This window comes from Acidovorax sp. (assembly GCF_046314175.1).
Lineage (GTDB): Bacteria > Pseudomonadota > Gammaproteobacteria > Burkholderiales > Burkholderiaceae_C > Acidovorax.
Genome location: NZ_JBKBXG010000001.1, coordinates 1 through 168,958, shown reverse-complemented (window position 1 = coordinate 168,958; position 168,958 = coordinate 1). Strand labels below are relative to the sequence as shown.

General features: G+C 64.6%; 143 protein-coding genes, 3 pseudogenes and 1 riboswitch. Of the genes and pseudogenes, 66 read left to right on the top strand and 80 right to left on the bottom strand.

Features of this window, described 5'->3' with window-relative positions; genetic code table 11:
* Nucleotides 1-202 precede the first annotated feature (202 nt).
* The 4 genes from ACK4OE_RS00730 to ACK4OE_RS00715 form a co-directional block, all read right to left on the bottom strand.
* The gene (locus tag ACK4OE_RS00730; protein ID WP_409882360.1) at nt 203-907 is read right to left on the bottom strand and encodes an ABC-type transport auxiliary lipoprotein family protein; all 705 of its coding nucleotides are present in this window, start codon (nt 905-907) and stop codon (nt 203-205) included.
* Nucleotides 908-984: 77 nt separating this feature from the next.
* A complete protein-coding gene (locus ACK4OE_RS00725; RefSeq protein WP_409882359.1) occupies nt 985-1,950 on the bottom strand; it encodes an MlaD family protein in 966 nt (321 codons plus the stop codon).
* A complete protein-coding gene (locus ACK4OE_RS00720; RefSeq protein WP_409882358.1) occupies nt 1,950-2,831 on the bottom strand; it encodes an ABC transporter ATP-binding protein in 882 nt (293 codons plus the stop codon). The genes ACK4OE_RS00725 and ACK4OE_RS00720 overlap by 1 nt, the downstream gene beginning before the upstream one ends.
* A gap of 145 nt (nt 2,832-2,976) precedes the next feature.
* Nucleotides 2,977-4,101, bottom strand: a complete 1,125-nt coding sequence (locus tag ACK4OE_RS00715; RefSeq protein WP_409882357.1) for an MlaE family ABC transporter permease — start codon at nt 4,099-4,101, stop codon at nt 2,977-2,979.
* Nucleotides 4,102-4,375: 274 nt separating this feature from the next.
* Between ACK4OE_RS00715 and ACK4OE_RS00710 the strand changes: the two genes are divergently transcribed.
* On the top strand, nt 4,376-6,052 hold the full coding sequence (locus ACK4OE_RS00710; RefSeq protein ID WP_409882364.1) for a GMC family oxidoreductase: 1,677 nt from the start codon (nt 4,376-4,378) through the stop codon (nt 6,050-6,052).
* Between the two features lie 27 nt (nt 6,053-6,079).
* Here the strand turns inward: ACK4OE_RS00710 and ACK4OE_RS00705 are convergent, their stop codons facing one another.
* Together ACK4OE_RS00705 and ACK4OE_RS00700 are read right to left on the bottom strand one after the other, a co-directional pair.
* Nucleotides 6,080-6,406 carry a hypothetical protein gene (locus ACK4OE_RS00705; RefSeq protein ID WP_409882356.1) on the bottom strand — a complete coding sequence of 109 codons (327 nt, stop codon included), beginning with the start codon at nt 6,404-6,406 and terminating at the stop codon, nt 6,080-6,082.
* A 25-nt stretch (nt 6,407-6,431) separates the two neighbouring features.
* Entirely contained in the window at nt 6,432-7,796 is a 1,365-nt protein-coding gene (locus tag ACK4OE_RS00700) for an ammonium transporter (RefSeq protein WP_409882355.1), read from the bottom strand.
* A gap of 377 nt (nt 7,797-8,173) precedes the next feature.
* Here ACK4OE_RS00700 and ACK4OE_RS00695 point away from each other — a divergent pair, with 377 nt between their 5' ends.
* The 6 genes from ACK4OE_RS00695 (at nt 8,174) to ACK4OE_RS00670 (ending at nt 14,419) form a co-directional block, all read left to right on the top strand.
* On the top strand, nt 8,174-8,932 hold the full coding sequence (locus ACK4OE_RS00695) for a sulfite exporter TauE/SafE family protein (protein ID WP_409882353.1): 759 nt from the start codon (nt 8,174-8,176) through the stop codon (nt 8,930-8,932).
* 368 nt (nt 8,933-9,300) lie between these two features.
* Entirely contained in the window at nt 9,301-10,062 is a 762-nt protein-coding gene (locus ACK4OE_RS00690) for an ABC transporter substrate-binding protein (RefSeq protein ID WP_409882351.1), read from the top strand.
* A 92-nt stretch (nt 10,063-10,154) separates the two neighbouring features.
* Complete coding sequence (locus ACK4OE_RS00685; RefSeq protein ID WP_409882350.1) at nt 10,155-10,937, top strand: amino acid ABC transporter permease; 783 nt, start codon at nt 10,155-10,157, stop codon at nt 10,935-10,937.
* The gene (locus tag ACK4OE_RS00680) at nt 10,934-11,680 is read left to right on the top strand and encodes an amino acid ABC transporter ATP-binding protein (RefSeq protein WP_409882348.1); all 747 of its coding nucleotides are present in this window, start codon (nt 10,934-10,936) and stop codon (nt 11,678-11,680) included. The genes ACK4OE_RS00685 and ACK4OE_RS00680 overlap by 4 nt, the downstream gene beginning before the upstream one ends.
* Nucleotides 11,681-11,744: 64 nt before the next feature.
* Nucleotides 11,745-13,040, top strand: a complete 1,296-nt coding sequence (locus ACK4OE_RS00675; RefSeq protein ID WP_409882347.1) for a DcaP family trimeric outer membrane transporter — start codon at nt 11,745-11,747, stop codon at nt 13,038-13,040.
* 485 nt (nt 13,041-13,525) lie between these two features.
* Entirely contained in the window at nt 13,526-14,419 is an 894-nt protein-coding gene (locus tag ACK4OE_RS00670; protein WP_409882346.1) for a DMT family transporter, read from the top strand.
* Between the two features lie 102 nt (nt 14,420-14,521).
* Here the strand turns inward: ACK4OE_RS00670 and mrdA are convergent, their stop codons facing one another.
* The 4 genes from mrdA to ACK4OE_RS00650 form a co-directional block, all read right to left on the bottom strand.
* Entirely contained in the window at nt 14,522-16,465 is a 1,944-nt protein-coding gene (mrdA, locus tag ACK4OE_RS00665; protein ID WP_409882345.1) for a penicillin-binding protein 2, read from the bottom strand.
* Between the two features lie 156 nt (nt 16,466-16,621).
* The gene (mreD, locus tag ACK4OE_RS00660; protein ID WP_409882344.1) at nt 16,622-17,140 is read right to left on the bottom strand and encodes a rod shape-determining protein MreD; all 519 of its coding nucleotides are present in this window, start codon (nt 17,138-17,140) and stop codon (nt 16,622-16,624) included.
* A gap of 64 nt (nt 17,141-17,204) precedes the next feature.
* Nucleotides 17,205-18,125, bottom strand: coding sequence for a rod shape-determining protein MreC (mreC, locus tag ACK4OE_RS00655; RefSeq protein ID WP_409882343.1), 921 nt, complete (start codon nt 18,123-18,125; stop codon nt 17,205-17,207).
* Between the two features lie 132 nt (nt 18,126-18,257).
* Nucleotides 18,258-19,301 (bottom strand): rod shape-determining protein, encoded by a 1,044-nt coding sequence (locus ACK4OE_RS00650; protein ID WP_005798130.1) that lies wholly within the window; start codon nt 19,299-19,301, stop codon nt 18,258-18,260.
* A 217-nt stretch (nt 19,302-19,518) separates the two neighbouring features.
* Here ACK4OE_RS00650 and gatC point away from each other — a divergent pair, with 217 nt between their 5' ends.
* The 3 genes from gatC to gatB all read left to right on the top strand — a co-directional run bounded on the left by gatC (nt 19,519) and on the right by gatB (nt 22,882).
* The gene (gatC, locus tag ACK4OE_RS00645; protein ID WP_409882342.1) at nt 19,519-19,818 is read left to right on the top strand and encodes an Asp-tRNA(Asn)/Glu-tRNA(Gln) amidotransferase subunit GatC; all 300 of its coding nucleotides are present in this window, start codon (nt 19,519-19,521) and stop codon (nt 19,816-19,818) included.
* Between the two features lie 7 nt (nt 19,819-19,825).
* A complete protein-coding gene (gene gatA / locus ACK4OE_RS00640; RefSeq protein WP_409882341.1) occupies nt 19,826-21,322 on the top strand; it encodes an Asp-tRNA(Asn)/Glu-tRNA(Gln) amidotransferase subunit GatA in 1,497 nt (498 codons plus the stop codon).
* Between the two features lie 111 nt (nt 21,323-21,433).
* Entirely contained in the window at nt 21,434-22,882 is a 1,449-nt protein-coding gene (gene gatB, locus ACK4OE_RS00635) for an Asp-tRNA(Asn)/Glu-tRNA(Gln) amidotransferase subunit GatB (protein ID WP_409882340.1), read from the top strand.
* 100 nt (nt 22,883-22,982) lie between these two features.
* On the opposite strand, the gene ACK4OE_RS00630 is transcribed toward gatB, so the two are convergent.
* Both ACK4OE_RS00630 and pyrE read right to left on the bottom strand, forming a co-directional pair.
* A complete protein-coding gene (locus tag ACK4OE_RS00630) occupies nt 22,983-23,693 on the bottom strand; it encodes a DUF4124 domain-containing protein (RefSeq protein WP_409882339.1) in 711 nt (236 codons plus the stop codon).
* 5 nt (nt 23,694-23,698) lie between these two features.
* Complete coding sequence (pyrE, locus tag ACK4OE_RS00625; RefSeq protein ID WP_409882338.1) at nt 23,699-24,397, bottom strand: orotate phosphoribosyltransferase; 699 nt, start codon at nt 24,395-24,397, stop codon at nt 23,699-23,701.
* 10 nt (nt 24,398-24,407) lie between these two features.
* On the opposite strand from pyrE, the gene ACK4OE_RS00620 reads away from it, so the two are divergent.
* Together ACK4OE_RS00620 and ACK4OE_RS00615 are read left to right on the top strand one after the other, a co-directional pair.
* Nucleotides 24,408-25,211, top strand: a complete 804-nt coding sequence (locus ACK4OE_RS00620; protein WP_409882337.1) for an exodeoxyribonuclease III — start codon at nt 24,408-24,410, stop codon at nt 25,209-25,211.
* Nucleotides 25,212-25,229: 18 nt separating this feature from the next.
* The gene (locus ACK4OE_RS00615; protein ID WP_409882336.1) at nt 25,230-27,158 is read left to right on the top strand and encodes a GspE/PulE family protein; all 1,929 of its coding nucleotides are present in this window, start codon (nt 25,230-25,232) and stop codon (nt 27,156-27,158) included.
* A gap of 228 nt (nt 27,159-27,386) precedes the next feature.
* Here ACK4OE_RS00615 and ACK4OE_RS00610 read toward each other — a convergent pair whose 3' ends face one another.
* From ACK4OE_RS00610 to ACK4OE_RS00595, 4 genes are read right to left on the bottom strand one after another with little or no spacing between them, the layout of a single operon-like run.
* Nucleotides 27,387-27,785 carry a response regulator gene (locus ACK4OE_RS00610; RefSeq protein ID WP_409882335.1) on the bottom strand — a complete coding sequence of 133 codons (399 nt, stop codon included), beginning with the start codon at nt 27,783-27,785 and terminating at the stop codon, nt 27,387-27,389.
* Nucleotides 27,782-28,279: a GAF domain-containing protein gene (locus ACK4OE_RS00605; protein ID WP_409882334.1), complete on the bottom strand. Its 498-nt coding sequence runs from the start codon at nt 28,277-28,279 to the stop codon at nt 27,782-27,784. The genes ACK4OE_RS00610 and ACK4OE_RS00605 overlap by 4 nt, the downstream gene beginning before the upstream one ends.
* Nucleotides 28,280-28,333: 54 nt before the next feature.
* A complete protein-coding gene (locus ACK4OE_RS00600) occupies nt 28,334-29,887 on the bottom strand; it encodes a chemotaxis protein CheW (protein WP_409882333.1) in 1,554 nt (517 codons plus the stop codon).
* Nucleotides 29,888-29,895: 8 nt separating this feature from the next.
* Entirely contained in the window at nt 29,896-31,626 is a 1,731-nt protein-coding gene (locus ACK4OE_RS00595; protein ID WP_409882332.1) for a PAS domain-containing methyl-accepting chemotaxis protein, read from the bottom strand.
* A 172-nt stretch (nt 31,627-31,798) separates the two neighbouring features.
* Between ACK4OE_RS00595 and ACK4OE_RS00590 the strand changes: the two genes are divergently transcribed.
* Together ACK4OE_RS00590 and ACK4OE_RS00585 are read left to right on the top strand one after the other, a co-directional pair.
* Nucleotides 31,799-32,437: an MBL fold metallo-hydrolase gene (locus tag ACK4OE_RS00590; RefSeq protein ID WP_409882331.1), complete on the top strand. Its 639-nt coding sequence runs from the start codon at nt 31,799-31,801 to the stop codon at nt 32,435-32,437.
* Nucleotides 32,438-32,725: 288 nt separating this feature from the next.
* Entirely contained in the window at nt 32,726-33,790 is a 1,065-nt protein-coding gene (locus ACK4OE_RS00585; protein WP_409882330.1) for a GGDEF domain-containing protein, read from the top strand.
* 142 nt (nt 33,791-33,932) lie between these two features.
* Here the strand turns inward: ACK4OE_RS00585 and ACK4OE_RS00580 are convergent, their stop codons facing one another.
* Complete coding sequence (locus ACK4OE_RS00580) at nt 33,933-34,784, bottom strand: M48 family metallopeptidase (protein WP_409882329.1); 852 nt, start codon at nt 34,782-34,784, stop codon at nt 33,933-33,935.
* Nucleotides 34,785-34,914: 130 nt separating this feature from the next.
* Between ACK4OE_RS00580 and ACK4OE_RS00575 the strand changes: the two genes are divergently transcribed.
* From ACK4OE_RS00575 to ACK4OE_RS00565, 3 genes are all read left to right on the top strand, one after another.
* The gene (locus ACK4OE_RS00575) at nt 34,915-36,297 is read left to right on the top strand and encodes an AmpG family muropeptide MFS transporter (protein WP_409882328.1); all 1,383 of its coding nucleotides are present in this window, start codon (nt 34,915-34,917) and stop codon (nt 36,295-36,297) included.
* A 162-nt stretch (nt 36,298-36,459) separates the two neighbouring features.
* On the top strand, nt 36,460-37,179 hold the full coding sequence (locus ACK4OE_RS00570; RefSeq protein ID WP_409882327.1) for a response regulator: 720 nt from the start codon (nt 36,460-36,462) through the stop codon (nt 37,177-37,179).
* 148 nt (nt 37,180-37,327) lie between these two features.
* Nucleotides 37,328-38,608 carry an ATP-binding protein gene (locus ACK4OE_RS00565; protein WP_409882326.1) on the top strand — a complete coding sequence of 427 codons (1,281 nt, stop codon included), beginning with the start codon at nt 37,328-37,330 and terminating at the stop codon, nt 38,606-38,608.
* 9 nt (nt 38,609-38,617) lie between these two features.
* On the opposite strand, the gene ACK4OE_RS00560 is transcribed toward ACK4OE_RS00565, so the two are convergent.
* Complete coding sequence (locus tag ACK4OE_RS00560; RefSeq protein WP_409882325.1) at nt 38,618-39,889, bottom strand: YbfB/YjiJ family MFS transporter; 1,272 nt, start codon at nt 39,887-39,889, stop codon at nt 38,618-38,620.
* 72 nt (nt 39,890-39,961) lie between these two features.
* On the opposite strand from ACK4OE_RS00560, the gene ACK4OE_RS00555 reads away from it, so the two are divergent.
* Both ACK4OE_RS00555 and ACK4OE_RS00550 read left to right on the top strand, forming a co-directional pair.
* Nucleotides 39,962-40,852 carry a LysR family transcriptional regulator gene (locus ACK4OE_RS00555; protein ID WP_409882324.1) on the top strand — a complete coding sequence of 297 codons (891 nt, stop codon included), beginning with the start codon at nt 39,962-39,964 and terminating at the stop codon, nt 40,850-40,852.
* A gap of 14 nt (nt 40,853-40,866) precedes the next feature.
* On the top strand, nt 40,867-41,997 hold the full coding sequence (locus ACK4OE_RS00550; protein WP_409882322.1) for an NAD(P)H-dependent flavin oxidoreductase: 1,131 nt from the start codon (nt 40,867-40,869) through the stop codon (nt 41,995-41,997).
* Nucleotides 41,998-42,244: 247 nt separating this feature from the next.
* Here ACK4OE_RS00550 and ACK4OE_RS00545 read toward each other — a convergent pair whose 3' ends face one another.
* From ACK4OE_RS00545 to radA, 7 genes are all read right to left on the bottom strand, one after another.
* Nucleotides 42,245-43,219: a glycosyltransferase gene (locus tag ACK4OE_RS00545; protein ID WP_409882321.1), complete on the bottom strand. Its 975-nt coding sequence runs from the start codon at nt 43,217-43,219 to the stop codon at nt 42,245-42,247.
* Between the two features lie 174 nt (nt 43,220-43,393).
* Nucleotides 43,394-44,659, bottom strand: coding sequence for an O-antigen ligase family protein (locus ACK4OE_RS00540; protein WP_409882320.1), 1,266 nt, complete (start codon nt 44,657-44,659; stop codon nt 43,394-43,396).
* Nucleotides 44,659-45,474, bottom strand: a complete 816-nt coding sequence (locus ACK4OE_RS00535; RefSeq protein WP_409882319.1) for a glycosyltransferase family 2 protein — start codon at nt 45,472-45,474, stop codon at nt 44,659-44,661. Before ACK4OE_RS00535 ends, ACK4OE_RS00540 begins: the two co-directional genes overlap by 1 nt.
* A gap of 3 nt (nt 45,475-45,477) precedes the next feature.
* Nucleotides 45,478-45,684, bottom strand: a complete 207-nt coding sequence (locus ACK4OE_RS00530; RefSeq protein ID WP_055399857.1) for a zinc-finger domain-containing protein — start codon at nt 45,682-45,684, stop codon at nt 45,478-45,480.
* Nucleotides 45,685-45,688: 4 nt separating this feature from the next.
* Entirely contained in the window at nt 45,689-46,639 is a 951-nt protein-coding gene (locus ACK4OE_RS00525) for a branched-chain amino acid transaminase (RefSeq protein WP_409882318.1), read from the bottom strand.
* Nucleotides 46,640-46,679: 40 nt separating this feature from the next.
* The gene (locus ACK4OE_RS00520) at nt 46,680-47,093 is read right to left on the bottom strand and encodes a glycerate kinase (protein ID WP_409882317.1); all 414 of its coding nucleotides are present in this window, start codon (nt 47,091-47,093) and stop codon (nt 46,680-46,682) included.
* A 58-nt stretch (nt 47,094-47,151) separates the two neighbouring features.
* Entirely contained in the window at nt 47,152-48,531 is a 1,380-nt protein-coding gene (radA, locus tag ACK4OE_RS00515) for a DNA repair protein RadA (RefSeq protein WP_409882315.1), read from the bottom strand.
* A gap of 132 nt (nt 48,532-48,663) precedes the next feature.
* On the opposite strand from radA, the gene hpaI reads away from it, so the two are divergent.
* From hpaI to ACK4OE_RS00500, 3 genes are all read left to right on the top strand, one after another.
* Complete coding sequence (gene hpaI, locus ACK4OE_RS00510) at nt 48,664-49,491, top strand: 4-hydroxy-2-oxoheptanedioate aldolase (protein WP_409882314.1); 828 nt, start codon at nt 48,664-48,666, stop codon at nt 49,489-49,491.
* Between the two features lie 33 nt (nt 49,492-49,524).
* Nucleotides 49,525-50,502: a 2-dehydropantoate 2-reductase gene (locus tag ACK4OE_RS00505; protein ID WP_409882312.1), complete on the top strand. Its 978-nt coding sequence runs from the start codon at nt 49,525-49,527 to the stop codon at nt 50,500-50,502.
* 76 nt (nt 50,503-50,578) lie between these two features.
* Nucleotides 50,579-51,193 (top strand): glutathione S-transferase family protein, encoded by a 615-nt coding sequence (locus tag ACK4OE_RS00500; RefSeq protein ID WP_409882310.1) that lies wholly within the window; start codon nt 50,579-50,581, stop codon nt 51,191-51,193.
* 70 nt (nt 51,194-51,263) lie between these two features.
* Here the strand turns inward: ACK4OE_RS00500 and ACK4OE_RS00495 are convergent, their stop codons facing one another.
* Complete coding sequence (locus ACK4OE_RS00495) at nt 51,264-52,844, bottom strand: ABC transporter substrate-binding protein (RefSeq protein ID WP_409882308.1); 1,581 nt, start codon at nt 52,842-52,844, stop codon at nt 51,264-51,266.
* A gap of 87 nt (nt 52,845-52,931) precedes the next feature.
* A complete protein-coding gene (locus ACK4OE_RS00490) occupies nt 52,932-53,540 on the bottom strand; it encodes a LysE/ArgO family amino acid transporter (RefSeq protein WP_409882306.1) in 609 nt (202 codons plus the stop codon).
* A gap of 76 nt (nt 53,541-53,616) precedes the next feature.
* On the opposite strand from ACK4OE_RS00490, the gene ACK4OE_RS00485 reads away from it, so the two are divergent.
* The 3 genes from ACK4OE_RS00485 to ACK4OE_RS00475 all read left to right on the top strand — a co-directional run bounded on the left by ACK4OE_RS00485 (nt 53,617) and on the right by ACK4OE_RS00475 (nt 57,162).
* Nucleotides 53,617-54,507, top strand: a complete 891-nt coding sequence (locus ACK4OE_RS00485) for a LysR family transcriptional regulator ArgP (RefSeq protein ID WP_409882305.1) — start codon at nt 53,617-53,619, stop codon at nt 54,505-54,507.
* Between the two features lie 53 nt (nt 54,508-54,560).
* Nucleotides 54,561-54,950, top strand: coding sequence for a DUF2946 family protein (locus ACK4OE_RS00480; RefSeq protein WP_409882304.1), 390 nt, complete (start codon nt 54,561-54,563; stop codon nt 54,948-54,950).
* Between the two features lie 139 nt (nt 54,951-55,089).
* Nucleotides 55,090-57,162: a TonB-dependent receptor gene (locus ACK4OE_RS00475; protein WP_409882303.1), complete on the top strand. Its 2,073-nt coding sequence runs from the start codon at nt 55,090-55,092 to the stop codon at nt 57,160-57,162.
* A gap of 16 nt (nt 57,163-57,178) precedes the next feature.
* Here ACK4OE_RS00475 and ACK4OE_RS00470 read toward each other — a convergent pair whose 3' ends face one another.
* A complete protein-coding gene (locus ACK4OE_RS00470) occupies nt 57,179-58,081 on the bottom strand; it encodes a LysR substrate-binding domain-containing protein (RefSeq protein ID WP_409882302.1) in 903 nt (300 codons plus the stop codon).
* A 115-nt stretch (nt 58,082-58,196) separates the two neighbouring features.
* Here ACK4OE_RS00470 and ACK4OE_RS00465 point away from each other — a divergent pair, with 115 nt between their 5' ends.
* Nucleotides 58,197-59,180 carry a Bug family tripartite tricarboxylate transporter substrate binding protein gene (locus ACK4OE_RS00465; RefSeq protein WP_409882300.1) on the top strand — a complete coding sequence of 328 codons (984 nt, stop codon included), beginning with the start codon at nt 58,197-58,199 and terminating at the stop codon, nt 59,178-59,180.
* A 23-nt stretch (nt 59,181-59,203) separates the two neighbouring features.
* Nucleotides 59,204-60,364, top strand: coding sequence for a trans-sulfuration enzyme family protein (locus ACK4OE_RS00460; protein WP_409882299.1), 1,161 nt, complete (start codon nt 59,204-59,206; stop codon nt 60,362-60,364).
* 961 nt (nt 60,365-61,325) lie between these two features.
* On the opposite strand, the gene ACK4OE_RS00455 is transcribed toward ACK4OE_RS00460, so the two are convergent.
* Entirely contained in the window at nt 61,326-62,138 is an 813-nt protein-coding gene (locus ACK4OE_RS00455) for a siderophore-interacting protein (protein WP_409882298.1), read from the bottom strand.
* A 72-nt stretch (nt 62,139-62,210) separates the two neighbouring features.
* Here ACK4OE_RS00455 and ACK4OE_RS00450 point away from each other — a divergent pair, with 72 nt between their 5' ends.
* Nucleotides 62,211-62,708 (top strand): MarR family winged helix-turn-helix transcriptional regulator, encoded by a 498-nt coding sequence (locus tag ACK4OE_RS00450; RefSeq protein WP_409882297.1) that lies wholly within the window; start codon nt 62,211-62,213, stop codon nt 62,706-62,708.
* Here ACK4OE_RS00450 and ACK4OE_RS00445 read toward each other — a convergent pair.
* Nucleotides 62,690-63,886, bottom strand: coding sequence for an acyltransferase family protein (locus ACK4OE_RS00445; protein ID WP_409882296.1), 1,197 nt, complete (start codon nt 63,884-63,886; stop codon nt 62,690-62,692). The two genes, ACK4OE_RS00450 and ACK4OE_RS00445, sit on opposite strands and share 19 nt — an antisense overlap.
* A 174-nt stretch (nt 63,887-64,060) precedes the next feature.
* Between ACK4OE_RS00445 and ACK4OE_RS00440 the strand changes: the two genes are divergently transcribed.
* The gene (locus ACK4OE_RS00440) at nt 64,061-65,029 is read left to right on the top strand and encodes a LytTR family DNA-binding domain-containing protein (protein ID WP_409882294.1); all 969 of its coding nucleotides are present in this window, start codon (nt 64,061-64,063) and stop codon (nt 65,027-65,029) included.
* A 98-nt stretch (nt 65,030-65,127) separates the two neighbouring features.
* Here ACK4OE_RS00440 and ACK4OE_RS00435 read toward each other — a convergent pair whose 3' ends face one another.
* Nucleotides 65,128-66,024: a hypothetical protein gene (locus ACK4OE_RS00435; protein WP_409882293.1), complete on the bottom strand. Its 897-nt coding sequence runs from the start codon at nt 66,022-66,024 to the stop codon at nt 65,128-65,130.
* Between the two features lie 171 nt (nt 66,025-66,195).
* Nucleotides 66,196-67,311: an alanine racemase gene (gene alr / locus ACK4OE_RS00430; RefSeq protein ID WP_409882292.1), complete on the bottom strand. Its 1,116-nt coding sequence runs from the start codon at nt 67,309-67,311 to the stop codon at nt 66,196-66,198.
* Nucleotides 67,312-67,470: 159 nt separating this feature from the next.
* On the opposite strand from alr, the gene lplT reads away from it, so the two are divergent.
* The 8 genes from lplT to ACK4OE_RS00390 all read left to right on the top strand — a co-directional run bounded on the left by lplT (nt 67,471) and on the right by ACK4OE_RS00390 (nt 73,682).
* Complete coding sequence (gene lplT, locus ACK4OE_RS00425) at nt 67,471-68,775, top strand: lysophospholipid transporter LplT (RefSeq protein WP_409882291.1); 1,305 nt, start codon at nt 67,471-67,473, stop codon at nt 68,773-68,775.
* A gap of 274 nt (nt 68,776-69,049) precedes the next feature.
* On the top strand, nt 69,050-69,946 hold the full coding sequence (locus tag ACK4OE_RS00420) for a DMT family transporter (RefSeq protein ID WP_409882290.1): 897 nt from the start codon (nt 69,050-69,052) through the stop codon (nt 69,944-69,946).
* A 76-nt stretch (nt 69,947-70,022) separates the two neighbouring features.
* The gene (locus tag ACK4OE_RS00415) at nt 70,023-70,508 is read left to right on the top strand and encodes a glutathione peroxidase (RefSeq protein WP_409882288.1); all 486 of its coding nucleotides are present in this window, start codon (nt 70,023-70,025) and stop codon (nt 70,506-70,508) included.
* 247 nt (nt 70,509-70,755) lie between these two features.
* Nucleotides 70,756-71,307, top strand: coding sequence for a hypothetical protein (locus ACK4OE_RS00410; RefSeq protein ID WP_409882286.1), 552 nt, complete (start codon nt 70,756-70,758; stop codon nt 71,305-71,307).
* A complete protein-coding gene (locus ACK4OE_RS00405; protein ID WP_409882285.1) occupies nt 71,298-71,786 on the top strand; it encodes a hypothetical protein in 489 nt (162 codons plus the stop codon). Before ACK4OE_RS00410 ends, ACK4OE_RS00405 begins: the two co-directional genes overlap by 10 nt.
* A gap of 130 nt (nt 71,787-71,916) precedes the next feature.
* Complete coding sequence (locus ACK4OE_RS00400) at nt 71,917-72,390, top strand: OmpA family protein (protein ID WP_409882283.1); 474 nt, start codon at nt 71,917-71,919, stop codon at nt 72,388-72,390.
* Nucleotides 72,391-72,519: 129 nt separating this feature from the next.
* Nucleotides 72,520-72,927: a DUF2628 domain-containing protein gene (locus tag ACK4OE_RS00395; RefSeq protein ID WP_409882282.1), complete on the top strand. Its 408-nt coding sequence runs from the start codon at nt 72,520-72,522 to the stop codon at nt 72,925-72,927.
* Nucleotides 72,928-72,935: 8 nt separating this feature from the next.
* Complete coding sequence (locus tag ACK4OE_RS00390) at nt 72,936-73,682, top strand: hypothetical protein (RefSeq protein WP_409882281.1); 747 nt, start codon at nt 72,936-72,938, stop codon at nt 73,680-73,682.
* A 460-nt stretch (nt 73,683-74,142) separates the two neighbouring features.
* Here ACK4OE_RS00390 and ACK4OE_RS00385 read toward each other — a convergent pair whose 3' ends face one another.
* The 14 genes from ACK4OE_RS00385 to ACK4OE_RS00320 all read right to left on the bottom strand — a co-directional run bounded on the left by ACK4OE_RS00385 (nt 74,143) and on the right by ACK4OE_RS00320 (nt 92,267).
* A complete protein-coding gene (locus tag ACK4OE_RS00385) occupies nt 74,143-74,439 on the bottom strand; it encodes a hypothetical protein (protein ID WP_409882280.1) in 297 nt (98 codons plus the stop codon).
* Nucleotide 74,440: 1 nt separating this feature from the next.
* Nucleotides 74,441-79,159: an RHS repeat-associated core domain-containing protein gene (locus tag ACK4OE_RS00380; protein ID WP_409882279.1), complete on the bottom strand. Its 4,719-nt coding sequence runs from the start codon at nt 79,157-79,159 to the stop codon at nt 74,441-74,443.
* Between the two features lie 110 nt (nt 79,160-79,269).
* The gene (locus ACK4OE_RS00375) at nt 79,270-79,698 is read right to left on the bottom strand and encodes a DcrB-related protein (protein WP_409882278.1); all 429 of its coding nucleotides are present in this window, start codon (nt 79,696-79,698) and stop codon (nt 79,270-79,272) included.
* Between the two features lie 63 nt (nt 79,699-79,761).
* Nucleotides 79,762-82,308, bottom strand: a complete 2,547-nt coding sequence (gene tssI, locus ACK4OE_RS00370) for a type VI secretion system tip protein TssI/VgrG (protein ID WP_409882277.1) — start codon at nt 82,306-82,308, stop codon at nt 79,762-79,764.
* A 319-nt stretch (nt 82,309-82,627) separates the two neighbouring features.
* Entirely contained in the window at nt 82,628-83,377 is a 750-nt protein-coding gene (locus tag ACK4OE_RS00365; RefSeq protein ID WP_409882276.1) for a hypothetical protein, read from the bottom strand.
* A 25-nt stretch (nt 83,378-83,402) separates the two neighbouring features.
* Nucleotides 83,403-84,140 (bottom strand): helix-turn-helix transcriptional regulator, encoded by a 738-nt coding sequence (locus ACK4OE_RS00360; protein ID WP_409882274.1) that lies wholly within the window; start codon nt 84,138-84,140, stop codon nt 83,403-83,405.
* Between the two features lie 130 nt (nt 84,141-84,270).
* Nucleotides 84,271-84,777 (bottom strand): GyrI-like domain-containing protein, encoded by a 507-nt coding sequence (locus ACK4OE_RS00355; RefSeq protein ID WP_409882363.1) that lies wholly within the window; start codon nt 84,775-84,777, stop codon nt 84,271-84,273.
* A 173-nt stretch (nt 84,778-84,950) separates the two neighbouring features.
* The gene (locus ACK4OE_RS00350) at nt 84,951-85,982 is read right to left on the bottom strand and encodes a ProQ/FINO family protein (protein WP_409882272.1); all 1,032 of its coding nucleotides are present in this window, start codon (nt 85,980-85,982) and stop codon (nt 84,951-84,953) included.
* A 129-nt stretch (nt 85,983-86,111) separates the two neighbouring features.
* Complete coding sequence (glcF, locus tag ACK4OE_RS00345) at nt 86,112-87,365, bottom strand: glycolate oxidase subunit GlcF (protein ID WP_409882270.1); 1,254 nt, start codon at nt 87,363-87,365, stop codon at nt 86,112-86,114.
* Between the two features lie 46 nt (nt 87,366-87,411).
* Nucleotides 87,412-88,221 carry a YoaK family protein gene (locus tag ACK4OE_RS00340; RefSeq protein ID WP_409882268.1) on the bottom strand — a complete coding sequence of 270 codons (810 nt, stop codon included), beginning with the start codon at nt 88,219-88,221 and terminating at the stop codon, nt 87,412-87,414.
* Between the two features lie 38 nt (nt 88,222-88,259).
* Entirely contained in the window at nt 88,260-89,402 is a 1,143-nt protein-coding gene (gene glcE, locus ACK4OE_RS00335; RefSeq protein WP_409882267.1) for a glycolate oxidase subunit GlcE, read from the bottom strand.
* A 290-nt stretch (nt 89,403-89,692) separates the two neighbouring features.
* Nucleotides 89,693-91,117 carry an ammonium transporter gene (gene amt / locus ACK4OE_RS00330; protein ID WP_409882266.1) on the bottom strand — a complete coding sequence of 475 codons (1,425 nt, stop codon included), beginning with the start codon at nt 91,115-91,117 and terminating at the stop codon, nt 89,693-89,695.
* Between the two features lie 36 nt (nt 91,118-91,153).
* Nucleotides 91,154-91,492, bottom strand: a complete 339-nt coding sequence (gene glnK, locus ACK4OE_RS00325; protein ID WP_409882265.1) for a P-II family nitrogen regulator — start codon at nt 91,490-91,492, stop codon at nt 91,154-91,156.
* Nucleotides 91,493-91,535: 43 nt separating this feature from the next.
* Nucleotides 91,536-92,267, bottom strand: a complete 732-nt coding sequence (locus tag ACK4OE_RS00320) for a TorF family putative porin (protein ID WP_409882263.1) — start codon at nt 92,265-92,267, stop codon at nt 91,536-91,538.
* A 225-nt stretch (nt 92,268-92,492) separates the two neighbouring features.
* On the opposite strand from ACK4OE_RS00320, the gene ACK4OE_RS00315 reads away from it, so the two are divergent.
* The gene (locus ACK4OE_RS00315; RefSeq protein WP_409882262.1) at nt 92,493-94,037 is read left to right on the top strand and encodes a YifB family Mg chelatase-like AAA ATPase; all 1,545 of its coding nucleotides are present in this window, start codon (nt 92,493-92,495) and stop codon (nt 94,035-94,037) included.
* Nucleotides 94,038-94,199: 162 nt separating this feature from the next.
* Complete coding sequence (locus ACK4OE_RS00310) at nt 94,200-94,703, top strand: MarR family winged helix-turn-helix transcriptional regulator (RefSeq protein ID WP_409882261.1); 504 nt, start codon at nt 94,200-94,202, stop codon at nt 94,701-94,703.
* A 357-nt stretch (nt 94,704-95,060) separates the two neighbouring features.
* Here the strand turns inward: ACK4OE_RS00310 and ACK4OE_RS00305 are convergent, their stop codons facing one another.
* The 3 genes from ACK4OE_RS00305 to ACK4OE_RS00295 form a co-directional block, all read right to left on the bottom strand.
* Nucleotides 95,061-96,635 carry an acyl CoA:acetate/3-ketoacid CoA transferase gene (locus tag ACK4OE_RS00305; RefSeq protein WP_409882260.1) on the bottom strand — a complete coding sequence of 525 codons (1,575 nt, stop codon included), beginning with the start codon at nt 96,633-96,635 and terminating at the stop codon, nt 95,061-95,063.
* 81 nt (nt 96,636-96,716) lie between these two features.
* Nucleotides 96,717-97,967 carry a thiolase family protein gene (locus ACK4OE_RS00300; RefSeq protein WP_409882259.1) on the bottom strand — a complete coding sequence of 417 codons (1,251 nt, stop codon included), beginning with the start codon at nt 97,965-97,967 and terminating at the stop codon, nt 96,717-96,719.
* A 3-nt stretch (nt 97,968-97,970) separates the two neighbouring features.
* Nucleotides 97,971-99,185, bottom strand: coding sequence for a thiolase family protein (locus tag ACK4OE_RS00295; RefSeq protein ID WP_409882258.1), 1,215 nt, complete (start codon nt 99,183-99,185; stop codon nt 97,971-97,973).
* Between the two features lie 159 nt (nt 99,186-99,344).
* Between ACK4OE_RS00295 and ACK4OE_RS00290 the strand changes: the two genes are divergently transcribed.
* The 7 genes from ACK4OE_RS00290 (at nt 99,345) to ACK4OE_RS00260 (ending at nt 109,625) form a co-directional block, all read left to right on the top strand.
* The gene (locus ACK4OE_RS00290; RefSeq protein ID WP_409882257.1) at nt 99,345-100,130 is read left to right on the top strand and encodes a crotonase/enoyl-CoA hydratase family protein; all 786 of its coding nucleotides are present in this window, start codon (nt 99,345-99,347) and stop codon (nt 100,128-100,130) included.
* A 43-nt stretch (nt 100,131-100,173) separates the two neighbouring features.
* The gene (locus ACK4OE_RS00285) at nt 100,174-102,042 is read left to right on the top strand and encodes a feruloyl-CoA synthase (protein WP_409882362.1); all 1,869 of its coding nucleotides are present in this window, start codon (nt 100,174-100,176) and stop codon (nt 102,040-102,042) included.
* 44 nt (nt 102,043-102,086) lie between these two features.
* Entirely contained in the window at nt 102,087-102,872 is a 786-nt protein-coding gene (locus ACK4OE_RS00280) for an SDR family NAD(P)-dependent oxidoreductase (RefSeq protein WP_409882256.1), read from the top strand.
* Between the two features lie 53 nt (nt 102,873-102,925).
* Nucleotides 102,926-103,918: a Bug family tripartite tricarboxylate transporter substrate binding protein gene (locus ACK4OE_RS00275; RefSeq protein WP_409882255.1), complete on the top strand. Its 993-nt coding sequence runs from the start codon at nt 102,926-102,928 to the stop codon at nt 103,916-103,918.
* 300 nt (nt 103,919-104,218) lie between these two features.
* The gene (locus ACK4OE_RS00270) at nt 104,219-105,949 is read left to right on the top strand and encodes an acyl-CoA dehydrogenase family protein (RefSeq protein WP_409882254.1); all 1,731 of its coding nucleotides are present in this window, start codon (nt 104,219-104,221) and stop codon (nt 105,947-105,949) included.
* A 131-nt stretch (nt 105,950-106,080) separates the two neighbouring features.
* Nucleotides 106,081-107,802, top strand: a complete 1,722-nt coding sequence (locus ACK4OE_RS00265) for a tannase/feruloyl esterase family alpha/beta hydrolase (RefSeq protein ID WP_409882253.1) — start codon at nt 106,081-106,083, stop codon at nt 107,800-107,802.
* 77 nt (nt 107,803-107,879) lie between these two features.
* Complete coding sequence (locus tag ACK4OE_RS00260) at nt 107,880-109,625, top strand: tannase/feruloyl esterase family alpha/beta hydrolase (RefSeq protein WP_409882252.1); 1,746 nt, start codon at nt 107,880-107,882, stop codon at nt 109,623-109,625.
* Nucleotides 109,626-109,871: 246 nt separating this feature from the next.
* Here the strand turns inward: ACK4OE_RS00260 and ACK4OE_RS00255 are convergent, their stop codons facing one another.
* The 3 genes from ACK4OE_RS00255 to ACK4OE_RS00245 are packed head-to-tail and all read right to left on the bottom strand — an operon-like array spanning nt 109,872 to nt 113,322.
* Entirely contained in the window at nt 109,872-111,683 is a 1,812-nt protein-coding gene (locus tag ACK4OE_RS00255; protein WP_409882251.1) for a hypothetical protein, read from the bottom strand.
* The gene (locus ACK4OE_RS00250) at nt 111,680-112,159 is read right to left on the bottom strand and encodes a hypothetical protein (protein WP_409882250.1); all 480 of its coding nucleotides are present in this window, start codon (nt 112,157-112,159) and stop codon (nt 111,680-111,682) included. Before ACK4OE_RS00250 ends, ACK4OE_RS00255 begins: the two co-directional genes overlap by 4 nt.
* Nucleotides 112,156-113,322, bottom strand: a complete 1,167-nt coding sequence (locus ACK4OE_RS00245; RefSeq protein WP_409882248.1) for a dsDNA nuclease domain-containing protein — start codon at nt 113,320-113,322, stop codon at nt 112,156-112,158. Before ACK4OE_RS00245 ends, ACK4OE_RS00250 begins: the two co-directional genes overlap by 4 nt.
* Nucleotides 113,323-113,731: 409 nt before the next feature.
* On the opposite strand from ACK4OE_RS00245, the gene ACK4OE_RS00240 reads away from it, so the two are divergent.
* Nucleotides 113,732-114,160, top strand: coding sequence for a VOC family protein (locus tag ACK4OE_RS00240; protein ID WP_409882246.1), 429 nt, complete (start codon nt 113,732-113,734; stop codon nt 114,158-114,160).
* A gap of 112 nt (nt 114,161-114,272) precedes the next feature.
* On the top strand, nt 114,273-114,521 hold the full coding sequence (locus ACK4OE_RS00235; protein WP_409882245.1) for a TIGR02450 family Trp-rich protein: 249 nt from the start codon (nt 114,273-114,275) through the stop codon (nt 114,519-114,521).
* 32 nt (nt 114,522-114,553) lie between these two features.
* Here the strand turns inward: ACK4OE_RS00235 and ACK4OE_RS00230 are convergent, their stop codons facing one another.
* From ACK4OE_RS00230 to ACK4OE_RS00175, 12 genes are all read right to left on the bottom strand, one after another.
* A complete protein-coding gene (locus tag ACK4OE_RS00230) occupies nt 114,554-114,847 on the bottom strand; it encodes a TIGR03643 family protein (protein ID WP_409882244.1) in 294 nt (97 codons plus the stop codon).
* A 771-nt stretch (nt 114,848-115,618) separates the two neighbouring features.
* A complete protein-coding gene (locus ACK4OE_RS00225; protein WP_409882243.1) occupies nt 115,619-119,377 on the bottom strand; it encodes a molybdopterin cofactor-binding domain-containing protein in 3,759 nt (1,252 codons plus the stop codon).
* The gene (locus tag ACK4OE_RS00220; RefSeq protein WP_409882241.1) at nt 119,374-119,880 is read right to left on the bottom strand and encodes a (2Fe-2S)-binding protein; all 507 of its coding nucleotides are present in this window, start codon (nt 119,878-119,880) and stop codon (nt 119,374-119,376) included. The genes ACK4OE_RS00225 and ACK4OE_RS00220 overlap by 4 nt, the downstream gene beginning before the upstream one ends.
* A 17-nt stretch (nt 119,881-119,897) precedes the next feature.
* Nucleotides 119,898-121,073, bottom strand: a complete 1,176-nt coding sequence (locus ACK4OE_RS00215) for an ABC transporter substrate-binding protein (protein ID WP_409882240.1) — start codon at nt 121,071-121,073, stop codon at nt 119,898-119,900.
* A gap of 130 nt (nt 121,074-121,203) precedes the next feature.
* Nucleotides 121,204-121,947, bottom strand: coding sequence for an ABC transporter ATP-binding protein (locus ACK4OE_RS00210; RefSeq protein ID WP_409882361.1), 744 nt, complete (start codon nt 121,945-121,947; stop codon nt 121,204-121,206).
* A 2-nt stretch (nt 121,948-121,949) separates the two neighbouring features.
* Nucleotides 121,950-122,732 (bottom strand): ABC transporter ATP-binding protein, encoded by a 783-nt coding sequence (locus tag ACK4OE_RS00205; RefSeq protein ID WP_409882239.1) that lies wholly within the window; start codon nt 122,730-122,732, stop codon nt 121,950-121,952.
* Nucleotides 122,729-124,636: an ABC transporter permease gene (locus tag ACK4OE_RS00200; protein WP_409882238.1), complete on the bottom strand. Its 1,908-nt coding sequence runs from the start codon at nt 124,634-124,636 to the stop codon at nt 122,729-122,731. Before ACK4OE_RS00200 ends, ACK4OE_RS00205 begins: the two co-directional genes overlap by 4 nt.
* A 166-nt stretch (nt 124,637-124,802) precedes the next feature.
* On the bottom strand, nt 124,803-126,014 hold the full coding sequence (locus ACK4OE_RS00195) for an ABC transporter substrate-binding protein (protein WP_409882236.1): 1,212 nt from the start codon (nt 126,012-126,014) through the stop codon (nt 124,803-124,805).
* Nucleotides 126,015-126,094: 80 nt separating this feature from the next.
* A complete protein-coding gene (locus ACK4OE_RS00190; RefSeq protein WP_409882235.1) occupies nt 126,095-126,679 on the bottom strand; it encodes an amino acid synthesis family protein in 585 nt (194 codons plus the stop codon).
* Nucleotides 126,680-126,734: 55 nt separating this feature from the next.
* Complete coding sequence (locus tag ACK4OE_RS00185) at nt 126,735-127,376, bottom strand: amino acid synthesis family protein (protein ID WP_409882234.1); 642 nt, start codon at nt 127,374-127,376, stop codon at nt 126,735-126,737.
* A 21-nt stretch (nt 127,377-127,397) separates the two neighbouring features.
* Nucleotides 127,398-128,318 carry a UPF0280 family protein gene (locus ACK4OE_RS00180; protein WP_409882233.1) on the bottom strand — a complete coding sequence of 307 codons (921 nt, stop codon included), beginning with the start codon at nt 128,316-128,318 and terminating at the stop codon, nt 127,398-127,400.
* A 13-nt stretch (nt 128,319-128,331) separates the two neighbouring features.
* Nucleotides 128,332-129,972: a 6-hydroxynicotinate reductase gene (locus tag ACK4OE_RS00175; protein ID WP_409882232.1), complete on the bottom strand. Its 1,641-nt coding sequence runs from the start codon at nt 129,970-129,972 to the stop codon at nt 128,332-128,334.
* A 175-nt stretch (nt 129,973-130,147) separates the two neighbouring features.
* On the opposite strand from ACK4OE_RS00175, the gene fdxA reads away from it, so the two are divergent.
* The 4 genes from fdxA (at nt 130,148) to ACK4OE_RS00155 (ending at nt 133,384) form a co-directional block, all read left to right on the top strand.
* On the top strand, nt 130,148-130,477 hold the full coding sequence (gene fdxA / locus ACK4OE_RS00170; protein ID WP_409882231.1) for a ferredoxin FdxA: 330 nt from the start codon (nt 130,148-130,150) through the stop codon (nt 130,475-130,477).
* Between the two features lie 66 nt (nt 130,478-130,543).
* The gene (locus ACK4OE_RS00165; protein WP_409882230.1) at nt 130,544-131,320 is read left to right on the top strand and encodes a ferredoxin--NADP reductase; all 777 of its coding nucleotides are present in this window, start codon (nt 130,544-130,546) and stop codon (nt 131,318-131,320) included.
* Between the two features lie 44 nt (nt 131,321-131,364).
* Nucleotides 131,365-132,048: a TetR/AcrR family transcriptional regulator gene (locus tag ACK4OE_RS00160; protein WP_409882228.1), complete on the top strand. Its 684-nt coding sequence runs from the start codon at nt 131,365-131,367 to the stop codon at nt 132,046-132,048.
* Between the two features lie 148 nt (nt 132,049-132,196).
* A complete protein-coding gene (locus tag ACK4OE_RS00155) occupies nt 132,197-133,384 on the top strand; it encodes an amidohydrolase family protein (RefSeq protein WP_409882226.1) in 1,188 nt (395 codons plus the stop codon).
* Between the two features lie 23 nt (nt 133,385-133,407).
* Here the strand turns inward: ACK4OE_RS00155 and ACK4OE_RS00150 are convergent, their stop codons facing one another.
* Nucleotides 133,408-134,364: a YihY/virulence factor BrkB family protein gene (locus ACK4OE_RS00150; protein ID WP_409882225.1), complete on the bottom strand. Its 957-nt coding sequence runs from the start codon at nt 134,362-134,364 to the stop codon at nt 133,408-133,410.
* Between the two features lie 133 nt (nt 134,365-134,497).
* On the opposite strand from ACK4OE_RS00150, the gene ACK4OE_RS00145 reads away from it, so the two are divergent.
* The 5 genes and pseudogenes from ACK4OE_RS00145 to ACK4OE_RS00125 all read left to right on the top strand — a co-directional run bounded on the left by ACK4OE_RS00145 (nt 134,498) and on the right by ACK4OE_RS00125 (nt 138,626).
* Entirely contained in the window at nt 134,498-135,304 is an 807-nt protein-coding gene (locus ACK4OE_RS00145; protein WP_409882223.1) for an IclR family transcriptional regulator, read from the top strand.
* A gap of 112 nt (nt 135,305-135,416) precedes the next feature.
* Complete coding sequence (locus ACK4OE_RS00140) at nt 135,417-136,190, top strand: SDR family oxidoreductase (RefSeq protein ID WP_409882222.1); 774 nt, start codon at nt 135,417-135,419, stop codon at nt 136,188-136,190.
* Nucleotides 136,191-136,340: 150 nt separating this feature from the next.
* On the top strand, nt 136,341-138,023 hold the full coding sequence (locus tag ACK4OE_RS00135) for a long-chain fatty acid--CoA ligase (protein ID WP_409882220.1): 1,683 nt from the start codon (nt 136,341-136,343) through the stop codon (nt 138,021-138,023).
* A 100-nt stretch (nt 138,024-138,123) separates the two neighbouring features.
* Nucleotides 138,124-138,267: pseudogene (locus ACK4OE_RS00130) on the top strand (AMP-binding protein); the annotation flags it as partial.
* A gap of 5 nt (nt 138,268-138,272) precedes the next feature.
* Nucleotides 138,273-138,626 (top strand): tripartite tricarboxylate transporter substrate-binding protein, encoded by a 354-nt coding sequence (locus ACK4OE_RS00125; protein WP_409882219.1) that lies wholly within the window; start codon nt 138,273-138,275, stop codon nt 138,624-138,626.
* Between the two features lie 224 nt (nt 138,627-138,850).
* Here the strand turns inward: ACK4OE_RS00125 and ACK4OE_RS00120 are convergent, their stop codons facing one another.
* Nucleotides 138,851-138,988 carry a hypothetical protein gene (locus ACK4OE_RS00120; protein ID WP_409882218.1) on the bottom strand — a complete coding sequence of 46 codons (138 nt, stop codon included), beginning with the start codon at nt 138,986-138,988 and terminating at the stop codon, nt 138,851-138,853.
* Nucleotides 138,989-139,239: 251 nt separating this feature from the next.
* Between ACK4OE_RS00120 and ACK4OE_RS00115 the strand changes: the two genes are divergently transcribed.
* Nucleotides 139,240-140,391 (top strand): serine hydrolase domain-containing protein, encoded by a 1,152-nt coding sequence (locus ACK4OE_RS00115; protein WP_409882217.1) that lies wholly within the window; start codon nt 139,240-139,242, stop codon nt 140,389-140,391.
* Between the two features lie 299 nt (nt 140,392-140,690).
* Nucleotides 140,691-141,230: a shikimate kinase gene (locus ACK4OE_RS00110; RefSeq protein ID WP_409882215.1), complete on the top strand. Its 540-nt coding sequence runs from the start codon at nt 140,691-140,693 to the stop codon at nt 141,228-141,230.
* A gap of 738 nt (nt 141,231-141,968) precedes the next feature.
* Here ACK4OE_RS00110 and ACK4OE_RS00105 read toward each other — a convergent pair.
* From ACK4OE_RS00105 to ACK4OE_RS00095, 3 genes are all read right to left on the bottom strand, one after another.
* A complete protein-coding gene (locus tag ACK4OE_RS00105) occupies nt 141,969-142,799 on the bottom strand; it encodes a hypothetical protein (protein ID WP_409882214.1) in 831 nt (276 codons plus the stop codon).
* A 674-nt stretch (nt 142,800-143,473) separates the two neighbouring features.
* Nucleotides 143,474-144,340 carry a YihY/virulence factor BrkB family protein gene (locus tag ACK4OE_RS00100; RefSeq protein WP_409882212.1) on the bottom strand — a complete coding sequence of 289 codons (867 nt, stop codon included), beginning with the start codon at nt 144,338-144,340 and terminating at the stop codon, nt 143,474-143,476.
* Nucleotides 144,337-144,873, bottom strand: coding sequence for a pyridoxamine 5'-phosphate oxidase family protein (locus ACK4OE_RS00095; protein ID WP_409882211.1), 537 nt, complete (start codon nt 144,871-144,873; stop codon nt 144,337-144,339). The genes ACK4OE_RS00100 and ACK4OE_RS00095 overlap by 4 nt, the downstream gene beginning before the upstream one ends.
* A gap of 604 nt (nt 144,874-145,477) precedes the next feature.
* Here ACK4OE_RS00095 and ACK4OE_RS00090 point away from each other — a divergent pair.
* The gene (locus ACK4OE_RS00090) at nt 145,478-145,957 is read left to right on the top strand and encodes a VOC family protein (RefSeq protein ID WP_409882210.1); all 480 of its coding nucleotides are present in this window, start codon (nt 145,478-145,480) and stop codon (nt 145,955-145,957) included.
* A 109-nt stretch (nt 145,958-146,066) separates the two neighbouring features.
* On the opposite strand, the gene ACK4OE_RS00085 is transcribed toward ACK4OE_RS00090, so the two are convergent.
* Both ACK4OE_RS00085 and ACK4OE_RS00080 read right to left on the bottom strand, forming a co-directional pair.
* Nucleotides 146,067-146,468 carry a hypothetical protein gene (locus tag ACK4OE_RS00085; RefSeq protein WP_409882209.1) on the bottom strand — a complete coding sequence of 134 codons (402 nt, stop codon included), beginning with the start codon at nt 146,466-146,468 and terminating at the stop codon, nt 146,067-146,069.
* A 122-nt stretch (nt 146,469-146,590) separates the two neighbouring features.
* A complete protein-coding gene (locus ACK4OE_RS00080) occupies nt 146,591-147,544 on the bottom strand; it encodes a LysR substrate-binding domain-containing protein (RefSeq protein ID WP_409882208.1) in 954 nt (317 codons plus the stop codon).
* A gap of 151 nt (nt 147,545-147,695) precedes the next feature.
* Between ACK4OE_RS00080 and ACK4OE_RS00075 the strand changes: the two genes are divergently transcribed.
* Complete coding sequence (locus tag ACK4OE_RS00075; RefSeq protein ID WP_409882207.1) at nt 147,696-148,106, top strand: RidA family protein; 411 nt, start codon at nt 147,696-147,698, stop codon at nt 148,104-148,106.
* Between the two features lie 90 nt (nt 148,107-148,196).
* Here ACK4OE_RS00075 and ACK4OE_RS00070 read toward each other — a convergent pair whose 3' ends face one another.
* The 3 genes from ACK4OE_RS00070 to ACK4OE_RS00060 form a co-directional block, all read right to left on the bottom strand.
* Complete coding sequence (locus tag ACK4OE_RS00070; protein WP_409882206.1) at nt 148,197-151,709, bottom strand: beta strand repeat-containing protein; 3,513 nt, start codon at nt 151,707-151,709, stop codon at nt 148,197-148,199.
* A 382-nt stretch (nt 151,710-152,091) separates the two neighbouring features.
* A complete protein-coding gene (metH, locus tag ACK4OE_RS00065; RefSeq protein ID WP_409882205.1) occupies nt 152,092-154,806 on the bottom strand; it encodes a methionine synthase in 2,715 nt (904 codons plus the stop codon).
* A 58-nt stretch (nt 154,807-154,864) separates the two neighbouring features.
* Nucleotides 154,865-154,973: riboswitch (S-adenosyl-L-homocysteine riboswitch) on the bottom strand.
* A gap of 40 nt (nt 154,974-155,013) precedes the next feature.
* Nucleotides 155,014-155,484 carry a PACE efflux transporter gene (locus tag ACK4OE_RS00060; RefSeq protein WP_409882204.1) on the bottom strand — a complete coding sequence of 157 codons (471 nt, stop codon included), beginning with the start codon at nt 155,482-155,484 and terminating at the stop codon, nt 155,014-155,016.
* Nucleotides 155,485-155,556: 72 nt separating this feature from the next.
* Here ACK4OE_RS00060 and ACK4OE_RS00055 point away from each other — a divergent pair, with 72 nt between their 5' ends.
* From ACK4OE_RS00055 to ACK4OE_RS00045, 3 genes are all read left to right on the top strand, one after another.
* Nucleotides 155,557-156,492, top strand: a complete 936-nt coding sequence (locus tag ACK4OE_RS00055; protein WP_409882203.1) for a LysR family transcriptional regulator — start codon at nt 155,557-155,559, stop codon at nt 156,490-156,492.
* Nucleotides 156,493-156,710: 218 nt separating this feature from the next.
* Nucleotides 156,711-158,891, top strand: coding sequence for a TonB-dependent siderophore receptor (locus tag ACK4OE_RS00050; protein ID WP_409882202.1), 2,181 nt, complete (start codon nt 156,711-156,713; stop codon nt 158,889-158,891).
* 213 nt (nt 158,892-159,104) lie between these two features.
* Nucleotides 159,105-159,998 carry a PPK2 family polyphosphate kinase gene (locus tag ACK4OE_RS00045; protein ID WP_409882201.1) on the top strand — a complete coding sequence of 298 codons (894 nt, stop codon included), beginning with the start codon at nt 159,105-159,107 and terminating at the stop codon, nt 159,996-159,998.
* A gap of 55 nt (nt 159,999-160,053) precedes the next feature.
* Here ACK4OE_RS00045 and ACK4OE_RS00040 read toward each other — a convergent pair whose 3' ends face one another.
* The 3 genes and pseudogenes from ACK4OE_RS00040 to ACK4OE_RS00030 all read right to left on the bottom strand — a co-directional run.
* Complete coding sequence (locus tag ACK4OE_RS00040; RefSeq protein WP_409882200.1) at nt 160,054-161,271, bottom strand: zinc ribbon domain-containing protein; 1,218 nt, start codon at nt 161,269-161,271, stop codon at nt 160,054-160,056.
* A gap of 67 nt (nt 161,272-161,338) precedes the next feature.
* The gene (locus ACK4OE_RS00035; protein ID WP_409882366.1) at nt 161,339-162,337 is read right to left on the bottom strand and encodes a hypothetical protein; all 999 of its coding nucleotides are present in this window, start codon (nt 162,335-162,337) and stop codon (nt 161,339-161,341) included.
* Nucleotides 162,338-162,460: 123 nt separating this feature from the next.
* Nucleotides 162,461-162,667, bottom strand: a pseudogene (locus ACK4OE_RS00030) (double zinc ribbon domain-containing protein); the annotation flags it as partial.
* A 363-nt stretch (nt 162,668-163,030) separates the two neighbouring features.
* On the opposite strand from ACK4OE_RS00030, the gene ACK4OE_RS00025 reads away from it, so the two are divergent.
* Both ACK4OE_RS00025 and ACK4OE_RS00020 read left to right on the top strand, forming a co-directional pair.
* Nucleotides 163,031-164,335: a Glu/Leu/Phe/Val family dehydrogenase gene (locus tag ACK4OE_RS00025; RefSeq protein WP_409882199.1), complete on the top strand. Its 1,305-nt coding sequence runs from the start codon at nt 163,031-163,033 to the stop codon at nt 164,333-164,335.
* A gap of 254 nt (nt 164,336-164,589) precedes the next feature.
* Complete coding sequence (locus ACK4OE_RS00020) at nt 164,590-166,137, top strand: methyl-accepting chemotaxis protein (protein ID WP_409882198.1); 1,548 nt, start codon at nt 164,590-164,592, stop codon at nt 166,135-166,137.
* Between the two features lie 276 nt (nt 166,138-166,413).
* On the opposite strand, the gene ACK4OE_RS00015 is transcribed toward ACK4OE_RS00020, so the two are convergent.
* The 3 genes and pseudogenes from ACK4OE_RS00015 to ACK4OE_RS00005 form a co-directional block, all read right to left on the bottom strand.
* Nucleotides 166,414-166,689: a hypothetical protein gene (locus ACK4OE_RS00015; RefSeq protein WP_409882197.1), complete on the bottom strand. Its 276-nt coding sequence runs from the start codon at nt 166,687-166,689 to the stop codon at nt 166,414-166,416.
* A gap of 303 nt (nt 166,690-166,992) precedes the next feature.
* Nucleotides 166,993-168,108, bottom strand: a complete 1,116-nt coding sequence (locus ACK4OE_RS00010; protein WP_409882196.1) for a hypothetical protein — start codon at nt 168,106-168,108, stop codon at nt 166,993-166,995.
* A 254-nt stretch (nt 168,109-168,362) separates the two neighbouring features.
* Nucleotides 168,363-168,958: pseudogene (locus tag ACK4OE_RS00005) on the bottom strand (argininosuccinate lyase); the annotation flags it as partial.

Sequence of the window (168,958 nt, the reverse complement as noted above, 5' to 3'; positions counted from 1 at the left end):
CGGTTTTCGCAACCGCATGGTCGTGCTGATGGACTGGGCCTGGGCGTACTGGAGCTTTGCGCGCCACGCCCGCGTGGTGACAGGGATCGCGTCGCTGCCCGTCAAGGCGGGCAGTTCGGCGGGCGAGGTGGCGGCCGCCGCTGACGACAACACCAACAGCACCAAGTAAACAGGCCCCTGCCCGGGGCAGATGCCTGCGCACTCAGGGCCGGGGCGCGGCCACCTGCTCCACCCATTCGGACACTTCTTTGGCGGCCTGGGTGGATGCCTCGGCCAGCGCAGCCACGCCGCCTGCGGCATCAGCGCTGCGCGCGGGCGTGCGCACGATGAACACGCGCTGGCCGCGCAGCGCCTCGCCCGCTGGGGTCAGGTCCACCACCGTGGCGCGCAGGCGCAGCAGGCCCACGCTCTCGGCGGCGCTGGTGAAGGTGTGGCTGAACTCTTCGACCTCCACGCGCAGCACCGGGGGCAGGTTGCCGCCCTGGGTGGCGTCGCGGACCTGCGCTGCGCCGTCGTCGGCCTTGAGCACCGCGCGGCGCTGGCCCAGGTGCTCGCGCAGGCGCTGTTGCAGCAGTTGGGCGGGCGGCTGGCTCCAGCGGGCCAGCGCATAGGGGCGCAACTGCTGGGCGTCGGCATAGGCCAGGCGGTACAGCACGGCGTTGCTGCCGTCGGGCAGGCCGGGAGCATCCACCTCGGCCAGCGCAAGGGCGGGCAGCGGGGCGCGGCGGTCGCTGGGGGCCGTTTGCATGGGGCCGGGGCCAAAGTCGTACATCACCGGCCGCGAGGGCGGTTCGGGCAGGGCCGAGCAGCCAGCGAGTCCAAAGGCGCCCAATGCAAAAATCAAGCCAAAAATGCCTCCAGCGCTTGACTGGTAAGCGCTAGCAGCTATGTTTTTAATAGTGTTCATTGTCAAATCCTCAAAGGGGTCTGCACCGCTTGTTTCGCAAACCGGGCGCACGCAACTTCACCCAGCGGGGCCACGCGTCAGGGCGCGGCAAAGCCGGTTTCACCCGGGCCGGGCGGGATGCGGCCCGAGCCGTAGATAAAGAGCTGCGGGTTGTCGGTGATGCCACCCACCGCGCGGCTGAGTCGGCGCGCGGCCTGCGAGGTGTCGTCGGCCGCACGGTTCACACGCGGCAGCGTGGTGGTGCCGAACTGGTCTGCCGCGCGCGCCAGGGCCTGGGTGCCCAGCGTGATCTGGTCGATGGCGCCGCCTTCGGCCGTGATGCGCTGCGTGGTCTTGTTGAAGTCGGATGCGAGGGTGGTCACGCTATTGCCCGCTTGCTGCAAGGCCTGCAGGGTTTTGCGCGCCTCGCCCGCCAGCGGCGGCAACGAGGCCAGGGCCGGGTCGAGCCGCTGGGTGACGGTGGCATCAAGTTTTTGCGTGAGTGTGTTGACGCCTGCAGCAGCGCTGCTGATGTTGCCCAGCGTCTGGGTGAACAGCTGCTGGTTGGTGTCGCCCAGCAGCTGGTTGATGCGGCGCGTGGCTTCTTCGACCTGGGCGAGGATGGCGGGCGCCTGCTCGGCCAGCTTGCCAAACGGGGAGGGCTTGAGCGGCAGGCGCGGCAGGCCGCTGGGGCCGGGGGGCAGCTCGGGGTAAGGCGTGTCGGCGTCGTCCAGCTGTACATGGGCCAGGCCCGTGACGCCCTGGTAACCCAGCACAGCAAAGGTGGTGGGGGTGATGGGTGCCTGCTCGTTCACGGCGATGCGGATGAGCACGTTGCCGTTGACCTGCGGGTCAAACCCGATGCGGGTGACCTTGCCCACAGCCACGCCTTTGTAGCGCACGGTGGCCTGGGGCTGCAGGCCGCTCACGCCGTCCTTGGTGGACAGCTCGTACTGCTCGTAGTTGGCGTTGTCGCGGGTCAGCCAGATGGCCAGGCCCGCCAGCATGGCGGCCACCACCAGCACAAAAAGGCCTGCGGCCAGGGCGTGTGATTTGTTTTCCATCAGGGGTGTTCCTTGTTGGGCGTGGGGGCGGCGGCGGGCTGTGCCGCAGCGCCCTGCTCCACTGATTGCATCGGGGCCATGGCACGTTGGCCGCGCTCGCCCATGAAGAAGTGCTCGATGAACGGGTGCTTGAAGTGCGCCACCTCGTGCGGCGGGCCGGTGACGATGACTTTTTTATCGGCCAGCACGGCCACGCGGGTAGAGAGGGCGAACAATGTGTCGAGGTCGTGCGTGACCATGACCACCGTGAGCCCCAACGATGCGCGCAGCTCGCGCAGCAGCGCACAGAACTCGTCGGCGCTGTTGGGGTCAAGCCCGGCGGTGGGTTCGTCGAGCAGCAGCAGCGGTGGGTCCATGATGAGCGCCCGCGCCAGCGCCACGCGTTTGACCATGCCACCCGACAGATCGGCCGGCATGCGGCTGGCGTGCTCGGGCTTGAGTCCTACCATCTGCAGCTTGACCAGCGCCGCATCGCGCACCAGATCGGCGGGCAGGGTGCCCTGCTCGCGCAGCGCAAAGGCCACGTTGTCGAGCACGTTGAAAGCCGAGAACAGCGCCCCGTGCTGGAACAACATGCCCACGCGGCTGGCCGCGCCCTCGCGTCCCATCTCCGACGCTGGGCGGCCCAGCACCGTGACGCTGCCGCGCGCAGGCCGCGCCAAGCCCAGTATCTGCCGCAGCAGCACTGTCTTGCCCGTGCCCGAGCCCCCCACCAGCGACAGCATCTCGCCGCGCTGCACGCTGAAGTTCAGGTCCTGGTGCACGGTAAAGGTTTCTGCGCCCTTGCCAAACTGGGTCCACAGGCCCTCAACGTCCACGATGGGCGGCTCGCCGGGCGCCACGGCGATGTGCTCGGGCTTGGCGACGCGTTCGGCTGTCATGGCTGCGCCTCCCCATCCATCAATACGCCCACATCGCACAAAACCGGCGCGCCCCCATGCGAGTGCCACCGTGGAACTGGCTCTGCCAGGCCACGGGTGGCGTCCCCCCTCAGGGGGGAAGGCGCGAAGCGACTCAGGGGGGAACTCATATTCCGATGTTCTTGAAGGCTACCGCGAACAGGGCGTCCACGATGATGACCATGGTGATCGACGTGACCACCGATGCCGTAGTGCCCTCGCCCAGGCTTTGCGTGTTGGGCTTCACGCGCAGGCCCCAGTGGCAGCCGATGAGCGCAATCAGCGCGCCAAACACCACCGACTTGGCCATGGCCAGGCCCAGGTTGCCCACCTTCACGGCGGCGGGAAGCGCCTGCACAAAGTAGGCGGGAGAAATGTCCATGGCCACGTCGGCCGCCAGCATGCCGCCCGCCAGTGCCGCCAGCGTGGTCCACACGCTGATGAGCGGCATGGCCACCGCCAGCGCAATGGTGCGCGGCATCACCAGCCGAAAGCCGTGCGGAATGCCCATCACGCGCATGGCGTCGAGTTCCTCGGTCACGCGCATCACGCCGATCTGCGCTGTGATGGACGAGCCCGATCGCCCCGCCACCAATATGGCCGCCAGCATGGGGCCGAGCTCGCGGATCAGCGAGATGCCCAGGATGTTGACGATGAACGATTCGGCCCCGAACTGGCGCAGCTGCAGGCTCATCAGGTACGCCAACACCACGCCGATCAGAAAACCCACTAGCGCCGTGATGGGCAGCGCGGTGGCGCCCATGCGGTACAGGTGGCCCGACACATCGCGCCACGGCGCCCGGGTGGGGGCGCGCAGCAGGCGGCCAATGTCCAGCACCAGTTGGCCCACCATTTCGAGCATGTGGCGGGCGTGGTCCACGCCGTGCAACACCAGCACGCCCAGCTGGTCCACCTGCTCGGCCAGCCGCCACGGAGTGGGGGCGGGAGGGGCGGTGGTGAACTGCGCCACACGTTCGAGCATGTCGCGCTGGCTGTCGGTGCAGGCCAGCTGCGCGGGCCACTGGTGCTGCCAGTGGTTCCACAGCAACTGGGCGCCCACGTGGTCCAGCCACTGCAGCCCGCACAGGTCCCAGCCCAAGGCGGGTGCGGCCAGGTTGGCTTTCAGTTGGCCCGACACCGTGCGCCACTGCGCCTCGGTGCCCAGCTCGGCCGCGCCCCAACGCCCACGCAGTTGCGCACACGGCCCTTGGGGCGTATCGGTGCGAACGATGCGGGGTGCGTGATCGGTCATGGGCTGGGCGACATGAGCGGCCGCCAGAAAGGAAAGGGAGCGTGCATGGTAGCGGAGCGGGGCCCCAACGCCCCGTCAGACAACGGCCCGCCAAGCACAGACCGAGCCTTGCAGCATGTAATTATTATCAAATTGGCCTCTAGCGCAATACCAACAAGCGCCAACAGCTACAAAATATGTAGCAATCACTGCAAACCCTATCGACAGCGCGCAGGCGATCCGCACAATGGCCCACCAACACACCATTGCCCCGACCAGCCGCAGCCTACAGCCCATGAGCGACACCACGTTTGACACCATCATCATTGGCGGCGGCACCGCTGGCGCCCTGCTGAGCAACCGCCTGAGCGCCGACGGCCGCCACCGCGTGCTGCTGATCGAAGCGGGCCGCAAGGACGACTACCACTGGATCCACATCCCCGTGGGCTACCTGTACTGCATTGGCAACCCGCGCACCGACTGGCTCTACAACACCGAACCCGACGCCGGTCTGAACGGCCGCACGCTGCGTTACCCGCGCGGCAAGACGCTGGGCGGGTGCAGCAGCATCAACGGCATGATCTACATGCGCGGCCAGGCCCGCGACTACGACCAGTGGGCCGAGCTGACGGGTGACAGCAGCTGGCGCTGGGACAGCGCACTGCAGTACTTTCGCCGCCACGAAGACCACTGGCGCCTGGACCAGCCCGGCAACGCGGATGAAAATTTCAAACACCTGCACAGCAACCAATCCACCGGCAGCACCGGCGAGTGGCGCGTGGAGAAACAGCGCCTGCGCTGGGACGTGCTGGACGCCTTTGCCCAGGCCGCGCAGCAGGCGGGCATACCCGCCACGGACGACTTCAACCGGGGCACCAACGAGGGTGTGGGCTACTTCGAGGTCAACCAGAAAAGCGGCTGGCGCTGGAACACCGCCAAGGCATTCCTGCGGCCCACCTGCTACGGCCGCCCCAACTTTGAGATGTGGACCAGCGCGCAGGCCGCCAAGCTCATCGTCGAGACGCAGCCCGACGGCAGCAAGCGCTGCACCGGCGTGCAGGTGTGGAACGGCAAGGAGATGGTCACAGCCCACGCCACGGGCGAGGTCATCCTGAGCGCGGGCGCCATCAACTCACCCCAGCTGCTGCAGCTGTCGGGCATCGGCCCAGCCGCGCTGCTGCGCCAGCACGGCATCGACGTGGTACACGACCTGCCCGGCGTGGGCGCCAACCTGCAAGACCACCTGCAGATCCGCGCGGTGTTCAAGGTCAACGGCGTGCCCACCCTCAACACCATGGCCAGTTCGCTATGGGGCAAAGCCAAGATCGGGCTGGAATACGCCGCCAAACGCAGCGGGCCCATGAGCATGGCGCCGTCACAGCTGGGCGCCTTCACCCGCAGCAGCGCCGACCAGCCTTGGCCCAACATCGAATACCACGTGCAGCCCCTGTCGCTGGATGCTTTTGGCGAGCCGCTGCACAGCTTTCCGGCCTTCACGGCCAGCGTGTGCAACCTCAACCCCACCAGCCGGGGCACGGTCAACATCAAGAGTGCGGACTTCAAGGCCGCCCCTGCCATTGCGCCCAACTACCTCTCCACCCCCGAAGACCGCCAGGTGGCCGCCGACAGCCTGCGCGTCACGCGCCGCATCGTGGCCCAGCCCGCGCTCGCCAAGTACCAGCCGCAGGAATGGAAGCCGGGCGTGCAGTTTGAAAGCGACGAAGACCTGGCCCGCCTGGCCGGGGACATTGCCACCACGATCTTCCACCCCGTGGGCACGACAAAGATGGGGCGGGATGATGACCCGATGGCGGTGCTCGATTCGCAACTGCGCGTGCGGGGCATCGCAGGCCTGCGCGTGGTGGATGCGGGGGCCATGCCCACCATCACCAGCGGCAACACCAATTCGCCTACGCTGATGATTGCGGAAAAAGCGGCGGAGTGGATCATCCAGGCACGCAAGGCGCCCTGACTGGACATTGGCCCCTTCGCTGTGACATCAACGGATGCCGCCCACATAACGCGGGACCTCGGGCGGCGGGGGCGGTGGTGCAACCCGGTGGCGCACTGCCTGTGCCGCTACATCCAAGAATGGACGGCGCGCGGGCGCAGAGGGTGCCGCGTGCAGCACATGGTCCAGCCGGTCGGCCCACTCCGCCAGTTCGGGCACGTTGTCTTCTACCGCGTGCTGGCGTGCAAAGCGCACGATCTCCTGCGCGTATTCGGCATTGACGGCCATCCATTCGGTGTCCGTCACCCGCCCAGTCTTGCGGCGCAGCAAGACGTGCAGGTGGGCAGCAATGGCAAGGGTGTCCGAATGTGGCATGGCGTGGTCGTCCTTTTACGTCCTTTTAGCTGCCCAGGCGCTCTCGGTGCTGGGCGATGTCGAGGCCGGCCTGCTCGCTCTGCTCATCCACGCGCAGGCCAACGACAAAGTTGGTGATCCACAGCAGCACTGCCGTCACCACCAGGCTGTAGGCCATCACGGCGCCTACGCCTATGGCCTGCGTGACCAGGCTGCCCTGCACGCCCCCCACGCTTTTGCTGGCCAGCACGCCGGTGAGCAGCGATCCCACGATCCCGCCGATGCCGTGCACCCCGAACACGTCGAGCGAGTCGTCGGCCTTGAGCAGGCGCTTGAGCCCAGTGGCCCCCCAGTAACACGCAAGCCCCGCCACCAGGCCAATCACCACGGCCGAGCGCAGCGTGACAAAACCCGCGGCAGGCGTGATGGCGACCAGCCCCGCCACCAGGCCCGAACACAATCCCAGCAACGATGGCCGCCCGCGCACCACCCATTCGCCCAGCATCCACGCCAGGGCGCCTGCAGCGGCAGCCAGGTGAGTCACCGCCATGGCCAGGCCCGCGCGCCCGTCGGCGGCCACGGCAGACCCGGCGTTGAAGCCAAACCATCCCACCCACAACATGCCAGCGCCCACCATGGTCAGACCCAGGTTGTAGGGCTCAAACGGCTCACGGCCATAGCCCGTGCGGCGCCCCAGATACCAGGCACACACCAGGCCTGCGACGCCCGCGTTGACGTGCACTACCGAGCCGCCCGCAAAGTCGAGCGCGCCCATCTGCGCCAGCCAGCCACCGGGCTCCCACACCCAGTGGGCCACCGGTGCGTACACCACCAAGGTCCACAGGCTGATGAAGATGAGCATGGCGGAAAAGCGCATGCGCTCCACAAAAGCGCCTACCAGCAGCGCCGCGGTGATGATGGCAAACGTGAGCTGGAACATGGCGTACACCGATTCAGGGATGCGCGGCGCCACGTGGCTCACGGCCACCTTGCCCGCAGCCAGTTGCAGGTCAAAACCCGCAAAGCCCATGCGATCGAAGCCGCCGAGCCACAGACTGCCCGGGGTGAACGCCAGTGAATAACCGGCCGCAAACCACAACACGCTAACCAGCGCCGCAATGGCCACCACGCTGGCCATCGTGTTGAGTACGTTCTTCTTGCGCACCATGCCTGCATAGAACAGCGCAATGCCAGGGAGCGTCATCAGCAGCACCAGCGCGGTGGAGGTCATCATCCACGCCGTGTCGGCAGCGCTCAACGAATCTGCAGACACCAGACCGGGGCGGGCTAAGGGCGCTGCAGCGGTTGCAACTGCAGCCGCCGCTTCTGGTGAAGTCTGCGCCCGCGCGCGGCCCCACAACCCCAGACACAACGACACGACCGCAATGAACCGGTGGTTGACTGCCCGCATGGACGCTCCCTTTTCGCAAATTGTTACAGGTGGCATTGCACGACCCATGCCAGCCTGCAGCACGCAAAAGACAGCGAGAAGCCCGCTCAACGCCCCAGAACGGGGGCGGGAAACCCCCAATGCACCAGCGGGGTGCAGCCGTTACAGTTGCGGCACTCGAAAGCGCGCTTCGGTGTGCCAAGCGAGGGGCCCGAGGAGACATCCTTTCTACCAACAATCAAATTTCAAGCACCCAACGAGGTGCAGACTTTTTCCAGGCGCTGGTGATCCCAGCGCCTTTTTCTTGCCTGCTCGCTTTTCGCTCTGAGCGCTGCACAGGCGGCCAGAGCCACTTCTACGTCGCAAATTGATAGCAGCCCGAGTGCGACAATCCTGCGATGGAATGGTTTTTTATCACCCTGGCTTCGCTGTTGGCCGGGTTTGTGGATGCGATTGTGGGCGGGGGTGGTCTGGTGATGGTGCCCGCGCTGTTCGCAGCGTTTCCGGGCGCCGCGCCCGCTACGCTGCTGGGCACCAACAAGGCGGCGTCGGTGTGGGGCACGGCCATGGCAACGTGGCAATACAGCCGCCGCGTGCAGATCCGCTGGCGTGCCATGCTGCCCGCCGCAGGGGCCGGTTTTGCCGGGTCGTTTGCAGGCGCCTGGGCGGTCACGGTGATGTCTGCCGACTTCTTGCGCAAGCTGCTGCCTCTGGTATTGCTCGGGGTGCTGGTCTACACACTGGCCAAAAAGGAGCTGGGTCGCCACCACACCCCGCGCTATGCAGGCCGCACCGAGGTCGTGGCCGCGTGCCTCATCGGCGTGCTGATTGGGTTCTATGACGGCTTCTTCGGCCCTGGCACCGGCAGCTTCTTTGTCTTCTTGTTCGTGCGGCTGCTGGGCTATGACTTTCTCAACGCCTCGGCCTCGGCCAAGCTGCTCAACTGCGCCACCAACATCGCCGCCATTGCGCTGTTTGCGGCCAAAGGCCACGTGTGGTGGCACTTTGCGGTGACGCTGGCAGTGGCCAATGTGGTGGGCAGCCTGCTGGGCACGCACATGGCGCTCAAGCACGGCACCGGGTTTGTGCGCGGTATTTTTATCGTGGTGGTGAGCACGCTGATCCTCAAAACGGGCTACGACGCGTTTCTCAGGTAACCCCTGAGGCGGCGAAGGCGCCTTCCCCCTGGAAGGGGACGCACCCCCTGGACCGGCAAAGCCGGATCCACGGGTGCGCTGGCGTTGCGCGCGCCAGTCACACAGACCGCGCCCGGTAGCCGGGGCCCAATCCTGCGTTCAGTTCGGAGTCACCGCTCTAAACCTGTTGTGAATTGGCACACAACCGGCCTTTGCACGTTGTTCGCACTGTCAAGAAAAAAATCCCCCTCTTTATAATCGTGTCCGTTTGATGACGGCAGGCCTCGTGTTTTGCGATGCCTGCGTCCTGTGACTTCCCCGCGCCTCCGGCCTGCTTACCCGCATGCCGGATTTTTTGTACCTGAAATACCCCTGACAGGACCCATTCCATGAAATTGTTCAAGGCTGTAGCCACCGCCGTCGCGCTCTGCGCCGCTTTCGCCGCCCAGGCCCGGACGCTGGACGAGGTCAAAAAAGACGGCAAGATCCTCATCGCGACCGAGGGCCAGTTCGCACCTTTCAACTTTTTCAATGGCACCACGCTGACGGGCTTCGAAGTAGAAGTCGCTGAACTCGTGGCCAAGAAGATGGGCCTGACCATCCAGTGGAAGACCCTGGGTTTTGACGCGCTGCTGACCGGCCTGCGCCAGGACCGCTGGGACCTGGTGATCGCCTCCCACGGCATCACCGAAGAGCGCGCCAAGGCCGTCACGTTCACCGAACCGCACTACTGCTCGGGCGGGATGATCATCGCCATGGACCCCGCCATCAAGAGCGCCAAGGACCTGGCGGGCAAGGTGGTGGCCGTGCAGACCGGTACCAGCTACCTCGAAAACGTGCAGAAGGTCTCCGCCATCAAGGAAATGAAGAACTTCCCCACTGACGTGGACGCCCGCAGCGCCCTGAACTCGCGCCGCGTGGACGCCTGGGTGACCGACCGCTTTGTAGCCAAGGCGGTGGCCGACAAGAACCCCGGCGCAGGTTTCAAGCTGGGCGAGATGCTGTTCATCGAGCGCATCGCCGCCGCCGTGGCCAAAGGCAACAGCTCGCTGGCCGGTGGCTGGAACAAGGCCCTGGGCGAGGTGATGGCCGACGGCAGCTACGCCGCCGTGTCCAAGAAGTACTTCAACGAAGACGTCCGCTGCAACTAAGCAGAAGGTGTGAACGCCTCGGCGTGTCCGCCTGGGCATGCCGGGGGCGCTTCGCCGCGCTCGCCCCTCCCCCATCCTGACCGGGATTTTTCATGCTCACTGCCCTTTGGCCCGAGCGCTGGACTCGCCAGCAGCGCAGCAACGCCACGCTCATCTCAGCCGTGTTGCTGATGGTGCTGGCGCTGGCGCTGCTCGGCAAAATGCTGTCATTTTTGCCCGACCCCATCGGTCCCAACGCCCAGGCGTTCTCTGACGGTGCGCGCACCACGCTGTGGCTCACGCTCATCAGCGGCAGTGTGGGACTGGTGCTGGGCACGGCCGCCGCGCTGGCGCGCACTTCGCGCTGGGCGGCGGTGCGCTGGGTCGCCAGCTTCTATATCTGGGTCATCCGCGGCACGCCGCTTTTGGTGCAGATCCTATTTGTGTACTTTGCGCTGCCGGTGCTGGTGCCAGGCCTGAACCTGCCCGACTTTGCCGCTGCCGTGCTGGCCCTGGGCCTGAACGTCGGCGCCTACAACGCCGAGGCCATCCGCGCCGGTCTGCTGGCCGTGCCGCGCGGCCAAACCGAGGCTGCTAAGGCCCTGGGACTGGGCCGGGTGCATGTGTTTCTGGACGTGGTGTTTCCGCAGGCATTCAAGATCTCGTTGCCTCCGCTGGTGAGCAACTTTGTGGCGCTGCTCAAGGATTCTTCGCTGGCCTATGCGATTGGTGTGGTGGAGCTGACCAACGTGGGCAACCGCATCCAGTCGGCCACCTTCCAGCCTATTGCCACGCTGTCCACCGTGGCCATCACGTACCTGCTGTTGACCACGCTGGTCACGCAGATCTCGAATGCAATCGAGTACCGGTTTGACGTGGAAGGCCGCAACCAATGAGCGCCCAACCCACGCCCTTCATCGTGGTCGATCGCGTGTGCAAGTCGTTCGGCGCCCACCAGGTGCTGCGTGATGTGTCCACGGTGTTCAACACCGGCGAGGTGACGGTCATCATCGGCGCCTCGGGCTCTGGCAAGAGCACGCTGCTGCGCGCCATCAACCGCCTCGAACCGCATGACTCGGGCCGCATCACCATTGGCGGTGAAGAAGTCACCGACGACATGGCCACCCTGCAAAAGCAGCGCAGCGAAGTCGGCATGGTGTTCCAGCAGTTCAACCTGTTCGGCCACATGAGCGTGCTGGACAACGTGACGCTGGCGCCGCGCCGCATTCGCCGCACACCACGCGCCCAGGCCAACGAGCAGGCGCTGACCCTGCTGCGCCGCGTGGGCATGCAAGACCACGCGCACAAGTACCCCTGGCAGCTGTCGGGCGGCCAGCAGCAGCGCGTGGCCATTGCCCGCGCACTGGCCATGCAGCCCAAGGTGATGCTGTTCGACGAGCCCACATCAGCGCTGGACCCCGAGATGGTGCAGGAGGTTCTGGACGTGATGCGCGAATTGGCACGCGGCGGCATGACCATGATCGTGGTGACCCACGAAATGGGCTTTGCCCGCGAGGTGGCAGACCGCGTCATGTTCTTTGACCAGGGGTGCATCGCCCACGACGCTCCCCCCGCTGATTTCTTCAACAACCCCGCCAACGACCGCATCCGCGCCTTCATTGGCCGCATGAGTGCCTGAGTGCACAGGTGCCTGCGATCCAGGTGCCGTGCCAAAACAACCCAAGCCCCCACCCGGAGTGACCATGAAACTGAACCACACGTTCCTCGCCCTGCTGGCCGCCGGCCTGTGCAGCCTGCCCCCAGCCGCGTTTGCACAGTCCGCCAAGGACTTCGAAGACATGCGCAACGAGCTCAAGGCATTGCGTGCCGAACTCAACCAGCTCAAGACCCAGCAGGCACAGGTCCCCGCCGCCCCGGCCGCAGCGGCGTCAGCCTGGAACGACCGCATTGACGCGGTGGAACTCAAGCAAAAGGACGCCGTGGTGCTGGGCGACATCCCGGGCAGCTTCCGCCTGCCGGGCAGCGAGACCTCGATCCGCGTCTACGGCTTTGCAGAGGCGAACATGGTCAAGGACTTCAAGGGCACGGCCCCTGGGGACACCTTCACCAACGTGATGGAGCAACCGCTGGGCGACAGCCGCAACGGCAAGACCAGCCTGACCGCGCAAACTTCGCGGTTTGGCTTTGAGACCTCGACCCCTACGGGCATTGGCACGTTCAACACCAAGATCGAAGCCGACTTCTACGCCTATTGCGGCAGCGAGTGCAACCGCAACCGCCTGCGCCTGCGCCACGCCTATGGCGAATACGCAGGCTGGCTGATTGGCCAGACCTGGTCCACCTTCATGGACTTGGACAACCTGCCAGAAACCGTGGACTTCAACGGCCCGCCCGGCGCCACGTTCCGCCGCCCCACACAGGTACGCTACACCTACAACAACCCCAACATTGCCAAGTTCCAGTTCGCCATTGAAGAACCCTCGGACGGCGCGAAAAGCCCCAACCTGGTGGCACGCATGGACAAGGGCTACGACTGGGGCAACATCAACGCCCGCGTGATGTCGCACGAGCAACGCATTGACGGCGCCTCCAAGCGCGGCCTGGGCCTCGGACTGGGTGCGGGCTACAAGCTGACCGGCACCGCCACGCTGATGGCACAGTACACCCGCATGGACGGCGACGGCGATGGCGCTTACCTGGTGGGCGCCAACTACCCGGTGCTGGACGGCAACACGGTGCGCCTGGACCGCTCGCACGGTTTCGTGGTGGGCCTGACCAACGCTTTCAGCGAACAGCTGCGCGCCACCGTGTCGCTGGGCACCGTGCGCTCGCGCCAGAAGCTGGGCGATGCCTACGTGAACGCCTATGGCGGCGAAGGCAACTACAAGCTGTACCAATGGCACGCCGGCATGTACTACCTGCCGATCAAAAACGTGGAACTGGGCAGCGAGTTGATCGGCGGCCGCCGCACCACGTTTGACGGCCAGAAGGGCGACATGCTGCGCCTGAACCTGCAGGCCCGATATATTTTTAACTGACCCCCTGAGGCGCCTCGCGCCTTCACCCCTCTCTCTACGCGCTGCGCGCTAAGAGCCTGTTCAAAGTCTTTTTGGAGTCGCACAAGTACCTTGCCGGGATGGGATGCAAGGCGCGGTGTGCAGTTGATAGCTTGGCTATCAACAAGCGCCGCAACACCGCAGACCGACCGGCAAGGCACTTGCCCGAAGGGTTGGAGTGAAATCGGGCGATTGGAAGCCTCGGCTGCTTGCATGGGCACGAGCCCATGCGGCGCATCCGAAGCTTCCACTCATCCCGATTGCACTCCAATGCGATCTCCAAAAAGACTTTGAACAGGCTCTAAGGGAGGGGGACGCAGCCAGCGGCCTGGCAGAGCCAGTTCCGCGGCTACCTAGCCTGGGCCGAGCCTGCGCGACGGCAGCAGGTCATGCGCACGGTGCTGCGAGTAAATTTTCTGCAAGCGGCTGGCCGGGGAACCGGCCAGCCCTTTCTTGTTTTGGAGCCTATGAAACCCGAACGTCTGGGGCTTGCGGCCCTGCTGGTGGTGACCGTGGTGTGGGGCACCACGTTTCCCGCCATGAAATTGCTGTCCGCACAGCTCGATGCGCTCCAGATCATCTGGCTGCGTTTTGTGATTGCGCTGGTGGTGCTGGCGCCGCTGTGGTGGGGCATGCTGCGCGCCGAGCGCCGCTGGGGCTGCGCGCTCGGGCTGCTGCTGTTCATTGCGTTCTGGCTGCAGATCGAGGGCCTCGCGCGCACCAGCAGCAACCGCAATGCGTTTGTGACCGGACTCAATGTGCTGGTCGTGCCGCTGATCGCCATGGCCTTCATGGGCCGGCGCTATGGTTGGCGGCTGTGGGCTGCGTGCGTGATCGCCTGCGCGGGCATGGCGCTGATGTTCCACGAGAACGAGCCCTGGAACCTGGGCGATACGCTGACGCTGGCCAGTACGGTGTTCTACGCGCTGTACATCCTGGCGCTGGAAGAATGCGCACGCCGCACTGCGGCCCGGCCACTGCGCGCAACCCGCATGGCCGCCGCGCAGGCCACGGTGATGGCGCTCGCGTCCACCGCGTTGCTGCTGGCGCACGGCGGCGGCATGGACTGGCTGCAGTCCCTGGCTACGCTGCCCGTGGATGCGTGGGTGGCGCTGGTCTACCTGGGCCTGCTGGCCAGCGTGGTGGTGGTCACCTTGCAGGCCTGGGGCCAGCAGCGGGTGGACGCCATGCGCAGTGCCATCGTGTTCGGGCTGGAACCCGTTTTTGCGGCGCTGACCGCCTGGGCGCTGCTGGGCGAGCGCCTGGGCTGGGCGGGCGTCAGCGGCGCGGCGCTGATCGTGGCGGCGCTGGTGTTCAGCCAGATCCAGCCCTCTACGCGGGGGCCCGCAGCCCAGACGTAGCAGGGCACGCCAGCCCTAAAAATATGGTCAAAACAGGCTCTAGCGCTTATCCAGCAAGCGCTAGCAGCTATTATTTTTGAATAAACCTGCTGGGTACCCGCGTTACGGGGCAATCAACGGCACGTCTGCCACCTTGCGGGGTTTGCCGATGGGGGCGGCGGCCTGGCCCTTTTGCACCGCCAGCATGTCTTCTTCGCTGGGGTATTCGCCCAGCAGCCAGTAGTCGAACACGCGCCGCGCAATGGGCGCGGCATGCGCGGCGCCAAAACCGGCGTTCTCCACCACCAGCGCCAGGGCAATCTGGGGATTTTCGGCCGGGGCATAGGCCATGTACAGCGCGTGGTCGCGCTGGTGCTCCTGCAGCTTGGAGGCGTTGTACTTGTCTTTCTGGCCAATGGTCACCGCCTGGGCCGTGCCTGTTTTGCCTGCCGACAAATAGCGGGCCCCGGCGAACACGCGGGTGGAGGTGCCCTCTTGCGTCACGCTCACCAGCGCGCGGCGCACCACGGCCACGTTCTCGGGTTTGTAGTGCAGGTCGACCGGCGCGTCGGGAGTGATTTCGCGGCGCTCACGGGAGACGGCGTCCACTGTGGCGATGGCCAGGTGGGGCCGGTGGCGCACGCCCGAGTTGGCCACCGTGGCCGTGGCGTGCGCCAGCTGCAGCATGGTGAAGGTGTTGTAGCCCTGGCCAATGCCCAGCGAGATCGTCTCGCCTGCGTACCATTTTTTCTGCTCGGGGCGGCGGTAGGCATTGCGCTTCCATTCCTGGCTGGGCAACACGCCGCGCAGTTCGCCGTTCAGGTCGATGCCGGTGATCTGGCCAAAACCCAGCGGCTTCATGAAGTCGTGCATCAGGTCCACGCCCATGTCGTTGGCCAGGGCGTAGTAGTACACGTTGCTGGATTTGACGATGCTCAGGTGCATGTCCACCGCACCCAGTCCGTGGTCGCCATGGCTGCGGAAGGTGTGGCCGCCAAAGGTCCAGGAGCCGTTGTCCTGCGTGATGGCAGACGCCGTGCGCTTGCCGGTTTCGAGCGCCGCCAGGGCCATGAACGGTTTGTAGGTGGAACCCGGTGGATAGGTGCCGCGCAGGGCGCGGTTGAGCAGAGGCTTATCGAGCGACTCATTCAGCGCAGCCCAGTTCTCTACGTCAATGCCTTCCACAAACAGGTTGGGATCAAATGTGGGCTTGCTGACCAGCGCGAGCACTTCGCCCGAACGCGGATCGATGGCCACCAGGGCTCCGCGCCGGTCGCCAAACAGGTCCTCGATCATCTTTTGCAGCTTGATGTCGATGGACAGCATCACGCTGTCGCCCGGCGTGGCCGCGTGGCTGGACAGCTTGCGAACCGCCCGGCCGCCGGCCGAGGTTTCCATCTGCTCCACGCCGGTGGAGCCGTGCAGGGCGGACTCGAAACTTTGCTCGATGCCCAGCTTTCCGATGTACTCAGTCCCCCGGTAATTGGCTTCGTCCTCGGAGTCCTGAATGCGCGCTTTTTCGTTCTGATTGATGCGCCCGATGTAGCCAATGGCATGGCTGCCCACGTCGCCCAGAGGGTAGTTGCGAAACAGCCGTGCCTTGATGTCCACGCCGGGAAAGCGGTAGCGCTGGGCGGTGAAGCGCGCCACCTCCTCGTCCGTCAGGCGGGTGCGGATGGGCAGGGACTCAAAATTGCGCGACTCTTCCATCAAACGCTTGAAGCGGCGGCGGTCGCGGGTCTGGATGTCCACCACCTTCGACAATTCGTCGATGGTGCCGTCCAGCGAACCCGTGCGCGAGGGCGTGATTTCCAGCGTGTAGGCGGAGTAATTGGTGGCCAGTACCACGCCGTTGCGGTCCATGATCAAACCGCGGTTGGGCACAATGGGCACCACCGCCGTGCGGTTGCTCTCGGCCTGCGCGGCCAGGTCTTCGTGGCGCACCACCTGCAAGAACACCAGCCGGGCGACGACGAGGCAGAACGCAAAAAACACCACCGCACCAATCACCAGCGCGCGCATACGAAAACGCGTGGCGTCGGCTTCGCTGCTGCGCAGTTCGGTCATGCGAAAACTCCATGGCGCCATACCAGTAGAGAGCCCGGCGAAACCGGCGCAGCCCAGGCCAGTGCCACCGTGGAACGGGCGCTGCCAGGCCACGGATGGCGCCCCACTCCCGCAGGAGAGGGGGAAGATGCGAAGCGGCTCAGGGGGTGCTTCATCTCACAGGGGCCGGTTCTGGTCGCGGTCAGGCGGCCGACGCTGCGGTGCCAGTAACACCCAGCTGGCCAGGGGCCACAGCAGCGCCTCCAGCAGCGGAGCGGCAAAGCTCCACATGCCCGGGAATATGCCGCCGGACGACATGCGCAGCAACAGCTCGATCGCATGCGCCAGCGCAAACAGGGGCAATACTTGCAGGGCCTGTGAAGGCACGCTGAACCACAGCAGCCGACGGTGGATGGCAATGGCCGCAAACGACAGCACGGTGTACGACAGCGCATGCTGCCCCAGCAGGGCCGACTGGCTCACGTCCATGCACAGCCCCAGCACAAAGGCCACGCCCATGCCAATGCGCAGCGGCTGGTGCACGCCCCAGAACACCAGCAGCACCATGAGCAGGTCGGGCGTCCACACCAAGCGCCCCAGTGGCAACATGTTGATGGCCAGGCCGGCAGCCAGGCTGACGGCGATGAACAACGGATTCACCGGCATCAGCAGCGGTTCACCCCGCGGCATGATCATCGCGCGACTCCCTTCGGGGTGTTAGCCAGCGTTGCCAGCGGAAGCGGTTGCAGAAAGAAAGATGTCATTTGCGTGTGCCCCGCTTGACTGGCACCGCATGCGCGGGCTCGGGGCGCGCCAGCGCGTTGTCGGCCAGTGGCTTGAGAACGACGACATGGCGAGCGCCCTGCACCTGAGCCAGCGGCACGCAATAGATGCGGGCAAAGGCGGAGTCGGCCCGGCGCTCTACCCGAAACACGCGTGCCACGGGCAGACCCGACGGATACAAACCGTCCACTCCGCTTGTGGTCAACAGGTCGTCTTCGCGCACATCGGCGTTGGCGGGCATGAAGCGCAACTCCATGCCACCGCCGTGCCCGGCCACCGGGTCACCGTAGGCCACGCCGCGCACACCGGTGCGAACGTTGAGTACCGGAATCGCCTGTTCGCGGTCGACCAGCAAGGTCACCTCGCTCACCAGCGGGAACACGCGCGTGACCTGACCCAGAACGCCCACCTCATCCATCACCGGCGAGCCGGGCTCGACCCCGCCCATCTGCCCACGGTCAATGACCACGCGGCGTGTGTAGGTGTCTGCAGTGTCGTAGATCACCTCGGCCGCCTGCGCGGGGGTTTCCAGGCGGTCCCGCAAGGCAAGAAGTTGCCGAAGGCGCCCGTTCTCCAGCGCCAGCTGTTCGGCCTGGTTGGCACGCTGCCCCATCAGGGTCATTTTCTGTTGTGCGGCGTCGAGCTCTTGCTGCGTTGCCTGCAACGACTGGAAATAACTCGCTGCATGGTGGGCGAACTCCACCGGCTTGAGCATGAGCCACTGCACCGGGTACAGCGCTGTAGCCACTGCCTTGCGGAAGGGCCCGCTCATGTCAAAGCGCGCATCGGCCACCATCAGGAACAGCGCCAATGCACTGAAGACGGCCAAACGCGAAAGGGCCGAAGGGCCCTGCTTGAAGAAAGGGGGAGCGCTGCGCTCCAGAGTACCCAGGGGCATGGTACGCAGCGGTCAGTGTCTGCCGCGTGGAGGAGACTCCACGGGCATGTGCTCAGAAAGAAGCATTGGAGCAGGGGCAATCATGCAGTTCAGAGCGCAAAAAAAGTGCCTGCAGCATACAGGCCCGCAGGCTCACTCGCTCGTGAAAATGCTACCCAGTCGGTCCATGCGCTCCAGCGCAATACCGCAGCCGCGCACCACGCAGGTCAGCGGGTCTTCGGCCACTAGCACGGGCAGACCGGTTTCTTCGGCCAGCAGGCGGTCCAGGTCACGCAGCAGCGCGCCACCGCCGGTCAGCATCATGCCGCGGTCGGCGATGTCAGCGCCCAGTTCGGGCGGGGTCTGTTCCAGCGCGTTTTTGACGGCCGAGACGATCTGGTTGAGCGGGTCGGTCAGGGCTTCCAGCACTTCGTTGGACGAAATGGTGAAGCTGCGCGGCACGCCTTCGGAGAGGTTGCGGCCCTTGACTTCCATCTCGCGCACTTCGGAGCCCGGAAAGGCCGAGCCGATGTTCTTCTTGATGGCTTCTGCGGTGGGCTCACCAATCAGCATGCCGTAGTTGCGGCGGATGTAGCTGATGATGGCTTCGTCGAACTTGTCGCCACCGACGCGCACACTGCCCTTGTAGACCATGCCGCCCAGAGAGATCACGCCCACCTCGGTGGTGCCGCCGCCGATGTCCACGACCATGGAGCCCGACGCCTCCGACACCGGCAGGCCAGCGCCGATACCGGCCGCCATGGGTTCTTCAATGAGGTACACCGCCGTGGCGCCCGCCGCTTCGGCCGCGTCCTTGATGGCGCGGCGCTCGACCTGGGTGGAGCCGCAAGGCACGCAGATGATGATGCGCGGGCTGGGGGTGAACAGCGTGCGCGGATGCACCATCTTGATGAACTGCTTGATCATCTGCTCGGTGATCACGAAGTCGGCGATCACGCCGTCCTTCATGGGCCGGATGGCTTCGATATTGCCGGGCACCTTGCCCAGCATGGCCTTGGCTTCGCGACCTACGGCCTGAATGACTTTCTTGCCATGAGGCCCGCCTTCGTGGCGGATGGCGACGACCGAAGGCTCGTCAAGCACAATGCCTTTGTCGCGGGCGAAGATGAGGGTGTTGGCTGTGCCAAGGTCAATGGCCAGGTCGGTGGAAAAATACCGACGGAAAGCTCCGAACATTCAAAAATCCTCTCGGGCACGGCATGCACGTCGGCCTGCCATCGCCGGGTGTGTCAGGGAGTGGGTGGGGGGTCAAAAATCGCTTTTTTCGCACAAAAACCAACCGTTAAGAGGGTATTGCGGCAAAGCCGGGATAATACCCCATCCCCTGTGAATAACTCCCTGCGGCGCGGCCCGGATCACAGCTTTACGTCTGGTTTCTTTCTATTTTCTTTCTATGGCACTGACCCCCCAGGACATCGGCCGCATCGCCAATTTGGCACGGCTTGAGCTGACATTCTCCGAAAGTGAGCGCATGCTCACGCAGCTCAATGGCTTCTTTGACATCGTGGAACAGATGCGGGCTGTGGATACCTCGGGCGTCACCCCCCTGTCCCACCCCGTCGCGGCCATCCAGGACGTGGCCCTGCGCCTGCGCGAAGACGTGGCCAGCGAGCCCAACCAGCGCGAGGCCAACCAGAAGAGTGCCCCCGCTGTCGAGCGCGGCCTGTTCCTCGTCCCCAAAGTGATCGAATAAGTCCCGCATGAGCACCACCACCCCCAAAGCCCTGCACGACCTGGGCGTTGCCGAACTGGCCGCTGGCCTGCGCGCCAAGCAATTTTCTGCTGTTGAAGCCGCCCAGCACTTTCTTGCCCGCGCCAACACGCACCAGAACCTGGGCGCCTACGTGGCCCTGAATGAAGGCGCCACCCTGGCGCAAGCGAAGGCCGCTGACGCGCGCCTGGCCGCGGGCACGGCGGGCGCACTGGAAGGCGTGCCGATTGCACACAAGGACATCTTCGTCACGCGCGACTTCCCCAGCACTGCGGGCTCGAAGATGTTGGCGGGCTACCAATCGCCGTTTGACGCTACCGTGGTCACCAAGCTCGCCGACGCGGGCGCAGTGACGCTGGGCAAGCTCAACTGCGATGAGTTCGCCATGGGCTCCGCCAACGAAAACTCCGCCGTGGCGCCCGTGGGCTTTGACGCCCCCGCCCCGGTGCGCAACCCCTGGGACACCACCCGCATCCCCGGCGGCTCGTCGGGCGGCAGCGCGGTGGCCGTGGCCGCACGCCTGGCCCCGGCTGTCACCGGCACCGACACCGGCGGCTCCATCCGCCAGCCAGCGTCGTTTTGCGGCATCACTGGCATCAAGCCCACCTACGGCCGCGCCAGCCGCTACGGAATGATCGCGTTTGCCTCCAGCCTCGACCAGGCGGGCCCCATGGCCCGCAGTGCCGAGGATTGCGCCCTGCTGCTGTCGGCGATGTGTGGCCCGGACCCGGACCGCGATTCCACGTCGCTGGATGTGCCGGCCGAGAACTTCAGCGCCAAGCTGAACGACAGCATTGACGGCCTGCGCATCGGCATCCCTGCAGAGTTCTTTGGCGAGGGCCTTGCGCCCGATGTGCGTGCCGCCGTAGATGGCGCCCTGAAGGAATACGAAAAGCTCGGTGCCAAGCTCGTGCCCATCAGCCTGCCGCGCACCGAGCTGTCCATCCCGGTCTACTACATCATTGCCCCGGCCGAGGCATCGTCCAACCTGAGCCGTTTTGACGGCGTGAAGTTCGGCCACCGCGCCAAGGACTACACCGACCTGGTAGACATGTACAAAAAGACCCGCGCCGAAGGTTTTGGCGACGAGGTCAAGCGCCGCATCATGATCGGCGCCTATGTGCTGAGCCATGGCTACTACGACGCCTACTACCTGCAGGCGCAGAAGATTCGCCGCATGATTGCGGACGACTTCCAGAACGCATTCAAAGACTGCGACGTGATTGCGGGCCCCGTGGCCCCCACCGTGGCCTGGAAGCTGGGCGAGCACGGCAACGACCCGCTGGCCGACTACCTGGCCGACATCTTCACCTTGCCCGGCTCGCTGGCGGGCCTGCCCGGCATGAGCGTGCCCGCAGGTTTTGGCGAAGGTGACATGCCAGTCGGCCTGCAACTGATTGGCAACTACTTTGAAGAAGCCCGCCTTCTGAATGCAGCCCACCGCCTGCAGCAAGCCACTGACTTCCATCTGCGCAGTCCGCTCTGAAATTCATAGCTGATAGCGCTCATTGTTAAAAGACTTCAGCATCAGAAGATGTTGAAGTCTTTATAAATAAAGCGCTACCAGCTCCTCTTTTGATAGCCAAGGACAGAACCCATGTCTGTGAAACTGATTCAGGGTTACGAAGTCGTCATCGGCTTTGAGACACACACCCAGCTCGCCACCCAGAGCAAAATTTTCAGCCGCGCCAGCACGGCCTTCGGCGCGGAGCCCAACACGCAGGCCTGCGCCGTGGACCTGGCTTTGCCCGGCACCCTGCCCGTGATGAACCGCGAGGCCGTCGCCTGCGCCATTCGGCTGGGGCTGGCTCTGGGCTCGCACATCGCACCCGTGAGCATTTTTGCGCGCAAAAATTACTTCTACCCTGACCTGCCCAAGGGCTACCAGATCAGCCAGTTCGAGATCCCGGTGGTGCAGGGCGGCGAGGTGGAGTTCTTTCTGGGCGACCAGAAGAAGACCGTGAAACTGGTGCGCGCCCACTTGGAAGAGGACGCGGGCAAATCGCTGCACGAGGATTTCATCGGCCAGTCTGGCATCGACCTGAATCGCGCCGGAACCCCATTGCTGGAGATCGTGACCGAGCCCGACATGCGTTCGTCCGAAGAGGCGGTGGCGTACGCCAAAGAACTACACAAGATCGTGACCTGGATCGGCATCTGCGACGGCAACATGCAGGAAGGCAGCTTCCGCTGCGACGCCAACGTGTCGGTGCGCAAGCCCGGCGCCGAACTGGGTACGCGCCGCGAGATCAAGAACCTGAACAGCTTCAAGTTCATGCAGCAGGCCATTGACTACGAGATCCGCTGGCAGATCGAGCAGATTGAAGACGGCCACGCGATCCAGCAGGCCACGGTGCTGTTCGACCCGGACACGGGCGAAACACGCGCGATGCGGACCAAGGAAGACGCAGCGGACTACCGCTATTTCCCCGATCCAGACCTGCCGCCGCTGCACATTTCGGACAGCTGGGTTCAGCAAGAACGTGCGCTGATGGCCGAACTGCCCCGCACCATGGCCGCACGTTTTGTGGCGAACTATGGCCTGCCCGATTACGACGCCACAACGCTGACCCAAAGCAAGGCGATGGCAGCCTACTTCGAAGCGGTGGCCAAGGCCTGCGGTCAGGCCAAGCTGGCCAGCAACTGGATCATGGGCGAGGTGTCACGCCGCTTGAACATGGGGGAAATCGGCATTGAGCAAACCCCGGTCACGTCGGCACAACTGGCCACGCTGATTGGCCGAATCGCTGATGGAACGATCTCCAACAATGCCGCCAAGCAGGTGTTTGATGCCCTGTGGGCGGGCGAGTCGGCGGACGTGGATGCGGTCATCGAATCCAAGGGCCTCAAACAGATGAACGACTCCGGCGCGCTGGAGCAGATCATTGACGAGGTGATTGCCGCCAACGCCGACAACGTGGCACAGTTCCGCGCAGGCAAGGACAAGGCGTTTAATGCACTGGTCGGCCAGATCATGAAGGCCAGCAAGGGCAAGGCAAACCCGCAGCAGGTGAATGATGTGTTGCGCGCCAAGCTGGCGGCCTGACCGCAACCGTGGCGGGCTGCTGGCTAAGCCGCAAAACTCAAAGACGAAGGGGCCTCGCGGCCCCTTTTTTTGTGTTTGTGTGTAGCGCGTACGGCGAAATCTAGCGCGAAGCTGCCGCCGGGGCTGCTGGTGTTTCGCTGGCGGGCGTTCCCGATGCCACGGCGGGCACCTTTTGTGCATCCCACAGCTTGCGCAGCTGGGCCAGCTCGGTGTCAAACCGCGCATGCACGCGGCGCTTTTCCTGGTCTTGCCCGGCGATGAAGCGCTGCTGCTCGGCCATGCTGTCGTCGTTTTCAGCAATCATGCGGCGCAGAGTCATGGGCGCCTTGTTGGGGTCCTTTTTGTAGAACTCCATCTCCACATTGAACTTCTTGCGTTCCGCCTTCAGTTCAGCAATGCGCTTTTCTGCGGTGGACGTGACATCGTCCACCAGCTGGATGGCGGCTGCGCGTTCCACGTCGTGGGTGGCTTTGTCGGGGTATCGCGCGACCAGCACCCGCTCGCGGCGGCGCTCTTCGACCACCCGGGAACGTTCTTCGGCCTCCTTGCGGCGCTGGGCTTCCTGGGCGGCGCGCTCCAGCTCGGTGAGCGAAGGGCCGATCTGGCGGCGTGTGATGCCGGACGGGCTCAGCTCACGCTGCTCCCGGTCCAGGCATTCCGGGATGGGGCGGTCGGCCGTCAGCCGACGGCCGTGCTTGTCGATGCAGGTGTAGATGCCTCCTACAGCGCCCTGCGGGGCTTGCGCCAACGCTCCTTCGGCACCCAGGGTGGCCAACAAAACCCCGCCCATGATCCACGCCGATGTGCTCAAGTCCTCTACCCTTCGTTGACTCCGTACCGCTGGCGATAGGCCAGCACTTTTTCATGGTGGGAACGCATCCCATCCCCCCCGTTTTGAGAGAGATACAGCAATAAGTCTGCCAGCCGTGCAATGGCGCACACCTGCATGCCCAGTTGCCCGCGCACGTACTGCACGGCGCTGTGGTCTACGTCCTGGCCATTCTCTGTGGCTTTCTCCTGGCGGTCCAGCGCAATTGCAACCGCGTGGGGGGTGGCGCCCGCCGCACGGATGATCGCAATGGACTCGCGCGCAGCAGTGCCTGCGGACATCACGTCGTCGATGATGAGTACACGTCCTTTTAGAGGCGCGCCCACCAGCGTTCCACCCTCCCCGTGGTCCTTGGCCTCCTTGCGGTTGTAGGCAAAGGGCACGTTGCGGCCCAGGCGCGCCAGCTCTACCGCAACGGTGGCGGCCAGGGGGATGCCCTTGTAAGCAGGGCCAAAGACCATGTCGAATTCGATGCCGCTGGCCAGCAGGGCTTTTGCATAGAATTCCGCGAGCCGTCCCATCTTGCTGCCGTCGTCGAACAGGCCGGCGTTGAAGAAATACGGGCTCAGGCGCCCGGCCTTGGTCTTGAATTCACCAAACCGCAGCACGCCGGACTCGACGGCAAAACGTACAAAATCCTGCGCCAGCTGGCCCTGTTCAGAGGTTTGCGCGCCAACATCCACCATGGGGAATTCCTTGTTCAAGTTAACCAGCCTCAATCTCAATGGCATCCGGTCGGCCACCAGCAAAGGCGTGGAAAGCTGGATGGCAGCCACGCGGCCGGATTGTATTTGCGTGCAGGAAGTGAAGGCCCAGGCGGCCGACATCGCCAACCGGTTCGAGCGGATGGCGGGCCTGCAAGGCCACTTCCACTTTGCGCAGAAAAAGGGCTACTCCGGCGTGGGCATTTACACCCGACACGAGCCCTCCGATGTAGTCGTGGGCTATGGCTCGGCCGAGTTTGATACAGAGGGCCGCTATGTGGAGCTGCGCTTTGACACGCCCGAGCGCAAGCTGTCGATCATCAGCGCGTACTTTCCGAGCGGTTCATCGGGCGAAGAACGCCAGCAGGCCAAGTTCCGGTTCCTGGCCGAGATGCACCCCCACCTCATGAAAGTCAAGAGCGAGCGCGACTTCATTCTGTGCGGCGACATCAACATTGCGCACCATCAAATCGACCTCAAAAACTGGCGCAGCAACCAGAAAAACAGTGGCTTTTTGCCCGAAGAGCGGGCCTGGATGACAAAGTTGTTGCACACAACTGATGAAGGCGGCGGCATTATAGACGTTTACCGTCAGTTACAACCTACCGCCACCGACACCGCCTACACGTGGTGGAGCAATCGCGGTCAGGCGTATGCCAACAACGTGGGTTGGCGGCTGGACTACCACCTGGCCACCCCTGCGCTCGCGGCGCTGGCACGCACCGAATCCATCTACAAGGGCGAGAAGTTCTCCGACCACGCACCCATCACGGTGGAGTACGACCTGACCCTGTGACAACACCGCACTGAACCGATGACCGACGCCGCCGCTTACGCCTCGCCCCCCCCCACCCACAGTTTTCGGCCCTCCAACGCAGACGCGTTGTGGAAGCAGCTCTCCAGCCCCCACCCCACCGTGGGCAAAGCGCGGCACCTGGGCGAGGCACTGGTGCATGCCGGTCTGCTATCGCCCCCCGCTCTGAACGAAGGCCTGAAGACCCAACAGGTTGAGCGGGGCAACGGCCAGCATCGCCTCATCGGCCAGATCCTGGTGGACCGGGGTGAACTCACCCAGGAGCAACTACGCCAGGTCATTGCCGCCTGGCTGGGCGACTACACGGTGCACCCGGGCGACATCACGCCCGACACGGCGGCGCTGGCGCTGATTCCCCGTTCGGTGGCCGAGCGCGAGTCGGTACTGCCGCTGATGGCGCGCGATGACGCACTGGTGCTGCTGATGGCCGACCCGCTGGACCGTGTGCTGCTGGACGAGCTGCGCTTTCTCACGCAAAGGCGGTTGATCCCCCTGCAGGCGGCGCCGGGCACGCTGATGCCCGCCATTGACCAGGCCTACCGCACGCACCCTGCGGACGCGCAAAGCCACAAGACCTCGCCCCCCTCGGCACCCGCCGCGCGTGCCACGTCGCAAGAGCTGGCCACCAACCTGACCAGCGCCGCACCCGACACCGCCGCGGAGCAGGCCGACGTGATCAGCGAGTCGGACAACACGCTCGTGCGGCTCATCAACTCGGTGATTGACGAGGCCATCAACCACCGCGCCTCTGACATCCACATCGAAACCGAGCCCGCTCCGCAAAACGTACGCATCCGCTTGCGCATTGACGGCGACCTCACCCCGTACCTGGAGCTGCCTGCGCGCTACCGGTTTGCGATGGTGGCGCGCATCAAGATCATGGCGGCGATGGACATTTCCGAGCACCGCAAACCCCAGGACGGCAAGATCGACTTTGCCCGCTTTGGCGGCCCGCCGGTGGAGCTACGGGTGGTCACCGTGCCCACCTCGCGCGGCCTAGAAGACGTGGTGCTGCGCCTGCTGGCGGGCGCCAAGCCTTTGCCGCTGGAGAACATTGGCCTGAGCGAACCCAACCTGATTGCCATGCGTGCCGTGGTGCGAAAAAGCTATGGGCTGGTGCTGGTGTGTGGCCCCACCGGCTGCGGCAAGACCACCACCTTGCACTCGGTGGTGCGCGACATCAACACCGCAGGCCGCAAGATATGGACGGCCGAAGACCCCATCGAAATCACCCAGAGCGGCCTGCGCCAGGTGCAGGTCAACCCGCGCATCGGCTGGACCTTTGCCGCCGCCATGCGCACCTTTTTGCGGGCCGATCCGGACGTGATCATGATCGGTGAAATGCGCGACGAGGAAACCGCGCGCATCGCCATCGAGGCATCGCTGACCGGCCACCTGGTGCTGTCCACCCTGCACACCAACTCGGCCCCCGAAAGCATTGCGCGGCTGCTGGAGATTGGCCTGGACCCGTTCAACTTTTCGGATTCGCTGCTGGCCATCCTGGCGCAGCGCCTGGTGCGCCGCCTGTGCACGGCGTGCCGCGAACCGCACGTGGCCGACCGGGACATGCTGACCAGCCTCGCATCGCAGTACCTGGACAGTGGCACCAACAACACCGCCGAGGCCCGCGCCGCGCAGATCGAGCGCTGGCGCCAGCAGCATGGTGACAGCCAGGGCCAGCTGCGCCTGTGGCGCCCGGTGGGCTGCCCGCAATGCGAGGGCCACGGCTACCGAGGCCGCCTGGGCATTCACGAACTGATGCTGACCGACGACGCCATCCGCCAGCACATTCGCCACCGCGCTCCGGCATCGGACATCCGCCACTCGGCGCTGGCCGCAGGCATGCTCACCCTGAGGCAGGACGGTATCGACAAGGTGCTGCAGGGGCTGACCGACATGTCGGAAGTGGTGGCGGCAACCAATCTGTGATGCCAGCGCCTTCGCACTGACCGAAAGGCGTCGGAAAAATATGGCAAAAATAGGCTCTAGCGCTTATCCAGAAATCGCTAGCAGCTATCAAAATGTGAGTTGCATACGTTGCCACGACCTTGGTCTCGCCCTGCTACGACCATTGCGCTTGCCCATGCCGGTGGGCTGAGTCGTTCAGCAACCTAACCCAACAACTCTACGAACGCCGCGCAGCTGGCGGCGGGTCGATCAAGACAAGGCCGTGCTCTTTTCGGGCTCGCCCACGATGGCGTCGAGCAAGTCGCTGATGCGCACAGGCTTTCGCAGCACACGGACAACGCCCAACGACTCCAGACCACGCTCATCCAGGGCTTCGGTGGCGGCTGCCAACACGTAGACCCGCGCATCCTGCGCCGTGGCGAACTTGCCTTGCCGCAGATCTTTGAGCAGCTCCATCGCCACCAGTCCCTCTTGAAGATCCAGCACAAGCCCGTCAAACGAATCGCCCGCCAGCAGGGCTCGGGCACGGCCGACGCTGCTGGACTCATGAAAATCAACAATACCGAGGTCACGCGCAACCATGACCATGGTGCGCCGCAATACAAACTGCGGCTCGATCAACAAAAGACGGGGCAGCTGCACAGTCATTCTTCGGCCTCTTTACCGGCCAGCGTCTCATTCGTCAGGCGCCGCAGCGCATCCAAAATGGACAGCTCTACCGGGCCCAGTGTGCGGGCCACCGTGTCGATCACACACAGCGTGCCAATATGGTGCCCGCTGGGAGCACTGAGCGGGGCGCCCGCATAAAACCGGATGTGAGGGTCGCCCGTCACCAAGGGATTGTCAAAAAACCGGGGGTCACTGCTGGCATCTTCGACGATGAACACTTCACTCTTCATGATCGCGTGCCCGCAAAAAGACACGTCTCGAGGGGTTTGGGTCGCCTCCAAGCCCACGCGGGACTTGAACCACTGGCGTTGCCCATCCACCAAGGTCAGCAGGGCAATGGGCATACCCAGCTGCTCGGCCGCAAAGCGGGCAAGCCTGTCGTAGCGCTCTTCGGGAGGCGTGTCCAACAGCAAAAGGTCACGCAGGGCATTCAGGCGATCCGCCTCATCGACTGGCATGGGTGCGGGTGTCATGGGGACTCCAGAAGTAATTCGGGTAGCAAAACGAGGCCAATCGACGCTTTGGGTTCATCCCAGCAGATGCGCCATCTCGGACAGATCGACCAGCACAAGGTTGGCGTGGTCCACAGCGCCTTTCGCGTTGATGAGCCCCAGCTCCCCCATGGCGCCCATGCGTATGCCGGTTCGCCGCGCGCTGTGGGCCGGGAGCCAGTCCGTCAGGCTGCGGATGGCAATGCCGATGGGCGCCATCATGCCCTCAGGCGCCTGCACCACCACCGCCAGCAGGGGGTCAGCATGCGCCACGGACTTTGCAATGGCAGGCAGGTTGACCAGGCGCAGGGTTTGCCCGCGCCACGGCAACAACCCCGGTCGACCGGATCGCAGGTCCTCGCGACACGCGGCAGACAGCTCTACAACCCCCAAAACCCCTTGCACAGGCGATGCGTAACGCTGATCCGCATCGAACACCAAGTAGGGCGATGGCTCGGTGGCATCCGCCAGCGCTGCGCTGCCTGGGGCTCCTGGCGACGCTGACGCCCACCGACTGACCGACGCCTCGGGCGTCACTTCAAACAACTTGGCGACATCCAGCACCTGCAGCCTGCTGCCGTCTGGCAACAGGGTCACACCGGCAGACACAGAGTTGCCGGGAAGGAGGGCCATCGCCTGCTGCGAGAGGTCGACAAACTGCTGACACTCCGACACCGTCAGGCCAAGCAGTAGCGGCCCATGGCTTAGCAGCACCATACAGGGCGCCGCCTGGCGATCACTGGCCTGCCGCCCTTCGCTGATGTCAACCAATGGCAGCTTGCGCCCTTGCCACTGGCCAATCGCCCAGCTGCGGTCGCGCGGCCCGAGTGCCAGTTCTGCGGCAGGCACAGGCACCACACGCTCCACCGCGTTCACGGTCACCGCCCACTGCTCCACGCCAATCCGCAACACGGCGTACCGTTGCGGGGTGCAGCCCTGCGTTCGAGACGCCTCTTGCGGCGCACCCCATGCAGCAGGGGCAGGCGGGGCAGGCGGGGCAGGCGGGGCAGGCGGGGCAGGCGGGGCAGGCAAATCTACTTGTGCTTGTTCGCACCAGGCTTGGCTCAGTCGCATAAGGCGCGCCACTTCCAGGATGCACAACACCGGCGCAGAGTCGGAAGCAGGCACCACCGATTCAAACAGCTCGTTGTCGTCCGGCTGGTGCAGGATCTTCCTGATATCGCCCGCTGCCAAGGCCTTCACCCCAAGCACGGCGTCTACCCGCATGCCCACCAGTCCACTGGCATGCTGCATCACCAGCAGTCGCGGCAACGTGTCAACGCCGTCTCCCTGTGGCGTATCCAGAGGCACCCAGCGTTCCAGTGCAACGACAGGCACGGCCGCACCCGCAAACTCTGCCAACCCCAGCAGTCCTCCGCTGTGGCGAGGCAGCGCCGTCAGGCCTTGCGGCGGCAGGGGCAAGGCTTGCCGCACTTGGTCCACCGGGATGGCGATGTCACAGCGCCCAACCCGTACATGGACGTACACATTTGCGTGTGCGTGCGCACGTGCGTTCATGTTCATGTTCGTGTGCGCCTGGTTGCCCGCGCTGTGGGGTGCGGCGGGCGGGGGCTGAGTGAAGCCTTCCATCACCCGGCTCAACCCACTTTGCGCGCGCTGCCGCTGCCCTGCAGGTCTTCCAGCAGCCGCGCCACATCCTGTGTGGAGTGCTCCTGCTCTTCCGTGGCCGTGCGGATTTCGCTGATGGAGCGTGTGGTGTTTTCTACCGCTCCCAGAATGCGCGCAAACGCCGCCTCCACCTCTTCCGACAAGCGGCCGCCTTCAGAGACTCGACTTACCGTCTGATTGATCAGTTTGGCAATCTCGCGTGCTGCCAGCGACGACTTTTCTGCCAGCTTGCGCACCTCATCTGCCACCACCGAGAAGCCCACACCTTGCTCGCCCGCACGCGCCGCCTCGATGGCCGCATTGAACGCCAGCAGGTGCGTCTGGCTGGAGATCTCGCTGATGGTGTCCACGATTTCGTGGATGTCGGAGGACGACCTCTCGATGGCGATGATCGCGTCACGCGAGCGGCGCACCAACTGGCTGCCCTCGCCCGCCTCGCGCTGTGTCTGCTCGGCCAGTTCGGTGGAGCGGCCTGCGCTGCGCGCCAGCCGCTTGATCGAATCGCTCATGGCGTGCAGCACGGTGGTGATGTCCTGAACCTTTCGTGCGACCGCACGTTCGCGCTGCACCTGCGCAGTGATGTCAATCGCGTACTTGACCACCTTGTACGGCTTGCCGTCCACATCGAGGATGGGGTTGTAGGTGGCCTGAATCCACACCTCGGCACCGTGCTTGCCGTTGCGGCGGTAGCGTGCGCTCTGGAACTTGCCCTCGCACAGGTCGGCCCAGAAGTCGCGGTACTCTTGGCTTTGCACCAGCCCCGGCTCGCAGAACATGCTGTGGTGCTTGCCCCGAAGTTCTGCCTGGGTGTAGCCCATAGTGCGCAGAAAATTCGGATTGGCCACCAGCACGTTGCCTTCCATGTCGAACTCTATGACCGCTTGCGACAGGTTGATCGCATCGATCTTGCCCTTGGTCTCGGCGGCCGTGATCATTTCGTTGGTTATGTCTACGGCGAACTTCACCACCTTGTACGGTTTGCCGGTCACGTCCAAGATGGGGTTGTACGAGGCCTGCAGCCAAATCGCCCTGCCGTCCCTGGACAAGCGGCGAAAACGCCCTGAGAAGAACTCACCGCGCCCCAGCCTTGACCACAGGTCTGCATACTCGGCCGAAGCCGCAAACTCGGGCTGGCAGAACTTGCGATGGTGCTGGCCCACCACCTCGTCCAGCGCATAGCCAAACGTGTTCAAAAAGTTCGCATTGGCAGCCAAAATATGTCCCGCCAAGTCGAACTCGATGACCGCCTGCACGCGGTGGATCGCAGCGATCTTGCCCTCAAAATCTGCCTGCTGAACCCGCTGCCCGGTGATGTCCGTGGCCAGCTTGACCACCCCCACCGTACGGCCGTCGGCGTCCCGCACAGGGTTGTAAGAGGCCTGCAGCCAGACCGGCTGGCCAGCCTTATTGACCCGCAAAAACACGTCCTCGCGCACTTGCCCGGCGCGCAACCCGTCCCACAACGCCCGATACGCCTCACTGGCCGTTACTTCGGGCGGACAAAACATGCGGTGATGCTGACCCAAGACCTCGCTGGCGCTGTAGCCCATGAGGTCCAGAAACAAGCTGTTGGCGCGCAGTACCCGGCCTTCAAGGTCGAATTCGATCACGGCTTGCACATGCTCCAGCGCAGCCAGCAGCGCCCCGGTGCGCGCAGCGTCCTGGGGGGCGGACGGGAGGGTTCCGATGGGAGTGTTCATGGTGAAGTGTCGGTGTGAAGGCAAGCGCTGGCTGCCAGTCGAACTGGTCAAGCGTTCAGGAAAAGACGCCCCGGAGGTCGGCGCGCATTTCATGTTTTCGACTGCATTTGCAGCCAGATGAAACGGGGCAGCGAGTATGGCTTAATTTTGCATTTCTGGCACGACTAACTCCATGCTCCAGTACCTCACCGTCCCCGTTACAGCCTTCCAGCAGAACTGCTCACTCGTCTGGTGCGACGCCACCCACAAAGCCGCCGTGATCGACCCGGGCGGCGACCTGGATGTGCTGCTCGCTGAAATCAAACGTCTTAATCTCACGCTCGAACAGATCTGGCTCACCCACGCCCACATCGACCATGCGGGCGGCACGGGCGAGCTGGCAGAGCGGCTGTCGCTGCCCATCGTGGGCCCGCACCCGGGTGACCAGTTCTGGATTGACGGACTGCCGCAGCAAAGCGCGATGTTTGGGTTTCCGCCCGCGCAGCATTTCACGCCCACGCGCTGGCTGCACGATGGCGACACGGTGCAGATCGGCAACGAGACGCTGAACGTGCGCCACTGCCCCGGCCATACGCCTGGCCATGTGGTGTTCCACGCGCCGCAGATCGACCGGGCGTTTGTGGGCGATGTACTGTTTGCCGGCAGCATGGGCCGCACGGATTTCCCGCAGGGCAATCACCAGCAGCTCATCGACAGCATCACCCAGCGCCTGTGGCCCATGGGTAACCAGACCGTTTTCATCCCCGGGCACGGGCCTGAGAGCACGTTCGGGCGCGAGCGCCAGAGCAATCCCTATGTGGGCGGGACCTGAGACGTTGCCCGCAACGCCGGTAACGCCCGAAGGGCACGGCGTTGCGTTGGAATTATTTTGATAGCTGCCAGCGCTTTATACACAAGCGCTGGCAGCCAATTTGACCAAATTTTCCCGCTGACGACGGCTGGCCGAACGCCATCAAGCCGCCAGCAACCGGGCGGACAGGGACCGCAAAAGCGGCCAGTTCGGCGGACCGCTGATGGAAAGCATGCTTACGATGTATCTTTTTGTAAGCAGTCTGTGCGCGCACTGCACAGGCTTTCTTTACCCGCCCGCTTTTGCGTCATGAATCCCACCTTCAAGCCACGCCCACCCCTAGCACCGCAGCGTGGCTCCAGCCTGGCGGGCAAGGCCTACTGGGCCATGGTGCAGCGGGTGGCATTGACGGCTGCAGTCATCGATGTCGGCTACATCGTGCTGTTTCTGTGTCTGGGCTCGCTGCCGCTGGCGGCCGTCAACGTGGTCAGCATCGGCGTGTATCTGAGCGCGTACCGGCTCATCCAAAAGCGCCACAACGTGGCCGGGCTGGTGCTGATCTGGCTGGAGGTAGTGGGGCATTCGGCATTGGGATCGCTGCTCATCGGCTGGGACAGCGGGTTTCACTACTACCTGCTGATGTTCATTCCTGCCATCGTGATTGCCAATACGCGCGGGTATGCCGCGCCCATGGTGCTGGCGCTGCTGGCGTACTACCTGGGCCTGCATGCACTGAGCAGCCACCTGGGCCCGCTCGACCCCCTGCCCGCCCGCAGCGTCAACATCGTGAACTGGGTGCACATCTGTCTGGTGTTCGCCATGTCGGCCGCGCTGTCGGCCTTTTACCGCCGCACGATCCTGATCGCAGAGGCCCGCTTGCGCAAGCAGGCCACGCTCGATGCGCTGACCGGCCTGGCCAACCGCAGCCACTTCGAGGCCCTTGCCACCAACGCGCTGGCGCGCAGCCAGCGCGACGGCGCGCCAGTCACCCTGCTGCTGTGTGATGTAGACCTGTTCAAACGGATCAACGACCAATACGGCCACGCCGTGGGTGACGAGGTACTGGTGGCCATGGCCAAAGTGCTGGCCACCAACCTGCGCGAAGGCGATGTGCTGGCGCGCTGGGGCGGTGAGGAGTTTCTGGCACTGATGCCCGCCAGCCCACTGGACGATGCACGCGCCACCGCCGAACGCATCCGCACCGCCATCGAGCAAACGCCGCTGGACGTGGGCCAGGCGCCCATCGCGCTGACCATGTCGTTCGGCGTGGCCCAGGTGCACAACACCGACGACCTGCAGGCCGCCATTGCGCGTGCCGACAAGGCGCTGTATCAAAGCAAGAACGCGGGCCGCAACCGGGTGAGCGTGGCATAGCGCCACGGCAGCCTGGCTGCAAAAATTTGAATGAAATTAGGCTCTAGCGCTTATCCAACAGGCGCTAACAGCTATTAAAAAAGGAGCTTTCAGAGTCCTGAAAACCTTGCGGTGGCGCGCATCCGCCACCCGCCGTCCACGACTAACCGTTGCGCCGCGCAGCCTCGTAGAGGCCCTGCACCTTGGGTACATTGGTCTGCAGTTCTTTGATGCGCGCGGGGCCCGAGGGGTGGGTGGACAAGAACGCCAGCCCGCCCTGCTTGCTGCCGCTGGCGTTGCCCATCTTCTGCCACAGGCTCACCGAGGCCGACGGCTGGTAGCCCGCGCGGGCCGCCAGCTCCAGCCCCACCAGATCGGCATCGCTTTCGTCCGACCGGCTGAACTGCAGCGTGAGCAACTGCCCGCCCAGCCCGGCCGCTGCCTGCCCCAGATCGCCAAGGCCCAGCAGTTGCGAGCCCAGGCGCAGTGCCAGGTTGGTGCCCTGCGTTTTGGCGATGCGCTCTCTCGCATGTTCGCGCAGGGCGTGGGCCATTTCGTGGCCCATGATCATCGCGGCCTCGTCGTCCGTCAGCTTGAGCTGATCGAGGATGCCGGTATAGAACGCGATCTTGCCGCCGGGCATGCAGAACGCATTGATCTGCGAACTGCCGATGAGGTTGACCTCCCAGCGCCACTGCTTGGCGCGGTCGTTCCACGGCGCGGCAAACGGAATCAGCCGCTTGGCGATGGCGTGCAGGCGCTGCAGCTGCGGATGGTTGTCGGGCGCCAGCGCGCGTTTGGCCTTGGCCTGCTGCAGCATCTGCTGGTACTGCTGGGCGGCAGAGTTTTCCAGCGTTTCGGCCGGTACCAGCTTGCGCAGGCTGGACGCCGAGCCCACATCGACCTGCGCCAGCACCGGCGCGGCGGCACTGGCGCCCGCCGCCAGCAGGAATGCGCGGCGCGCGGACCAGGGGGACGATGGCGCAACAGAAGGAGCGGGGCAGAAAAGACACATACGAGGCGATCCCAGAAGGAATAATGAGCAGCGCTGGCACACAACACACCAGCGCTTGCCGCGCAGGTGGAGGCCGACAGGCTGGCTACAAGGGTGTGTCGGCGATGATAGACAAAACCCCCGCTCGCCCATGTCAGAAACCTCCACTTCTTCCGCTCCCAGCCCCACCCCTGAAAAGTCGCCCCGCACGCCCTGGCTGCAAACCCTGCGCGTGTACCTGGAGCCCGCCAGCCTGCGCATGCTGACGCTCGGGTTCTCTGCCGGGCTGCCGCTGCTGCTGGTGCTGGGCACGCTGAGCTTTCGGCTGCGCGAGGCGGGCATTGACCGCAGCACCATTGGCTACCTGAGCTGGGTGGGCCTGGCCTACGCCTTCAAGTGGGTGTGGGCGCCGCTGGTAGACCGGCTGCCGATCCCGCTGCTCACGCACGCGCTGGGGCGCCGCCGCAGCTGGCTGCTGCTGTCGCAGGCGCTCATCGTGGGCGGGCTCATCGGCATGGCGCTGGCCGACCCGCGCCAGACGCTGGGGCCCATCGTGTGGTGCGCGCTGGCGGTGGCCTTTGGCTCGGCCACACAAGACATTGCGCTCGATGCGTTCCGCATCGAATCGGCCGACGCCAACCACCAGGCGGCGCTGGCAGCGTCGTACCAGACGGGTTACCGCCTGGCGATGATCTGGGCCGGTGCGGGGGTGTTGTGGATAGCGGCGCGGTCGGAGGTGGCGCCCGCTGTAGGCCAGGCCATTGCCCAGGGCGCTGCGGCGTACCAGAACAGCGCCTGGCAGATGGCCTATATGGTGATGGCCGCATCGATGGCGGTGGGCGTGGTCACCGTGCTTTTCTCGCGCGAGCCCGCGCCCGTGGAGTTGCCCCCCGCCAGGAACGCGGCCGAGTGGATCAAAAGCGCGATGGTGGACCCGTTTGCCGACTTTCTGCGCCGCTACGGCGTGCAGGCAGTGCTCATCCTGGCGCTGATCGCTGTCTACCGCATCAGCGACGTGGTGATGGGCATCATGGCCAACCCGTTCTACGTGGACATGGGCTTCACCAAAGACGAGGTGGCCGCCGTGACCAAGGTGTACGGCGTGATCATGACGCTGGCGGGCGCGTTTGTTGGCGGCGTGCTGTCGATGCGCTTTGGCGTGATGCGCATCCTGATGCTGGGCGCCATACTGAGCGCGGGCAGCAACCTGCTGTTCGCCTGGCTGGCGGGCCATGGGCATGACGTCACCGCGTTAATTGCCGTGGTGTCGGCCGACAACCTGGCCAGCGGCATTGCGTCGGCCGCGTTCATCGCCTACCTGTCAAGCCTGACCAACGTGAGCTATTCAGCCACGCAGTACGCGCTGTTCAGCTCGATGATGCTGCTGCTGCCCAAGTTTGTGGCGGGCTTCTCGGGCGACTATGTGGATGCGTTCGGGTATGCACATTTCTTCACCGCGACGGCGATGCTGGGGGTGCCCGTGCTGCTGCTGGTGTGGCTGGCCTCAAGGGTCAAAAACACCTCTGGCGCTTGATGCATAAGCGCTAGTAGCTATCACTTTGGAAGCATTGCAATCCGCCGGGCGTTGGATGGCGCTTGGCCGGTTTACCGCAACTTTACGGAGGCTTCAACACGGGGAGACGCCCACGCGGGACCATGGGGCTTCCATCCAGGCACCCCGCACTACACTGACCCCATGAGCTCGCAACTGTTGATGATCGAAGACGATGCCCGCCTGGCCGAGATGGTGGGCGAGTACCTGGGCCAGTCGGGCCTGCAAGTCACCCACCGTGCCGATGGCAAGAGTGGCTTGGCGCAACTGCAAGGGCCCGAGTCCGGGCCGTTGCCCGACCTGATCATCCTGGACCTGATGCTGCCGGACATGGACGGCCTCGAAGTGTGCCGCCGCATCCGGTCGCTGCAAGGCAACGCAGCCCAGGTGCCGGTGCTGATGCTCACCGCCAAGGGCGACCCGATGGACCGCATCATCGGCCTGGAGCTGGGCGCCGACGACTACCTGCCCAAGCCTTTTGAGCCCCGCGAACTGCTGGCCCGCATCCGCGCCATCCTGCGCCGCCGCACCGACGGGGGCAGCACAGCCAGCACCCAGGCGCTGCGCTTTGGCACGCTGGAGATCGACCGCGACGCACGCACCGTGACCGTGGCGGGCGAGCTGGCCGACCTGACGTCCTACCAGTTCGATTTGCTGGTGGCGCTGGCCGAACGCGCAGGCCGCGTGTTGACCCGCGACCAGATCATGGAAGCCGTGCGCGGGCGCGAACTAGAGGCGTTTGACCGCTCCATCGACGTGCACATGGGCCGCATCCGCGCCGCCATTGAGGCCGACGCGAAGAACCCGCGCCGCATCCTCACCGTGCGCGGTGTGGGTTATGTCTTTGCCAAACAGCAAGATTGAATGGATGCCCCCCTAAGTCGCCTTCGGCGCCTTCCCCCCAGGGGTACGACGCCCTCGCTGCGGGGCGGCCCTTGCTTGGCGTCCCTGGCCTGGGCCGCGCCAGTATCAAAGCACGTGGGTGCTGCATATCGATGCGGGGAACTGCTGAATGTCTTTGAGTAATCCGTTTTCCCGCCGTCTCTATCTGCGCATCTGGCTGGCCGTTGTCGGCGGCATGGCCGTGCTCACGCTCACCGTGGGCTGGGCCTGGCGCATGGCCGAGGAGCAAAAGGCGCAGAACACGCAGCCGTTTGTGCCGCCGTCGCGAGAAATGGTGCTGCGCGACCCCGACGGCAACCTCGTGTTGCGCGGCCTGTCGACCCGTCTGCCGGGCGAACCCGGCGAAGGCATGCAGTTTCAGATCCAGTCGGACACCGGCAAGGTCTTCATCATGCAGATGGCACCGCGACCGCCGCGCCCCGACAGCGAACGAGGCGAGCGCGGCGGCCGAAACCAGAGCGATGCTGCGTTCTGGACGCGCCCACCCTTCGGTTTCCTGTGGCTGCTCGGGATCTTGAGCCTGGCCGTCGCAGTGGGCGTGTATCCCATCATCCGCCGACTCACGTTGCGCCTGGAGGCCCTGCAACGCAGCGTGCAGAAGTTTGGCGAAGGCGACCTATCGGTGCGTGTGCCCGCTCAGGGGCAAGATGAGGTGGCCGACCTGGCGCGCCAATTCAACGCGGCCGCCGAGCGTGTCGAAACACTCGTCAAATCGCACAAGTCACTGCTTGCCAACGCCTCGCACGAACTGCGTTCCCCGCTCACCCGCATCCGCATGGGGCTGGAGCTGATGGGCGGGCAGCAGCCCTCCCCCGCGTTCCGCGAGGAGATTCTGCGCAACATCGCCGAGCTGGACCAGTTGGTGGACGAGATCCTCCTGGCCAGCCGCCTCGATGCACGCGAGGCCGACGTAGGCACCGTGGAGCTGGTGGACCTGATTGGTCTGGCCGCCGAAGAATGTGCGCGCGTAGACGCCGATCTGGATGTGAGTTCCAGCCCTGATTCTGTGGAGGTGCGCGGCGTCTCCAAGCTGCTGCGCCGGGCCATCCGCAACCTGCTGGAGAACGCGCGGCGCTACAGCACCGGCGAGATCACCGTGGTGGTGCACCGCCGCCACGGGCGTGCCGAGGTGCACGTGTGCGACCACGGCCCGGGCGTGCCGGTCACCCACCGCGAACGCATCTTCGAGCCGTTTTACCGTCTGCCTGGCGCCAGCGAGCGCGCAGGCGGCGTGGGCTTGGGGCTGGCGCTGGTGCGGTCGATTGCCGGGCGCCACAACGGCACCGTGCACTGCCAGGACCGGGCCGATGGCGCCAGCGGTGCGTGTTTTGTGCTGGCCTTGCCGCTAGCGCCTGCTGCGACTGCAGCCGCAGCACACCCGATTCATTAACCGGTCGATTCAGCTCCGGGGCTGAGTCTGCAACGGCCAGCGCCAGGCCATCCCGGCATAGAGCGCAGCCCCCAGCACCAGCGCAGCAGCCGCCACTGCCAAGCCGTAGACAAACCCCTCGCCCTGGGTTGCGGTGCGGTGCAGCATCCACGCCACCATGGGCGGGCCTGCAATCTGGCCGATGCCGTAGGCGGCGGTGAGCAAACCCGGAAAGCTGTCACCCGCCGACGGCCACACACGCCGCGCCTCCTGGAGCGCAAAAAATGTGATGGCCGTGAACGGCAAGCCCAGCAACAGGCTGCCCAGTGCAAAGCCCGCAGGCCCCGGCCAGACCAGGCTGAGCGCAATGGCTGCGGCCTGCACGGCGTAGGCCGCCATGAGCAGCCAGCGCCGGTCCCACGCCGCAGGAGTGCGGGTGGACAACGCAGCGCCGAGCGCCACACCTGCGCCAAACAACGGCCAGAACAGGTCGGGCCAGGGCGACCCGGCGGGCAAGGCGGCACGCGCAATGACCGGCAAAAAGGTGGCTGTAACGATGTAGCCCAGCCCCGCCAGGCCATACGCCAGCGTCAGCCCTGTTCGCGCCCAAGGGCCATGGCCTGGCAGCGCCCCGCCCGATGCATGCGCTGCACCGGCAGCCGATGGAGCCAGTGCCACGCCATGCAGCACGGGCCAGATGGCGGCGCACAGCCCCAGGCTGAGCACGCCAAACACCGCCCAGCCTGCGGCGGCAGGCCACTGCAGCGCCACCATGGCACTGGCCGACAGGCCGGTCAGCACAATCCCCAGCCCCGGGCCGCAAAAGATCAGCCCGCCGAGCGCCGGCTTGCCCAACGCCACCAGTCGCACCATGCACCACACCGACACGTTCAGGAACACCAGCGCGCTTGCCACACCCGCTGCAAAACGCAGCGCGGGCCAGGTGGCGGGCAGCGGCAGCGCCATGCCCAGCGTGAGCAGCACCGTCGCCACCAGCCCCCAGCGCGCCAGCCGCGCCGCATGCCACACCTGCCGCGCGCGGGGTGCCACCCAGGGCAGCGCCATGCAGGCCAGCGCGCCAATGAGGTAGCCCAAATAATTGGCCGTGGCCAGCCAGCTGCCACCGGCCAGCGTGACCACGCCATCGTGCAACATCATCGGCAGCAGCGGGGTGAAAGCAAACCGCCCAATGCCCATGGCCGCCGCCAGCGCTGCCATGCCTGCCAGTGCCACCGCAAGCGGCTGGTCTGAAAGTGCAGGGGGCTGCGCGCTGGAGGTACCAGGGGAAGTCAGCGGTTCCATGGCGGCAATTTCCGGTCTATTATTCTCATTTGAGATTTATTTCAGGTAAATCATCTCACAAAGAGAACAAACATGGATTTGGCCGCCCTCGAGATCTTCCGCGCCGTCGCCGCTGAAGGCAGCGTGACCCGCGCCGCCGAGCGGTTAGGCCGCGTGCAGTCGAACGTGACCACGCGGGTGCAACAGCTGGAAGAGCAACTGGGCGCCACGCTGTTCCTGCGCGAGGGCAAGCGCATGGTGCTCACCACCGCGGGCGAGTCGCTGCGCGGTTATGCCGACCGGCTGCTGGCGCTGGCCGAGGAGGCCCGCCAGTCGGTACACCCCGGCCAGCCCGGTGGCCGCCTGCGCCTGGGCGCCATGGAAAGCACCGCCGCCGCGCGACTGCCGCAGCCGCTGGCGCAGTTGCACGCACAGTGGCCAGGGCTGGTGCTGGAGCTGTCTACCGCGCCCTCGCGCCAGCTGGTCGAACAGGTGATGTCGCACACCATCGACTGCGCCCTGGTCGCCTGGCCACCGCCGGGCGTGGACGCGGATGCGCCGGTGGAGCACACCGCCGTGTTCACGGAAACCCTGCTGCTGGCCCTGCCTGCCGACCACCCGCCCGTGCAGACACCGCAGGACCTGCAACTGGACACGCTGGCCGCATTTGGCAACGGCTGTTCCTATCGCCGCATGGGCGAGTCCTATATGCAGCTACACAGCGGCGCGCCACCCAAGGTGCTGGAGCTGGCGTCGTACCACGCCATCCTGGCCTGCGTGGCCGCCGGGCGCTGCGCGGGGGTGGTGCCGCAGGCGGTCATCGACCTGATGCGCGAGGCCCCGGCCTTGCGCCTGGTGCCGCTGGCGGACTGCGACACCGTGCTGGTGCGCCGCCGTGGCTACCAGTCGCCCGCGCTGGACGCGCTGCATGCGGCGCTGCGGGCCAGCACCCCCTCCTCATTGCCTGAGCCACTTTCACGATAAGGAGTCCGTCGTCCATGCCCTCATCTCTCACCACCCGCCTGGGCCTTGCATTGCCCATCATCCAGGGGCCCATGACCGGGTCTGACACGCCTGCGCTGGCGGCGGCCGTGTCAGAGGCCGGAGGCCTGGGCATGCTGGGCTGCGGCATGCGCTCACCCGCCGCAATGGCAGCGGCGGCTGCCGACGTGCGCGAGCGCACCCACAAGCCCTTTGGCATGAACCTGTTTGTGCAGGCCACGCCCACACCCGACGAGGCAGAGGTAACCCGCGCCATGCAGCGCCTGGCACCGCTTTATGCCGAGTTTGGCCTGGTGCCCGAGCGGCCCGCACAGTGGTGCGAAGACTTTGCAGCCCAGTTCGAAGCCTTGCTGGCCGCACGCCCGGCGGTGGCCAGCTTCACCTTTGGCATCCTGACAGCGGCGCAGGTGGCGCGGCTGCACGCCGTGGGCGGTTACGTGATCGGCACGGCGACCACGGTGGCCGAGGCGCAGGCGTGGGCGGCCGTAGGCGCCGATGCGGTCTGCGCGTCGGGCATGGAAGCAGGGGGGCACCGGGGCACGTTCCTGACGCCCACGCAACCCGCAGCGGCCACCGGAGCTGCGCCGTCGCTGGCCGACTTCGAGGCCAGCATGGTGGGCACGCTCACGCTGGTGACGCAGTGTGTGGACGCACTGTCCATCCCCGTCATTGCCGCGGGCGGCATCATGGACGGGCGCGGCCTTGCCGGAGCTCTGACGCTGGGCGCCCAGGGCGTGCAGATGGGGACCGCCTTTCTGACCTGCCCCGAATCGGGCATCGGTGCTGCCTACCGCAAAGCACTCACACAGGCCCAAGCGACGGACACGCGCACCACGCGCATCTTCTCGGGACGACCCGCGCGCGGCATCGTCAACACCATGATGGAGCAGCTGCGCGCCGACGAAGCCGCCGTGCCGCCCTACCCCGTGCAGAACGCATTGACCGGCGCCCTGCGCCGCGCATCCGCCCAGGCGGGCCGGGCAGACCATTTGTCTCTGTGGGCCGGTCAGGGGGTGGCGGCCGTGCGCCCCATGCCAGCAGCAGCACTGGTGGCCACGCTTGAAGCGGAATGGCGGACAGCGGTGGCCGGTATGGCATCGCCGTCAAGATCGCAATCGAACTATTAATTTGATAGCTGCTTGCTTTTACTGAATAAGCACCAGAGGCCGATTTGGCCAAAAATTTCGCCCCTACAAACCCACCTGCCGCGACGGCCGCGTGAACGCTCCGGCTTCGACAAGCCCGAACGGCATCTGGGTGAACACGGCTTCAACAACTGGCGCGACCCTAAACCAGCGCCGCCGTGGAACCGGCTTTGCCGGGCCACGGGTGGCGTCCCCCTGAGGGGGAAGGCGCAAAGCGCCACAGGGGGCATCAATTCTTCCAGGGCAGTTCGCGCGCAGGCCCCTGGATGACGGGCGGCTGGGCGTTGATCTTCTCGCCCGCCAGCACGCGCTCGTACATGCGCAGGTAGTTGCGCGCCATGCGCTCGGCGCCGAAGTGCTCCACCACGTGCTGGTGGCAGGCGCGGGCATCAAAGCGGTTATTGCGCACCGCCTCGGCCAGCACGGCGGCCTCGGCCGACAGCACGCCGCAGTGCACCGGCACCAGCTCGGGCAACGCGCCGTAGGGCGTTGAAAACACCGGGCAGCCAAAGTACAGGCTTTCGATAACCGCCAATCCAAAGGGCTCGTGCCAGCGCACCGGAAAGATCAGCCCGCGCGAGGCGTTGAGCAGCTCCGTCTTCTGCGTGCCGCCCACCATGCCGTGGAAATGGATCTTGCGCGACAGCGTCCAGCGAAAGCCGCGCTTGAAGTTGATGCGGTCGCCGCCCAGCACGTCCAGCTCTACCCCGGCCAGCTTGGCCACCTTGATGGCGCCGCGCACGTTCTTCACCCCCCAGGCCGCCTTGCCCAGAAAGTGGTAACGGGGCCGTGGGCGGTCAAAGTCCACCGGGCCGTAGCCGTTCCAGTCGAGCCCGTTGTAGACGAACTCAGTGGACCCATACCGCGCCGCATGGTCGCGCGACAGAAACACCGTGTTCAGCGGCAGCGGCTTGGGCTTGCGCGCGTTGCCGTGCTCCGTGACCAGATACGGACGGTTCAGCTCGGTGCGAGGGTTGAACTGGAAATGGGCGATGTCCACGTCTGCGGGGATCTGCGCCTCCCACGGTGCGTCAGGGCGGATGGGCAGCACATGACCGAAGTCGCAGCTGGAACCGTCGGGCACCAGGTAGCTCACGCGGTGTCCCAACTGGACCAGCGTCTTGCCCAGGTCCCAGATCACACGCTCGGTGCCGCCGTAGCCGTAGACAGGGATGGGGGAGTTGTTGATGAGCAGGATGTGCATCGAAAATCTTTCGTCTCAGTTCTCCATGGCACTAAGCGCCAGCCGCAGCCCGCGAGACTGGCGCGGCCCAAGCCAGTGCCACCGTGGAACTGGCTTTGCCAGGCCACCGGTGGCGTCCCCCTCCCGCGCAGCGAGAGAGGGGTGAAGACGCGAAGCGGCTCAGGGGGTGTTTCATCAGATTGGGCGGGGGCAGCCCATGCGCGCGCGTCGCTCATGCAGCGCCGCCAGCACCAGAGGGCACATGAAGAGGTAGAACATATTGCCGCTGTTGTGGGCCAGAAAGACCTGCGTAAGGCCAAAGCCGATGTACGACAGGGGCATCATCACACCGACCAGACACAGCGACAGCGACTCTTTGTCCATCTTTCCGGATGCGTCACGTATGCGCCGTGCCGTGGGCCAGAACATGGCCAGCGGGATACCGTAGAACGCCATCAGCAGCAGCACCCCCGACAGCCCCCGCTTGGCAAACATGTCCAGTATTTCGTTGTGCGCATGGCCAAATTCGAGCACCACGGGGTGCGCCAGTCCGGCCGCCACGCGCCGCGCCTTCTCTTCGGTGTAGCCTGCCCGGCCCCAACCGGTCCAAGGCCGGTCCCAGCCCATCTCCCACGCCAGCCGCCAATGCGCCAGCCGCTGGCCGACCGAACTGCGGCCATCGCCGTGGTCCTTGTAGATCAGTACTTCCTGGCGCGCCTCGACCACCCGCTGCTCTACTGCGGGCACCTGCGACAGGGCTGCCGCCGCCAGCGCCAGCCCACACAGGCCCCAGTACATGCGGCGTTGCCCGGTGGTGCGCACCAGCAGCCAAGCGCACACCGGCAGCAGCAGCACCAGCGCCAGCCACCCACCGCGCGACTGGGACAGCACCGACCCGGCGGCACCCAGAACAATGGCACTGGCCAACAGCAGGCGCTGCCACAGGCACCAGCGCTTGTACTGCACCACCAGCAGCAGGCCGCTCATCACGGCCAGCAGCATGCTCAGGTTGCCGTACTGGATGGCGTTGGTGAAACCATTGGCGCGTGGCAGCCCCATCACAAAGGTCTGGTACAGCGCCACCAGCCCGCTGCCGACGGAGCCCACCGCTATCCCCATCCACAACCAGGCAGCACGGGGCTCAAAGGTCATCAAAAAGAAGATGCAGGGCAAGGCCAGCAGGTATTTGACTGGGCGGTCCATGCTGCCCCAGCCCCAGGCGGTGCCCACGTCCAGCATCCACAGCGCAGCCATGCAGGAAAACGCGGCCGTCAGCCACCACGCGGCGCGCGGCGCCGGACGGTGCAACCACAGCGGCGCGCTGGCCAGCGTGGCCAGCAACAGCAGCACAGCGCCATACGAATAGCCCGAAGGCAGCCACAGCGCCAGCCCAGGCACCAGGAACGCACCGATGCTGGCGCAGCGAGAAAACCGGCGCTGGGACTCCTGCTCCGATGTCATCAACGAATCACCCGCCCCGTCAGGCTGTCGCGGTCGTAATGCAGGGCCGCATACCGAAAGAAGCCCTCCAGCGCCACAAACAGGCAGTACAGGAACCCCGCGCCACCGCACAGGAAGCCCAGGCGAAACACATACAGCCGCACAAACATCGACCCGCCCGACGCCAGTCCGCGCAAAACCCCGCCGCGTTTGCCCGCCTCGGCCCGCTTTGCTGCGCCCAGCATCACATACTGCGTAAGCTTCTCCAGGCTGCCGCGCACCGTGGTGCGGGAGTAATGCAGCAAACGCGCCTTGATGAGGTGGCGCGGCACGGCGCCGCCGCCAGGCAGCGCATGCAGTTCGGCCTGTTCGTGGACCACGCCCGTGTATTCCTTGACCATTGCTCGCACAAACAAGCGCTCGATCTGCGACTGCGAGCGGAAATACCTGAGTTCGTGCCCATAGGCCACCATGCGCCAGCGAATGGTCCACACCGCCTGCTCGCCGGAGCGGACGATGGCCTGCAGCTCTTGCGCAAATGCCGGCGTCATCACTTCGTCGGCGTCCAGAAAGAACACGTAGTCGCCGCGTGAATGGGCGAGGAGCCGATTGCGCTGCACGGCAAACCCCTGCCAGTCGGGATAACTGTGCACCTCAGCACCCAGCCCCTTGGCAAGGGCCACGGTGTCGTCGGTGCTGCCGCTGTCCACCACCAGCACCTGGTCGGCAAACGCGGCGCTCTTCAGGCAGGCTTCAATGCGGTGTGCTTCGTTGTGGGTCAGCACCGCGACGGTCAACGTGGGCGGCGCCGCTGCGCCGCCGGTTGCGACTGGCATCAATCAGTGGCCAGCGTGCACGTGCTCGCCGGCCTTGAGGCGATAGACGGTTCCGCAGTACGGGCACTTGGCCTCGCCGGTGCGGGCCACATCCAGATACACCTTGGGGTGGCTGTTCCAGATCTTCATGTCGGCCTTGGGGCTGGGGCAGAAAACCCCGCCCTGGGCGTTGAGGTCCTTGGCCAGGAGTTCGATGGCGGCTTGGGACATGGTGTCAGACTTTCGCGAGCCAGTGGGCGTAGTTGGGGTTGCGGCCGTTGACGATGTCAAAGAAGGCGCTCTGGATCTTTTCGGTGATCGGGCCGCGCGAGCCCACATAGCCCTCTTTGCCCAGCTCGATGCGGTCCAGCTCGCGGATGGGCGTCACTTCGGCGGCCGTGCCGGTGAAGAACGCTTCATCGGCGATATAGACCTCGTCGCGCGTGATGCGCTTTTGCACAATCTCGAGGCCCAGGTCCTTGGCGATATGGAACACGGTGTTGCGGGTGATGCCGTTCAGGGCGCCAGCCGACAGGTCGGGCGTGTAGATCACGCCGTTCTTGACGACAAAGATGTTTTCGCCTGCACCTTCGGACACAAAACCCGAGCTGTCGAGCAGCAGGGCTTCGTCGTAGCCGTCGTCCAGCGCTTCCATGTTGGCCAGGATGGAGTTGGTGTAGTTGCTCACCGCCTTGGCCTGCGTCATGGTGATGTTGACGTGGTGGCGGGTGTAGCTGCTGGTCTTGACGCGGATGCCGCGCCGCATGCCTTCTTCGCCCAGGTAGGCGCCCCAGGCCCAGGCCGCCACCATCAGGTGGATCTGGTTGCCCTTAGGGGAAACGCCCAACTTTTGCGAGCCGATCCAGGTCAATGGGCGCAGATAGCCCGACTCGAGCTTGTTTTCGCGCACAACCGCCTTTTGAGCTTCGTTCACTTCTTCTTTGGTGAACGGGATCTTCATGCGCAGGATCTTGGCGCTGTTGAACAGGCGTTCGGTGTGCTCTTCCAGCCGGAAGATGGCGGTGCCATCGGCTGTCTTGTACGCGCGCACGCCTTCAAAGGCGCCGCAGCCGTAGTGCAGGGTGTGGCTCAGCACATGGATCTTGGCGTCGCGCCAGTCAACCATCTGGCCGTCCATCCAGATCTTGCCGTCACGATCGGCCATCGAGGGAACTACGGGGCTCATGGGGGTCCTTTGTTTTGCTGTGGGTCGCAGAGGCGGGATTTTAAAGCGCGACCGGCGAGTTGGGCTCTTCGGGCCGGAACAGCGTCCATTTCACCAGCTTGCCATGGCGGAACTCGCAGGTCACATGCGACTGTGTCCCGTCCGTCCAGCGGTAAACCTCGGGATCGGCGTCCTGCGCCGACCGAAGCTCGCCCAGCGACTGCGTCATGGCCACCACGTGCATCAGGTTCACACCTTCCTGCAGCCTGGCATTGAGCATGACGGCGCTGCCGACATAGCCCATCGGCCGGTTGGCCGCCTTTTTCATGACGTTCATGAGCCGGGTGAAGTGCAGCAACGCCCACATGACCAGACCGCCACCAACGGCCGCCACGCCAGGCCAGCCATAGGACACGTACCCCACCACCAGGACACCCACCACCCCCACGGGGACAAAAACATTGCGTAAATTCATGGCCGTGATTGTCTTATGACCGGGCGAAGGGGCGGCTGTGGGGATTGCTTACAGCCAATCAGCCCATCTCCCGCACCACGTTCATCGCCTCTTCCACCCGCTCTACCGCATGGATGGTGAGGCCTTCGATGGGCTTCTTGGGTGCATTGGCTTTGGGCACCACCGCCACGCTGAAGCCCAGCTTGGCGGCCTCCTTCAGCCGCTCTTGACCGCGCGGCGCGGGCCGCACTTCACCGGCCAGCCCCACCTCACCAAAGGCGATGAAACCTCGTGGCAGCGGCTTGCCCCGCAGGCTGGACGTGATGGCCAGCATCACCGCCAGGTCGGCTGCGGGTTCGCTGATGCGCACGCCGCCCACGGCGTTCACGAACACGTCCTGGTCCATACACGCCACCCCCGCGTGGCGGTGCAGAACGGCCAGCAGCATGGCCAGGCGGTCTTTGTCCAGGCCCACCGACAGGCGCCGGGGGCTGGGGCCGCCGCTGTCCACCAGCGCCTGAATCTCCACCAGCAGCGGGCGTGTGCCCTCCAGGGTCACCATCACGCAGCTGCCGGGCACGGGCTCGGAATGCTGGCTCAGAAAGATGGCGCTGGGGTTGCTCACGCCCTTGAGGCCTTTTTCGGTCATTGCAAACACGCCAATTTCATTGACCGCGCCGAACCGGTTCTTGATGGCGCGCACCAGCCGGAACTGACTGTGCGTGTCGCCTTCGAAGTACAGCACCGTGTCCACCATGTGCTCCAGCACGCGCGGGCCGGCCAAGGCGCCCTCCTTGGTCACATGGCCGACCAGCACAATGGCCGTGCCAGACGACTTGGCGCAGCGCGTGAGGTGTGCCGCACACTCGCGCACCTGCGCCACCGAACCGGGCGCGGACGTGAGCTGGTCGGAATACACGGTCTGGATGGAGTCGATCACGGCCACAGCGGGTTGCATGGATTCGATGGTGGCCAGGATCTTGTCGAGCTGGATCTCGGCCAGCACGTTGACCTGGCTGTGGTCCAGCCCCAACCGGCGCGAGCGCAGCGCCACCTGGGCGCCGCTTTCTTCCCCCGTCACATACAAAGTGGGCAAGCCTGCGCGCTGCAAGGCATCCAGCGCCTGCAGCAGCAGGGTGGACTTGCCAATGCCCGGGTCCCCGCCAATCAGCACCACACCGCCCTCGACAATGCCGCCGCCCAGAACCCGGTCCAGCTCATCGATGCCGCTGGGGGTACGTTCCACATCACTGGCCTCGATGGCCGACAGCGGCATCACCGCCTGGGCTTGGTTCAGGCCTGCAAACTGCGCCCCGCTGTAGCGATTCTTGCCCGGCGCGGCCTCTGCCACCGCTTCGATCAGGGTGTTCCAGGCGCCGCACGCCGGGCACTTGCCCAGCCAGCGGGGGCTGTTGCCACCACATTCGGTGCAGGTGAAAACGGTTTTGTCTTTGGCCATGGGAAGAAGGGGTGCAGCAAGCGGGAAAACGGGCGGGGCTGGAGACTATAGCGGGCAGTCATCCCGCCCCGTCGCCCCAGCCCGTACGATGGCGGGTGCTGCGCTGTCGCCCACCTTTCCCCCATCCACCGCATGAACACACCCATCAACCCCTTCAAGCAGGCCATGGCCCAGCGCCAGGCCCAGATCGGCCTGTGGCTCGGGCTGGCCGACGCCTACACCGCAGAAATTTTGGCCGGCACGGGCTACGACTGGCTGCTGGTCGATGGCGAACACGCGCCCAACGATGTGCGGTCCATCCTGCACCAGCTGCAGGCCATTGCCAGCGCATCCCATGCCCTGCCGCCGGGCATGCGCGCGCCCCACCCCATAGCGCGCGTACCGGTGGGGGACACGGCCCTCATCAAGCAATACCTCGACATCGGCGCGCAGACACTGCTGGTGCCCATGGTTGACACGCCCGAGCAAGCGCTGCAGCTGGTGCGCGCCACGCGCTATGCGCCCGAGGGCGTGCGCGGCATGGGCAGTGCTTTGGCACGGTCATCGCGCTGGCAGGCCTACCCCCAGTATGTGCACGAAGCCAACGAGCAGGTCTGCCTGCTGGTGCAGGCCGAAACGGTGGAAGCCATGGGCAACCTGGATGCCATTGCCGCCACGCCGGGTGTGGACGGCGTTTTCATCGGCCCCGCAGACCTGTCGGCATCCATGGGCCACCCCGGCAACCCCGGGCACCCGGACGTGCAGGCCGCCATCCACGACGGCATTGCGCGCATCCTGTGCGCGGGCAAGGCGCCGGGCATTCTGGCCACGACCGAGCCCCAGGCGCGGCAATGGCTGGCCGCCGGGGCCTTGTTTGTGGCCGTGGGGGTGGACACCGTGCTGCTGGCCAGCGCGGCGGCCAACCTACTCGCTCGCTTCAAGTCGGCCGACAATGCCCCAGCGCGCCCGAACGGCTACTGACCCCTTCTTTTTTGATCTGAAAGCACCTTGACGATGAAAGCATGTATCTACGGCGCGGGCGCCATTGGCGGCTGGTTGGGCGTGGCACTGGCGCAGGCCGGGTGTCAGCTCAGCATGGTGGCACGCGGCGCCACGTTGGCGGCGCTACAGGCCGATGGCCTGCGCCTGCGGCGCCCCGACGGCACCCTCGCGCAGGCGTCCGTAACGGTCCACGCCGACCCGGCTGCGCTGGGGGTGCAAGACCTGGTGGTGATCGCCGTCAAGGCGCCCGGCCTGCCTGACGTGGCCCGCGCCATGGCGCCGCTGATCGGGCCAGACACCATAGTGCTCACCGCCATGAACGGTGTGCCCTGGTGGTTTCTGGATGGCTTTGGTGGCGCGGCGCAAGGCCACGCGCTGGAGTCCGTGGACGCTGGCGGCGTGATTGCCAAGGCCATCCCCACAAGCCACGTGGTGGGCAGCGTGGTGCACACCAGCTGCTCGCTGGAAGCGCCGGGCTTCGTCAAGCAGCACTTTGGCAATCGCCTCATCGTGGGTGAGCCCAATGGAAGCCGCAGCGCACGCCTGCAAACCCTGGCCGACACACTGCAGCGCGGCGGCATCGATGTCGAGGTGTCCACGACCATTCAGAAAGACATTTGGTTCAAGCTGTGGGGCAATCTGACCGTAAACCCCATCAGCGCATTGACTGGCGCCACCACCGACCGCATCCTGGACGACGATCTGGTGCGCGGCTTCGTCAGCGCGGTGATGCTGGAGGCCAAGGCCATCGGCGACAAGCTGGGCGTGCCGATTGACCAGCAGCCCGAAGACCGCCACGCCGTCACGCGCAAGTTGGGCGCGTTCAAGACCTCGATGCTGCAGGACGTGGAAGCGAACAAGCCCATGGAGATCGACGCCCTTGTGGGCGCCGTGCGCGAGCTGGGCCAGATCACCAGCACGCCCACGCCCCACACCGACGCGTTGCTGGGCCTGGTGCGGCTGATGGCGCGCACGCGCAACCTGTATTAATAAATTTCAAGCAAAATTGGCCGCTAGCGCTTATCCAACAAGCGCCTATAGCTATCATATTAGTAGCAAACTATCTATGACCACTCTCACGCTTTACTACACCCCCGGCACCTGCGCGCAGGCCGTTCGCATTGCCTTGGAAGAAGCCGGTGCCGCACACGAACTGGTGCGCGTGGACTTTGCCGCGGGCCAGCAGCGCACGCCCGAGTACCTCGCCATCAACCCCAAGGGCCGCGTGCCTGCCCTGGTCACGCCCCACGGCACCCTGACCGAAACGTCCGCGCTGCTGGCCTACGTGGCGCAGAGCTTTCCCGAGGCACACCTGGCCCCCACCGATGCGCATGGCTTTGCACGCATGCAGGAGTTCCACAGCTACCTGGCTTCCACCGTGCACATCGCCCACGCCCACCGCCCCCGCGCCAGCCGCTGGGCCGACGAGCCCGAGGCCATTGCCGCCATCCAGCGCAAGGTGCCGCAGAACATGACCGAGTGCTTCGACCTCATTGAAGGCCACTACCTTGGCGAGGGTCCGTGGGTGTTGGGCGAGCAGTACACCGTGGCGGATGGGTATCTGTTCACCATTGGCACCTGGCTCAAAAGCGATGGCGTGGACATTGCCTCGTTCCCGAAGGTGTTTGCGCATACGCAGCGTATGCTGCAGCGCCCGGCGGTTCAGCGCGCGTTGGCCTGATACGCCCGTAGCGGGCACTAAAAAAGCCCCGGCGCTCTGGAAGCACCGGGGCTTTTTGCCGGCCCCTGGATCAGTTCACCTTCAGGTAGCGCCAATCGATGCGGTTGTCCGCGCGGTGGATGATCTCCACCTTCTTCGTCCCCGCCCACGGAATCACCTGGTTGTAGAGCGGGATGTGCGACACCAGTTCGTGCTCCTTGATCAGCGCCTGCTCGATCAGGCCGTTGCGCGTGGTGGCATCGGTTTCCTTCTTCACCCGCTCGATCAGCGCATCGAGTTGCGGGTCCGAAAAGCGGCCCAGGTTGAAGTTGCCATCCCCACCCGCGCCGGGCGAGCGCACCAGCGACTGCAGGCTGTAGAACGCGTCAAACGTGGGCACGCCCCAGCCCAGCAGGTAGATGCTGGCCTCGTTGCGCTGGATCATCGGGAAGTAGGTGGCAAACGGCAGCGAGCGCAGCTTGGCTTTGACACCCACCTTGGCCCACTGCGAGGTGATGGCCTGGCACAGCTGCTCGTCGTTGATGTAGCGGCCTGCACTGCACGCAAAGTCCACTTCAAACCCGTTGGGGTAGCCCGCGTCGGCCAGCAGCTTTTGTGCGGCCTTGGCGTCGTAGGGGTAGCGCACGTCGGCCTTCTTGGTCCAGCCATTGACCTGGTTGGCGATCAGCGTGCCGGTGGGCTGGGCCAGGCCGCGCAGCACCACGCGCTGGATGGACTGGATGTCGATGGCCTGGTACAGCGCCTTGCGCACGCGCTGGTCCTTGAGCGGGTTCTTGCCCTTCACGTCCGAGCCGGGCAGCTCGTCGCGGAACTGGTCCAGCCCTAGGAAGATGGTGCGGTACTCCGGCCCTTCCAGCACCTGCAGGGTGGGCGTCTGCTTGATGCGCGCCAGGTCTTGCAGGCTGGGGTCGATCACAAAATCAATCTCGCCCGACAGCAACGCCGCCGTGCGCGTGGCGTCGGCCTTGATGGGGGTGTAGACGATCTCGGTCAGGTTGGTGGGGTACTTGCCCTTGCCCCACCAGTTCGGGTTGGGCTCCAGCACCACACGTTGGTCGGGCGACCACTGCTTGAGCTGAAAGGGGCCGGTGCCCAGCGCGTTGCGGTGGGCGTACGTTTCGTCCTTGGTCTTGATGTCCTTGGGCTCGACCGACTTGTTCTTTTCGGCCCAGGCTTTGTTCATGATGCGCAGCTCGGTGAGCTGGTTCACCAGCACCGGGTTGGGCAGGTCAGAAATGATGTCGATGGTGTAGGCATCGATCTTTTCCACCCGGTCGATGCCCTGGGTGTACACGGCAAAGTTGGAGCTTTTGGCCTTGGCCCGCTCCAGCGAAAACATGGCGTCGTCGGCCGTGAACTCGCTGCCGTCGCTGAACTTCACACCCTTGCGCAAGGTCAGGCGCAGCTGCGTGGGCTTGACGAGCTTCCACTCGGTGGCGAGCGACGGCTCGGGCTTGAAGGTCTTGCTGTTGTATTCAATGAGCGTGTCGTACACCGCGCCGTGCATGGTGTTGTTCACGCCCACGTTCTGGGCATGGATGTCCCATGACGAGATGTCTACCGAGCGGGACCAGCGGAAGGTGGCGGACTGTGCGGCCAGGGGCAGCGCGGCGGTAACGGCAGCTGCCAGCAAGAGATGTTTGAAGCGCATGGAGGAACGGAGCGGCCCGAACGGGCCAAGTTTTGAATGGCCCGACTATGGCCCATGCTGCGCCGCAACGGAACGAACAATTTGTTGTTAGCTTAGAGCCATGGCGATGGCCAGCACCAGCATGGTGGTGGCCGTCACCCCATCCAGCACGCGCCAGGCACCCGGCGTGGCAAACAGCGGTGCCAGCCACCGTGCGCCCAGCCCCAGCCCCGCAAACCACAGTGCACTGGCCAATGCGCCGCCCGCCGCAAACGTGGCGCGGCCCATGGTGGGATAGGGCGTGGCCATGGTGCCCAGCAGTACCACGGTGTCCAGGTACACATGCGGGTTGAGCCAGGTGAGCGCCATCACGGTGGCCAGCGTGGTGCGCAGGCTGACGCCGGGGCCGCTGGTGGCCACCAGCAACTGGCCGGGACGCATCGCACGCCCCGCCGTCTGCGCCGCATATGCCAGCAAGAACAGCGCACCCGCCCAGCGCATGGCCTGGGCCCATTCGGGCCGCGCCAGCAGCACCCCGCCCATGCCCCAAACGCCCACCTGCAGCAGTACCGCGTCCGACAACGCACACACCAGCACCACCGGCAGAACATGCTCGCGCCGCAGGCCCTGGCGCAAAACGAACGCGTTCTGCGCGCCGATGGCCATGATCAGAATGGCTGTGGAAGTGAATCCGTGGACAAAGGCGGTGGAACTCATAGCGGCCATTGTGCGCACTGAGATCGGTTAGCACTAGCTATACTTTTTAATGATCCGTCAGAATGGCTAACCACCTATGCAACTCGACTCCGCTCAGCTCAATGCCTTTGCCGCCGTCATCGACGAGGGCAGCTTCGAGCGCGCCGCCGGCGTGCTGCACATCACCCGCTCGGCCGTGTCACAGCGCGTCAAGCTGCTGGAAGAGCGCGTGGGCCAGGTGCTGGTGCGCCGCGCCACGCCGTGCACACCCACCGAAGCGGGCCAGGCGCTGTACCGGCACGCGCGCGAGGTGGCGCTGAGCGAGGCCGACGCGCTGGCGACCATGGGCGGCGGACAGCACACGTCCACGCGGCTGGCGATTGGCGTCAATGCCGACTCGCTGGCCACCTGGTTCCCCGCAGCCATGGCACAAGCGGCAGAGGGCCAGACCATCACTTTCGACATCCATGTGGAAGATCAGGACCACTCGGCCAACCTGCTGCGCGAAGGCCGCGTGATGGCCGCCGTGACGGCCGACCCGCAGCCGGTGCAGGGCTGCCAGGTGCTGCCGCTGGGCACGCTGCGCTACCGCGCGCTGGCCAGCCCCGCCTTCATGCAGCGCCACTTTGCCCAGGGCGTGAACGCCGCTGCGCTGGCGCAAGCACCCATGCTGGTGTTCAACCGCAAGGATGCGCTGCAGGAACGTTTTGTACGCCGCATCACCCGCCGCACCCTCACACCGCCCGTGCACTGGCTGCCCGAGGCCCATGCCTTCGTCAAAGCCACTGAAGCGGGGTTGGGCTGGGGCATGACGCCCGACCCCATGGTGGTGGCCCACCTGCAGGCCGGGACTTTGGTCGAGCTGCTGCCCGGCAAGCCCGTGGACGTGCCTCTGTACTGGCAATACTGGCGCCTGAACGTGCAGGCCTTGGCCCACATGACGGCGGCGGTGCAGGCCAGTGCCCACAGCGCCTTGCTGCGCCGCTGAAGCAGGCCTCGCCTCGGCGCACCAGGCACTCCGCGCCGGTATCATCGGCGCCCATGCGTCGCGCCTGGATTCACCGTTTCATGGGGCTGCTGTGGCTGGCCTTGTGCAGCACGGCGGTGCTTCCGTGGGCGCATGAACTGGCCCACCTTACAGAACCCAGCCCCGCGTTGGCGCCCGTGCACTATGCCGGGCACAACGATGCCGATGGAGCGGCTGCAATCACCCTGGCCGCCCCGGGCGAGCACGATGACGACCACAGGGCAGACGCCTGTGTGGTGTGCCTGCATCTTTTCGGTCAGCACGGGGCACCCGTCGCCACGGTCGGCGTTGCACTGGCGGCGGCCCGCCAGCTTGCACCGCCCGGCGCGGCCACACGCGCTGACCACGCACCGCCCAGTTGGCTCACGCCCGCACCCCGCGCTCCGCCCCACTTGAACGTCTGACCCTGACTGCGCCCGCTGCGTACCACGCGGCAGCGGCGCCTTCGCCTGTGCCTGTGCCGCTCCCGAGCGGCGCGCAGCCTGCGGGCGTTTCTGGTTTTTCGGTTCATTGAATTGGGCCCGTGGCCCCGGGAGTTTTTCTGTGTTGTTCCCCTCCAAAATGCTGCCCCTCGCACTGGCAGCCACCCTCGCCTGCCTGCACACCGCCGCCCACGCTGCGGGTGATTCCGTCATTGTTCTGGGCGAAGTGCCCGTCTACTCCGGTACCGGGGGTGCCCTGCCGCCCACCAGCTTGCTGACCTCCGTGGACATCCTCGGTGCCGACAAGATCGAAGACAAAAACGTGATGCAAAGCTGGGAACTGCTGGGCCAGTTGCCCGGCATCCAGCTCACCGAAACCCGCATGGGGGCAGAGTCTGGCAAGGCCACCTTCCGCGCCTTCAACGGCGAGGGCTACATCAACGGCATCAAGGTGCTGATCGACGGCATCCCCAGCAACGTCAACAGCGGCAACCAGCGCTTCATTGACATGGTCTTCCCACTAGATCTGGACTACATTGAAGTGGTGCGCGGCACCAACGACCCACGCTATGGCCTGCACAACATTGGCGGCAGCATCAACTTTGGCACCCGCCAGGGCGGCAACTACAGCGATGGCCGCGTCACCGTGGGCAGCCACGCTACGCGCGAAGTGCAACTGGCCCTGGGACGTGAATCCGATGGCTTTGCGCAGAATTACTTCATCGCCCACCAAGGCTCTGACGGCCACCGCGCGCATGCCGACTCTGAAAAGTACGCACTGGGTGGCAAGTGGTTCCTGACTTCGGCCGACGGCAAGATCAAGGCTGGGGCCGTGGCCCGCCTGTATTCACACAAGGCTGAGGAACCCGGCTTCCTGACCGCCAGCGAGATGGCCCAGAACCGCAAGCAAACCGGAGCCCACAACGCCAACGACGGCGACGACCGCCAGATGCAGCACCTGAGCCTGCACCTGGACTGGCAGGCCACCCCAGCGCTGTTCGTGAGCAACAAGCTCTACTTCAACCACTACGACGATGACCGCCGTGTCACCTTCACCGGCAATGCCTCGCCTAGCTTGAACAACCTGCCCCGCCAGCGCCGCGTGTGGGACGAAGACCAGACGGGCCTGATGAGCACCGCCACCTGGCGCGCGAATGACGCCTGGACGGTGGACGGCGGCATCCAGATCGAACGCCAGAAGAACCTGTACCAGCGCTACCGCTATGCCTATGCGGTGCCCACCCAGTTCAGCAACCCCACACACACCTCCAACGATGACCGCTACACGCTGAACAACGTGGGGGTGTACGCACAGGCCATCTTCAAGGCGACCGACCAGCTCAAGATCATTCCGGGCCTGCGCCTGGACAAGTTCTCTGGCCACACCGCCCTGAGCCCCAGCGGCGCCACCGGCGCACTGCAGGACTACGGCTGGATCAAGCAGCCCAAGCTGAGCATGGTCTACAGCGTGAACGACGCCACCAGCGTGTATGCCAACTGGGGCCGCACCTTCCAGATCCTGACCGGATCGCGCGCACCGGCCTACATCACCTCGGCCACGCAGGCCACGTTTGCGCCGTCGATCAACACCGGCACCGAGCTGGGCGTGAAGGTCAAGCCCAACCCGCGCACCGACCTGCGCGTGGCCGTTTGGCAGCAAGACGCCACCGACGAAGTGGCCAACATGCCCAGCACCGGCACCAACGTGAGCCTGGGCGAAACCCGTCGCAAGGGCATCGACCTGCAGGCCTCCACCCGCATCGGCAGCGCCATCACGCTGTGGGCATCGCACTCGGTGCAAGAAGCCAAGGTGCGCCGTGCGTTCACCGCGTCGGGCACCTCTCTGGCGGGCAAGGAAGTGTTTTCCACGCCGCGCCACATCACCAATGCCGGGGTGGACTACCAGGCCAACGAAGCCCTGCGCCTGGGCCTGCAGGCCCGCGCGCAAGGCAGCTACTTCATCGACGACCTCAACGCCCAAGGCAAGTTTGGCAGCTTTGTGCTGCTGGACTTCAATGCGCGCTACGCGCTGTCCAAAACCGTGAGCGTGGACCTGCAGGTGAAAAACCTCACCAACCGCAAGTTCGCCTACGTGTGGTGGGACAACTTCTTCTGGCCCGCAGGCAGCGCACAACCCATGTACTCGCCCGGCGCGGGCCGCTCGGCCTTTGTGTCGCTCAACGTGAAGTGGTGATGGGGTAGCCTGCGGGCTACTTTCCCAGGCTGTCTGCTCTGGCGTTGCGCGCGTTCAGCAGACAGGCCGCCAAGTTACGCACGATGCGTGACTTGGGCAAGTCCGGCCGATAGATCAGCAAGGTGCGAAAGTGCACCGCTGCTGAGAACGGGCGAAACACCACGCCCCGGCTCGCATAGCCGTCTGTGGCGTAGGGGTTGACCAGCCCTACGCCCAGCCCTTCCATCGCCAGCGCGCACACCGTGGATGAGTTGGGTGTCTCGGCCACCACTTTCGGCCTGACGTTGCTGGCTTCCAGAATTTGCGTCAGCTTTCTGCGCACCGTGTCCTCGGGCGAGAGTGCGATAAAGGCCTCTTCATGAAGGTCTTCCGGTTTGACCACCTTGCGCGCGCACAGCCTGTGCCCTGCGGGCATCGCGCAGACTGCTTTGGGCGTGGAAAACAGCTGATGCTCCAGCCCCGCCACATCGATTTCGTCTGCTGCCAGACCCACATCAAAACGGCTGCTCACCACCAGCTCGCGTACGGTGGCTGAGCTGGCGACCTGCAAGGTGACCGCAATCGAAGGGTGCTTTTCGCGGAACAGGCGCAGCGCATGCGGCACCAGCGTCGATCCCATCGCCGCCAGGCTGGCAATGCGAATGTCTCCCGTCCCAAAGTCTCGAATGCGCGCTGCGCTGATGCGCAGTCGATCCAGGCCCTGGAAGGTGGTCTCCACATCCCGAAAGAACAGCTGGCCTTCGGCGGTGGGCACCAGCCGCCCTCGGACCCGGTCGAACAGGGCGAACCCGGTGGTTTTCTCCAGCTCCAGGATGCTGCGGCTGATGGCCGGTTGGCTGATTTGCAGCAGGTCCGCCGCGCGGGACGCAGAGCCCGTCACCATGACCGCACGAAAGGCTTCGACCTGACGAAAGTTCATTCACTACCTATCAGCTTTTTGCATAGACCACATCAATCACATCATTGATTGTTATGCACCTGAATTCTAAAGTCCTCTCATCCACCAAGCCACAGACATTGAAAGGACCAGAGCCATGAATCGTCGATCGTTATTGCAAACAGGTGGCGCAGCCACCGCCGCTATGGTGCTACCCAATAGCTCGCTGTGGGCGCAAGCGGCATACCCCGACAAGCCCATCAAACTGATCGTGCCCTGGTCTGCGGGCGGCAGCACCGATGTGCTGGCCCGCGCGGTCGGCCAGAACATGGCAGACGGGCTGGGCAAACCCGTAGTGGTTGACAACCGCCCCGGCGCTGCAGGGCGCCTGGGCGTAGACGCGATGGTGAAGTCGGCAGCGGACGGATACACGGTCGCCCTCATCGAACTGGCCCACGCAATTGCACCGTCGATCTATCAGAAGATGCCCTACGACATCATGAACGACGCGGCGGCAATCACCACCCTTGGCGTCTCCCCACTGGTCCTCTTTGTGGATGCGCAGAAGTACCAGGCGGGGCAGCACCAGAAGTTTGTGGCGGATGCGAAAAAGGCGTCGGAACCCATGAGCATCGCCACCAGTGGCACGGGCAGCATCAGCCACCTGGCTGCGGGCCTGTACGCCAAAGAGGCCAAGCTGGAATTGCAGATGATTCCCTATAAGGGATCGGCGCCGGCGTTGACAGATGTGGCCGCAGGCGTGCTGAGCGGTCATTTCTGTACGCTGGCCAGCGCAAGCAGCCTTTTCAGCGCCGGAAAGATCGTGCCCCTGATGGTGACGGGCAACCGGCGCGTGCCACAGCTTGCGAATGTGCCCTGCGCCAGCGAGCTGGGGCTGAACACCATGGACTTTGGGCAGTGGTGGGCGTTGATGGCACCGGCCAAGGTGCCCAAGCCCATCATCACCACGCTGCACAAGGCGACAGCCACTGCACTGGCGGACAAGCAGGTGCAGTCGCGGATTACCAGCCTGGCCATCCAGCTGGGCAGTCGCTCGCCTGACGAAACCCAGGCCTTCATCCGCGCCGAAGCCATCAAATGGTCCAAGGTGGTCCATAGCCTGGGCATCAAGCCCGAATGAGCAGCCCAACACCAGTCATACCCATGATTCCGCCAGCCAACGCTTCTCCCGAAGCACCCAACCACCAGTTTCGCAGCCTGTCGCCCGCCGTGTGGCGGGCCTCCACCGTGCTGTTCGACACCGTCGCCGACTTCACATCCCGCAAAGACCGCCTGTTTGACGGCTACACCTACGGCGTCACCGGCACACCCACCACGCGCGCGCTGGAAGAGCGTGTGGCGGCGCTGGAAGGAGCCCGCCATTGCGTCGCCGTACCTTCCGGGCAGGCCGCGCTGTGTTTGATCGCCCTGTCTCTGCTCAAGTCGGGGGACCATGTGCTCATTGCTGACTCCGCCTATGGCCCGCTGCGCACCTTTGCCCGCGACTACCTGCAGCGCTTTGGCATAGAGCACGACACCTTTGATCCATCAGCCGGTGCAGACCTTGCGGCCTTGCTGCGCCCCCAGACCCAACTGGTGTTTCTGGAATCCCCCGGCTCCATCACGATGGAGATGCAGGACATTCCGACCATCGTGAAGCTGGCCCAGGCAGCGGGCGTGCGCACTGTGCTCGACAACAGCTGGGCCTCACCCCTCGGGTTTCGCGGCGTTCCAGCGGGGGTGGACATCGTGGTGGAAGCGGCATCCAAACTTCTGAGCGGCCACTCCGACCTGCTCCTGGGCACCATCGCAACAGACAACCGATCGCTGTACGAAGCGTTCAGGACCACGCAGAGCGTTCTGGGGCAGGCCGTGAGTGCCGAAGACTGCTTCCTCGCACTGCGCGGCATGGACACGCTGGAAGTGCGCTACGCCCACCAGTGCGCCAGTGCGCTGGCCGTGGCCTCAGCACTCGCCAGCCACGAGGCGGTGGCAGAGGTCCTCTTTCCGCCGCGGCCTGGGGACCGCAGCCACGCACGCTGGGAGGCTACTTTCACCGGTGGTGGGTGCGTGCTGTCTTTTGTCCCTCACTTCCGCAGTGACGCAGCCGCTCACCCATTTTTCTCGGCACTGCGCCTGTTCCAGATCGGGGCCAGCTGGGGCGGGGTTCACAGCCTCGCGGCGTTCTACCCCCAAGCAGAACAAAGCAAGCGCCAGCACTGCGCATTCAACGCCGGCATCGTCCGCCTGTCCATCGGGGTGGAGCCCCCGGCCAAGCTCATCGCAGATCTTGAGCAAGCGCTGCAAGCCGCCGCAGCGCACTGAGTACCCGAACCACCGCACCCCAGAGAGACCTATTCATGACCGAACGACGCGACTTTTTCTGCTACGCCACCCATGCGGCAACGGCAGCGCAAGCACATCCTCGGTGTCTGCAGCCGCAGGCTCCAACGCACTGCAAACCGAATTTGCGTGTCTCTACGACATGGACCGCACGGTGATCAACCTGAACGCGGCGTAATACGAAGCCATGCCCCGCGAGGTTCAGGCACATGACTTTGAGCGTTTGATGTGGGTCGCCCGGTACAACTCCACGTTCTTGCGCAGCGCCGCGCGAGGTATTCAGCGCGATCCTGAACTCAACAAGTCGCGCGCGGCAGTGTCCCATCCCATTGGTGCCACTCAAAACCTATGGTGCGGATTTCGTGGGCTTCTCGTTGTAAAAATCTGTGGCCGCGCCACTGGGCACCGGTGCCATCTACATCAAGAAGGAAAGACAGGCAGACATTCAGCAGCTGCTGGGCAACAGGCTCTACAAGGCTGAGGACCTGCGCTCCCGTATCCCGACAAGTACGGTGGACGTGGCCGCCCGGCTCAGCATTCCCAAAGCCTTGGCCGTCCAAGAGCTCAGGGCCTGGATCGCGAGTTTGCCCATTTGCGTGCCCTGCGCGATTACTCGGTCGACAGGGTGCGGAATGTGCCGGGTGTCGAAATCATGCTGCCGCAGGAGTGCGACAACTACGGCGAGATCAGTGCGTTTCGCTTGGCAGGCCTGCGGACCATGGTGCAGGCCGCGAGGCCCAAGCGCGCTTTTTGAACAAACATGGAGTTCTTGTGGTCGCCAAGTCAGGGTTAGCCTCTGGTCCGGTGATGCGGGTGACCCCATCGCTGTTCAACACCACCGCAGAGCTGGACCGCTTGGTAGCGGCGATTCAGGCGGAGCGAAACTCTTCGGATAGGCGCGGCGCACCTGCCACGGCCCAAGGCGATCCCTGTAGAGAGCGCGTCAGTCCGCCAGCTCTGCGTGGTGCCCTGGGTTACCACGCCGCCAGTAGGCCGACACCCGCATGCGGCGCAGGTCGGCACCCGGCAGGGCGCGCAGCGCATCGCGCACCTCCGCCATGTCGCTGTGCTCGCCTGCCGCCCACAGGTAGCTCGTGCCTTCGGGCAGCACCAGGCTGCGTGCCGCTGCGGGCAAAGAATCCACCCACGCCACATCCAGCGCTGCGGCAGAGGCCAGCGGGCGCTGGTCTGCGGGGTTCTCGACCATGACACGGACGATGGCTTGCGTGCTGGCGGGCAGCTCGGCCAGCCGGCGCACGATGGCGGGCAAGGCTGACGCATCGCCCAGCAGCACATGCCAGGGCAAATCAGGCGGCACCACCATGCTGCCGCGCGGCCCTGCCACACCCACCCAGCTGCCCACGGCGGCCTGGCGCGCCCAGTCAGATGCAGGGCCCGCCTCGTGCAGCGCGACTTCCACCTCCAGCGTGCCCGCCGCTGCGTCGTACCGCTGGGGGGTGTAGTCACGCATTTCGGGGCGCGGGCCCTCAAACACCGGGCGCCCGTCTTCCATGCGCGGCAGCGTGGGCCGGTCTGCGTCGGCAGCGGGCAGGATCAGCTTGAAATGGTCGTCAAAGCCCAGGCTGACAAAGCCGGCCATCTCTGGCCCGCCCAAAGTGATACGCACAAAGCCCGGGCTGACCTGGGTGCGCCGCACCACCTGCAGTTGACGGGCCGTGAGCGGGTGGCGGAAGCGTTCCACCACAAAGGGGGCGCCGGATGAAAGACTGGAAACAGATGGATCAGTGATGGCCATGACGTAATATGTTGATTTAATCAACCAAATCATCCGCCAACAAGTTGACTTTGTCAACCTGTTGCGGGCGACATGAAAAACACCATGCCCTCGCGCGCCCCTGCTGACGTTTTTGAAGCCATGCATGACCTGATGCACACCTACCGGGCGCACATGGTGCGCGCCATGGCGTCGGTCCACCCCGAGCTGACGCTGAACGAGGTGCGCGCCCTCTCGTTCGTGGGCCGCCACCCCGGCGCCACGCAGAAGGAACTGGTGCAGCACAGCGGCGCCGACAAGGCGCAGGTGGCGCGCATGGTGGGCATGCTGGAAGACAAGGGCTGGCTGGAGCGCGTGCCCAACGCCGATGACAAGCGCAGCCGCTGTCTGGCCCTGAGCGAACAAGGCGAAGCGGTGTTCAAGGCCATGCGCGCGTCGCGGCAGGCGGTGTCGGCGTCGCTGCTCAAGAGTTGCGACGCCCAGACGCAAGCCCAGCTGTTGGCCCTGCTGGAACAAGTGCGCAGCAACCTGGAGGCGGTGGGTGACGGCCGCCACGCAGGTGGCGACTGCGGTCACTCCGGTCGCCGCTGACCATGACCGGCGGCGCGCGGCGCAGCCAGCCCGAACAGGGGCCGCAGCCAACCCACGCGCCGCACCACGGCCGTCAGCCCCCAGCACACAGCAACCGTGCCAATGGCCAGAACCAGCGGCTCCGCCAACGGGCCGAGGCGCGCAGGGGCCAACCAGACCATCAGCACGATGATCGCCGTCTGGTGCAGCATGTACCAGGGATAGACCGACTCGTTGGCCCAGCGCAGCCAGGGCCAGGGCTTGTTGAGCCGGTGGTGCGCCCAGCCCAGGATGGCCACCAGCGCGGCCCAAGCGTAACCATCCGCCAGCACACGCAGGGGCAGCCGGGCTGCCGGCACGCCATGGCGCTGTGCCAGGCCCTGCAACCCCAGGGTCAAGGCGCCCAGCACCACGGCCAGAACCAGCGTGCGCCAGCGCAGGCGCACCAGCTCGGCCCACAAGCCCGTGTCCAGGCCGACCCAGTAGCCATAGACAAACAGTGTGAAGTACACCGCGTGCAGCCAGCCGTCGTGGACCAGGTCCCGCGTGGGCGGAAAGTGCGGCCACAGCAGCACCGAATACAGCGCCAGGGGCAGCACGGGCAGCAGCACCAGCGCGGCTCCGCGCAGGCCGGTGAACGCCCGGCACACACGTTGACCCGCGGCGGATTCGGCCAGGGGCAGCAGCGCCGCCAGCACCAGGGTGTACACCCACAGGTAGGCCAAAAACCACAGGTGGTTCCAGGTCACGCCCGCCTCCCAGCCGTCAAACGCGCCCGCAGGCCAGCGACTGCCCGCGTAGTAGCGCAACAGAAAGTCGCCAAATCCCGGCGCGATGAGCCCGTTGGCCACGCCCTGCGCGTACGGCTGGTAGGGCACGACCATCGCCATGCCAAAGGCCAGGGGCAGCAGTAGCCGCTTGCTGCGCAACCTGACCAACCCGGGCACCGTCTGCCCCCGCCGCACCAGCCCGAACGCCAGCCCGGAGATGAGGAACACCAGGTCCATGCGCCACAGGTTCAGCGCACGCATGGGCGTCTGCAGCCACGGGGCCGCGTGCGGGCTTTTGAGGTGCCAGTGCCAGTCGGCCACGTAGTACATGGCTAGGTGGTAGACGATGACGAGACCAAAGGCCAGAGCCCGCAGCGCATCGATGTCGTAGCGGCGGGATGAAATGGGAACAGCGGGAAGTGAGGGCATGGCGGGCACCAACCAAGTAACGCAGAAGCCCCCATGTTCTGGCCGCACCCCTTGCCGCAGCGCCCCCGGGGGACGGGCCGAGGCGCCCCTGGGACCAGCGGCGGGCAGCAGGGACGAAACCGCCGCGCCCCGGACGCCACCACGCCCACCCTGCCCTGCCTACACTTGCCACCCATGACCGCTCCCGCGCCCACCTGGATCGACCGCTACCCCCATGACCGCGCCCTGCAGCGCCGGGCGGTGATCGGCTTCTGGGCCATCGTGCTGACGCTGCAGGTGGTCTTCAACACCATGGTGACCTGGGTCGATTTGCGCAGTGTGGGCCGCACGGTGGCCGCCTGGGAACCGCTGTGGTGGGAGGTGTCGAGCACCCTCATCGTGGCCGCACTGATCCCGGCCGTGGTGGCGTTTGAGCGCCGGTTCCCGTTGCGCAGGGATACCTTGGGGCGCCACCTGCCCTGGCATGTGCTGGCCAGCATGGCGTACTGCACGGTGCACGTGGCGGGCATGCTGGCGCTGCGGCACGCGGGGTATGCGGCGGTGGGCCAGAGCTACCAGCCAGCCGACTGGTGGGCGCAGTGGGGGTACGAATACCTGAAGGACGTGCGCAGCTATGCGCTGACCGTGAGCGCGCTGGTGGGTTACCGGTTTTTGCTGCTGCGCCTGCAGGGCGAGGCCCGCATGCTGGATGCGCCCGAGCCCCCCGTACGGCCAGAGCCGCCGCCCACGCAGCCCCAGCCCACCGAGCCGCCCCAACCACAGAGCAAGCCCGGCGGCACGACGGCGGCACCTGTGCCACCACGCCCTGAGCGCTTTCTGGTGCGCAAGCTGCGCAGCGAATTCCTCATCGCCGCGAGCGACATCGCCTGGCTGCAGGCCGAGGCCAACTATGTGGGCCTGCATGTCAACGGGCACGACTACCTGTTGCGATCCACCCTCACCGACTTCTTGACGCAGCTCGACCCCACGCGTTTTGTGCGCGTGCACCGCAGCTACGCCGTCAACCTGGATGCCATCGCCGAAATCGAACCGCTGGACAGCGGTGACGCACGCCTGCGCATGCGGGATGGCAGCACGGTGCCCTGCAGCCGGCGCTACCGCAATGCACTGGTGCCCGGTGGCACAGACATCTCCGACATCTAAGAATCCGAAAAATAACAGTCAAATTGGCCTCTAGCGCTTATCTATCAAGCGCTGACAGCTATTAATTAGTGAGCAGCCAGACCAAACAAGCTGCCGCATCAACGCCCCTGCAGCACCCGCACCGCCTGCGGCAGCGACTGCACGTCGGGCATGAAATGGTCGATGGTGGCGCCCAACACCACCGCGCAGACCAGCGCGCCCAGCAGGGGTTTCCAGGTCAGGCGCACGGCGGCGGTCAGCCAGCCCTGGCGCTCCACGCCCACGGCCGCGCGCGCGGTGGCCACCGAGAAAGCCAGCTCCACCGCCACCGTCAGCAGCACATCCCACCCAAAAAACAGCATGGCCAGCGACCCGGCGCCAAAGATCAACGCGGCGCCGATCAGGAAGATGGCCACCACCGGCACGACCACCACCGCGCCCTCATCGGAGCTGCCAATGGCATCGGCCGCGCCGCTGGCCAGGTCGCCCAAGGCGCTTGAGTCACTGCCGGCGCTGCTGCTCCCGCCCGAATCCGCGTTGGACAGGCCCGATGTCCACCCCCCACCAAAGTCGCCCGATGCGCCCCCGCCGCCAAAGTCGCCGCCACCTGTACGGGGCAGGGGCATCTGGCCGCCACCGCCACCACTGCTGGTTCCGCCCCCGGACGAGTTGCCGCTGGGCCAGAGGTCGGGCAGGTCTCCGCCGCCGCTGTCGCCCGATGACTCCCGCCGACGCACCAGCCGCGAGGCCCAGGCGCGCAGCACCAGCAGATACGCCAGATAGCCCACGCTCAGCGTGACCAGGTAGCGCAGCGCCAACGTATCCACCCCCAGCACCATCTGCACATGGGATGTGCACCACATCAGCAGCAAGGTGAAGCTGCCGATCAGCATCCCGTGCAGGCGAAGGCTGTAGCGCTGCTGCAGCGTGCGGGCCACAGGGTGGTGCGGCATGCGCACAGAGCGCCAGTTGGAGGTGTTCTTCTTGCGGGCGCGGTCGCTGGGTGTGGAGGCCATGGATGAGACGCTGGAATGAAGGGGCGCGCTGGCCGACAACACGATCGGCCCGAATCAACCCGACCCGTCCGGATCCGTCCTAGTCGGCCAGCGCTGCGCCATTTCACACCAGTTTGCACTGCGCCAGCGTCCCGCAACACGTGTGCTGCGTGAACTTGCGGGCAGACCGGGTCAGCCGTTGCCGTCCACCGACACCGGCACACGCTGGGCCAGTGCCGTCAGCAGCTCCCAGCTGACAGTGCCCGCAGCGCCGGCCACCTCGTCCACACCCAGCACCGTGCCATTGCTGGCCTGGCCCCACAGCGTGACTTCGGAGCCAAACCCGGCCGCCACACCCGCCTGCTGCAGCGGCGTGAGGTCCACCGTCACCATGTCCATGCTGACCCGCCCCACCAGCTGCGTGCGTACGCCGTTGACCAGCACGGGCGTGCCGGTGTCGCAGTGGCGCGGGTAGCCGTCGGCATAGCCACAGGCCGCCACGCCGATGGTGAGCGGCGCGTCGGCGACAAAGCGCGAGCCGTAGCCCACGGTGTCGCCCGCTTGCAGCTGCTGCGTTGCAATCAGCCGGGTCGACAGCGTCATGGTGGGCTGCAGGCCCCAGTGGCTGGCGGTGTGCTCCGGGTAATCCGGCGCGCTGCCATACATCACGATGCCGGACCGCACCCAGTCGGCACGCACCCCGGCAGCGCTCGCGTGGCGCAGGATGGCGGCGCTATTGCTCAGCGTGCGCTCGCCCGGCAGGTCTTCGGCCGCCGTGGTGAAGGCGGCCATCTGGTGCGCGATGCCGCGCGGACCGTCGGCGTCGCTGAAGTGGGTCATGAACGAGATCTCATCGACCTGGGGCAGCGCATTGAGCCGCGCCCAGGCACTGCGGTAGCGCTGGGGCGTGAAGCCCAGGCGGTTCATGCCCGAGTTCATTTTGAGGAACACGCGGTGCGGCACCTGCGTCTTGTGGGCGGCCAGCATGTCGATCTGCTCGTCGCAGTGCACGGCGTGCCACAGGCCCAGGCGCGAGCACAGTTCCAGGTCGCGCGGCTCGAACACGCCCTCCAGCAGCAGGATGGGGCCGCGCCAGCCCAGTTGGCGCACGCGCTCGGCCTCGGCCAGGTCCAGCAGCGCAAAGCCGTCGGCGCCGCGCAGGCCCTCGAACGCGCGCTCGATGCCGTGGCCATACGCGTTGGCCTTGACCACCGCCCAGACCTTGGCGTCCGGAACCGCCTGGCGGACCCGGGTAAGGTTGTGGTGCAGTGCGGCGGTGTGGATGGTGGCGTGAATGGGACGGGGCATGGAGAAGGACCAGGTCGATGTCGGTGAAGTACCGGGGGAATACGCGGAGGATTCTGGCACTGTGGCCGTTTATCCGCGTGATATAACCGCCTGTCCCTCGCTACGATTCCTCACATTTAACAGGGCATCAGCCGAACTGATGCACCCCACAGCCATTCGATGAAGCGCGGTTTTTACACCATCATGTCGGCGCAGTTTTTCAGCTCGCTGGCCGACAACGCACTCTTCGTCGCTGCCGTTGAACTGTTGCGCACAGGGGGAGCCCCCGAATGGCAAAGCGCTGCGCTGGTGCCCATGTTCGCGCTGTTTTATGTGGTGCTCGCCCCGTTTGTAGGGGCGTTCGCCGACGCACTGCCCAAGGGCCAGGTCATGTTCGTCAGCAACGCCATCAAGGTGATGGGCTGCCTGATGATGCTGTTTGGCTCCCACCCCCTCATCGCATATGCCGTAGTGGGGCTGGGCGCAGCGGCCTACTCGCCCGCCAAGTACGGCATCCTGACCGAGCTGCTGCCTGCATCGCAGCTGGTCAAGGCCAACGGCTGGATCGAGGGCCTCACCATCGCGTCGATCATTCTGGGCGTGCTGCTGGGGGGGCAGCTGGTGGGACCGTACCTGTCGGGCCTGCTGCTCAGTATTGACATCCCGCTGGTGGACACCGGGGTGGCTACCCCCGCCGAAGCAGCCATTGCCGCACTGATCCTGGTGTATGCACTGGCTGCCTGGTTCAACACCCGCATCCCGCACACCGGGGTCGAAATGCGCCCGCTGCGCGCAGACCCGTCGCGCAGTGTGGCGTCCAACGCGTTCAGTCTGCTGCCCGACTTCTGGACCTGCAACGGCCGCCTGTGGCGCGACAAGCTGGGCCAGATCTCGCTGGCCACCACCACGCTGTTCTGGGGCGCGGGCGGCAACCTCAAATTCATCGTGCTGGCCTGGGCCGCCGTCGCGCTGGGCTACAACACCACCCAGGCGTCGGCGCTGACCGGCGTGGTGGCCATTGGCACCGCAGTGGGCGCCGTGGTGGCGTCGATGCGCATGCGCTTGGACATGGCCACCAAGGTCATCCCGCTGGGCATTGGTATGGGCCTGTTGCTGATCTTGATGGTGTTCATCAGCAACATCTGGGTCGCTATTCCTTTCCTCATCCTGCTGGGCGGCCTGGGCGGCTATCTGGTAGTGCCCATGAACGCACTGCTGCAGCACCGCGGCCACAACCTCATGGGCGCAGGCCGCTCGATTGCGGTGCAGAACTTCAACGAGCAGGCGTGCATCCTGGGCCTGGGCGCGTTCTACAGCCTGTCGCTCAAGTTCGGGCTGTCGGTGTTTGGCGCCATCATCACGTTTGGCCTGGTGGTGGCGGGCATCATGTGGATCATTCGCCGCTGGCACCAGCAAAACTGCATTCACCACACCGACGAAGTCAATCACCTGCTGCAGATTGCGCGGCACGATACGCACCACTGAATCCCCCTGAGTCGCCTTCGGCGCCTTCCCCCTGAGGGGGACGCACCCGGTGGCCTGGCAGAGCCAGTTCCACGGGAAGGATTGGTAACCCCCTGAGCGGCTGCGCCGCTTCCCCCGGGGGGACGCACCCTGTGGCCCGGCAAAGCCGGTTCCACGGGTGCACTGGTAGGGGAACGTGCCCGTTTCGGCTGCAGCGTTGCAGGTTGCAGATCGCTTCATAATTGATAGCTATCAGCGCATATATATCAAGCGCCAGAGCCTTTTTTTACTCTCAATGCATTCCCCCCTGCCCTTCGCCGCCCTGCTGTTCAACGCTTTCGTCTGGGGCCTGGCGTGGTGGCCGTTTCAGCGCATGCACCAGGCGGGGCTGCACCCGCTGTGGGCCACCGCCTGCATGTACGCGGTGGTGCTGCTGGCGCTGCTGGTCTGGCGGCCGGGCATCTGGCGGCAGGTGTGTGCGCACCCGCAGCTGTGGGTGCTGGCGTTGGCGTCGGGCCTGAACAACGTCGCGTTCAACTGGGCCGTGACGATTGGCGATGTGGTGCGCGTGATCTTATTGTTCTATTTGATGCCCGCCTGGGCGGTGCTGCTGGCGTGGCGCGTTCTGGGCGAGCGCCCCACCCCGGCCGCGCTGCTGCGCCTGGCCCTGGCCTTTGCGGGGGTGGTGCTGGTGCTGCTGCCCGAGGGTGCGCCTGCTGCGCGCCTGTGGCAGAACCTGTCGCTAGCCGATGCGCTGGCGCTGCTGGGCGGCTTCATGTTTGCGCTCACCAATGTCACGCTGCGGCGCCTGCACGCCGTGCCGGGGCCAGCGCGCATGGTCACCATGTTTGGCGGGTGCATGCTGATGGCGCTGGCAGTGGCAGGCATCGGGTTGCAGGTGGGTGTGGTGGAGCCGTTCCCGGCAATGAACAGCACCTGGGTCATCACCGGCCTGTTGCTGGCGGTGTTGCTGATGCTGGGCAACTGGGCGCTGCAGTTCGGCGCGGCCCGGCTGGCGGCGGGCACCACGGCGCTGGTCATGCTGTCCGAGGTCCTGTTTGCCAGCGTGTCGTCGGCCCTGATGGGCGCATCTGCCTTGGGCACCCGCACTGTGCTGGGCGGGGCGCTGATCCTGCTGGCGTCTTTGCTGGCCGCGCTGCAGTTTCGCCGCCCTGGCGCCAGCGCGCACTGAGTGATACGCCCGCAGCACGTGCCCTTGAAGGGTACCCGCTACCATGGGAGCGTCATCTCAACCCAGGAGCTTTCTCATGCCCACCAGCATCTACGACTTTGAAGCCCAGCAGATGAACGGGCAGACCGTGCCCCTGTCGCAGTACAAGGACAAGGTGCTGCTCATTGTGAACACCGCCAGCGCCTGCGGCTTCACGCCCCAGTTTGGCGGCCTGGAAGAGCTGCACAAACAGTACGCCGACAAGGGCCTGGTGGTGCTGGGTTTCCCCTGCAACCAGTTTGGCCGCCAGGACCCGGGCAGCAACGACGAGATCGCCAGCTTCTGCCAGCTGAACTACGGCGTGAGCTTTCCGATGATGGCCAAGATCGACGTCAACGGCGCCAACGCCTCGCCCCTGTACAAGTGGCTTTCCGCCGAAGCCCCCGGCCTGCTGGGCAGCAAGGCCATCAAATGGAACTTCACCAAGTTCCTCGTCAGCAAGGACGGTCACGTCATCCGCCGCTATGCACCGCAAGATGCGCCCAAGAAGCTGGCGGGGGATATTGAGGCGGCGCTGGCTTGAGAGACTGAGCTGATGCGTGGTGGTGCCATTGGCGCACCCTCCACGCGAACCGCGTCAGGGCCACTTACCCAGGTTTCTGACGCAACAAACACCCCGTATCTGTTGTGATTTGTTAAAGGTGATGCAAGCGGTTGCCAAACGCTGCCCCTGAAGCCAAACAGTAAAAATCTGCGGCGACACTCGCTGTCGTTTCAGGGTGACTCCAGATCACCCTCTCGCTTATTTCGCTGCTCGGGGGAGATTCCTTTTGACATCTGCACCTGCCCTGCGGGCATTTTTGCTCGCATCGCTGCTGGCGTGTGCCTGGCCTACACAGGCTGCTGGCGACTTCATCACCGTGGCTGCCGCCCAATGCAGGGCCGCAGCCACGGACACCCCGCTGCCTGCGGACATGGAGCCGTACCGCGCTGCAACCAAAGTCTGCAGCCTATCGCGCCCCTCTCAACAGCCACAGATCCGGCTGATCACCGTCTTCACTGACGATCACTACAAGAACCTCCCCGCCAATGCGCCGTGGGAGAACTTCCCGCTGCCCGTGTTGGTGGATGCGGCTGGGCGGTGCGTGGGGCGTCTCCCGCATCTTTTTCCGGTGGACCCACCGCAGGAGCTGGTCGTAAGCGCTGGCCGATGGCGGCGCGGCGTGCCTCATGAACTGCGACTGAAAGTGCTGTCGCCTGCGGTGGGTGGCAACTACCGCTTGCCCAGCCTGCGCTGGAACGCCAAGGCACAGGCCTACCAGACCCCTTCATCTCCCACGTCCAACCCAACCCCTACAGAGGACAAGACCCCGTGCCCGTAGACGCCAACTCTGTCAGCAAACTCAAGCAGGCCTGCGACGCCGCGTATGACCTGCATCCACACTCGTGCAGCCATGCGGTGTGGCATGTCGTCAAGCAGTACCTGCCCAACCAGCCGTGGATGAACGCCAACGCGCTCATTGAGCACCTGCGTGGGCAGGCGCACTGGAAGGTGGTTGCGTCCGGTCAGGTCGGCCGCCTCGCCCGCGAAGGCGTGCTGGTGGTGGGCGGCAAAACCGAATCCTCCAACGGCCACGTGATCGTGGTGTACCCCGGCGGCGACATCCCTGCTGGCGGCTACAGCTACACCAAGAACGGCAAGACCGAAACCCTGCGCACGCGTGGCAGCTACGCACCCGCCATGTCCACGTCTCTGGGTTCGTGGCCCGGCGCCATGAGCAAGGGCGACAAAACCATCTGGGACCCCTGGGCGAACGACGCCAAGTTTGTTCAGGTCACTTTCTGGCAGCTGTCGCAGTAGCGAAGGGCACGGCGCGGCCCGGTTTGGTTCGACGGCTGGCATGGGCGCTGGCGCGTCATGTCATGCCATTGCCATCACAGCTCGTCGCGCCAACTCCGCAATCATCATCACCAACCTCAAGCAATCCACCATGTTCAAACCTCTTACCCTGTCTCTGAGCCTGTTTGTCGCTGCCCTGTTGCTGGCGGGATGTGCCGGAACACCTGCTGCGTCTTCTGACGAAACCACCGCAGCCACCCCCTCGGCGCCCGCCGAAGTCGCCCCAGCCCCCACACCCGCGCCACCACCAGAACCTGTTGCCGAGCAACCCCGCCTGCCCGACGACGGCATCGTTGCCGAGTTCGGCCCCACGCAGGTCAAGCTGTCGCCAGAAACCCTGGCCCTGCTGGCACGGCTTGCAGAAACGCGCCAAGCCGATGAGCGCCTGGAGATCACCGGCTACTGCCACCGCAAAGACGCCCCCGTCGACGCAAAAGACATCGCCCTGATGCGCGCCATGGCCGCCCGCAACGAACTCGTGCGCCTGGGGGTGCCTGCCAAAACGATTCGGGTGAAGTTCAACACGATGCAGGCATTGCATGCAGTGAAGATCGTGGCGAAGTGAGATGCCGCTGCGGGAGCGCACCTCTGCTGCACACCGTGCCGCGCTTGCTGCTCCTTCCTGATGCACCCTTTTTGAGGCGATCTTCGAAGCGCTCCTATGCGGTTGTGATTCGATTTTTTTGAAGCTCCAATGACTGACGCAAACAACAATATTTCTCGACTTGATTCCAACCTGAGCGACAAGTGGAAGTTCCGATTTGATTTTTTTGAGAAGCACGGCGTTCCGGGTCTCGGGGCTCCGTCACCCGCGTTTCAAGCAGCGATCAAGCAGTTGCACTGGAAGGACCGCATCAAGGTCGGCATGAATTTCTACGCATTTTTCTTCTCGTTCATCTACCTCTTGGTGCTGGGCTTGTGGCGCCAGGCAATCCTCTTGGTCAGCGCTGGGCTGGCTCTGGGGTTCATCGGGGGCATGCTGGGCATCCCCGACAGCGTGATGAATGGCTTAGGCGTTGGGCTGACCATGGCCTGTGGCGTCCGCGTGAACGCGCTGTACTACCAAAAGAAGGTTCTGGGGCGCGAAGACTGGCGGGTGTGACCCGGGTCGTGGCAACGCAAAAGCACTGGCTGGCACTGACCGTCGTGCTAACCCTGGGCTGGTTCAGCTTGGCCACAACGGTGTACGCGGCTGAAACAGCCCGCCTCCCGAGTGGGATGGCGCTTTCACCAGACCTGCCACTGCGGCAAGTTTCTGCGGCTGAATTTCGCGGTACGGGGTTGGCGTCTGTCTTCAAAGGACAAGATGACGAAGACGCGGAGTTCGCACTGGCTGAAATAGTGCCGCCGTGGCACGTTTCGTGGATCTTTAAGCTTTTTCCAGAACTCTCGATGGAATTTGCGGAGGAGCACATCGAGGCCGGGTTGCGAAAGCAGCTTGGCCTGGGACCGGACTCCTCGGTCACCACCACGCTGGTGGAAATGTCTGGGTTTCCAGGCGTGTTCTTCGAGATCGCCCGATCCGAAGCGCCAAGCCCTGTATCTGAGACGAGCGGGCGAGCAGAAGACTTTCGTGCAGCGCAAAAGGTCGCAGGCTATGCCTTCCTCATCGACGGGCGGTTCGCCATCGCAACCTGCTGGAGCCGCAGCAGCACCCAGGAGCTGCCCGTCCAAGTATTCGATTCGATCCAGATGCCCTACGAGCGCGAACAGGGAAACGCCGAAGCACAATTTCGCGTGGTGTGTATTGGCTCAGGGTTGCTGGTATTGGCTGCGTTGGGCCTGGTGCTCGCCTGCATTGTTGTGATCGACAAGTCGCTGCGCAAGCGCAAGTTGCGGCGAATGGCACACGGCTGACTTACGCAGAAACGAGTTGCCAGCGACTGTGCGGTGGGAGCTCCTGCTGTGGCTGTAGAAAGTATTGGACCTGGGTTGTCGGCGCTCCCGCTCCGGTTGAGGATTAATTTGCCGGGGCCCACTCCCATGACCATTGCAGGTGATCGCGGGCACGCTGTCCTGCTTGCCTTGCGCGTGGTCTCTTCCCAATGGGTATGCTGCTGCCGATTCTGGTTCTATGCCCCCTATTCCATCAATAGGCGCCAGTGCGGATAACGGCCGACTCGGAGATGTAAATGCTGGTTTGCTGTGCTGGCGCTCTCGCAGCAGTCGCATGCCGCCTCCTACGTGAATACGGTGGCGCCAAAGCTGCTCGCGATGCGCCTACCTTGCGCGCTTCCGTCACCGCGCTGATCGTCGTTGGCGGTAGTGCTGTTTTGTCTGACTACATATGCACTTTCTGGTCATGCCGTAAAAGCTGTCAAATTGGCTTGACACCTTTAAATGCAGAGAATCTATCGAACTCGCCCCCGTTTATCTGAATGAATTTCAGAGCTTCCTCCAGGGATTCAAACCTCTCAATTTTCGCATCACTTTCAGAATCTTCCATCACATCCATCTGATCACAAGGGATGGAGAAAAAATAGCAAATGTACTCACCCTCACTTTTTTTTATCGCATACTCCAAGAAATAATTAATATTATTTATTATTTTCTCAACCGAATAGCCCCTTGTTTTTCCGGAATTTATATTCTCGATGTTTTTTTCTGATAGCAAATTAATCTCCAATATCAATTCTCACCATTTTTCCATCCGCCTTTTTTATGTTGACATGTGGCTTTGACCCGTGCCCGTTCCCCTTGGGATCGCTGTGTCCATATACCCTTCCAGTTTTAGAGTCGATAGGATAATCTTTGCGATAACGCACTTGCCCATCATTTTTCTTGAATTGCTCCATTTTCCGTTGCTTTCGAATTCCTTGCGCATCTTGCGAACCGATACCTCTGACTTTTTGTGCACCTGGAAATGCTGCTTTTACCAATTCGTCAGCCTCTTTTTTGGTCTTTACATTGACTGTCGTTCCATTTCCGCCATTACGCAGTGCAGCAATTTTTTTGTTGCATGGCGACCAACCCCAAGGATCAATCCACAAGACAGGATTCGGTGCATATTGATGCAGGTTGATTCCGCCATTGAGCCCAATCGGGTCTGGCGTCGTAAACGCCCCCAGGTCCGCGTCGTAGTACCTGAACGTGTTGTAGTGCAGCCCCGTCTCTCTGTCCAGGTACTGCCCCTGCATCCGCAGGTTCTGCTGCAGTGATGCGGTCTGGCTTGCCAGATGCTGCTGGGGTCGGCCAGTCGTGTCAAAGCTCTGCCATTCCTCCCGGATCGTGCTGCCCCACGTGGTGTACTGAGCTTGCCACACCAAGTTGCCGCTGTTGTCGCTCAGCTCTTCCGGTAGCCCATTGGGCTGGGTGTGGAAGTAATACACCTGCGCTGTGTGAGCCCCTGTTGCGACGGTTGCTGCGTCAGCTTTTGCAGAGGTATGGGTTGGCCCATCATTGGCTGCAGTTGCAATGTTGAACCGGTCGCTCCAACCCGGGTTGGTCGTGGGCACGCTGCCCCGCTTGCCTTGTTCTGCGTCTCCGCCAAGGGCATGCGCCGCCGCCGGGTGCGGCTCCACTTCGCCGCTTCCATCAATGCGCGCCAGCGGCACGTAGCTTCCTGGCTCGTAGATGTAGGTGCTGGTCTGCGCGCCTCTGCTTTCCTGCAGTAGCCGCATCCCCTCCCACGTGAACACTGTCGTGCCGAAGCTGTCTGTCTTGGCAATGCGCCTGCCCAGCGCATCGTATTGGTAGCTAAAGAGCTGACTCTGCGGTTGGCCGTCTTTGCCCGCTCGCACCACTGCCACTTGCGTCAGCCTGTGCTGTTGGTCGTAGCGGTAGTGCTGCTCCGTATGGCTGCCGATGCGCTTTCTGATCAGGCGGCCAAAGCCGTCGTAGTCGTAGCGCTTGTCCTGCAGGACCTTGACTCGGTTGTTTTGTACCCAGCCTCTGCCCTGGGTGCTGAGGTTGCTTTCCTCCAGCGCGCTGATGCGGTTGCCTGCCAGGTCGTAGTGGAACTGTTCGTTGCGCCCTGTCTGGGTGGTGTGCGTGATGCGCCCGTCTTGGTCGTAGCGGTGATTCGTCTGGCCTTGCTGGCTATGTTCGGCGCTGGTGAGCTCGCCGTTCTTGTCGTAGCCATAGCGCTTGAGCAGGGTGTCTTCGGGGTTGTGGCGCTGCAGGCGTTGGCTCCAGTCGGCGCTGTGTGGGCTCCAACCGGCGCTGGCATGCCGGTCGTTACCGATGCCGTAGCCCACGCGCAGCATGGCGGGGCGAACCCAGGTGGCGGCTTTGCGGCCTACCGGGTCGTATGCGAAGCGGCTTGCCAGACGCCCCTGGGTGCGCAGCACTTCGCGGTGCAGGTCATCGCGTTCGATGTCGGCAAGCACGGCGCCGTCCAGGTTGATCTGGTGCAGGTGGCCGCTGCCGTAGTACAGGTGGTTGAGGGTGCGGCCATCGGGCAACTGGGTGGCAATGCGGTTGCCCAGGGCGTCATACTGGTGGTGAAGGGTGCTGCTGTGCAGTTGTCCCTGCACGCTGTGCTCCGCAGATTCTTGCAGTACCTGGCCCAGTTTGTCGTATTGCCAGGTGTGTTGGGACTGCACTTCGCCCTGAGGACTGATCTGCTGGGCCTGTTGCAGGTCGCCTGCAGGGGTATAGCGGTATTCCAGCCGCGTCTGAAGCACTGGCGCCTGGGCTTCGGCCGTGCCGGTTCCGGCGCCCGGCGTATAAATGTTCTTCTGGATGAGCTGGCCTGCCGCATCGCGCACCAGTTGAGTGTGGATGGGCTGCACGTCTGCGTGCCCGGGCACAGCATCGCCCTGGCCCAGGGGCATGGGGTGTTCGGTGACGCCGATGACCTGGCCTGCTGCGTCGTGGTGCAGCACGTGGCGGGTACCGTCGATGCGGGTCTCCATCACCAAATGGCCAGCCGCGTCGTAGGCGAATTGGTAGGCCTGGCGGTTTTCGTTGACGAGCGCGGCGAGGCGCCTTGCAGCGTCGTAGCCCAGCTGGATGTTGCTACTCAGGCTGCCTACTGTTTTGCTGCGCCCGGTGAGTTGGCCGCGCAGGTTGTAGCTGTAGCTGGTGCTGTGGCCCAGCGCGTCGACGGCCAGCACGCATTGGCCTGCCCCGTCGTACCGGTAGCCGTGTTTGCTGCCATCTGCCAAGGTGATTTGAAGCAAACGCCCGTAGGCGTCGTGTTCAAAGGCGGTTGCTTGACCCACAGCGTCAATTTCTTGGCAGAGGTAGCCTCGCCTGTCGTAGACATATCGAGTGGTTTTGCCACTGCAGTCCGTGTAGCTGGTGAGCAAGCCGCGTACGTCCCAGGTGAGCTGCTTGCGTCCGCCATGGGCATCTGTGATGACAACTGGCAAACCATGCTCATCATTGGCGTACCGGGTGGTATTTCCCAGAGGGTCGATTTCGGTCGTCAGGTTGCCATCGTTGTCGTAGTGATACCGCCAACTGGCGCCTGCTGCGTCGCTGGTGGCAAGAAGCAGGCTGGCGGGGGCGGGGCTCCATTGACTGCTCTCGGTACGCCCCAGCGCGTCTGTTGTTTGGACCAGATTGCCTGCCTCGTCATACGCGTAGGTGGTGGTGTGGCCGAGTGGGTCAGTCTGGCTCAGCAGTTGCTTGGTGTCGCTCCAGGTTTGGGTGTGCGTTTGGCCTAAAGCATCTGTGTAGGTTGTGATTTCGTAATCACTATTCCATGCCCAGATGCGTCTACGACTTGGGGCACCTTCGCCGGAGCCCATGCGCTCCACCACCGTGGTCGTTCGCCCTGCCAAATCGTATAGGAATTGGTAGTGCTCCCCGTCGTCTGTCCAGTGCTCCACCACACGGGCATGAGGGCCTGGCCTGTTTCCCACGTCTTGGGGAAAAACCTGCCAGCGGTAATTGCACGTCAAACCCGAGGGAAGCCGATGCTGCGCCATCAGCCCGGACGAATACTCAAACAGGCGTCGAACCTGACCGTTGCGTCCAATGACTTCGATCAGCTGTCCTTGGCTGTCATAGCGATACCGCGCCAGTACCTCTGGCAGCTCGGGCGTTCCGGTGTCAGCACCCGTCACCAAGCGAATTTGCGATAGCTGCCGCGCCGCCGCGGAATAGTCGAACGCGACCAAGCGACCCGTGCTGTCTGCAAGATGGGCCAGTCGATTCAACTCGTCATAGCGCAACGCCTGGAAGTTGCCGTTGCGGTCTTCCACGCGCTGAAGTCGCAGTATGGCCCTCCCGCCGGGGCCCGCAGCTTCAGCGGCGGCGGACTTTCCGAACCACTGATGCAGACCGTCGGGCAGCACAACGGCGTAGTCGCCGCCCTCGCTGCACAACACCGCCAGACCTTCCGGTACGCTGAAGTAACTCTCGCCCGGCGGGGGCGTCGGAAACTCGATATCGCGGCCATCGTCGCCGTAGTAAGTAACGGTGGGCAGCCCTTGCGCATCAGCGCCAAAATGCAATTCCGCCGTGTAGGGGCTGCTCCAGCCTGCGCCGAAATGGCCTTGTGACCGCACGTCAAGGCTGTTGTATACGCGCTGAAAAACCACGGGCAGCCGACCGGGAAGTACAAAGTCCAGGTCTTCATCCCCTGCGAGTAACTTGGCTCCTGTGGCGATGTGCACCGGGTTCGCTACTATGTCAGCGATGGCATTCAGGGTCATCCCAGCCTGGCCCACTTGCACCAGGCACTTGATGTTCTGCAGCACAGCCCGAGGGTTCTTAACGAGACTCGTCAGGCACTTGAGGCTTTTGAAGCTCTTGTAGGTCCCATATACCCAGAGCGCTCCACGCAGAAACGCGCTGCCTTCAGGGTCGAACTTCCGAACTGTTGCTGGCGGGCCGCCGATAAAAACATTGGGGGAGCCATCGTGGATATACGCGCCGCACTCAACCTTGTCATCTTTTCTGGCGGCGAGGGCGTGGTTAATAAGCGTTTGCTCAGAGCGATCTGCGGCTCCCTGCGCAATGAAGTTGGTCGGGCGGCTGTAATGTTTGCTGCACAGCACGCTGTCCAGCGGCATTTGGTCGGTGGCACGCGCCGCCTTCTTGCCATTGATCTTGACGTTCTCGGAGCCTGTGATGATCTTGCCGGTAATCTCCGGTGGAAACAGCGAATCCGCTAGCGCCGTGCCCAATGCTTCGCCTGCCTGCATGCCGTAGTGCGTGCCCGCAAGCGTTGCCGCAGCCACGATGACCGGCGCAGCAGGCGCGGCAAAGCCGCCCGTGATGGCAGTCAACCCTGCAGCGACAGCGCCCCCAATGGCGCCACCGACAAAACCACCCACGATGCCGCCGCCGATCGCACCCCCCATTTGCAGCAGCATGCGGGCATTTGCGCTCGTGTGCGCAATCGGGTCGTCAATGCGTGCAGCGGCGGGATAAGAGCTCATGAAGTGAGTGGTGCGCGAAAGCGGTTGAATCGGAGTTGGCAGTGGGGCAGCCGAGGCAAGAACCCTTGCCATGTAGAACATGGCTCAATGCAGCACGAATGCGCTACTTTCTAATGGGGCTTGAAACTGGAATGGATGGCGCGCCACTGGGCCAGTTGGGTATCCGAGAGAGGCGCCTGAGCGGCCGCCGTCATCACGACGACCTTGCCGGTGGCGCCCAGCAGGTAGCCGATCTGCCGCTGGTAAACCATGGCGCCATCCTGTTTGAACTGCACTGCATATTCAACGGCCCTCAATTCCCCCGACAAGGGGTCCTTCTGCCCACGTCGGTCACTGATCTCCGTCTTGCTGAACTGCTGGCCAAGCATCTGCAACTGGCGGTCCACCAGTTGCTCGAACGTTTCCCCAGGCTCAAGCCGCGACCGGGTCACCACCACGTTAAATCCCAGCCCGCTCTGGTCCGCGAGCAGCAGGTTGATGCTGTTGTCTTGCATGCCATCGGGGACGTTGAACGATCCCTCGTTGATTTGGTAGTGCATCGAATTTCCGATTCAGTTTCAGTTGAGTTCAGATTGCAAACGTCCGCTGCGAAGCGCAGCACGCTACGGACAATTGAGCTGTATCGGCGCCCCGTGCACATCCAGCAATTCACTCAGCTTGATCAGCCCGTTCTTGCCCTTGATGACCACCTCCCCCTTGTCGGTGAGCTTGAGCGACGCGACGCCCTCGCCTTCGCCAATCGTTAAGGTGATGCTTTCGCCCGCTTGCAAACGAATGTGTTTGGCGGCCTTTACCAGCACCGAGTCCTTGGTGGCCTGGATGTTGACGTTCTGATCGCCCACGACGGTGGCGGTGTCTTGCTTGGACGCCAGCGTAATGTTCTGCTGCGCGGTGAGGTTCATGTTCCCGGTCTGGGCCTCAGAGGCAATATCACCGCTGGCCACGGTGTTGCGCTGACCGCCTTCGGACACGTGCGTCAGCATGCCGCCTTTGACAAGCTGCGTGAGCTGCGCGCCGCTGGACAGCGTGATGTGCTGCTTGGCATGCATCGACGCGCTCTGCCCCGAGCTCAGCACGATCGGCTTGGGACTGATCATCGAATGCCCCTCCGGACTGACGATGGAGACGACGGGCTTGCTGATGTCCTTGGATAGTTCGCGCAGCGCCTGCGACTGCGGCATGGCCGGGTCGGTATTGGTAGGCATCAATGTTTCTGCCCCGCCTCCTCCTCCGCCACCCGCAAGCGCGGCAATGGCCGCCGCAGCTTTGGACAACGTGGCCATCGCGGCCTTACCTCCTGTCATCGCTGCAATTCCAGAGCTCAGTTCCATCATGTGCGAGGTTTTGAGGCCATTAATGGCTTCAATGGCGCTGTTCATGGCGGACACCGCCGCTCCAGCCTCCTCCATCAAGGACGCGGTGTTCGCCAAGCCCTCGCCCAGGCCGTCAAACCCATCCGGGTTCTCATGCGCAACCTTCTGCTTGAAGTCCTGCGTATAGGTCGTGATCAACAACCCCTTGTCCGCCCGAATGGCCCCCCACTCATTGGTGCGCAGCTCAAAGCCATAGCTGCGCTTGGCCTCGGTACCCTGGTTCATCAGGTAACCCATGTGCAGATGGGTATTGCCGTGGTCGGTGGACAGCTCGATGTGCTCGATACCCTTTTGGTCTTCAAACCGCAGCATGTGCTTGCCGCCGCCGCCCTTGCTCCAGTTGGTCTGAAAGCCGGACTGCGTCTTGTGCTTGGGCAACTCCCACGGTGGCATCTGGTCGGCGTTGTAGACGCGGCCGGTGATGATGGGGTAGTCGGGGTCGCCGTTGAGGAAGTCGACGATGACCTCTTGGCCGATGCGGGGCGTGAAGATGCCGCCGTAGCGCGCACCGGCCCAAGGGTGCGATACGCGGATCCAGCAGCTGGAGTTTTCGTCCATGGCGCCAATGCGGTCCCAGTGGAACTGCACTTTCACGCGGCCGAATTTGTCGGTCCAGATTTCTTCGCCGGGCGGCCCTACCACCACTGCCGTTTGTGGGCCCTGGCTGCGGGGCTTAGGGGTGACGCGCGCGGGCGTAAAAGGCAGGCTGGTGGGCTGGGCCTTGAGCACCAGGCGCTGAATGGAGCCGATCTCGTCCTTGGTGGTCTTGGGCGTGGGTTTGGCCACGCTACTGACCTCGGGGTTCTCCTGGAAGTGGTACTGCACCGAGGTGATGAGGTACTGCTGGTTCTGGTCGCCGCGGGGGTAGTTCTCAAGGTTGAAGGTGTAGCCGGGGGTCAGCGCTCGGCAGTTGGATTTGCCCTGCACCACGCTTTGCTTGGTGAGGTTTTCCTGCAGCCGCACCCGCACATAGGCTTCGCCGTCGCCATATTCGGTGTAACCGCCGGGCCATTCATAAATCTCGTGGCTGTCGTGCGCATGGCCCGGGGGGTCTTTGCGCATATTCGACAAATCGGCTTTGGGTTTTTTGAAATCGTAGTCGTCGTTGTAGTGGCGGCCGGACTTGATTTCTTCAGCCAGCTCCCAGGCAGATACACATTCGCGGTCGGATATTGCTGCCTTTTCAGGCGGGTAGAAGGGGATGGACGCGGCACCGGGCAAGGGGCTGTGCGACGCCACGATGTCGTCCGCCAGCGTCAGCACATGCTGGCCTGCAGAGTGCTGGTGGTAATAGTAAATGCCCTCATGTTCCATGAGGCGAGAAACAAACTGGCAGTCTGTTTCGTTGTATTGAACGCAGTAATCCCAGGTTCTGTAACTGCGGTTGAGTTTTTTATCCAGCGGGTGGCCATATTTGGCCAAAACCTCTTCAATGATTTCCGGTACGGTTTTGTTCTGGAATATCTTGAAATCGCTTTTGCGGGTGGCCAGCCATAACCAGGGGCTCAGACGCGCCCGGTACGAAAACATGCGGTGGTCCTGCCCCTGCATGCCAAACCGGGTGACGATGCCGTCGATGTACCGCTTGCCCCCGCCTTCCGTCTCCACCACCACCGTGGCGTTTTTGCCCAGTAGCGCCTTGGGATCAATGCTTTTGCTCTCGCTGAGCAGGTCCACATCGAGCGTGAAAAGCTGGCTGATTTCTTCGGTGCCCTGGAGCTGCCGGAATTTAAGCTGGTCGCCCAGGGGCGTTTCTATGGTGACGCGACGGTTCATGTGCTGCAGACTGTCTGGCCGGTTAGTGCAAATTGGTGGGCATGATAGCGGCCAGCCCTGCATTTTCCGGTGACAACAAGCACCATTAACTCAACGAAATTACCGCAAAAAGTAACTTCGGTTACCAATCAGGAATTTTCGAGACGTTTTGCAACATTCTCATAATATTTGATGGTTTTATGCGGTGTGGCCTACATAGCCCTGCAACCATTTCTAACTGGCGTTAAGGGTGGCCTGCATAACCCTCTCACGTCGGTGGTAGTGCGTATAGCCCGAGGCCGTGCTATCACAGACCGCTGGGAGCTATTGCAGTCCATCCCTAAACCAGCCGCATGACGTCAAAATAGCCGCCCAACGTGGTGCACAGCACCAGCAGCCAGGCAAATCCGGCCACGCCCACCAACACCACGAGACGCCAATACCGTTTTCGCCACGCCCAATGGGCCAGCAAGCCGATAAAGCCCAGCGCAGGTGTGGGCAAGGCCCAGGTGCGCCAGTGGGTCGCCCAGTCGCTGGCCTGGGCCAAAGCCGCCAACTGTATGTAGCTGGCCCCCAGCCCCGCCAGCAGCAACGCTGCGGCTGCGGCCACAACGGCGCTGCGCGCAGCGATGCCCCAGCGCTGCATCGCGCAACTGCTGGCCCATTGGCGCGCATTGCCAAGCACCACACCGGCATAGAGCCAGGCCGCTGTCATGGCGAAAGCCAATGTGTGCTGCCACGCTGATGGGTAGATCAGTCCTTCATACCCTCCGCCCATCGCCATGGTCTTGAGCGAATAGAACGCGCCGTCGTCGGTGGGGAACTGCCACGCGTTGTCTCCTACATGCACCAGCGTCCAGAATGCGCACGCAACCACTACATGGCCGATGGCACGCAACGAGCCCGGGTGCACGGCGCGACCGAGCAACACCAGCCCCACAGCCAGTGCGGTGCCCACCAGTTCAGCAACGGGCGAGAAGCTGATGCCCATCGGCCCTCCCATGGACACTGCCCGATTCAGCCCTATGGTGACGAACACACCCAACAGGGCACCTGCGGCGCCGAGTCCAACGGCAAAAACGGACCGCATCAATGAGCGAAACACTGCACGTGCATCATGGCGCAGCGACCTGGACGGGGTGCGTAGCCGATACCTCTGGCGGGCATTGCGCCATCTCCGCCTCCACCTTGCGCAGCAAATCCGCCAGCGTCTTGCCTTCTTCGTGTTGGAACTGCTCGTCCAGCACCGCCACATTCACGATGCGGTCGATGCGAAAGCCCCGGAAGTCACTGCGCAGCTCGCACCAGGCGGATAGTGTCCAGACCTTGCCCCAGTAAAAGCAGCCCAGCGGGCGCAGGCGGCGCACGGTGGGGCGGCCGTGGACGTCGGCGTAGTCGATGTGCACCACATGGCGGCTGTGCACGGCCTCGCGCAGCGTCTGCAACGTGGCCTGCGCGCGCGGGTCCAGGCCCACGGCCGGGGCATACAGAGCCTGTGCCTCGGCGGCTGCGCGCGCTGCGGGAGGCAGCACCGACAGGATCTTGCCCAGGGCGCCTTCCACCTCGCGCGCCAAGCCTGCGTCCAGCCACGCCTGCGCCAGCCGGGCGGCGGCGACCAGGGCGTTGGCCTCGCCCTGGCTGAACATCAGCGGGGGCAGGTCAAACCCTGCGCCCAGGCGGTAACCTACGCCGGCCTCGCCCTCGATGGGCACGCCCTGGCGCTGCAGGTCGGCCACGTCGCGGTAGATGGTGCGGGGGGACACCTCCAGCCGCTCGGCCAGAAAGGCGGCGGTGGACAGCCGGCGCCCGCGGATGAGCTGCACGATCTGGAACAGGCGGTCAGCACGGCGCATTGCGGGCTTTGAAATTTGGGTGTTTTTGGCCTTTAGCGCTTATCTCATAAGCGCTAGCAGCTATCAATATTGACATATTCATCGATGCACCATTGAGCACGGTGTCGGCCCCAACGTGCACTGAGTCACGTCATCCGCCCACGATACCAATGTGGATCGCTACCTGGTCCGGGCCGCTGTAGGCCTCAAAGTCGGTGCCAAAGCGGCGTTGCACATGGGGATTGTCGGCAAAGTAGCGCCAGATCTCCCCCCAGGTGTCGATCACCATCTGCGGCATCGGCCCCTGGCCGCGAAACACCAGGTAGTTGCCCGCCTGTATGGAAACCACGCGCACGGCATCGGATGTGTTGCCAGCGTCGCTGCCGTCTCGGGCTGGGCGGCACGGAACACCGGCCGTCACCTCAAAGGTGCCGTACTGGTCGGATTCATACGCGCTGTAGACGCCGTAGATGAGGCCGTCCTGGCCCGCAGCAGGCAGGTTGCGTTCCCAACTCTGGCTGAAAAAGCGGTCCCACAGCCCACCGATGCGCGCGGTGGCGGGGTCCAACTCGTCACTGTTGCGGGTGCGGACGGAAACACCGACCACATCAAAAGCCGGGACTTGAACAGGAAGAGGAACGGAAACAGGGGACAACATCTGCATGGCGGACTCTCTCAATCAGTGAAACACGGTGGTTCGGTGAGAGAGGGATGCTGCCGCCAGGCTACTGACAACCTGGTGTCAGTAGCGTGCGGCCGTGCCCACAAATCCAATGCAGGGCGTGGCACAAATGCCCATGGCGGTTATGGGCGCCTTGCGGCGCTGACCCGTTACTGCGCCTGGGGTGCTGGTGCTGTATCTGCAGTGGTGGGCGTTGCGGTCGTTGCGGCAGTGTCCGCATCGAGCTCGACCGGAGTGGCTTGGTCAGCATCAGGCGCTGCAGCAGCCGTGTCATCCGCCGCAGCCGCTACTGCCGCACCGGCGTCAGCCGCCAAAGCCTCGTCTGACTGCCGACGGCGGGCGCGTTCGAGTTGTTGGCCCACCGTGCGCGCCACCATGCCGTACATGTCGGCAAAGGCTTCCAGCGTATGGCCGCTGGCCTCAAAGGCGCGCAGCAGGGCTTCGTCCTTGGCGTTGCGTGCAGACCATTCGCCAAACGCTTCTTCAAGAATGGCGTTGGCGGTCTCGTCACGGCCTTGCACCAGTTCGGTATACGCCTCGCGGGTCAGGCCTGAGGCTTCGAACGCGGCAATCATGCGGTTGCGCAGCTTGGGCAGCAGGTCGTCGGTGCCACGGGACTTGCGACGGCGGTACACCTCCAGCAGCGCATGGTGCACGTGCTCGGGCGCCATGTCTTCCACCGGCTGGCCTTGCAGGTCGTGGCGCTTGTCGCCGGCGGCCACGCTTTGCAGATAGCGGGTGGAACGGGTGTGAATGCCCAGCGCTACCTTCAGCGCATCGCGCTCAAAGACATCCGGGTGGGCGGCCAGCAGGTCCTGAAAAATACCGCGCTTGAGCGGGCGGAACACCGCGCCAAACAGCGCGGGGTACAAGGCCGCCAGTTGCTCCAGCATGGGGTGCGTGCGCAGCGGCGCGCGCGTTGTTGCTGCGTCGGCAGATGCGGGGGCGCCTGATGGCGCACCGCCAGCAGCGCCGGGTGCTCCGGGAGCCCCAGGCACACGGCGAGGCGTCCTGCGGCGGTCACCGCCGGTGCGGCGCGGGCTGTCGTCACGCTGGCGGGGGGCGCCGGCGCGTGCAGGCGCGTTTGCAGACGCAGCCGCGGCTGGCACTGCAGCAACCCCATCGGCCAGTGGCGCGGGAGCTGCGTTCAGTTGTTCTTGTGCGGACGCGGAATCGGTCATGGCTGTGCGAAGTGGGGGCAAGAAAACCCTCGATCATGCCAGTGTTGGACTGAAACCGGCAAACAGCCTTTGGCGCTGCTTACTTTGCGCGGGGCGCGTGCAGCGTTGCCAACGCGTTGCGTGCGTCCGTCAACCCGCGCGCAGCGCTTCGTCCAGCACCTCCACCCAGTGCCGCACGGGCGTTGCCGTGCCGCTTTGCAGGTGGGTGATGCAGCCGATGTTGGCCGACAGGATGGCGTCCGGGGATTGCTCGCCAAAGGCCTCGCCCAGGGCGCCCAGTTTGCGGTCGCGCAGCTGGTACGAAAGGTCCGGGTTCAGCACCGAGTACGTGCCGGCAGAGCCGCAGCACAGGTGCGGTTCGTTGCGCGCCACGCGCAGTTTGAAACCCAGTTGCGCAAGGTGTGTCTCGACCCCGCCGCGCAGCTTCTGGCCGTGCTGCAGCGTGCAGGGCGGGTGGTAGGCATACAGCACGTCGGACGGCGGCACGCGGCCGCGCAGGGTGCGCGCCAGCTCGGGCAGCAATGCGGGCAGCAGTTCGGACAAATCGCGTGTGAGGGCGCTGATGCGCGCGGCCTTGGCGGCGTACTGGGGGTCGGCCTGCAGGATGTGGCCGTACTCTTTGACGGTGACGCCGCAGCCCGAGGCGTTCATCACGATGGCCTCGACCCCACCACCCTCCACCAGCGGCCACCAGGCGTCGATGTTGGCGCGCATCTCGGCCTTTCCGCCGTCCTGGTCGTTGAGGTGGAACTTGACGGCGCCGCAGCAACCGGCCTTGGGCGCAATGACTGCTTGGATGCCCGCCGCGTCCAGCACGCGCGCTGTGGCGGAGTTGATGTTGGGCATCATGGCCGGCTGCACGCACCCGGCCAGCATGAGCACCTTGCGCGCATGTTCGCGCAAGGGCCAGGCGCCCGCGTCCTGCGCGGCAGGGACCTTGGCTTTCAAAGACGCGGGCAGCAGGCCGCGCACCATTTGCCCGGCCTTCATGGCGGGGGCGAACAGGGGCGACGGTAGGCCTTCTTTCAGCGCCCAGCGCAGGGCTTTTTCACCCAGGGGACGGGGCACTTTTTCATCCACCAGCTTGCGGCCGATGTCGACCAGGTGGCCGTATTGCACGCCGCTGGGGCAGGTGCTTTCGCAGTTGCGGCAGGTCAGGCACCGGTCCAGGTGCATTTGCGTCTTGCGTGTGGGCTCGTCGCCTTCAAGCACCTGCTTGATGAGGTAGATGCGGCCGCGCGGGCCGTCCAGCTCGTCGCCCAGCAGCTGGTAGGTGGGGCAGGTGGCGGTGCAAAAGCCGCAGTGCACACATTTGCGCAGGATGGCTTCGGCCTCCAGGCCATCGGCGCGGGCAGCGTATTCGGGGGAAAGTTGGGTTTGCATGGGGTGCAGCCTGGACGGGATAGCGAATGGGGGGAAAGAAGCAGGTTCAGCGCATGGCCGGTGGATCGGGCGGCGGGTCCAGCGGCAGACCGGCTGCAGGCGATTTGCGCAGCGGATGCCGCAGCCGCGCACGGTCGGCCCACAGCGGCGGCAGCGACAGGGCCAGCAGCACCAATGCCAGCGGCACCACAAACACAAACCCCACATGCTTGAAGCCCGCCGCGCCTGCAATGCCGCCCACCAGAAACATCGCCAGCAGCCCGGCAAATAACCGCAGCCGGGCCTGGTTGGCGCGCACCTGCGATTCGGGCGGGGTGCCGGTGCGGTTCCAGTACAGCATCTTGCCCAGCTCGATGCCCAGGTCGGTCACCACGCCCGTCATGTGGGTGGTGCGGATCTGGGACGAGGACATTTTGGTGACCGTGGCGTTCTGCAACCCCATGATGAAGGACAGCAGCAGCACCGTGGTGGGCACGGCAAATGGCGTGCGCCAGTTGAGCGTGATGGCGCCCACCAAGCCAAACACCAGCATGAGCGCAGCCACCACCAGCAGGGGCAGCGCGTAGCTGCTGTGCAGCTTGCGCTGGCGCGCCCAGTTCACCATGACGGCCGTGGTGGCCGCGCCGCTGATGAAAGCCAGCAGCGCGCCCACGGCGCCCAGCACCAGGGCCATGTTGCCCAGCACCAGGTTGTCGGCCAGCATGGAGACGAACCCGGTCATGTGCGAGGTGTACAGGTGCACCACCAAAAATCCACCCGCGTTGACGGCGCCTGCGTTGAACGCCAGCAGCAGGCCCAGCACGCGGTTGCTGGCCACCGTGCGGTGGTGTCCGGTGAGGTGGCGCAGGCGTCGCATGCGAAGCGTGAAAAGAGCCCGGCGGAGCCCGGCAGCCGTCACCAGCCCGGCGCCATGCGGCCGGGGTTGAAGATGCCCGCGGGGTCGAAGCTGTGCTTGAGGCGGGAGTGGATTTGCTCCAGCGCGCGGGATTTCAAGTCAAATTGGCCTCTAGCGCTTATCCCACCTGCGCTAGCAGCTACAAAAACAGAAGCATTACCACCCACAGCATCGGCGGCGGCGCGCAGGTCGTCGCCTGCGGCCTCGGGCGCTTGCACCCAGCGCAGGGCGCCGTGCCACTCCACCAGCGGCTGCGCACCGGCGGGCAACGTCAGCACCGGTGCGGTGGCGGGCACCGACAGGCGCCACAGGGCATGGCCGGGGCGCTGGGCGCGGGCGGCAAACCAGGGCAGGGTTTGATCGCGGCAGGCGGCCCAGTTCGGCGCGACGGTGGCGTTGTCCAGGCGCGTGCCGCCCATGCTGCGGCATGCGGCCTCCACCGCGGCCACGGCGCCGCGCAGGCGCACAGTCAGCGTGCCAGAGCCTGCCTCGCCGTCTTGCACCCAGCAGCTGGCGTTCAACGGCAGGGGCTGGCCGCCCCAGGCGTGCAGCTTGCGCAGGGCATCGGCCTGGTTGCATTCAAAGCGCAGCGTGGCCTCGCCGGGCGCCACGGGCAAGACCTTGAGGCTGACCTCGGTGATCAGCCCCAGCGTGCCCCAGGCGCCCGCCATCAGGCGCGACACGTCGTACCCCGCCACGTTCTTCATCACCTGGCCACCAAAGGTCAGCAGCTCGGCCCGGCCATTGAGCAGCGTGACCCCCAGCATGTAGTCGCGCACAGCGCCCACACTGGCACGTGCCGGGCCCGACAGGCCCGCCGCCACCATGCCGCCCACGGTGGCGCCGTCAGTCGCTCCGTCTGCAGGGGCTTGGGTGAAATGGGGGGGCTCAAAGGGCAGGCATTGGCCCTTCTCGGCAAGGGCGGCTTCCAGCTCGGCCAGCGGGGTGCCCGCTTTGACCGTCACCACCAGTTCGCTGGGCTCGTAGCTCACGATGCCGCGCAGCACCCGGGTGTCCAGCACTTCGCCGTGCAGCGCCAGGCCAAAAAAGTCCTTGGTGCCACCGCCACGAATGCGCAAAGGGGTCTGGTCGGCGGCGGCAGCGCGCACGCGGTCCGCGATGTGGGCAAGGGAGGAGTCCATCCACGCATCCTAGCGGCAGCGGTGCGCAGCCGGGCGAGCAAACCGCGTGAATTTTTTGAACAGCACGCGTGCAAATGACCCGTCGGTGGGCTTGCGCAGGACTGGGGAATGGCTGGTGGAGGTGCTTGAGCGATCCGCCAAAGCAGAAAACGAGCACCCGCCGAGGTCAAAAAAAGCCCGCCGTTTTTGGCGGCGGGCTTGTCAATAACCAGGAGGAGTTACTCGCTTGTTCTTTTTGCAACGCTACGGTGCCACCAGACACCGTAGCGCGTTGGGCGCAGGGCCGAGGATCAGCGGTTGTACGCTGTTTCGCCGTGCGATGTGATGTCCAGACCTTCGCGTTCGGCTTCTTCCGAGACACGCAGGCCCACCAGCAGATCAGCAATCTTGTACGCGATGAAAGCCACCACGCCAGACCACACCATGGTGAACAGCACGCTCTTGACCTGGACCCACACTTGGGGACCCATGGCGAAGGTGTCAGGGGACAAGCCACCGGTGCCGCCCAGGCTTTGTGCAGCAAACACGCCGGTCAGGATGGCACCGACAATGCCGCCCACGCCGTGCACGCCGAACACGTCAAACGCGTCGTCCACGTTCAGCATGCGCTTCAAGCCACTCACACCCCACAGGCAGACGAAGCCAGAGATCACGCCGATCACGATGGAACCCATGGGGCCCACAAAACCTGCAGCAGGCGTTACCGCCACTAGACCAGCCACCGCACCGGATGCAGCACCCAGCATGGAGCCCTTGCCCTTGTGCAGTGCTTCACCGGCAATCCAGGCCAGCGTGGCAGCGGCCGTAGCCAGGATGGTGTTGATGAACGCCAGACCAGCGTTGGCGTTGGCCGCACCGGCAGAACCCGCGTTGAAACCAAACCAGCCCACCCACAGCAGCGAGGCACCCACCATGGTCAGTGTCAGGCTGTGGGGCGTGAGGGCTTCTTTGCCGTAGCCGATGCGCTTGCCCACCATGTAGGCACCCACCAGGCCCGCGATACCGGCGTTGATGTGCACCACGGTGCCACCTGCAAAGTCCAGCGCGCCATCAGCGGCCAGCAGACCACCACCCCACACGATGTGGGCCATGGGCACGTAGCTGAAGGTGAACCACAGCACCGCAAAGATCAGCACAGCCGCGAACTTGATGCGTTCTGCGAACGAACCGACGATCAGCGCCACGGTGATGGCGGCAAACGTGCCCTGGAACGCGATGAACACATACTCAGGAATCGTGGCGAGCGCACCAAAGGTTTCCTGGTTCACGCCCTTGAGGAAGATCTTGTCGAACCCGCCAAAGAATTTGCCTTCGCCCGAGAACGCCAGGCTGTAGCCGTAGACGGCCCACAGCAGCGACACCAGGGAGAACACAACAAACACCTGCATCAGCACCGACAGCATGTTCTTGCTGCGGCCCAGGCCGCCGTAGAACAGCGCGAGGCCAGGGATGGTCATCAGGATCACCAGCATGGTGGAGGTCAGCATCCAGGCGGTGTCGCCGGAGTCGATCTTGGGTGCCGCAGCAGCAGGGGCTTCAGCGGGTGCGGCTTCGGCAGCGGCGGGTGCAGCCACCGGTGCGGCAGCAGCAGGCGCCTCAGAAGCAGCCGGGGCAGCGACCGCCGCCTCAGCGGTGGCGGGGGCTTGTGCCAGTGCGGCAGAGCCGACGGACAACAGGCTCAGCCCGAGAATGAAGGAAGCAAGCAGTTTTTTCATGGCGTTTCTCTTCTTGGATGTGATGCGGCCGGACCCTTACAGGGCTTCCTTGCCGGTTTCGCCAGTGCGGATGCGCACCACCTGCTCCAGGTGGGTGACGAAGATCTTGCCGTCGCCGATCTTGCCGGTACGGGCTGCGCCCTCGATGGACTCGATCACGCGGTCCACCAGGTCGTCGGCCACAGCGGCTTCGATCTTCACCTTGGGCAGAAAATCAACCACGTATTCAGCGCCGCGGTACAGCTCGGTGTGGCCCTTTTGACGCCCGAAGCCTTTGACTTCGGTCACTGTGATGCCTTGCACGCCGATGTCGGAGAGTGCTTCACGCACCTCGTCCAGCTTGAAGGGCTTGATGATGGCTGTCACCATTTTCATTTTTGGATCCTCCGGAATGGGCGCCACCGGCGCCCATTGAGACTTACAGGGTTTTGGTGAGCGTGACGATCACGCGCGACTTGTTGACGTGGCCGAAGAAGGCCTTCTTGTTGGCGCCCACCACGGCTGCGCCGAGCGACAGGCCACCGCCGAAGTCGTAGGCACCGCCCAGGCTGTAGTCCATGTAGTTCGGCACGCCCAGGTCCTTGATGTCGCTGGCAAATCGGGTGAAGCCCACCGTGGCCTTGACCGTGATGCTGGGAGCGACTTCCTGTGCAAACGCAAAGCCCAGGTAGCCCGTGTTGCGGCCCTTCAGGCCCGAACCGGCCTTGGCACCGGCCCAGCCGAAGTAGTCCTTGGAGATGGTGTGCGAGTACTTGGCCGAGAACGGGCCGAAAGTGGCGCCTGCATAGGCTTCAGTCGTGTTGCCGTTGGCGTTGCCAGGGTAGATGTAGGTCAGTGCGCCCACGTCCAGATCGACCCCACCCGCCTTGAACTTGTAGCCGCCGTACAGGTCGGATTCAAGCGAATTGTTGGCCAGCCAGTCCACGCTGGAGTTCCAGTTGCCCACATAGAAGCCGGATTCGCCGAAGCTGTAGTCAAAGCCGCCTTGCAGAGCGGGCTTCATGGCCTTGGCCTTGGAGACGTCCTGGTCCTGGCCGCGGAACTTGTAGTTCGTGGTCAGGCTGACGTTGCCGGTGAGCTGGGCACTGACCAGCATGGGAAGGGCTGCGACAAGGGCAACGCCCAGGGTCTTGATGATGGCGCGGGTCATGTTTCCTCCGGTTGGACAAAGTAGGGACGAGGGCTTTAAGCACGGACCGTGCCACACGTCGGTGCATCCGCTGCATTACCGTTGCGTGACGGTTGCGTTGCGTTACACAGATCCCCGGTACATTGGCGTTGTGCGCGCTGGCAACGACGCACCTTGTTGGTGCGCAACACCAGTGCCTGGCACTAAAAACCCATATAACGCACCCATCTGGGGAGAATCCGCTTCATGAGTCTTGCTTTGGTGCAAAGCCGCGCCCTTCTGGGGCTGCAGGCGCCCGCCGTCACCGTCGAAGTGCATCTGGCCAACGGACTGCCCAGCTTCACGCTGGTCGGGCTGGCCGAGGTCGAGGTGAAGGAAGCGCGTGAACGGGTGCGCTCGGCACTGCAGAACGCGGGGCTGGAGTTCCCGCATAACAAGAGAATTACCGTCAACTTGGCTCCGGCCGATTTACCCAAGGACTCGGGCCGGTTTGACTTGCCGATTGCCCTGGGCATCCTCGCCGCCAGCGGGCAGGTCGATGCCAGCCGCCTGGCGGGCTACGAGTTTGCGGGCGAGCTGTCGCTGTCCGGCGAGTTGCGCCCGGTGCGCGGCGCGCTGGCCACCAGTCTGGCGCTGGCGACGCAGCAGATCACCGCGCAGCTGGTGCTGCCCCCGGGCAGCGCAGAAGAAGCCGCCCTGGTGCCCGCCGCCCAAGTGGTGCGTGCGCGCCGCCTGCTGGACGTGGTGCGCGCCTTTTTGCCACCGGGCAGCGTGGCGGCGGGCGATGCCGATGTGGCCAACGACGGCTGGACACGCCTGCAAGCCACGCCCATGGCCGCCAGCACGGCGGGGCCGGATATGTCGGACGTGAAGGGGCAAGCCACCGCCAAACGCGCGCTGGAGATTGCGGCGGCAGGTGGCCACAGCGTGTTGATGGTCGGGCCACCGGGCTCGGGCAAATCGATGCTGGCGCTGCGGTTTGCGGGGCTGCTGCCCGCCATGACGGTGGACGAGGCGCTGGAGAGCGCCGCCATTGCCAGCCTGGCAGGGCGCTTTCGCACCGACCGATGGGGGCAACGGCCTACGGCCTCACCGCACCATACCGCCAGCGCGGTGGCACTGGTCGGCGGGGGCTCACCCCCGCGGCCCGGCGAAATATCGCTGGCCCACAACGGCGTTTTGTTTTTGGATGAAATGCCCGAGTTCCCGCGCGCTGCGCTGGAGGCCCTGCGCGAGCCGCTGGAGAGTGGCCACATCACCATTTCGCGCGCCGCGCAGCGAGCAGAGTTTCCGGCACGGTTTCAGATGGTTGCGGCGATGAACCCATGCCCGTGTGGCTACCTGGGCTCCACCCAGCGCGCCTGCCGCTGCACGCCCGACCAGGTGAACCGCTACCAGGGCAAGCTGAGCGGGCCGTTGCTGGACCGCATTGATCTGCATGTCGAAGTGCCCGCCCTGCCTGCCGACCAGCTGGTGCAGGCGCCCGCTGGCGAGGCCACCGAGGCCATCCGCGAACGGGTGGTGCGCGCGCGGGCCGTGGCGCTGGCGCGGCAAGGCAAGACCAACCAGGCACTGCAGGGGCAGGAGATCGACACGCACCTGCTGCTGGATGACACGGCCGCCAAGTTCCTCAACACCGCCGCCGCGCGCCTGGGCTGGTCGGCGCGCAGCACACACCGCGCGCTGAAGGTGGCGCGCACCATTGCCGACCTGGCGGGCGCACCCACCACACAGGTCAGCCACGTGGCAGAGGCCGTGCAGTACCGCCGGGTGCTGCGCAGCCCGATGTGATGCGTGGACAGCAATCAGTGCAAAATTGATAGCTTTTAGCGCTTACTGGATAAGCGCCAGAGGCCAATTTGACCCATATTTTCATCTTCAACCGACTGCCGCAAGTCCTGCGGCGGCCTTCCGGGCAGCGGCGTCTACGCCGCGCCCCGGCACAATCGCCCCATGTCCAGCGTACGCACCCGCACAAAAACCGCGCCCTCCACGGCCTCTGTTGAAACCCTGCTGCCGGTCACCACAGAGTCGGTGGACACCTGCTTCCTGCGCACGCTGGTGGGCTACAACACGCGCCGCGCGTCGCTGGCCATCATCGAAGTGTTCATGGAGCGCATGGCGGTGTATGACCTGAAGGTGGTCGATTTTTCAGTGCTGTCGCTGGTGGCGCACAACCCCGGCATCACCTCGCGCCAGCTGTGCGCCACGCTCAATGTGTTGCCGCCCAACATGGTGGGCCTGATCGCCGCACTGGAGCGGCGCGGCCTGATCGAGCGCCGCCCGCACCCGAGCGACGGGCGTGCCATGGGTGTGCACCTGACGCCCGAAGGCGCAGACCTGACCGTGCAGGCCGAAGCGACTGCCGCGCAACTGGAAGAAGATGCTACCGCGCGCCTGACGGCCACGGAGCGCAAGACGCTGATCCGGCTGCTGCAGAAGGTTTATCTGCCATAGGAGCCTGTCGGACTTGGAAGTCGTCGGCTGCAAATCGGCCGCAGCGGTCCATTTTTGGCTACGCCGCTCTTCGAGAACACCGTCTTTTTGCCCCATAGCCATGCTATGGGGCTGCAAATTCGGCAAAAACTGTCCTCGCTGGGGCCGATTTTCGCTTTCGACGCTCCAAGCCCGACAGGCTCCTAAGGAGCGTAGGCCCGGTTCCGCTCGGCCGTTCGCCATGAGATGGTTGAACGGCACGAGACGACATCACGGGTTTTGACCGGGCTCCGACAGGGTCCGCAGGAACGGGGCGAAAGAGCGGAAGAAAAATGGAGAAGGGGCGCCCGCCGCGCCCCGTCTGCCCTCCAAATCGCCTTAAGCCGCCTGCGCCACCTTGGCCGTCATGGCCGCAGCGAGGCCACCCCACTTTGCGTGGAACAGGCCCGGGTCCATGGTTTTCACATCACGCATGATCGGCTTGAACCCCATGTGCGCCAGCACGTCGCGCTCCAGGTCGATGCCGGGCGCGATCTCGATCAACTCCAGCCCCTCGGTCGTCAGGTGGAACACGGCGCGCTCGGTCACAAAGAGCACGTTCTGTTCGCGCTGGGCGGCATCCAGCCCGTTGAAGGTGATCTGCTCAACCTTCTCGATGAATTTGCGCGAGCGGCCCTCCTTGACGATGGTCAGCTGACCATCGCCCACCTTCACCTCCAGGCCGCCCGCAGTGAAGGTGCCGCAGAACACGAGCTTTTTGGTAGACCGCGTGATGTTCACAAACCCGCCGCAGCCCACGGGGCGCCCATTGAACTTGCTCACGTTCACGTTGCCCTGGTTGTCGGCCTGCGCCAGGCCCAAAAAGCTCGCGTCCAGCCCGCCGCCGTCGTAGAAGTCGAACTGCAGCGACTGCTCAATGATCGCGTCGGCGTTGTAGGCCGTGCCGAAGTCTCCGAGCTGCGCCGGGATGCCGCCGGTGATGCCGCTTTCCACGCTCAGCGTGAACTGGTCGGACACGCCCTCTTCTGCCGCCACCGACGGCACACCGGCCGGAATGCCGATGCCAAGGTTGGTGATAGCACCGGGCGTGAGCTCCAGCGCCGTGCGGCGCGCGATGACCTTGCGCTCGTCCAGCGGCATGGGTTCGAGCGAATTGAGCGGCACGCGCAGGTCGCCGCACAGTGCGGGGTTGAACTGCGTGCTGATGGTCTGCATGTGGTTCTCGGGGCGGCTCACCACCACATAGTCCACCGATACGCCCGGCACCTTGACCGACTTGGGGTGCAGGCTGCCGGCCTTGACGATGCGTTCCACCTGAGCAATGACGATGCCGCCGCAGGCCTTGGCCGCGTGGGCGATGTTGATCTGCTCCAGCAGCACACCTTCCTTGTCGAGCGTGATGTTGCCGTTTTCATCGGCCAGCGTGCCGCGGATGATGGCGACATCGACCTTGGGCGAGGGGTAGAACAGCCATTCCTCGCCGTTGAATTCGACGAGCTTGACCAGGTCTTCGGTCGACTTGCTGTTGAGCTTGCCGCCTTCAATGCGCGGGTCCACGAAGGTGCCCAGTCCCACCTTAGTCAGCAGCCCGGGGCTGCGGCTGGCAATGTGGCGTGTGAGGTGCGACAGGCTGCCCTGCGGGAAGTTGTAGGCCTCCACTTCGCCGTCAAACACCATCTTCATCATCTCTGCACCGGTCTGGCCGAAGTGGCCGGCCACGGTGCGCTTGATCATGCCGGGGTGGGCAAAGTGCACCATGCCCGCGTCCTTGCTGTTGCCGATGGCACCGCAGGCCCAGGTGGTCACGCTCTTCGGGTGGCCCGTGTCGAGGAAGTTCTTTTCCACGCCCTTGAGCACTTCCTCGGGCAGGCTGGAGACGGCCAGGCCGCCCAGGAATATGGTGGCGTTGTCGGGAATGAGGGCCCCGGCTTCAGCGGCGGTGATGATTTTCATGGTGTCTTTGATTGAATACTATGTTTTTGATAGCTACTAGCGCTTATAAAATAAGCGCTGGAGCCCGATTTGGCTTAGATATCAGGCTTCGGTGTTTTCGATCAGGAGGGCCATGCCCTGCCCACCGCCCACGCAGGCGCTGGAGATGCCATAGCGCAGGCCGCGGCGGCGCAGTTCACGCGCCAGCGTCACCGTCAAGCGCACGCCGGTGGCGGCCAAGGGGTGGCCCAGCGCGATGGCGCCGCCATTGACGTTGAGCTTGTTCAGATCCAGCCCCAACTCGCGGCCCACGGCCAGAGTCTGTGCGCCCTGGGCTTCGTTGATTTCAAAGAGGCCGATATCGTCGAGTGTGAGGCCCGTGCGCGCCAGCAGCGCGCGGATGGCCGGGGCGGGGCCGATGCCCATGAACTCGGGCGCCACGCCCACGGCCGCCGCGCCGCGCAGGCGCGCCAGGGGTTTCAGGCCGCGCCGCTGCACATAGGCATCGCTGGCCACCACCGCGCCCGCAGCGCCATCAACCAGGGCCGAGCTGTTGCCCGCCGTCTGCACACCGCCCGGGTACACGGTGCGCAGCGCGGCCAGCGTTTCGACCGGCGAAGGGCGCGGGTGCGTGTCGCGGTCGAGCTGCGCGACCTTGCGCGGCAGCGCAATGCCGCGCGTGGCGTAGCCTGCCAGCTCGAACTTCTCGCTCGTCACCGGAACGATTTCACCGGCCAGAAAACCATCGGCCTGGGCCTTGAGCGCGCGCTCGAACGACTGGGCGGCGTAGGCATCCACGTCCTCGCGGGTGATGCCGTATTTCTTGGCCAGGTTCTCGGCCGTCTCGATCATCGTCACCGGGCCTGCGGTGTCGATCAATGCCTCCATGAGGAAGTCCTTGAACTCCACGGGTGCGCCCAGCTTGAAGCCGGTGCGGTGCGTGTAGGCGGCAATCGGGTTGCGCGTCATGGACTCGGTACCCACCACCAGCGCCACGTCGGTATAACCCAGCGCGATCTGGTCCGCCGCCTGGCGGAACAGCTCGAACCCCGTGCCGCAGATGCGCGCCACCAGGATGGCCGGCACCTCTTGCGGCACCCCGGCGTACAGGCCGATGTGGCGCGGCAGCACGTAGGCGTCAAAGTCCGCCTGCGCCATGGAGCCGGTGATGACCGAACCCACATCGGCGGCGGGCACGCCGCTGCGCTCTAAAACGGCGCGGGCGACCTTGATGCCCATGTCGGTGGGCGACACGTGGCCCAGCGCGCCGCAGTAATCCACGAGCGGCGTGCGCACACCATCAACCAGCCAGGCGTTCAGGGGGGCAGAAAACGAATGTTCTTGGGTGCTCATGGTTCAGGCCTTTTGCGTTGTCTTGCCGTCGGTCACGCGCAGCACGGTGGCATAGCCGGTGTCGCCCGCAGCGCAGCCGGTGAACAGGCCCACGCCGCCGCCGCGCAGCACCAGTTCTTCGATCAGTTCGATGATGGCGCGCATGCCGGTGGGGGCCTGCGGGTGGCCCCAGATGATGGAGCTGCCGTAGTTGTTCATGCGCTCCCAGGCAAAGCCGGTGTCGCGCGCCAGGGCGATGTCGTTCACGGCGAACGGGTTGTGCGTCTTGATGGCTGCCACATCGCTGATGGACAGGCCTGCGTTCTTGAGCGCGTTGAAAGCGGCAGGCGACGGCGCCATGGGCATAAAGCCCGCCTCCACGCGGGACATGCCAAAGCCCAGGATCTCGACCTCAATGCCCGGGTCGGTCGCCACGGCACGGGCCCGTTCGCGCGTGGTGACGATGGCACCCGCGTTGCCATCGGCCGGGTGCGTCTGACCGCCGAACGTCACGGTGCTGCCTTCCTTTACGGGCTTGAGCTTGGCCAGGCCCTCGGCGGTGGTCGGGAAGATGCCCTCGTCCGTGCTGAGGGTACCGGTCTGCGTTCGGAACTTGGAGTCGGTGACGGGCACATCGGCCATATAGCGCTTTTGGAAAGCGCGGTCGTCAGCCAGCGCTTCCTGGTACTGGTGGTAGCGGTGCAGCTTGAGCGCGTGCTGCTCCTCGGTGGTGATGCCGTAGCGCGCCGCCACGTTCTCGCCAGTCTGCAACATGGGGTTCTTGGCATACGGGTCGTGGCCCATGTTGTCGGGCACCCAGTGCTCGGTGATGCCATAGCCGCCAACACCGCTCGAATCGGGGTAGTACACCACCGGGCCGTTGGACTGGCGGTCCGCCATCACCAGCAGTGCGCTGGTGGCCGTGCCGCACGCCACCTCTTGCGCGGCCATCTGCAGCGCGCGCACGCTGGTGGCGCAGGCCTGCTGCACCGTGGGGCCCGCCACGCGGTCGATGCCCATCAGGCCGGTGACCCACGGCAGGCCGTAGAAGCTGCCCTTTTGCGGGTTGGTGATGCCCAGAATGGCCAGGTCCACGGCCGACAGGTCATAGCCTCGCGCGGTGAGCGCCTGCTTGCCCACGGCGGCGGCCAGCGGCAGCGCATTGAGGTTGGCCAGCGTGCCCTGCCACTTGGCAAACGGAGACGACCAGTAGATACCGTAGGGGATAAAGGCGTTCATGACAGGGTCCTTGCGTGAATTGCGCAACAATTTTAGTTATTTATCATAACCATGTGAGTCGCTTGGAAAGCTAGGGAAACCCCCTAGCAAAGAGCGGCCTCGCGGTCTTGTTTTAGTTATTCTTGATAACCATAATTTCCCTAACTCACTCACACCACCATGACCAAGAACTCCGACATCTCCCTTGAAATCCGTGGCGAACGCGACGAAATCGCGGTTATCCGGCTGACGCGCCCCGCCAAGCGCAATGCGCTCAACGACGGCCTGATCCTGGCGCTGCGGGATGTGATGGACAACCTGCCCGCCACCGTGGGTGCTGCGGTGATAGATGGCGAGGGAGATCACTTTTGCTCCGGCCTGGACCTGTCCGAGCTGAAAGAGCGCGACGCGGGCCAAGGCCTGCACCACTCGCGCATGTGGCATGCCGCGCTCGAACGTGTGCAGTTTGGCCCCGTGCCCGTGGTCGCCGCGTTGCACGGCGCTGTGGTGGGCGGCGGGCTGGAGCTGGCCAGCGCCTGCCACATCCGCGTGGCCGACGAATCCACCTTTTATGCGCTGCCCGAAGGCTCGCGCGGCATCTTTGTGGGCGGCGGCGGCGCGGTGCGTATTCCGCGCCTGATCGGCACGGCCCGCATGACCGACATGATGATGACCGGCCGCGTCTACAACGCCGTAGACGGCGAAAAGGTGGGCTTTGCGCAATACCTCGTGCCCACCGGCACCGCATTCGACAAGGCCTTTGAGCTGGCCCAGCGCATTGCCCAGAACGCGCCGCTGACCAACTACGCACTCATGCACGCCCTGCCCCGCATTGCCGAGCAGCCATCGGACCAGGGCCTGATGACCGAAGCCATGATGGCCGGCATCGCCCAGAGCGCGCCCGAAGCCAAGGCCCGCGTGCGCGCCTTCCTCGACGGCAAGGCAGCCAAGGTCCAGAAGGCCTGAGATGCGAGCACCCGCCAGCGCCAGTGAGTTCTTGAAAGCACCCATGATGGCAACCGCCCCCACCCCCCGCTACCGGCCCTTGCGTTTTGGCGTGACCGAGGTCACCACCCGCCAGGCCGACAACGGCGTGGTCTATGTGCGCGCCACGCAAGACCTGCAGCCCCACCCCGTGCGCCTGACCGACCGCCTGGCGCACTGGGCGCAGACGACACCCGACCGCACCTGGATGGCGCAGCGAGTGAAGAACGCCGACGGCAGCCTGGGCGAGTGGCGCCACATCAGCTACCACGAGGCCTGGCAGTCCGCGCGCCGCATTGCGCAGGCGCTGCTCAACCTGGGCGTGAACGCCGAACGCCCCGTGGTAATGCTGAGCGAAAACGACCTGGACCACGCCCTGCTGTCGCTGGGCTGCCTGGTAGCGGGCGTGCCGCAATGCACGGTGTCGTCGGCGTATTCCACCGTGAGCAAGGACTACGACAAGCTGCGCCACGCCATCGACACGCTGACGCCCGGCCTGGTGTTTGCCAGCAATGCCGAGCGCTATGCCACAGCCATCAAAGCCACCGTGGGCGCCGACGTCCACGTGGTGCTGGGCCAGGGCACGCTGGAGGGCCACGCCACCACGCCGTTCAGCGCCCTGCTGGCCACTGAAGCCACGCCCGCTGTGGACGCCGCACACGCCGCCATCACACGCGAGACCATCGCCAAGTTCATGTTCACCTCGGGCTCCACCAAGGCGCCCAAGGCCGTGATCATCACGCACGGCATGTGGGCCGCCAACCTGCAGCAGATGAACCAGTCCATGCCCGTGCTGGCCGAACAAGACCTGGTGCTGGTGGACTGGCTGCCCTGGAACCACATCTTTGGCGGCAACCACAACTTCGGCATCGTCATCTACAACGGCGGCACGCTGTACGTGGACGAAGGCAAGCCCACGCCTGCCGGCATGGCCGAGACCATTCGCAACCTGCGCGAGATCGCCCCCACGGTGTACTTCAACGTGCCCACGGGCTTTGAGGTGATCGCGCACACCATGAAGACCGACGAGCAGTTGCGCAAGAACCTGCTCAGCCGCGTGCAGATGTTCTTCTTTGCCGCCGCCGCGCTGTCGCAGCCCATCTGGGATGCCCTGTTCGAGGTGGCCGAGCGCGAGGTGGGCGAGCGCATCGTGATGAACACCGGCCTGGGCATGACCGAGGGCTGCCCCTTCTGCGTGGCCGTGAACAGCCCCAACGTGCAGGCGGGCGACATCGGCGTGCCCACGCCGGGGCTGGAGTTAAAGCTGGTGCCCATCGATGGCAAGGTCGAGGTGCGTTATCGCGGCCCCAACATCACGCAGGGCTACTGGCGCAACGCCGAGGCCACGCAAGAGGCTTTCGACGAAGAAGGCTTTTACTGCTCTGGCGACGCCGTGAAGTGGATCGACGAGGCCGACCTGAACAAGGGCCTGAAGTTCGATGGCCGCATCGCCGAGGACTTCAAGCTCAGCACCGGCACCTTCGTGAGCGTGGGCCCCATGCGCGCCAAGATCATCGCGGCCTGCGCACCCTATGTGCAAGACGCCGTCATCACCGGCATCAACCTCAAGGAAGTGGGCGCGCTGCTGATCCCCACGCCGCACATCCGCACGCTGGCGGGCCTGCCCAGCGACGCCAGCCTGCAGCAGGTGCTGGAGAGCGCGCCCGTGCAGCAGCACTTTCAGCAGGTGATCAACCAGCTGGCCGCACAGGCCACCGGCAGCGCCACCCGCGTGGCCCGCATGCACCTGATGGCCGAGCCGCCGTCGCTGGACAAGGGCGAGATCACCGACAAGGGCTCCATCAACCAGCGCGCCGTGCTCAAGCACCGCGCAGACCTGGTGAACGCACTGCACGACGGCAGCCTGCCGCTCACCATCGTTCCCCAGCAATGAATTGAACTGAACCGATCTGAACCGACAACACAAGGACAACCACCATGCAAATCCAAGGACAAGCCGCTCTCGTGACCGGCGGCGCATCGGGCCTCGGCGAGGCCACCGCGCGCGAACTGGCCCGCCTGGGCGCCAAGGTGGCGGTACTCGACCGCAATGCCGAACTGGCTGAAAAAGTGGCGACAGCCATCAACACCGAATTCGGCGCGGGCAGCGCCGTGGCCTGCGCCTGCGACATCACCGACGCCGCCAGCGTGACCGCCGCCATCGACCAGGCCGCAGCCGCCCACGGCCCAGCGCGCATCCTGATGAACGTGGCCGGCATCGGCAGCGCCAAGCGCGTGGTGCAGCGCGACGGCAGCGCCGCGCCGCTGGAAGACTTTGTGCGCGTGATCAACATCAACCTGATCGGTAGCTACAACGTGAGCCGCTTGTTTGCCGCTGCGTGCGCCAAGCTGCCCGTGCTGGACAACGGCGAGCGCGGCGTGATGATGTTCACCGCCTCCGTTGCGGCCTTTGACGGCCAGGTGGGCCAGCAGGCCTACAGCGCGTCCAAAGCGGGCCTGGCCGGCATGACGCTGCCCATGGCGCGCGACCTGGCGCAGCACGCCATCCGCGTGTGCACCGTAGCGCCCGGCCTGTTTGCCACGCCGTTGATGAAAGAACTGCCCGAAGCCGTGCAGCAGTCGCTGGCGGCCAGCATCCCGTTCCCGCCACGCCTGGGCAAGCCCGAGGAGTTTGCCGAGCTGGCCTGCCACATCGTGACCAACGGCCACCTCAACGGCGAAGTGATTCGCCTCGACGGTGCCCTGCGCATGGCGCCACGCTGATCGCCTTTTCACATCCCCGTCATCACACACCACAAAACCACCAGGAGACAACCATGACGACCACTCGCCGCCACTTTGTACAAGCCCTCGGCTCCGCCGCTGCGCTTGGGGCGCTTTACCCATTGACCGGTTTTGCCCAGACGCTGGAACAGGTCAAGATCATGTACGGCTTTCCCGCCGGGAGCGCGGGCGACAGCGTAGCCCGCCGCGTGGCCGAAAAGCTGGGCGGCACGGCCTACAGCAAGAACCCGGGCTTTGTAGAGAACAAGCCCGGCGCGGGCGGCCGCATCGCGGTAGAGACGCTGAAGAACTCGCCCGCCGATGGCTCGGTGCTGACGCTGGCACCCGTGTCGGCGCTGTCGGTGTACCCACACATCTATCCCAAGCTCAGCTACAAGCCTGAGGATGTGACGCCCGTTTCGATCGGCGCGATCATGCACCACGGCCTGGCCGTGGGGCCTGCTGTTCCAGCGGAAGTGAAGACCCTCAAGGACTTCCTGGCGTGGGCCAAGGCCAACCCGGACAAGGCCATGTACGGCTCTCCCGGCGCGGGCTCCATGCCGCACCTGCTGGGCGCCCTGCTCGGCATTCGCGCGGGGGTTGACCTCAAGCATGTGCCCTACCGCGGCACAGTGCCCAGCATCACCGACCTGGTCGGCGGCCAGATCTCTGCCGCCGTGAACCCCAGCGGCGACTACCTGCAGTACATGAAGACCGGCCGCGTGCGCGTGCTGGCCACCTCGGGCAAGAAGCGCTCGCCCTACCTGCCGGATGTGCCCACCTTCACCGAACTGGGCTACCCCGACGTGACGTCCGAGGAATGGTTCGGCTTCTATGCCCCGGCCAAGATCGCGCCCGCCACGCTGGCCAGCGCCAATGCGGCCATCACCGGCGCGCTGAAGGACAAGACCGTGGTTGACGCACTGGGCATCGTCGGCCTGGTGGCGCACGGCAGCACCCCGCAGGAAATGCTGGCTGACCAGAAGGCCGAGTTCGAGCGCTGGGGGCCGCTGGTCAAGCAGATCGGGTTCACATCAGAGTCCTGACTCCCCCCTGAGTCGCTGCGCGCCGCCCCCCCTGAGGGGGACGCCTGCGGTGGACTGGCAAAGCCAGATCCACGGTGGCACTGGCCTGGGCCGCGCCAGTGTTTACGGGCGGGGGCTCGACACAGAGCGCAGCGCCCTCCTTGCAGCGGCCCGCCCCCCAACCGTTCGGGCTGAGCCAGTCGAAGCCAGGGCATCTACGGCACATGGTCACCACGCTTCGACGGGTTGGATTTGAATAAAAACAGGCTCTAGCGCTTATCCAGCAATCGCTGACAGCTATTACTTTAGTAGTGAGCACCCATGCAAGCACGCCAGGCCCTTGCCGACATCCAGCACTTGCTGACCCACGTACTGCAGGCGCCAACGCGCTGGCAGGCACTGGCGCCGTTTGCCGATACCGATGCCGAGCTGGCTGCGCAGGTGCTGGACGAAGCCGCCAAGTTTGTGGACAGCGCCATCGCCCCGCTGCAGCGCAGCGGTGACGAAGAAGGCTGCCGCTTTGACGGCGGGCGCGTGCACACCCCCGCAGGCTTTCGCGATGCCTACCAGGCCTTCTGGCAGGCGGGCTGGCCATCGCTGTCGTGCGCGCCCGAAGACGGCGGCCAGGGCCTGCCGGCGGTGCTCGAATGTGTGCTGTTTGAATGGCTGGCCGGTGCCAACCACGGCTGGACCATGGCGCCGGGCCTGCTGCATGGCGCGTATGAGTGCATCAAGCACCACGCCAGCGACGAACTCAAGGCGCGGTACCTGCCGAAAATCGCTACTGGCGAATGGCTGGCCACCATGTGCCTCACCGAAGCCCACGCGGGCAGCGACCTGGGCCAGGTGCGCACACGCGGCGTGCCGCAGCCTGACGGCAGCGTGCGGGTGAACGGCAGCAAGATTTTTATCTCGGGCGGCGAACACGACCTGACCGACAACATCGTGCATCTGGTGCTGGCGCGCTTGCCCGATGCACCGGCGGGGCCCAAGGGGTTGTCGCTGTTTCTGGTGCCCAAGATGCTTCAGGATGGCACCCGCAACGCCGTGGTTTGCGAGCGCATTGAAGAAAAAATGGGCCTGCACGGCAGCCCCACCTGCGCGATGCGCTTTGACGACGCCACCGGCTGGTTGGTGGGCGAGCCGAACAAGGGCCTGAACGCCATGTTCGTGATGATGAACGCCGCGCGCCTGCATGTGGGCCTGCAAGGCATTGGCCTGCTGGAGGCCGCGTGGCAAAAGGCCAGCGCCTATGCGGCAGAGCGCCGCCAGATGCGCGCACCGGGCGCCAAGGACACCAGCCTGATTCAGGACCACCCGGCCATTCGCCGCATCCTGCACACGCAGCGCGCGTGGATCGACGGCGGGCGCGTGCTGGCGTACCACACCGCGTTGCAGCTGGACGTGGCCCAACACAGTGCCGACGCGGGCGAGCGCGCCGCAGCCCAGCGATGGTGTGCACTGGTCACGCCGGTGCTGAAATCTGCACTCACCGAACAGGGCTTCCACGGCGCCAGCGCCTGCCTGCAGGTGTTTGGCGGCCACGGCTATGTGCGCGAATGGGGCATTGAGCAGATCGTGCGCGACGCGCGCGTGGCCATGATCTACGAAGGCACGAACGAGATCCAGGCGATTGACCTGCTGGTGCGCAAGGTGCTGGCCGATGGGGGCCAGGGCCTGGCGGCGCTGCTGGCATCGCTGCCGGGCGCAGCGCCCAGCCCCGCCGCCAGCGCGCGCCGCCATGCCTTGGTGGAGATCACGCAGACCCTGGCGATTGCTGCGCAAACGGACCCCGAGCTGCCCTACTGGGTGGCCGACGACTACCTGCGCGCGGTGGCGCTGGTGCTGCTGGACTGGGCCTGGGGCCAGATTGGGGCGGTGAGCCACGCCAAGCGCGGGAGCGAGCCCACCCAGGACCCCGACCGCTGGAGCGCCCCCGCCCAGGCCCTCACCCAGTGGGTGCTGCCCGAGTTCGACATGCGCGCCGCCATGCTGCGCCAGCGCATTGCGCAGGCTCTCGAAATCAAAGCCAAACTGGCCTCTAGCGCTTGATGGATAAGCGCTAACAGCTACAAATTGAATAGCATTGGATAGCGCACAAGCTTTTCGCTGATCTCCCTCCCACAGCGTGTTGAGGCCGCGCTGCGGGGTTCCTTGCGCCTCTGACAACAGGAGACAACACCGTGAACTTCAAAAGAAAAACGAGAACGCGCGCCAACCCTTATGCCCTGACCGCGCTGTCAGCCCTGCCGATCGCGCTGCTGGTCGGCTGTGGCGGCTCGTCTGAACCCACGCTACCCCAGCTGGCAGCGGCAACACCCGGCACGCTGCAGTCGTGCAGCGAGCTGGCCAACCGCATCAACTTTGCCAACACCACCATCACCGCAGCCAACACCATTGCGGCGGGTACGTTGACGGTGGCCGGCACGCCGGTGCGCGCGCACTGCCAGGTCACCGGCAAGATGTTCCAGCGCGTGAGCGCCGTGGATGGCAAGAGCTACGCCATCAGCTTTGAAATGCGCCTGCCCAACGCATGGAACGGCCGCTTCTTTCACCAGGGCAACGGCGGCATCGACGGCAGCGTGGTGCCCGCCACGGGCGCGGTCAATGGCGGCGGTGGGCTGAACAACGCCCTCAACATGGGCTTTGCGGTCATCAGCTCGGACGCGGGCCATGAAGGCTCCATGGGCCCCAACTTTGGCATCGACCCGCAGGCGCGCCTGGACTACGGCTACCAGGCCGTGGCCAAGCTCACGCCCATGGCCAAGAGCGCCATCCAGACCGCCTACGGCAAGGCACCCGACCGCTCGTACTTTGGCGGCTGTTCCAACGGCGGGCGCCACACCATGGTGGCGGCGTCACGCTTTGCTGACCAGTACGACGGCTACCTGGTGGGCAACCCCGGTTTCAACCTGCCCAAGGCCGCCATCGCCAGCATTGCCAGCGGCAAGATCTACGCATCGCTTGCGAGCACGCCCGGAGACCTGTCCACCGGCTTCACCACGGCCGAGCGTGCGTTGGTGTCCAACGCCGTGCTGGCCAAGTGCGACGCGCTGGACGGCAGCACGGACGGACTGGTGCAAGACACTGGCGCCTGCCAGGCCGCCTTCAACCTGGACCGCGATGTGCCCACCTGCAGCGGCGCACGCGACGGCAGCTGCCTGTCTGCCGAGCAGAAGACCGGCATTGCCAAGATCTTCAGCGGCCCCACCACCAGCTCGGGCAGCAAGATCTACACAAGCTTTCCGTATGACGCGGGGCTGGCAGGCGGTGGGTATGGGTTCTGGGAGTTCACCGCGCCGCTAGTGCTCGACTCCGGCGGTGTGGGCCTGATCTGGTCGGTGCCGCCTGAAGACGCTGCCACGTTCAACGGCCCCGTGTTTGCACTGACGGGCAACGTAGACACCATGCTGGCCCGCGTGAACGCGACCAACGCGGTCTACACCGAAAGCGCCATGTCGTTCATGACGCCACCCAACCCCAGCAACCTGTCGGCCATCAAGGGCCGGGGCGCCAAGATGATGGTCTACCACGGCACCAGCGACCCCATCTTCTCCAGCGACGACACCACCGCCTGGTATGACGGCGTGCGCGCCGCCAACAACGGCGACGCCAGCAACTTTGCACGCTACTACCGCGTGCCCGGCATGAACCACTGCGCTGGCGGCCCCGCCACCGACCAGTTCGACATGCTGACCCCGCTGGTGAACTGGGTGGAAAAAGGCGAGGCACCCGACAGCGTGCTTGCCACCGCGCGCGGCGCAGGCAATGTGGGCGGTGTAAACGCCGACCTGCCCGCCACCTGGTCTGCCAACCGCACCCGGCCGCTGTGCGCCTACCCCAAGGTGGCGCGCTATAACGGCACGGGCAGCATCGAAAGCGCCAGCAGCTTCAGCTGCAAGTAGCGCCCCCGGCCCTGGCCACTGCGGCCAGGGCCTTTTTTTTTGATGGCCTTACCTTCCCGCCCACCTGGAGACATCGCATGAAACCCCTGCTCCCGCGCACCCTTCCTCTCTCTGCAATCACCACGGCCATGGGCACCGCCGCGCTGCTGGCGGGCTGCGCCAGTGCGCCGCACACCACGCCCCCACCGCTGCTAGGCGCCGCCACACCCGCCACCCTGAAAAACTGCACCACGCTGGCCCAGAGCCTCGCGCTGCCCGACACCCGCATCACTTCGGCAGAGACAGTGGCCGCAGGGCCGATCACGTTGCAAGGCAACACCACCCAGGCGCCCGCGCACTGCCTCGTCAAAGGCAAGATGAAAGAACGCACCAGCCCCGTGGACGGCGCCAGCTACGCCATCGGTTTTGAGATGCGCCTGCCGCAGAACTGGAACGGCCGCTTTCTGCACCAGGCCAATGGCGGGCTGGATGGGAACGTAGTGACCGCGCTGGGCGCAGTGAGCGGCGCTGCGCCGGTCGCCCCTGGCCTGGTGCAAGGCTTTGCGGTGCTCAGCTCTGACGCGGGCCACGGCGCGCCCACACCGTTTTTTGGCCTGGACCCGCAGGCCCGGCTGGACTACGGCTACCAGGCCGTGGGCACCTTGACGCCCATGGCCAAGGACTTGATCAAGGGCGCCTACGGCAAGGCCCCAGACCGCTCATACATCGCAGGCTGCTCCAACGGCGGGCGCCACGCCATGGTCGCCGCATCGCGCTATGCCGACCAGTACGACGGCATCCTGGCGGGCAACCCCGGCTTCAGCCTGCCCAAAGCCGCCACCGCGCAGTTGTGGAAGGCCCAGCAATACGCCAAGGTATCCACCCCCGGTGCCAACGGCCAGCCCGACCTGACCAAGGCCGTGAGCCCCGCCGAGTTCCAGCTCATCGGCCGCAAGATTTTGGAGCGCTGCGACGCGCTGGACGGTGCCACCGACGGCCAGGTGAACGATGTGCAGGCCTGCCAGGCCGCCTTCAACCTGCAGCGCGACGTGCCCACCTGCACCGCTGCCAACCCTGCGCGGGACGGGTCGTGCATCTCTGCCGACCAAAAGAACGTGCTGGCCAGCATCTTTGCCGGGCCCAAGAACAGCAAGGGCGAAGCGCTGTACACCGGCACCTGGTTCGACCCCGGCGTGGCGGGCAGCAACTTTGCGTTCTGGCACTTCAACGCCCCCACCACACGCGACGCGGGGGCCGTGGCGTTTTTGTTCACCACACCGCCCTCCACGCTAGACGCCTTCAAGGCCACCACCGGCCTGCAGTACGCGATGAACTTCAGCATGGACGCGGACTACCCCAAGATGTTCGCCACCACGCCGGTCTATACCGAGTCATCGTGGTCGTACATGACGCCACCGAACGATGCCAACCTGGGCGCCCTGCGCAACCGAGGCGCCAAGATGATGGTCTACCACGGCGTGGCCGACGGAGTGTTCTCGCCCATCGACACCGCAAACTGGATGGACCGCGTGCAGGCCAACCACGGCGGCAAGGCCGACGACTTTGCCCGCCTGTACCTGGTGCCCGGCATGAACCACTGCTCCGGCGGCCCCGCCACCGACCAGTTCGACATGCTGGCCCCACTGGTGGCGTGGGTGGAACAAGGCAAGGCGCCCGACAGCGTGACGGCGAAGGCACGCGGCGCGGGGGCTAACGTGGTCAACAACGAGCTGCCTGCCAGCTGGTCGGCCAACCGTACTCGGCCGCTGTGTGTGTACCCCAAGGTCGCGAGGTACAACGGGACAGGGGATATGGAGAGTGCGAGCAGTTTTAGCTGCAAGTGATGGATGGGGATTGAAAGTGGGAAGCCCGGCTAGTGCCGGGCTTTTTTGTTTGCGCGAGGGTTGCCCAGAAGGCCTGCTTGGTAAGGTCGCAGACGTTTATCGATTTTGGCCAGCGTTACCCACGAGTGAAAGGCTACCTCAGTCGCTTCACTGGTGGCTCTGCAGCGACAACAGAAGTCGCACTGGCTCAATCGCTATCTAAAAGCTAACAAACCTTCTCACGCACTCCAGGCATCATGCGCCGCCTTAAGGAGAGCCCGCGGCCGCATCTTGGGGCAACTGTTCCATCCGCTTCCCAAGGTACATCGGCTTCTCCGGACCTCGGTACGTCGGAAGCCAGCGCCGGTCCTGCTTCGCGGTCGGGTGATCGTATTCTGTGGAGGAGAAGAGCAGCTGCGCGTCATTCGCCTCACACATCTTCTCGAGCTCTGTAAGGTACCTTGCTAAGTCAGCCGTGTGAAGTTCGTCCTGCTTGGGCGTGTCCAGAATCAGGAAGCGGAAGGGACGTGCTTTGTCGGAGAGATAGGCTTCCAACAGCGCTGCGTGAATGGCGAGGACTAGCCGACTCGTGGTACTGCTGGTGCCGCCGCTGCCAATCGTCTCCAGCGTTTCCCCTCCAAAGGTGAACCGCAGATTCAAGTCGATATCTACGTTCCTCGACACGCTGGTAGTGTCCAACGTGTCCATCCATTTCACGGTCAGATCGCGCAGATTCCGTCGAAGTTCGTTGAACGCATGGTCAGCTCTCCCAGTGTTCGTAAGTCCGTCGATGCGATCCTGAATACGGCCTCGTTCTTGCTCCAGTGCGAACAGCTTCAATCGCTCATCCTTCAACCCCGATATTCGGGCTAGCTCCCCTTGGACGCCAACAAGTTGCTTGGTCAGTGTCTGTACAGCCGTCACGAGTTGGTCGACGCCTGAAGCGCTCGGCGACTCAAGGTTGTCAACGAGCGTTTGGCGTTCCGCACCCAACTCCTCAAGGCGCTCCGTCAATTGCTCAACACGAATCTCGGCGCGCTGACTGTTGCGCTCAAGGTCTTTGATTTGATCCTTGAGATACAGCAGATTTTTTCCGTAAGACTCAGCGCTTCCAAGGAACAGCCCGCAGTTCGGAGCACGGCAGATTTCCTGGAAAGATTTGAAGACGCCGAGAGCCTCTTCGTTAAGGCCGAGAGTCTTGACCTCGCCATCAATCTCCGCACGGATGGTCTCGATGCCTGCAACCCGATTCTGAAGTTCAAAGAGCTCCAACTGGCGTGACCGGATTTGCACGTCCTTCTGACGTAGCAGTTGAGTAAGTGCCGAGCTCGCACTGCCCTTGGCATCCACCGACACGCGAAGTCCGTCGAGCTGTTGTGTCAGATTCTCAGAGCTCCGCTGCAGTGCAGCCTGATTTGCATCGCTGGTGTCCACACCACGGCTCTGGTATTCAAAAACGCGCTGCGCAGCGACGATCTTGCGGGTCTGCGCCTCCAAAGCACTTTTCTCTTCAATAAGTGACTTCTTGACCTCGAATGAGTGCTTTGGATTCAGGCCGAACGCGAACCGCACCATCTCCACAAACTGATCCGTGATGAACGAGGTAGGGGCGCGATAGGCAGCCGAGTACCCGTGGCCCTGAATCAAATAGAAGAGCGGCAGCAGGGTCGCTATGTAGGGTTTCGTTTCTTCCCCTTTGGTCGACACCAGACGCGGTGGCTTAAGCCCAAGCAATTGGAAAAGCGCGGCGGAGAAGGAAGCTTCGGAATGGTGCGCAGTTTGCTCACCATCGAAATCAATCGTGGCATAGAAGAGCCCGTTCTCTGCTCCGAGGGAACGACGGATCGTGAGCGGCTTCTCTTCCGCCTCGGCATGCAAGACGACGGCGCTGCACTTTTCAAGGATCTCCGCCCTGAAGTTGTTGGGAAATCCCAGTGCGGAAGCAAGCATGCGCACGACAGGTGACTTTCCGCTGCCATTCGCCGCAAAGAGCATCGTTGTCCGCCCCCCAAACTCCAGAAGTGGGCTTCCCCAGCCTCCTTCGCCCAAGGGCTCGACTTGCAGTGACTTCAGTTTCAATTCACTTCTCCCCTCACCCGAGCTTCGTCCCTGATGTACTGGTAGCTGAGCTCGATTGTTTTCATAGAGTGAGCCAGAAGGCTCTCCCCGGCCACGGCACCGCTGTAGACCTTTTTGCCCAAGTCGGTAGCAGCGATTTCTCGCGTCACCTTGTCGATGGTGACCTGACCGGTTGACTCCAGGAACGTCAAGGCCTTGATGGTCCTGATGCGCAGGTTGCCGGACCAACCAATGTCCTGAGATGACCCCTTGAAGCCAGCCACAGTCCGCTCTAGACACTCTCCAACCAGTTGACCAATCTCAGGCAACTCGGGCTTTGACCGGCCCTTCGAGATTGCCAAGATGGTCATCGCGAGCAAAGGCAGTTGGAACAGCGCTTCATTGTCGAGCGTGTGCATTGGCGAAGGGCCTTCTCCAGATAGGCTCAGCTTCAGTCCGAGGCGCCTGGCTTCGCTAAAGAACTCGGCGGAGCTCATCGTGTTGCCCTCCTGACGATGGCGGAACAGAAGCCGCCAAACACTAGGTCAGTGTCCAAAGCCGAAAATTTCTTTCCAGTAGACGAGTCCAAAATCTCCTGAATGACGCTCTCGAGGTCCGCCAAGACACCACCGCCGAGGAGCCAAGCCCTACACCTCTTGTCGATTTCGTCGAGCAAGAGGTTGAAGGTGAAGTCCGGGAATGTGTGCCGCGCACTTCTAAACCACACGTCCCAGGAAACCTTCGCGCGCGAAGCCGCCTCGATCATTGACTCAGTGGCGCCAGCCTCCTTCAGCTTCCGCTGAAGGACTGACGCAGCCTTGATGGCCGCAGGATCTCCCCCTTGGAGGAGCGTCTTGTAAACCTGTGTAGAGATGCTAAGAACCTGAAGCAAGTCCTCGATACCGACTCCAGTCGCTAGGTCTATGTCAGCTTTGGACAGCCCGCTGATCGGAACACAGGATTTTTCTTCAACAAGCGTTACCAGTCCTCTGGCGATCCGCTCAACCTCGTGTTGATGCAGTTCAATTTCGGAGTGTTTCCAGATGGCGTTATGCGCGGCAATGCCGAAGGCCTCCAAGGTGTCACCGATATACGGCACACCGGGTAACAACGAAAGCTTCTTTCGAACTGCGTCAAGCTGCTCAGGCGATAGCTGTTGCTTGGGGGAAACGATAGCTGCAAACTTCTCGATGAGTTGACGCGTGTACTTCTTGCTAGAAGTACCCGCAGCAAGATCTGCGATGAGATCATGAACTTCGTCTTTGAAGTGCACGTTGCTGAGGACCGTAACCTCCCGACACTGGTCTCCGAACTCCACAGTGTGAACGAAGAGCTTGCCTGCAATGCTGCTTCTAATCGCCTCCAACTTTTCAGCCGTGTCGAGTTCACCCTTCTGCTTAAGACCAAAGACCTCATCGATGCCCCATTGCTGGTTGGCCCTGCCTTTGGTCTTGACCTGAAAGAAGTGGTACTCGACTACGCCAGCAACTGTTCTGCGCACGACGAAATCGTCGTGGTAGTCGCAGTAGACCCGGTCGACTTCTTTTCCGCTAAGTATTTCGAGCGCTGCGAACGCTGCTGCTTGAAACTGCATTCGGAACCGCACCATGGTGTCCCGACCAACAGTTTCGCGCGGTGCTTTCTCATGGATGGTGTCCATGGTTATTGTTTTGCTCCACCCAGATTGCTTGGACACGTTTTGTATCAGATATACGTACGAACGCCCAACATCTGTATTACCCATCCTGTGGATGATGCGGCATGGGCCAGCTATAGATCTACCTGAAATCGACGCTATCCAAGTAGCGCGACGGCAGAAAGGAATATGGGCATACATACTGTACGAATGTACAGTATTCGTACTTTTTCGATTGTAAGTGGCCACGACGTGAGATCGTCGCTCAGGTCCAACCAGGTCAGCTCACCGGCCTCGCCCGGTGGCACCCCTACTGACACTGCGCTGTCAGCAGCTCCGACGCACCATCAAGGGGTTTTGGCGCACATCCAGTGACCTGGATGGCAACCGCGTGGGTTTGCACGCATCTCTTGATCTTGAAAGGAACAACCCCATGGAAACACAAGAACTGCACCGGGGCCGGCTGATTGACCACATCCAGCTCGTCGTGCGCGACCTGGCGGCCAGCCAGGCGTTCTACGCCGCCGTGCTTGGCGCCTTGCAAGTGCCGATGGGTGGCGCGGACGAGGGCTATTTCTGGGCGGACGAGCTGTTTGTTTCGTCCGCCGACAGCCTCGCCGCGCAAGGCCACCTGACGGGGCGCACGCACCTGGCTTTTCAGGCGCAGGACCGGGCGATGGTGGACGCGTTCTACCAAGCCGCGCTGGCCCACGGTGGCACCGACAACGGCGCGCCCGGTGAGCGCCCCTACCACCCCGGCTACTACGCGGCGTTTGTGCTGGACCCGGATGGCAACAACATCGAGGCGGTGTTCCATGGCGAGGCCCAGCGCAGCGCGCCGTCGGTCAAGGTCACCTTCTGATGCCCTGCTGAAAATACGGGTGGGCTCTGGCGAATTGCGGAGCGGACGGGGTCTGGCATGCCGTGCATCCCTGGTAGCGCCAGGGTTGCAACGCACTCGACACAATCACCCCATGCCGCACTACCCCACCCGCCGAAAAGTTCGCCCCATCAACCCGCACAAGCTGGCACTGAGCAAGTGGACCGCCGTGGTGGCGTTGAACAAGGAAAAGCACTTTCTGGTCACCCGCGTGGTGCCCCCCATCAGCCCCGATCTGCCTGTTGAAGAGATCGAACTGCAAGCCGTTATCTCTGGCCGCAGTGTGGTGCTGCCCTGGCGCGATTTGCAGGATGACGCGCGCTGGCACCAGGGTTGGGTGTAAACGGGCTGCTGCGCCATCAGCGCGTGGCCGGCTCAGCGGTGCTTGTATTGCGTGGGGCAGTAGGCCCGGTCCACCGCAGGCGAGCGCAAGGCTGCGTGTTTGGTGGCGCGCCCCGTCACGCGCTGGCGCCACAGGCGAAACGAGCCGGGCTTGAGCTGGCGGCGCATGAGGGTGATGACGTCACCCTCGTTCAGACCGAACTGCACGGCAATCGACTCGAACGGGGTGCGGTCTTCCCACGCCATTTCGATGATGCGGGAGATGTCTTCGTCCGTGAGCGCGGTGGGCTGGGCAGGAGCGGGGTGCAGGGCGTGGGTGGTGTGCATGGTGGGCGAACGCGCGCGGCAAAGATGGTGGCTGCGCAACGGTCGTATTGAACACCGGCCCCGCAAAGTCCGCGTGCCCCGGCGCAAAGCCCTGATGCTATGTTTGTAATAGCTGTCAGCGCTTATCCATCAAGCGCTAGGGGCCAAAAAAGCATCTGATCAGGTCGCTGTCTCACATGAGGACACCAGCCTGTGCACTGCCAGCGGCGCGGGGGTTTGCTCCCTCGCCCCTCGCGGGAGAGGGTTGGGGAGAGGGGGCCTGCACCCGCACCGCGCCTGTTTCACCCCCTCTCCCCGGCCCTCTCCCACAAGGGGAGAGGGGGTGGGGCCGTCAGTGGCTCAACACACCGCCATGAGCGAGTCCACGACCTTGCGCTGGGCAGCGTTCAGCGCGGAGTAGCCCTCGCGCAGCAGGCGCAGCACGATGCGATGGATTTCCGTTTCACTCTGGGTCATGGTGTTCTCCTTGCAGGATGACAGAACAGAAGCAGCCACGCGGCGGTGGCGGGCCAAGGCGCTCGGGCAAAAACGATGACCGCGAAACGCCCGGGCCTGTTCCCCCTTTGACCAGGCCCGCTGCCACTGTGCCTGCGTGGGGACGGGTGCAATGCGGCGATGTGAGGGGAAATGGCGGCGCTGTTCGGACAGCGTCAGCGGCTGGCAACAGTGGGCGGGCTCGGTGCTATACCGCGGCCTTTGCACTCAGCGACTCCTGTTTTTATAGCTGCTAGCGCTTACCCAGAAAGCGCTAGAGGCCTAAAACACTAAAAATCAAGGATGCACAGGCCCCGCACGCACACGGGCCAGGGCCTCGGGCACGTCGCCCCACGCCGGACGGCCGGGCGCATAGCGCTGGCGCATGTAGCCCGCCAGCTCGGTGATCTGCGCATCGCTGAGCGCCTGGCCGAAGCCGGGCATAAAGCCAATGTCGCGCGTGGCGGGCTCGCGGATGCCGTGCACGATGACCTGCAGCAGGTTGTCGGGCCGGTCGCTGTGCAGGTTGCTGTTGAGCGCCAGCGGCACGTTCACACCCAGCAGGCGCGGGCCGTCGCCGTCGTGGTGGCAGGCGGCGCAGGCGCCGTCAAACAGGCGCTGGGCCTGGCCGGGCTGGGGTGCCAGCGCGGCGGCCTGGGCGACGGCGGTTTGTGCGCGCTGCTGGGGGTCAGGCGCAGGCTGGGTGGCTGGCTGGGCAGCCGCTTCCGTAGCGGTGAACGAGGCCAGGTAGCCCGCCATGGCGCGGATGTCGTCGTCGGGCAGGTGCGCCAGTTCGCGCACCACGGGCGCCATGGGGCCAGACGCGCTGCCGTGCTGCGGGCTGTGGCCGTGGCGCAGGTAGCTGTAGAGCGCATCGGCCGTCCAGGGCACCGGCGTTTTGGACAGGCCGGTAAGCGCAGGCGCCTCCCAGCCGTCAACCATGGCGCCGGAGAGGAACGCGGCACCGCCCAGCTCGGCACCCAGCGCGTTGCGCGGCGTGTGGCAGGCGCCGCAGTGGCCCACGCCCTGCACCAGGTAGGCACCCCGGTTCCATTCGGGGGGGCGGGTCGGGTCGGGCTTGAAAGGGGTGGCGTCGTGGAACAGCGCGTTCCAGCCTGCCATCAGGGGGCGTACGCTGAAGGGGAAGGCCAGTTCCGTCTTGGGCACCTCGGCCCGCACTGCGGGCTGCGCCATCAGGTAGGCGTACAGCGCGGTCAGGTCGTCGTCGCTCATCTTGGCGAACGACGTGTAGGGGAACGCGGGGTACAGGTGTTTGCCGTCGCGCGAGATGCCTTCGCGCATGGCGCGCTGGAAGGCGCTGAAGGACCACTGGCCGATGCCGGTCTCTGCGTCGGGCGTGAGGTTGGTGGTGTAGACCTTGCCAAAGGGGGTGTCCATGGCGCGGCCACCGGTGTTGGGCGTGCCGCCGGGGGCGGTGTGGCACACCACGCAGTCGCCCGCAGCGGCCAGCAGGCGGCCGCGCTCGATGGTGGCGGCGTTGTAGACCGACGCGCCCGCCGTCTGCACCACGGGCGCGATGGAGGGGCGCCAGCCCAGCAGCGCCGCGCCCATGGCGATGCCACCAGCGGCTAGGGCCAAGGCGCGCGCCCAAGGGCTGCGCGTGCGGGGCCAAGTGGCGCTGGCGGGCACGGTGGGTGCGGGCAGTTCCAGCGTGGGCAGCACTTCGGCTTGTTCCGCAGGCGGGCTTCCGCTAGGGGCGGCCTCGCCCGCACCACCGGGCAGGGGACTAAGTCCCGCGCGCACCACTTCCGGCGTGAAGGGCGGCGCGCGAAAGCGCACGCCCGTGGCGTCAAAGATCGCGTTGGCAATGGCTGCCGTGCCCGGTACAGACGATGACTCGCCCGAGCCCAGCGGCGCCTCGTCCTGCCGGGGCATGTGCATGACCTCGATGACCGGAACCTCGCGAAAGCTCAGGATGGGGTAGCTGCCCCATTCGCGGTTGTCCACGGCCTGCTTGACGGGCTCGAACGTCACCTGCTCTTTGAGCGCGCGGCTGGTGGTCTGCAGCACGTTGCCGTGCACCTGCTGCTCTACGCCTGCGGGGTTGATCATCAGACCCGCGTCGTGCCCCACCACCACGCGGCGCACGTGCACCTCGCCGGTCTTTTTGTTGACCTCCACATCGGCCACCCAAGCCGCCCACGCGGCGCCAAAGCCAGGCCACTTGCTGTGGATGTAGCGGGCGTAGGCAAAGCCCTGGCCCTGCACCCAGTCGCCGCCCTCTTCCTCACCCTTGAGTGCATGCTGCTGCGGGCCGGTGCGGCGCACCCAACCCGCTTTTTCGGCCGTTGCCTGCACCAGCTCGGCGGCGCGCGGGTCGCTTAGCAACTGCAGGCGAAAGTGCACCGGGTCCACGCCCGCAGCCGTGGCCAGTTCGTCCACATAGGATTCGTGCGCAAACGAGTTGGGCAGGGCCGATACGCCCCGCAGCCACGAGGCACGCACGATGGGCGCCATGTCGTTGACGGCGACGCGCAGGTTGTCGTACTGGTAGGGCGGGCGCGCGGTGCGGTCGCCCATCTCGTAGGCCTGGGCCACGGGCTCGATGGTGCGGGTGAGCAGCAGGGCCAGCGTGGGCGCGCCGTTGGACGGGTACGAGGTTTCGAAGTCATACGCCGCCACGGTTCCATCGGCGTTGAGCCCGCCGCGCACCTGCATGAGCTGGGCTGTGCCCTTGGGCTCCCACAAATGCTCCTGCTCGCGTGTGAGCTGCACGCGCACCGGGTCGCCCACGGCGCGCGACAGCAGTGCGGCGTCGGCGGCCACATCGTCGGCGCCGTTGCGGCCATAGCAGCCTGCGGCCTCCATGCGGATGAGGTCGATGTCTACATCGGCCAGCCCTGTCAGGCGGGCCAGGTCGGCGCGCAGCACATGGGGGTTTTGTGTGCCCGCCCACACGGTCATGCGCGGGCGGCCTGCGCTGCCGTCGCTGCGCCACTCGGCCACCGCGCACGACGGGCCGATGGACGCGTGCATCTGGTACGGCCACACATAGGTGCGTGGCATGGGCTGGCCTTCAGAGGACAGAGCGGCCAGGGCGGCGTCCACATCACCCTCGTCCACCAAGCGGCGCTGGGTGGATGGGTTGGCGCGGATGGCTTGCTCCAGCGCCTCGGTGCTGTCCTGGCGCGGGAAGCCGGGCCAGTCCTTCCAGCGCACTTTCAGCTCGCGCAGGGCCTGCTCAGCCTGTTCTTCGCGCTCAGCCACGATGCCCACAAAGTCGCGGATCACCACAACGGCGCGGATGCCGGGGATGTGGGCGATGGACTGCTGGTCCACCGATTCGAGCGTGTTGCCAATGAAGTCGCCATGGTCGGCCCCCGCATACGGCGGGCGCACCACGCGGCCGTGCAGCATGCCGGGCACGCGCATGTCGTGCACAAAGACCAGCTCGCCACTGACCTTGGCGGGGATGTCCACGCGGTGCACGGACTGGCCGACCACGGTGTAATCGGCGGCGGCCTTGGTAGGCGTGGCGTCGGCCAGCTCAAGCGTGACGTGTGCGCCCGCGAGCAACGCGCGGTAGGCCAGTTGGCGTGACGGGTCTGCGATGCACTGCACCACACCTGCACGCACCTGCAGTTCATCGAACTCTACGCCCAGCTGCTTTGCGGCCTGCGCCACCAGCCAGTGGCGCGCCTGCGCGGCAGCGGTGCGCAAGGGTTTGGCGTGGATCTGGATGGACGCGCTCGCGATGGTGGCGCCCTGGTTGGGCGCACGCGTGGTGTCGCCCAGCACCATGTTCACCTGGGCCAACGGCACGTCCAGCTCTTCGGCCACGATCTGGGCGAGTGCGGTGCGGATGCCCGTGCCCAGGTCTACATGCCCATTGAGCGCAGTCACGCTGCCGTCGTCCCACACGGCGATCAGTATCTCCACACCCTCGGCCGGGTTGCCCGCCACCAGCGCGGGCTGACCTTTGACAGGCGGCGGCGCAGGCGGTGGGTTGCGCACCACCAGCAACACGCCCTGTGCAGCATGGAAGTCGGCACGGGTCAGGGGTGCGTGGGCGCGCAGGGGTGGTGTGGCGCTCATGTCTGGGCCTCGCGCATCAGCACGGCCGCGCGCAGCACCGCGCGGATGATTTCGACATGGGTGCCGCAGCGGCAGAGGTTGGCAGACAGCTCGCTGCGCACTGCGGCCTCATCGGGGTCTGGATTGCGCTCCAGCAAGGCCACGGCCATCATCACCATGCCGTTCAGGCAGTAGCCGCATTGCGCGGCTTGCTCGTCGATGAACGCCTGCTGCACCGGGTGCAGGCCGTGGCCTTTGCCGCAGCGCGCAGGCAGGCCCTCCAGCGTGGTCACATCACGGCCCGCAGCACCATGTGCCGGAATCACACACGCCCGTGCGGCGACACCATCCACCAGCACCGTGCACGCGCCGCACTGCCCCAGGCCGCAGCCGTACTTGGGGCCGTTGAGCGACAGGTCGTTGCGCAATACATGCAGCAGCGTCGTGCTGGCCGATGGTGTCGACGGCAGGACACAAGGCTGGCCGTTGACGACCGTGGATTGAAGCGAAGCGGGCGCGTGCATGTCTATTGGGGGTGCCTTCAGCGCTTTAAGCCACCGGAGCGCGTGTACATCTCCAGGTCTACAAAGTTGGAACCATTGTGGTTATTGGGGCCGTACTGCAACGGAAAATCGCCGATCTTGGTCGTGCCCATGTCTTCCATGGCCTTGATAAAGCCTTCGCGGGTGAGCGCTTTGCCTGCCCGTTTGATGCCCTCGACGAACACGCGCGCGGCGATGTAGCCCTCCAGCATGGTGTAGCTGTCGATCTTCTCGCCCGCGTCGGTACGGTCCTTGCGGTAGTCCACCACGACGGACAGACGGCTGGCCTGCGGCGAGGGCACGATACTGGCCGTGACCAGTCCTTCGATGCCGCCGTTCAGGCGCTGCGCGGAGCCTGGCGCATCGGTGATGCCCACCGAGATGGTGTACAGCGGCGATGCGCCCCCGCCCGCACGGTAGTCGCGCAGGAAGACTTCCACCATCTTGCCCGCCATGATCATCACCACCGCGCCGGGCTGGGCCTTGGTCAGCGTGGCCACCTGGGTCTTGGCGTCGGTGGCTACGATCTCCATGGGCACGGACTCCACCACCTTGACCTTCAGGCCCTGCGCAATCTGCAGGCAGGTGTCGAGGTTGGATTTGCCGAATGCGCTGTTCTGGTAAATGACCGCAATGTTGTTGATGCCCAGCGTGGCCAGGTGGCCCACGATCTTGCGCAGCTCGGTCTCGTAGCTGGCGCGCACATGAAACAGGTAGCGGTTGTGCGTGGTGCGAAACGATGTGGTGCCCACCAGCGGCGCAAACATGGGTACACCGGCCTTCTCGGCAATGGGCATGGCAGCAATCAGGTTGCCCGTGGCCACGTAGCCGATGAGGGCGAACACCTTGCCCTCATCGATCAGCTTGGTCGTGTTCTCGGCCGTCTTCTTGGGGTCGTAAGCGTCGTCGTGCGACACCAGCTCTAGCGTGCGCCCTAACACACCGCCGGTCTTGTTGACCTTGTCGAAGTAGAGTGAGATGCCCGCCTTGTAGTCCACCCCGAAATCCTTGGCGGGCCCGGTGAAAACAGCCGACTGCCCCACCTTGATGCGGGTGTCCGTCACCCCGGTCTCGGCGGCCGCGGGGCCCGCCCAAGTCCACCCCGCTGTTGCCACCAGCCCCGCCATGGCAGTCCGGCGGTCGACGCATCCATCCTCCACTCCTTGACACTTCATGTAGCGCTCCTTACATCAAAGATGCCAGTTTCGGGGCTTGTGATTGCAACGCGCAAGTGTTTGAAGGGGTGTTTTTTGTAACCAACAGCACACGTTTGAGGCGCGCCACACGCGCCACTGCGCTGGGGGATCACACGCTCAGATAGGCGCGGCGCACCTCTTCGTTGGCCGCCAGTTCGGCCATCGTGGCCTGGTAGCGGATCTGGCCCTTTTCAAGCACATAGGCGCGGTCGGATACCAGCTCGGCAAAGTGCATGTTCTGCTCGGACAGCAGAATGCTCACGCCCTGCTCTTTGAGCTCCAGGATCATGTGGGCCATCTGCTCCACGATGACGGGCGCCACGCCTTCGGAGGGCTCGTCCAGCAGCACCAGAAAGGGGTTGCCCATGAGCGTGCGCGCAACGGTCAGCATCTGTTGCTCGCCGCCGCTCATGCGGCCACCATGGCGCTGCGGCATTTCGCCCAGGTTGGGGAACAGCTTGAACAGGCGCTCGGGCGTCCACACCGGTGCGGCCGTGCCGTCGGGCCAGTGGCGCGCGGGTTGGCGGCCCACTTCCAGGTTCTCCATCACCGTGAGGTCGGTGAACACGCGGCGGTCTTCGGGCACAAAGCCCAGGCCCAGGCGGGCGGCGTCGTGCGGGTCGGTGCGGGACAGATCCGTGCCCATGAACTGGATGCTGCCCTTGCGCTTGGTCAGCATGCCCATCAGCGTCTTGAGCGTGGTGGACTTGCCCGCGCCGTTGCGGCCCATGAGCGCCACGACTTCGCCACGGCGCACGTCCAGATCCACGTCGTACAGGATTTGCGCCGCACCATACCAGGCCTGCAGGCCCTTGGCCTGAAGCAGCAGTTCTTTGGGGTTGTGGGTCGTCATGGTCATGCCGCCTCCGCATTGGCTGCGGCTTTCTTCTCAAAGGTCTTGCCGGTGCCGAAGTAGACCTCCTGCACCTTGGGGTGGTCACGCAGCTCCAGCGGTTTGCCCTCGGCAATCAAGCGCCCGCGCGCCAGCACGATCATGCGGTCGGCGTAGGCGAACACTACGTCCATGCTGTGCTCGGTGAACAGCACGGCCATGTTGCGGTCGATCACGAGCTGCTTAGTCAGCGCCATCAGGTCGTTGCGCTCCTTGGGGGCCATGCCGGCGGTGGGCTCGTCCATGAGCAGCAGCTTAGGGCTGTTGGCCATGGCGATGGCCAGCTCCACACGCTTGACGTCGCCATAGGCCAGCACGCTGCAAGGGCGGTCAGCTTGCGACTTCATGCCCACCTGGTCCAGCAGCGCAAGCGCTTCATCACGCTTGTGGTCGGCCGCCCTGCGCCACATCGAGAACAGCAGGCTGTCGTTAGAGATCAGCGCCATCTGCACGTTTTCTACCACCGTCAGCGAGGCAAAGGTTTCGGCAATCTGAAAGGTGCGCCCCACACCCATGCGCCAGATGTCGCGCGGCTTGCGGCCCACCAGCTCCTGGCCGTTGAGCTGGATGGAGCCTGCATCGGCCGGCAACTGGCCGTTGACCATGTTGAAGGTGGTGGACTTGCCCGCGCCGTTGGGGCCAATCAGCGCGAGCAGTTCGCCCGCAGCCAAATCGAAGTGGATGCCATCCACCGCCTTGACGCCGCCAAACGATTTGCCCAGACCGGTGACTTTAAGGAGACTCATGCCTTGCCCTCCTTGGTGTTCTTGGCTTCACGCATATTGTCAAAAATCTGCTTAAAGGTGCCTGCAATACCCTGCGGGAACAGCAGCACCAGCAGCAGGATGATGGCGCCCAGCATGGCGCGCCAGTAGTCGGTGTTGCGCGCCACGGTGTCGTGCAGCCAGGTGAAAGTGACCGCGCCCACCACCGGCCCCGCCAGCGTCTGGATGCCACCCAACAACACCATCACCAGGCCATCGACCGACTTGCCCACGGCCAGCGACTCCGGCGAAATGCTGCCCTTAGAGAACGCATACAGCGCGCCAGCCAGCCCCGCAGCCGTGCCGGCCACCACAAAGGCCGCCCACTGCATGCGCTTGACGTCGATGCCGATGGCGTCGGCTCGCAGCACCGAGTCGCGCCCAGCGCGCAGCGCATAGCCAAACGGAGAGAACAGCACGCGGCGCAACCACCACACCCCCAAGCCAACCAGGGCCAGCGTGAGCCAGTAGTACATGCGCTTGTCCGCCAGCCATTCCGCGGGCCAGACACCGGTGAGGCCATTGCTGCCGCCGGTGAAGCTGTCCCACTGGTAGGTGATGGCCCAGGTGATCTGGGCGAAGGCCAGCGTCAGCATGGCGAGGTACACACCCGACAGCCGCACTGCAAACCAGCCGAAGATGAATGCCCCGGCCGCAGCCACCAGCGGCGCCACCACCAGTGCGATCTCCATCGGAAGCCCGAGCGTGCGCACCAGCAGCGCGGCGCCATAAGCGCCCAGCCCGAAGTAGGCGGCATGGCCGAACGAATGCATGCCCGCTGGGCCCATGATGAAGTGAAGACTGGCCGCGAACAACGCTGCTATCAGCAGGTCAATCAGCAGCACGGTGGTGTACGGCGACTGCGCGGTGAGCAGCGGTGCCGCCACCAGCAGCAGGCCCAGCACGGCGGCCGCTACCAGATAGGCCTTGCCTGGCCGGCGCAGCGGCTCCTCCTGCATGCCCACGTAGCGGCTGGGTGCCTGTGGTCTGCCAAACAGCCCCCATGGGCGCCAGACCAGCACCACGGCCATCACCAGAAAGTCGACCACCAGGGTCAGCTTGGAGAAGGAAATACTCACGCCGAACACGTCGACCACGCCCAGCCAGATGCAGATGGCCTTGATCTCGGAGATCAGCAGCGCCGCGGCGTACGCGCCCGGGATGGAGCCCATGCCACCCACCACCACCACCACGAAGGCAGCACCTATGGTGTGCAGGTCCATCTCCAGCGTGGCAGGCTCGCGCGGCAGTTGCAGTGCGCCACCCAGCCCGGCCAGCATTGCGCCCAGCGCAAACACGGCCGTGAACAGCCAGGCCTGGTTGACGCCCAGGGCGCTCACCATTTCACGGTCTTGCGTGGCGGCGCGCACCAGCGTGCCGAACCGGGTGCGCGTGAGCAGCAGCCAGACTGCGCCCAATACGAGCGGCCCGACCACGATGAGAAACAGGTCATAGGTGGGGAACTGCCGGCCCAACAGGCTCACAGAACCCGACAGGCCCGGCGCGCGCGGGCCGAGCAGTTCGTCGGGGCCCCAGAGCCACAGCACCGCGTCCTTAATGACCAGCACCAGCGCGAACGTGGCCAGCAGCTGGAACAGCTCAGGCGCCTTGTAGATGCGGCGCAGCAGCACCACTTCGATCAGCGCACCGAGCACACCCACGATCAACGCTGCGAGCGGCAAGGCCACCCAGAAGCCGAAAGCACCGCTCAGGCGTTCGACCAGCGAGTACGCGACGTAGATGCCCACCATGAAGAACGAGCCATGGGCAAAGTTCACGATGCGGGTCACGCCAAAGATCAGCGACAGACCCGCCGCCACGAGGAACAGCGACGAAGCGCTCGCCAGCCCGTTGATGAGCTGAACGATGAAACCCGAAAAACTCATGTTCGATACACCCTGTAGGGCCTGTTCACACTTTTTTGCCAGAGCGAAGGCCATGAAACGATGCCGGACATGGCCCGGCCAGCGCCGCGCGAATCCGGCTGCGCCGGACCGCGAGTAGCGTTTGCTGAGACCCAGGCGCAGCGGGCGCCTCAGGACTCAGAGGGGATCAATCCGCGCTTCGCGACTTCTTCACTTCGGCGGCGGAGGGTTGGTACTTCGGGTCGGCGCCGTCCAGGTACACGTAGTCCACCATCACGCCCTTGCCGCCCTCGTTCTTGGTGCGGCCGACAAACGCGCCCATGGTGGCCTGGTGGTCTTCAGGGCGGTAGGTGATCTTGCCAAACGGGGTATCCACCTGCAGGCCCTTGAAGGCAGCCACCAGCTTGTCGGTGTCGGTGCTCTTGGCTTTGGCAATACCGGCAGCAGCCGACTTGATCATGCTGTAGCCCACGACCGAACCCAGGCGCGGGTAGTCCTTGAACTTGGCCTGGTACGCCTGCTCGAAGGCCTTGTGCGCGGGTGTGTTGACGCCGTACCAGGGATAGCCGGTCACCAGCCAGCCGTTGGGGGCCTCGTCTTTCAGGGGATCGAGGTATTCTGGTTCGCCCGTCAGCACGCTGACCACCTCGATGCCCTTGAAGAGGCCGCGCGTATTGCCTTCGCGCACGAACTTTGACAAGTCGGCGCCAAACAGCACATTGAAGATTGCGTCGGGCTTGGCGTCTGCCAAGGCCTGCACCACACTGCCGGCATCGACGCGGCCCAGTGGCGTGGCTTGTTCGGCCACAAACTCCACATCAGGCTGGGCGGCCTTGAGCAGTTGTTTGAACGCAGCCACGGCGGACTGGCCGTATTCGTAGTTGGGGTAGACCACCGCCCAGCGCTTTTTCTTCATCTTGGCGGCCTCAGGCACCAGCATGGCGGCCTGCATGTAGGTGCCGGGGCGCAGGCGGAAGGTGTACTGGTTGCCGCCCTGCCAGGTCATCTTATCGGTGAGCGGCTCGCCTGCGAGAAAGAAGAACTTCTTTTGCTTGGCGAAGTCGGCCACCGCCAGCCCGGTGTTCGACAGGAAGGTGCCGGCGAGCACGTCGACTTTCTCGCGCGACACCAGCTCCTCAGCCACGCGTACGGCGTCGCCCGGGTTGGCGTTGTCGTCACGCGTGATCAGCTCGATCTTCTTGCCGTTAACACCGCCCGCTGCGTTGATTTCATCGACCGCCAGCTCCATGCCCTTCTTGTAGGGCTCCAGGAAGGCGGGCTGAGCCTTGTAGCTGTTGACCTCGCCAATCTTGATCACGCCCTGGGCAAAAACAGGGGCCAGGGTAAGGGCCAGTGCAGCCGCAGCCGTGGCACGCATGAGGTTTCGTCGCATCGTCATGGGGAGACTCCTGAGAGATGGGTTGGAGAGGGAAATCGAACGGGGGTGGGACAAGGCAGGTGTGCGTCGGCGTGCGGGGTTCAGCGCAGGCCGTCCACACCCTGGATTTCGGAGGCCGTCAGGCCGCCGACACGTGGCAACGGCCGCCCGCTGTCTGTCACGACAACGGCCACCACGATTTCATTGGCCCGCGGGGCATCGGCCACACGGGCTTCCATGGCGTCGAAATGGCTGCGCACGTAGGCGGCATCTTTGTGCCCCAGGGGCACATCAATGGCAGTGCCCAGGCCGCCCATCTTTTTGCTGGACGGGACCAGGGCTGCACCCTTTTCGACTGCGGCGCGCAACGGGGCGCCCAGCTTGGGGTGCAGGATGGCGGCGGCGTGTTCCAGCTCGCCCGCCTCGCCCACAATGGCCGCCTTGCCGTAGCTGTGGGCATCGCCCGGTGCAATGCCCAGGGCCTGCACGCAGCGCGCGCCCAGAAGGCCTCCCAGCTCTTCGCCGATGGCGATGAGTTCGTCGAGGTTTTCCACATAGCGTCCGGCAAAGGGGTTCTCGATCACGGCCATGGCCAGTGCCTTGCGCACCGGGGGCTGAACATCACGCCCCATCTCCACGCGGACTTCATCCGTCTGGACGATGATCTTTCGAATCTTGGCAGGCATTGTTTGGCTCCTTGGAATCTTGTAGTGCTGGAGGGTGTGCTGATCGTTGCGGCGCTTAGCGCAGGCCGTTCCACTGACTGATGTCTGCCGCCTTGAGCCCACCGACGCGGGCATGAATGCGCGGGCCGGTTGTCATGGCAAGTATGAACACGATTTCATCGGCCGCTGGCGCACCGGGCACACGCACCTCCATGGCATCGAAATGGCTACGTACGTAGCTGGCATTGATGTGTGTCAGCGGCACATCCAGCGCGGCGCCCGGCCCTCCCACCTTTTTGGTGGACGGCACGATGGAAAGCGCATTCGCAGGCTGCCCCGTTTTCTCCTCTGCCTGGCCTTTTGCGTAGGCGTTGCGGTCGCCCTTCCAACCCAGCAGCTCGCGCATGGCATAGCCCCCGGGCACATGCCAGAGCGCTCCGTGTTCCAGCTCTCCGCCCGCTCCCACGATGGCGCCCTTGCCATAGGTCTCGATGCGCTCGGCGGGTACGCCCATGGCCTTGAGCAGGCGCTGCGCCATATCGAGGCCCACGTTCTGCAAAGCCTCCATCATGGGGAGGATGTCGGCCTCGTAGCGGCCCGCGTACGGGTTGGTCAGCACCGCACCAATCGCACCACGCAGCAGCGGCACGTCGGCCACCGGCCCGAATTCGTGCCGGATCTCCTCAAGGTGGGTAAAAACACGTCGTATCTGAATCATTTTGGCTGCCTGTGCAATTCGTTAAGCAAATACTGAACCAACTTCGATTTCTTCGCGCAGTTTTTCGCCCTGCGGCATGCCGCCAAGCGCCATCGGCTCCAACGTCACCGCATAGTGCCCCTGGCACGTCAGCATGGCAAACCACAGCAGTCCCTGCGCCTTCAGTTCGTGCGCCTTGCGCAAACCACGCTGCAGCGCAATTTGCACCTGTGTAAGCGGCAGCGCAGGCACATCCACCGTGACATGAAGCCCCCCGAGGTCGCTATCGTCGCGTACCAGCCAGGCGGGCATGCGCGATATGCGGGCGTCCTGCACATTCACGGCGTTGGCCACGATGGTCGCTGCAGCATCGGCCTGCGCGGCAGTCTGGGCCAGCACCGTGACACTGTCTGCGATTCCCATCGACTGGCTGCGCCCCCGCCAGCCGCTGGTGGCCACACCGCGCACCGGCATGGTGCTGGTGATGTGCAATTGCCCGTCCACCACCAGCCCATTGCGCAGTTGCTGGATATCGAGCGCCGCGATGTCAGAGACCACACCCACTGATGCGCGCTGGCCCGGCGCCAGATGCAGCGCGATGTCGCCCCCATTGTTCACCCATGCGCGGTCGATGCCGCTGTGCGCATAGCAGTCCAGTATTTCTTGTGCAACCGCTCCCGCCACCGCGGCCATGGACGTGATGAAATCCATCCGATAGGGCGCGCATGCAGACCACATGCGCTGCGCGACGACGCCTTGCACGGTGCAGACATCACCCACGGGGGCACGCAAGGCTGGCAGTTCAGCCACCAGCTCTTGCAACACGGTGGTGAATCTAATCCAGGCGCTCTCATGCGCCTGGGCGACGATGCCCGCATCGCCCTCGGCGCGGATGACGAGGTCGATCGGACCGTGCTGAAAGTGCCAGCAGCTGTCGGGCAACCAGTTTCGGCAGGCGTGCATGCTGTGCATCCGGTCAGCCCAGCAAGGGCGGCTGGCCCAGGGGCCATGGGTTGGTGGCGGGCAGCGTGAGCCAGCTGAGCGCCTGCGGTGCGCCGTCGTTGTGCCAGGCACCGTTTTCCAGCACATCGCGCAGCCCGCGAATCTGCGCCGTATGGCCGCCCAGCGCCTCATAGTCCGCGCGGCGCATGCTGAACTCAATGGGCGCCACGATGGCCGGTGTGGGCACAGTACCAAAGCTGTTGTCTGGCATGCGCAGCACGTCGGCCATCACGGTAATGCCACCACCCGGCCACACATAGGCCGGTGCGCCGCCACAGGTCACGTTGACCAAGGCATTCTTGATGGACCGGGTCAGCAGCACCGGGTTCTCGGTCACGCCCGCCCGGAGGCTGCCGCCTGCACCGCCCAAAAACAGCACCGATGCCAGAGAAGGTTCGCAGTTTTCGCCAATGCGGTCCACGATGCGGCGCACCTCGTCGGGCATCTGCGCTTCCACCGGCGTCAGTTGCTCATCCAGCACGTACCAGCTGGCATGCTCGCCTGTGGTGGATGTCATGAGCAGGCGCAGACCAGGCCACGCAACGTCGGCGTTCCAGCCTTCGATGATGGACAGCGGGTCAGCGATGTCGGTGCCCCCCCAGCCGGTGCCCGGGTTGGCCACCTGAAAATAACGGCCGGGGGTGGACTTGCGCCCGCGCATCTGAATGCCTGACGACTTCATGTCCAGGCAACGCCCCGCCTGGTGCTCGGTCAGCACGCCAGTGATGTGGTCGTCCACGACCACCACCTCATCGGCATGACCATAGAACTGGCGCGCAAAGATGCCGATGGCGGCCGACCCGCAGCCCACACGCATGCGCTGCTCGGCCACGCCGTTGACGATGGGCGCGCGACCCGCCTGAATGATGAGCTGCGAGCCACCGTCGATGGTGAACTCTACGGCCTGTTTGTTGCCCAGCAGCTGCATCATCTCGGCCGTGATGCGGCCTTCCTTCTTGGTGCCGCCGGTGAGGTGGTGCACGCCGCCCAGTGACAACATCTGCGACCCGTACTCCGCCGTGGTGACATGACCCACCACCTCACCCTTGCAGCGCACATTGGCTTGTTCGGGGCCAAGAAAGCGGTCGGTGTCGATCTTCACCTTGAAGCTGCAGTAACTGAAGATGCCCTCAGTGACCACGGTCACCATGTCCACGCCCTGCACTTGCGACCCGACGATGAACGGGGCGGGTTTGTAGTCAGGGTAGGTGGTGGAGGACCCAACCCCGGTCACAAAAACCTCTTCCGTCAGCAACAGGTCTCCAGACCACGCACCGGGCCCGCCTGCGCTGACCACATTGCCACCGCCATCAGCACTGACATCGCTGCCGGGGGCCGCACGCCCTACAAAGGGCACCAGGGTCGCCTCACCCGCTTGCAGGGCTTTGCGCAACAGCACCACCGGATCGACCCGCACCAGCACACCGTCCTGGTTTGCATAACGGTCGCAGGCGCCAGCGCGTCCTTCGGAGATCTGGCACAGCACGGGGCAGGCGTTGCATTCCACTTTCGCGACATTCATGCGCTCATTGCGGGGCCTCGCGCGCTCAAGGACCTGCGGCACCTGTGGCATGTCCATGCCCGGAAGCCCATCGGTCTTGGTGTGTTCAGTCATCGTGGTGGCCCATCCATTGCATCGTTCTCAACGCTTGTACGCCCATTGCATTTTGTGTAGCATTCACTTAACGTAAATGTTGCAATCACTACATTTGATGTCAATGTAGCGCAATCATTCCTGGTCTGCAATAGTGTTTTCGCGCACCCTGAAACGGTGCACAAGGAGCCCCAAAATGACGCACGTTGTCACGGATGCATGCATTCGGTGCAAATACACCGACTGCGTTGACGTCTGCCCGGTGGATTGTTTCAGGGAAGGGCCCGAATATCTCGTCATCGACCCGGACGAATGCATCGATTGCGCGGTGTGCATTCCCGAGTGCCCGGCCAACGCGATCCATGCCGAAGACGACCTGCCGGAAGGCATGGAAATCTTCCTGCAGTTCAATAAGAAACTGGCGCCCACCTTGCCGCCAATCACCAAAAGAAAAGCGGCTTTGCCAGATGCGGAACAATGGAGGGTTGTGAGCCACAAGCTTTCAGGCCTGAACATTGCGCTTTAGAGCAACTGCGGCCCTGCACTTCAGCCAAATTCATTATTTGCTTCCAACTTTTTCATCTAACGCACCATGAGCGCATTTCTTGACGAACGCGTCCTGACGGTCCACCACTGGACGGACCGCCTTTTCTCCTTCACCACCACGCGCGACACCGCTCTGCGCTTTTCCAACGGGCATTTCACAATGATCGGCCTGCGCGGCGAGAACGGCAAACCCCTGCTGCGCGCCTACAGCATCGTGAGTCCCAATTACGAAGAGCACCTGGAGTTCCTGTCCATCAAGGTGCCCGACGGCCCGCTGACGTCGCGCCTGCAGCACATCAAGGTGGGCGACACCATCGTGGTCGGCAAAAAGCCCACCGGCACCCTGCTCATCGACTACCTGCTGCCTGCCAAGCGCTTGTACATGCTGTCCACCGGCACCGGCGTGGCCCCGTTCCTCAGCCTGATCCGCGACCCGGAAACGTACGAGAAGTTTGAGGAAGTCATCCTGGTGCATGGCGTGCGCGAAGTGAAGGAACTTGCGTACTACGACTACATCACGCAGGAACTGCCGCAGCACGAGTTCCTGGGCGAGATGGTCACCAAGCAGCTCAAGTACTACCCCACCGTGACCCGCGAAGCCTTCAAGCACCAGGGCCGCGTGACCACTGTGATCGAAAACGGACAACTTGCCCGTGACCTGGGACTGCCAGCGCTCAACCCCGTCGAAGACCGTGTGATGATCTGTGGCAGCCCCGAGATGCTGCGTGACCTCAAGCACATGATGGAAGAGCGTGGCTTCAAGGAAGGCAACACCACCAAACCCGGCGATTTCGTGATCGAGCGCGCCTTCGCAGAGCAGTGAACCCGGGTCGGCCCGAGGGCCGACCCCTCCCACCAGGATCCGCCATGTCTGCCACCCCCACCAAGACCCGGACAGCGTCTAAGCGTGCTCCTTCTGCACGCAAGACGGGCGTGCGCGAGCAGGCAGCGCAGACCACGCGCGACAACATCCTGAAAGCGGCTACCAAGGTGTTTGCGCGCTACGGCTACGAAGGCGGCAGCGTAGAGAAGATATCGAAGGCGGCCAAGTCCTTCGACCGGATGATCTATTACTACTTCGGTAGTAAGGAGGGCCTCTTCATCGAAGTGCTCGAAGCGATCTATCGGCGCATGAATGATTCCGAAGCGACGCTCGACATCCGCCTGGATGAGCCGATCGAGTCGCTCAAGGCCGTGGTGCGGTTTGTCAGCCAGTACTACCGCAAGCACCCCGAGTTCGTCACCCTGCTCAACACCGAAAACCTGCACAAGGGCAAGCACATCTCCAAGTCGCTGCGCGCACGCGAGTATTCGTCGCCTGCGGTGTCGGTGATCGAACAGGTGCTGGCCAGTGGCGTGACGCAAGGCGTGTTCCGTCCCGACATCCGGGCGCGCGACCTGTACCTGCTGATTGCATCGATGGGCTATTTCTACCAGTCCAACCGCTACACGCTGTCCGCCTTTCTGGGCGAAGACATTGACCTGCCCGAAGCCGTGGCGCACTGGGACGATTTCATGATCGACGTGGTGCTGCGCACCGTGAGGCAGTAGGGACCGCCCGAGGGGCACACCTGCTGCAGGTGATAGCGCGTGCAACTTGCATGGCACAGCGCTCTTATGTAGTATTTGCTACACGAATTGCAGCCCACTGATGGCTGCGATTTGCCCTTCTCGTCTCATCCACCGACTGGTACCCCCCATGGCAGACATCTCCACCCATGCCGCCTCCGGCAAAGTCATCATCAAGAACATTGGCCTGCTGCTGTCCGGCGACCTGGACCACCCCATCCTGGACGCTGACACCATTGTGGTGAACGACGGCCTGATCGTTGCTGTGGGCCGCGAGAAGGACTGCGACACCGAACACGCGCGCACCACCATCGACGCCCGCCAGACGTGCGTGGCGCCTGGCCTGATCGACAGCCACGTGCACCCCGTGTTTGGCGACTGGACGCCGCGCCAAAACCAGATTGGCTGGATCGACTCCACCATGAACGGCGGCGTGACCACCATGGTGTCCGCGGGTGAGGTGCACCTGCCCGGTCGCCCCAAGGACATCGTGGGGTTAAAGGCCCTGGCCATCACCGCACAGCGCTCGTTCGACAATTTCCGCCCCGGCGGCGTAAAGGTGATTGCAGGCGCGCCCGTCATCGAAAAAGGAATGGTTGAGCAGGACTTCAAGGACCTGGCCGATGCGGGTGTGACGCTGCTGGGCGAAGTGGGGCTGGGTTCCGTCAAGGCCGGCTACGAGGCAAAGCAGATGGTGGCCTGGGCGCGCAAACACGGCATACAGAGCACCATCCACACGGGCGGCCCGTCCATTCCGGGCTCCGGCCTCATCGACAAGGACGTGGTGCTGGAGGCAGATGCCGATGTGATTGGCCACATCAACGGCGGCCATACGTCACTGCCCTGGAAGCATGTGTGCGAGCTGTGCGAGAAATCGTCCCGCGCCATCGAACTGGTGCACAACGGCAACGAAAAAATAGCCATCGAGGCGGCGCGCGCGGCCATGGAACTCAAGTGCCCGCACCGCGTGATTCTGGGCACCGACGGCCCGGCAGGCTCGGGCGTGCAGCCCCTGGGCATGCTGCGCATGATTGCGCTGATTTCGAGCTTTGCCAACATCCCAGCTGAACTGGTGTTCTGCTTTGCCACCGGCAACACCGCGCGCATTCGCAACCTGAACTGCGGGCTGATCGAGCCAGGCCGGGCGGCAGACTTTGTCTTTATGGACCGTGCGCAGCACACCGCTGGCGCCACGCTGCTGGAGAGCATTCAGCTCGGTGACATCCCCGGCATCGGCATGGTGATGATTGACGGCCTGGTGCGCTGCGGCCGCAGCCGCAATACACCTCCGGCTACAGAGATTCCGGTCGTGATCTGATCCCCCACGCGGGGGGCATTCCCTCAGGGCACGGGCGATACGCCTTCCACCGCTGCACTCCGGGCGGTTGATTCGTCAGAGCGCTTCGTGGCCAGCGTGGCATCACTCAATGCCTGCGCGCAACTGGCCGAGAACAGCAACACCGCCGACGAAAAATAGATCCACATCAGCAGGACCACCAAGGAGCCAGCAGCTCCGTATGCAGACACCACCGCTGCGGTGGACAGGTACCACGCCAGCAGTTGTTTGCCCAACGTAAACAGCGTTGCCCCCACCACCGCGCCCATCACCAGATAGCGCAGCCGCGGCTTGGGGCCCGTGCCCATGCGCATCAGCCCCACAAACAGGGCCACCGCAAATCCAAACGCCACCACCTCATTGATCACCTGGAACAGCGGTGCCAGCGGCGCAAAGGCCAGACGCTCGCCCGCCCATCCCGCCAGCAGGTTGATGAGCGTGGACAGCGCCAGCGACACCATCAGCAAAAAGCCCAGCGCCAGCACATAGGCCAGGCCACGCAAACGCAAAGACGCCATGCGCCACCATGCAGCGCGCACCGCCACGGTGCCATCGCGCATCCACAGCCGCTCCAGCGCGGACTGCAGCTCGACAAACACCCCAGTGGCACCCGACAAAAGCACCACAAAACCAACAATCGACGCCAGACGCCCTTGTGCCGGGGCTTTGGCGCTGGCCATGGCCTGCTGCACCACATCCGCCACTTGCTGCCCCATGACCGACTGCACCTGTGCGATCAGGCTGCTCTCCAGATAGCTGCGGTCCATCCACCAGCCCAGCACACCCACCAACAGCAGCAGCAACGGCGCCAGGCTCAGCATGCCGTAGAACGACATGGCGGCGCTCATGCGCAGGCCATCCGCATCCAGCCACATTTGCACAGCGCGCCAAAAGGGTTGCACCAGGCGCCACGCGGGCATCAGGGGCTGCGCAAGATGTTGCAGGTTCAGGGGTAAATTCATCGCGTGAGCCTAAGGCCCCTTGGCCCGGTCGTCCATCCGTCTTTCTCGGCGGGCGCCGTAGGCGCTTTCCCACACCGGCATAAACGCCTGGCTGCCAGTGCGGCAGTCTCAGTGCCCTCGCCATAATGCGCGCATGCCGCCGCCCCGCACTGCCTCCCGCACCACCGCGCCGCGCCCCCCGGAAGACCGGCACTTTGTGACCGCACTGGCACGCGGACTGGACGTGCTGGCGTGTTTTCGGGCGGGTGACAAGCTGCTGGGCAATCAGGAGATTGCGCAGCGCTGCCATTTGCCCAAATCCACGGTGTCGCGCCTCACCGCCACGCTGACGCGGTTGGGCTACCTCATCCAGGTCGAAGAAGGCGGCAAATACCGCCTGGGCACTGCCACGCTGTCCCTGGGCAGCGCCATGCTGGTGAGACTGGACGTTCGCCAGGTGGCGCGCCCGCTGATGCAGGAGCTGGCCGACTTTGCCCACGCCGAGGTGTCGCTGGGCACCCGTGACCGCCTGTCGATGATCTATGTCGAAAACTGCCGAAGCTCGGCCCCGCACACAGCCAGCCTGGACGTGGGCTCGCGCATATCGCTGACCAATTCGGCAATGGGGCGCGCCTGGCTGGCAGCTGCAACTGTCGATGACCGGAACGCGTTGCTCGCACAAATCAGGGACCGCAGCGAGACCCGGTGGCCCGCCATGCAACAGCGCATTGAGCATGCCATGCAGGACTACCGCAGCCTGGGCGTAGCGACCTCGTTCGGCGACTGGCAGAAAAATGTCAACGCCATTGCGCGCAGCTTTCAGCCAGGCGGCGGGCTACCCCCCATGGTGATCAACTGCGGCGGCCCGGCACTTCGCCTCACGCAGGATGCGCTGCTGACCGACGTGCGCCCCCGGCTCATCGAGATCGTCGCGCGCATTGAAACGGCGCTGTACCGCTGACGGGCCTCTGGATGGGCGGACCGGACGGACGCCTGCCAGAGTGTCCAACGCGACAGCCCACGCGGCCTGGGGCCGATAGCATGTGCGTCACCCCAAGAACAGGAGACAACACATGAGCGTGAAACAACTTTTCGACCTGACCGGCCAGGTGGCCCTGGTGACCGGCGGCTCCCGCGGGCTGGGCTTGCAAATGGCTGAAGCCCTGGGCGAGATGGGTGCCAAACTGGCCATCACCGCACGCAAGGCCGATGAACTGGCCGAAGCAAAAGCACACCTGGAAGGCCTGGGCTACGAGGTGCTGACCGTGGTGAACGACCTGCAAAAAACCGAAGACATTCCCGGTCTGGTGGACCAAGTGCTGGAGCGTTTTGGCACCATCGACGTCCTCGTCAACAACGCGGGCGCCACCTGGGGCGCCAAGGCAGAGGACTACCCTGACGCCGCCTGGCACAAGGTGATGGACCTGAACGTGAGCGCGCCGTTCTTCCTGTCGCGCGAAGTGGGCAAGCGCTGCATGATCCCAAAGGGCAAGGGCAACATCATCGTGACGGCCTCGGTGGCGGGCATCAAAGGCACGCCACCGGGCATGAACACCATCGCCTATAACACCTCCAAGGCGGCAGCCATCCACTTTGCGCGCACGCTGGCGTCCGAGTGGGGGCACTACGGTATTCGCGTCAACGCCATTTGCCCCGGTTTCTTCCCCAGCAAAATGGCCAGTGGACTCATCGAAAAACTGGGGCCCGCGATTATCGAGCGCACCCCGCTGCGCCGCATCGGTGGCGAAGAGGACCTCAAGGGCGCGGTGGTGTTCCTGGCGTCCGATGCGTCACGGCACATCACCGGCCATGCCATCGTGGTGGATGGTGGAGCGAGTTTGATTTGACTCCCCTGAGGCGCTACACGCCTTCCCCCCGAGGGGGACGCCGCCAGAGCGGCGGGGCGGCCCTTGCTCGGCGGCCACTGGCCTGGGTCGCGCCAGTTTTGCAGCGCACGCCCCCTTCCATAGTCACGGAAACAGAGAGTCCCGCTCCTCATGTCTGACCGCCACCTCACCCACTGGCCTCCCGGCCTGTCGCGCCACCTCACGCTGCCGCAGACCAACCTTTTTCACAATGCCGAGGTATCGGCCGCGCGGTTTCCGGACAAGCCGTTTCTGGTGTTCTACGACACGCTGGTGACGTTCCGCCAGTTTCAGCAGCAGGCTGAACACATTGCGGGCTTCTTGCAGCAGGTGTGTGGCGTCAAGGCCGGCGACCGGGTGCTGCTGTACATGCAGAACAGTCCGCAGTGGATTCTGGCGTTCTACGGCATCTTGCGGGCCAACGCGGTGGTGGTGCCGGTGAACCCCATGAACCTGACCGACGAGCTGCGCCACTACGCGCGCGACAGCGGCGCCACCGTGGCCTTTGTGCCGCAGGACCTGCACGCGCAGGCGCAACCGCTGGTGGATGTGGCGGGCAGCGAAGGTACGTTGCAGCACCTCATCGTGGCAGCTTACAGCGACTACCTGCAGGTGCCCACCGACCTGCCCGTGCCCGCCTTTGTGTCGGCGCCGCGCCAGGCCATTGATGCGCCCGGTGTCACGCTGTGGAGCGACATGCTGGCGCAGCAGCGCACGCCCGGGCCGCTGACCGCAGGGCCAGACGACCTGTGCGTGATGCCATACACATCAGGCACCACGGGCCACCCCAAGGGCTGCATGCACACGCACCGCACCGCCATGAGCACGCTGGTCGGCGGGGTGCAGTGGTTCTCGCGCACGCAAGACGCCACGTACCTGGCCGTGTTGCCGCTGTTTCATGTCACCGGGTTGTCGGGCAGCATGAACGGGCCGCTGTTCATCGGCGCCACCGCGGTGGTGCTGCCCCGCTGGGACCGCGATGCTACGGCGCAGCTCATGCAGCGCTACCGCATCAGCATCTGGCAGGCCATCTCGACGATGGTGGTGGACTTTCTGGCCAACCCGCGCATCGATGAGTACGACATCAGCAGCCTGCAGGCCATTCGCGGCGGCGGCGCGGCCATGCCCAAGGCCGTGGCCCAGCGCCTGAAGGACCTGACGGGGCTGGACTACGTGGAGGGCTACGGAATGTCCGAGACCATGGCCGCCACGCACATCAACCCGCCCCACCGCCCCAAGCCGCAGTGCCTGGGCATCCCCGTGTTTGACGTGGATGCGCGCGTGGTGGACCCGGCCACCTTTGCCGAGCTGCCCCCGGGCGAGATCGGAGAGATCGTGGTGCATGGCCCGCAGGTCATGCTGGGCTACTGGAACAACCCGCAGGCCACGGCCGACAGCTTCATCACCCTCGACGGCAAGCGCTTTCTGCGAACCGGCGACCTGGCGCAGGTAGACGAGGACGGCTACTTCTTCATGGTGGACCGCTTGAAACGCATGATCAACGCGTCGGGCTTCAAGGTCTGGCCCGCCGAAGTGGAGGCCATGATGTATGCCCACCCCGCAATCCAGGAAGTGTGCGTGATTGCCGCGCACGACGAGCGCCGGGGAGAGACCGTGAAGGCCGTGGTTGTGCTGCGCGACACGCACAAGGGCCAGGTGACCGAGCAGGCCATCATCGACTGGAGCCACGACCACATGGCCGCCTACAAAAGCCCGCGCATCGTGCAGTTTGCGGACAGCCTGCCCAAGACCGGTACGGGCAAGGTGCAGTGGCGCGAGCTGCAGGAGCGAGAAAAGCAGGCAACTGCACGCTAAGACCCTGCGCTCGTTCTTCCAAACCGGAGACCTGCATGAACACTCCCGCCGTACCCAGACCAGCGCCTTTATATCCGCCGTATCGCACTGTCGCGACCAGGTGCGCGACCACGCGCAGGCCCGCCCCGACCAGCCCGCCCTGGTGCAGGGCGATGAGGTCATCAACTACGGCCAGCTCGACGCGCTGATGGACCGCATCGCCTGCGGGCTGCAGCGCGACGGCCTGCAGCCTGGCGACTGCATTGCACTGTGCGGCGCCAACTCGCCGTGGCAGGCGGCGATGTTTCTGGGCGCCTTGCGCAGTGCATCGCGCTTACGCCGGATGCGCCCGGCGTGCCCACCTTCATCGAGCAAGGCATTGCGGGCTTCACCGGCAGCACGTGGGCCGGGCTGCTGGCGCCTGCGGGCACGCCGCCCGCCATCGTCAAGCGCGTGGCCGACGAGGTGGCAGCCATCGTGAAGCTCGACGATGTGAAGGCACGGCTGGTTGCCATGGGCACGATCCCCGTGGGCAGCTCTCCCGCAGAGTTCGAGAGCTTCATCGCCTCTGAAACGGCCAAGTGGGGCAAGGTGATCCGCGACGCCAAGGTCACGGTGGACTGACAGATGGCGTGGCAGAGCAAACCCCTTACTACGCGCTATCCATCACTACATTATTGATAGCTATTAGCGGCTTATGGATAAGCGCTAGAGCCCTAAAACACTTAAAGCATTTAAAACACTTAGAACGTGGAGTAGCACTCCAAACAAAGCCTGCAGGGATGTTCCGGCGGGCATTTTTTGTGGGAGCGGCAACAGGGCGCAGTCGCCCTGGCTTGGCTTGGCCGTTACATAGCCAGATCCGTCAGCTTGGTTTCCTTCACCTTGCCGCCTGCCACAACCGCGACGCGGGTGTTGGCGGTGGAGCCGCTGCGTTCGTTCATGCCGTCCATCTCGTGCGGGGTGTACTCGGTGGGAAATGCCATGGCGTTCAGTGCCCTTTCAGCTTAGTAACGAAGCCCCGCAAGCCCAACCGCCAATTCCGCTGTGCAGAACGTTTCAGGGTAATCACCCACCGATTGGCGGGCGCTCCAGTCATGTGCGCGACTTTGCGCGGGCGGGCGCAGACACAGACTGAAACACCTCGCTGTATTGGGTGTGGTCTAGCCATGCAGAATAAAAACATCCCCGTCAAAAACGCCCTGGTTGTCGCAACCACCAGCACTCCATGAACCCCATGAACCCCACCGCCCTCGCCCGTCTGCGTACCGTTCTTCAAACCCATGTAGACCAAGGCCTGCTGCCCGGCGCCGTGGCGCTGGTGCACCACCGGGGCCACACCGTGCTGCACGAAGCCGTGGGTGCGCAGCGCCCCGAGGCCGATGGCCAGCCCGGCCCCGCCATGGCAGCCGACACGGTGTTTCGCATCTATTCGATGACCAAACCCATCGCCTCGTTGGTGGCGATGATGCTGATGGAAGAAGGCCGCCTGCTGCTGGCCAACCCCGTGTCGCACTACCTGCCCGCCTTTGCAGGCCAGCGCGTGTACGACGAAGCCACCGGCACCACCGCGGCCGCCACCCGCGAGGCCACCGTGCACGACCTGCTGCGCCACACCGCAGGCCTGAGCTACGCCTGGGAGGCCGGTGCCGTGCCCGACGCCTACCGCGCCGCACGCATCGGGTCACGCCGCCAGAACAACGCCGAACTGGCCGCCGCGCTGGGCCCCCTGCCGCTGGTGCACACCCCCGGCTGCCGCTGGGAATACAGCCGCGCCACCGACGTGCTGGGCGCCGTGCTGGAGGTGGTCGAAGGTGCGCCCCTGGGCGCCATCCTGCAGCGCCGCGTGTTCGGCCCGCTGGGCATGGCGGACACGGGCTTCTCGGTACCCGCGCACAGCTTGCCGCGCCTGGCCGAGCCTTTTGCAAAGGACCCGCAAACCGGCGCCGACGTGGCGCTGATCGACGTGTCTGCCCCGCCGGTGTTCGAGTCGGCCGGTGGCGGGCTGGTGTCCACCGCAGGCGACTACGCCCGCTTTCTGCACCTGATGCTGGGCCGCGGCACCGGCCAAGGCCCCAACGGCCCCGTGCGCCTGGCCAGCCGCGCCACGGTGGACTTCATGACCGCCGACCACCTGGGTGGCATCCCCACCGCAGGCGACATCCTGCCCACGGGCTACGGCTTTGGCCTGGGCGTGGCTGTGCGCACCGCTGCGGGCTGCGCCACCCGGCCCGGGTCGGCCGGGCACTACAGCTGGAGCGGCCTGGGCGGAACATTCTTTTTTGTGGACCCGGCCGAAGACCTGTTTGCCATCCTGCTCACGCAGGCGCCCGGCCAGCTGCGGTATCTGTGCGAGCTGTACCCCGCGCTGGTGTACGCCGCCTTGTGACGGGACTTGCGCTCGATGAATCACAACCGTTCGGGCTGAGCTTGTCGAAGCCTCGCGCCGCGCTTCGACAAGCTCAGCGTGAACGGGTCTGCTTTTTTCGAAACCTATAGGGACAGCGGGCTGGGTACATCGAGTCGGGTGAAGCGAACCGGCCACGCGCCAGGCGCCGCTATGCCGTGGCTAACGCCAGAGGCACATGCGAGTCCTCCGGCTTACACTCGGCGACCAGTCACGTGATGCCCGCAGCAGGCCCAACACCTCTCTCGCAGCCCCGTCAACCAGACCCTTTTTTCCTATCTATGCAGATCCGCTGCGCACTGGTCGGCATGCCCGGCTCCGGCAAATCCACCATCGGCCGCCAGCTGGCCCACCGGGCCGGGGTGCCCTTCATTGACCTGGACCACCGGCTGGAGCAGACCATAGGCACCAGCATCCGCAGCTACTTTGAAGCGGAAGGCGAAGCGCGCTTTCGCGACCTGGAAGCCCAGGTACTGGCCGACGTGGCCCAGGAGCCCGGCGGCATGGTCCTGTCCACCGGCGGCGGCGCCGTGCTGCGCACCGAGAGCCGCGAAGCGCTGCGCCAGTTCGGCAACGTGCTGTACCTGCGCGCATCGCCCGAAGAAATCTACCGCCGCGTCAAACACGACCGCACCCGCCCGCTGCTGCAAGTGGGCAACCCCATGGAAAAACTGCGCGAGCTGTACGCAGTGCGCGACCCCCTGTACCGCGAAACCGCACACTACGTGATCGAAACCGGGCGACCATCGGTGAGCACGCTGGTGAACATGATCATGATGCAGCTGGAGATGGCGGCGGGGGCGCAAGGGGCGGAGGGGTAGGGGTGGCGCTGGGCGCAATCCTTGCGCGTCAACCCCGGCATGAGGAGGGTAGGGAAAGTCTGATGACAGCCTGGATATTGTTGCCTCGGACGCGTGGGGCAGAGTTCGGCCAGAAGCAGTCGTCCGTTGTCACCCCTTCATCATAAGAATTCTGCCCCCAGAATTCGGCGCGGCCTCGACTCCGGCCGCTCAAGCAACGATCCAGCACGACAGCCGGCCGATACCCTAACCTTCACTGGGCTTGACGAGGTGTCACCGTGAGACGCGCTTCGCGGGAGAGCACGCTTCCCGCTGCATTGGTGACTCTGACAGTGAATACAGTGCCAGAAGACGATACCGGCATCCCAGTCCAGACAATGGTGTCCTGAATGCCTCCATAGACAGCTGTGTTATTTCGCATCCATTGGAAAGTCACCCCGGCGGTCTCGTTTACCTGGACGGTAAACCGTGCAGACTCACCCTCGGCTATGGAGACATCGGAAGGCTGCACGGTGATGACAGGAAGTGCCGGGCCCGCAGTGCTTTCATCGTCTCCGCCGCCGCATGCGCTTACCAAACACGCGACGAGCACCCCAGTACCCAGGCATCTCCGGCTGATTTTTCTCATAAAGGCATCCTTGTGTTTCCTCAAAATGCTGAGCGGTCGGGTTGACGTCTTCAGGCCTCTTCAAAAGCCGGAGCTAGTGAGTAGGCAATTGCAGGAAGTATCGTGCAGTACAACACTTCCCTTCTTTGCTCCTACTCCAGCCCGAGCTGCCTCGCGGAGCACCGGTCTGGCAGCATAAAGACGGATCCTCCTCCCTGGCAGACACCTGCTAGGTCGTCTGGAGAGCCAAAAGGAAGCCCTTCGGAATTCAAATAGTGGATTCGGCCATTTAGCATACCGAACTCGTCAACCTGTAGGTTTTCAATGCGGTATCGGGGCGCACTGAACTCAAAATTACACTCACGTTTTCCAGCCGAGTTGAACCCTTTGCCAACTTGGACCAAGTCACCGCTAAAGGTGCAAACCTTGTTTGCTTGATTTACAAGCACGTGCTCAATCGTCAACGTGTCGGCAGTCGCCTTCATGGCCATGTAGCCCGGCGTCATCGTTGCCAGTGAACCAAATGTGACGACTGAAAAGCTTCGGTCGAGTCGCTGGTGAAAATCTTCGAACCTAAAGCGAACTAGCTTTTGAGGTTGCTCGCCAGGTAGTGAAACGACCCCATCCGTTGCGGATTCAAACGTCACGGAAATCGGACCAACGACTCCTGCCGTTTCCCCATCACGAACTGGCCCGGCCAGAGCGCGTCCATTCTTGAATTCCACGAGATCGCCAGTGAAGCTTTTGCCGCCATGAAGTTGTCCGCTGGCTTGCATGAAAGTGGCACTGCCATCTGGCCGATAGCCGAAGTAGGTGAGGATCAAGGTTTTGCCACCTTGGCTATCTACTTGGATTCCCCGCCCGGGTTTACCGTTGAGCTCTGCGCCGATCGCCCACATACCCGACTCAGGAAGAACCGCTATGGACGGAAGAGAAAGCGAGCCGAAAACAATGCCAGCCAGCAGGTTCTTGACTAATGACATGGTGCTCCTTAAACATGGAGGAGTACGAATGTACGACTTTTGCTAGCCGTTCAAAACTCGCATACATCTCTACTGAGAAACTCCCCATCGTCCAAGCTGGCCGTATGACGACATGTGACGTGGCGCCGCGATTGACGTTGCGCACCTCGCACGGCAACCGGTTAGTGTTCCACGGACGGCAAGCCACGGCCAACTGAGATGGCAACGATTGCCGGCGTCAGTTATGGGCCCATCCCAGTCATTGACGCCACCGGCTCGAGCACGTGCCCACTTTGCATAGTGCAGACCGCAACAATCCCCATTCGTCACGCACCGCGCGGGTGCAGGTATCCATCTCAAATTTGGATACCCTCCCCATGCCCAGCCAGAACACCACCTGCCTCTGGTTCAAAGGCAAGCGCTCCGCCGGGGGCAGATGGAGATGCGGAAGATTGATGGCGCTGCCATGGAGGCGGCTTGGCGCGGGGGATTGACGACCGCCTTTTCAGCTTGCATAGCGCAGTTGTTTTGGATCAAATAGGACTCTAGCGCTTATCTGCAAAGCGCTATCAGCTATATATTTAATAACATTTTTGAACTGCCCGACACCCGTCGTATGCGCAACGCCGACGGCAAAGGAGGCGTTGCCGCCGTCCATCGCACAGACGTAGTGAACGGTGGCTTCAGAACCTCACTCAAGATTTCTCTTTCTCGCGCAGCACCGCATTGATCTCCGCGCCATAGATCAGCGTGCTCGCGCTGATGTACAGAAACACCAGCGTGGCAACCACCCCCGCAAAACTGCCGTAAATCAACGCCAGCTTGCCCGCCGTGCGTAGCGTGTACGACAGCGTTGCCGCAGCGGCCACCCAGAGCGCGGCGCCCACCAGCGCGCCAGGGAGCACGGTGCGGACGCGCTGCGGAATGTCGGGCAGCCAGCCATACAGCAGCGCATACAGCACCACCAGCGTGAGGTAGGCGGCTCCGTATCGCACGCTGTCGTAGAGCCAGATCACGTCGGTGCCGTCAGCGGCCACGTTGGTGACCACAAAGTGCCAGACACGGGGCATGACGATCACGGAACTGAAGATCAGTAGCAGGCCTGAGCCGACGACCACGGTGAACACCGTGGACTTGATGCGCGCCTTCCAAAATGGCAGGCCCCTGTCGATGCCGTAGGACCGATTGAGCGCCGAACGCACGGCCTGCATGCCAGACGAACCGGTCCACAGCGTGATGGCCAACCCCACTGTGACCAGTGCCTGGTTGCGCTGCGCGAGCACCTGCTGCACCACGGGCTGCATCGCCTCGCGCACCAGAGGTGGCGCATAGCCCAGCACCCGTTCGGCCATCGCCGCCGCGTCGCCCGGCTGTCCGATGAACCCCGCTGCGGCGGACAAAAGAAGCAGCAGCGGGAACATCGCCAACACGGAAGAAAACGCCAGGCTGCCGGCCTGGTTTGCGCTTTGGTGCAAGACGTAGTTGCGGACCGCCAAAACGAGTACGCCCACCACCGGAAGACCGGTGGTGGTGCGGCCCAGGCGCCGCAAGCCCTGCATCATGGGTGCAGACGCCCTTCCACCGAGTCGTCCAGCGTCTTGCCGATGGCTGCGCCAATGACCATCTTGGTGGCCGCGACCAGGCTGCCATGCTTGGTGTCCCAGTAGTAGCCCGACACGGGTGCGACTTCGATCACCGTGACGCGCGGGTCGTCCTTGCCTTCGGTGAACCAGGTTTTCATGATCGGGTCCCACAGCGCATCGATCAGCGCCTTGTCGCGATGGATGCTTGCGGTGCCATCCAGCACCAGAAAGCCCGAATGCTTGGAGCCCTGCATGAAGATCCGCACCTGGGAATCGGCCTCGATCTCGCGGTTCTTGTGGCTGTCAGACGCGCTCACGAACCACAGGTGGCCCGCCTCGTCCACCTTCTCGACACCCATGGGTCGCGTGCCGCGCGTTTCGCTGTGGGGTGCGTTGGTGCAGAAGAAGCACGACTCGGCGTCTTCGGCCATTTCCCGGATGCGCTCCGTGGCGTCGGCGCCGCTCAGGTGCTTGTGCGTGTCTTCGGGCTGGTTCTGGTTGATTGAATCCATGGCGCGATCTCCGGTTGAGTCTGACAAGAAATTGAAAGATCGATTGGGCCCCAACCGCCTGGCCAGCGCTGTAGGAGCCCGACCATTGACCGTGCCCGTGCGCGCTGTTTCGGTGGCGGGTTCGGCAGGGGCTGGGCAAACGCCGTGATCGCTTCGCAAGCGTGCTTGGTGGTCAGCCGAAGGCGCGCCAGTGGGCTCTTGGGCATTCCATATCGCGCTTTTGGAACAGGCGCATCGGGACGACTCTGACCAGAGCGCGCACATCCAATCGACCTGAATTCCTACAACACACGCCACGTGCCTGAGCCAACCTCAAGGCTCAAACTTTGAAAGGATTGCTCTTATGCGCAAAATGATCTTGATGGCGGTGGCCGGTTATCTGTGGAACAAGTACCGTGGCCAGAAACAGGCCGGTCGCAATTCCGCCAGTGCTGCACCTGTACGAACGGCTGCAACGGATCGACCATAGCGGTCTGCGCAGGGGCGCAGATGGCTATAGGGGCAAACTCCGCTGCGGCGGTTTCGGCGACCCTTTTTCACCAGCGCAATGGATCATCAGGGGCCGCTTCAGGCCTCTTGATCTTCGACTCGGGAGACGCTTGCCATGCCCAGCAAAAACACTGTTTGCCTCTGGTTCGACGGCACCGCACTGGAAGCAGCCACGTTCTACGCTGCCACCTTCCCGGACAGTGCCGTGGGCCATGTCATGCACGCGCCGGGGGACTACCCGGATGGAAGACAAGGCGATGTGCTGACGGTGGAATTCACGGTCATGGGCATCCCATGCCTGGGCCTCAACGGGGGTCCGACATTCACCCACAACGAGGCGTTTTCTTTTCAGGTGGCAACGGATGACCAGGCGGAGACCGACCGGCTGTGGAACGCCATCGTTGGCAACGGTGGCCAGGAAAGCGCGTGCGGCTGGTGCAAGGACCGATGGGGCTTGTCTTGGCAGATCACCCCACGGGTGCTGACCCAGGCCATCAACGACCCGGACCGCGCAGCGGCCAAGCGTGCGTTTGAGGCCATGATGGAGATGCGCAAGATTGATGTAGCGGCGATTGAGGCGGCGTGGCGCGGTTGATTGCTGCTTGGCTTGCTACGCCGTTTAATTCAGAATTCTGAGTCAAATTGGCCGCTAGCGCTTGGCTATAAATCGTTAGCAGCTATTTATTCAATAGCAAATACTGCTTTCAGCAGATGCTGCCCGCAATACCCTTGCCGTTTTTCAGATCGAAGCCAAAGTAGCAGCTGTAGTTCGACTTGGCGTACAGGAAGCATTGCAAGTGCTCCTTCACGCGCACGCGGGCCTTGGGGTCGGAACTGCATTCGCTTTTCACATCGGGGCCCATGTGGTCGAAGAGGTCTAGGGCGGCTTTGCCTTGCACGTAAAAGGACACTTTGGCCTCTTGGGCGGTCGGCATGGCGGGGTCGCCCAAACCACCTGAATAGATTGCCATCTGCGCGTTGATGGGCTTGAACTCAAAGGCCCAGTCTGCAGCAACTGCAGCAACTGCGGCGGCGCATACAAACACAAGCGTGAGCAGCGCAGCCGCTGCGGCGGTGTGCGTCTTCAAATCAAAAATCTTTCGCATGGTTGGCGTTGCTCCTTCGGCAATGGTTTCGTCACACCGCACACCTGTTGGCGAAGCGACATGTAGACAAAATTTGAATAAAAACAGGCTCTATCGCTTGCCCATCATGCGATAGCAGATATCTAATAGATAGCACAACTTCCCTGCTCCACCTTACGCCGCGCCACCGGCGCATGCACCGCCATCAACCCCGCCACCCAGTCGATAAACACCCGCACCTTGGTGCTGACGTGGCGGTTGGGCGGGTAGGCCACGTACAGGGGCATGGGGTCCATGGTCCAGTCTTCAAACAACGGCACTAGGTCGCCGCTGGCCTGGTGGGCCAGCGCCATGTAGCTGGGTAGCCACAGCAAACCCATGCCCGCCAGGCCTGCGGCCAGGTAGGCGTTGCCGTCGTCCAGCGCGCAGACGTAGCGGCCTTGCACGTGCACGCTCTCGGCACCCCGGCGCATGGCATAGGGCACGGGGCGGCCGGTGCGGGCCCACAGGAATCCAACGATGCGGTGGTGGGTATCGGCATCGTCCAGCAACTCGGGATGCGCGGGCGTGCCTGCGCGCTGCAGGTAGCTGGGCGCGGCAAACACACGCAGGGGCAGGTCGCCCACGTGGCGGGCGACCAGGGACAGGTCAGTGATGGTACCGCCGCGCACCACGCAGTCGACGTTGTCACCCACCATGTCCACGCGGCGGTCGCTCACACCCATGTCGAGCTGGATGTCGGGGTATTGCGCATGGAACGCGGGCAGCGCGGGGATGAGGATGAAGCGGGCCAGCGGGCTGGGCACATCGACCCGCAGTCGGCCCCGGGGCGCGGCGGATGCGGTGGAAAGGCTGGTTTCGGCGTCGTCCACATCGGCCAGCAGGCGCACCACGCGCTCGTAATACGCCGCGCCGTCAGCGGTGACCTTGACGGTGCGCGTGGTGCGGTGGAGCAGCTTCACGCGCAGGCGGGCTTCGAGCTGTTGCACCAGCTGCGTGACGGTGGTGCGGCTCATGTGCAGGGTATGGGCGGCTTTGGTGAAGCTGCCGGATTCCACGACGCGGGCAAAGGCCTGCATTGCGTCAAAACGGTCCATGGTGGGCCCTGTCTGTCGTACTTGGATTGTTTGGATTTTAAGAACAGTGGTGCGCACAGTTGCCTGTTTATCCACCGGGCGGTGCGCCCTAAATTCGATGCATCAGCAACCCCGGGCCACAAAGGCCCACTGATGAATGAAGGACTTTTTCATGCCCCCACGCGATGTTGTTTTCCCGGTCGGCCGCCAGGCGCTGTACGAGCGCAACCGCTATTCGCCCGCGGTGCGGTCCAACGGTTTTCTGTTTGTGTCGGGCCAGGTGGGCAGCCGTGAAGATGGTTCGCCCGAGCCGAACCTGAAGGCGCAGGTGCGGCTGGCGTTTACCAACCTGAACGCGGTGCTGCAAGCGGCAGGTTGTACGTTTGACGATGTGGTGGATGTGACGATGTTTGTCGTCAACCCCGAGGCGAACTTTGAGACTGTGTGGAGCGTTGTGCCCGAGTTCTGGGGCGAGGCGCCACACCCTACGCTGACGGGCATTGGGGTGACGTGGCTGTATGGGTTTCAGTTTGAGATCAAGGTGATTGCGAAGCTGCCCGCAGGACTACCGCAGCAGGCCTGAGGCCTTGGCTCTCGATACCATTATTTTTCAAGCCGGAAAGACGATCAGCGCTTGATAGACAAGCGCTGGCCGCTATCCATTCAATAACAATCAAGCGTGGCTGCTTGCTCTACCCGCTGCGCGGCGGCGCTGCCAGATGGCGGCGCCCAGCACGGTCAGGGTCAGCCACAGCGGCAGCCAGTCGCCCACGGGCACGCCGATGGTGCCGCCACCAGGGCCAAAGCCTGCGCCGCCCGGATCCACCACCGCGCCATTGGCGGTCAGGTCGTCATCGCCCAGGCCACCGTCGGTGATGCTGAAGCTGATGGCCGCACCTGCCACGGTAGCGGGCACGGTGTACCAGTGCGGGGTGGCATTGCCAGCCGTGGGCCCGTACTTCCAGTACTGGGTGCCGCCAGGCAACGCGTTGGGGTAGGTCACGGTAAATTGCAGCGTGCTTCCACCCGTACAACCTGTAGTGGCAAAGTCGAACAGCCCGTGCGGAAACTGCACGCCTTGCGGTGCCGACCCGGCGGGCGGGCTGGCCGCGTTCCCCGTGACTGGAATGAACTGCGCGCTTACGAAAACACAGGCAGCGCCGCCCCCGGTGAAGCTGGCAGTGATAGTTCCGCCGCCGGTGGGAGATGTCCCGGTGTAGGTGCTGCTGGCGACCACTTCCAGCGTATAGGCCTGGCTGCCGGTGTAGGCGTTGCCACTGCTGTCAGTGGCCGTAACAGTGAAGTTGTAGGTTCCGGCGGCACCGGCAGTGCCATTGAGTACTCCTGCACCGCTCAAGGTGAGCCCCGGCGGCAAGGCTCCCGCGGTGACGGCAAACGTATGCGGCGCAATGCCGCCTGAAGCCGTCAGCGTCTGGCTGTAGGCGGTATAGGCCAGCGCGTTGGGTAGCGTGGCCGGAGCCAAGGCAATGGCGGGAGCGGCTACGTTGAGCGCCACTGTACCCGTGCCATTGAAGGGCCCGGTGCCCGTGCTGCTATCGGCGGCAGACAAGTTCAGGCTGAATGAACCTGCAGTGGTAGGTGTGCCCGATACCGTTGCTGTGGTCGCCGTCGTCGCGGTCACCGAAAGGCCCGCTGGCAGGTTCAATACCTGGAACCCCGTGTACGGTGCTGCGCCGCCGCTCCAGGTGAAGGTCTGAGAGTAAGGACTCCCCACGGTCGCACTCAGTGGCCCCGCCGGGCTCACCGTGATGGTAGGCGGGCTGACCGTGAGGGTCACAGTGGCGGGCGTCGATGTACCCGCGCCATTGGTCGCCGTGTAGGTAAAGCTGTCGGGGCCCGCATAGCCAGCCGTCGGCGTGTACTGGATGGTGGCGCCCGTGGCGCTGGCTGACCCGTGGCTCGCGGCGGTGCCGATCGTCACCGACGTGGCTGCGCCGCCAGTGATGTTCAGCGGGACGGCATTGGACGAAGAACCGTACGCCACCGTGTGGGTCGAGTTGTTGGCCACCGGCACGGCGTCCGCCACGACAACCGTGTAGGCGCGCGACACCGTGAAGGGACCGGTACCGGTGCTGCTGTCTGTGGCGGTCACGGTGAAGTTGAAGGAGCCCGTGGCGGTGGGCGTGCCCGACAACACGCCGGCGCCAGTCAGGGTGAGGCCGCCCGGCAGTGCCCCTGCGGTGACGGCGTAGGTGTACGGCGCGGTGCCGCCCGATGCGGTCACATTGGTCGTCGGATAGAGCACGGTGCGGGTGCCGCCGGGCAAGGACGCGGGCGTGAGCGACATCGTCGGCGCGCCCACTGTCAAGGTGTAGGCCTGCGAACCCGCAAACGGGCCCGGGGAGGGGCTGCTGTCATTCGCCGTGACAGTGAAGTTGAAGCTGCCCGCTGCGGTGGGCGTGCCCGAAAGTGCACCGGAGAGCGGCGACAGCGACAGTCCGGCCGGAACGGCGCCGGCAGTGATGGCGAAGCTGTAGGGGCCGGTACCGCCACTGGCGGTCACGGTCTGGCTGTAGGCCGCGGCCACCGTACCGCCTGGCAGGGTGGCGGGGCTGACCGTGACGGGTACATCGTCGTTGGTGATGGTGCCCTGGCCCTGGTTGTCGGAGATCGTGGCATTGGTCGCGCCGCTGAGGTTGACGAAAAAGGTTTCGTTCGCCTCAGGCACAGTCTCGCCTATCACCGGGACGTTGATGGCGCGGGTGGTCTGGCCTGCGGTAAAGGTCAGGGTGCCGCTGGTGCTGGTGTAGTCGGCCGGCTGGGTCGCGGTGCCGTCGGCGGTGGCGTAGTTGACGCTGACGGTCTGGCCGCTCGCGGCGCTCAGGGTCACGGTGAACACGGCATTGGACGTGCCGGCATTGCCCTCCGCCACGGACACGTCGTTAATCGACAGGCTGGGCAGCGGGTCGTCATTCACGATGGTGCCCTGGCCCTGGTTGTCAGCGACCACCGCGTTCACGACATTGGTGACATTGACGAAAAAGGTCTCGGAGGGCTCGTTGAGCAGGTCGCCATTGACCTGCACGGTGAACGAGTAAGTCGAGGAACCCGCCGGGATGGTCTGACCCGCGAGGCTTTGGGCCACGTAATCGCTGCCTGCGGCGGCCGTGCCATTGGCAGTGGCGATGTCGAAACTCACACCGCCGCTCGGCGCAGGCGTGCTCAGACTCACTGTGAAGTTAAACGAGGTCGTTCCAGCGTTGCCCTCGTTCAGGCTCACGTCGTTAATGCTGAGCGAGGGTAGCGCGGCCACATTCAAGGTGTAGTTCTCCAGCTCGAAGTACGAGCCGAGGCCACTGCTCGAGTCCGTCACCCGCAGGCTCACAGCGTATCCGCCCACGCCCGCCGCCGTGGTACCACTGACCACTCCTGCGCTGGAAATGCTGATGCCGGCCGGCAGGCTGCCTGTTTCGAGCAGGTAGCTGTACGGAGCGACACCACCGCTGGTCACTAGCGTCTGTGAGAACGGTACGCCCTGCCCTGCCGTCCCGCTGGCCGTGGTCAGCGTCAGGCTGGGATTGGCCACCGTGCCGGTGTAGCCCTTGTCCACGAACTGCGCCGTCGGGGCGGTGGCATCGGTCGAGCGCACGCTGAAGCTGTAGGCGCCGCGCTGAGTGGGAGTGCCGCTGAGCACACCCCCTGAAGTCAGGCTCAGGCCCGGCGGCAACACGCCGCCTTGTACGGAGTATGTGTAGGGCGCCAGACCGCCGCTGGAGGACAGCGTCTGCGAGAACGCCGCGCCAGCGGTCAGCGTGGGTAGGGAGCCCGGCGTGACGGTGATGGGCGAGGCCGAAGGAGTGATGGTGATCGTGACCCGCACGTCGCCATCGCCAAAAAAGGAGCCATCGGCAAATTCGAAGACATCCACCGAGCCGACGCCGCTCGTGCCGTTGTGGCTGTAGTCCAGAAGCCACAAACTATTGCTGTTGTCGATCCGAAGTGTGGCGGTACCATGGTCCTCGAAATCCGCAGGCCCGAAACTGCCGCCGTCCACGCTGCCAACGCCGGCGAACCCGATGTTGAACGCGCAGTCGGTGACGTCGATGGTGACAGTACCTCCGCTGGAAACCGAAGCCGACTGCGCCGCGCATTCCGTGGAAGAGTGCTGTGCACTGGCCTGCAGGGGCCAGAAACTCGCCAACGCGAGCACCAGGACGGCCCCCATGCGGATGACGCAATGGCGGAGACGACGCTCCGAGAGTCCAAGGAAATGCAGCATGGGTATATCCCCCCGTTTGTAACCATTTGCTCCGGAGCGGCACTATGCCGACGGCGGCGGCAATCCTTGCCTGCTGGAAGCCCCGCGATGCAATGCCGCCACCGACCCGCCAAGGCGTAAGCAATTACATGCCAAGCAACCCCCGAACCGCCCCCTCCGTAGGTAGGGTATCCATGAATCGGGAGACGCGCTATGAAAGAACCTCACACAACGAAAAACAGAACAGAAAAAGGAAAAGCCCCTGCATGCAGGGGCTTGACGCACTTAGCGATGAAAAATGGCGCTAGCGCTTATCCAGCAAGCGCTAGCAGCTATAAATTTAGCAGCGTTACAGATTCGGCGCCAGCAGCCGCTCCATCACCTTTTCATCCATCCCCCGGCGCTGCGCCATGTCGTGCAGCTGGTCTTCGCCGATCTTTCCGACGTTGAAGTACAAGGCCTCAGGGTGACCGATGTAAAAACCGCTCACGCTGGCGGCGGGCATCATGGCAAGGCTTTCCGTCAGGCTCATGCCCACCTCTTCGCACTGCAGCACGCGGAACAGGTCGGTCTTGGCGCTGTGGTCGGGGCAGGCGGGGTAGCCGGGCGCGGGGCGGATGCCCTGGTACTTCTCGGCAATCATGTCGTCGCTGCTCAATTGCTCGCCTGCTGCGTAGCCCCACAGGTCGGTGCGCACGCGCTGGTGCAGGGCTTCGGCAAAGGCTTCGGCCAGGCGGTCGGCCAGGCTCTTGAACATGATGGCGGAGTAGTCGTCCAGCTGGTCGATAAACGCCTTTTCCTTTTTCTCGATCCCCAGGCCCGCCGTCACGGCGAACATGCCTGCGTAGTCGGCAATGCCGCTGGACTTGGGCGCGATGAAGTCGGCGAGACACCGGCTGGGGCGGGTCACGCCGTCAATGGTGTGCTTTTCGGCCTGCTGGCGCATGCCGTACCAGGTCATGGCAACCTCGGTGCGGGTCTCGTCGGTGTAAAACTCGATGTCGTCGTCGTTCACGCTGTTGGCAGGGTACAGGCCCATCACCCCGCTGGCGGTGAGCCAGCGGCCTTCGATGATCTTTTTGAGCATGGCCTGCGCGTCGGCAAACACGCGCGTTGCTTCCACACCCACCACCTCGTCCGTCAGGATGGCGGGGTACGGGCCGGCCAGGTCCCAGGTCTGAAAGAACGGGCCCCAGTCGATGTACTTGGCCAGCTCGGCCAGGTCGAAGTTTTTGAACACCCGACGGCCCAGGGCGCGCGGCACGGTGGGCTTGAAAGCCGCCCAATCCATGGGCGTCTTGTTGGCGCGGATTTTGGCCAGCGACCAAAGCGGCGTGGCCTTTTTGTTGGCGTGCTGGGTGCGCACCTTGTCGTAGTCGGCGTTGAGCTCTTGCACATAGGCGTCCAAGCCATCGCCCAGCAGGCTCTGCGCCACGCTCACGCTGCGCGAGGCGTCTGGCACGTAGACCACGGGGCCTTCGTAATGCGGCGCAATCTTGACGGCGGTGTGCACGCGGCTGCAGGTAGCGCCGCCGATGAGCAGCGGTATCTTCTTGATGCGAAAGTGCTCGTCCTTTTGCATCTCGCCCGCCACGTACTGCATTTCTTCGAGGCTGGGGGTGATGAGGCCCGACAGGCCCACGATGTCAGCGCCCTCAACCTTGGCGCGGGCCAAAATCTCGTGGCAAGGCACCATCACGCCCATGTTCACCACTTCAAAGTTGTTGCATTGCAAGACGACGGTGACGATGTTCTTGCCGATGTCGTGCACGTCGCCCTTGACGGTGGCGATGATGATCTTGCCCTTGCTGCGCACGTCGCGCCCGGCGGCTTCGTCCTGGCGCTTTTCTTCTTCAATGTACGGAATCAGGTGGGCCACGGCGGACTTCATCACGCGTGCGCTTTTGACCACCTGGGGCAAGAACATCTTGCCTGCGCCGAACAGGTCACCGACCACGTTCATGCCGTCCATGAGCGGGCCTTCGATGACGTGCAGCGGGCGGCCGCCCTTGGCCAATATGTCGCGGTAGGCCTCTTCGGTGTCTTCGGTGATGAAGTCGGTGATGCCGTGCACCAGCGCATGGCTCAGGCGCTCGCCCACGGTCTTGGGCGCCTCGGGCGTACCGCGCCATTCCAGCCGCTTGCTCTCGTCCTTGGCGCCACTTTTGGCGGTTTCGGCGATCTCGACCAGGCGTTCACCCGCATCGGGGCGGCGGTTGAGCACCACGTCTTCCACGCGCTCGCGCAGCACGGGTTCCAGGTCGTCGTACACGCCCACCATGCCGGCGTTGACGATGCCCATGTCCATACCGGCCTTGATGGCGTGGTACAGAAATACGGTGTGGATGGCCTCGCGCACCGGGTCGTTCCCGCGAAAGCTAAACGACACGTTCGACACGCCGCCAGACACCTTGGCGCCCGGCAGGTGCTGCTTGATCCAGCGCACGGCCTCGATGAAATCGACCGCGTAGTTGTTGTGCTCTTCAATGCCGGTGGCCACGGCGAAGATGTTGGGGTCAAAGATGATGTCTTCGGGCGGGAAGCCCACTTCATCGACCAGCACGCGGTAGGCGCGCTCGCAGATTTCGATCTTGCGCGCGTAGGTGTCGGCCTGGCCTTGTTCGTCAAACGCCATCACCACCGCAGCGGCGCCGTAGCGCTTGACGAGCTTGGCCTGGTGCTTGAACGCCTCCACGCCTTCTTTCATGCTGATGGAGTTGACGATGCCCTTGCCCTGCACGCAGCGCAGCCCGGCTTCGATCACGTCCCACTTGGAGCTGTCCACCATGATGGGCACGCGCGCAATGTCGGGCTCGGACGCAATCAGTTGCAAAAACCGCACCATGGCAGCCTTGCTGTCGAGCATGGCCTCGTCCATGTTGATGTCGATGACCTGCGCGCCGTTCTCCACCTGCTGGCGGGCCACGGCCAGGGCTTCTTCGTACTGGCCGTTCAAGATCATGCGCGCGAACGCCTTGGAGCCGGTGACGTTGGTGCGCTCGCCGATGTTGACGAACAGGGTGCCCTCGCCAATGGAGACGGGCTCCAGGCCAGACAGCTTCATGGGGGGCAACACATTTGCAGACATAAGGGCTCACTCACCTGTGCAGGAACGGCAGAAAAACAGGTGAGCGTCGTTGCGGCGGGGCATGCGGTGCCCCCAAGTGCCCAAGCCTGACGGCGACCGCCCCTGTGCGGGGTGGGCCTGCCGCTGCAACGCTCCTTGGGTGACCGGCGATTTTAAGGGCGAACGCCGCCGCCGCGTGGGCGCTCAGGCCGCCACAGGCAGTGCCGATGCAGGCAGGCCAAACGCCCGGTCAAACACCCAGTTGAAGACAAAGGTGTAGCCCAGAAAAAAAACAATCAGCGCCAGGTCCATCACAAAGGCCTGCCACAGGCTCACCTCGAACCACCAGGCAAACAGGGGCACCAGGGTGAATACCAGCCCGCCCTCGAACCCGATGGCATGCGCCACCCGCCGCGCCAGGCTGCGCCCGCGCACGGGCTGGCGGGCCTCCCAGCGCTCAAACGCCCAGTTAAACACCAGGTTCCACACCACCGCCACGACCGATGCCGCCGCCGCAATCACCCCCGAATGCCCGGCGCCCTGCCCGGTCAACTTGCTCAGGCCCCAGGTGGCGGCGGCAATGGCGATGAGCTCGTACAACGACACATAAAGAACGCGGCGCTTGGCGCCTTGCAGGCTGCGCAAGAGGGGCTGTGATTGGATTTGGGTGGACATGGGCGCCACTTTATGTGCTCCTGGCTGATATATAAAGTCAGCTTGTTTCAGATAATCTGATAGGTCGCACCCATGGCATTTTCTTCTGACAGCGTGCAGGTGTTTCTGGCTGCGCTCGACCATGGATCGTTTTCAGCCGCGGCGCGGGCGTTGTCGCGCGTGCCGTCGGCCGTCAGCATGACCATTGCGCACCTGGAGGCCGAACTGGATGTGCAGCTGTTTGACCGCAGCGGCCGCGAGCCCCGGCCCACCGCAGCGGCGCGCGCGCTGGAGCCGCAGGCGCGGCTGCTGGCCGGGCAGCTCAAGCAGCTCAATGCCCAAGCGTTGGCGCTGACGCAGGGGCTGGAAGAGCGCCTCACCTTGGCCATTGCGCCCGAACTGCTGGCCGCGCGCTGGACGGAGCCCCTGGCCGCGCTGGCGCACGAACACCCGCTGCTGCAGGTGGAGGTGCTGACCGCCCCGCAGGTCGACGCGCTGGCGCTGCTGCACAGCGGCCGCGCGCAGCTGGCGCTGGTGTTCGAGCGGCCCAGCATCGACGGGCGCGAGGGGTTTCAGGAGGTGGGCACCGAAACGCTGGTGGCCGTGATGGCGCCGCAGCACCCGGTGCTGGTGGCCGCCCGCGCCGCAGCCTTGGCGCGCGGTGCAGCGCCCGAGGCGGCCATGCTGCGCGAGGAGCACCTGACCACCACGCGCCAGATCGTGGTGGCCAGCCGCGACCTGGCGCAGACCGACCCCCGTTTTGTGTTTGCCCGCCACTACTGGCGCACCGACAACCACCTGGCCGCTCTGGGCCTGATCGAGGCGGGGCTGGGCTGGGGCTGGCAGCCGCGCGCGCTGGTGCAACCCCGCATCGCGGCAGGGACGCTGGTAGAGATGCCGTTTGAGAACCTGAGCAACGGCGCGGCGCTGTGGGTGGATGTGGTGTGGTCCAAGGAGCGACCGCTGGGCCTGGGCGCGCGGCGCTTTGTGGCGCTGATGGGAACGGCGGCCCGGACGGAGCCCCGCTGAGCTTTCCCCGCAACGCGGGGGCTGGCGGCCCTGGTGTTCCCCAAAAGGGCGGTGGTGTATTGCGATAAAAGCAAATGCGAATTGTTTGTATTTGCATGGATAATGGCGGCCTTTGATTGGCAACCCGCCCGTGCAGCCGTTGCGCAAGCCCCTTTCTTGCGGCAGTTGGCCTGGCGCGCGGCAGCCCGCCTCGCTGTTTCTTTCTACCGACCTGCACCATGCACCCCTCCCTTCTCCGGCCCGCCCGGTACTCTGCTGTGGCGCGCGCCACCCTGGCGCTGTGCGCCCTCACGGCCAGCGCTGCCATGGCCCAGACGGCCACGGCAAGCTCCACAGCCCCAGCGGGCCTAGCCGCCCCACAGGCCGACAGCACCACCACCAGCCCCGCCCTGTCTGAAGTGCAGGTGCGCGACACGTCGGCCACCCAGGGTTACCAAGGCGCCCAGCGCAACACGGCCGCCACGCGCACCGACACTCCGCTGATCGACACCCCGCAATCGGTGCGCGTGGTGCCCCAGCAGCTGATGGAGGACCTGGGCGCGACACGCCTGGCCGACACCGTGGACTACGTGAGCGGCATCACCCGCCTCAACGACTTTGGCGGCACCTGGGACAACTACGCCATTCGCGGCTTCAGCAACACCGACGGCGGCCAGCTACTCAACGGCTTTGCCTCCAACCGGGGCTATGGCCCGCAGCGCGACGTGAGCTCGGTCGAGCGCATTGAATTCCTCAAGGGCCCGGCCGCCGCCCTGTATGGCAGCAGCGAACCCGGCGGCACGCTCAATGTGGTCACCAAAAAGCCGCAGTTCACCCCTGCGCACAAGGCGGGGGTGCAGGTGGGTACGCGGGGCTATCGGCGTGCCACGCTCGACACCACCGGCCCGCTCAATGCCGATGTGGCCTACCGCCTGAACGTGGCGGCCGAGGACGGCGCCAGCCGCACCGATCTGGTGGACAACCGCAAGATGGTGGTGGCCCCCGCCATCACCTGGAACCTGAGCCCCAACACGGTGCTGAATTACGAGGCAGAGTTCATCCGCATCCGCACCCCGCTGGACCGGGGCATCGTGCAGGTCAATGGCAACGTGGGCGCCCTGCCGCGCGACCGCTACCTGGGCGACCCCAGCCGCGACAACCTGCATGTGAACGGCGACACCCACCAGGTCACGCTGGACCACGACCTGGGCCAGGGCTGGCGCACCCGCGTGGGGGCGTCGTACCGAGAGACGGATCTTTACGGTTCGGCCGTGGACCTGACCGGCACACTGCAAGCCGACGGCCGCACCCTGACGCGCCGCGACAGCTGGCGCAGCCTGCCCGCACGCGACGCATCGCTGCAGGGCGAGGTGGAGGGCAAACTGCAAGTCGGCGGCCTGACCCACACCGTACTGGCCGGTGTGGAAACCTGGCGCCTGACCGCCGCGCAGGACATCCGCTATTCCAGTCTGGCCAGCCAGCCCTTTGCCATCGACATCTACAACCCGGTCTACAACCAGCCGGTGGGCAACCTGACCCCGGGTTTTGACCTGGTGGACCGCACGCGTGCCACGGGCGTGTTTGTGCAGGACCAGATCGACCTGAGCGCAAAGTGGAAGCTGCTGGCAGGCGTGCGCTTTGACCGCTTCCACCAGGACAGCGAGAACCGGCTTGCCGCCACCCGCCAGGTGCAGGAGCACTCTGCCGCCACACCGCGCATCGGGCTCACCTACCTCGTCAACCCCAACACCTCGGTCTACGCATCGGCCGGGCGCTCGTTCCGCCCCAACGCAGGCACGGATGAAAGCGGCAAGGCGTTCGACCCTCAGAAGGGCCAGGCCCTGGAACTGGGCGCCAAGTGGCAATCTGCCGACCAACGCCTGAACGCCAGCGTGGCGCTGTTCGACATCCGCAAGACCAACGTGCTCACGCGCAGCCCCACCAACGCCAACTTCAGCATTGCGGCGGGCGAGGTGCAAAGCCGGGGCCTGGAGCTGGATGTGGCCGGTCAGATCGACACCCACTGGCGCATGACGGCCAACATGGCCTACACCGACACCGAGGTGACGCGCGACAACAACCCTGCCCTGCTGGGCAAGCGGCTGATGAACGTGCCCCGCGTGAGCGCCGGGCTGTTTGCCATCCGCGAGGACCAGGCGCCCTGGGGCGGCCGCTACGGCGTCGGCGGCGGCCTGGTGCATGTGGGCGAGCGCACCGGCACCGCTACCGACACCTACCGCCTGCCCGCCTACACCACGGCGCGCATCACGGGCTACTGGCAGATCGACAAGCGCACCCGCCTGACGCTGGACGTGCACAACCTGTTCGACAAGACCTACTACACGGCCTCGTGGGGCGCACTCACCGTGATACCGGGCCTGGGGCGCCAAGTGGTGGCGGGAGTGCAGGTGGCTTTCTAGCAAAAATAGCTGCTAGCGCTTATCCAATAAGCCCAAGCAGCTATCGTTTTTGTAACCAACTGAGCTTCAACACTGCGGAGAGGGGTTGTGCCGCGCGGGGGCCGCCGGGCTACCGCGCAGGCCTGCCGGATGAACCGATGGCGCAGGGTGTACGCTGGCTGGCCCGTGCGCCAGGCGATCTGTCGCACCTCTGTCCACACCAAGGAGCTTCTCGTGCCAGACACCCTCCCACCCACCGCCTACTTTTCTGCCCGCGACAAAACCACCGCGCAACGCTGGTCCCGCTGTCAGCCCGGCGCACCCCGGCTGCCCGGGGCGGCGGCCGCAGGCAAGGCGTTCTCTCTGGACGCGCTCGACCCAGGCGACAAGCCTTTTGCAACAGGCAGCAAGACCGAAGACAAGGCGGCGGTAGAGGCCCTGGCGGTAGAGCTGGACACGCTGCAAAACCTGTTCTACGCCGACAAACGCTACAAGCTGCTGGTGGTGCTGCAGGGCACCGATACGTCGGGCAAAGACGGCACCATCCGCGGCGTGTTTGGCCGCATGAGCGCCCTGGGCGTGCACGCCGTGGGCTGGAAGGCGCCCACAGAAACTGAGCGCGCCCACGACTACCTGTGGCGCATTCACCAGCAGGTGCCGCAGGCGGGCGACATCACGGTGTTCAACCGCAGCCACTACGAAGACGTGCTGGTGCCCGTGGTCAACGGCTGGATCACGCCGGAGCAGCACCAGCAGCGTCTGGCGCACATCAACGACTTTGAACGCATGCTCAGCGAGACGGGCACCATCGTGCTCAAGTTCTTGCTGCACATCGGCTTTGACGAGCAGCGGGAGAGGCTGCAAGAGCGCCTGGACGACCCGGCCAAGCACTGGAAGTTCAGCATGGGCGACATCGAGGTGCGCAAGCAGTGGGCGGACTACCGAGGCGCATACGACACGCTGCTGGGCGCCACCCACACACCCTGGGCGCCATGGACCATCGTGCCCGCCAACTCTAAAACGCACCGCAATTTGATGATTGCCACGGTGCTGCGCGAGGTGCTGCAGAACCTGGACCTGCGCTACCCCACGGGCGACTCGGCGCTGGAGCATTTCACGGTGGAGTAACGCTTTTCTCGTTCCGAATCAGGGGCTGCGAGTTGCGTTCGCGTGGCCGAACTGCTCAGAAAAGCTTGTGCCCGCAGTGATCGCAAAAACGGTCTGTGGGCTCCACCGCGCCGTGGCATTGTGGGCAGCTGGTGGCTGCGGGCGCAGTCGCCACCGCGGCGGGCATGGCAGACGCAATGGATTCACAGGGCTTTGCTGTCTCTGTCGCGTTCTGTTCTGCTGCAGCAGCAGATGCCGCCGCCATCGCAGGGGTCGATGAAGCGGCCACAGGTGCGGCATCGGCAGGCCGCTGCGCGTGGCTGCTCAGATCGTCCCGCACAGCGGTCGCCTGGGTCTGGGCCTTTTCCTTCATCTCCTGCACCTTGGCGTTCACATCCTTGAGCTTTTCGTCGGCGGCTTCGCGGATGTGGCCCAAATCGATCTTGGCGGAAAACTCGCACCAGGTCAGCACGCCCACCATCAGTGGCAGCAACAGCACAAACGCCGTGGCCAGCGCAAAGACCAGCGTAAAGCCCACGCCCGCGCCCACCATGTGGCCGCTCACACCGTAGCCCGACAACATGCCGGGGTTGAACTGCATGCCCATCCCAATCACGGACGCCCCTACGCCTGCCACCGTGAACGACGCGAACGACACCACGCCCATCAGCATGGACGCGAACACAACGCACAAAAGCACACCGCCCACGATCTTGCCGATGGCGGCAAACGGGTACTTGCGCGTGATGTGCCACGCAATCGACAGCGAGTGCAGCACGCGCTCGCCGTCCCAGATGGCGGGCCCGGCGATGGACGTGGCGACATACCAGGCCACCAGCGCGGCGGCCACCACCAGTACCGACACTGGCACCACCGCCACCAGCAGCACAGGGCCCAGCACCGGGATCTTGCACAGCACCAACACCACGGCCAGGCACAGCAGCACGGCCAGCGCCGCCAGGGCCATGAGCAGGCCCGCGCCCAGCAGCTTGGGCAGGCACGCGAGCCCGGCCAACAGGTAGCTGGTGTGGCTGCGGTAGGGGCGCTGGCGGGCCAGGTCCGTCAGGCAAATGCCGGCCGCACTGGTGCCCGCCATGGCGATCACAAACGCCACGATCGACAGCACCAGCGGAAACACCCAGCCCAGCCGGGCCATGAAGCCGCCCAGCGCAAAGACCAGCGCGGCCGCCAGAAATGATGCGGCCATCACGCCCAGCGCAGGCCAGCAGGTCAATGCCTCGGGCAGCCGAAAGATGGAGTACTGGCCTTCAGTGTTCAAAAGCGGTTGCTTCATGGTGTTTCCCTCAGTGGTTGTGGTTGTTGTCGTTGCACACGGGTGGGCCCGGATTGGGCTGGACAGGTCAGTTGTCGTAAGGGTCGTGGTTGCGCTGGCTCAGCGGGCATTCAGGCACCTTGCCCCAGTGGTTGCCGCAATGGCGGTGGCGAGCGCGCACCACGCACACGCCTTTGCCCAGGATGTTGGATTCACCGTCGCACTGGCGCAGGTCGGCGCGCAACGGGGCCAGCGGGTCGGGCGGCGGCAGGGGCGCGGCGGCCACTGGCGGCGGGGCAGGCACCGGCGCAGCGCCTGCGGCAGACAGGCTGGCCGGCGCCGGCGCGCGTGAGCCCGGGTGCTGCCACGGCGGGTCGTTGCTGGCGCCAGGGGCGGGCCGCTGCCGGGGTGGTGCGGGGCGGGCCGGTGCGCTGGCGACCACGGCGGGCGTTTCAAGCGGCAGTGCTGCGGCGGGCGCCACAGTGGCTGCGGGCTCGGCGGGTTCGGTGATGATCTCTTCGTCGGGCGTGCGGGCAGGGGCAGCACCAGTAGCAATGGCGGTGGTGGCAGCCACTGCAGGGGATGCCGCAGGGGCCAAAGCCACCGCGGGCGCATCGCGCAGCAACCACCAGGCCAGAGCGCCCACCAGCGCAACCCCCGCCAACGCCACACCGGCATACAGCCCCATCGGGCTGCGAGCGGGGGTGGTCTCCTGGAGGTCTTCGGCTGCCAGCGCGGCGTCGTCAAACAGCGGAGCGAGTGGCCGGGCCATGGGCGGGGGCTTGGGTGAGTCCAACGAAGTGACGCGGGGGGCCTCGGGCTCGGCCAACGGTGATACGGCCACCGGGGCATCGACGATGGCAGCGGGTAGCGCTGTGTGCGTTGCGGACATTGCGGACATTGCGTCCGTCGCGTCTGTTGTCACCGCAGCCGTTTCGACAACGTGAACCACCGGCGGCGCAGCAACTGCGGTGGGCGCTGGCAGGTCGATGTCGACTACCCAGGGCTGCGTGGGCGCCAAGGGCGGGTTCACCGGCTCTACGGGCGCTTCAATGGCCAGCGAAGGCTCAGCTTTCGCTGCGGCCACAGGGTTGACAAGCGGCACCGGGGACGAAGCGGTCTCCACCTTTGCTGGCGCGGGCGTGGGTTCTAGAGCCGGTGCCGGGCTGAAGGACGCCGGGGTGGCCGCCGGAGCGACAGCAGCCAGGGAACTACCGCATTGCCCACAAAACCGTGCCCCCGCGCGGACCGGTGCCTGGCATTCAGGGCACAACGCGGCAGACAAAGCCACCGGAGCCGCTGCGGGCGTCACAACGGGCGCGGGCAACGGCTCCGTAGCCAACGTGCCCCCACAGCGCTTGCAATGCAGGGCACCTGCGCGGTTGACGGCGGCGCAGGTCGGACAGATCACACTCATTCAATCCCCTTGTTGGCCAAGGCCAGGAACAGGTTCCAGGAAGACGGCACGCAGGTTGAAGCGCTGCGTGCACCCGGGTTGCCACACAGCGCGCTACGGCTGGGCGCGCCGCACAAGGCGGGTGGAGTCTATCGACCAAATGTTATTGATTCGTAACAAGCGCAAGCGTGGCGTGATACCTGTCGCCACTCAGCGCAGGAATCCGGCGCCACATCCGCCGCGCATAGCGCTGTCATGCGCGCGGAGTGCATGTTTTTGAACCCATGCACAAAACACATAACCCCCAAACACTCCGGCCTTAGACAGCATGAAGAGGCAGGCATAAGCTTCGCGGCTTGAACTGATCCCACAAGGAAATCAACCATGTCCTCATCCGCCGGCGCTGCCAGCCCCACCCACACCCTGCCCTCGTACCTCGATGCCACCCACCTGGGGCCCTGGGGCAACTACCTGCAGCAGGTAGACCGCGTCACCCCCTACTTGGGCAGCCTGGCGCGCTGGGTGGAAACGCTCAAGCGCCCCAAGCGCATCCTGATCGTTGATGTACCGATTGAGCTGGACAACGGCACCATCGCCCACTACGAGGGCTACCGCGTGCAGCACAACCTGAGCCGCGGCCCCGGCAAGGGCGGCGTGCGTTTTCACCAGGACGTGACGCTGTCCGAAGTGATGGCCCTGTCGGCCTGGATGTCGGTGAAGAACGCGGCGGTGAACGTGCCCTACGGCGGTGCCAAGGGCGGCATCCGCGTAGACCCCAAGAAGCTGTCGCTGGGTGAACTGGAGCGCCTGACGCGCCGCTACACGAGCGAGATCGGCCTGCTGATCGGCCCTTCCAAGGACATCCCCGCACCCGACGTGAACACCAACGGCCAGATCATGGCCTGGATGATGGACACGTATTCGATGAACACCGGCGCCACCGCTACCGGCGTGGTCACCGGCAAGCCCGTGGACCTGGGCGGCTCGCTGGGCCGCGTGGAGGCCACCGGCCGCGGCGTGTACACCGTGGGCGTGGAAGCAGCCAAGCTGACCGGCCTGGCGCTCGACGGCGCCCGCGTGGCCGTACAGGGCTTTGGCAACGTGGGTGGCATTGCAGCCAAGCTGTTTGCCGAAGCCGGCGCCAAGGTGGTGGCCGTGCAAGACCACACCGGCACCATCTTCAACAGCAACGGCGTGGACGTGCCCGCCCTGCTGGCCCACGTGAAGACGCGCGGTGGCGTGGGCGGCTTTGCCGGTGCCGATGTGATGAAGGCAGAAGAGTTCTGGGGCGTGGATTGCGAGATCCTCATCCCCGCCGCACTGGAAGGCCAGATCACCAAGGACAACGCAGGCCAGATCAAGGCCAAGCTGGTGATTGAAGGCGCCAACGGCCCCACGACCACCGAGGCCGACGACATCCTGCACGACAAGGGTGTGCTGGTGCTGCCCGACGTGATCGCCAACGCGGGCGGCGTGACGGTGAGCTACTTTGAATGGGTGCAGGACTTCTCCAGCTTCTTCTGGAGCGAGGACGAGATCAACGCCCGCCTGGTGCGCATCATGCAAGAGGCCTTTGCAGGCATCTGGCAAGTGGCGCAAGAACACAAAGTGAGCCTGCGCACTGCGACCTTTATCGTGGCCTGCCAGCGCATCCTGCATGCACGCGAAATGCGCGGCCTGTATCCATAAGCCCTGCTATGGCCCCCGTTTGAAATTCGCAGCGCTGGACACCACCAGCGCCACGAACCCAGGTGCGCCACAAGCGCCCGGCAAAGCCGCCCTCACCACAGGGCGGCTTTTTTTTGCGTGTTTCACGCGTACCGGCGCCACAGCCAGCGGTAGACCTTAGTTTGATAGCGGTTATTAATGATAGCAATGATGAAAATCACCGCACAAAATATCATTTGTGCCATTGATGCAACTTAACCACCCTAAGGCAACTCATGCGCACCAATCTGCCCGTTACACAGAGAGAATACGTCTTCTCTGCGTCAGAAACACTCCTGTCCACGACGGACCTGGACAGCCGTATCACTTACGCCAACGCTTCTTTTATCCGTACCAGCGGATACGAAGCACAGGACATGATGGGCCAGCCACACAACATGGTGAGACACCCTGACATGCCGGTAGAGGCGTTTGCTGACATGTGGCGAAGTCTGAAAGCGGGGCAGTCATGGCGTGCGTTGGTCAAGAACCGTCGGGCTGACGGTGACCATTACTGGGTGGTTGCCAATGCCGCACCCATGCGGCGGCAAGGGCGGGTGGTGGGCTATTTGTCTGCACGTACGCAGCCCACGAGGCAGGAGGTGGCCGACGCTGAAAGGTTCTACGCCCAGTTCAAGAACGGCCAAGCCAGTGGGATGAAATTCAACCGTGGATTGATCGTACGCAAGGGGCTGCTGGCCTGGATGAGTGCCGGGCAGGTTCTGCCCACGGCCTGGCGGGTGCGACTGCCGCTGCTGGCGGCTGGCGTGGTCAGCCTGGGCACGCTTTGGACCACCAACATACCTGGGGAAACGCTGGCACTGGTGACGGGGACCGTGACAGCGTGCTTGGCACTGGCCAACTGGGTGATTGAGCGCCAGGTCACCAGCCCGCTGACGCAGATCCTGAGTACCGCGCAACAAGTCGCATCCGGGGAGCGCGCCAAAGACCTGAACCTGCAGCGCACCGACGACATTGGGCTGATTGCCCGGGCCATCAACCAGGCGGGGCTGAACCTGCATTCGCTGGTGTCGGACGTGTTTGAACAAGCAAGCAGCGTGCAAGCAGCGGGTGAGCAGGCCGCGCGCGCCAGCACCGACTTGTCCAGCCGCACCGAACAAGCTGCAGCCACACTGGAACAAACCGCCGCCGCCATGGAAGAGCAAACGGCCACCATCCAACAAAATTCTGAATCTGCCAGCGAAGCGGCCAAGATCACCAAGCAGGCAGCACAGGTGGCTGACCAAAGCGGGCAAGCCATGGCCAATGTGGAAGCCACCATGGCCCGCATTAGCGCATCCAGCCAAAAGATCTCCGACATCATTCAGGTCATCGACGGCATCGCCTTTCAAACCAACATCCTCGCTCTCAATGCTGCGGTCGAAGCCGCGCGGGCCGGTGATCAGGGGCGGGGGTTCGCCGTGGTGGCCAGTGAAGTACGCAGCCTCGCAGGAAGGTCTGCTGCAGCCGCGAAGGAGATCAAAACGCTCATCGCGGAATCAGCGGGCACAGTGCAGGACGGCACACATCTCGTCAGCGATGCCAGCCAAACCCTGCGCGACTTAGTCACCCAGGTACAAAGTGTCAACAACCTTGTCGCAGAAATCACCGAGGCATCCAGAGAGCAGGCTAAGGGCATATCCCAAGTCAGCAATGCAGTGGCCCAACTGGACCAGATGACGCAGCAAAACGCCACGATGGTGGAAGAAAGCAGCGCTGCAGCCAACAGCATGGGCATACAAGCACGCCGCTTGGTGGAAGCCGTGCGAGTGTTCTCTAGCTAAGGGGCTGACGCACGGGCTTGCACTGAGCGTGTGCACCGGTACTACTGCCACGCACGGCATGGGCACCGTCAGCCCGGAGATGCTGTGGGAACGGGCGAGAGTCCGCGCCCACCTTCTGTGACGGGGCTCCAGCCGCGCGGACGCGCGCAATACCTGCAATTCGGTCGGTGACTCCACACTCAGCGCCAGACAAAACGGCAGTTCGCAAGACGCACGGCCCGCGTAGAAGCAACCCGGCGTGTCGCAATGTCCACGCTGGCGGTGGCGCTCGACCTCTTACTCATCGGGCCCATACACCAGGCTGGCTGCTGCGCCAGCCCAGGGCGCCGACTCCAGCGCCAGCAAGGCACTGCTATGCCCGACACCAGACGCTTCAGTCTGCAATATTCCCGGCACCGTGCCAGCCTGCAACACCAGGGCAAACACACCACCCGCCAGCGCCCGGGGCAGCGCCTGCAACCAGGCTGCAGGCACCCGCAGCGTGGCGGTGGATGCACGCACGCCCTGTTCGGTATGCAGCACGCCTTGCCCCACCCGCCGGGTTTGCAGCAAGGGCGAGCCTGTCTCGGAAAGCAAACCAGCCCCAGTCGTGGCGGGCCCCTGGTGTTGCGGGGACGATGCCTTTAGAAGGACATGGCAAAAAGACGATGAGAAATGCACCGCCCAGCTGGCAGCATGACCGGCATCCTGCATGTCCGCGAAATGCGCGGCCTGTATCCATAAGCCCTGCGCAACACGTTGTAAAGCCTTCGCAACCACCGGCCACATCGTGCCGGTGGCCTGCCCTCAAAACCGCCCGATGCCGCAACCCGGCTCTAGCGGTTTTTTGCATGGCAAAGCGTTGGGCAGCGCGGGTCAGGCCAGCGGCACTGGCCCCACAGCCTCGGGTGGCAACACGCCGCGCTGGGCCATGCAAAACGGTTGCACGCACGCGGCACGCGCGGCGTAAGGGCAGCCCACCGTTTCACACAGACCGGATGCGCCATTGCGCGCACGCTCGTCCTCGCGCGGCACCTGGCCGCTGGCCTGCAGCACGGTCATCTGCGTCCACGGGTCCAGTCGGCCTGTGGTCGCCTGCTGCAGCATCTCGCGCCCGTACACGGCGGCGGCGAGTTGCGGCTGCAGGTCCATGACCAGCAGCGCGCTGGTGCGCGGCGCCGCCGCATCCATGCCCTGCAGCACCAGTGCCATCACGCCCGACTGCAGCACCTGCCCGCCCCCGGCAAAAGGCACCTGCAGCGCACCTGCTGTGCTTGCCTGCATCCCTGCCGCTGGCGCCTGCTGCGCAGCCAGCCAGGGCACCGGCGCGCGCAAGGTCAGCGCCATGCCGCGCGGCCCCTCGGGTGTCAACACCACGCCCTGGCGCACCAGCCAGGTTTGCAACGGCGGCTGGTCCGCGTCCAGCGCGCCACTCTCCAGCGCCTGGGCCATGCCGATGGGCCAGGGCTGTGCGGCCACGACGCGCTGCGGGACACCCGCTTGCGCCGTCACCTGCGCCACCAGCGCGCTGACCAAACGCAGCAGCGGCGCGCCCAGCCCCGATGCGGGCCAGGCCGCGCCGCCTACGCCGGAAGCAGCTGCCGATGCGGCCGCGCTCCCAGGCGCCGCCGGGGCGCCGCTGGGCAGTGCCGGTGGTGCAGCGCGCAACGCACCCTCACCCAGTGCGCCCTGCAAGCTGCCGTTGGCCGCGCCTGCACCCCGCGGATCAAACCCCGCCGCCAGTTGCTCACGCGCCTGGGGCGAAATGCTGGCCTTGTCAGCCGGTGTGGGCAGCGGCCCGGCGGGAGGATTGGGTGATGAAACCGATGGCGGTGGAGCGCTGGGGTCGGCCCCGGACAACGGTGAGGGCGCTGCAACAGACTTGGGCTTGTCCAGTCCCAGCAACGCCGACTGCCGCTGCAACGCCGCTTCGGCCAGAAACTGGGCCACGGGAGGCAGTGCGCTGCGGGAGGGGTCGATGGGGAGGGACATGCCGGGTCTTCGGTGAATCGCCGATTCTGTAGCGATTCCCACGGCATGACCAGCGCATGGTCGTGCACGGCCCACCGGCCCATTGCGCTGCGCCATGCATCCAGCGGCCGGGAAAACCGCTGAATCAATCGCAGTGCAAAGCTATTAAATTGATAGCTATAAACCAAACATCAACAAGCGCTAGCGGCCATTTACGCTCTAAAACCCATGCAGCACCCGTCCGCTGAGCCGCTCAGTCCCCTTGAGCCCACGCTTCAAGGCAACGACTTCACACCCTCAAACGCCGCATTCAACGCAGCCTCTGCGGCCAGAAGCCGCTGCCGCGCTTCGCCCGACCACGCGCGGTCTTTGGCAAGGGTGTCCTTGGCAGCGGTCGCCATGCGCGTGACCTCCTGCGGCTGCGGCCCGCCTGTGCCGGTGCGTGTGGTCACCATGTCTGCGGGAGACAAAGCGCGGCGGAATGCGGCTTCACCCAGCGGCAGGCGCTGGTCCTTGAGGTCGTATTTCTTGCCCGCTTCGCGGTAGATGCGCACGGCTTCGGCGTACGGAAAGTCTTTCGGCCGGATGTTGCGCGCCTTGGCATACACCACAACATCCGACGCAAAGTGGTGACCCACGCGGAACGGCACGCCATGGCTGCGCTGCAGCGCCTCGGCCAGCTCCATCGAGGTGGTCCACTCGGATTCGAGTTCGTCCAACGCGCGTGCGGGGTCGATGCGCAGCGAGTCGAGCACATCGGCAAACTGCTGCAGCATCTCCACGCCCTGCACAAAGGTCTTGGCGCTGGCCGGGCTCCAGGTGTTCTTGTAGTCGATCATGCCGGGCGTGACGTTATGCGCCCGCCACAGCG

Excerpts from the sequence above, each read along its gene's own strand:
- ACK4OE_RS00730 (WP_409882360.1), bottom strand. The coding sequence starts at position 907 with ATGAACACTATTAAAAACATAGCTGCTAGCGCTTACCAGTCAAGCGCT.
- ACK4OE_RS00725 (WP_409882359.1), bottom strand. The coding sequence starts at position 1,950 with ATGGAAAACAAATCACACGCCCTGGCCGCAGGCCTTTTTGTGCTGGTG.
- ACK4OE_RS00720 (WP_409882358.1), bottom strand. The coding sequence starts at position 2,831 with ATGACAGCCGAACGCGTCGCCAAGCCCGAGCACATCGCCGTGGCGCCC.
- ACK4OE_RS00715 (WP_409882357.1), bottom strand. The coding sequence starts at position 4,101 with ATGACCGATCACGCACCCCGCATCGTTCGCACCGATACGCCCCAAGGG.
- ACK4OE_RS00710 (WP_409882364.1), top strand. The coding sequence starts at position 4,376 with ATGAGCGACACCACGTTTGACACCATCATCATTGGCGGCGGCACCGCT.
- ACK4OE_RS00705 (WP_409882356.1), bottom strand. The coding sequence starts at position 6,406 with ATGCCACATTCGGACACCCTTGCCATTGCTGCCCACCTGCACGTCTTG.
- ACK4OE_RS00700 (WP_409882355.1), bottom strand. The coding sequence starts at position 7,796 with ATGCGGGCAGTCAACCACCGGTTCATTGCGGTCGTGTCGTTGTGTCTG.
- ACK4OE_RS00695 (WP_409882353.1), top strand. The coding sequence starts at position 8,174 with ATGGAATGGTTTTTTATCACCCTGGCTTCGCTGTTGGCCGGGTTTGTG.
- ACK4OE_RS00690 (WP_409882351.1), top strand. The coding sequence starts at position 9,301 with ATGAAATTGTTCAAGGCTGTAGCCACCGCCGTCGCGCTCTGCGCCGCT.
- ACK4OE_RS00685 (WP_409882350.1), top strand. The coding sequence starts at position 10,155 with ATGCTCACTGCCCTTTGGCCCGAGCGCTGGACTCGCCAGCAGCGCAGC.
- ACK4OE_RS00680 (WP_409882348.1), top strand. The coding sequence starts at position 10,934 with ATGAGCGCCCAACCCACGCCCTTCATCGTGGTCGATCGCGTGTGCAAG.
- ACK4OE_RS00675 (WP_409882347.1), top strand. The coding sequence starts at position 11,745 with ATGAAACTGAACCACACGTTCCTCGCCCTGCTGGCCGCCGGCCTGTGC.
- ACK4OE_RS00670 (WP_409882346.1), top strand. The coding sequence starts at position 13,526 with ATGAAACCCGAACGTCTGGGGCTTGCGGCCCTGCTGGTGGTGACCGTG.
- mrdA (WP_409882345.1), bottom strand. The coding sequence starts at position 16,465 with ATGACCGAACTGCGCAGCAGCGAAGCCGACGCCACGCGTTTTCGTATG.
- mreD (WP_409882344.1), bottom strand. The coding sequence starts at position 17,140 with ATGATCATGCCGCGGGGTGAACCGCTGCTGATGCCGGTGAATCCGTTG.
- mreC (WP_409882343.1), bottom strand. The coding sequence starts at position 18,125 with ATGCCCCTGGGTACTCTGGAGCGCAGCGCTCCCCCTTTCTTCAAGCAG.
- ACK4OE_RS00650 (WP_005798130.1), bottom strand. The coding sequence starts at position 19,301 with ATGTTCGGAGCTTTCCGTCGGTATTTTTCCACCGACCTGGCCATTGAC.
- gatC (WP_409882342.1), top strand. The coding sequence starts at position 19,519 with ATGGCACTGACCCCCCAGGACATCGGCCGCATCGCCAATTTGGCACGG.
- gatA (WP_409882341.1), top strand. The coding sequence starts at position 19,826 with ATGAGCACCACCACCCCCAAAGCCCTGCACGACCTGGGCGTTGCCGAA.
- gatB (WP_409882340.1), top strand. The coding sequence starts at position 21,434 with ATGTCTGTGAAACTGATTCAGGGTTACGAAGTCGTCATCGGCTTTGAG.
- pyrE (WP_409882338.1), bottom strand. The coding sequence starts at position 24,397 with ATGGTGGATGTTGGCGCGCAAACCTCTGAACAGGGCCAGCTGGCGCAG.
- ACK4OE_RS00615 (WP_409882336.1), top strand. The coding sequence starts at position 25,230 with ATGACCGACGCCGCCGCTTACGCCTCGCCCCCCCCCACCCACAGTTTT.
- ACK4OE_RS00610 (WP_409882335.1), bottom strand. The coding sequence starts at position 27,785 with ATGACTGTGCAGCTGCCCCGTCTTTTGTTGATCGAGCCGCAGTTTGTA.
- ACK4OE_RS00605 (WP_409882334.1), bottom strand. The coding sequence starts at position 28,279 with ATGACACCCGCACCCATGCCAGTCGATGAGGCGGATCGCCTGAATGCC.
- ACK4OE_RS00600 (WP_409882333.1), bottom strand. The coding sequence starts at position 29,887 with ATGGAAGGCTTCACTCAGCCCCCGCCCGCCGCACCCCACAGCGCGGGC.
- ACK4OE_RS00595 (WP_409882332.1), bottom strand. The coding sequence starts at position 31,626 with ATGAACACTCCCATCGGAACCCTCCCGTCCGCCCCCCAGGACGCTGCG.
- ACK4OE_RS00590 (WP_409882331.1), top strand. The coding sequence starts at position 31,799 with ATGCTCCAGTACCTCACCGTCCCCGTTACAGCCTTCCAGCAGAACTGC.
- ACK4OE_RS00585 (WP_409882330.1), top strand. The coding sequence starts at position 32,726 with ATGAATCCCACCTTCAAGCCACGCCCACCCCTAGCACCGCAGCGTGGC.
- ACK4OE_RS00580 (WP_409882329.1), bottom strand. The coding sequence starts at position 34,784 with ATGTGTCTTTTCTGCCCCGCTCCTTCTGTTGCGCCATCGTCCCCCTGG.
- ACK4OE_RS00575 (WP_409882328.1), top strand. The coding sequence starts at position 34,915 with ATGTCAGAAACCTCCACTTCTTCCGCTCCCAGCCCCACCCCTGAAAAG.
- ACK4OE_RS00570 (WP_409882327.1), top strand. The coding sequence starts at position 36,460 with ATGAGCTCGCAACTGTTGATGATCGAAGACGATGCCCGCCTGGCCGAG.
- ACK4OE_RS00565 (WP_409882326.1), top strand. The coding sequence starts at position 37,328 with ATGTCTTTGAGTAATCCGTTTTCCCGCCGTCTCTATCTGCGCATCTGG.
- ACK4OE_RS00560 (WP_409882325.1), bottom strand. The coding sequence starts at position 39,889 with ATGGAACCGCTGACTTCCCCTGGTACCTCCAGCGCGCAGCCCCCTGCA.
- ACK4OE_RS00555 (WP_409882324.1), top strand. The coding sequence starts at position 39,962 with ATGGATTTGGCCGCCCTCGAGATCTTCCGCGCCGTCGCCGCTGAAGGC.
- ACK4OE_RS00550 (WP_409882322.1), top strand. The coding sequence starts at position 40,867 with ATGCCCTCATCTCTCACCACCCGCCTGGGCCTTGCATTGCCCATCATC.
- ACK4OE_RS00545 (WP_409882321.1), bottom strand. The coding sequence starts at position 43,219 with ATGCACATCCTGCTCATCAACAACTCCCCCATCCCTGTCTACGGCTAC.
- ACK4OE_RS00540 (WP_409882320.1), bottom strand. The coding sequence starts at position 44,659 with ATGACATCGGAGCAGGAGTCCCAGCGCCGGTTTTCTCGCTGCGCCAGC.
- ACK4OE_RS00535 (WP_409882319.1), bottom strand. The coding sequence starts at position 45,474 with ATGCCAGTCGCAACCGGCGGCGCAGCGGCGCCGCCCACGTTGACCGTC.
- ACK4OE_RS00530 (WP_055399857.1), bottom strand. The coding sequence starts at position 45,684 with ATGTCCCAAGCCGCCATCGAACTCCTGGCCAAGGACCTCAACGCCCAG.
- ACK4OE_RS00525 (WP_409882318.1), bottom strand. The coding sequence starts at position 46,639 with ATGAGCCCCGTAGTTCCCTCGATGGCCGATCGTGACGGCAAGATCTGG.
- ACK4OE_RS00520 (WP_409882317.1), bottom strand. The coding sequence starts at position 47,093 with ATGAATTTACGCAATGTTTTTGTCCCCGTGGGGGTGGTGGGTGTCCTG.
- radA (WP_409882315.1), bottom strand. The coding sequence starts at position 48,531 with ATGGCCAAAGACAAAACCGTTTTCACCTGCACCGAATGTGGTGGCAAC.
- hpaI (WP_409882314.1), top strand. The coding sequence starts at position 48,664 with ATGAACACACCCATCAACCCCTTCAAGCAGGCCATGGCCCAGCGCCAG.
- ACK4OE_RS00505 (WP_409882312.1), top strand. The coding sequence starts at position 49,525 with ATGAAAGCATGTATCTACGGCGCGGGCGCCATTGGCGGCTGGTTGGGC.
- ACK4OE_RS00500 (WP_409882310.1), top strand. The coding sequence starts at position 50,579 with ATGACCACTCTCACGCTTTACTACACCCCCGGCACCTGCGCGCAGGCC.
- ACK4OE_RS00495 (WP_409882308.1), bottom strand. The coding sequence starts at position 52,844 with ATGCGCTTCAAACATCTCTTGCTGGCAGCTGCCGTTACCGCCGCGCTG.
- ACK4OE_RS00490 (WP_409882306.1), bottom strand. The coding sequence starts at position 53,540 with ATGAGTTCCACCGCCTTTGTCCACGGATTCACTTCCACAGCCATTCTG.
- ACK4OE_RS00485 (WP_409882305.1), top strand. The coding sequence starts at position 53,617 with ATGCAACTCGACTCCGCTCAGCTCAATGCCTTTGCCGCCGTCATCGAC.
- ACK4OE_RS00480 (WP_409882304.1), top strand. The coding sequence starts at position 54,561 with ATGCGTCGCGCCTGGATTCACCGTTTCATGGGGCTGCTGTGGCTGGCC.
- ACK4OE_RS00470 (WP_409882302.1), bottom strand. The coding sequence starts at position 58,081 with ATGAACTTTCGTCAGGTCGAAGCCTTTCGTGCGGTCATGGTGACGGGC.
- ACK4OE_RS00465 (WP_409882300.1), top strand. The coding sequence starts at position 58,197 with ATGAATCGTCGATCGTTATTGCAAACAGGTGGCGCAGCCACCGCCGCT.
- ACK4OE_RS00460 (WP_409882299.1), top strand. The coding sequence starts at position 59,204 with ATGATTCCGCCAGCCAACGCTTCTCCCGAAGCACCCAACCACCAGTTT.
- ACK4OE_RS00455 (WP_409882298.1), bottom strand. The coding sequence starts at position 62,138 with ATGGCCATCACTGATCCATCTGTTTCCAGTCTTTCATCCGGCGCCCCC.
- ACK4OE_RS00450 (WP_409882297.1), top strand. The coding sequence starts at position 62,211 with ATGAAAAACACCATGCCCTCGCGCGCCCCTGCTGACGTTTTTGAAGCC.
- ACK4OE_RS00445 (WP_409882296.1), bottom strand. The coding sequence starts at position 63,886 with ATGCCCTCACTTCCCGCTGTTCCCATTTCATCCCGCCGCTACGACATC.
- ACK4OE_RS00440 (WP_409882294.1), top strand. The coding sequence starts at position 64,061 with ATGACCGCTCCCGCGCCCACCTGGATCGACCGCTACCCCCATGACCGC.
- ACK4OE_RS00435 (WP_409882293.1), bottom strand. The coding sequence starts at position 66,024 with ATGGCCTCCACACCCAGCGACCGCGCCCGCAAGAAGAACACCTCCAAC.
- alr (WP_409882292.1), bottom strand. The coding sequence starts at position 67,311 with ATGCCCCGTCCCATTCACGCCACCATCCACACCGCCGCACTGCACCAC.
- lplT (WP_409882291.1), top strand. The coding sequence starts at position 67,471 with ATGAAGCGCGGTTTTTACACCATCATGTCGGCGCAGTTTTTCAGCTCG.
- ACK4OE_RS00420 (WP_409882290.1), top strand. The coding sequence starts at position 69,050 with ATGCATTCCCCCCTGCCCTTCGCCGCCCTGCTGTTCAACGCTTTCGTC.
- ACK4OE_RS00415 (WP_409882288.1), top strand. The coding sequence starts at position 70,023 with ATGCCCACCAGCATCTACGACTTTGAAGCCCAGCAGATGAACGGGCAG.
- ACK4OE_RS00400 (WP_409882283.1), top strand. The coding sequence starts at position 71,917 with ATGTTCAAACCTCTTACCCTGTCTCTGAGCCTGTTTGTCGCTGCCCTG.
- ACK4OE_RS00395 (WP_409882282.1), top strand. The coding sequence starts at position 72,520 with ATGACTGACGCAAACAACAATATTTCTCGACTTGATTCCAACCTGAGC.
- ACK4OE_RS00380 (WP_409882279.1), bottom strand. The coding sequence starts at position 79,159 with ATGAGCTCTTATCCCGCCGCTGCACGCATTGACGACCCGATTGCGCAC.
- ACK4OE_RS00375 (WP_409882278.1), bottom strand. The coding sequence starts at position 79,698 with ATGCACTACCAAATCAACGAGGGATCGTTCAACGTCCCCGATGGCATG.
- tssI (WP_409882277.1), bottom strand. The coding sequence starts at position 82,308 with ATGAACCGTCGCGTCACCATAGAAACGCCCCTGGGCGACCAGCTTAAA.
- ACK4OE_RS00365 (WP_409882276.1), bottom strand. The coding sequence starts at position 83,377 with ATGCGGTCCGTTTTTGCCGTTGGACTCGGCGCCGCAGGTGCCCTGTTG.
- ACK4OE_RS00360 (WP_409882274.1), bottom strand. The coding sequence starts at position 84,140 with ATGCGCCGTGCTGACCGCCTGTTCCAGATCGTGCAGCTCATCCGCGGG.
- ACK4OE_RS00355 (WP_409882363.1), bottom strand. The coding sequence starts at position 84,777 with ATGTTGTCCCCTGTTTCCGTTCCTCTTCCTGTTCAAGTCCCGGCTTTT.
- ACK4OE_RS00350 (WP_409882272.1), bottom strand. The coding sequence starts at position 85,982 with ATGACCGATTCCGCGTCCGCACAAGAACAACTGAACGCAGCTCCCGCG.
- glcF (WP_409882270.1), bottom strand. The coding sequence starts at position 87,365 with ATGCAAACCCAACTTTCCCCCGAATACGCTGCCCGCGCCGATGGCCTG.
- ACK4OE_RS00340 (WP_409882268.1), bottom strand. The coding sequence starts at position 88,221 with ATGCGACGCCTGCGCCACCTCACCGGACACCACCGCACGGTGGCCAGC.
- glcE (WP_409882267.1), bottom strand. The coding sequence starts at position 89,402 with ATGGACTCCTCCCTTGCCCACATCGCGGACCGCGTGCGCGCTGCCGCC.
- amt (WP_409882266.1), bottom strand. The coding sequence starts at position 91,117 with ATGAAAAAACTGCTTGCTTCCTTCATTCTCGGGCTGAGCCTGTTGTCC.
- glnK (WP_409882265.1), bottom strand. The coding sequence starts at position 91,492 with ATGAAAATGGTGACAGCCATCATCAAGCCCTTCAAGCTGGACGAGGTG.
- ACK4OE_RS00320 (WP_409882263.1), bottom strand. The coding sequence starts at position 92,267 with ATGACCCGCGCCATCATCAAGACCCTGGGCGTTGCCCTTGTCGCAGCC.
- ACK4OE_RS00315 (WP_409882262.1), top strand. The coding sequence starts at position 92,493 with ATGAGTCTTGCTTTGGTGCAAAGCCGCGCCCTTCTGGGGCTGCAGGCG.
- ACK4OE_RS00310 (WP_409882261.1), top strand. The coding sequence starts at position 94,200 with ATGTCCAGCGTACGCACCCGCACAAAAACCGCGCCCTCCACGGCCTCT.
- ACK4OE_RS00305 (WP_409882260.1), bottom strand. The coding sequence starts at position 96,635 with ATGAAAATCATCACCGCCGCTGAAGCCGGGGCCCTCATTCCCGACAAC.
- ACK4OE_RS00300 (WP_409882259.1), bottom strand. The coding sequence starts at position 97,967 with ATGAGCACCCAAGAACATTCGTTTTCTGCCCCCCTGAACGCCTGGCTG.
- ACK4OE_RS00295 (WP_409882258.1), bottom strand. The coding sequence starts at position 99,185 with ATGAACGCCTTTATCCCCTACGGTATCTACTGGTCGTCTCCGTTTGCC.
- ACK4OE_RS00290 (WP_409882257.1), top strand. The coding sequence starts at position 99,345 with ATGACCAAGAACTCCGACATCTCCCTTGAAATCCGTGGCGAACGCGAC.
- ACK4OE_RS00285 (WP_409882362.1), top strand. The coding sequence starts at position 100,174 with ATGATGGCAACCGCCCCCACCCCCCGCTACCGGCCCTTGCGTTTTGGC.
- ACK4OE_RS00280 (WP_409882256.1), top strand. The coding sequence starts at position 102,087 with ATGCAAATCCAAGGACAAGCCGCTCTCGTGACCGGCGGCGCATCGGGC.
- ACK4OE_RS00275 (WP_409882255.1), top strand. The coding sequence starts at position 102,926 with ATGACGACCACTCGCCGCCACTTTGTACAAGCCCTCGGCTCCGCCGCT.
- ACK4OE_RS00270 (WP_409882254.1), top strand. The coding sequence starts at position 104,219 with ATGCAAGCACGCCAGGCCCTTGCCGACATCCAGCACTTGCTGACCCAC.
- ACK4OE_RS00260 (WP_409882252.1), top strand. The coding sequence starts at position 107,880 with ATGAAACCCCTGCTCCCGCGCACCCTTCCTCTCTCTGCAATCACCACG.
- ACK4OE_RS00250 (WP_409882250.1), bottom strand. The coding sequence starts at position 112,159 with ATGAGCTCCGCCGAGTTCTTTAGCGAAGCCAGGCGCCTCGGACTGAAG.
- ACK4OE_RS00245 (WP_409882248.1), bottom strand. The coding sequence starts at position 113,322 with ATGGACACCATCCATGAGAAAGCACCGCGCGAAACTGTTGGTCGGGAC.
- ACK4OE_RS00240 (WP_409882246.1), top strand. The coding sequence starts at position 113,732 with ATGGAAACACAAGAACTGCACCGGGGCCGGCTGATTGACCACATCCAG.
- ACK4OE_RS00235 (WP_409882245.1), top strand. The coding sequence starts at position 114,273 with ATGCCGCACTACCCCACCCGCCGAAAAGTTCGCCCCATCAACCCGCAC.
- ACK4OE_RS00230 (WP_409882244.1), bottom strand. The coding sequence starts at position 114,847 with ATGCACACCACCCACGCCCTGCACCCCGCTCCTGCCCAGCCCACCGCG.
- ACK4OE_RS00225 (WP_409882243.1), bottom strand. The coding sequence starts at position 119,377 with ATGAGCGCCACACCACCCCTGCGCGCCCACGCACCCCTGACCCGTGCC.
- ACK4OE_RS00220 (WP_409882241.1), bottom strand. The coding sequence starts at position 119,880 with ATGCACGCGCCCGCTTCGCTTCAATCCACGGTCGTCAACGGCCAGCCT.
- ACK4OE_RS00215 (WP_409882240.1), bottom strand. The coding sequence starts at position 121,073 with ATGAAGTGTCAAGGAGTGGAGGATGGATGCGTCGACCGCCGGACTGCC.
- ACK4OE_RS00210 (WP_409882361.1), bottom strand. The coding sequence starts at position 121,947 with ATGACGACCCACAACCCCAAAGAACTGCTGCTTCAGGCCAAGGGCCTG.
- ACK4OE_RS00205 (WP_409882239.1), bottom strand. The coding sequence starts at position 122,732 with ATGAGTCTCCTTAAAGTCACCGGTCTGGGCAAATCGTTTGGCGGCGTC.
- ACK4OE_RS00200 (WP_409882238.1), bottom strand. The coding sequence starts at position 124,636 with ATGAGTTTTTCGGGTTTCATCGTTCAGCTCATCAACGGGCTGGCGAGC.
- ACK4OE_RS00195 (WP_409882236.1), bottom strand. The coding sequence starts at position 126,014 with ATGACGATGCGACGAAACCTCATGCGTGCCACGGCTGCGGCTGCACTG.
- ACK4OE_RS00190 (WP_409882235.1), bottom strand. The coding sequence starts at position 126,679 with ATGCCTGCCAAGATTCGAAAGATCATCGTCCAGACGGATGAAGTCCGC.
- ACK4OE_RS00185 (WP_409882234.1), bottom strand. The coding sequence starts at position 127,376 with ATGATTCAGATACGACGTGTTTTTACCCACCTTGAGGAGATCCGGCAC.
- ACK4OE_RS00180 (WP_409882233.1), bottom strand. The coding sequence starts at position 128,318 with ATGCACGCCTGCCGAAACTGGTTGCCCGACAGCTGCTGGCACTTTCAG.
- ACK4OE_RS00175 (WP_409882232.1), bottom strand. The coding sequence starts at position 129,972 with ATGACTGAACACACCAAGACCGATGGGCTTCCGGGCATGGACATGCCA.
- fdxA (WP_409882231.1), top strand. The coding sequence starts at position 130,148 with ATGACGCACGTTGTCACGGATGCATGCATTCGGTGCAAATACACCGAC.
- ACK4OE_RS00165 (WP_409882230.1), top strand. The coding sequence starts at position 130,544 with ATGAGCGCATTTCTTGACGAACGCGTCCTGACGGTCCACCACTGGACG.
- ACK4OE_RS00160 (WP_409882228.1), top strand. The coding sequence starts at position 131,365 with ATGTCTGCCACCCCCACCAAGACCCGGACAGCGTCTAAGCGTGCTCCT.
- ACK4OE_RS00155 (WP_409882226.1), top strand. The coding sequence starts at position 132,197 with ATGGCAGACATCTCCACCCATGCCGCCTCCGGCAAAGTCATCATCAAG.
- ACK4OE_RS00150 (WP_409882225.1), bottom strand. The coding sequence starts at position 134,364 with ATGAATTTACCCCTGAACCTGCAACATCTTGCGCAGCCCCTGATGCCC.
- ACK4OE_RS00145 (WP_409882223.1), top strand. The coding sequence starts at position 134,498 with ATGCCGCCGCCCCGCACTGCCTCCCGCACCACCGCGCCGCGCCCCCCG.
- ACK4OE_RS00140 (WP_409882222.1), top strand. The coding sequence starts at position 135,417 with ATGAGCGTGAAACAACTTTTCGACCTGACCGGCCAGGTGGCCCTGGTG.
- ACK4OE_RS00135 (WP_409882220.1), top strand. The coding sequence starts at position 136,341 with ATGTCTGACCGCCACCTCACCCACTGGCCTCCCGGCCTGTCGCGCCAC.
- ACK4OE_RS00120 (WP_409882218.1), bottom strand. The coding sequence starts at position 138,988 with ATGGCATTTCCCACCGAGTACACCCCGCACGAGATGGACGGCATGAAC.
- ACK4OE_RS00115 (WP_409882217.1), top strand. The coding sequence starts at position 139,240 with ATGAACCCCACCGCCCTCGCCCGTCTGCGTACCGTTCTTCAAACCCAT.
- ACK4OE_RS00110 (WP_409882215.1), top strand. The coding sequence starts at position 140,691 with ATGCAGATCCGCTGCGCACTGGTCGGCATGCCCGGCTCCGGCAAATCC.
- ACK4OE_RS00105 (WP_409882214.1), bottom strand. The coding sequence starts at position 142,799 with ATGTCATTAGTCAAGAACCTGCTGGCTGGCATTGTTTTCGGCTCGCTT.
- ACK4OE_RS00100 (WP_409882212.1), bottom strand. The coding sequence starts at position 144,340 with ATGATGCAGGGCTTGCGGCGCCTGGGCCGCACCACCACCGGTCTTCCG.
- ACK4OE_RS00095 (WP_409882211.1), bottom strand. The coding sequence starts at position 144,873 with ATGGATTCAATCAACCAGAACCAGCCCGAAGACACGCACAAGCACCTG.
- ACK4OE_RS00090 (WP_409882210.1), top strand. The coding sequence starts at position 145,478 with ATGCCCAGCAAAAACACTGTTTGCCTCTGGTTCGACGGCACCGCACTG.
- ACK4OE_RS00085 (WP_409882209.1), bottom strand. The coding sequence starts at position 146,468 with ATGCGAAAGATTTTTGATTTGAAGACGCACACCGCCGCAGCGGCTGCG.
- ACK4OE_RS00080 (WP_409882208.1), bottom strand. The coding sequence starts at position 147,544 with ATGGACCGTTTTGACGCAATGCAGGCCTTTGCCCGCGTCGTGGAATCC.
- ACK4OE_RS00075 (WP_409882207.1), top strand. The coding sequence starts at position 147,696 with ATGCCCCCACGCGATGTTGTTTTCCCGGTCGGCCGCCAGGCGCTGTAC.
- ACK4OE_RS00070 (WP_409882206.1), bottom strand. The coding sequence starts at position 151,709 with ATGGGGGCCGTCCTGGTGCTCGCGTTGGCGAGTTTCTGGCCCCTGCAG.
- metH (WP_409882205.1), bottom strand. The coding sequence starts at position 154,806 with ATGAAGCTGTCTGGCCTGGAGCCCGTCTCCATTGGCGAGGGCACCCTG.
- ACK4OE_RS00060 (WP_409882204.1), bottom strand. The coding sequence starts at position 155,484 with ATGTCCACCCAAATCCAATCACAGCCCCTCTTGCGCAGCCTGCAAGGC.
- ACK4OE_RS00055 (WP_409882203.1), top strand. The coding sequence starts at position 155,557 with ATGGCATTTTCTTCTGACAGCGTGCAGGTGTTTCTGGCTGCGCTCGAC.
- ACK4OE_RS00050 (WP_409882202.1), top strand. The coding sequence starts at position 156,711 with ATGCACCCCTCCCTTCTCCGGCCCGCCCGGTACTCTGCTGTGGCGCGC.
- ACK4OE_RS00040 (WP_409882200.1), bottom strand. The coding sequence starts at position 161,271 with ATGAAGCAACCGCTTTTGAACACTGAAGGCCAGTACTCCATCTTTCGG.
- ACK4OE_RS00025 (WP_409882199.1), top strand. The coding sequence starts at position 163,031 with ATGTCCTCATCCGCCGGCGCTGCCAGCCCCACCCACACCCTGCCCTCG.
- ACK4OE_RS00020 (WP_409882198.1), top strand. The coding sequence starts at position 164,590 with ATGCGCACCAATCTGCCCGTTACACAGAGAGAATACGTCTTCTCTGCG.
- ACK4OE_RS00010 (WP_409882196.1), bottom strand. The coding sequence starts at position 168,108 with ATGTCCCTCCCCATCGACCCCTCCCGCAGCGCACTGCCTCCCGTGGCC.